Here is a 230,686-nt window from a genome sequence, read left to right as displayed (position 1 = left end):
GTAAACAAGTATGGGGAGACATTTCACTTTGAAAGAGTGCTGCAGTAAGCATAGCTGCCCAATTGCCATGAAAAGACCTTTACCATCATAATCAGTAGTAGGAAATAACCAGCTCCAATGGCCTCAAAATATCCACCATGAAAATAATTCCGGTAGCATTCTTTCTGGGTCTTTTCTGGCTCACTAGTAGCGGGCAAACCGAGAGCATTCATCTGCATCTGGATAAAACCATTGCCTATCCAGGTGATACCTGCTGGTTCAGAGCATATTTTTTTATAAAGAACCTGCCGGCAGCAGTCAGCACCAACTTATACGTAGAGGTATATAACCAGCAGGACAATCTTGTCACCAGGACCAGCTTTCCGGTAATAGAAGCTATGAGTATGGGGCAATTGCCAGTTCCCTGCCAACAGGGACAATACTGGCTTAGAGCCTATACACGAAATTCAAATTTCTTTATACAGTCACTGACGGTCAGAAATGCCGAAAACCAGATATCTACCAGAAGTCTGTTTAAGACAAATCAGTCAATGGCATTTTCAGATCTGCCGGGACTACTTATTACCAGCTCATACTCAAAAGGACATATTTCCTGTACACTTTTTCCCGATAGCAAATGTAAATACCAAAGTAAAAAGATAGAAATCCTCGTGAAGTGCTATGATCAACTTGTGGCCCGCTACAACTTTGAGCTAAATAGTAGACAAAAAAATATTATCGTGGTGCCAGATAGCTCATTAATACGTTTTCATGGATTTGTAAGTTTGATTTTCCTCTGTAATGACACCATTATCGACAAACAGGAAATACTCGTTCCCTGCCGCAGCATTCCAATTGATCTGATAAAAGATACTGGCGCCTACGTTTTGAAAATAAGAGATACCACTGACTGGAATTATTCTCTTTCTGTCACCTGCCAGCCTGAAAACCTGGAAATGGCCAGTATCACAAATTCCCTCAGACCACCAGGGCTGCCTAAACCTACCGATACGGCTTTTTTATCTTACCAGGGCATAGTGAATAGTACCACAGGCAAAAAAGGGCCTATTAGAGACCACGAGCTTGTAATTGTATTAGGCAAGGATTCGCTAAATAAAGTCAACCTGGTTTCTATTGACACAACGGGAAAACTAACCTTTTCGGGCTTAATTTTTTTCGATAGCAGTTACCTCAACTATATGCTCAACGGTTACACTGGTGACAAACTAAGCAACATACTACTTACGCTAAATCAACCCTGCTATCCAGCTTTCCAGCCGCCCGGCCAGGAAGACTATCAGGAAAACACCCTATACGATCCCCCCAACTTATTGCTTCCTACTCTGGATACCTTAAAATATTTAAAACCTGTAATGGTGATCGCGGCCTATAAAAAGGCCATAGACAACCGGTATGCAACTGGCCGGTTCTCCTGGCCGGCACATTTCAGTTTTGATCTTATACATGCCAATAAATATAATTATTCTATACTGGATTACCTTAATCTCGAATTGCCTTGGTTCGGCTCAAATATTTTTGGTATCAAGCCTCCCACCTTTAAAGGCCATCCTGTTGTTTTTTACCTAGACGAGCAATTGATAAACTGGAGAGAGCTTAATAAGCTATATATCAATGATCTAGCCTATGTCAAAGTAATAGAGGATTTTGTGGATGATGACAGATATATTCGAATGGTATCTGACATTGAGGACGATATTCATCCTAATTTAAAAGACCCATATGGCTCTGATAACGCTCCATCGGCCATGATTTGTGTCTATAGAAGGAAAGGCAAGGACTTCAGACCTATTGCGGGAAATCTTCTAAGCTTAAAAGTAAAAGGATATGACCGGCCCCAGGAATGGAAAACGCCAGACAGGACCACCCTCCTATGGTTGCCTTACTTTCATGAAAAGGAATTAAGATTTATCCTGCCATGGGCAAAACCAACGCGCATACAAATAGTGGTTGAAGGAGTAAATAGCCAGGGGGAAATCTTTCACTTTGAAAAAATTGAGAACTAAGCCCACTCAAAGCCAGAGATCTCAACAGAAAATTGAGGCTGAGTAAATTAATCAGCGCCCCTAATATTATCCAATGATTGCCTTTAAAATAGTAGCAACCAGGGAAGGTCAAAATAGGAGAGCTTATGCTGAAAATAATCGAAGAAAAAAAGGATGATGTATTCCTATTGAACTCGTTGTAACAGATCAGGGTAATGAGGAAAACGAAAATTGTATTACGAATGCGGAATAAGCGGTGGCGACTGATCCCCGGGTATAACAATAAAACTTCCATCTATCATTCCATTGTATGCTGACAATTCCAGTCAAAGCAATTCTGTTTCAACCAGGTGACAATACCCTTCAGGTTATATCAGAAGAAAGAAAAGTTTTGCTACTTCTGATAGCAGAAAATAAGATTATCATTACAGAAAAGGACTGCCGCAACCCGGTTTGTCATGCTGACATTCTAACCCTTGAAGCTATCGTTTTTAGGGATCAGCAAATGGAAGTTGCGACCTTTCCAAATCGTGAAAGCCTGATATCTATTCCAGCAGAAGCAATGGAACTTTCACCGGGAGGCAATACCATTTGGGTACATTCAGCGAAGGGGGCCACTATTCTTCGGATAAAATCAATGTCGAGAATTAAGGGCACAATACCCATACTTATCTTAGGAACTTTCGACCATTCTAAAGACGGAAATTTCTTTGCCGAAGTCTTTGTAGCTGGGGACATTAAGATTTGCCTGACTGCAGAGGTGGCGGTGCAGCTTGAAGCACCATAAATCCATGCAATATTCATACAAAGCAATATTGGAAAATTGCCGGATACCAGCCTTGAGGAATTAAACGTCCTAATTACGCCAACAGAACGATGACAGATATCCATAATTGAATTGGCGCAAAATCCATAAAATAGTCAAAACCGATAGCTTATCATGTCCGGATGGAGCAAAAGAGGTATTATCGTAGCCCAAATTCCATCGCGATGTCCTGCGCTCCTTCATTGATGGAAATTTAACGGTAACCGACCACCTAATATCAAGGATAATGTATTACCTACACCATCTGTTTTATCAAAATAAAACAGAAAGCGTTTACAGCCCCCATTTTTGTTAGGTGAAGTCAATCCGATTTATCGAAGCAATTAATTGAACATAGCCTAGAACAGAAATGCGAACTATAAAGTATTCCTCTGATCACTACCTAGCTACTCAACAGTTATTAACTAAAAAAGACCATTCTATTACCACCATAACCCTAACCTGCCAATAGTAAATGATTAAACTCAATATCCAAATATGGAAAAAATATTAAAGAATTGCTTTGACACCTTCTTAACAAATTTAATCCCCTTTGAATCAGAGAAGGAACTGGTTTCCTTCCAGATGGGCGCAATTTTCTCTTGCCTGCAACGATCATTCTCTTTTTTGGAACTGTGCGAAGCAGGTTCTTTCGCGCGGGAACTGACAACAATTAGAGGGTACAGCAGCAGGGACTTATTAGCGGTCTGTCCGGAAAAAATTTTTCCCTGGTCTCCTGCTGACGCGATAGCTGAACTTAAAAATGTTCTAAAAGGCAAATTCCCTGGAATAAAAGGTATTTATAACAACAAATGCTGTGTAAAAATTCCATTGGGAAACACTCCTTTCGAAACCGTCCAGATCTTTCCAGCCATATTCAAGGGGTACATGCAGACCACCCTGGGAATGAAACCTTACTATTCCATTTTAAATCCAGAAGGAGTATGGACATATATATCACCTAAAGCCCAACAAGACTATCTGGATGCCATCGATATTCCAAGGGACGGAATGGTTCGAAAAATGATACGACTACTAAAAGCCTGGAAATATTATTACCTGGTACCCATCAATTCCTATTATCTTGAATTGTGTATAGCTAAATATGCCAAATCTCAGGATTACATGATCTATGACATCGATTTCAAAGCGATACTTCAACTGCTCTACGATACTAATTTGGAAAATGTAAAAGATCCCGTAGGTATCAGTGGATATATTAAACCATGTAATTCGGAAATACAAAAGCAAAACATCCTGGTCAAAATTGAAGCCGATCTTTTAAGAGCAACTATAGCGGTAGAGCTCAGGGCGATGGATTTAGCGGAATGCTTAAATCTTTGGAACACCATTTTTTGTAAAAGATTTCCGATAAACTGGTAAAATCCACTGGAAAATATATTAATAAGCTACTCCTCCGGCTTTGTTGTTTTTAATGATGCCGTTAGAAATTAAATTTAGCTCGCCAGAAAGAAGAAAAATATGACCTGCAAAAGCCACCATCGCCCAAAATCGGTCGGGCAGAAAATTATATCTACACTCATAATACCCAATCAACAAACCACATTTACTTAACTGTTCTAAAAAAGGTCTAACCAGGAGTATTTAACGGAGTTTCTGGCATTAAAAAACTAACGAATCGTCCCTTACCGATACGTTTTTATTAACACATTGCATATTATGGTATATTGCAATATGAACTATACATTACTAACAATTAGCAGAAATGAAGCCTCCATTTTAAATTCCTCAGGTAAACGTGTGGGAACAGCATCCTATGTTTACAGAGTTGGTTGGAATATCTTCAAAAAAAACAATGCTTTCGTGGATCGAGTTCCAAAGAAGGCAAATGTCCTTTCAGCTTACATAGATTTTGTAGCCTGCAAAAAGGCAGATAAATCTAAAACTCACCCTTCGCTTTGTCCACCTCTGAAATTGCAGATCGCCCCTGAAACAGAGGAGCAAAAAAAGCGGGAAAAACTCCTCACTGCCTTTTGAAGGCATTTCCATGATGGATTTTCTACCGATGGTAACTTGCGGACAATTATTAAAATTGACCTCATCCAATTTTAAAAAGCTAACACATTGGCATGCCCAATTCCTGTAAAACAGGACCCAGAGATTCCAATTCTACATCATCCAGTGAACCCCTTGCGTCACAATAGGGACAAAGAGAATAATCGCCTTCATACTCCATCTCGCTTATATCAACAGGGAAGTGGCATGAGCGGCATATTAATGGAATCCATTTAAAATTGTAAGCGTAACTGAGCTTGTCACCGAACTGATAAGGCCTTATGCTACTTCTATCAATACAAATTGTAATTTTCTCTGCCCCCCCTTTAGAAGGGAAATAAGTTTTCACCGCCGGATGAAGTTTAAGCCAGGATCGCACCATTTTCTTATAGAATAATAAACCTGCCATATAGATATTCAATTGGAAAAAGCAAAACGTCGTTCAGCAAACTAAAGAACGATCTCCTTATTTAGGATTTGAAACAAAAAAAACATTCTACTTTCGGGTTACAGGAATATTTTCAATCATATAGGTTTTATCGCCTACCTGGCCATAGTCAATGGATAAAATACATCTAAGGTAAAGCGCTTTAATTGACTGCACTTTTTTATCAACCTTATCCAACTGAATAGTGAAAGTCTTTTCCTCCTTTGACACCAGATCCTGCTCCACATAGGTAAAATATTTAAAGGCGCTGGCGCCAAACTTAACGGCTGCAACAGGTTTGAAACCGTCATTTATACCATTGGTGCCAACTGCATCACTATTTGTAAATATCTTATACTTAACACCCTTATCATCTTTTAGTCCCAGCCCTTCGTACCCTCCGATGTTGAAGTGAAGTTTAATTTTCTTTGTATACTGGTTCAAAAATTTCAAATGAATAACGACCCCGCCATTAAAGGGATTCTGAGACGCCTCCACCTGGCTTACCAGTATGGAATCATAAGTGGGGCTGATAATGACAGAAGGTATTTGTTGGCCCAGTAAAGAGTGGTGATCAAAAAATAAAATCACACACATAGCTAACATAGCTCGCCGGTACATAAAATAATGCATGGATAGATAAAGTTTAAAAGTTAAAACAACCGTTGTTTTCCGGTCGTATTAATGAAAGACCGAGGTAGGATTAAAAGGGGGAACTTTTACAAAGGTAATTAATTACCGCCTAACGCTTTAACAATCAATTTAGCTCAACTTATCTATATGAAAACATTTATCATCCGGGCAATAAACACTGAAGGAGGATTAGCCAGTACCTGCTGGGATAGGCCTCATATCTATATTGGTGATTAAGTTGGAGTTAGGTAGGATTAGGGGCAAAACTGGCAATTTAAGCACATTTTTAAAGCGGAAACTTTAACAGCGCCATTACCATTTCAAAAGGCGAGAAAAAGGTGGAAATTTTAGAGCAAATTTACTTTATACTTTTCGTGACACCCTGGTAGAGAAAAAAATCATAATTTTAAATGACGCTTCCATTTTGCCAACCAACCCAAAGATCTAAGATGCGTACAAAGCCCGGCCTATCTATTCGAGATCAGCAATTGCTGACAGAATATGGATGGTATTGCCATTTAGAAAGGGACGAAAAGCCCCATCACTATCCTTATGGTATCAACATTCACACACATGGAATACAGGAGAATTTTAATCACCCCGATTTGCAGATTTGTTTCGATATAAACCTAGAATTGGCACTAAACATCTTTGATAGAATGGTAGAAAATATAAAATCCGGCGCCAAATATGAGCCCGATAAGTCCTACAATGACGTATTGGCTAACGGCTACAATATACTTATCATTACGGCAGCGGAAGGAGTAAGAAGGGTCCTTCGGATAATACTTCCTGACGCCTCTGGCGGCCTGAATAATCCAGATTACGTCCGTCAAATAAGTTTGCAACGACCTCGCCGTAATAAATAACCCAATTTGCCATTACTAACTATTGTCAGCAGGCCTATAACGCTGCAAAGAGAGGAAAAAAGGCTGCCGGCATACTCAGATGCTTTCTTTTCCACCTCATTTCACTACCCGGCACGTTAAGACCTGCCTGTAAATCCATAAAATCCTGAGGTCTATTATGGTCTATTAAATCAATCACTTTCCCAGATTTAGGCTGAAAGTCTGAGCCTGGGGGAAAGCTGTACAACATCATTGAATCACTTTGAAAAAAATAAACATTAACCGTTTGGTGTCTGCGCTCAATAACATAGTAGTGAATCACCTCTGCCAGTAAAGCACAATAGCCATCTCTATTTATTATCGGTGGTGTTCTTTCATTTGGCATGATGCCGATACTGATAGTATCATTTCTGTGAGAAGTGCCTTTTTCAAATGGCAAAATATGCAACAGGGCCTTGAACCTATCGTTTTCTGTTTTTAAGGTATCGCCCTCCAAAAGGCTTTTATCAAATTTTCCGTTTACCAGCAAACCGCTAGAGAATTTGCAACAAAAAATAAGTTCGATAGATTTCATAACCCTATTAGTATCCGCATTTATGAAAGAGTTGGTGAACCGAAAATAATTGTAGGTTAGCAAGGAAACTGCTTTCTGGTTTTCCTTCATATCAAATGGAGGATAGCATAAACCGACAATGACCGTACAACAATGTGTAGCGTCTGTCCAATTGCTGCTATCCCCAAGGATCAGGTGCTGAAATTTATCAATCTTTTGTTGGACACTCCATTGAGCATTCAAGGTAGTAGAACCTGATAGTAAAAGAAAGGCCAGAAAATATTTTTTCATTGCGGGAAGTATTTTGGGTTATATATGCTTGCTTTAGGTTTGGGCCTGCAAATTAAAACAGCCAACACCTAAATAAGTACTAGTAACAATCTAAAAACGGCGCTATAGTTGTTCGTTTACCATAAAAAAGTCTTCATTTCAAACCATGCGAAAAGTTCTTAATGTGACCAGTTTACCCTGTTCATTCAGAATCGCAGAATCATTAAGATCAATAGACCTGAGCTATCCCGTAGGGATAATTTATGAGGACGCTCCGTTATAAAAATTATATTTTTGCATTAAAATTTGCCAACAGATAAATACCGTTCAATATGCAGATCCATCGCAGAAAAACGAAAAAATATCTATCGCAGCAACAATTGCTGTTTAAAAAAAATGGCTGGATACAACATTTGATCTTAAATGAAGACCCTTCTCATTATCCAGCCGGAATAAATATTCATACCCATGGCCTTTCAACCAACTTTAACCACCGCGATATTCAGATATGTTTACCCATAAGACCAGAATTGGCCAGTAGTATTTTGGCTCAAATGGTTGAAAACATAAAAGCGGGGACAAAGTATGAGCCAGGTAATAGTTACGAGGGTGTACTCTCAGGTGGTTATAAAATCGGGATCATTAATTCAGTTGAAAGCGGAAGAGCAGTATTGCGGGTAATCATCCCAGATGAGAACGGGACGCTGGAAGATCCAAGGTATGCCAATCAATTGACATTAATTAGGCCCCCTTTGCCATAACAAGGTGCCGTCCAAACAGTACCCTGCCGCCGGTTCTTATAGAAATATTGGAATTATCCCGCCCCAGTTTGTAAATTTGGTAAAATCAACACTGAAATGGAAAAGGTAATGGATTTTGCGGGTCACCAGATATCTGTGACCTCAGATGAGGAGGAGAATGAACTAGAGGAAGATTCTATTCTTTATGTATGGTGCCCCGACATTGGGCTGGCCGTCCTTGTAGTGGAATTATTTTTAGCTGATGCGGGGCGTAAGGACCTGTGGTATGAGGAAAGTGGAATCACCGGAGGAGATCTGTATTGGGAAATTACCCTGACTGAAAACCGGGAAGGAAACTGGGAAAACTGGTCGCGCAAAAGGGTGCTGGATATTGTGAAAAAGGAGGATAAAAAGCGAAAGGCGGCGGCTGCAGGAAGGCCTATAATCGTGCCACAGTGGAGGAAATCATCCTAAATGGTTCGGGTTTGACCAAAAGAACGATTGCGTTGAGTTTTTTGAAACTTCGATTCGTGAAACCAGTTATTGAAACAGATTAATTTATCTCTTACAATAGGTATAAAATTAAATTCTTACCAGATTAAAATAACCTGTCCGATTAATCTGTGATTTTTACAGGTCAACGATGGGGTTTTTCTCTGAGCTTTGCCTGCATAGTCTTCCAGATTAACTTCTTTTCTGCTGCCCTCAGATCAGAAATATGCTCCTGGACCAGCTCCTTATCATCAAGTCGCTGTAAGATGAGCCGAAGTTCGGGTACAATCTGACAATAGGATTCGATCTCCTCTCCCTCTGCAGCCGTCTGAGATCCACAGTAATATTTTAACAACAGTTCTTGTAATCTATCTTCATCAATAAGCGGCATTTTGCCCATGTTGGTTTTCTTTTATAATATACAACTCTAAAAAGTCTCTTTTAACAACAAAGAGGCAAAATTTATTTTCGCCTGCCCCTTCTTCTGATCAATTTTATTTCGGAAAACCTGATTAGCCTATCCCCATACTTACCAGAACCTGATCGTGGTTTAGACTGTTTTCAGTTCATCTTGTCCCAGACAGGCTTTGTTGGTTATCCCATTTTTCTAAGTACGGGTATCCTTCCCCTGGGCGCATAGATCCCACATAAGGTTTCCAATTCCAGGGTCTTCCAGGTATTCTTTCAACGCTGATTTACTGAGATTAAATGGTTTTGCGACTACTCTGGCTGGTCTGGTTTTGGTTAACGGGGGAAACATTAACATGGGCTTGACTTTTATCTATATAATCATCAAAAAGCCGTTTTAATACATACACCTGAAAATTTATTTTTTGCTTCCGAATTTCTCCCCGGTATCACCTCAAAATCCAGGCTACAAAATGGTTTAAAATAAAGGTTCGAATCCTTTACTGTGGCCAAAAAGCGTTAAATTGCATCAATTCACAGCTCTTTCCATATTCATGAGTAATTCCGTGAGTTTCAATAAAACTTGGAATTATATAAAATTGATAATCAATTACTAGTGGGGCAAATATTCGAATCTTGTCGTCCCGACATAGTAATGTCAAAAGAGATGAAAATAAAAGGATGAAAATCTGCGTATGAGCAATTACGTGAGTACGCAATGGTTGAGCCTGGCATAACAGGCCATCAGCTTGATTCTCAAATGTTTATTCGAATCTTGTCATCCCGACTAAAAACGCCAAACTCGTTCTAAGAGCGATTTTGGCGTTTTTTTATTCACTTGCTAATTTTTGCAATTGGCTCATTGCCAATTACTTTGGGTTCGAATCTGGTTGAGCATTTTAAGCCTCAGTTTTTGTCTTAATCCTATTAGGGATATTCGAATGGAAATTTTCAGCCAATGTTTGTGTATATCAAAAACACAAGATCAATGAGATAGTTATAGTAGCCTCCCTCACAGTATTTTGAGTACTGAATTTCAGAAACATTAAATACAATGCATCTACAGCCAGATCATTTAAATAAAATTCAACTGTAACTGAGTTCGAGTTAAATCACAAGGCTTTGCATGCTATTATGGACTTTTTAGGACAGTAACTTTGGACCTTTCAGGAAAGCCACTTTGCGATTTCATACTGACCTTTGTACAATAAAATTTGCAGCAATGGAAACAACAAAAGCGTATGTAATCACAGGACCAACATCAGGAATAGGCTATGCCACTGCATTGGAACTAGCTAAATATGGTACGGTAATTCTTGTAGGCAGGAACCGCGATAAGCTCGATCAAGTACAAAAAACCATTGAGGAACGTGGACAAAAGGCGTTAAGTGTAGTGTGCGACATATCAGACATTAAAAAAGTAAGAAGCGCAGCAGAACAAATAGTTGCTCTAAAGCTTCCTATAACTGGAATGCTCAACAACGCAGGCATCATGTCATCAAAAGCTGCCAAAAATGTACAAGGCTGGGACATGACCTTTGCCACCAATCATCTCGGTGCTTTCGCATTTACCGAAGCATTATCGCCTCACCTGCCTGATGGGGCAAATGTGGTGTTTATAGCTTCTGCTATTGAAGACCCTGAACGTAAGCCGGCAAAAATCATGGGCATGCGCGGAGGCCGTTACATTTCCATTGAGGCAAGTACTCGTGGTGAATGGAAAGAGGGTGGATCAAAAATGGCAGGCATAGATGCTTATGCCACATCAAAGCAATGCATACTCGCCGCTACAATGGCTCTTGCACGTGAAAGTAAGAGATTGCATTTTAATGCCGTAGAGCCAGGAATAACCCGTGGCACCAGTCTGGGGGGTGAAAGCACAAATTCAGTTGTGCGCTTTATATTTGGCCACCTTATGGCCATTATACCACCTTTCTCCCATTACAGTAGCACACCTGAGAAGTCAGCAAGAGTTATTGCAAGGGTACTGATGGATGAAACGGGCCAGACAGGTATTTATTTTGACGAAAAAGGTAACCCAATGCAAGGTTCAGAGTTGTCGCGTGATCCCAAATTTCAGGATCGTGTTGTTGCAGAAACGAGAGGACTATTGCAGAAAGTATAGTAATTTGAATCATTATGATGAAAGTAACAAATGTGAATCCAGCATATGTCATTGATGAAATTTCATCTCAGCATTTTATTGATGAGCATTATTTCATCTACGTGGTAAAAGGAATAGTGGTGCTTTATGATGGGAGTAAATACCTGGAACTGAGGTCCGGGCAAAGTTGTATTGCCCGCAAAAACAGGTTGGGGCGCTACTATAAGATGAGAGAAGACGGCGAACTGGAGAAGGTAATTCTTACCCTCGATGAGTCCTTCCTTAGAAGGTTTTATAACAAGTATAAAACAACGATAGCAAAATTCGATTCTACTGAAACATGCATTCCTGTGAACAATAGCGAATTACTGGATAGTTATATTGGATCGCTGCATCAAATATATAGCCGTGGGAAGATAAGCGAACCCTTTTCGGAGATAAAACGTGAAGAATTAATATTGATTCTACTACAGAATCAACCGGAACTTGCAGGTTTGCTTTTTGATTTTGGCATCCCAGCCAAAATCAACCTGGAAGAATTTATGGTTCGTAATTATACGTTTAATGTCAACATAGAACGTTTTGCATTTCTTACCGGCAGAAGTATATCTGCGTTCAAACGGGATTTCAGGCACATATTCAATGAAACACCAGGCCGATGGCTGGTACTGAAGCGTCTACAAGAAGCGTACTTCCTCATTGAACAAAAAGGTATGAAACCATCAGATATTTATATAGATCTTGGCTTTGAAACCTTGTCGCATTTTTCATTTTCGTTCAAAAAGCAATTCGGAATGACTCCAACAAATCTATCTGATAAAAGACAAAGATCAGCATGAAATAAAAGTTTGCAGTTCGAAACTTGTCCAGACTGCCTCATTCTGAGTTATGCAGAGTCATGTCAGCTTATGTAGGGTTATGCAGGTTGATGTTTAGTGATGTAATTATATGTTGAATTGTGCTGAGGTCTTGAATAAAAGAGCTCGAAATGTGTCCAGCCGCCCCGACCAACTATATCAAAGCGTGAAGTTCAAAACATTGAATTTCATGCTTTTTTATTTAAAAAAGGGTGCATTTTTCCGCAGGAACTCACTTGTATTTTCACAACCTTTTCGGCGAAAATCAGCTACAGCAGGCCACTTTCATCGGGATTTGATTTACAAGTAAAGCTCCTTTCCAGATTGTTTAGCCACCAGACGATGTAATAAAAAAGCTGCCTTATACAGACAGCTTCATTCATTTTTTTGTCGCCCGGTTCTTAAGAGTTAAGATTAAGCATCTTGAATGTTTCCTTCATAATCGTCTTCATATTCTCCGATACTTCACACAGGGTACAGCCCAGGGTTTGTATTACGGTGGCAATGCCTTCCTCCTGAGCTACAAGATCCATCCGCAGCATAGCAGTACCGGTAAGAGCTGGCATTCCCTGCAACCGGGCGAACATTTCGCAGGCGGTTTCTTTATCAGTACCAATAAAGAACCTGCCTGTTTCAATATAACCTTCCGGCACACGCATATTCATGATGATTTCATAGCTGGCTGAGGTCATATGAATATTTTTACGCTACCTGGATAGTACGTGGTCCTTTTTGTTTTGCTTCTTCTTTTTTCGGAATAGTAAGATGCAGCAAGCCATTCTCGTAGCGGGCGTTTATCTTGTCTTCGTCCACCACGTCTTTTGCCAGCTCAAAACTGCGCTGGAAAGACTGGTAGCTGAACTCCCGCCTGGTATAATTCTGTTCTTTCTTTTCCTCCTGCTGCTGTTTTGCAGAAGAAATGGTGAGCAGGTTACCATCCAGTGTAATGCTGAAGTCTCCCTTTTCCATGCCGGGAGCGGCTACTTCCACTTCAAAAGCGTCCGTGGTTTCCTTAATATTCACGGCCGGTACAGTGGTACTGGTAGATGAGAAGTTATTGTTTCCCCAGTTGAAAAGTTCGCGGCCAAAAAAGTCGTCGAACAGCGAAGGGAATGCAGGAAATGTGTTCCCGTTTCTTTTGATCAGTGACATAATTAACCTCCTTTTAAATAAGTGAACAATAAATTGTTTTTAAATATCGGTTGGCCAACCTTTCGCCTTTGTTTCCGCAACCAGAATGCCAAGGCGGTCCGGGACTGATCTTTTTTCAGTAATCCTGTCATTTTTTCCCGGGAGCGAAATTTTTGTCAGTAGGGAAGTGTATAGCAATGTTGTGAGCCTGTCTTCGTAAAACCCTTCAAGAGGAATTTTTCAGATGATAGCCACTACATCTAATAGTCTTACCAACGTCATCGAATTTAACGAGGCCAGCACACCATAGCACTTTGACCTGAAGCCATTGTTATCGGACATCACACGATTATATGCCATGATGGGCTATAAAAAGAAAATAATCATCAGCCTGTTAAACGATCATGTCATCATCATTTTTTTTCGAGAATACAGTTGGTTGAACAGTCGCCCTGACAGAAAGCATTTCAAGTAATGAAATTCCAAAATTCATATTGATTTTACCAGCTTATTTTAACACAAAACGTGCAGGAACTACCTGGTGAACCAGATGCTTTTCGGCGCAAATCCGCACCTGATTGGATGCCCAGTCGATCTGTCATCCCATTTCTGCTTTTCATACTGGCTTCTGACCCTGGAATCTCTTAGGCGATGCCTGCCCGTGCATAATGAGAAATGCACCTGCTCCCATTATACTGAAATTAAAAAGGCAAATTATACTTTCCGAACAAGGCTTTATTCTCAATGCTCTTTGCAAAGTTGGGTGTTTCTTCACGATTATGCGCGTCTGAGGCTTCCTGTCTGGCTTTAGCTGCCTGGGCAAGACTAATTCCATGCTCGCTGATGAACTTTTGGAATTCCGGGGTAGCAGTTGCATGAATACTGTTTGTATATCGGGTAGTCTTTTCATCTATACGCTCAGCCTTTAGCTCCCACAGGACCTGTACTTTGGATCGGCCACTGGCTGTGAGTGTGTCCGAAATGGACAACATACGACAATAGTCCGGACGATGGACTGTTGCTACGTAATGTTGAATAACCAGGGCATCGCCAATGGTTTCAACATTGATAGACATGGGCTCTCCATCATAGGTAGTTGTATTGCCCGCTGCGATATGGTGTGCGGAGCAGCGCTGGTATTCGGCGTCCGGCAGGTTAAGGAGCCAGTCAGCAATATTTACCTTTTCAAAGGGCGCATTGATAATTGCGCTTACAGTTGATGCAGACAAAGCATTTTCATTCGTTTGTTTGATTTCCATGATTTTTTGTTTTTGTTGAAACAAAGCTTGCAAATATTTCTAAATCGTAAAAACTCATTTTTTCGATTTAATACATCGATATTTTCGATTTATAAAATATAGATTTGCAGTAAAAATGATAATGAAATGGAATTACGACAATTGAAATATTTTATCCACGCTGCTGAACAACTCAACTTTACCAACGCTGCCGCTGAACTATACATCACCCAAAGCACGCTTTCGCAACAGATCAAGCAATTGGAAGATGACCTTTGCGTTCCCCTGTTCGACAGACTGGGTAAACGTGTCAGGCTTACGGACGCTGGTAATCAGTTCCTCTCACACGCCCGCAAGACGCTCAGGGAGGCTGATGAAGGGAGGCAGGTTTTACAAGATCTTATTGGCTTGAAGACCGGCAATCTCACTGTTGGGGCGACATATGGTCTCACAGCGGTATTGGTGGAGGCCATCGCGGCATTCAATGATCGTTACCCAGGCATTAGTATTCAAATAATTTTCGGCTCAACTGAATATTTGCTTGAATGTGTTTATAAGGCCAAAATTGACTGCATGCTCTCCTTCATGCCTGTGCAACCCAGCGACAGCTTAGACATAAAACCATTGTTTACTGCTACACTTTCCCTGGTTGTTCACCGATCGAACGAAATGACTAAACGTAGAAAAGTGGCTTTGCAACAATTAACCAGGCTACAATTGGCGCTACCGGCGAAGAGTTATAGCGTACGAAATTATCTTGACGAGGCTCTTGCAAATGAGGGTATAAAGTTGCCAGGTGCGATTGAGGTTAATGATATTAATGCGTTGCTGCAACTGGCGGATACCGGGAGGTGGTGCACTGTGCTAATGAGTAGTTCCCTATTTAATTTTCCATCATTAAAGGCAATACCACTTGAAGGAACAGGCATGCAAAGGCAGGCGACCATAACTCTGCCGTTGGGCGTTTACCAGAAAAAATCGTTAGTCGCTTTTCGCGAAATTATTTCAAAAAAACAGGGAAATAAAAGGGGGCCAGGTGATTGATTGAAGAGTGTCTTAACCGGGGGCGAGGGGTTATCTGTCTTTATGCCATTGTCCTTTAATATTTATATGCGCTTTTCGTTAGCCGGATTTAATTTTACACATTTCTTATAAAAACAGATCATGAGTAGTATGGTCTATAATGATACAAATTGGCAACAATATGATACAAATTGATGAAGGGATTAAATAAAGTCTCATTAACTTTTGAGAAGTTTAATCACATTAACCTTCTAAAAGTTATCTTATGACCCAAAAGACGCTACTTGTGACTGCAGCCATCATTCTTAGCTGCAGTTTTACTATGAAAGCAACTTCCGCGTTCAAACAGACTGATTCCATACCTGGCCTGCACACGCCGGCTTTCGCCTGGAATTTCATCTATGCCTTCGGCAATGGTCCTGTGCCTGGCTTAAGCTGGTCAGGAAATTATTTATATGTCTCTTCCGGAAGTTACGTGGTGTATTCCGCAAACGGATACGGATTCCTTACACCATCTACCCCGGTTTATTGTAATGCTGCAGACAATGCAAACACCTATGTAGAGGTTTCTGTAACAGGCAGTGGCAGCCCTTCATACTATGATTTCCAGGAGTACTGATTAAAAAAGAACAGCGCTTTGAAAAAGGTGCTGTTCTTTTTATTCCGGTAATTTTATCAGCGAAAGTGCCTTCTTTCCGTATCCATATATGCCAGTGCGGCAGATCTTTTATTTTCAGAATCCATTAATTGAATTTGTAGACGCTCAGAAAAATAATGATCAGAATAATGCAAAGCTGCACAATATGGAATGTTCGTAATTTGTCCTTTAAATTCAGCACCCGGACGATCAAATCATGGGCATTTGAGTCAATCGCTTTTCTGAGTTTTATACCGAGGCGTGCGCCGTAGAAAATATTGTTGCCGATCAAAAGAAGAACAAAGACAATTTTGATCCTGAACCACAATTGTTGGGCCATCAATCCATGAGTAAAGAGGATCATGCCTACACCCGTGACTACGAGCAGCCCCGCGCCAATTCTAATCAATATTGGAAATTTGGCAGTAGCCGTCAATATCCCTATTGCCCGTTCATTTTGACGGCCAAATAGTCGCCAAAATGTCTGGTAGTTAATAAAATCGATCAGCGTAGTACCCACCATCAGGATGAGCGCTATTAAATGCACCATAAGTAAAAAGTGAAATATTGACATCTCCCGGATTTTTACGATGAATGATAATTATTTAAGGTTGGAGGTCCAGTATTGCTTTACCACTGAAAAGGTCGGCAGGCACCGAAACGTGCTCGTGCGAAATCAGCCATACGCCGTCAATTTTACGGAAGCCAAAAGTCAGGCGTTCCCAACGATCGACCTTCTGTCCATTCGGCATCGTTGTCTGTAGACGTAGGAGCTGGTGGCTGAATGCGACGTCAGTTCCCGTAACAATGCTCAGGTCGCGTGTCTCAAAATCAATAGGGTGCTGAAAAAAAGCGAATACTTGTTCCCAAACATTTCTATACGTAGCCGTTCCCACCTGCTGCAGCGGGGGCACAATGTCGAACGCTACGAAATCCGGAGCGTAAAGAGACATCATCAGATTCAAGTCTCTAGTACGAAATGCCTTAACAAAATTGTCGATTTGTTGCCGAACCTGGGCTTCATCATTTGTTTTGTTTTTCCCGGTTGTCATTATTGCCTCCTTTTTTGATTTGTTTACAATTTGCGGTGTCTGAGCATAGATTATCCCCGGAAGTATAACACCGCAGAGGATCATCAATCGAAAAATTGCTTTCCTTTTGTGCATGGTGAAAAATTTGTTTCACTATAATAATGACCGGGAAAGCGAAAATTGGACAGCGGCGGGGATTTTTTTTTGCCATGGAATCAAATAATTCAAATTATCCCCAATTCTGGGATTCTTAGAGAGGCTAACGTCTAAAAAAAAATAATTGGCTGTCAAATTTCTATACTTGTAAGCCGTCTTAAATTCCTTAAAGTAAGTTCGAAATTTGTTATTGTTGTTGAAGGAGTATTTACTTTTCTATATTATCAATTAACCAGTTGCTGAAAGCCTGAATGTTTAAGAATAACGCATCAGGAATCATTGATTCTAAAATTTCAGCATTAGCAGTGCTTGCCCAGGCAGCAGCAACAACGGAAATACCAGCGGTTCTGCTGGCAGTTATGTCGCTGGGAGCATCCCCTACATAGATAACTTCTCTTTTATCAATTTCCGGCCATGCTTTCAATACGGCCTGAATGCCCTGAACTTTCCGTGGCCCCAGTGGAGAGCCTGTTTCTATCATAGAAAAGTAGTCAGCCAGAGAAAAGTATTTTAAGGATATAGCTGTGCTGTGTTCTCCTTTTCCGGTTACCATAGCAACAGGTACATTTTTCTGTTTCAACATTTGCAGAATTTCCGGCATCCCCTCAAACGGCGCCGGGCACATACTATGCAATTCAGCATAAAGGTGCAGATAGGAGGAAACCCCTTCATTGTAATGACCAGGTACAAGTGCCATAATTGTACCTTCCTCCGAAGGGCCAAAAGTAGCTACAATTTCTTCATCAGAAAGTGTACGCTGCAGTAATGGTTGTACAGATTCTTTGAAAGCCCGAATACAGAGAGGTAACGTGTTGGCTAATGTGCCATCCAGGTCAAAAATAACGGCTTTTATCTTCATTTATTATCGATTGAACGCACTACCCTGCATGGATTCCCAAAAGCAACGCTATTTTCAGGTATTGATTTCGTTACAATGCTACCAGCGCCTATTACCGAGTTTCTTCCTATAGTAACGCCGGGGAGTATAATCACTCCGCCACCAATCCATACATTGTCCTCTATTTTAACTGGCAATGCATAAGTCCGGAAATAAGGTGTTTCTTCGTTCGCTATCCATCCTTCCACCAACCTCTCCTGCATTTCTACCGGATGCGCGGCGGTGTATATCTGCACATTGGAAGCGATCAGCACATTATTGCCGATCTCAATTCTGTTACAGTCTACAAAAGTGCAATTGATATTGATAATGACATTACTGCCCAGCGAAATGTGTTTACCATAATCACAGTAGAACGGCGTGTCAATATTTACATTATTTCCAACACGATTAAACAACTCCGATAAGATTATTTTCCTGTTTGAAACATCATCACTGGCGGTAGTATTATATTCCCTGGTAAGACGCCTGGCGCGATGTATAAGTGCCTGAATTTCTTGATCAGCAGTGTTAAACTGTTGCCCGTCAAGGCACTTTTCTATTTCGGACTTCATGCTATGCTATTTGTAAATCAAAGATAATGTCCTGTTAACAGAAAAATTTTCATCTATCTTAAAATCGGTTCTCTGCCCTCAGTGCGCTTAAGTATTGTTGCGTAATACCAAGGTAAGAAGCAATATGGCCTAAGTTTACGCGATTCAGAAGCTGAGGATTCTCTTTACAGAACTTATCATAACGTTCACCTGCTGTAAGCATTAGTCTATCCAGTCGCAGGGTCTGCATTTTTAACAATACTTCCTGATGTGCTACGCGGGACCAGTTTGCCAGATCTATATCAATTGTATATAGTTTATCCAGGTTCTCAATACTAATTATATATATCAGGGCATCTTCCAAAACTTCTATAAATTCATATGCGGGCTCTTTATGGTATAATGAGGTAGAGGAAAAAGTCATATCACCTTCACAGCTAAACCAGTTGGTTATCTCCTTTTCATTTGCTGAAAAATAGGTGCGTGTACATCCTTGTTCTATAAAATACACGTAATGGTCTTTTATACCCGGCCTGACAAGCAAGTGACCTTTGGGATACCTGCCTGCCACCAAACATTCCGCTAAAAGAGCTATTGAGGCATCAGAAACCGGGTAATAACGCCTGATGCCGGATACTATATTACTTATTTTGTCTATTTTCAATTTTACGGGTTTATTTACAAATTTAAGTCACTGAACTTAATGTCTTTTTATTACCCTGAAAATACCTGCCGGAATATCCCTTCCTGCAGCGCTTTCGGTCAGATTGAGGTAATTACGGGGAATTGTATCCTTATTTATCTCCGTGAGGAGAACTTTTCCCGCTCTGCGAACATTTTTTGCTATCCCCAATTACCAACCTGGCTACAGCATTTACCAATGCGGCTATTCACGACTGAGCAAAATACAGCAGTTTTGTGGTTCAATAAATATCAGCATCATGAGTAATCTGATCGAAGGTAAAGTAGTCGCTATTTCCGGAGCAGGCAGTGGCATTGGAAAAGCAATCGCCATTAATTTGTCAAAGCTGGGCGCCAGGGTTGTTCTCGGAGGTCGCCGGAAGGAATTACTGGAAGCCGTAGCCAAAGAAATTAATCAAACAGGAGGTGAAGCGATAGCGGTAATGATGGATGTAAGACATCAGGCTGATGCCGGACAATTGGTAGCAGCCGCTATGACAAAGTATGGCCGGCTGGATGTGCTTGTGAATAATGCAGGCGTGGCTCAGCTAAGCCGTATAGATGAACTGGATATAGCAGGTTGGGAAGATATGATTGACATCAACCTGAAAGGAGTACTATATTGCATGGCCGCGGCGATACCTGTTTTCAGGCAGCAGCAATCCGGGCATATTGTTAACATCATTTCCACTTCAGGAATAAAGATTGTACCCATGCAGGGTGTATATGCCGCAACAAAGAATGCTGTACGAACCCTTACAGAAGCCTTCCGCCAGGAATCTGACGGCACTATCCGGATCACAGGCATTTCGCCGGGCGTTGTAAAAACTGATTTCTCCCACAACATGAAAAATCCACAGATGCGGGAAGCCATTGCTTCTTCAATGGAACAGCTGGCCATTAGTCCGGATGCGGTTGCCGGGGCTGTGGCGTATGCTATTAGCCAGCCTGCAGATGTTGAAGTGGGCGATATTGTTATTCGTCCTGCCCGCCAGAATTAGTATCTTCGTTTATACAACATTCATAGTATGAATCTATCAACGCCAGACATCTGTATAATCAGCAGCATCTCGGAACTGATGCGTGATCTGGGGCAACCGGAGCCCTTACACCCGCTGATTGGCCTGATCGATTATAACCAGGTACAGCCGGGCAATATGGAAAAGGGAAAGAAGATCTGCCTTGATCTGTATAAAATCTCCTTTAAAACGGCTTTCAGCGGACAAGTGAAATATGGCCAGGGATATTATGATTTTGAAGAAGGAGGTCTGGCGTTTATAAAACCCCGGCAAATTGTTTTTTCGCCGGATGATATATCAAGCTATGAGGGATATGCCCTGTTTTTTCATCCTGACTTTATCAGGGGCTATCCGCTCAATAATTTCATCGACAATTATGGTTTCTTTTCCTATTCCACCTCGGAAGCGCTATTCCTGTCGCACAAGGAAAAAAGCATAATCAGTAATTTATTTGCAACCATCGCTGCGGAATTGGAAAATAACATCGATGCTTTCAGCCAGGCTATCCTCGTTTCGCAAATAGAGCAACTGCTGAATTACAGCAACCGGTTTTACAACCGTCAGTTTATTACCCGCAAAAGCATTAACAACGAAATAGTAACCTCCCTGGATAATTTACTGAGCCAGTATTTCAGTGAAAATAAAGGACTGAAAAACGGGCTTCCTTCCGTGCAGTATGTTTGCGGGCGGTTGCAGTTATCCATGCGCTACCTCAGCGACCTGTTAGGCTCGATTGCCGGGATGACCACACAACAGTACATTCAGCACAAGGTGATCGAACACTCAAAAGACCTGTTAACCACTACCTCACTATCTGTAGCAGAGATAGCTTACCAGTTAGGATTTGAACATCCACAATCCTTCAACAAGCTTTTTAAATCCAAAACAAGCCATTCACCTCTTGAATACAGGCAATCATTCAATTGAGTGCCCGTTTTGCATTCTTCCATCCCGCCGGTAGTGAATATCTAAAATTAGTGTCAAAATAACGCTTATAACAAAAGCTACTCCCCTTCTTATTCATATTATTGTCGATATGACATTTAACATGCGTGTATATTAATACACGTAACGGTTTTTGGGATAAAATACGTTTACAATCGGTTAATTATTCTGAATCCATATTTACGGCTTACACCTACTTTTATTCTGCTAACTATTCTATGGGGGCCTTCAACCTGTCAACCAAACGTTCAATCAAATGGCACTATCAGCAAAATCAGCAGTATCAGGATGCTTCGTACCACTATGTGTGGTATGTTTTCTCGCTCTCTTCTCCTTTTCTGCGTCTGCGCAGAAGAAAGCGATTACAGGCACTGTCGCCGATTCATCCGGCACGCCTGTTATTGGCGCCACCGTCAGGGAAAAAGGTGGCAAGGCCGTAACCACCTGCGGCGCCGACGGCACTTTTAAATTAACCGTGGACGAAAAAAATTCGCTGGTCATTTCCAGTATCGGGTTCCTCAATACGGAAGTACCGGTAGGCAGCAAAACAACGTTCGCCATTACTTTAACCAGCAACACCTCCGCGCTGAATGCAGTGGTAGTAACGGCATTGGGCGTAAAACGGGAAAAGCGCAACCTTACCTTCAGCTCCCAGCAACTGAACGGCGAGGAACTGTTAAAAACGAAGGAACCCAACCTGGTGAATACACTGGCCGGCAAGGTACCAGGCATACAGATCACCAGTTCCTCCGGCAACGCAGGGGCCTCCTCCCGCATCGTTATCAGGGGCAACTCTTCTCCAACCGGGGAAAACCAGGCGTTGTTTGTAATTGACGGCGTGCCGGTGGATAACAGTGAAACCGGCAATATCGGCGGCGGGGCGGCGGGCTCCGGCGTAAACCGTATTGCAGATATTGATCCTGCTATTATTGAAAATGTGAACATCCTGAAAGGCGCCGCCGCTACTGCGTTGTACGGTTCTTCCGGCGCCCGCGGCGTGGTACTCATTACCACCAAAAACGGCGGTGTGGATAAAAAGCCGGTGTTCAATTTTTCGTCAGACGCTTCGTTTGAGCATCCGCTGTTGCCGGAACGCCAAAATATTTACGGACAGGGTACCACCGGTATCTTTTATAACGGTGAGGATGCCGACAGGAAAACAAGCCTTTCCTGGGGCCCACGCATGGATACCCTCAAAGTAAACGGTCAACCGGCTCCTACCTACGACCCGTACGATTTTTTCCGTACCGGTATTACTACCAACAATACTATTTCTGCCTCCGGCAGTAACAATAATTCCAACTACTTTCTCAGCTACTCCTATTTCAACCAGAAAGGCGTAATGCCGGGAAATGACTTTAAGCGGCATTCCTTTTTTGCCAAGTACAATTCCAAGATAGGCAAGTATGTAAACACTACTTTCCAGATGGGATACAACAACTCAAAACAGGACAGGCTCCCGGAAGGCGCCAGCAACGGGCCTTTGTTTGTACTGCTGCTGCAGCCGGTATCGTGGAATCCTTACCCGGTACTCATGCCGGACGGCACCCAGCGCGGCTACCGCTATTCCAGGAATATGCCCCTGTGGACGCTCGACAATATCAGCAACGATTCAAAAGTTAACAGGTTTCTCCCGGTATTTACGGCCAACATCACTCCTACCAGCTGGCTTACAATTACAGAAAGACTGGGTGCGGATATTTACACGGAGTCCGATAAGTACATAGAACATCCAAGTCCGCAGATCGGGCTCACAGGACAGATCAGGAACCAGAACATCAACTTCCGGCAATTCAATAATGACCTGATCATCAACGCCACAAAAACATTTGGCAAATTCAATGTGAACCTGCTGCTCGGCAATAATATCTATACTACTTACATCCAGTATATGAATATTAATGGCACCGGGTTAAACATCAACGATTTTAACAACTTATCATCCGGCAGCACCATCACCGGTACTGAAAGTTATACCCAGACCAGGAAAGTAGGCTTCTACTCACAGGCTAATATTGAGTACAACCGCTTCCTTAACCTGTCTTTAACCGGCAGGTACGACGGCAGTTCCGTGCTCAATCCCGATAAAAACTTCTACCCTTACGGATCTGCTGCCGCCAGCTTTATCTTCTCCGAATTCCTGGGGCCGAAGGCTTCCAATATCATAAACTTCGGAAAGGTGCGGCTGAGTTATGCTACAGTAGGTAACGACGGCGTAGGGGCGTACGCGTTATCTACTCCTTATGTACAGGCAGGCAGGAACACGAATGCCGGTTTTTTCCAGTTCCCGTTCCAGGGGCAGCAGGGATTTTTACTGACAACCGCGTTGGGTAACCCCACACTCATCAATGAACGGCTCAATGAATATGAAGCAGGACTTGAAATGCGTTTCCTGAACGACAGGATTAACTTTGAAGGATCTTATTTTAGCCGCCGCTCCAAGAATGGACTCATACCAGGTTCACAAATCACCAATGCCACCGGCTACAGCAATACCACTTTTAACTCAGCAGAAATATCCAACAAAGGGATAGAGCTGCTGCTGGGCGCTACTCCGGTGAAGACAAAAGATTTCAGCTGGAATATTACCCTGAACTTTTCGAAGATCAAAAACGAAGTGCTTACCCTGGGACCTGACATTGACCAGCTGGGACGCCTGATCAAAGGACAACCTTATAACGTGTTCTTTGGCAACCGTTATAAGCGCGCCGGCAACGGAGAGCTGCTCATCGACGCCGGTGGCTTACCGGTAGTAGATCCGCAACAGGGCATTGTAGGCGATATTAACCCTGATTGGCTGGCCGGTATGGATAACAGCTTCCGCTATAAACAGTTCAGCCTTTCCTTTTTCTTCGACATGAAAAAAGGCGGCGATGTGCAAAATGATGTAGAGTCAGCCGGTTTCTACTACGGCACTGCGAAGGTAACTGCTACCCGTGGTAGCATGGTGGTGAAAGGCATCAGCGAAGTGGATGGAAAGCCTAACACTGTGGCAGTAGACGCGCAAACTTACTACCAGACCAGGCAATACGAATCTACCATCCAGGATGGTACTTATATCAAGCTGCGGAATGTAAGTCTCTCGTACCTCCTGCCGGCTTCCTTCCTGGCTAAAACACCATTCAAATCTGCTTCGCTGGCGGTATCCGGCAGAAATCTCTGGATCTACAGTCCGCATTTTACCGGTGCTGATCCGGAAGTAAGTTCCTATGGCACGGGCAACAGCTCACAGGGCATCTATGCGTTTTCCACGCCTACAGCACGCTCTATCAACTTTTCACTGAAATTCAGTTTTTAGTATGCCAGCACCACTAAAATTTATCAACATGAAAAAGTCTCTTTATATACTGCTGCTCACGGGTCTTTGTTTACAGGGATGCAAAAAATTCCTGGACGTAAACACCGATCCCAACAATCCGGTAGATGTACAGGAATCACTGATCCTGGCGCCGGCGGAACTGAACATTTCCGACAATATCCAGGGTGGCAACGCCGGTATCATTATACAAAACTATGTGCAGAACATAGCTGCCAACCAGCTGAATCCTTATGTAGGCAGTTACCAGTTGTTTAATATTGATATGGATGGCGACTGGTCCAACTTCTACGTAACCTCGCTCAACAACCTGATCACCCTGAATAAAAAAGCGGAAGCGAATAACAACTGGAACTACGCGGCCATTGCCAAAATACTCACCGCTTACACCCTGGGCACAGCTACGGATTTCTGGGGAGATATTCCTTATTCCAAAGCGTTTACCAGCGGCGTTTTCACAGTGCCTTACGACAAACAGGAAGATATCTACAAAAATATCCAGTCGTTGCTCACCGATGCCATTGCCAATATCGATAAAAACAGCAGTCTAAAAAGCCCCACCGGCGACGACTACTTCTACAACGGCAATATGAACGCCTGGCGCAAGCTCGCATGGTCGCTGAAAGCCAGGTATTACCTGCATCTCACCAAAGCACCAGGATATACCGCCAAAGCGCAGGCCGAAAGTGCGATAGCTGCTTTAAAGCAAGGCATGACATCCAACACAGACGATCTTAAATTCAATTACGCAGGCGCAGCAGGATCGGAAAATATCTGGTACCTCACCTTTACGCCGGTAACCACCTACGTGATGAATGCCACACTGATAGATTCATTGCGTAGCCGGAATGATCCCCGGCTGTCAAAGATGATTGCTCCCGCCACGGCAACAGGACTATATACCGGCAGAAAGATCGGTACGCCCACAGGAGACCTGGCGAAGTACTCTTACCCCGCTGCATTCTATGGCGCCAAAGCATCTTCCAATTATATATTCAATTATTCTGAAACACTATTCATACAGGCAGAAGCCCTGCTAATCACCAATGGTTACGCCGCAGCGCAGCCGGTGTATGTAAATGCGATCAACTCCCATCTGTCAAAACTCGGTATTGATACTACCTCCGCTGCAGCTACTGCCTATGTAAACAGCCGTAAACTAACCAGCAGCAATGCACTACAGCTGATAATGGAAGAAAAAGCAGTAGCTAATATCTTCAATTTTGAAACGTACAACGACTGGAGAAGAACCGGTTTCCCGAAATTGCAGAAAGTAGACGGCGCATTGATAGATATCCCCCGCCGGTTATTATATCCGCAAAGCGAGATATTAACAAATGCACAACCGCAACAAACAGCTATCCAGAGTACAAAGATTTGGTGGGATAATTAAAACAGGCATTCCCGGCATACATTTAAAATCCGCTCCAGTAGCGGATTTTATTTTTTTAGCCACTACCAGGGAAAGCCCCGGCAAATCATCCGTTAAATAATTTTAAGTTTGTGGGTGATAAAACACGCTTTCCGGTATATAGTATTGACTAAGTTCATAATTGTATGCAAACAATATCAGACAATGCCCTGCTTAATATGCTTAGAAGTGAGGATAACGCTTCTTTTGAGATATTGTATCAATACTATTTTCCTACTATTGCCACCTATATTATTAATAACTACGGGCAAAATGAGGATGCGGAAGATATTTTCCAGGAAGCAATTATTGTATTGCTTCAAAAAGTGAGACAACCCGGTTTCCTACTTACCGCTTCTCTGAAAACGTATCTTTTTTCCATTGCCAGGAACCTCTGGCTGAAATATCTGCGGGATAATAAGTTGCTGCCCGTAGAAGATGTATCCGTGTATTCATGCACAACAGAAGATTTTCCAATAGAACTGCACCAGGAAAAAAGTAAGGATGAAAAAGTACAATCCTGGATATCCAGGATCACAGGGCACTGCCAGCGTATTTTAAAAGCCATCTTCTTTTACCGGGAGCCCGTGGAGGTATTAATGAAAAGAATGGGCTGGAAAAACAGGCATACAGCCGCCAACCAGCAATATAAATGCATTCAACAGGTGAAGAAAATAAAGGCAAAAGAAGAAGGCAGATAGTTTTTTGGGTGATAAATTCCGGGAACCGGTATTAATAGGAAATCACCTTTAAACGGTTTAATTATGTCTGCAAAAACAAAAATCACGCTTTGTATTGTCTCTTTGGTATTAACAGGTATTTGCCTTTATCATTTCTTTGGTTGATAAAAAACGGTTAAAATGAAAGCAGCTGTCAATATTTGGGGAATAAGGGAATATGAGGGAGATGGTAAGACCTGCCCTCTTATTCCCGCTCATCTGCCCTGGTATAAGAAAGTGACCTTAACATTTTTCCGTTTCGGGGTATGCCCCCTCTGCATTACTATGAGCGTATCGTATAGTATTGGCAAGTTTTTCAGGAGAATGAAAAAGTGAAAAATGTTTACCGGGCAACGTCCTCAACAGGATCCGGATCTGCCGGGTGCTTTGGATCATAAATGGCAACTCCTACCCTGGAGTCGGCACAGCCGTAGTAGAGGTGCCATTTATGTTTAAACCATACCATCCCCTCAATAAAAACGGTTCCGCTTAAATACTGGCCCCGTTTTTCGAAAGCCTCGCGGGGCCTGAAAAATGGCACGTCAAGCCGCGCAATCAAACGGGTTGGTTCGGCTTTGTCAAATAGCATCTGACCGGCACTGTATGATCCCTCCCCAAAGCGTTTATCGCCTTTGGCGGCATCGTTCCGGCCATTGTATAACAGGACGATGCCTTTATCTGTAAGCAAGGCAGGAGGGCCGCATTCGGTCATGTCGCTATCGAAATAACCTTTCCGGGGAGATGCCAGGATCAGCAACTCGCCTTTGTCGTCAACCAAAGGTTGCCAATCGGTAAGGTTAGTAGATGTGGCAGCATACACATGCCGCTCGCCCCAATACATGAAATACTGACCGTTTAGCCTGGCAATAACCTGTTTATTACCCTTAACCTGGGTTAAGATAGATGCCGATTTGGTAGCGATGTTGAAGAACCTTCCATTATAGGCGTCCTGAAAAAGAGGCCCGTGCTTGGTCCAATGTACCAGGTCTTTTGAGGTAGCCGCTGCCAAACGCGGCACCTTACGGTTCCATTGGGTATACAGCATTACATAGGTGCCATCTTCGGTCATTGCTATACGCGGATCTTCACAACCACCGGGCCATTCAAATGTTTTCTGATCATCATCTGCCGGGAAAAGAACGGGTTCACTTTTCCGTTTGAAATGAAGGCCATCCTTGCTTTCGGCATAGCCAAGGCGTGATGTACGGGTACCAATCTTTACGCCACTGTTATCTTCAGCCCGGTAAATGACCACTACTTTACCATCTTTAACCGCCGCCCCCGGGTTAAAGGTATCGTTGATCTCCCACTTTATTTCTGACATGCTCATTGGGTCGGTGAACATGGCTGTAGAATCCGGTGCGATGATGGGATTCTTTCCCGGTGGTCTCGAAAAACCACCCAAAGCCCAATCAGGCAAAGTATTGGCAGTTTGAGCGAACGTTATCTGGGTGATAAAAAACGACAGCATAAGAACGCTGCTGAAATATCTTTTAATCATAAGGTAGTCTTTATACTTTTTGAATTAAATGCACCAGTGACCAGCACCAGGTTTTTATAATTGATTTCCGCCGGAATTTCAATATCAACATATTTAATTTCGCCGGGTAACAGGGAAAAGAAATTATCTGAATAAAAAGCGGGTGTAACACTGCTCCCGTTGGTATCCTCTAATTTTAACCGGGTGAAGAAAGACAGCGCGGCTGAAGGATTAGCAACGGTTACTTTGAGCAACATCTTTTTCTCCCTGATCTCCTTTTTAACCGATACATTCAGATTTGCCTTTTTCAGTTTATTGATGTCTGCAAACCCTGATACAGCGGGCCCCGTCATTGTCCATGCACCTTTATAACTATCTTTTGAACGCCAGTAGAATGCATCATTAATCAACCGGCCATGTTCATCTTTTAGTGTTAATTTGATAAAATGTACCTGGGTGATATTCTCAGGAAAATCAATCTTAATAACATCATTCACTACGCCATCTGCAGGAATATTTATGGTTGTCAATTTTTTTCTTACCGGCTGCGCATCGAGGTTATAAACTGTGGCTTCTACCGTGTAACCGGTAAACGGTCTGCGATAATCATTGTAAACCGAAACGGAATTCTTCAGGTAATCAAACTGAGGATGAAGCGGAGCCAGGGCATTCTGCGAATAATACAGGGCAGCAGTGGGTTCCAGGTACCAGTCGTACATGCGGGAAGCGGTTTGCGGAAGCGGACTGTTATGATACCAGAACAGAAAGCCCGAAGTCCAGCGATCTCCATAACTGAATTTATTGTAGTTCCAGACTTCCCATATAGCCCTGAAATTCAACGCGCCTACCAGCTGTGCTTTTTCTGCATATTCCTGTATGGAAGAAGATTCACCAAACTCATTTACTGCCTGCCGGTATTGGGTGTTCACCTGGTGAAACCCGTTACCATCAAGATAGGTCCACACGGAATCATTAATCGGCCACAGGTCTTTTTCCGGCATCATGCGCTTTAACGATTCATACACCGGTGTACAGGGCGCTCCGTATTCCGGGTTAAAGCCATCAACCCGGCTGCCCCGCCGCGATGCAGTGTTTTCAAAATATTGCATCGGATTTTCATATTTGTAGGGGCTGCCATCATGCACACCGCAACATTCAGATTGTTCCTGGTAACCGTGCGTATCATCCAAAGAAAGAATCAGCTTACCTTCTCCCGGCATCTCTTTAGATTCATTGGCGCCAACGTAATAAGCCACCGATGCATGGTTGCGTATTCTTTTGACGGTGCTTTCCACGTTTTCCAGGTACAATGCAGTGTCTGCAGGCATCCGGGTATCTCCCGTTATCCAGAACTCGTTCCAGACCAGCAAGCCAAAACGGTCGCATAGCTCATAAAAATAATCAGATTCGGCAACGCCGCCGGCCCAGAGCCGCAACAGGTTTATGCCCGCCTGACGTGTATAGCGCAGTTCGGAATAAGTTCGTAGCCTGCTGTTACGCAGCATGGCTTCGGGCACCCAGTTTGTGCCGCGGATAAATACCGGCTGACCATTCACCAGGAAGCGGCGCGATTTATCGGGTGTTTGCCGATCCGTAGTGACAGTACGCACACCAAATTGTGTATGCACATGGTGGCTTTCCTTATTCTGCACAATTGCACGCAGATCAAGATCATAGAGATAGGGTTCGCCCTTATTAACCGGCCACCATAACCTGGGATGCTGCAGTGTCAGCGCTTTAAACTCCTCCGGTGTAAATACCAGTGTCCTGGTTTCATGAGGCGCTAATGAAAAAGGCGCTGAGAACTTAATACCTGGTTGGGTGATGCTGCCGGTAATGATACCTTGCCTCGGCTGATCTGATGCATTACTAACTTCTACCGAAATGGTTTCCCTGGCCGATGTTGTATCGGGCAGCGGCAGTGAAGTTTTTACAAATGGATGCGCGAGGATTACATCACCGGTAGCAAAAAGCTCAACATCCCGCCAGATTCCGGTATTGCGGTCACGAATACCATCGGGCGCGGTAAAGTCCCAGCCCACGCTCATCAGCATGCTCACGTTTTTGCCCATCTCACCGTCGCCACCGTTATGATTTTCGCCAACAGCGCCGGTTCGTTTTGCGCCGGCTTTATCATATGCACCGGGAAAATCTACCGGCTGCACATCTACCGCCAACACATTTTTACCCTTTAAATCAGCCAGGGTTGTAATGTCAAAAGACCGGTCATTGAACATGCCTGCCATATCACCCAGCCTGGCGCCATTTAACCAGATGGTGCAACGGTAATTAATGCCGTTGAACTTAAGCCAGATACGTTTCCCTTTATAGGAAGCAGGAACACGAAAGTCGGTTCTGAACCAATAATGGTAAAACTCCCGGCCGGCATCGGCTATATCCGGAATGAGATTTCGCTTTTTGCGGTTGTTATCGCCATAGTAAGGATCGGGATAAATTTTATTCGCTACCAGGTTGGTTAATACGGTACCGGGCACCTGTGCCGGCAACCATGCTTTGCTATCGTAATTAACAGATGATATATCATCGCCTTTCCCTGCTTTGGCCGCTTGCTGCATCTGCCAGCGAATGGTTTCCCCGGAGTTTAGAAAGAGAGAAAGATTTGCCGTGGGCCGGCAAAGGTACGCTGGCTGTTGAGCGCCTGCCGGCAACCAGGCGAGCGCTATAAAAACCAGCCAGATAAAAACGTTCCGTTTCATTGTAAAAGCATCCGATATAAAGGAAGAAAGGTCCGCGGAAATGATCCGCGGACTTTTGTTATAAGATCAATACCCGGCATTTTGCGGATACTTGTCGCCGGTGATAGTTCTGTCTATCTGACTTTGAGGAATTGGTCTAAGCATATGCTTGTCTTTAATATTCACCCCGGCATCCGGGTTATGTAATTTCACCCGTTCTATCAGTTTCTTTGTTCTTACCAGATCCAGCCAGCGGGTTTGTTCACCGGCTAACTCACGTGCACGCTCATCCAGGATATAGTCCAGTGTAACGTCAGCCGGCGTAATAGACATGGCTGCAGCGTTTCCGGTGGGATATGCTGCGCGTCCGCGTACAACATTAATATATTTAGCAGCGCTGGCATTATCACCAATATTGAAAGCCGCTTCAGCTGCCAGCAAATAGGTTTCGGCCAGGCGGTAAGCAATCACCGGCCTTACCGACGGATCATTAATACTAGCCCTTTTGGTATCCTGGTATTTGAGCATGGTTGGAAACAATTGCAGGGTATAATTCCGTGGCGGCACAAGCAGGTAGCGTGAAGCAGTAATGTCGGCATTGCTGACATCCACTCCGGGCATATAAATAGCCGTATCGCCAAGTGCATATTTGGGAACACCATTTACCTTAGGAATTTTATCTGCAGCATTAGATAGCCATACCGACTGAAATGTTTTGTAATACCGGGTGTCGTTTGTTTTATCGGCAAAGCAGGTATCGCTCATCCAGCGGGTCAGTTCTACGCGCGCAAACGGACGGCCATAGGCCATAGAGCGAACCAGGCCCGGGAAATTTTCATACCCCATTACATAGTGAAAATTCAACTCACTGCTATTGTTATTATAAGTAAGATTGGTAGTATGTTGTACACTCCAAAGCACCTCCTTGCTTCCTTCATTACCTTCTGCATATACAGATCCAAAATCCGGCAGCAGCGCAAGACCTAAGCCCGCACTATTATCAATCAGCCCCTTCGCGGTGGAATAAGCATTCTGAAAATCGTCAGATTGTTTGGCTTCAGAGTATGCCCTGGTCAGGTATACCTTTGCCAGCAAGTGTGATGCAGCAGCTGCGGTAGCCTTACCAGGCAATACGCCGTTTTGCACAGGACTTGGCGGCAACCCGGCAATCGCATCTTTTAAATCCTGGATAATGAAGTTGTAAACATCACTGACAGGCGCCCTGGTAGCGCTTGTACTGGGTTCTGCAATAAAATGGGTATTAAGCGTAACAGGCCCCCAGAAACGGACAAGTACGAAATAATAGTTTGCGCGCAGAAATTTAGCTTCGGCAATTTTTTGTTTAACCGTGGCCGCATCAAGACCGGTAACTGCCGGTCCGTTGTCAATAATACCATTGCAGTTATTGATGTAGGTGTAACAGGCATTCCAGATGCCGGAAACCCAGCCACTGCTGGCGTCGAAGCTGCTTGAATAAATATTGAAATCATTATTGCCGCCACCGCCGGATTTGAACTCATCAGTGCCCGGTACAGTCATCGTCATAAAGTTTTCGGTTCCCCATATATTCCGGTTACCCGCGTACGCGGCATCCAAGCCGGACTGAAAGCCCTGCGCTGTATTGAAATACTGTGGAGTCAGCCCCGAATGTGGTTCTTCTATTAATTGTTTGTTACAGCTCAAACTAAAAAAAGTAATTGCTGCCAGTGGAATAGATTTATATATGCTGGATCTCATCGTGATAAAAATTAAAATGTGACATTTAAACCAAAGAGTATCGATTTATTCGGCGGTGTATCTACGCCTAACGTACCTGCCGATTCAGGATCTACACCATGAAACCGGTCGTGCAATGGAGAGAATAAGATGATGGCATCATTCAGGCTGCTATAAACCCGGAGTGATTGTACACTGATTCTCTTTGCAATATGAGACGGCAGTGTGTAGCCCAGGTTGATTGTCCTTATTTTAAGATAAGAGGCATCATAATAACCCAGCAGGTCGCCATAAACGGGCGAGCCTACGTTAAAATTAGGTTTAGGGTAAGTGTTTTCCTGATTAAAAGGGGTCCAGTAATTAACATTCAGGTTATTCATTTTCCCATTCAGCGCATTTACGTTGCTGCCGGGTTGAAGCCAATAGGCGATCTGTGTTCCTCCCACGCGGTAGGTAGACACCACTGTGAGGTCAATACCACGATAACTGAAACGGTTGGTAAAGCCACCGAAAAACTTAGGCTGACGTGAGCCTACAATTGTACGGTCGTTCGAGTTGATCACACCGTCGCCATTCAGGTCTTCCACCTTGATGGTACCAATCACCGAACCCGATCCCACTAACGTCAGGTTAAGCTTCCTGGCCAGGGCTGAATCGGCTGGTGTATTTTGCCAGATGCCTAGTCTTACATAGTTATAAAGCGCATTAATAGGAGCCCCTACAAATCTGTTATTACCGATATCCTGAGTTACGCCATTTTGCAGCGCCGTAATTTTATTGCGGTTAAAGGTGATGTTGAAATTGGTGGTCCAGCCAAAATCATTTCGGTCAACAGCCCTGATATTGGTTGAAGCAAGATTGATCTCCAGACCTTTATTTTCCGTTTTACCCACGTTGGCAAGGAACTGTGAGGTGTAGCCCGTTGTAATAGGCAGATTTTGCGGAAGTATCAGATTGCTGGTGCGTTGCCGATAAGCATCGACGGACCCGCTGATGCGGTCATTAAACAAGCTGAAGTCCAGGGCAAGGTTCAATGTTGCCGTATACTCCCAGCCGAGTTTTGGATTAGGTACGTTGTTGGGATAAGTGCCCGTAACGTTTGTGGAACCGTAATTGTAATTGATCGATGCCATGCCGCCAAGTGTCTGGTAGGGTGTTACTGCAGCATTTCCTACTGTTCCATAACCGGCGCGCAATTTCAGGCTTGATATTGCAGGAATATTTTTCATGAAATCTTCGCGGGTGATATTCCAGCCAACAGCTGCGGATGGGAAGATATGATACTTATTTCCCGGCGCCAGCGTGGAAGAGCCGTCAGATCTCATGGTGAGGGTTAACAGGTATTTGCTCATATAATCATAGTTAATACGTCCCATGAAGGAGACAATATTAAACTTCGAATAACTTCCGGAACCACTGAGATTGGCGCCCAGTGCCGGGTTAAAATATTGAATATAATCTGCCAGGATATTGTTGTAGCTGAATGTAGTGGAGGCTTTATAATCATCCTGGTAACTAAACAGGCCGGTAGCTGTTAAGTGATGATTTTTAGCAAACGTATTTTCATACACCAGCAGGTTTTCCAGCGTATAGTCGTGATAGTCGTAATTGGTATTTTTAGCGGTGGAAGGGCCGCTCAGATTCTGATAGGTGGCACTGCCATAAAATTCGCCGTAGGTTTCCGGGGTAATTTCTACGCCCCCGTTAAAACGGTACTTAAGCTGTGGCGTAATCTGTGCTTCGGCATACACAGTTGTAAAAGTGTTATACCTGGAACGGTTTTGAACAACTGCACCTTCCTTCAGGTTGGCCAGTGGATTATATGTTAAAGAGCCGCCGCCGGGGAATGGAATGAGATTACCCTTCTCGTCGTAAGGAACGGTAAGCGGGCTGGATGTAAGCGCCTGGGCCACCGGGTTGATACTTTCTCCATTAATTTTACTCACGGTATTCATTGAGCTTACGCCAATCTTAAATATCTTACCCAATTGCTGGTCAACACTTACTTTGAAGCTATAACGCCTGAATGACTGGCCGGGAAACAGACCAGTTTCATTATAAAAACCGGCGGAAACCGCATATTTTGTTGATGCCGTACCACCGGACACGCCAAGCTGATGATTGGTTTTAAAGCCGTTCTTAAAAATCAGCTTTTGCCAGTCGGTAGCAGTTCCGTTTTTCATACCGGCTAATTCGGCGGGCAGGAAAGTGATACCATCTGTATAGAACTTAGGATCATCTATTCCATTATAAGGATTAGGTGCGCCGATGGTGTTCGGGTTGTTTGCATTATAGTTGCCCCATTTTTTATAGGTCTCGTAGCTTTTGGTATCCATCACGTCATAGTAACCCAGTGGGCTTACCACGCCGGCATAACCGCTGTAAGTAATTACAGGCGCACCTGTTTTGCCCCGTTTGGTACTGATGAGTATTACGCCGTTTGCGCCTCTTGATCCATAAATAGCGGTTGCAGATGCATCTTTTAATATTTGTACCGCCACCACATCATCCTGGTTGAGATCATTAATATAGTTGCCGTTGAACGGTATACCGTCTACAACATACAGCACATCGTTGGTGGCGCCCAAAGAACGTTGCCCCCTGATAGAGATGGATGGTGTAGCGCCGGGATGACTGTTGCCGCCTGCTTTTTGTATATCAATACCTGGCGCCTGGCTTTGCAGCGCGCTTACCAGGTTACTTGCCGGTACGCTTTTTAAAGCTTCTTCATCTATCGACGCAATGGAGCCGGTAACATCCGCTTTCTTTTGTGAACCATAACCCACAACAATTACCTCATTCAACGCCGACGGCTTTTCCGCTAAAGTTACATTGATCACCGTTTGATCATTTACCGCTATTTCCTGGGTTATAAAACCCACAGAGCGGAATACCAGGACAGCAGATTTATCAGGTACCGAAATGCTGTACTTGCCATAAGCATCTGCAATAGCGCCGGTGGTGGCGCCTTTAATGGTTACCGATACGCCGGGAACGGGCGAGCCTTTACTGTCATTAACCTGACCCGTTATTTTGATGGCCGCGTTAGGGGCGACAAGTATTTCCCGTTCTGAAGTTTTGCGGCTGATTACCACATTGTTTTGAGTGATCACGTATGTTACGGGCTGGTCTTTGAAGCATTGATCAAGCACTGCTTTTAACGACGCATTAGTAACGGTTAATGAAACCTTTTTTGTTTCCTCCAATGCGCTGGGGTTATATAAAAAATTAAACCCGGTTTGCAGCCTTATCTGGGTAAATATTTCTTCGAGGGATGCATTTTTAACTTTCAAATTAATCGATTGAGCGTATGTAGCCGCTCTGACCTGCAATACTGTTGCAAGCAATAGAACTATTGTAAGTTTCATAACTGAGGAACGTTTAAAGAGCGCATAGAACATCCCCTGCATACGTATGCATTAGAGATATCTTACAAATAAATGTTTGGTTTGATAAACTAGCTGGCAGTTAGCTATTCCATGACAAGGGCCGCTGAGGCTTGGCCGGATACGTCGCGCGCCGCATCCTGCCTTATTTTAAGCAATAGCAATGTAGAGTAAAGATTTTACGGCATAATTGTTACCCTCCTTCCCTCGATTTTAAATTTTAAGCTTTTTGTTAATTCAATTGTCTTTAATAAATCTTCCAGATTTTCGTAACGGGAAACGGTTCCGCCGAGGCGCTGCTTCTTCACATCGCCCTCATAGCTGACATCCACATCATACCATCGTGCAATGGTTCTCATAACGCTTTCGATGCCCTCATTTTTAAAGAGGAAATAGCCGTTTTTCCAGGCAATGGCATCGTTGGGATCTACTTCGTTGATGTGGAACTCCTTATTAGTTGCCAGAACTGCCTGCTGTCCCGGTTTAAGTAATACGTGGTTGTTATTGGCGGAGAACTTAATGGAGCCTTCCAGCAGCGTAGTTTGTATGATTGGTTCATCTGCATAGGCATTCACATTAAAACTCGTTCCCAGCACTTGTACTTCAGCATCTTTAATCTTCACCTTGAATGGGTGGGATGCATTACCTGCTACTTCAAAATAAGCCTCCCCATTGACCTCCACAAGTCTTTCCGGTCCTGTAAAAGCGGTCGGATAACGTAGCGTGGAAGCCGCGTTCAGCCACACCTTTGTACCATCCGGGAGTGTGATCCGGAACTGGCCGCCCCTTGGGGTGGCTAGTGTATTATATTGAATAGAAGTAGCGGTGCTTTGCGCATCATATTTTAGCTGGCCGCCCTGTTGATGGATGGCGGTTGCGCCCTGCCGGATCACCTGGTTGCCGGTACTGTCCAATGTTACTTTGGATCCATCCGATAAGGTCAGGATGGCTTTGTGGGTGCCGGGCATCGCATTGGCGATGAGTTGCTGCGTCGCCGGATGTTTGGCCGGCCGCTGCAGCCATGCGTATGTTCCAGCCACCAAAGCGAGTATCGCCGCAGCCACCGCCCATCGATATCGCCGGGGCCTGATGGTATGCACCGGGGTCACTTCCTGGTCAAGACGTTGCTGAATCAATTGCCTGATTCCTTCATCCGGCTCTCCTTCATAGGCCCGCGCCACCAGTTCACCGTAAATCGTTTCGTCCAATAGCTGCATGTAATCCGGGTCTTCCAGCGCGATTGTCAGCCGTTGACGTTCGTGTGGCGTGATCCTGTCATCCAGGTATTTTTCCAATAGATCCTTGAATTCGTCGATGTGCATATACTATAAAGACGCACAAGTGTAAAAAGAGGGTTGCTCTCTTTAAAAAAAAATTTGGAACAGCAGCCGGAGCGCATGCCGCATAAAGGTTCGCATCTGCGCCAGGGCCTTTATCATATGGCCTTTCACCGTTTCCCGGGAAATCCCCAGCCGCGCCGCAATCTCTTCATATTTTAGTCCCTCCTGCCGGCTCAGTTCAAAAACCGTCCGGCGCTGCGGCGGCATCTGTTCTATCACCACCTGGATCAGCTCCCGGAGCTGCTTGGTCGCCAACTGCTCATCGGCCGGGGAATCGGATGCCGGCGGTAGCTGCCCGATATCGTCCGGGATCGGGACCACCAGCTTCTTTCTGAATTCACTTAGTATCCTGTTTTTGGCCATCGTATATAAATAGTGCTGCGGCCGTTCTACATCTGAGAGGGATCTGCGGTTTTTCCAGATGGTGAGAAACACTTCCTGGACTACATCCTGGGCTTTATGAGAGTCTTTCAGGTAAGCCATCGCCTGCCCATACAGGTTATTCCAGTATTGATCCGCCAACCGGGTAAAGGCATCATGATCGCCGTTCGCAATCTGTTGGAAAATATCTTTCTCTGTATGTAGGAAATTGTCTGGCAATATAAGTGCAAGCTTTGGCAGAGCTAAAAATAGATAAAAAATTTCTACCCCCTAAAAAATCAGGCGCGTTTTAATGACATATCATACAGTGAAGATCAGCATGGCCTGTTTTTAGTTCCGTGAAATGCCGGTGAGCGCCGTTGATGCGGTCAGGCTCCGTTGTGTGCAAACTCCTATAACAGGTAAATATTATTTGGCAGTGTAAACAATTTGTATTTTTTTTGTCGCACTTTCCAGCCAATGGTAGATATCTATAAAAATATAATCAACCGGCCTTCCTAGCAGGAGCTCCTTCTGCTGGCAGCATTTTGCTGCGATCATCCAACTTACCAGTATATCGTTTTTGACGCCATCGACAGCAATGTCTATGCACGCGATTTCCAACCATTAACATAATTATCAATATGATTTTTGAAAACAATCTGGCTTTCGCGCAAAGCCTGGACCGGCAAGATCCATTACACCACCTGCGAGCCGATTTCCTTTTCCCAAAGCAGCATGGTACTCCTTTCATTTATATGTGCGGCAACTCCCTCGGGTTACAGCCCAGGGCAGCACGCAGTTATGTGGATCAGCAACTGAACAACTGGGAGAACCTGGGAGTGGAAGGATGGTTTGAAGGTGAAACACCCTGGATGTACTATCACAAAGAACTGAAGGGGTTGATGGCTCATATCGTTGGCGCCGGCCCCCGGGAAGTATGCCCGATGAACACACTTACTGTCAACCTGCATCTATTGATGGTGAGCTTTTACCGTCCCACTGCAACCAGATTTAAAATCATTATGGAGGCCGGCGCTTTTCCTTCCGACCAATATGCAGTAGAGAGCCAGGTCAGGTTTCACGGCTATGATCCGAAAGACGCCATTATTGAAGTAGCGCCCCGGGTTGGTGAAGCTACTTTGCAAACAGCAGATATCCTGGCTGCTATTGCCGATAATAGCGAACAGCTTGCGCTCGTATTGTTTGGCGGTATAAATTATTTTACCGGCCAGTGGTTTGATATGCCGGCTATTACAAAAGCAGGGCACCATGCCGGCGCTGTTGTTGGGTTCGACCTCGCGCATGCAGCAGGCAACGTACCGCTGAAACTGCACGACTGGGATATTGATTTCGCATGCTGGTGTTCTTATAAATATCAGAATGCCGGCCCGGGAGGAATCAGCGGAATTTTTGTACATGAAAAACATTTTTCCGATAAATCATCCGACCGTTTTGCGGGATGGTGGGGCTACCAGGAACAACAACGGTTTAAAATGGAGAAAGGGTTTATTGCGGAGGCTGGCGCCGACGGCTGGCAGGTAAGTTGCACGCAGGTCATTCCAATGGCGCTGTATCACGCCTCTCTTAAAACTTTCGAAAAAGCCGGCTTCATCGGCCCGCTCAGGGAAAAGAGCCTCCGGTTAACGGCCTATCTGTACTACCTCATCAGCGAAGTGAATAAAACACTCGGCTTTGAACAATACAAAATCATCACACCTTCTGCCGAAAATGAAAGAGGCGCCCAGTTGTCTATCATAGCCAAATACAAAGGCAAAGAGGTATTCCAGGCACTCGTAGCCAACAATATCCTGGGCGACTGGCGCGAGCCTGATGTTATCAGACTCAGCCCGGTACCATTGTATAATAGCTTCGAGGATGTTTTCCTGACAGCAGAAAGAATGCTGACAATAAGTAAAGAACTGATCACACCAAAACAATAACAGCAGCAATGGAAATAACCGCTGAAATCAAAGACAGACTATCCCTGCTGCAGGAGAAGTACGCTGCAATGGGACAGGACATCACCGCCTATCTTGATGGCCTTCTTTATGCAGACTACCTGACGTATTGGGATTATATTCACCTGGATACATTGTTGAGCCTCCAGCATCCGAAAACTTCTTATCCGGATGAGGAGATCTTCATCATGTATCATCAGATCACTGAACTTTATTTTAAGCTTGCCCTGCACGAGTGCCGGCAGATAAGCGCCAATACCTCACTTACGCCTGACTTTTTTGCTTCCAGGCTTAAAAGAATTAATGCTTATTTCACCGCCCTGGTATCATCCTTCGATATCATGGTGGATGGAATGGACAAAGAACAATTCCTGAAATTCAGGATGTCGCTGCTGCCCGCAAGTGGCTTCCAATCGGCACAGTACCGTATGATAGAGATCTATTCAACCGACCTCATTCAGCTGGTAACACTAAGCAAAAGGGAGCAATTAAAACATGCCACACCAGCAGAACAGTTTGAAAATATTTACTGGAAATACGGCGCTTCAGAATTATCTACGGGTAAACAGACGCTTACCCTGCAACAGTTCATTGTGAAATATGCCGGACAACTCCTGCAGCTGGCGCAGAACAATATTGACCACAATTTTTCCTCGCTGTACAAAACGCTGCTCCGGCGCGGGGAAGATATGAGTGCTGTGGAAGCCGAACTCAGAAAGCTGGATCTGTTTGTAAACGTGGAATGGCCGTTATCGCACTATAAGTCTGCCGTACGTTACCTCGAACGCGACCCGGTAGACATCGCCGCCACAGGTGGCACCAACTGGCAGAAATACCTGCCGCCGAGATTCCAGAAAAGGATTTTCTATCCCTATCTGTGGACTGAAGAACAGATTGAACAATGGGGCAAATCCTGGGTAATGAATGTGTTAAAAGCTTACCGGACTTAGTATCATAACGCCTGGTCTTCACGGCGCCGGCGTGAAGACCAGGCGTTAAATTTCTCAGCCCTCCCCTTCTTTCCAGGCAGTTAATCCCCCATATACCACCGTAGGTTATTAATAACAACTCCAGGTAGCGTAAATACAACTATGAGTGTTTGCATTTTTTTGATTCAGGAAATACATCCCTATACCTTTACAGGGTCGATAACCTAAAACAAAAACATGGACACTAAAATGATCGGCAGCAAAATTGCCAAAGCGCGCAAGGATAAAAATATGTCCCAGGCGCAACTTGCCCAGCTTCTGTTTATCAGCCCGCAGGCTGTGGGGAAATGGGAGCGCGGGGAATCAATTCCGGACATCATCACTATTAACCGGCTTGCGGAAATCCTGGGTGTCGACCTTAATTATTTTTCAGAGAACTTCCAATCTGCGGACGATAGCACATTTTTAAAGACCATTGAGAATAGTAACGACACGGGCCAAACGGAGGTTCCCATCCTTCCCTCCCCGCCGGAGGAGCGGCAGCTACTGACAAACTTCAGCGGCGGCAACCTTTCAGAAAGCGACTTCACCGGCGTTACCGCGCATAAAAGAAAATTTAACGGGAGTGCATTAAAAGGCTCCGACTTTGCCGGGGCTGACCTGACCGGCAGTTCGTTTACCGGTAGCGATATACATGCAGCCAATTTTGATGGGACAAACCTGACAGACTGCACCCTGTCATCCAACGACCTTACAGGCGCAAGCTTCAACAAAACTATTCTCGTACGCACCGTATTCAGTACCTCGGGACTGGCGGGGGCGAAATTCATTGATGCAGAACTGACCGATGTAAAGCTGACCAAGACCGACCTTAGAAAAACCGTCTTTGAAAATTGCGTCTTCAAAGGCGTGGACTTTAAGTATTCCGATATGCGGGGACTACGCCTCGACGGGCAGACCTTTATCGGCGTCAGGTTCGACAAAACGGCGTTAAACGAAGCTACGTTCAATGGTGCGACACTCAGGAATGTATCTTTTCGTCCAACGTATGCCTTAACCAATAAATACTACCGTGCCATTAAAACCATCTGCTTTGATGGTGCAATGATGGATAAGCTGACCTATGCCGAACTCAAAGGCATGGGGGCCGATCTGTCGAAGGTTACATTTATATAAAGAGAGAAGTATATGCAAAACTCAATTCAAGTGAAAGGACTCCAAAAGTCCTATAAGCAGCTTCATGTCCTGAAGGACGTAGATTTCGAGGTCGAAAAGGGCAGTATTTTTGCCCTGCTCGGCTCCAACGGTACGGGCAAAACAACCATCGTCAGAATCCTCAGCACGCTACTCAAACAGGACAGTGGAAATGTGACTGTGAATGGATTCGATGTCCTTTTAAAACCAGAAAGCGTGCGGCAGTCGATCAGCCTGACCGGGCAATTTGCGGCCATAGACGAGGTTTTAACCGGGCGGGAAAATATTACAATGATTGCCAGGTTGCGGCACCTCAGCAATCCGCGCCAGGTAGCCGCTGATCTCCTGGAACGCATCGGCTTAACCGATGCTGCCGACCGCCGCGCCTCCACTTATTCAGGAGGGATGCGTCGCAGGCTCGACATCGCCATGAGCCTCGTGGGAAACCCGCCGCTTATTTTCCTCGACGAGCCAACCACCGGGCTTGACCCTGAAGCCCGGATTGAGTTCTGGAAGATTGTTAAGGAACTTTCCGGTAACGGCACAACCGTATTCCTGACCACCCAGTATTTAGAAGAAGCAGAACAGCTCGCCGATAAAATTGCCATTCTTCATGAGGGCAGGATCATCGTGAGCGGCACTTTCGCGGAACTCAAACAGCTGTTCCCGCCCACACAGGTAGAATATATTGAAAAACAACCAACCCTGGAAGAGATCTTTCTTGCAATTGTTGGAAAAAAAGAAAAATAACATGGAGACAATAAAAAACTATTTTTTTGCAGATATGAGCGTTATGCTTGGACGTTCCATGCGCCATGTTCTCCGCAGCATGGATACCATCATCACCGTCACTATCATGCCAATTGCCATGATGCTGTTATTTGTCTACGTACTCGGCGGCGCCATTCAGTCCGGTACAGATAACTATGTGGATTACCTGTTGCCCGGTATACTGTTAATTGCTATTGCAAACAGTGTCGGCTATGTATCTTACCGGCTCTTTAATGATGTACAACGGGGAATATTTGAGCGCTTCAACTCCATGCCAATTGCCCGTTCTGCTGCAATATGGGGGCATATTATGACCTCATTGGTATCTAACCTGATTTCACTCACCGTTATTATTATCGTAGCGTTAATAATGGGCTTCCGCTCGCCGGCCGGTATATTGTCGTGGCTGGCCGTGGCTGGCATACTCGCATTGTTTACACTTGCACTGGCCTGGATTGCAGCGATTGCCGGATTGTCTGCCAAATCGGTGGATGGCGCCACTGCAATTGCCTACCCGATTCACTTCCTGCCGTTAATCAGCTCAGCGTTTGTACCAACAGCTACGATGCCGGGGCCGGTTCGCGCCTTTGCCGAAAATCAACCGGTAACCTCCATAGTGGAAACCATTCGCGCGTTACTTTCAAACCAGCCGGTGGGCAATGAAATATGGGTGGCGCTTGCCTGGTGTATCGGGATTATACTTGTAGCTTATATCATTGCGATGCGCGTGTATAAAAAACAGGCGTAAATGTTTGCTTGTCCGGGCGTCGCCCATTGATAATGCCTGGCAATGCCAGGCATTATTTTACAGCCACAGGGATCAGGTTAGTGTCATTCCACCATCCATCAGGATTTCGGACAGCGCAACGACTAGATACCTTTCATTTTCTTATAGTTCTCTAATGTTTTTTCGTACTCCACCACCGTGTAATCCATTATAGTACCAACCATTTCGCCATTCTTCAACGCTTTACGTGCGCCTTCCACTGCCTTTTCTTCATTCGCTATGGCACTGGCATAGTCCCCGGCTTTAGCATAACAGCTGGCCACCGCGTCTAATGCTACCGGATTAGTGAGGTTTGGATTTGCCTCTTCGAAAGTTTTAGCTGCCCATAAGTAAGTGCTCTTATCGAAGCCATTTTTGTTATAAACCGCACTAAGTGCTATTCCTGGTACTGATTTATTCGTTTTCTGTAATTCTTTGGCAAATTCAATAGCCTGTTGCTGATTCACATAGTTTAATAATACCCCGAATCTCATTTGATCAACCATAAACTTATACTGTGGACTATCTGCTACCAGTTTGTCCATTAAACTCAGTGACGACTTGTAATCTTTGTTTGTAATAGCATCCTGTATGGGTTTAAGCGCCGCCTGCATGGTAGCCATTTCGCCTCTTCTGGCCTCAGCTTTGCGGTCAAATGAAGCCTTAAATGCTGCCATATCATAAGTTCCGTTTAAGATACCTGGCAACGTGCTATCTAATGAACCCGGGTGACCAATCCAGATAATCTGGTTATTTTTTATGATAAAGGTAGATGGAATGCCATTCTCACCGGCCGCTTTTAACCAGTTGTTCCCCATGAATTGCTCATTATTATCAGCCACCACCGAATAGCCCATATTGGCGTCATTTCCCTTTACAAACTTCTCTAACATTGGCAATGAAGATTCATAAGGTTTACCCTCCTCAACTTTTTCCCAAACCCCTACTCCGATGAAGGTGGCCTTCCCCTTATACTCTTTCTGAAGTTCGGTAAGATGTGGCATAGCAGCTTTACATGGGCCACACCAGGTTGCCCAGAATTCTAACACATAAAGATGATCGCCTTCAAAGGATTTAACCGGCTTTCCTTTAATCCACTTCGAATATTTTAGCGGTGGCGCCTGATCACCGATGGAAAGCTTGTTTTTGCTTTGCCCGGTTGCCGTTCCTGCATAGGAAAATACAAACGCTGATACCAGCAGCATCCATGCTGCTAAATTCATCTTCTTCATATTAATTTAATTAATTTTCAATGATCCTTAATAATTCTGTGTCAACGTGCTGTTAAACTGTGTAGCACTCCGGGGGAAAGGAAATATCCATAAAGGAGAGTCAGGCCGTAATATGTATTTAACCCCGTTGATAGTCCTTTCAATCGTTGCAGCATATTTACCTTCCCTGTTCCATCTTTTTAAGTTGATGAAGTTTCGCCAGGTGAATAGAAATTCTATCCGGGATGTCCTTTGCAAACAGGCCATAGCCTGCGCTTCATTTGCTGCTATAAGCTGCGTATACGGTACCATCCGGCGGATTCTGATTTTGTTCACTTCTTCCATTCCTTCCGCAATTTTATTTGTACGGATCAGGCATTCCGCTTTCATCAAAACAAGGTCTGAGGTTGTCATACCAGCCTGGTTCGACTCATAAGATGGTGCAATCCAGACAGGGATACCCGGCAAGCCAATGTACAGGTACCCATAATCATAGTTGTAAACGGCGGAAGAATCCCTGATGATGTTACCTGGCTCGTACCAATCATGCAGGATTTCATAAGTAGGTGTAAAGGTGGTTGGTAAAAAGCCGGAATTAACGGCATAGAACAAATTATCGGCTGCGCCCAATCCATTGCGAACCGGTACCCTGGAAGCCTTTGGCAATGACAGCAGCGATCTGTGATCTTCCAGTACGCTGTTATATTTCAATGCTTCTTCCGTGGCGGCAAGAGCAGCTGTATAATTGCGCATAGACATCAATACTTTTGCTTTCACCGCCAATGCAAATGCTTTGCCTATCCTCATAGCATTTTTAGGTTGATCAGGCAGTGCATCGGAAGCAAGTGCTGCATTGATGTCGGTAAGTATATTGTCGTAAACTTCTTTAACTGTATTTTTTGTGTTAACAGCTTCAAAGTCGATATCTTTTACATAGGATATCCCGCCGTCCTTATCCGCTGTTGCCGGATCATATGCTTTGGCATAAATATTAACCAGCAGGTAATGTAAATAGGCACGCTGGATATACGCTTCAGCTTTCAACTGCTTTAACAATACGGGATCTCCGCTGGCTTTATCAGCATTGGTTAATACAATATTTGCTACTGTTGAAATGATCCGGTAAAGGCCTTCATAGGGTCCATCCGTAAGCGTCAACGCTGCCCTGTCTGCAGATTCATCATAGGTAATGAGGATTTTGTTCATGGTTTGCACATTGGACGAAATAGTATTTGGTACATTATACGCATGCAAATACATGTCATTATCCAATATTGCCTGCTTTACACAGGTGAAGGCCGTACCGGAATAGTCAACATTCATCAGTAAGTCCAGATCACTTGCTCTTTTCAGCAAGTTCTGTCCTTTAGGAGTTATGTCAGTATATTTCTTACATCCGGAAGCGATAACCATTGAAATGGTGATTACCCAAAAGTAAATATGTCTTCTCATGTTCATTGAATTAAAAATTAGCATTGATACCAAAAACAAAAGAGGCAGGGATTGGTGCAGCACCGGTTTCAGGGTCTACATGTACATCTTTTTGCTTTATCCAGATGGATTTGGGATTATTTACCTGTACTCTTACTTTAAGATTGGTTGCCCTGATCTTTGACGAAACGGTTTGTGGTATTGAATATCCCAATACGATATTCCTGATCTTTATAAAGTCGGCCGGCCTCACCAGGTTGTTTGAGTAGTAATACTGGTTGTTAATTGGAATCTGATAATATTGCCCGCTTCCCGGAATATCGGTATCTGTATTTGTTGGCGTCCAGCTGTTTAACAAATAAGAAGGCAATGGTCCGTAATTAGCATACGGATAAGGCACAGGTACAGGGCGGGCCCTGTAATAATGACCTCCGTAATAAACCGCAAATACGCTCAGGCTGATTCCCTTAAATGAAAAATCATTGTTCAATCCAAAATTGATGACAGGATCCGCATTTCCGGAAAACTCCACTGCATCCGCATCATTTGCTCCCAATGTTGCTTTAGTAGCAACTCCTTTGGTGTCGTACCACTTTGGCACTCCGGTATCGTCAAGTCCGGCAAAGCGGAATGAAAACAATGAATGCACAGGATATCCAACCCTGTAGGATTCTCCGGCGGCCAATGTCAACGGATCTCTTGTTAATTCATCTACATCCGTTATTTTATTCTTATTCCATGCGCCTGTTAAAACAGATGACCACCTGAATCCATTTGCGGAGGAGGATCTTATCCAATCGTAACCAAGATTGATTTCAAGTCCGTGGTTGATCATACTGGCATTGTTTATCACCATAGAAGTAAATCCTTCTGATGGATCTAAACGCTTCTGCGCAAACAGATCAGTTCCTTTCCGTTTATACCAGTCGAATGAACCTCTCAGGCGGTTTTGGAACCAGCTGAAATCAGCGCCAATATTTATAGTAGCTGTTTTCTCCCATCTCAATCGTGGGTTAGGTGGATTTGTAACCGTTGCGTTAGGCAGTTGAGTTACCTGATTTAGCCCTGTGGTTGCCGCAAGAACCGCGGTAACATTCCTGATGTTGCCGGTAAGGCCATAAGTTGCCCTCAATTTAAGATAATCGAGTGCTGCAACGTCTTTTAAGAAAGATTCGTTAGACGCTACCCACGAAGCGCCAACTGACCACAAGGGGCGGCCACGGTATTTTTCATCTCCCCCAAAAAGGTCCGCATAATCTTTCCTCAATGATCCAAAGATATTATACCTTCTATCGTAGGTATAAGTGACGTTGGCATATCCTGAGGCAAACCGGTGCATTTCGTCACGAACCAAACTCATATCCGCGATGTCATTAAAATGATACTGTCTGACAGGATAATTGGGGTTCCAGAAAGTACCGCTGTTAATGTTGTACAGGTTGCCGAAGTTAACACTTTGTGTAGACTGGGTCTGTAATTGGTCATCATAGCCTAACAACATTCCATTTACACCATAATTGCGTGTTTGCCTGAATTCTGCACCAGCAATAGCAATGATACCGTGACTTCCAAATTCATGATCATAGTTGGCCTGCAGGCGTGCCGTATAATTGGGACTTTTCAGTTCGGAAGTGGCCAGCTTTCCTCCTTGGGGCAACAAATTCGTATACTTGTAATTACCCGCTGTGCCGGTGCGGGTGGTATATACATCCTGTAACCATCTCATTGTATAGCTTTCTGCCTCTGAATATGCAGAAACAGTTCTGCGCAAATCTTCATACTGAACCATCGGATGAATAGAAAGTCCATTAGCCAGCTTAAAGCTCATATTAAGGTAATACCTGGTGTTCAGTGTGGAGGTATTTGCAAAATCCCGTTCCAGTTCATCAAGGTGGTTAAATTTGGAAGAATATAGTCCCGGCGTTGTTTCTGTTACTGTATTATAGATATTGAACCGGTTGGTGGAATACTGTGCTCTTGTTCCGTCGGCGTTGAATAAGCTGTAGTAAGATGGTACTGAATACGGCGTTGTAGCAAATTCATTGTTGTGAGTCCTGATTTTTCCGATAATACTATTCACGCCATAGTCAATATCCAGCCACTTTGCAAAACTGTACCCACCTTTATAAAAGAGGTTTATTTGCCTGTTGTACCCGTTAATGATCCCTGTATTGTCTGTGGTATAATTTACCACCAGGCTGTTCTGGGATTTGCCATTGTTCGTGCGTATAGCAACGTTATACTGCTGAAGAACCTGGTTCAATAAGGCATTATCTTTATATTGGGTAACAAAATCATTCTTCCGGTATTCACCAAGCAGGTTATCCAACTGATTTTGATCGATTTTACCAGTCTTAAACTGATAATAAGCATATTGGACGGGAGATGCAGCATTTCCTAAAACAAGATTATTCTCGAAAGTCCCTATGGGGTTGGAAACGGTTCCGTCTCCGCCATTAAACCACCAGCTATAGTAATCTCTTTCCCAATCCACCTGCTGGGCAGGGGTCATGTAATTCTGGTAGCTATAATCCGGTTTGTTGGTAATCGTGATATTACCTGAAAACTCCACCGCAATTTTATTCTTTTCCTTTGCCTTCTTCGTAGTAACAACGATTACGCCATTAGAAGCTCTCGCACCATAAATGGCAGATGCCGCCGCGTCTTTTAATACACTAACGTTATCTATATCATATGGATTTACATCCGCAATGGATCCTTCAATTGGCAGCCCATCCACAACCACCAGGATGTTTGTATTGGCCTGTAAGGTACTGACTCCGCGAATGGTGGCATTGCCCCTGTACTGAACAAGGCCGGGAACAATACCTTCTAAGTTCTGTAATACATTTTGCGCGTTCCGCTTTTCTAATTCCTGGCTTCCAACCGTTACCACGGAACCGGTGAGATTGGTGCGGTTTATTTTCTGGTAGCCGGTATTTACTACCGCAATTTCCCTCAGTTCATTCATGGCTGGATCAAGGCGGATAGCAAAACCATCCGGGCTCGCAATATGCAGGTTTGTTATCGTCAACTCTTTTGTTTCGTATCCCAGAAACCTTATCACCAATATATCTCCCGGTGAAACATCCAAAGTAAACCCACCGTTTTCCCCGGTCATTGTCTTACCTGGCTTATTTCTCAAACTGATGGAAGCACCGGCTAAAGGTTTACCGGTTGAATCTATAATGTAGCCCTTCACAGGTTCATCCCTGATATACTCTTTTGCCGGGGTATCAGAAGGAGTGTCCGGGATTTTTTTGGAGATGAAAACCGTTTTCCCTTTGATAACATACTGGAGTGATTGATCTTTAACTACGCGGTCTAACACTTCAGTTAACGGCATATTGACAACGTTTAATGAAATTTTTGAGCTTTCATTGTAAATATTCCTGTTAACGAGAACCGCGTACCCGGTTTGTTTCTGGATAGATTTAACGATGGATTGCAATGTTAAATTCCTCCCCGAAATTGAAACGGTCTGCCCGAAACTTCTGGCGAAACATGCAAGTGAAATCGCTATTAGCAAAAAGGTAAATTTCATTCCTGGAAAAATCCTGACGCCGGCCCGAAAACGGCCGTTTTTGAAACATCCGGACACAGGACGCCCGGACCTGAAAATAATTCTTGGCATACTTCTAGGTAGTTTGGTTGATAATTGATTAGCACTTCGTTTTTTGCGATAGAGGGAATCCTGCTGAAATGACCCTAATAACCTCCGGCAACAATACTCTCTTTATATATTAGCATGCTATGGTTGTTTACTGATAATTAATTTTCTTCCCTCCAGTCTTGAATGAACACCAAGTTTTTCCAGTCCTTCCATAAGATCATTCAGCGTCACGTCCCTTGTCATATTTCCTGTTAATTCTACTTTTGGAATTCCATTTTCATAAATCACCTGGATATCGTACCAACGCTCTAACTGACGCATGATCTCCACAAATGATGAATTATCAAAATCAAAGTATCCGTTCTTCCATGCCACCACATTTTCTATTTCCTCCTGATCAAGACTTCTGATTTCGATGTTGTTTTGAGCTCGTGCAATATTGTCATGGTTCATCTGAGCTTGCTGGCCAGGTCTGATCTTTAAAAACCTGCCTCCCTGCCATCCGACTTTTACGCTTCCTTCCAGTAAAGTTGTTTTGGTGTATTGCTCGTCAGCATAAGCGTTGACATTAAAATAAGTTCCTAAAACTTCCACTTCGGTCATATCATTTACGCTCACGATAAATGGGGCATTTTGCTCTTTGGCAACCTCGAAGTAAGCTTCGCCGGTCATGGCTACTTTACGCGCCGATGAAGGAAATGCAGTAGGGAAATGAATTGAGCTGGCTGCATTCAACCAAACCATTGATCCATCCGGCAATCTTACTTTCATTTGGCGCCCTTTAGGAGTGGTAATGGTATTGTATACTACCTGATCAGTAGCGCCTTCATATACCAGGGCGCCATTTACCAATTTAGCTGTAACCCCGCCCTGAAGTGCAATGACGCCGCTTTTTATTGTGTCCAACGATATCTTCGACCCATCGGCCAAGGTAAGTATAGCCCCTTCCGTGCCCGCCTTTATCTCACTGTGGGTTATTGTTTTAGGTGTAACCGCATTTCTGTTACTGAACAATACATAACCGCCAACTGCCGCCAGTAATAGTAACGAAGCAGCTGCCATCCATTTAATTATATTGGTTCTAAGACGCACTACCGGCATCGTCTGCTTTTCCCGGAGCTCATTCCATGCCTTATTACTATCGAATTGCATTAAAATCTGCAATTCTTTTTTGAGTAAGTCTTCGTTATTCAATTCCTGGAACAATCTTTCATGCGCTTCGGAGGAAACACGCCATTGCTGCAGGTAAGCTGCCTCCTGCTCTGTTACATGACCACCATTTATGTACTTAATAATTATATCATCAATTTGCATAATACAAGATCGGTTTTCTTCCCCCACAATATATATAGGAGGAAGTCACCCAAATTCCCATGAATTTTCTAAAAAAAATTATAATTCCCCAAAAAAGACCACGAATAGAGCGAGAAGGCCTTTCTTTAAGAGTGCCGCTTTAAGCAGTTTTGCGGCAGTTTGCTTTTGGTTTAATACAGTTTTGGTGCTGATCTCTAATTGTTCTGCTACTTCGGTGATACTTTTTCCTTCAAAATATATTAGTCTGAAAACCTCGGCACAGCCTTTCGGAAGTGCGTTCAGTTGTTCATATACGGCTGAAACCACGCTGGCGCGGACTCGTTCTACATCCGATTCCCAGTCCGCTTCGTCTGCAAGATTATGCAGTTCATCAAAGGTGAACTGTTCTCTCTTTTGTTGCCCCAGAAAATGCAGACAAGCGTGGCGCGTAGCTAAAAAAAGGTAATTTTTAAGGTGGCTCAGACTCTTGAATTGTTTGGGCCGTGCAATTATCTGCACAAGTATATCAGAGGCGATATCCTTTGATTCTTCAGGATTGTCAATAATTTTGAAGGCATAGTAGCTAAGTTGCCCAAAATAGTCCTTGTACACCAGCTCAAAAGCTCTCCTGTTACCCTTTTCAATAAGAGATAACAGCTCCGTCTCCTCAATTGACTTAATTCCTGACAATTATATGTTTTTTTCCAAAGCTGCAAACTATAATAAAAATCCCAAAATAAATAATACCGGGGCCGGATTAATGCTGAGCGCCTGGTTGATGGATAAAGGCCGCCGGTGGTACAGGTCTCACTTTGCCAATCTCATTCCTCTATGTATCGCCATGCAAATGCTACCCAGTCCTCTACAGAACTGTCAAGATAGATATCCGGCTGGATGCCGATATTGTCCACCGGGTAGTCCGGCAGGCGCATTGCGCGATAGGTAGGCATGAATACCTGGTAACCCGGGCATCCGAAATCTACCAGGTAGGCATTGCCGTAATCCAATGCACCATAACTGGGTACGCCCAATACCTTGACCTTCCTGCTCTGCTTTGCGATGAACAAAAAGTACTCGGCCGAACTTCCTGTTCCCTTATCTGCAAGAATAACAACCTGCCGGGGACTTTTAGCGGCCGGCTCAACGTTTTCGATATACACAGGTTTACCTGCATCGCTAAAGTTCACGAAATGACCCAGGTTCTTTTTTAACTGATCTATTTGTTTGTCGATTTCATCTGTTGGGGTATTCTTATCCAGGCTCTTTTTGTATGCCTCGAGATTTCCGATATAAGTTTGCGTAGCCAGGAACTCCGCCCCGGTGTTGCGTATTGATTTTCCGGAGATGTACGGAAGAAGTTTCTGATAAGCATCTGTAGTTCCCCCGGGATTGCCACGAAGGTCGATGATCAGGTTCTCGCTACCTTCAATTTGTGTTCTGTTCTGCGAGATCAGCTCATCAATTTTTTCCAGGTACCGGTATTCAAAACTTGGCAATTTAAGGATCGATGTCCTGGTAGATAGTTTCCTGAAATAAAAACCCGCAAGCTCCTTTAGTTTTTCTTCCAGTTGGGCTGCGCTTGCCGTTGGTGCCGGAAGTTCCCTGACCAGCGCCATACCAACAGCGTCCAAAAACAGGATACCCTCCTTATGCATGGTATAACGTCCCTTTTTCTTCGACCGGTCAAGCATTGAATACTCAAAAGAACCGTCCGGAAACAACCTGAACTTTATATCTCCTGCTTTCCAGGATGCAGATTCTGCCCCGACAATAAACCCGGTATATTCATTTCCACTCAATTTTTTGATCCCAATCCTGTAGCCTTCTGTAGACCATACCCCTTCCAGCGGATCCTTTGTGAGCTTAATTTTATCCTGAAAACCCCTGATATCGAAGGATATGGATTCTGCAGGGCCACTGTTACCTGAAGAAAAAGGAGATCCGTTTGAACCCACCCATAAATGGGGATCTTTGAAGAAATCGGTATACCTCTTTAGTATTTTTTCACAGCCAGGCTTATCTGCTGTTTTAGCCTCCCTGGTCAGATGCTGTTTTAGTTCTTCATAGGGCAATCCTTCCTTCGTTTTGTCCGCAAAACCCGGATATTCGGTCTCCACTTTCCTTACCAGTTTTTCCAATGTCGCCGCGCAGTTGCAGCCTGGTTGCTGCGCATATATCGAAAATGAAAACATATTAAAAGCGAGACAAAGCAGCCATTTCTTCATATTAATATCTATTGATCGAGCCGCAAATATAGCTCCGTCACTATGGCTAAAATTGTAAAAATGTAAACTGCTAGATAAACAGCCAGATGGAGGCGCTGTCTGTATCCACCTTCTTAAAGAAAGTATAGGGGTTAACGTTGGTAAGTTGTTTAAAGTCCTTTATCAGGTGTGATTGATCATAAAAAAGGCTCTCATAAGACAGTTCAGTAAGGTTCCTGACATCTCTCTGTTTTGCTATCGCCTTTCTAAACCGGTGGATCCTGTAGAATTCTGAAGGCGATTTACCGACGTTCCTGGTAAAAAGCCTGTTGAGATATTGTCTCGAAAAGTTATTGTTACGGGCAATCTCCTCTATCTTCAAACCAGATTCGATATCGGATATAATTCTCTCCATCAATCCGGGTTCCCGTGGATTGAGTTTTGAAATCCAGTAGTCTTCCAGGCTTTTCCGCTGAAGGTTCCTGTCATCTTCAAGCAGGATCTGCTTCATTGCCGGTATAAAATCGGCAAAGGGATTAAAATCCACCGCATTTTCCTGTTCAAAAAGCTCGTGGGCATTATCCAGGAAATAATTGATGGCCAACGGCTTGAAATAAATCGTAATCTCGTTTACCCCGCCCTCAAATATAACTTCGATCGGAGCGATATACCGCGATACAAAGTTGGCTACAATGTTCTCCTGCCGGGAAGGTCTGACGGTGATTTTGTTACTCCCTGCTTCAATTTCAATATCCCGGCTCACTGATACGATAAAGTAGTTGTTCGGAAATGTCCAGTAATGTAGCTGTTCGGAATTTTTACCGGGAGAGATAAAATAATAACCCTCTATATATCTTTGTAAGATCTCATCTACCGGCCTGTAAAATTCCATTTTCATCTTCCAGTTAAATTTTTATTCTTGTCCCGCATCATGAGCGCAGGACCCGCGTGTATGTTTTTTTAAGGAGATGCAAATATAACATTTAGCAGGAAGAAACGGTCTGCCAGACGAAGCAGCACAGTTTGCTACTTTGTATTTTGTTTAAACGATAAATGCTTTGAAAAGAATTGCAGCATATTTTCTTCAATTCTATTTGCAATGCGGTTGATATGGTCACCTTCATAAATTTCGAAGAAATGTTCGATCCTGTATTTGCTTAGTTCTTCATCCAGCGTTTTAATACTCTCTGCGATGGCCCTATCCTTATCGCCCGCATCAAAACCGATAGACTTTAATTTTCTGATGTTATAGATATACTGATCCAAATTGTTTAATGGACGGTTCGCGTCCCACTTTTGTAATATTTGCGGCTGTAAATTCCCATTCTTTACCGGAAGATCAAGATAAAATGGTGGATTTCCCGGATTGGGCGACCAGGCCGCTGCAGACGCAAAGAGCGCTTTAGTGAAAAAATCTGATTTCTGAAATTCTTCTATCGTCTTAATGCTGTCTGCCCGGAGAAGTTGTGGCAGCAAGGTTTCCGATGACATCGGCGGAGAGTTCAGGCAACAGGGGCTCAGCAGGTATACCGTTGAAAATACGCCAGGATTCTTCTCCCCGATCCGTAATGCGCCGTAGCCGCCCATTGAGTGGCCGCATAAGCCCCTGCTCTCTTTCTGTGCAAGGGTGCGGTAGTGACTATCAATATAACCTACCAGTTCGCTGGCTACAAAGTCTTCCCAATTTCCGGTTGTTACTGAATTGGAATACATACTTCCCTGGAAAAGTGTATAGGCATCGGGAGTAACCACAATCATTTCATGACCCGGGCTTTGGGAAAACGCGGTATCCAATATGGGGGGCAGCGTCATCCAATGCTTTTGAAATCCATAAAATTTTGCATCATTGTCCGTATAGCCATGCAGGAAATAAACCACCGGATAGCGTTTCTTAGTACCGGAACTATAGCCGGCAGGCAGGTAAACAGATACATAGCGGTCGGCACTGTCGCCACTGAGATTACCTTCCAGCAACTTGCTGTGAATTTTTATCCGCTGTACCGTACCCCTTGCAATTTCCGGCTGCTGCGCCAGGCTTTTCACGGAACAAGACAATAATATAAAGACGAAAGCAATAGAAAGAGAGGCCAGGTATTTTATCATAAGACTACAATTGGGTTATAATTAGCGGAGGTAATATACAAATTTGGACACCAAAATGTAGCATGGGGTTGCCCACAAAAAAACAAAAAAAGCTAAGCGCCGGTAAATACTCCTATTTACGGGTGATTCCCCTTTGAGACACAGGGGCGTTTTAAAGGATATAGTTATATTTTACTCTGCAGTTGCAGGATCAATAATGGCAGCCACCTCACTGATAGTGTTGGCTGGAAATCCGCCCTGTTTGGCGTGTTCGCGGATCATTTCTTCATTAGGGGCAATATAAACACAATAGATCTTATCGGTTGTCACATAACTATGCACCCATTGGATTTGTGGGCCCATATTACTTAGTACACCGCAGGAAGCTTGTGAAATTGCTTTTAATTGTTCTCCTGATAATTTACCTGCACCAGGGATTTCGCGTTCAATAACATACTTAGGCATAATTTTAGTTTTAATGCTGATCCTATGACAGTTAAATCTTGCTCGTTGTAGGGGCTTTTACAGGTTTGGCATTTTAGGAATAGCCAATGGAGTAACATATCCTAAATGTAAGCAATTATTTTAAGATCCGCCGGATTTCCCTGATGGTCATGCCTGTATATATGCTAACTCTGCCGATGGGCCAACATATGATTGTTTTAATGAGTACTTTTTTTTAATAATATCGTAACCTACATTACAAGAAGCGGGGAAATTTATGACGCAAAATGTGAAAGTGATTTTTTTTGTTTTATTAATGTTCTGCAGCTTCCTGGCTGGTGCCCAAACCACGAAGGATACAGCTAAAAAGGAACAAAAGACGGTATATTTTTTTAGTGGTATCGGGGCAGACTCAAGTATCTTCATGAACCTGAAACTTCCGGGCTACCATAAAGTTTACGTCTCCTGGATCCCTGCGTTGCCGGATGAATCAATAACGGAGTATGCCGGCAGGATAAAGAGCCAGATCACCGTTGAAAATCCGTATATAATCGGTCTTTCTTTTGGAGGCATCGTGGCGGTGGAAGTATCCAAACAGATAAGGGTAAAGAAAATGGTATTGATCTCTTCGGTCAGAACAAAAAAAGAGTTGAACAAAGTGCAGTTTTTTTTCATAAAACTGGGACTATACCGGATCATTCCCGCGTCATTAATAAACCGTACCAATTTTCTTACCTATCGCTACTTTGGCGCCCGGTCACAGAATGACAAAAAAGCGCTGACGAAATTATTGAAAGATACAGATGTCACCTTTTTTCGCTGGGCACTGAAAAGCATTGGTCATTGGAATAATAAAGAAGCGCCTGAAAAAACTATTCAAATTCATGGAACCGCCGACAGGGTAATAGCCAGCAGACTTGTGCATCCCGATTATCGCATTAAGGGCGGAGGACATCTCATGGTTTTTAATAAAGCGGATACCATTAGTAAAATCATCATAAATTACTTTCGTGAATAATGTTTTACCTGCCGGAAGGTAAATGCGTGTTTGGAACAATTCTTTCCTGAAAAGCAACAGCCAGGCAAGTGCCCGGCTGTTACTGTTGCCTATCACGATAGCAGTATTTTTTATTTGAGCATTTTTTCAAGCGTTTTTTCCAGTTGCTCACCCCGGAGGTTTGTAGCAATGATGATCCCATTGGGGTCTACCAAAACATTGTCAGGGATACCCGTAACCGCGTACGCCATTGCCGTTGAATTGTTCCCTTTTAAATCCAATACCTGCGTCCAGGGAAGCTTATCTTCTTTCACTGCTTTTATCCACTCCTCTTTTTTAGCATCTACCGAAATACTCAATACTTCAAAGTTCCTGCTTTTGAATTGATTGTAGGCACGTAATACGTTGGGATTTTCGGCTCTGCATGGTCCACACCAGCTGGCCCAGAAATCAACCAATACATATTTGCCCTTGTAGGATGCCAAAGATACGGGTGTTCCCTCTGCGGTATTTAGTGTAAAATTTTTTGCAGCATTACCGATTTTCTTCATGGAGAACCCTGCAGACATTGACTTCAAACCAGCATATACGGAAGTTTTACGCATACGCTCACTTAATAGGTCCAGCATCCGGTTAAAGGTGGGTACATCTCCATTACTTTGCTCCCCGGTTAAATTAAGACTGAAGTAGCTATCCGGATGCTGCTCTACAAAACGCAATTTCAAATCACTTATCTGTTTCAACAACTGTTTTTCAGCTGCTGAGGGCTCTCTCTCCACAGTCTTTTCTGCGTTCTCATCGTCCTCATCGTTACTTTCATTTCCTCTTTCCATTCCTCTTATCGAATCCAAAGAACGTTTGAGCGCATCCTCCCTGGCTCTGAATCCCTCATAAACAGCTTGTTTCTCCCCCTCCACCATTACATCATTTATTGTTTCGCCCTTAATGGTTACGTCACCCTCCAGGAAAAAACTCCTGGCGCCCATTAAATGCATATTAGGCTTTACCCACGACCAAAATGCAGTATCCAACATGGTCAGGGTAGGATGGCGAGGGATGACTTTAAGCAAGGCATCCGCCGGACGACCAGAACCTTTGAATTCAAAAGTGCCATTATTTGAAACCTGTTTCAGTACTTTCCCGTCATATTCGAGACTGATATCAGCAGGTATATTAAGTCCGGATAATTTTCCCTTAACCGTAAAATTCTGGCTATTGGCAGTAAGCATTGCTGTCAACGCGTAAACTAATATTAGCAACTTTTTCATAATATTTTTTTTGCCTGATTGCTACTGAAGATCGCAATCTGATGATAGTAAATGGTATATTAAACGTGTATTGATCCTTATTTAAGCAACTGTGAGAGTTTGGCGTCCAAAGCCTCTCCTTTCAGATTTCTGCTTACAATTTTTCCGTTGGGGTCAATCAAAAAACTCTGCGGAATTTGTGTAATCCCATACATTTTTGCCACTTGATTAGAAGCAGTCTTCAAATCGATGACCTGCGTCCAGGGCAGTTGATCCTCTTTGATTGCTTTCAGCCAGAGATTTTTTTGTGTATCGAGCGAAACAGCCAGGACCTGAAAATTTTTATCCTTGTACTTATCGTAAGTATTTTTCAGCTCAGGATGAGTTGCTCTGCATGGACCGCACCAGCTTGCCCAAAAATCAAGCAATACATACCGTCCTTTGAAAGAAGCCAGTGATACCGGTTTACCTTCCGTATCGGGAAGTGTAAAATCTATCGAAGGTTGGCCTACATCAAACTTAAGGGCTATTTCCAGTTCCTTTTTAAAAGCGATACCATCTTTTGTCTGCTGCATTCTTTTGCTTAAGCCGCCAAACAATTGTTGAGCCCTCGTGGGTTGCATCTTTACAGAATTATATGTCAGCTTATCCAAGCCAACATAACTGTCGGGATACTGCTTAATCAATTTGGCGATATCCTGTTCAGTATCCATACCGAAATTTTTGGGATCCTGTTCCCGGGCGCTATACTCCCGGAAAATCTTCTGCTCTTTACCTGTGCTTATGATCTTTGCGGTACCACTTTTATCAAAATCGACCGTGATAGCATTTGGGTCCATATAAAAGAATGCAGCGTATTCTTCTTCTCCGGGTGAACCAGGAGTCATCAAATCTATCACTACCAGCTCAGGTCTCCGGGTATTTCCTTTAAATCCAAAGACTCCATTCTTAATGTTAACGGTATCACTTTTAGCATCGCCTCCATATGTCAATACTGCACGGGTAGCAGATATATTGGGAGCAACTTTCCCCTTAATATTAAAACTCATCTGTGCAAACACGGATGTAGTCATAAAAGAGGCTACTGTCAGAAAAAATAATCTATTCATATGCATGTTTTATCTCTCATTGATTTTTGATTATCCTTATTTGAGCGCAGCGCGGATCGCATCCATATCATGTCCGGGACTGGCAGCCGGGATTTTCCATGGTTTTCGTTTTTAGCGCTTTCAATTAAAACTTATCAGTCAGCATTTTTCCGGGAAAGGATTTGCGCGCTGATGGACTAAGCTTCTCCATTGCTGCTTTATACCTCTTATCCTCGTCCTGCCTGGCCAGATAAGTGTAAATCACGTAAGCATTGATGTCCGAAGCGGGATTTTCTTCCAGCCACCGCCAGGCTACTTCCAGGGTTTTATCACGGGCTTCCTGATCCACTTTGGTTTCCCTTTCCAGGAAAGCTTTATCTTTAAAAAGACCTTCATAAGAACCTGTGCTGGCCATCAGCGCCATAGCGGTATCGTAAATCGCTTTCTTTCTGCCGAACACCTCCTGACTTTCCATTATCTCCGTGAACCGGGTATAATCTTTCATATACCCATCATTACCTGAAACGACAGCCTTTTTAAGTTCGCCACGTTTCCCGGTTAGCCGCACTATTCCTGCATCCAGGTACAATGTCCGGTGTTCAGGATTTTGTCCGATTAACCCTACCCGAAGCACATAGATACCTGCGCCGGGAAGTTTGGTTTTAAACCTGAAAGCATCATTGCTTACAACCGCAGTATCATGAAATCTCTTTCCTTTCAGATCAGAACGGGGCCGGAGGTCGGTTAAGATTACTTTTGTACCAGGTTGCAGGTCCTTCAACTCCCCGGTAAATTCCAATTCCTGTGCATTCGTAGTGATGGCTGTTAAAACCAATATCAACAATGGGATAATTTTCATTTTGCAATGCTTTAAAAGATAAATTCTTTGAGCCATGTTTTTTACCTGCCATATTTTTCAAACAGATCCTGCAACATTTCATCTGTAACATCATGACCGTTTCCGGAAAAGCGAACAATGCCCTTAGGGTCGACTATGATCATATGGGGTATTCCAACGATCTTATAATCGTCGTTCCACGCTTTGGCCTTTTGCATCATACTGTAAAATTCAATGGGAGCTTTTTCAAAAACATATACGTCCTCCGGCGCTTCATTTGTAGTTGAGGCAATGAATGCTATCTTATCTTTGTATCTGCGATGCAGTTCATTAACATGAGCAAACCCGGAAATGCAGGGTCCGCAATGGGTTCCCCAGAAATCCAGCGCCACAAATTTCCCTTTCATATCCGGTATCTCAGAAAGCCACTCTTCCACTTTCAATGCCGGCGCTTTCGTACCAACAGGCAGTCCTCCTATCATTTTTGACACCTTTTTTTTCCCGGCTTCACTTTTCGATTGAGCATGAGAACAGGTAACTGCTCCAAGAAGGAGCAATGCCAATACTATTGTTGTTTTCATTTGTATATTTTTTTAGTATTCTGCTATTGCCGGATCATTTTTCCAAACAGTCTTTTAATTAAGGGTTCTCAATAAGTAACGGATGCTGAGAGGTAAGTTTTCTTCCAAACTTCAACACTAGCCGCTCCGGAGTGAGGGTATAAGATTCCACTACATCGCCGGTAACTGAATACAGTTTATGGGTATAATTAATTGTATTGCTATAAACCGGATCTGTAGATAAACGACGTACATCGTACCATCTCATACCTTTTAAGGCAAATTCCCTGATCCGTTCTTCCAGGATAAAGCGGACCAACTGCTGCTGATTAGCCGCAATGCCGGCCGGAACAGCAGCCGCCGCAGCAGGCATCCGGTTGGCCCTTAGTAATTCCACATCGGCTTTTGCACCTGCCAAATCATTTGCACGTGCTTTCAGTTCAGCACGCATTAAATACATATCCGGCAAACAAATTCCTACTTCTGCACTAAATCTTGGATAGCGTCTCATTCCATTGGGAAAAATAACCGTTCCAAAAAGTTCAGTATTCGAATAGATCTGTAACCTGAAATCAGAGGGATCATAAAGGGCTGCAACTTCCGGTCTGCATACAAATGCATTGGCCGAGCCAATATAAAAAGCGCTTAAACTCATATTCAATATACTTTCCTGATCTTCTCCCAAAAAAGAATTTGGCATTAATGCAGGTCCAAAATATGCAGGATCAGCTGGTTGCCAGGTTCCATCCGGACTAAGCGTAACATTATAATCGTATAAACCGACGGGTTTTGTTGCTCCTGTTAAGGCACTGAAAGCCTTATCCAGGTGCTCACGGGATGCGGTATAATTATGCATGTAGAGATAAACTCTTGCAAGAATTCCTTCGGCAGCAGGCTTTGATATTTTAAGTGAATGGGAGAAAGGTTTCGATAAATTTGGTAATGCCTCCGTGATATCATTGATGATGAACTCATAAACTTCCTTTACAGTAGCCCTTTTATAATCAGTTTTGGTTACATCAGCAGCAGTAATAATCGGTACGCCCCAATCAGTAGCTGCTGTTGCCTCATTGTAAGGCTTGCCAAAATCATTTAAAAAGAGCAAATGGCAAACCGCCCTGCCTACCTTAGCTTCCGCCATGATCTGGGCCTTTTGTTGTTCAGTGCCGCCAGTGGAAGCATCTATCTCTTCAATGATCTTATTAAAAGCATAGTTCGATTTAAGATACCCCATTTCCGGCAGGTCGTCCGGCAGCAAGGCATCGCCAATATATTTGAACAGGCGCTGCCTGTATACAGATGCCCCGCCAAAATAGCTCTGCTGTGCAGCCACCTCGTCTCCCAGAAACCCCGCGGCTGTTGAAGGGTCTACTTTAGTGGTGTTCAGCAATGCTTCATAATCCTGGGTGGCCTTTGCAATAAGCGCCCCTTTAGGTTCTACTTCCAGGTATCCTTTTTTACAGGAGGCCGTAACTACAATCACTGCTGTGAGAAAGAGTAAAATATATCGTCTGTTTGGAATACGCATAATTTGAATGTTTATCAGGCCTAAAATGAAACATGTGCACCCAGGGTAAGGCTACCCTGACCAGTACGTAAGGTTCTACCGGATCCATAGAGTCCGGAATTCTGGAATTCCGGGTCAATTCCCAGTTTATTTGCTTTCCACAGCATCAGGTTTGACACCTGTGCCCTAAAGGTTATTGCCCGGACCTTCAGCTGGTTGATTAATTTTTCGGGAAGATTGTAAGCCAGTGTTATATCTCTCACTTTAACAAATGAGGCATTGAACACATTAATGTTGGCAGCAGTATAGTAAGTGGTATTTCTATCGCTGTTCTCAGCCTTGTTGCCTATGTAGCGGGGAATATTTGTTTTGTTCTCATCTCCGCGGACTTTCCACCTGTCGGCAAATTCTGCATGAACGTTGTCATACATTGGTTCGCTCCAAAACGTATTAACATCACGGAACATCACATGACCCAGGTTGTACACCAGGTTAATGTTTAAAGAGAAATCCCTGTAACTAAAGCCATTTGATAATCCACCAGCCCAAAGCGGTTGCGTGGTTCCCATAAATTTTACATCTGTTGCCTTTGAAGCAACAGGATCAGTGGTGATGGTTCCATCTGCGAGCCTGATTTGCGGATCCCCGTTGTTGTTCAGTCCTGCATAATCAAATGCGAACAATGAAAAAGCAGGATAGCCTGCCACATAACGCTGACTGATCATTTCCGTTCCGGTGGCAATTGTACCCAGGGATTCTATCCGGATAACATTGTTTTTATTATAGCCCAGGGTGAAATTAGTACTCCAGAAAAAATTCTTACCAACCACATTAATCGAGTTCAAACCAATTTCAAACCCCTTATTTTGTATGGATCCCAGGTTCCCTACCACATTCTGATAGCCTGAAAAAGGACTCACCGGCAGGTTACCCAACAGATCTGTTGTATTTTTGATATAAGCATCTATGGATCCGCCTAATCTTCCTCCAAGCAAACCAAAATCTACCCCGGCGTTTTTAATGACGGTACTCTCCCAGGTTAGTTTATCGTTACCCGGCGTGCCGATAATCAGCCCCATACCTGTTACATAATACGGGCCTGCATCCGCTTTTAAAATATCGTAAGATGCAGCTGTACCCGGTTGCGGCGCATTTCCTGCAACGCCGTAAGTAGCCCTCAGATCAAGTCTGTTTAACCAGTCATTACCCGGCATAAATGACTCTTCACCAAGTCTCCATTTTCCGCCTATACTCCACACCGGTCTGTTTTGTGCAGATTTATCCCTGCCAAACAAATTGCTCTGATCATTTCTCCAGCTACCATTCAGTGTATATTTACCCATGTAGCTGTAACTCAGGTTTGAATAATAAGAGCTGGTTCTGACTACAGGTGATTCTCCCCCGGTAAAATTCTGATCTAAAAATGTAGAGGCATTGGTTATTGTACCATCCACTCCGGCGTTTAATGTTTTGTAATCTATCGGCTGTCCAATCTGCAGTTTATCGTCCCAGCCTCTTATAATGATCTGTGTTGCTCTTCCATACTGTGAAGTAGCCTCTTGTCCGGCGAGCACGGTTAACTGATGTTTTTGCCAGTTCTGATCAAAAACAAGCTGGTTCCTGATGGAGTAATTTTTCAGGTAGGAGTTATTCTCTGTTAGTCTGCCGCCACTGTTTGGCAGATAATAAACAGGGGCTTCTCCGGGCACCGCCACGGTAAAGTCCAGCAATTCCCTACGCACGGTATAACTGTTGGCGTCCAAAAACCCTGTTGCGTTGGCCGACAAAGTATTGTACCCATAGTTTCCTTCAAAACGCAGGTTTTTCAGAATCTTAACGGTACCTCCTCCTACTATCCTGCTGTATAGCTGGTCACTTTTATTATAGCCGAGGTTACGCTCATTGAGCGGGTTATATTCAAGGTTAATCCCGCTCCGGTTCTGATAATCCAGTCTTCTTGCGTCGCTGAAATCCCCCATATGATTAATGGTTAAGGGATTACCGGCAGCATCTTTGAATAACTGATAAGGAACAAAGTTTGGACTTAACGATATATCAATGGGAGATGAAGTTTGGCTATTACTAATATCGGTAATCAGGAAAAGCGAGATGCTTTTGTTGAGAACAAGATCCTGGCGAAAGTTGATTTTATAAAGATCATCCTTTTGACCGGGTTGATTTGATCTGGTTCCGGTATAACTGACGGATCCATAAAATGCATACGCCTTTCCCCCGCCGGATACAGAAATGGTTTGGTTGGTCAGTGTGGCATTCCGGTAAAAAAGGTCTGCAATTTCACCTGTGTTGTTTATGGCAGCCAGGCTATCCAGGCTTTTGGCTTCCTGCGCAGCGGAAATCAGCCCGGCCTCCCTGTTGTACTGGATAACCTGATGAGGGCGTAACGCTGCTAACTGTGATGCCAAACCAAAGGGATAACTGACTTTACTCTGCTGAAATACCTCTCCGGAGGCGGTAATGAAATCCCTGCTGTTCAGTCTTTGGATATAGTTCAGGTCCGGCTTTCCCTGAAAATTTACAAATCCATCATATTCAATACTCAGCTTATTACCGGCTTTCCCTTTTTTTGTGGTAACCACGATAACGCCATTAGCGGCCCTTGTACCCCATATAGAAGCGGCCGTTGCATCTTTTAGCACCGTAATATCTTCCACATCCTGTGTATTGATAGCGGATATATTATCCTGGGGAACACCGTCGACCACAATCAACGGGCTTCTGCTGGCGCCGCCTGGCACGGCGTTGCCAAACTCATCATATAGGCCAATTGTTGCCAGTCCCCGTACTAAAAAAGGGTTCTGACTGGCACTGGGCGCGTTATTCACAACCAATCCGGGTACAAGTCCATCTAATCTCGAAAGGATATTTGCACTACCGGAACGGTTCTTCATAATATCCAAACTAGGTTTGGAAAAAGAACCTGCACTTCGTTCCCTTGAAATTTTCTGGTACCCGGTAGAAACTATTTCCGCAGCTTCCAATACTGTTTCAACTGCATTGAGTGTAATCTTTATGGCTTCCTCGCCGGTGATTTTTACTTCTTTCTCTTCGAAGCCAATGTAGCTTACTACAATAACTGCCCCCGGTTCAACAGCTATCTGAAAGTTCCCCTGCTCATCGCTGACGGCGCTTACCTTTTGCCCTTTTACCCGGATTGTTGCGCCTATCAATGGTTGTTTGTCGTCGCCCAAAACAGTACCGGAAACCTTTATGGGAACGACCAGATCCGATGCCTTCACCGGCTTCTCCCGGTATTTGATTAAAATATTTCCTTTAGAAATTTCGTAACTCAGCTGCTCCTGTTTCAGAACAGTTTTTAAAAAATCTTCTACAGGCATATTACGTGCCTCTAAGGTAACGGGACCGGCGTTTTTGATTTGTTCACTATTGTAAAAAACGCTTAAACCGGTTTGCTTCTCAATAATTTTAAAAACGTTTGATAAAGGCATTTTCTTTGCGCTCAAAGTGACTGATTGAGCTATGGCTGATGCCTGCACCTGAAAAAAAGCGACAGTTAGAAAAACGATTGTTAGTTTCATAGCTAACAGTATTTTGGTTGATAGCCCCGGCCCCGTGCGTTCATTCGGAGATACACCGGCTCCTGACGGCTGGTTTAAAGCAGAAAATTGCATAACTTTGTCCTGGTTTGGTTGATAAATAAGCAGTTCTTCTTCGAGTGAAAATTGTTTTTATTGGTTGACCAAATAATCCTACCGGAGATGTTACCAGCATCTTCGGTTTTTTATTTGATCCCCCTGGTTTACTTACTATGAAATTGTAATGGTTGTTATGGCACAGGAATTAATATCTCTGAAATCAGTTATTCAATATAACCAGCCTGTTGTTAGCTTCCAGCCTGTAACGCAGGCCCACTCCTTCAAGGAAATGCAGCACCTCAGACAAAGGTAAATTCCTTTTAAAAGTACCTCCAAACTGAATTTCACGAACAGGCCGTTCATACACAACCTGTATATCATACCATCTTGCCAGTTGCCGCATGGCTTCTTCAAACGGCTTATTATCAAAATTAAATACTCCATTTTTCCAGGCCAGGTCCTGTTCAAGATCGGCAGCCATCACTTTACCGGAGCGGTAAGCTTGTCCCGGTTTCAATACCGTGGATCCAATTTTCACGCTTCCTTCCAGCAACGATATTTTATCTGCAACCTCATCAGCATAGGCATTTACGTTGAAACTGGTGCCAAGCACCTGGATGGTGGTTCCCCTGGTTTTTACGAAGAAGGGTCTGTTGTGATCAGGCGCTACTTCCAGGTAAGATTCGCCGGAAATCTCTATTGTTCTGTGCCCGGTGAATGCAGTAGGGAATCGCACACTCGATGCGGCGTTTAGCCATACTTTGGTGCCATCGGGTAAGATCAGTTGATATTGCCCCCCTTTTGGCGTACTGACTTTATTATACAATTGCTCTCCACCGGTGTTCCGGCCTTCATATGCAAGCATGCCTGCATCCCGCTTAATGATCTTTAAACCTCCCTGGCTGGCGAGGGATCCGTTGGCTGCGCTGTCGAGAACAATAGTGCTGCCATCAGACAACGTCAGCGTAGCCTTATTGCCCCCCGGAAGAATATCCGGCTGCACCTTTGAAGGAACGTGGGTCATTTCTTTTTTGGGCGACTGGTGCCTCAAATATAATACGGTTGCGGCTCCGGCCAATAGTAGAATCATGGCTGCATAACGGAGCCAGGTGCTTCGGAGCGGGAAAGGAGAACGATGATTAACCGCAGACTCAGTGTCTGCGGTTAGAGGCAACAAACCAGTGGTTGGTTCTGATTTCAATATTGCTGATAGTATTTCTGCAGTTCTTTCTTCCGGGATTTTTTTCAGACCCACAGGGTCCATTTCTAATTTATCTAATATCTCTACAGATAACCACTCATGATAGCTGTGATTCTGCAACATGAGCGCAAACTCACGCTCCTCTTCCGGAAGAAGGGTGCCTTCTACATATTTATCCAGTAGTTCAAGAAAATAATGCCGTGTATCCATCCGGAAGTTCCCCTTTTAATACTAAAGACCGGCAGGTGTCATAAATGGAGTACAGGGAGCGCAAAAAATTTTTAATAATTCATTAAAATAAATAAAATTATAAAAAGGTCGCCCCGCTGTTTAAGATAAGACCGGATACCCTGCCGGGCCCTTTGCATATGAGTCTTTACAGTTAAAACCGAAATGCCGAGACGGTCTGCAATAGCCTCGTAGCTTAACTTTTCCTGTTTGGCCAGGGAGAATACCATCCTTTGCTGCTGCGGAAGAGAAAGGAGCGCTTCATTCAGCACCAGGAGCAGCTGCTCCTGGTGCTGCGCTATTTCAGTTATAGGCTGGGTTGGACCGGCCTGGCTGCCCCAGGCATGTTCCAGCGCTTTGTTATTTGCCCATTTTTCCAGGTATTTGATCACCTGGTTCCGGCTGAGAATAAATAACCAGGACCTGAAATCGTCCAGTTCCTCCAGTGACTCCCTCTTTTTCCAGACAGTCAGAAATACTTCCTGAACAATTTCCTCTGCAATCGTATCGTCCTTTGAATAAAGTCCGGCAACGTGATAAACCCTGTCCTTATATTCCAAAAATAATTGTTCAAATGCCTGGTGAGAACCAGCGGCCACCTGCCGGAGCAGTTCTTTTTCGCTATCTTTCTGTAAGTACACCAAATGCAGTGTTTATTGGTTGGAGGGTAAAGTTATAGGAAAATAGACACATGTCAGGTGGTTTTACATAGGAAGGTATAAAAACAAACCGGTAAACGATACTCCGCCTGTAAGCTCCCAACTGCTCAGCACTACATAAACTCCGCCTGCATACTTAACAATACTAATACCACCACTAACTTATCTGCCACAAATTTCTCACGCAGTACCTGGTTTGCCAGGCTCAGGTGTTTCTCGATTGCTTTTACACTCACCTTTAGCTGGTCGGCAATTTCCTGGTGCGTGTAACCATGTTGCTGTTTGAGGAGGAATATCTTACGGCGCTTCTCCGGTAAGGTGTTAATCACTTCATGAAAACTACGCCATCCATCTTTAAACAGGAAGTCTTCTTCAAAAGATACAGAAAGCGGTTGCTTTTCATTAAAGGCGGCATCGCGTAACAAACGTCTTGCTTCTTTCTGATTATGATTCACTACAATACGGTAAACATAGGTGCGTAACAAGGGATAGATCATGGCATCGTCCTTCAGCGAAGGCAGGTTATCCCATACCTTAATGAAACACTCCTGTACAAGGTCTTCCACTATAAGGGGATCTTTAGTATATCGCTTTACAAAATGATAAAGGCGGTCCTTATTCTCCAGGTAGATCCGCTTAAACCTTTCCTCCAGGTGAAGTGATTGCGTGTCCATATTGCTGATGCTTCCCGTTATCCGGGAGCCACAAAGTTGGAAAAGATTTATCTTTTGTTGCTGCTCCGGTAAAAGATAATGATTAATTCATACACCATCTTCCCCCAATGTTATCCTAATGTTAACTCCACTTTTCGTGGTAGGGTTTTGCTGTGTCCGTGCTGTGTTATTATAAGCGGAGGTTTTAAATGCACTTCATGAAGATAGATAAAGCATTGCTTAGTAAATATTTTGACGGGACATGCACACCACAGGAGGAACAGCGGGTGCTCAGTTACCTGGCAGGACAGGATCACCAGGAATTTATTGCTCTCATGGAGCAATCATGGGAAGAAGTGCCTGCCGATAACATCGGCGAAGACATTACCCGGCGGATGCTGTTGCAGCTGGAAATGAAAACGTATGGCAGAAAGGGAATTATTCCTATTGAACACGCTTCCCGGGGATGGAAGAAAAACTGGCTGCGTGTGGCAGCTGCATTGGTATTCATTGTAACAGGCGCCACATACTGGTTGATTACGCACAGAAAGCACACCGCACCCATTACCTGGACCACCATTTACAACCACCATAACAACCCGGAACTGGCCGTATTACCTGACAATAGTAAGGTGTGGCTGGCTCCGGGCAGTAAATTATCCTATATGCCGTTTACCGGTAAAGCCGAACGTAGTATAAAACTGGATGGAGAAGCATTCTTTAATGTGGCGCAAAATGCTGCCCGGCCATTTGTAGTGTATACCGGCGAGCTGGCTACCCGTGTGTTGGGTACTACCTTTAATATTGAAGCCTACCCGCATGAAGCAGCAGTAAGGGTATCGCTGGTAAGCGGGATGGTGGCAGTAGCGCCGGCAGACAGCATAGATCAGGTGGTGGCACAGCTTCACCCCGGCGATGTAATGGATTACGAAAAAAGCAGCCGCATTTTTAAACGTCAACAGATCAGGATCAGCGATCCGGAAGAATGGATGAAAGGCTCACTCGTATTCAACGACCTGCTGCTTACCGATGCGTTGCAAAGAGTAGCCGCACGCTATCACCTGGTTATACACTACGCAAAAGGAACGCAATCAGCATTGTCAGATAAAAAGATAACCGCCATCTTCCGGAAAGAAAGCAGTAGTGAGATCCTAAATAATATACTCTTCATTTCCAACTGCTATATGCAGCAACGCGGCCAGGACATTACCGTTTACAATATGCCTTAAACCAATACCAGTAGCAGGACAACATGCCTGTTATCATCTATTCTTAAAATAAATTAATGTATGCTTTTTATGCACTATAAGGCAAAAGGAATTCCTTTGCCGTTTAAATTCCTTCCTATACAAATAAAGCGATGGTGTTTGAGCCTGCTGATGTGTTGTACCATTTTCAGTTTACAGGCACAGGAAAAATTCACGGGGCTTACCACTAAAGTTGACTACTCGGCTGCCGCTGTCAGCGCACCGGCGTTACTCGAATCCTTACAAAAACAAACGGACTATACATTTTCTATTGACAGGGCCGTATTAAACAGCATCACCGTCCGCGATGTACACTTCACCAAAATAAGCCTGGGAAAAGTATTACAATACCTGGAAGAACATTATGGTCTTGCATTTGCCGTAGCCGGAAAAAATATTGCCGTACGAAAAGTGGCTGCTTCTCCCAAAAAACCTGCGTCAACAGAAGGAATGCTAAAAGGGAGAGTCGTTGATTTTGAAAATGCACAGCCCCTGCCCGGTGCAACGGTACGACTGGAAGGGACCAGCAAAGTTACCATCAGCGACGACAAAGGTTATTATAACCTCAATAGTATACAGGCCGGCAAATACACCCTCACGGTTACCTATACCGGCTATGCTACTACCCATCAGATGATCCGGGTGGAAACAGGAAATAACACGGTAGATGTGAAGTTACAGGTAAAATCCACCACCGCCAATACGGTAGTAGTAACTGCCATTAAACGGAAACGGGTGGCCAACACCACAGATGCACAACTGATCCGGGAATTATACAACGCCAAATCAGTAGTATCAGGTATTTCCAGCGAACAAATAGCCAGAACGCTGGACCGTGATGCGGCTGAAGTGGTAAAAAGAGTACCGGGTGTAAATATTTCGGAAGATAATTTTGTCATTGTCCGGGGGTTAAGCAAGCGATACAACCTTACCTATCTCAACGATGCAATTGCTCCTGCCAATGATGCCGACAGCCGCTCATTTTCCTATGATGTGATCAGCAGTAATGCCATTGATCGTATGATGGTGTATAAATCGCCCTCTCCTGACCTGCCCGGCGAGTTCTCAGGCGGACTTGTAAAAATATATACCAAGAAAAGCCAGATGACCCGGCAGGTGGATCTTCAGCTTTCTACTCAATACCGTTCCGGTTCTACATTCGATAACGTATGGTCTTATGCAGGCGGTAAATATGATTTCCTGGGTTTTGATGATGGTACGCGCAAACTCCCCTCAGGTATACCAAGAGCTGCGAATTTCAATCACCTTATCCCTGCAGAAAATGCCGGGTATTCAAAACAGTTCAAAAACATTTATGTACTGGATAAAACCTATAAGGCGCTACCGGACCTGCGGTTGAATCTCAATTATTATGATGCCTGGAAAACAGGACGGAAATACCTGAAAAACCTTAGCTCCGTTTCTTACTCCAATACACATGAACAAAGGCTTTCAGAACAACGTTCGTTATATAAGTTTTATGATGGCCAGCTTACGCAGGGTATTCATGCCGCCAGGATTTCTGTAATACAGGATAATGAGATGCAGGTGAGCGACCGGCTGACACTGGCGCTCCATAATTTTTTCAACGTCAATAATCAACGTATTGCTGTAGAAGATTACCGGAAACTGGATGATTACCCGGGCCAGGAATTTCGCCATACCAATCTTTATTATGTACAAAATACGCTGTACTCCGGTCAGCTTGCAGGAACCTACAATTTTGGAAAAAACAAAAGAAATGAACTGAAAGCAAATGCAGGCTATTCCACCATCCACAAGCAGGAGCCGGATAACCGCGACTATACCTTAAACAGGCAGCTTTCCAATGCGGGAGAAAACCCCTGGGCGCTCAGCACGGAACTCATCTCCTTTTATACCTTATCCCGCTCTTTCAACGACATTACCGAAAAAAGCTACCAAGGCAACATCGACCTGAACTACCGGATCACGGATGTATGGGGATTTAAGGCCGGTGGCTATTACCAGTCGAGAATGAGGGACTTCAATAACCGTATCTTTATTATCGTAAACGGTGTAAACCTCTATGATCCCAACCTGGCTATCCGCGGCTCCAAATATGACGGAGACAACGGAGAAGTAATGAGCAACGGCCACCTCATTGAGGAAAAATACCTGCAGCATTATTTTGATCCCTCCATGTTCCGCGCAGACGGAACCGGGTACCGGTGGCTGGAAAAAACAACCCCCAATAATCAATACTACGCGGATAATACACTGAAAGCAGGTTACATCAGTTCCGACATCAACCTGTTACAGGACCGCCTTAATATTTTTGGTGGCGTTAGGATTGAAGACAATCATTTCCGTATCCTGGGATCCTACGAAAATGGCCTGGCTGCCTATCCGCTTATAGTGGACCAGCCACTCACCAGCGTGCTGCCCTCCATTAATGCTTCCTTCAAGGCCGACAGTTCGCTGATCATCCGTATCGGTTATGGTAAAACACTGAACCGGCCTGAGTTCAGAGAAGCAGCCCCCATGCAATACATTAACTACCTGGACCAGGAAACCTACAACGGTAACCCGGATCTGAAAACAGTAAATATCCACAATACCGAATTACGCCTGGAATGGTATCCCCACGGCGCCCGGAGTAATGAACTGGTAAATGTGGGTTTCTTTTATAAACAGCTTGACCGGCCCATTGAACGTTTCAGGATGATCTTTAATGAAGGCTTCGACCAGTTTGTGTATGTGAATACCGGTAAAGCACGGGTGTATGGCATAGAGGCAGAACTGAGAAAAAACCTGGATTTTATCTCCGGTAATTTCTTCCGGAATTTATCGGTGGTGCTGAATGGCTCCTGGTTCAAAAGCAATGTGGACGTACCTTCCATGCCGCAGTATGTAGGTTATGAAGGCACCAGGTCCAGACCCATGCAAGGGCAATCCCCTTACCTGATCAATGCCGCCCTTAACTACGAAAACCCCGGCCTCGGCACAAAAATTTCCGCTACCTACAACCGCGCCGCCGACTACATCTATGCAGTAGGCGCTAACCGGGGGAAAAGAGCGGATACCGACATTATGATGAAAGCCAGGAATCAACTGGATCTTACCTGGCGGCAACGCATCAATAAAACCTGGAGCATCAGCGCCGGTGTACAGAATATTCTGAATACTCCCGTAATGCTTTACCAGGACTGGAAACGCAACTATCACTATGATCAGCTAAAAGGCGCTGCACCGGAACCGGGACAGGTACTGCCTTTTGAAGAGGCAGATATTATATACCGCAGGTATTACCAGCATCCTTACTATTCACTCGCGTTAAACATCATTCTCTGATTGTCATGATATTTACTCATATGCAAACAAAATATCTCCTTCTCCTTCCGCTCCTTTTATGCTGCTGTAATAAATTCAGGGAAAAGCTGGATGTTCAGAATAATGAATCCGGCATTATTAAAGTAGTAAAAGCCGGGACGAACATTACAGAAGCACAGATCGATGAAACAATTACGGTATACGCCAAGATCGGTGATCCTTCAGCGGCTGTCAAAATATTTGTTTCAGATGCAGAAGCCCCGGTAGTTACCCATGGGAAAGGCACTGGTACACTTCTAACATCTACCGGAGAACACGTACAGGTACCTATGGATACCTTTAATATCACGGTTCCTAAAGCGGCCCGTATTGGTCCGGGTAATATTTACTTCTCCGTGAACGGGATCACCAAACCCGCGCTCCCATTTGTGGTAAAACGGCCGAATATCCTTATTCCAAACCAGGTGACCGTAATCCCTTTCCTCTTCTCCTATTCCGATAGCATAAAAAACAGCGACGGTGTATTTGAATACATTTTCCCTGTTGAACTGAAAGACGGTCCCTCCAAACAGGCAGTAGTGAACGTAGTGAAGCAGCTGACCTATGACCGCAACACCCAAACCTTTTACTTCGTCGATTTTCAACAGAGTGATAACTCCCTGCGCATCCGGATGATCAAAAACGGCATGGTGACCACCATTGCAGGCGGCGGCAATGACTATTTTGCCACCACCAGCAGTAAATTGAAACTGGGCGCAGATGACTATAGTTCTGCCGGGGTTAATACCGTAGACATGAAACCAGGACCCGATGGCAAATTATATTTCAGGAACCAGTTCAGGATAGTGCCTGCAACACCTAATGAAAAACCCGCCGACTACTCACTGATCCAAAGCCTGGATCCCGCTACCGGTAAAGTGTCCATTCTTGCCGGTAACAACAAACGTAGCGTAGATGCTTACTATTCCAATGAAATCATGAACTACCGCGGATTGGAAGATGGCCCTGCAGATTCAGCAATGATCACTTCACCCAACGGACTCACTTTTGATAAAAACGGGGATCTCTACTTCCTGGACCAGGGAACATTACTCCGGGTGCTTAAACCCGATGGATCTATAAAAACGGTAATGGGCAAAGTAAACCGGGAGGTGTTTGATTTTGAAGATGCAGATGGGGTTACCTATCATCCTGTATTATACTCCAATATCATGGAACATAGTGACGGGTTTGGTGATGAGATACGTTTTTATAATGCCACCAGCATGGTGATGGCCGGCAATGGCAAACTCTATATACTTAGTAACGGCGCGGGGTGGGGCACCAATATCGCAGAAGTAAACCTGGATACCCGGGAAGCCTCTACCATTGTGGGATTACCAGAGGGGCAACGTAGTGATTACGAAACCGGCACCTTCAAAGAGGTGAGTTTGCCTTACACGATCACCACTTATGATACGGATTTTGACGGGAATATTGTTTTTGGGTTCACCACTATTTATAAAATGGATCTTCGGTCAGAAACGATTGCGGTGATTGCAGGCGGTTCTATGCAAAATCCTATTCCCCCGGAATATAAATCCCAGAGAGCTTTTATGCAGGATGCACATCCGGGCAATAATTGTATTCTCGGCAGGCCCAACAGGATTGTGTTTGATCAATTTGGCGATCTGTATGTAGGTTATGACTATTTGTGCTGCGGGGCAGATGTGAGGATCGTAAAAATTGCCATCGGAAAATAATCTAAAGTCAAAAATAACTATGAAAAAATATCTTCTCCTGGTTTTTACAGCAGGATGGTTACTGATATCATGCAAGAAGGATAGTGAATTACCAACTGCTCCTCCCCTTGCCTACCTGATGGTATACAATGGGGTGCCGGATTTTTATGGCGCCAACAGTATGGTGCTGGTGAATAACGCGGCTTATGGGCCCCGTAGCTATAATGATAATGGTAATGGGCTGGTAGGCGCCTTTAACTTCTCCAAATATACTTACACTGATACCGGCATCTTTAAAATCGGGTTTACTGATACAACAAATCTGCCCGTCAATGCCCATAAAATTTCGGAGACCCTGCTAAAATTTGAAGACCAGCAACATTATACGCTCTATCTGCTGGATAGCCTGGGATTCTATGAAATACTTTATACCCGGGATGATGTAAAGCCCGATCCGGATCATGCAAAAATAAGACTGGTACATCTAAGCCCGGATATGAGCGCGGTATATGTGAAGGTAGATACTACTGCGATTAACACTATCAGCCACCTTACCTTCCGCGGTGTAAGCGATTATGCCACCGTTTCCCCGGGTCCAAAGCCAGCTATCCGGATCATGTACCGGGATGATATTACCGGTGAAGAAAAAACGCTGGTCCGCAAATCGGTTCCGCTGGAAGCAGGCAAATGCTACACCGTGATCCTCCGGGGCTACCGGCAGCCTATAGATGGCAATGTGAATAAAACCATCAACCTGTCTACCATCACCAATTTCTGACCTTACAACCGCAATCATGAAAACAATTTTCTTCTTTAAATATATACCCGGCATTTTACTATTGTGTTTGCTTTTTGCCTGTAAGAAAGATTCGCCTTCGGCAGATGATCCTGCTATACAAACACCGCTGATCAGCAAAGTAAGCAGAACGTTTGTACAGGCGGGCGACCGCCTCACCATTTATGGGCATGCGCTTATACAGGACGGCCTGCTTACGGAAGTATTTATCGGCGGGCGTCCCGGCGAAATAGTGGGGCAGTCCGCAGACAGTCTTGCCATTATCATTCCGCCTAAAGTACTGAATGGCCGGATCCTGGTAACGATTAGCCGCAACCAGCAATTTAAAAGCGCCAATGGTCCTGAAATAGCGGTAAAGCCTACTCCGCTGATAAAAAGCTACTGGCCAAGCTATGCGTATGCAGGCGATACCATTGCTTTATATACGGAGAATTTCAGTGAACAGAATAACGATAATTTTTTCTATATCGGAAACGATGCACTACAGCTTGTTTCAAAAAAAGACAGGGATACCTTCTTTGTTAAACTGCCAGCAAATACGAATACCGGGCTTTTATCCTGGCATACATATGATGGCCCTTCAGATACTTTTCCTGTCCCTTTTCCTATCAGGCGTGCCAGCTATGCAGTCAATACCGTAAAGGATTGGCTGCACCTGGACCCTGCGTTTTCTTATATGGATACGCTGGTGCGCGGGTATCCCATACTGGCTGGCGGGAACTATCCGGATGTTCACAAAAGGATCTACGATTCTGTGTTGCTGTATATAGCAAATACCAACCGGTCCTACACGATCTTTCTCCCGGCAAGCGACAGTTACCGGCGGAATAATATCAGCCAGGAAACCTTTCTGAATAAAATAATGGCTACGCCTTATAATTATAACACTTTACTGATTACCGCAATTGTTCCCGGGCGACAACTTCAGCTGCAAACCCTGCAGGCGGGGGATGTGTTCCCTACCGCCTATACCATGAGAATGGCCTATGGAAATGATTACGATGACGCATCCGGGAATGCTGTTTCAATTATAGAACAGCAGGGCGAAAAATATGCGCAGCTGACAGGTATTTACGGGGAAACAAATCCACCTGTTAAAATATTGAGAAGTCACCAGGTGGGTAATGCCACCATCCTTGAAACAGATGGAGAACTGGGGATTATTTACTTCTAAAAGAAGATTATAAAAAGAAAGCCGGCGCCTCACTGACAGATGAGACGCCGGCTTCACCCAGCCATAATTACCAGGTAAATTATATCGAATTACTTATTTAATGTAACGCTATCATCAATAAAAGATCTTCTGGTAGGAAACGGATATGATTCAGGTGTATACTGCAACTCGTATCCAATAAAACGTAGACCCTCAAACATCTGTAGCTGATATATAGAAATTCAGGGACCAGAGTTTCACGATATTCAAACCCTCACGGCTTTCGCTGCCTGTTTAATTTCTTCTTCAGCAAATGCCCTTTCCACATCCAGATACCGCTTAACGCCACTACGGGCAAAAACACCCAGCGTACTGCATTGGCCGCGGGTGGATTAGCCGCTACCGGCCCATAAATATACCCCAGGATGGGGATGCTGAGTATAATGTGTAACCAGCGGATTATTTTACGTTCTGTGGCTGCTTTCATAAAAATGTTTGTACCACAAAACTAGTCCGCTATGTTTAGCTATTTTCAGGGAGTAGACATGCCGGGAAAATGTGCCGATAAAACGGGGCATTGATGGCGATGGCTTAACAACCGGACTATACTGGAACACATGATCGTAACGGCGGTCACAAAAAAGCGCGTCACCGGGTTTCCGGATCTCTCCGGGGGAAGGAATCCTAAAAATCGTTAGTCATCAGCGCTAAAAGCGCGCTTCTTAACTGCGCCGGCAATTGTGCTATAATATCAGACATCTCTCCTGCCGAAACATGCGCCATTAATACCCTTAGCACCGCTGCAACCGCTATGGCGGCACTTTCCCTGTCTTCAAAATCACTGCCTGCCAGTGCTCCGTCTGCATCAAATAAATCCAGCAAAAATTCATCCCAGGTTTTTATGCGCTCCTTGTGACTTACCTTCCAGCCATCAACATACACGCCTTTAATAATTAAAGGCAACTGTGATATAAAGTGAAGCGACTCTTCTATACTTAAACAACGCCGCAATGTATGCAGTGTGCATCGTAACACCCTTGCAGCGCGTGATATATTATCACGCTCCCCGAGTTCTGCCGCCAGCTCACTTAACAGGTGATTTCCTTTAGCTGAATAATGATCAAAATAACCTGACATAACCTCTGATTTAAGGTCCCAAATTATTGCCTGCAGCGGTTGAAATAAATGATCCATCTCATATGGGCAGGTGATTATAATCAGATAAGTACCTAATACCGGTCATTTAACGGCCCCGAATCAAATCCTAATTTTAGTATTATCAAACATAGATCCATATGGGAACAAAACAGCCATCAATACTGGTCACCAAAGCCTCCGGAGTTACAGTACCTTTTTCCGCAGAAAAGATCAGGCAATCCCTGAAAAGGTCCGGCGCCCGGCCTGAAGTGATTGATGCGGTTCTGGATGAGTTATATCAGCAGGTATATCCCAATATGCCGACCCGTATGATATACAAGATTGCATATGGGTTACTGAAGAAACTGTCGAAACCTTCCGCCGGAAGATACCAGTTGAAACAGGCCATATTTGAACTTGGGCCATCAGGATTTCCCTTTGAACAATACGTAGCCGAGCTATTCCGGCAGGAAGGTTTCACGGCAACAACCAACCAGATACTGGAAGGACATTGTGTTAAACATGAGGTAGATATACTGGCGGTTAAAAACAATATCACCAATATCATGGAATGCAAATATCATCAGCAGCGGGGAACTTTCTGTGATGTAAAGATCCCGCTTTATGTTGAATCGAGATTCAGGGATATAGAACGGCAATGGAAAAGCACGCATGAAAAAAAACAACAACACTGCGAGGCATGGCTGATTACCAATACCCGCTTCTCAACGGACGCCGTGCAATACGCACAATGTATGGGATTACATCTCATGTCATGGGACTTTCCCGCAGGGAAAAGCCTGAAGGATATCATTGACAAGGCAGGTTTATATCCGGTTACCTGTCTTACTACACTCAGCCGGAGCGAAAAATGCAGGTTACTGGAGAGAGGAATTATACTGTGCAAAACTTTAGCGGAACATGCATCATACCTGGAAGAAGCAGGGATAGCCGCGCCCAGGAGAGATCTGGTGATAGCGGAAGCCCAGCATCTCTGCAAAGAACTTACAAAACCGGAAATGGCTTAAACAGTCACCGGAACATATAACTATTAAAACTACCAATATGAAAAACATGGTAAAAAAAATCCCCGAAGCGCTGTCTGAACTACTGGAGATTAAAGGGATCAGTACCACCAATGTTATGGCTATACATGAGCAACTGGGCATAAATAGCATCAATGAATGCAACACCGCTGTCGCATCAGGACAGCTGGCCAACATAAAAGGATTAACTGCAGGAAAGGTAGAAAATATAAGGCGGGCCCTGAAACTCGCCAAAGATACCCGCGTTCAGTTATGGGACGCGCTGCTGGCTGCTGAAGAAATACTGAGAGCCGTAAAGCAATTCCCTGAAGTAGAAAAGGCTGCACTCACCGGCAGCCTGAGAAGAAAAAAAGACACCATCGGCGATATCGATATGGTGGTACAGGTAAAAGCGCCGCTCAGGAAACATTTAATATACAAAATCAGCAGGCTTCCTTCTGTAACAAGGATCATTGCAGCAGGCAGGGAAAGAGTGAGCATCCTTTTACAGAATCATATGCAGGTGGATATCCGGCTGGCTGACCAGAAAAATTATGCTGCCGCTCTTTTATACTATACCGGGCCGGTATGGCATAATAAATGGCTTGAAAACCAGGCCAGGGACAAAGGCTTCCTGTTTAGTTCCAATGGGTTGTCGGACCTGCAAACAGGAAAGCTTATAGCCGCGGACACCGAAGAAGATATTTACGGACTACTGCAAATGACATGTCCGGATCCTGAATTAAGAGAAGACGAAACAAATATTACTACAGCGGCAAAACATTCCCTGTTTTCCCTGGTCACATTCGGCCAGATAAAAGGGGATATGCAGATCCACAGCAACTGGAGCGATGGAGAAGAGAGCATTGAACGCATTGCCCACTATGTATTGCATGCTTTTCCACACTACCAGTACATCGTAATTACAGACCACGCATCCAATGAAAAAACAACAGGGTCACTACAGCCGGAAAGTTTCGCCGGGCAATTTGCTGAAATAGACCGGGTTAATCAATACCTGGGCTTTAACTTTATAAAGAAAGGTATAGAAACAGATATCCTGGAAGATGGCCGTTTAAGTCTCACAGATGAGCAGCTTAAGCAGTTCGACTGGGTGATTGCCTCTATCCATAGCGGCTTCTCTCACGACAATACAGACAGGATCATAAAAGCCTGCGAAAATCCGTATGTGCATTGTATAGGGCATCCCAGCGGCCGGTTGATTGGCGCCCGGAAACCCTCACCGGTTAACTGGAACCTCATTTTTGAACGGGCCGCTGCCACCGGCACGGCTATGGAAATCAATGCACGCCCAAACCGGCTGGACCTGAATGATGAACTGGTTAAAACGGCGATAAAAAATAATGTAAAGCTGGTGATTGATACAGATGCACATACCCTGCCTCACTTCGACTTTATGCAACTGGGAGTATGGGTGACAAGAAGAGCTGCCTGTGGTAAGCATGATATCCTGAACACCGGAAGCTGGGAAGAAATTGAAAAATTCAAAAAGAATAAAATACAACTCCTGAAAAAAGGATGATCAGTGCCTGGGGCCACCGGCAGCACAACCGAAATGATGTACTTCATCACGCAGCCACCTCACTCGGCTTCCTGACAGCATTAAAAATGGCTTCCAGATGCTCTTTTTTAACATCATTATAATCTTCCATGGAGATGTCATCCGTTTTATCGCTGGCCAGTTTGGAGCCATGGTCAATAGCAGCTTGTCTATCCATGAAAGCTTATTGAATTCCAGTTTTCCAGGCAGGAAGAAAGGCACACACCTGCTCCTCAGGGATTCCGATATATTTGCAGCCAGGTAGCCTTCCAGCTTTCCCTTATCTGAAGAAGGCGTGCCTGATACCAGGAAAAGAAACAACCGTTTACTGATAATTGCATCGCCATGTTGTTCCAGCCATTTACGCAGCTGTAGTTTACCGATATAAATACTGGAACCGAGGATAATGCAATCTGCGTCTGCCAGCTGCTGCGCGGTTTCCGAACCAGCCGGAATAACCGGCCATCCCAACATACTTCCCAGCCACAGCGCATACTGACGGGTAGCACCATATTTGCCTTTGTAAATAATAAGACCTTTCATGATCAGCTCATTTTAAGGATGGGTAACGAATACAGGTATGTTTACCGTACGCAGAATATTATCAGCATCGCTGCGATGGAAGAAACGGGAAACGCCACTCCGGCCGTACGCGCCGTAAGTAACAATACAGTCTTTCCGGTGAATCAGTAATGCCAGGAACTCTGTTGCCGGCTCGCCATTCAGGATGATATACTCCACTGTGTCATAATGCATATCCAGGTATTCCCGGAGTTTGGGTTCCCAGGGCATTACCTTGTTATTATTCTCCGCTACATACACCACTTTCACCGGCATATCAGCATATCCCGGGAAAAGCTGGGTGAACTGCCTGATAGCATACATAGAAGAAAAGGTGCCATTATAGGAAAATATGATCTCTTTGACCGGCGACATCACTTCCGGCAAAACCATCACCGGGCATTCCGCTTCTGCCAGCAAATCTTTTACAAACCGGGGAGGATCCGTCTCGTACAGTGTGGCAAACGACGTGCTGTTACCAATCAGCAAAAGATCAGCAAACCTGCTTTCTTCCACTACTTTCTCCACCGGTACTCCAGCAGTTTCCCGGACCTTAATATCCACATTACTGCCATCACAGATCTCATGCAGTTGTTTCAGGTTTTTATCCCGCTGGAATTCCAGCGCTGCCCTACTCTCAGCAGTAATCTGTTCATAATTATAGGCATAACCTCCCGGATACATGGTGCCCATTGGCGTCAGCTCACTTACAATGTCATCCAGGCATACTACTGTTAAAGAGCTTTCTGCCTCTCTGGCTATATACTTAAATGCTTCTACCTGTTCGTCTGAAAAGTGAAGCGCATCTATTGCAGCAATAATCTTTTTCATAGTGATTATAGTTTTAAACAATTAATAATGAGTGATAAAAACGGGCTGCGTCACCAGCTTTACTACCAGCGTAGCCGGGTTAGGAACAAATGCGGTGGACAAAACACTCCGTCCGTATGCTCCCATTACAATAAATACTTTTTCCTTGCTGAACATAAATTCCAATAAACGGGTACTAACGCTTTCATCTTCCACCGCCTGGATCTCCGCGTTATTGTAGTGCGTATCCAGCCATTCCCGCAGCCTTGCTTCGTCGCCTTTAATGGGTTTACCGGTTTCTGTTATACTCAGCACGGTTGCCTTACATGCTCCAAGCTGAGGAAACAGGTTCGTGAACTGTTTCATCGCAAATACTGATGAACAGCTTCCGTTGTAGGTGAAGATAATCTCGTCCACTCCGTCAAAATCTTCCGGCGCTATCACCACCGGGCATTCCGATTTCTCCAGTACCTCCTTTACAAATGCTGTAGGAATGCTTTCCGGTTTCCATGAAAATGACGTAGCAGCATCCAATACTATCAGGTCGGCGTAACGGCTTTCTTTTACCACTTCCGTAACCGGCATACCTGCATCCAGGTGTACCAGGCAATTCACGCCATTAGACTCACAGATGTTTTTGAACCGGTCTATATTTTTATCTCTGAAGAGATTTTTCTGATCTTCCAATGCAATTCCCGGAACTGGTTTTCCGATCGCAATTTCCCGGATATCCTCTGCCGATCTCAATTCCAGCACCTGGTTTTCAAGAAACACACCTGTAAGTTTTGAATGCGTGAGGTTACAGAGATAACAGGCAAATTCAAGGCTAGGTCCGTTAAAGCTTACCGCATCTGTGATAAATAATATTTTTTTCATAACACTATTTTTCAGGATTTTAAATTAGTTCCGCTAAAAACCGGCCGCCATCAGAATCATTTGCCCATTTCCTCCGTATTTACTTACTGACTGAGATAACATACATACCTCCTTGTTTTTGGTTAATAACTTTATGCTAAACTATTGCGCGCCGGCACATGAAAAAATGATCAATCTCAATAGAGATCCTGATTGTAATCATATCGCCCGGTATCAATACCAAGGCGCTTATCAGTAACCGGAAGATTGATAACAATCATATGCCCGGCTAATCATAATCATGAATAAGCATACGTTACCTTAATACATTTGGAAGTTCTTCCAGGCATCCACTGCTGCCCAACCGGCAGGGTTTTCAGTTGATGACCTGGATTTAATCATCATAACACAAACTTTTATGTTAGGCAAATTAAACCTGGATCAGATTGACCTTGTACTGGCCCGGAATGTAACAGGCCGCATCGGATGTACCGATGGGCAAAAAGTATATATAGTACCTGTTAGTTATGCTTTCAACAACACCTACCTGGTGATACACTCCAACGAAGGGATGAAAATTGATATGATGCGGCAACACCCGCATATCTGTTTCCAGGTGGATGAAATTACCGATATGGCAAACTGGCGCAGTGTTGTTTTATGGGGGGACTATGAAGAAATAACAGATCCCAAGGAAAGATTTTATGCCATGAAATTCCTTATAAGCCGGCTGGCACACCTGCAGGTAAGCGAAACAGCAGGAGTATCCGGCATGCATGAGGAAATAGTGAAGGAAAGAATACCTGAAAATATGATAAGACCTATTGTTTACCGGATAAGGATCACTGAAAAAACCGGCAGGTTTGAAAGCACCTGATCAGCCTGCCGGCAGGCCATTTCCCCGGGGCGGAACGTTCTTAGTTATTCTTCTTCCATTTCATCCGGCAGCCGGAACCGCTGCCGTTCTACCGGCCGGCCGGCGATATTCAATTCCTCCAGTGTCCAGTTATCAGTGGTGGTGGTTTCCAGCCACAAGTCGCCACACCTGCGCAGGATCTGCGCACTCAAACCAAACCCGTGGCTGAAGTCGTGTTCCACAGCCGCCGCCAGCCGGTAATAGCTAACGTCCAGCCATCCGGAATTATGTATCATCCTGATCTTATTGATAGGTGTTTCAGGCAGCACAGCTTCTTCCTTAGGAGAGCATTCCCCTCTTTTGTGCGGGTTACAGTAAAATGCCAGCCTGAGATAGGGGTAAAATTCCCTGAACCTCTTTTGTATATCCCCTACCACAGCTTCTTCACTTATATAGATATCCATGATAAAAAGTTTATGTTACTACAATATTAGCCCACGGCAGGTTCTCCCAAAATGAGATCAGTCAGCCGGCTGTATGATAGCGGTCATATCCCCTTGTTTCGCCGCCCTGATCTTGATTCAAACAGATAAAATCCTTATCTTTCCGCCGGTAACAACTACTATGTAAGCCTATGAGCTTTTCTATCAGTGATCTGGACATCAATTTTCAACTGGGAATGTTTGCCGCTATCATGGAACGTATGCCGGGCCTTGTAGCTATAAGGGAACTGGAAAGCGGTAAGCTGATTTATATCAGTGATGCCGGCATGAAAATGCTGGGAACAGATGATTATGCTGAACTTGAATTACTGATTGACCAGAATCAGCTGGGTAGAGGCAGTTTCAGTGCACAGGCAACACAAGATAATCTTCTGACCAAAGAGCGCCAATGGCAAAATATCCGGGGAGAAACCTTTCAGGGACTTTATGAAGAAATATTACTACGTAATAACAATAAAGAATATTGCTTTTTCCGCATCACAGATTCTCTTACAGACCGCAAATTCAAGCAGCAGCTAAACAGGGAGCTGGAGCGCTTTGGCGCCCTGTTCGATTATGCCAGCATAGGTATCCTGGTAACTAATCAACAGGGGGAAATTATACTGATCAACGACTTCGCCCTTGACCAGTTTGGATACAGACGGGAAGAACTGTTAGGGCATAAAGTGGAAGTGCTTATTCCCAGGCGCGTTCATGACAGGCATGAAAAACACAGGAACCGCTACAATGCCCACCCCCAAAGCAGACCTATGGGTATTGGCATGGATTTGTTTGCCGTTCGAAAAGATGGGTCAGAATTCCCGGTGGAAATCAGTCTTAGTCATTATGCCAACGAAGAAGGACACTTTGTAATCGCCTATGTCAATAATATTACTGAAAGAAAGAAGGCGGAAGAAAAGATAGAAAGACTGAACGATGAGCTGGAAGGCATGGTGGAAGAACGCACCCAGCAGCTCACAAAAGCGCTGGAGCAACTCAAAATATCAAAAGAAGAACTGACGGTAGCATTGAGTAAAGAAAAAGAACTGGGAGACCTGAAGTCACGTTTTGTATCTATGGCCTCCCACGAGTTCAGAACTCCCCTTAGCACCATCCTTTCTTCTGCATTCCTGGTAAAACATTATGCAGAAGAAAAAGACCAGCCAACCCGGAACAAACATATACAACGGATTGTTAACTCGGTGACTTTGCTGACCGATACCCTGAACGATTTCCTCTCTGTAGGTAAAATTGAGGAAGGAAAAGTACAGGTTCGTCTTGCTGATTTCGACATAGAAGACTATTTCAATAACATCATACAGGAGATGCAGGAATTGGCTAAAGAAAAGCAGGTAATTGAATACCGCCACAGCGGGGAGCCAACAGTATTGCTGGATCCTTCGTTGCTTAAGCATATTACCATGAACCTCGTTGGAAATGCTATCAAATTTTCAAAGTCCGATGGCGTGATAGAGATCTTTACGGTGAAAAGTGACCACGCATTTTCGCTCACCGTTAAGGACAGCGGCATCGGCATGTCGCACGAAGATCAGCAACACCTCTTCGAAAGATTTTACCGGGGCACCAATGTAAGTAATATACAGGGAACAGGTCTTGGGTTACATATTGTAAACAAATACACCGAATTGATGAACGGCAGCATTGCCTGCAAAAGTGAACTCAATGCCGGTACAACCTTTACAATTAATTTTGAGTTAGATGCTAAAAACATCCCCTATCAGTCATGAAAACTATTTTATTAATTGAAGATAATGAGGAATTACGTGAAAATACAGTGGATATTCTTGCCATAGCGGGATACAATGTAATCACGGCAGAAAATGGTAAGATCGGAGTGGAAATGATCCTCAGCCACAAACCCGACCTGGTGATATGTGATATTATGATGCCCGTGCTGGATGGTTTTGGCGTATTGCACCTGATGCAGCAGCACGAAGAAATGAAAGATATCCCGTTTATTTTCCTGACTGCCAAAACTGAAAGAGCCGACTTTCGCAAAGGAATGGGAATGGGAGCAGATGACTATATCACCAAACCATTCAGCGGAACCGAGTTATGGGATGCCATAGAAAGGCGGTTGAAAAAGGCAGCTATCAGAAAACAACATTTTGCACCCGATCTGCAGGGATTGAACAAGCTGATGTATGAAGCCACCGGTAAAGAATCGCTGAAAGCGTTGGCAGAAGGAAGGAACATTGATAAATTTAAAAAGAAGCAGGCCATTTACACGGAAGGTAATCACCCTACCCGCTTATTCTATCTGCAACACGGTAAAATAAAAACGATAAAAACCAATGATCTTGGTAAAGAACTGGTCATAGATCTTTTCACCGCCGGCGACTTTATTGGCTACACCGCTTTACTGGAAGGCGGCGTTTATAAGGAAACAGCCATTGCAATGGAGGAAAGCGAAGTAGCCATGATTCCGCTCAACGACTTTGAAGAACTCATTCATAATAATCATGAAATAGCTGTTCAGCTTATCCGCATGCTGGCTAAAAATGTAGCCGCAAAAGAGCAACAGCTGCTGGGGCTTGCCTACAATTCGCTTCGCAAAAAAGTGGCCGATGCACTGATCAGTTTACATAATAAATACAATCCTCAAAAAGAGCAGCCTTTCATCATCAACGTGAGCCGCGAAAACCTGGCAACTATTGCAGGTACAGCCACTGAGTCGCTGATCCGCACACTGAGCGATTTCCGCGACGAAAAACTGATTGATATCAGGGATGGTGCCGTAGTGCTCCTGGATGAAAAAAAATTATCCAATATGCTTTGCTGAAACACCCGGAAACGCATCCGACAAATAGTCCTGAAAGTCGGCCCTTAAAAGGTGAAAGCTTTCCCGGATGGAAAAGATGTTTTCCTCCAGGTTTCTATACCGGTTCAGGAATTCCTGCTCCGGCCTGTCTGTTTGCAAAAGCTGTTTCAGCAAAATAGTATACTCCCGGATCTCATGCCGGAGTAAACCTATCTGGCTATCCATTTTCAGAAACCTGCTTTGGAAAAACTCCAGGTGTGCCAATTGGACTTTAGGAAAATCCATTGTCAGAATATCTGTCAATTTTGTTTTAAAGAAGATATTCTCATTTTCCAGTTGCTTTAATATTTCCTTCCAGGCTTCGTTTTGATGCAGCATTCCACTCAGTTCATTTTTCATCGTCTGCTTTTTATATATTCAATGGCATAGCGTATTACTGATATTTTCATTTCTTAATACCCGTAGTTAACGGCTGCTTCCTGCGTATCTCTTCAAAAAGTGTCAGCGCATCTTCCTTCTTACATAATGCAGTGCCGGGATGCAATGTAGCGGCGGTACCACAGGCTACTCCAAACTGTGTGGCTTCGAGGATATCCTTGCCGGTAAACAGGCTATAAACAATGCCGGCCAGCATGCTGTCTCCTGCGCCAACGGTGCTTACCCTGCGAACCACGGGCGCCGGTATCTTTATTGAAAGATCCGCAGTTACCAGCATCGCCCCGTCTTCTCCCATAGATACTATTATTATTTCGCAGCGGTTCCTGCTGATGATCCCTCTGGCCACATCCACAATTTCCATTGCATTAAGGGCACTTACGCCTGCAAAGCCCGCCAGCTCCCTGATATTAGGTTTGATCAGATAAGCCCCTTCCCGTAAAGCTTCCCGTAGTGCCTCGCCCGAAGTATCCACAATAAAACGGGCGCCCTTGATGGCTGCTATAGCACTGAAAGAGGCAAATATATCCGGCGGCACACCGGGCGACAAACTGCCACTGGCAACGAGATATTTAATCCCTTCCATCTGCCGGATCACTTCCAGTAAGTGCTGCCACTCATAATCATCCACCACCGGCCCTGGCATGCCTAAACGATACTGGGCATGGCTACTGCTGTCTGTCAGGATCAGGTTCTCCCGGGTATGGCCTGCAATGGGAACAGATATTCCGGGAACACCCTCTGCATGTAACAGTGATTCAAAAAATTTACCACTGTGCCCTCCTCCGAGATACACCGCATTCGCGTTGCCCCCCAGCCGTATAATAGCCCTGGCCACATTAACCCCGCCACCTCCGGGTTCAAAAAGAGGTACACTGCATTTCAGCTTTCTTTCCGGCACAAGCACAGGAACGCTTGTACTCTTATCTATTGCGGGATTTAATGTAATGGTGACAATTCCGGACATACCTGAGGTATTTATTATTTAAGAATGTGCAATAAAAACAGGTATCTTATGTTCGCTCATAATTTCCGTGGCAAAGCTTTTCCTGAATAATTCCGAAAGCGCTGAACGGCCAAAAGATCCACACACCAGCATCGGCTTATCGGCATCTGCAAGCCAGGTATCAAAATATTTTCCGGGGTCGCCTCCCAGTGTATGAATAGTGAGATCCGTAAAATGCCGTGCTGCGAATTCTTCCATCAGTTGTATTTCAGGGACAGCCGCCTTCTCTTTATCGGTAGCGTATACAAGAACAGCCTTTTTGCCTGACAGTTCCGGCAGGAGATAACAAAAAGACTTAATAGCAATGATGGCATCCCTGCTGCCATCATAGGCCATGACAATCGTTTCGGGGAAACAGGAATTCTCCGGTATCAGCAACACGGGGCATTCTGCGTCATGTAGCGCCATTTTTAAATACCCATTGGGAACGTCGGTGCCCAGGTTTTCGTAGTATTTCTCACTTCCCAGTATCAGCAGATCTGCAAAGCGTGTTTCCTTCTTCAGGTCTCCTAAAGTGAAGTCGTATGGCGCCTTATGTACCCTGTATTCAATATGGTGCCGGATGCAGGCTTCTTCAAAGGTTTTTATATTTTCGTCTACCAGTTCATCACTATATCTTTCCAAAGTAGATTCAAATACAGAACCGGAAACAAGAGCAGAATTCCAGGAAGGTGAGAAATCCATTTTAGGCAAAAATGTACCGGTCAGCAACAGCGGTTGCATATCATTCAGTTGACAGGCAAACTCAAAAGCGCCTTTGGAAAAGTGGGAGCCATCTAAGGCCAGCAGTAGTTTTTTCATGCTTCTTAGTTAAACAATGATGGTAATAACAGACTTCCGTAGTGATTTTTTGTCTGTCTGAATAAAGTTAGCGGCAATTTTAAAACCCAGGAATGATCACCGTCATTTTACATCCTGATTTTCGTTCTGTGATCTAAGTATAAACCGGTGGGATTGGGCGAATTAAATCAATCGTCATCCGGACGTTCCGGCAACCGGAAAGTGTGGTTCTTTGACGGTTTTCCTGCATTATTCAATTCTTCCAACGTCCAGCTATCGGTGCTGGTAGTTTCCAGCCATAGTGTCCCTGCTTTGCGAAGTATCTGCGCGCTTAATCCAAAAATGTAGCTAAAATCATGTTCCACTGCAGCGGCTGTTCTGTAATAGCTGATATCCATCCATCCGGGCTCATTCCGGATCCTTATTTTTTCAATTGGAGTATCCGGAGATATTTTCTCTTCTTCAGGAGAATACTCTCCTTTCCGATGTGGCTTCCTGTAAAACTCCAGTTTCAGGTATGGATATGCCGTCTGAAATTTCTCCTGTATATCCTTTACTATTGCTTCTCCACGAATATATATCTGCATAAAAAAGCATTTTAGTTAATACAAGTTTACCATTGTTGTTGTCACAGGCAAATGAGGATAATCACCCTGTTATATGACAGCAGTCAGGTAACAGGAAAGAAGATATCCGGAAACCGGATGGTTCCGGTTTGTCCTCTTAGGAGAATAACAGGAGAAACCAGCCAACTTAAAGTATCAGCTGGAAGGAAAATGTTCTTTTAAATACAGCTGAAAGTCTGAGGCTAATATATCAAAGCTGCTTTGTATCCGGTCCATTTTTTCGGTTAACATTTTCTGTAATATGGTAACACTTACCGGACGGGTGGTTTGTTCATTACTACATAGCATTGCTTCCTGCAGATCTCTTACTTCATGTCTGAGTAAACTTATCTGTTCATCCATTTTCAGGAACCTGTGCTGAAAAACTTCGAGATGTTTCAGATGACTTCTTTCAAAATTATCAGAGAGTATATGTGCTAGTTTTGTTTTAAAAAGAATGGTTTCATCTTCCATCACTCTCAATATATATCTCCAGGACTCATGCGCTGGCACATGTCCGTTCAAACTATCTGGCATCATCTTATTTTTTAATATCTAATACGCTAAATTATTACCGGCCGGGCCTGCAAAACATGACCTCGATCAGTAATCTGGCTGTTTATGATCATAGTCATTATTTATTATGAGCTATAAACAGGGGAGAAAATAATGTTTGCATCAGTACATCTGCCATGCTTTCCCTGAACCACCGGGAAACTGTGCTTCTCCTGTAAGCTCCCAGTACTACAATGGTCCCCTCCGGCTGTTCAAGCATATAGCTCACAATTTCCTCCTCGGGTATGCCATCCATTACTTTATACCCAGCTTTGGGGAAATGCCTCTTTATAAAATCCTTTATCAGGTGCTTATTTTCGAGGTGGTTTCCTTCGGGATTAACGGATACAATAGTTGTTGGCAATGCTTGCAGGGAGGGTAACAGGTAATTATACATTTTTATCGCATATACAGAAGATGGTTCACCGTCGTATAACAGCACTACATTCCTGATATCGCTAAAAACAGCCGGCGCCAGCACCCGGGCGGGCACAATCAGCACAGGACATTGCACATCCGTCAGCAAGTCGCGGATAAAACGGGTGGGCGGCTTCATAACATCGTGCACAAATGTTTCCTGCCCGTCTACAATCAGTAAATCTGCATAAATGCTTTCTTCCAGGGCACTCTGAAGGGAAATGTTCCTATTGCGGTGAACGCTGTAGGCTATGTCCGCCTGCTGGCAGGCAGCTTCAAATATGCCCGCAGCAGCCTCCCGCCGTTCTTCATCAGCGGCTTCAAGTTTCCTGAGAGTAGCCTGGTCCGTTCCTGCTTTCAACAACTGGTATAAACTAAAACTATTATAGGTCAGGTCGTTGGAGAAAACCCCGGTCAGATGTGCGTGCTGTTGCTTCGCTATCCAGATGGAATAATGAAGGGTACTTTCTGAAAATCTGAGGCCATCAAATATAGCTGCGATCTTCTGCATGGCATTGTTTTGCCCAAAAGTAGCGCCGGAAGGGAAAATGACCTATGACCCGGATTAGTCAGGATCCTGATTTTCGTCATCATTGGGGCTATGACCTGAATCAAGAACAGGTATGACCGCTATCATTCACCCGCAGTAAATATTCTTATAATTTTATTACCGAAAGAAGAAAATTATTCCGGGTCATTCATACTTCAAAACCTGATATCATGCACGCCAATATCTTTTCTCCCACCTACCTGGTAGCCAACCTAATTAGCCTGGTAGTTTTGATAACAGCGATTTTCTGGCCGCTTATTGCCAGGTTCCTCCTGGCATTGATATTCATCGGGGCGGCCTTTTTTAATGCTGTTATGGCCATCCGGGAACCAGAACTGTTTATGGTCTACGGTGCCATGACCGTTTCACCGGTTTATGAACAATTCATTTATGGGGCTTTCCGGGATAACATTACCGCAATTGTCGTGTCTATTTCAATATGCCAGCTGGCAGCAGGGATTTTTATCGCTGCCAGGGGCGCACTGAGGAAGCTGGGGTTAATCGCCGTCACTACGTTCCTGATAGCGATAGCCCCACTGGGTGCCGGTTCCGCCTTTCCATCCACGCTTTTGCTGGCTGCAGCAGCTATCGTGCTGCTCTTTAAGGAAAAATATCTTTCCGCTCACCCCTTACGGTTCGGGTTCCATCATTTTCTTTCAGGCAAAAAGAATGGAATATGAAAAAATGATGACCGTTTTATTATGCATCATCACCCTAAAACCCATTCTCCGCCAGCCAGCTTTTGAATAAATTAAACCAGTTATTCCCGCTGTTAAGATCTGTTAAGCCAAAACCATGACCACCGGATTGCAGGATATGCATTTCCGCTTTTACATTTGCATGTAGTAAAGCATTAAAAAACAGGAGTGAGTTTTTAACAGGTATTACATCGTCATCAACAGCATGTACCAGGAACGTTGGTGGCGTATTTGCAGTAACCTGTTTATCGGTACTGTAAAGATCCAGCAATGTGGCAGATGGATTTTTACCAATCAGGTTTTCGCGGGTTCTTGGAATAGCGGGATCATAGATGATAACAGGATACAACAGTGCCATAAAATCCGCCCGGAGATTGATCCCTGCTTTATTTTCAACCACCACCCTGTTTAACTGCGTGCCTGCTGTTGATACCAGGTGACCACCTGCTGAAAGTCCCATTGTGCCCACCTTGTGAGGATCAATGCCCCACTCTGCGGCCCTTTTACGTACCAGTTGGATGGCTGCCTGGGCGTCCTGTAACGGGCCAATCGTTTTATCAATCATGATCGTATCATGCGGTAAACGGTATTTCACTACAAACGCAGTGACGCCCGTTTCAGTGAGCGCTTTGGCAATTTCATAACAGGTAGCCGGCGCCAGCACAAAATATCCGCCTCCGGGAAAAATAAGGATAGCCGTGCCAGTGGCGGTTCCCTTCTTTGGGAAAAAAGGTATCAGGCCAGGTTGCGTTACTTTTCTTACTAAACCCGAGGTATCCGTTTCTTCTATATAATCCGGCGGTATCTTTCTGGAGTTCGGAATATGTTGCTCATACAGCGGTATCATTATTTCCTGCGCGCGGGCTAACTGTAAAAATGACAAAAAAGCCAATACTGATATTATTCTTTTCATCTTTATAAACATCATATAACACCCAAATTATACATACGCCAGCCGATGAGATGTGCAAAAATGCTCAATTTTATTTTTTTCTGATAATCATAGGCTGAATGCCATAAGCTGATTTGAATGCCCGGCAGAAAGCGCTCGTATTTTCAAACCCGCATATCCAGGTGATTTCCTGCACAGGTTTGTTGGTGTGTTGCAGCAACCGGGCAGCATGCTCCAGCCTGATGCGGATAAGGTATTGATAAGGCGTACAATGAAACACCGCTTTGAACTGCCTGATTAATTGAGGAACAGATAAACAGGCCAGATGACTGATCTTATATAAATCAAGATTTTCAGTATAAGAAGAATGCAGGACATCCCTGGCTATGCATAACCGTTTGTAGATCTCCTTTCTCGTGGTTGCCTTCACCGCATTTACCTTATCCCCGCGAACCATTTCGGACTTATGTACCCCGATCAGGTGCTGCAATAAAAAAACCAGGCGTTCATCTGCCATCGCTGCATCATACCCCCTGTTTTCAATGGTGGTGGTAAGCCCGGTTAGCTGCGCCTGCAAATCAGGTGTGATAGTATTAAGTGTTTGAAAAAACTCAGGTGCGGTTTTATTATCTGAAGATGGGTACTGCAACAGTGTTTCCTCACTGTTAAGCATATCATCAAACACTGATGAAGCAAATTCCTTTTGAAAGAATACGGATAAGCATTTCACTTTTTCGTCGCCGTCAGTACGACAGGAATAACGCTGGTCGTCATTCAACACCAGGAATTGCCCGGGCCTTATAACCAGCCTGCGACGATCAATTCCATAGCACTCCTCTCCGCTGAGCACCGTTTTAACAGAAAGACATCCTACATGATCGTCGCAATGACTATGACTGCTTTCCGCATTAATAATAATATTATGCTTTTTGAATTTGCTGAAATACAATACTTCATCAAATCCTGGTTCTGTATGATCAGGCACACTGGTAAAATACATATACTGCGCGGTTCAATGATCTAATATTACGATTAAATCTGCAATTTGTTTTGATATCAGGACTCAAAAGCAGCCATCCCTTTTAGCTGCCGGCTGCCAGCACAACTCGCCGCCGGCTCATTCACTTCCCCCATCTGCTAAACGGCACTTCCTCCATTCCCGTTTGTATGGCAATTTTGATCCGGCATGGTGAAGTACCCCTGCAACGGCATCGGGAATGAGGTAATACAGCCCTACACCGGGCTCCGCTCAACCTAATCATAAAATTAACCGTCATGAAAACAAATATGGCCTACGGCGCAATAACGTTACTGATGATATCCTGCAAAACGGCTACAGTACCCGAAAGAAGGGGAACAGAAACAGGCGTGTCTGTACTGGGCAGCGGCAGTTATTATATCATTCATGCGAACAGCGGAAGAGCGCTGACACCCAATTCCCCTTCGGAGGGACAAAACGTATTTCTCCGGCCCTTCAGCCATAGCGGTACACAGAAATGGGTACTTGAGGTAAAGGGGAAGAACACGTCTATCCACTTATGCGGCTATGACGCCCTCATCTTCCAGCCCCATCCTTCCGTAAGCGACCGCCCCCCTGTAGTGAGCCCCGATTTTATGGGAGGTGGAAGCGCGCAATTCCATATAGAACCCGCCGGACGACCCGGCCTCTGGAGAATAAGAAGTGCAAAGCTCAATAATGATGCCCTGCAGGGCACGCAAACCAGCGAAGAACCAGGCTTTGGCAGCATCACCGCAAACAGTAGTCAACAGCTCTGGAAACTGATCCCTGCAGATTGCAGATAACCCAATAACCCCAAAAATCAGGTAATCATGAAAACACGTTTCTTTTTCAAACTCGCCTGCTGCACAGGACTACTCGCCTTCTTTATTTTGTACTGCAGTAAAGACGCTGACAATAAGCCCGATGACGGAATAAAAGTCACCGTGGAAACCACCAATGGCGTTACCTACAAGCTATTTGTAAAAGAAGGCGCCACAAGTCCCTACGGCATACTGGTGATGGGCAGCGGCAACGACGCCGAAAACCCCGGACCGGGTAGCCTGGATGGCGACCCCGAGATAGCGCTTTGCCGCAAAGCAGCGGAAAATAACTATATAGCCGCCATCGTGCAATACCGGAAAACACCCGGTTTGGCCGACTGGGATGCCAGCTCCAACATCGTAGCAGAGGATTACGATAAATGTATAACCGCTCTGGCAGGTAAATTCGGACTGGATAAAAACCAGTCCGTGGTGGGAGGCTATTCTTACGCGGCCTATATGCTCCTGAACAATACCGCATGGACGGCCAAGCTGGCCTATTGCAAAGGCGTACTTGCTGCCTGCGGAGCTATAGAGGGCGCCACTTATTTTCATCTGCCCATATATACCATTACCTGCTCCGGCTCGCCCGATCCCGGCGGGCTCGCAGGTAAAGCCCTGTATGATGCCATCAACAATAGCTCTCCCTTCAAGCTCAACAGCGAAGGAGTGACCGATACAGGCTGTAACAGCCATTGCGGGGGCAACTGGACAAACCGGCTGTTTACAAAAATGCAAAACTGGCTGGCAGCATAACCTGATCATCAACAACCCCAATAATCACAAATTCAAAATTTAATGTCATGAAAATCAAATCGCTTCTCCAATGTATCCTCTTACTGCCGGCCTTCATCCTGGCAAGCTGCAGTAAGGACAATGACGGTCCAACGCTGCCGCCGGATAAAAGCTGCCGTATAGCAGCCATCACATCAAAATCCGGCAGTACCGCTGTTTCCTACACGCTCAGCTATGACAACGACGGCAGGGTAAGTAAAATTGGTATGGACGACTTTTACAAAACCCGTTACAATTTTAACTATGCACCTGGCCTACTCACCCGCAATGGCTACTTCGATCACTGGGATGGACAACTAACAAGTGAACTGCGGGCAGAACTTAACAGTATGGGGCTACCTACCCTTATCACCCGGAAAAGTTACGACTATACGCCAGCCGGTCAACCACCCAAACATACCGCTACTACCACCTATATTTACGAATACAATAGCCAGGGAGAACTACAACTGACCACTCAAAAAGACGAATATATCGGCAGACCGGCCAGTAATACCACCAGTACCACCACTTATACCTGGGCCAATGGCAATATGATAAAAGAAGAAGTGACAGGCGGCGTGGTAACAAATTATGAGTATTATACCGATAAACCTGTTCAAAAAGGAGATCCCATCGCCATTAACAGCTTAATGATCACCGGTATCAGTCCCTTTAAAAATAAAAACCTGGTCAAATCATCCTCAAACGGCTCAACGGTCATAAACGTAAATTATGAGTATGATGAAACGGGAAAGATCAAAACGGCAACCCTTACTGGTAGCACCGCTGCAAGCAGCAGCGAAATGAGGTTCCAATATTCGTGTAATTGAATCAGCATATCCAGAATATCTTAATGAAAACTAAAAACCCAAAAAAATGAAAACGACAAAGAAAACCTTCACCGTTCTTATAATGGCGCTGGCCATCATAACAGGTTGCCGCGATAAAGATCCTGTCGATGTCGGGCACTCCTCACCCACCATCACCGTATCAGGAAAAAACCTGGTACTGCCCGGCGGCCAGTCATTCCTCCTGCGCGGCATTAATTACCCCATTATCGATGAGGGCCTGCCCACCCTGGGCAACCCTACCCAATACAAATTTAAAATTGATGAAGCTGCGAAAACCGGCGCCAACGCCATCCGCATTCAATGGTACACTAACGGCACCCATTGGCTGGATAAAACAGGCTCCGGAACACCTGGAACAGTAGATGGCCTGCTCAATGACGGAACGCTGAGTAATATCATCGGGTATTGCCACCAGAAACGCATGATCCCTATCCTCGTAGTCCAGAACACCGTGTGCAAAAGCGACTGGAATTATTTTAACAGTGTAGCCGTAGCCTGGTGGCAGCAACCGATGGTACTCGATCTTATCAATAAACATAAAAAATACCTGATCGCCAACATCGCCTGCGAATTCGGCAACGTGTTGTGGGCAGCAGATCCAGCGGCTGCACAGGAAACATTCAAAAGCAATTACACCCAGGCAGTGCAACGGCTCCGTAGTGCAGGTATCACCATCCCGTTTATGATTGATGCACCGGATTGCGGCACGTCCTCTTCGGAACTTGCCAAAGTGGCGAAAGATATTCTCAATGCCGATCCCGCAAAGAATATTATTTTCTCGGCGCATACCTATTGGGCAGATTATGCCAACAACGAAGCCGCCGTTAAAGCGAAACTGGACGAAATTGATAAAACAGGCGTATGCTTTGTTTTTGGAGAAGTAGGTAACTGGCAGGATGGTAATACCTGTTGTGCCTATGATATAACTAACCTCTATCGCATTGTGCTGAACGAAGCATGTAAACGTAATATCGGCTGGCTCGCCTGGACCTTTAGCCAGGACTGTTGTAAACCACGCGAAATGACAACCAATGGAGAGTTTAATACGTTAACTCCCTATGGCAGTGATATCATTCACAACAACGCATACGGACTGCTATCCGGAGGCGCCTGCGCAGCTCAGCCCTTGCCCAATGAGGATTAGAAAGGAATACAACAGGATAACTATAAATGTTTGTAAATTTAAATAAAAACCCTTGGCTTTACCACGTATTATATCACATACCCTGTTTGGGTTGATATGCTGTATCTGTTATACAGGGAGCCTTCACAGCCAGGATCATTACAGAAAACAAATTTTGAACTACATGGACGGACTTCCGTCCGACTATGTATACACTGCCCTCCCTGATTCATCCGGGTATTTATATATCGCTTCCCAAAAAGGCGTTTCAGTTTATGATGGTTACCGGTTCGTCAATCATCCATCCCTGCAAGGGGGAGTAAGTGATTTATACCAGGATCACAATACCTTTTATTTTTATGACGACAGAGGACTGAATCGCTTACAAAATTTTCAGGCCGCCCCCGAACTGCTGGCAGCGAATATCTTTACGGATACCGATCCCAATAACGATGCCTACAGGAATATTTTCATTGATAAAAAGAAGAGAATATGGTCCACAGACTTTAACTATGTGAAATACTACCTGCCGGGAAATGGCAGGATCTCTTCATTCCTCATTGCGCCCGACAATAAAGATGCGGAGATAAATATAGATATACTTGAAGTTACAGGAGGAGAGATCTGGGTGCCCGCAAGATCAGGGCTCTGGGTTTGGAAGGAAGCCGGCAACAAGCTAAAGCTGCACCCTGCAGCCATTAACCAATTAAGTTATGAAAGCGCCGTTCAGGTGAGTGACAGGGAAGTACTCCTTGCCACCACAGATGGAAAGTTGATCCGTGTAAACCCGGCTACCGGGCAATTTGAATATCTTCCGTCATTGCCCACCCACGATGTGGTGAAAGGATTCCTGCATACAAAAAAGGGATTGTTTCTTTACACTTCCCGGAAGATATACCGGAAAGAACAAAATGATTACCGGGAAATTTGCAGCATCGATGATGCGGTGATCAATTCCGCCAGTTTTGATACGCGTACCAACCTGTTCTGGATTGCCACCACAAAAGGATTGGTAAAATTAACACCCGGCCCCGAAGCTATTGAAACCATCCCGATTCCCGGAACAAATGATAAAAATGATGCGGTAATATCTATTGTAGAACAAAAAGCAGGCGGACTGTGGATGCTGACCCGCGCAGGAGAAGTTTGGTTTTATGAAAACGGCTCCCTGGACAGGCGCTTTTCAAAACAAACGGATAACACTTGTTATACATTGGATGAAGTGGATCATCAAATCATATTATCTACCCAAAAGGGAATATTCCGGTGGCAGGACAACCGGTTTCAACTGCTGCATTTGCCGGGCCTGCAAATAAAAAGCGCCATACGAAAAGTGTTGGTAACACCGCAAAACGAATGCTGGGTTGTTTTCTCCGGTCAGCAGATCGCACGGTACAGTTATCCCGGTCTTGAAAAATTCTCCAGGGCATTTAATAACGACAGCGCTTTCTGGACCGGCAATACATGGAATGATATGCTGACAGATAACAACGGCACCATCTGGCTGGCTGGCTGGATGCCCAAAGCGTGGGGTATTGCCCGTTATGATGCCGCTAAAAATGCGTTTGTGGAGATATCCGATTCCACCATTAATAAAAAGACATTAGGCGTGTTTGTAGGAGATTATTACAACAGCATAGGGCTGGCTGCAGATGATAACCTTTTGTTTTCCGCCTACGGCGGATGGAACCGTACAGATGAGAAAGGGAAAATAATCCAGAAAGTAGATACGCACGAATACGATATTGCAGATACCTATGTGGTAGGGATTTCTGAAGACCGGCACGGAAATGTTTTTTTTGGTACCCGCGAAGGGCTGCATGTTTGGCTGAAGGGAAAAGATAAGGTAGTCCGGCTTTCACAGATAGATGGTTTGCCTACGGACTACCTGGTGAATGCCCATAAAAAATTACTCAACGGCAAACTTGCCCTGGGTATTCCCAACGGAATAGTATTAATAGATCCTGAAAAGATTTTGCAAACCCGGTTAACCAATCGCCTGCGCCTCACGCAAACCAGTGTAAACGGCGTTTTCAGAAATGAAAATACCAACCGCATTGAATTATCCAGGAAAGAAACCTCTCTTTACCTGTACTTCTCCGACTTGTCCTACCTGGATCCGCATAAGGTTTACTTCAGGTATAAATATAGTGATGAAAATAACTGGCATGACCTGGGACACCGGCCGGAACTATCTCTTCATCACATTACCCCGGGAGAGTATAACATTACCGTAGAGGTGTCAGATAACCTCGCTAACAGGCAGGAACAAACGTTGCTGCTGTTTGTAAAAGCCCATCCGGCATGGTGGCAAACCTGGTGGTTCCGTATCGCGGCGTTGATCCTGTTCATCGGACTGGTGGCATTCCTGATAAAGAGGAGAATCCGGAACATCTGGCGGGAAGCGGAATTAAAACACCGCATAGCCGAAACCGAAATGATGGCGCTGCGGGCACAAATGAATCCCCATTTTATTTTCAACTGTATCAACGGCATCGATGCGCTGATCCAAAGCAATGATAAGTACTCTGCAACCGTTTACCTGAACAAATTTGCCAAGCTGCTTCGCAATGTGCTGGATAGCTCAAAACAAAATACCGTCAGCCTCGCAAAAGACCTGGAAACGCTGCAATTGTATATCGACCTGGAACAACTCAGGGACGAAAATAAATTTACCGCTTCCATCAAAGCGGATGAATCCCTGCTGCAGGACGACTACCAGGTGCCACCGCTGGTGGTACAACCTTATATCGAAAATGCCATCCTGCATGGGCTGAGGCATCGCCCGGATAACGATGGCAGGCTGACGATTACAGTCACCAAAAACGAAGAACACATTGAATATATTATTGAAGATAACGGAGTAGGCAGAGATACACCCAGGAACGGCAACCGGAAACATGACTATTCCTATGGCATGCAAATGAGCGGCGACCGGGTAAAGTTTTTTAACAACGAAGAGTATGCCTCTGTAGTGGTAACAGATTTAAAGAACAATGGAAAGCCCACCGGCACCAGGGTTCAGGTACTATTAAAAATTCAGTAATGCTATCAGCTATAATCATTGACGACGAACAAAAAGGACGTCTTGCCTTGCGTGAAAAACTGCGCGACTATTGCCCGGAAGTACGCCTGCTGGGCGAAGCGGCAGATGGCGCCGAAGGATTGAAACTTATCCAGGAACAAAAACCTGAAATTGTTTTCCTGGACATTGAAATGCCGCGTATGGGTGGTTTTGAAATGCTGCACATGCTCCCACAAAAAGATTTCCATCTTATTTTTACCACCGCTTACGACCAGTACGCGATCAAGGCTATCCGCTATGCAGCCTTTGATTACTTACTCAAGCCTGTTGATATTGAAGAACTGAAATCGGCCATTGCAAGGGTTAGCGGGCAGTCGCAGGAACATACAGAAGAAAAGCTCCAGGTACTGCAACAAAACCTCGACACAGGCTCCCTGCAGGGCAAGATCGCCATTCCCACTGTAGAAGGACTGCTTTTCTTCAATATATCCGACATTGTATCCCTGGAAGCGAAGAGCAACTACACCGCCATCAACTTCTCCAATCATCCTGGCCTGCTTGCCAGCCGCACCCTGAAAGATTTTGAGGAACTGTTGCCAACGAACCTGTTCTTTCGTACACATCATTCGCATATTATCAACCTGCACTACATCAAGCGCTACATCCGCGGAGAAGGCGGGCAGATAGAACTGGAAAACGGGGTGTATGTAACCGTGTCGCGGCGTAAAAAGGAAGAGTTACTGAAAAAGTTCAGGTATAAGAAGTAGATAAGTCAATGCTACGTGCTTGATAAAATTAGCCCCGGCATGGCTCAAAACTATTTACATCCGGCCCGGGGAAAATTAACCAGGAGGGAAACAATTGATTATCATAAATATACAGGCTGATTTCAATCCGGACTATTCCTATTATTAGGACTACAAATCATCTGCTTAAAAATAAATTCCTGATAATTAGAAATATTCTTTTACTTTAGATATCGTTATACGTGCTACTGACCCTCAGGTATCACGAAACTAATTTGCTTAACCTATTTCTCATTTTTTGCTATAGTCTCACAATAACCCAAGTATTCTTTCAACCAATAAAAATTACCCATGAAACGTACCCACTATTTGAAAACAATCCCATTGTTAGCAGTATTGTTTTTCTTATCCTGCAGTAAGGATAAGCAATCTAATGAATCAGATAACCAGAAAGACGGCCCCATCACTTTAAAATCCGGTGTGATAGTCGAAAAAAAGGGAGCTGATTATTTTTGGGAAGGTGACATCCGCCTTACTAAAGAACAATACAAAAACCTGGAAATTTATGGTCAATTACAGTCGAAGAAGCCCGACTATGTAGGCGCTGAAAAAAACGCACACCCGGTTTACAACGTGCCCTTTCAAAACACCGCTCAGGGTCGCACCATTCCACGCGCATTCAGTATATACCCCACCGCCTATAATTTATGGGCAATGGTGAGGATTATATACGGATCAAATTTAACGTTGGCGGAGAAACAGAAAGTACGTTCCGCACTGCTTGAAATGCAGTCCAATACCAACGTAAGATTCTACAACGCTACCTGCGAACCACTCGTTGACCCCACTTATGGATTTACCTATCCCAACATCGAGTTCTGGTCTACAGATGGCGCTGATGTCAGTGAATCAAACCTCGGAAGAACAGGCGGTGTACAACGTATCAACCTCGCTGATTTTGCCTTTAATTCATGGGATAACAGTGTAATTATTCATGAAATCTGCCATGCACTGGGATTAAGACATGAACATACGCGCCTCGACAGGAATTCGTTTGTTACTGTGAATACATCCAATCTTACTTCGTCCGGACTGGCGCAATTTAATATCCCGTCCACCAATTACTACCAGACAGGTACTTACGACTACACTTCTGTAATGGGATACAGCTCTTATACAAGCAGTACCTCCATTGTACATAACACCAGCCTGCCGATGTACACTAAAACAGACGGCACTGATATTTACCAGGGTAGTTTTCTTTCCAACAGCGACAGATCCTGGATAAACTACTTCTATATTCCGTATATGGCACGAACAGATGTGTATGCTGAGTTAGCGCCTACGGTGTACAAGTCGGATAACACGATCATGACGCCGAGTGAAAGACTCGATTTTCAGGCATACCTGAACAACGGCAATCCAACGCCTCCTAATTGTTGTACGCTGACCAATGATTTAGGAAAATTTACTTGTCCTTAAGTTAATAATACCGGGAAGAAGCCTGTCAAAAACGACGGGCTTCTTTCTCATTTAAAAGATAAAAACGTAATTTACTTTTCAACATAGCTAAAATATCGACGGATGAAAAGCTTTTTCATTTTTTTATGTCCAATTGTGACGTTGTTGTTGTTACAATCCTGCGATAAGAACGATAAGGATGATGACTTACAGGTAGACCCTTTTACATATGGTACTAAATTCGATTGGCGGGAAGATTCTATAAAGACACAACAGGAAGGGACCTGGACAAAGATCAGTAATGGCAACGTATTTTCCTGGCTGGCAAAAGACAACACGCTGCAAAGCACCAGTTTCGCGGCTTATGGTCTTCGCACAAATATCAAAACGGAATTTGTATATACTATCCGGAAAGATTCTGTATTTGCAATTAAGCTGACTGCCGACAGTATCTATTTCCTGGATGGAAACGGTAAGCCAAGAACAGATCTGAAAGGGAAAATAACCTATTCCCCGGATACGTCATTAGTGGTACTCAACACAGCAGTATCGCCGGCGATTACGATAAAATACAAACTGGAAAAGTAAGCACTATTACTTAAAAAATTTATAAACTGCCGGTTATTAAAACTGGCTTTACGTGTTTATAGCCGGTTCATTTAAACCAATCAGAACTGAACAATGGCTCCCAGGCGGGCGCCATAAAAGTAATTATCGGCACCATTGAACTGTGTGGAAATCTGTGTGCCGTTTGTTAAATAAGATATATCGGTTCCTTTGGAAACCCTTGCATTCCCCAGCACTCCGTCAAGTGAGAACGAAAGAAAACCGTTAACAGCATACCTGAAATTCAAACCATAATCCATACCGTGTCCCTTTGAGGTTTGTTCAAAACTCAATGGATGCATGAAGATATCTATCAGGTTCCAGTCCGCCTCTCCCCTGTAACTGATCAGCGTATAGGCTATATTGGCGCCAACTGACAGCGACCGGCTAACCAGGTAATTACCTTCCAGTGAGAACGCTGGTCCACGCCATCTTGCCGCGTAAGTGCTTTGCAGGTCTGTTAACTCCGGGCTGAGGATAACAAAGTTTTGCCGGGTATTTTTATAGGATACGCCGGCCCCTAAACTGAATTTGGTACGTTGGAGAAATATAACGCTGACGCCTATCCTGAACACCTCCAAATAGCCCCTGTCGCTGGAAAAGGATTGCTGAAACGTAGGTTCTGTACGATCATCGCCTTTATAATCCGTGTCCATCCCGTTGCCACTGACTACACCGTTTCTTTGATAGTATGTATCAAACCGCAGGTATTTCACCGGCCTGTAGGCGCCATTCAGATAAAAACCAAAAGAGGTAATGCTGTTAAAGTGCAGCTCTGATAAAACGTTGGGGGATTGCCCCTCTGAATTGCCTGCAATGGACCAGTCGAAATTATTTACGTTCAGGGCGCCACCGCCAGATACCGAGAATTGGCGGGACTGTGCATTTACCGGTAATTGACTAAACAGCGTAATAATAGTAAGGGTAACACCCGACCATGAGGGTTTGAAGCTGGCCATGTTATTGGGATTATATAACAGATGCAAATAGTGTTTTCATGCTTACTAAAGATACATGCTTCTCCGGGAAAAGAGAATGAAAACATAAGTTTCAGGGAAAAAATATTTCTTCCCTCCAGGTTAAAAATCTACAGCATCAGATCCACAAAGTTCTGTGATTCAGGTCGGGTATTTGTTTTGGCTGCTACAAACTGTTCTTCTTAATCATCTAATCCTCTTCCATCAAGAATTTGCTCGATATATTTTTCCACTCTCGACTCCCGTGTTTTAGATTGTTTAGGGGCAGAAAAATAAAGCAGGTATCCTCTTTGCCGGCCTGGCGTCAGTTCATAAAAAGCAGTTTTCAAGGCAGGCGTTTTATCCAGTTGCTTTTGAAATTCTTCCGGAACCGGGTATTCTTTAGTCTTTTTAAACTCCACTTTCACGCCGGCTTCTTCCAGTTCAACGGCTTCGTAAATGTAGGCTTTCAGGGTAGACTCCAGCTTGGTAATCTCCTGGAGGCTGGTAAACCGCACCTGGCGCGCAGCCTGTACATTCTCTGTTTGCTGGATCAGGATACCTTTAGGATCCTTTAACAGCGCGCCTTTGAAAAATAACACTGCGCAGTATTCTTTAAAAACATGAATTAAAACAATGTTACTTTTCTCAAAGGTGTAACAAGGACACCCCCACTTCAATTCTTCACTCAGGTGACAGTCGAGCACAATCGCTCTCAACTTCTCTATTTCTTTCTTCCACGTTTTAGCTTTATCAAAATAAAAATCAACCTTGGGATTCATTTTATTTCATTTTTATTGATTAACTGAAATAGTTTTTCTATCCGCCGGCCTGAAGTACCAGGATATTACAGTCAGTGCAAGTAATAACAACGAGGGAAATATATGGTTCGTGGTGCCTGTTGCCAGATGTGAAAAGGCCGCTCCCGACATGGCAAAGAAAAAGCCTGCATACGCCCATTCCTTCAGTAAAGGAAATTTAGGAATAAGTATTGCCACAGCTCCCAACAATTTCCAGACACCCAGTATTGTCAGTAAATAGGTGGGATAGCCTAAATTCTCCGTAAAATCTACTTCCGCCTTCACTTTGAATAATTGTACTATTCCGGTAGATACCATTCCCAATGCAAGCCAGAGCGTAGCAATCCAGTAGATAATTTTATTTCTCTTTGACATGATGTGTTATTTTAATTTGCTTACAATAGTTTGTAACCGGTTATGTGCCATATTCAGACCTGGGGCAAAACCCATTTGCATCATCTGATCCCTGAGTGCAACAGATTTATAGACGATATGCATACTGAGTTTACTGGTGTCGTCTGTAAGGGGTTCAAATACCAGGAACTCGAGCTGGGCGGGAAAAGGCGCGTTCTCCATTTCAAATGTCCGGGTAATTTTCTGGTCCGGAACAAACTCGTGGATGGTGCCACTGGCTTCAAACACTACCTTTCCGCTGGCATCGCTTGTTTCAAAATGCCAGCCGCCGTGCTTCTTATTTTCCAGCTTCAGCACTTTGGTTCCCATCCATTGCTCCACAATTTCGGGCTCTACATAGGCTTTAAAAAGCAGATCCACCGGCAAATCAAACTCCCTCGTTATTACTAATTCCTGTTTGCCGTCTTCGGCATTAACTTTTGTTTTACGTTCCATATGGGTGTTATTTTTTTGATTTGTACTTTTTCATGATGGCTTCTAATTTGTTAAACCGGTCATCCCACATTTGGCGGAATGGCTCAATAAAGTCTGCTACTGCTTTCATTTTTTTTGCGTTGATGTGATAATAAATCTCCCTGCCGTTTTGCTTTTGTTCAAGTAGCTCGCACTCCGTGAGTATCTGCAGGTGCTTTGAAACGGTTGGCCTTGCCGTGTCAAAGTTCGAGGCTATTGCACCTGCAGTCATGGCCTGCGAAGCTACCAATAGAAGTATAGCCCGTCTTGTCGGGTCCGCTATGGCTTGAAATACATCTCGTCGTAAATTCATTGTGTAGCTATTTGACTACAAATATAAATGTAGTTATTTAACTACACAAATTTATTTTTGCCCGCCTCTGCCTGGCAGCACAACATCCCGTTTTACCAGTGATCCTTTAAATATTGGTAATTCCGGAAATACTATATATTTGCATCATTGTTGCAAATGATATGTTTACAATCTGGCTTTACTGTATGCGATTATCTGTTCCTTTCTACATTTTTACTTTGTTGTTAAGTTTCCGGGCGCCGGAAATATTTGCCCGGCAGGCTCCATTTACAATAGAAGGTCACCAGGTGGCGGCAGGAGAAAAAGCTTCGTTTGATATACCGGTTATCACGGCTTCAAAAGACAGCACCTTTATCCCCGTTACCGTAATACATGGTAAAAACACAGGTCCTGTAATCGGGCTGATAGCCGGCATTCATGGATTTGAATATCCACCCATTATGGCCATGCAGCAAATGGCACGGGAGCTTAATCCCGCTGTATTAAGCGGCACGGTCATCATTGTTCATATAGCCAATGTAAATGCGTTTCTCGGCAGGTCTGTATACTATAACCCGGTCGACGGAAAAAATCTTAACCGGGAATTTCCGGGAGATAATAAAGGCAGTCAAACGCCCTGCATTGCCTGGGTACTATCACAGAAAATATTACCAAGATGTAATTACCTCGTAGATATACATGCAGGCGATGCCCCGGAAGACCTGCACGATTATGTGGGATACTATGTATATGGCGGGCAAACCGACAAAGCCAGGCAGATGGCGGAAGCACTGGGATTCGACTGGATCATGAAATCCGAAGCCAGTTTTGTAAACGGAGTGCCAACGCTGTATTGCTCAAAGGAAGCAGTGCGGCAGGGAATACCAACTGTTGCAATTGAGTGTGGCGGGCTCGGAAATGTTTCAACAGCGGAAGTAACAAAAATAAACAGTGGCCTGCTGAATTTAATGCGAAGCCTGCAATTCTTACCCGGCAAAGTTGAAATGCCCAATCATCCGCTGGAAATCACCAAACGCAGTTCTCTCAACAGTGAATACACCGGTATTTTTTACAGCGATTGCAGAAGCGGACAGCTGATCAGCAAGGGGATGAAGTTAGGTTACATCACCGATTTTAAAGGGAACCTGCTAACCGATATCTACTCGCCCATTGATGGCTTTATCGTTTACCAGATCGCCACGCCACCGGTAAATAAAGGAGAAATACTGTTCAGCTTTGGGGCATTGTAAGCCGGATATCTGCTAAAAAACAACCATTAATTTTATACCCTGTTGCATCAAAATTGATACTGCCACAGAAATATCGGTCATGGATCGCCAGCATATTGCTGGCGCTATATGCGTTTATTGCCATGCCTGTTCACTACTGGCATTCGCATCCGGAAACGATAAAAACAGCAGCAACATCTTTTGATCCGGGCATTGCTAAAGCCTGCAAATATATTCCTGCCGGATGTAAAGTATGCGATCATCAGTATACAGTTTATTATAATCAGCAGGATATGTATGCAGGCCCTGTGCTTACGCCGGCCACGCATCGTTATGCCTTCCCCGCTGTGGCTACCTGCGAAATCCCCTCTTTTGCCTGCTCCAATAAAGGCCCTCCTGCTGCTCCCTGATACTGAGTCCACTACTTCAATGTATGCCGCCGGCGCCCGCGCGTTTGGCTGCACACCTATGCCACATTAATATCTCCATTTATCCTTTATTAATTACAAACAATGATTCAGCGCTTCTGTTTTATACTGCTACTCTGCGTAGCTTCAAATATAATTTATGCCCAGCATGGCAAAATCCAGGGAAATATCTCCGGTCCCGACCAGAAAGTACTGGCAGGCATTACCATCAGTATGGAAGGGTGGCCGAAAGCTACGCAAACGGATGATGACGGGAACTTTTTCTTCACGGGTATGCAACCCGGCAATTATGTGCTGATTGCAAGCGGCGTTGGATATAAAGCCAAAAGCAGCCGCATAACAGTAGAAAATAATAAAACAATATTTCTTCGCCTGGAACTTGATATCGCCACCTCCACGTTAAGAGAGGTACATATTGCAGGTAAACGGCCATCCGCTCAATCCGGCGCACTCACCAGAACCAACACGCCGCTGAGAGATATTCCGCAAAATATCCAGTCGGTAGACCGCACTACTATCAACGATCAGCAGCTTTTCCAGCTGGATGAAGCGCTCCGGAATGTGGCAGGCTTCACTTCCACCGACTATTACGGCAGCTTCAGTTCCAGGGGTTACACTTCCGGCATTGGCGGGGTTACCACCAATGGCATAACCGGCTCGCCCTACCCGGAAGGTCAGCTTCCCTTACTCGGCAATATTGAAAGCGTGGAAGTGATACACGGCCCGTCCGCTATCCTATACGGACAAGGCGGAATGGGCGGCAATATCAATATGGTCACTAAACAACCGAAGAAATACCAGGTGGTAAACGCCACTGTTGCCGCGGGCTCTTTTGACCTTATCAGGGCGCAGGCCGATATCACCGGCAGCATTAATAAAAAGAAAAACCTCTACTTTCTCGCCGGCGCCGGATGGCAAAACGGAGGCAGCTTTACCCGGCATTTTGACCGCCGCAGCATCCAGGTATATGGCTCGCTGAAATGGGAAGTAAATCCCAAAACCAGCTGGCAGATAAATGGTAACTATGTAAATGAAGACGCCAGCAATAATTATCAGCCCCGCGTTCCCATCTACAAAAGCAAGGATAAAGACAGCATCTTCCTGGTGCCTTATGATTTTAACCCGGGCTACGACAGCCGTTATAAAGGCAATAATTACCAGCTGCAATCCGTGATGGAACATCGTATTTCCGGCAACTGGAAAATCGGACTGCTGGCAGCTTACAGCGAATCCAGGGCCGACCGTAATCAATACACCGCTTCCGGATTTGTGCGGCCCACCGACAATACCGTAAGCCGTTCCTATAGCTGGCAACAGATCAATTCTCCACAAACTACCGTTAATATTTACACGAACGTAAAAGTTAATACCTGGAAGATCATCCACCAGGTTACCATCGGTGGCGATGCCATGCTGTCGCGCAACAATTATCCCAACGGCATCCTGCAGTATGCCGCCACACGGTTACCGGTATTCGACACAGAACAGGAAAGCCGCTACGATACTACAGGAATGACCTTCTATGGTAAATCAAGAACAGAAAAATTCACCTATAATACATTCGGCGCCTATGTGCAGGACCAGATTGAAATTACTTCCAAATGGAAAATACTGGCCGGCCTGAGATATAACAACTACTTCCGGCGCTATTTTGCTGATAAGCCGGATGGTACTGTTCAGAATGATGAACGCCCCCTACGCACCGAAAACTTTTCACCCCGGCTGGGAGTTGTTTACCAGCCTGTAAGCACCGTTTCCATTTACCTGGATTATAACGAAGGCTTTTCACCCCACTATAGCAATAACGTTGAAAACGGTGGCCCCTTTGCCCCTGAAACCTCTAAGCAATATGAATTCGGCGCCAAGGGAGAATTCTTCCAAAACACGTTTCAACCTTTTATATCAATTTACCAGAGCGACCGGAAGAATGTATTACAGTCGGTTCCCAAACCTGATCTGCCCTATTGGAGAGAGGCTATCGGGCAGGTACAGAGCCGGGGAATTGAGATAGGCGCAAAAGGTACGTTACTGGGCAATCTCTTCCTCAATGTCAATTACAACTACAACAAAACAAAAATTACGAAAAGTATAAAGCCGGAAGATATTGGTCAGCTCTTTGCCAACTCCCCTGAAAATTCAGCCAATGGCTGGGCTAAATACACTTTTACTACCAACGCGCTGAAAGGGCTTTTCATAGGTGCAGGTTTCCAGTATGTGGATGCCCGTTATTTCAGTAATAAAAAAGAAACCAGTACCGACGTGCTGGAAATGCCTGCCTATACTGTTTTTAATGCCCTCATCGGGTACAGGTATAAACAATACAGCCTCCAGGTTAATGGTAATAATCTGGCTAACAAACGGTATGCTGCCAGCGGAGTTGTCAACTCCTATACACCCGGCGCACCCAGAAATCTGCTGGTATCATTGAATTGCTCATTCAGGTAAAACATCTCCTTATGAAAAAACGCTCACCGCTATTTACCATTGCAGCTCATGAGTATGTGATGATTTACAGAGACAGGATCGTGATGCTGCTGGCGATGATCGCCTGGATTTTACTGGCGGCTGCCGCGTATACAGGGTGGGAGCGCGGGCAGCAGACAGCGCTGCAAAAAAACAGGGCCGCTGCCATGTTCCGTCATGAATGGGAAGAGCAACAAGCCAATCCCCATTCAGCGGCTCATTTCGGCACGTACCTGTTTAAGCCCAACACCTTTCTCAGCATATACGATTATGGCCTTAACCGCTACCTCGGTGTTACCTACAGAGTGGAAGCGCATGTTCAGCATGAGGTAAACCAGGCGGAAGCACAGACTACCGACAGTCAGCTGCGCTTCGGGGAATTATCTGTGTCGATGGTTTTACAGCTGCTGATGCCTTTACTCATCCTGCTCATCACCTACAGTACCATTACCCGTGAGCGGGAAGGCAACACCCTGCCCTTACTGTTAATGCAGGGCATACAGCCTGAGCAACTCATCTGGGGGAAAATTGCCGGCAATTATGCGATCGTTCTTACGATTGTTATCCCGGCCTTTATACTATTGGGCTTACCCGTATCTCAACAAGGCAGTCAGCCGGATATCCCCGTTCGTTACGGCCTGTTTGCCGCGGCCTACCTGGTTTACTTTTTCGTATTCACCAGCATAGGAACACTGGTATCGGCGTGGAGCCGCAGCTCCGGCGCCGCCATGGTCGCTTGCATCGGCATATGGTTCCTGCTGTCGGTACTGGCGCCCAGGCTAACGGTACGCCTGATCGATGAACGACATCCACTACCCTCCCGCTATGAATTAAACAAACGGATAGCGCAGGGATACAGCAAAGGAATGAATGGCGATGGCACCAGCATACAACGCCACCAGCGCTACCTCGACAGCACGCTGAAAAAATACGGGGTGGATTCTGTGAAGCAGTTGCCGGTCAACTTTGATGGCCTCTCCATGCAATATGGCGAAGACTACAACACCAAAGTATACGAACGGTACAATGGTGAAGTAGAAGAGATCATCGAACTGCAGCAGGAGCAGTTGGAAAAAGCCGGGCTGGGATCTCCGTTCATCGCTATCCAGCAGGTGTCGATGGGACTTTCCGGATCTGATTATTATCATCACCGCTCCTTTCATCACCAGGCGAAAAAGTACCGGGATGAGTTCATCCGCATACTGAATATGAACCTGGCCAACAGCGGGGCGCAATATCTTACCTATGATTATAAAGCAGGACCGGATTTTTTTAAGAGAATGAAAGACTTCACCTATGATCCTCCTCCGGCGAAAAGCGCCGTTACCTGGCATCACCTGGCATGGCTGGCCCTGGGCGCCTGGTGCTTGTTGGTGATGATACTTACAAACCTGACTGCAAAACAACTTATTAAAATAAAGCTATGATGCTGTTAAAAACTATTTTCCTGTTTGAATGGCAACAATTACTGCGGCAACGATGGATGCTGGTAAGCCTGTTGCTGTTTATGTTGATCAGCCTACTGTCCATCCGCTCCTCCAATCGCACTATTGAAAGCCGGTTTATCCAGGCTGATAGTATCCGGGAAGAATACCACCGCGACTACGTGACTGCACTGCAGCGGTTTTCAGACACCCTCACTGATAAGGGCAAAGCAACTGCAAAAAATGCGGGGCTGGCAGTTATGGTCAATTACTGGCTGCCGCAAAATGCCGTTAAATTGCCGGCCCCGCTGGCGGCCCTTTCACTGGGCCTCACCGATATCCAGCCCTGGTACCAGCAAATCAGGTACACCAAAAGCTTTGAGGAGGCAAACGATATACCTGTCAGCAACCCGGTGATGCTGTTCGCCGGTAACTTCGATCTTGCATTCGTGATCATCTATTTACTGCCGCTGCTCGTCCTGGTATATTGTTATAACCTGTATGCTTCCGAGAAAGAAACCGGCACATTAACCATGCTCATGATCCATGCGGGCAGCATTCACCGCATCATTACACTAAAGCTGCTTTTCCGCTTGCTGGTGCTGGCTACGCTCCTGCTCACCGTTAACGCACTGGGATTTATCCTGGCTTATAAACAATCATTTCCTTCCTTCATCACAATGCTGCTATGGTGTTCTGCCACCCTGTTATATCTCCTGTTCTGGATCACGGTCGCCTATGTTGTGCTCGCCTTCCGGTTCAGCGGTACCCGCACGGGTTTGTACCTGGTAAGTTGCTGGATGTTGGTGCTCATTATCCTGCCGTCGCTCATCAATACCTATGTACAAAAAAAACATCCCCTGCCGATGAAAGATGAAATTGCAGCATATCGGCGCCACCAGGGAGAAGAAATTTGGAATACGCCGGCCCGGGTGTTATCCGACAGCTTCAACCGGTATAATCCGCAGTATGCCGCCAGCATCAACCCTGCCAGGGACACGCTGCCGCTCAGTACACGGTACATAGCCGGCTATTACGATCTGCTGGAAAAACGGATGGACAGGGTGCTTACTCCCTTCCAGGAAAAGATAAAGCAACGCAATCTTCATTTTGAAACGCTTTCCAACCGGAATCCATCTTCCCTGGTACAACAATGGCTCAACAGTTTAGCCGGCACCCAGTTAACCGCATACCAGGATTTCTCCCGGCAGTCTGATATCTATCAGCAAAAATGGAAAACATTCCTCTACGGTTTTCATATCCCCGAGAAACACCTTACGCCGGCAGATTATAAAAACTTCCCGGTTTTTCAATACCACGCACCAGCGTTGCCTGTCCACCGTTTAATAGTCCAGGCAGGGTACCTGTTATGCCTGGTACTACTACTAACAGGCGCCGGGGTTTATATCTTCATTCATAAAAACCGTACATCGTAAAACCTGTGATATTCAACCGGGATAAGGCTATGGGCTATCTCCAATAAGTTTAAAAATGCATTATCTTTAATACTAAAGCTAATTTCATCCGGTGAAGGTAAGAGACGAAAAACTACAGCAAATTATTGATTGGGCTAAAGATAATAAAGATGTCAGCGTAATGCTCCTCACCAGCTCCCTGGTAAACCCACTGGCCCCGGTCGACGACTTCAGCGACCTTGATATTGAACTGGTTTTTGAAAACATGGAGCCCTATCAGCTGAACAATGAATGGACGCATGCCTTTGGAACACCTGTTTCAATGGTTGAAGAAGATGAAACCGTATTTGACAATAAACACGCTATGAAAATGGTGCTGTATGATGATTATGTAAAAGTAGATTTCAAACTATATAAAAAGTCTGAATTTATAAAAGAGGTCCATAGTGACACCTTACCGGAGGATTGGGACGTGGGTTACAAAGTTCTTGTTGACAAGCACCATCTTACCCAACAATTAAAGGCGCCCACTTACCAATCTGTCATCATTAAAAAACCTGCAGCGCAAAAGTTCAACCAGGTAATGAATGATTGTTGGTGGGACATGACCTACGTGGCTAAATGCCTCGCCCGTGATGAAATTTTCTATGCCAAATTCATGACCGAAAATATGATGAGAACGGATTATTTAGTTCCCATGATAGAGTGGTATATCGCCAGTCGCCACAACTGGGATATCACTACCAACAAACACGGCAGGTTGTTCAAAAAATACCTGCCCTCCGGTTTGTGGGAAAAAATCGAATCCACATTTTCGGGAAGTGACATCGGGGAAAATTGGAATGCCCTGTTTGCTTACGCTGACCTGGTGCATCTCCTGGGCGTTGAACTGTCTGAAAAGCTGGGATATAGTTACCCGGCAGAGTTGGAAAAAAATATCAGGAAATATCTGGAAGAGATAAGAGCGAAGTGCAATTATAGCAGATAACTATTTATAATTTCTGATCCGGTAAAGCGCCACATCCTTTGTCAGTAACAACCGCTCGAAATTAGCGGGTAACTTATTGGTATGCTCATCCAGTAAAAAGGAAAATTGAGGGAGATATTTACTACTGACCCGGTCAAAGATAAGATAATTGACAGGAGACTTTTTAATATTCAGATCACCCGGAAAGCGGGGAACATAGTTAATGATCTTTTGATCAAAATAACGATACGCGATCCAATCATTGATATTATTACTTTCATAATAAAGTGGCGTCACCACAAACTGGCATCCCAGATAATAGGCAATAGCAGGATGTATGGCCATAACCGTTTTTTGGGCAAGATCCGGGTCTTCTGCTTTTAAAAGCTGTGCTATTCTTTTGGTGTCTGCCAACTGCCCGCTATCGTTGTTGTCATTCAGGTAAATATCCATCTTCCTGGCAGCTACTGTTACATTTACCAGCAAAAAACAGAGCAGGCCAACTGTAATAACCGGCTTTAGTTTTATCCATTCCGGGCTGGAAATGCTTATTATATACAACGAAACAGCTACAGCTATACCGGTTATTACATACCAGCTCAAAAGCAAACGATCCACAATAAATGCCTGGGAAATTAAACCTGTATATAGTATTAAACAGGTTGCCATCACAATAAAAAATTTATTACTTGCCGCAGAGGATTTATTCTTCCTGGTATAAAAAAACTGTACAAAAAATAAAATAATGCAACCAATAAAAGACAGTAAAGTTTTTATCGTGAGTATGGAGAAAACCTGCATTACATTATATAAAAAATGCTTCCCGTAATTTAATGGAGATTCCCGGATAATCTGCCAGGCGGAATGATATGCGGTCTGATCATGCCACCACCATTTCGGGTTAATGGGAGCTGACCGGAACGATAAACCATAGCCAACGTTCAGGTAATGCCAGGTATTCAAAGGACTTCCGTTATTAAGTGTATTGATGATCCACCAGGGCAGGGAAACAATTGCAAATCCCAGTAACAAGGTGAGCACATTTAAACAGCCGGTCCGTGGCCGGTTGTAGAAAAACAACAGTATTGCAAAGGCAGGCAGCAATGCGTAACTGGTATACCGTGTTAACCCTGCCAGGCCGGCTATTATTCCCGTTATGAAAAGATATTTATAGGAAGAAGATTGCAGGGCTTCAAAAAAAAAGCAAATGGCACTTACATAAAACAACGTATCCAGCATGGCGTTTTGTGCCTGGATACTATAAACGAAGTAAGTGGGATTAACGGCGATCAGTAGCTGCGCTAAAAAAGCGGGGACTTCCCCGCCGGTGAAATTCCTCACAAAGCGATAAACAACCAGGAGTAGCACGGAGGAGGAAAGCACGGATATAAATTTGGCAGCCACAAAACCATCCTGAAAAACCCAGGTGAATATACCCGTCAAAAGCGTAAAAAGAGGAGGCCAGAAATGTGAACTCATTCCACGATATCCTTTTCCTTCAAAGATTTCCACACCAGCAAGGTATTGCATGGCGCCATCCCATTCCTCAAACAAGGTATGATGCTGTGCGATAAAGAAAGTCAATATAAAATATACCAGTGGAATTAAAGCTCCTTTCCATAGAGCGGCTTTATTTGATCTGATAATCATCTGACAGCTTTAGATACCTGAACGTTCTATAATTTAAGCGTATTTTCTACAACAGATGAATATGATGTTTAAATATATGTATCATCAATCTATTGTTGTATATATATCATACTCAACCATTTAGATGTAAACATTTATTTACTACATTTTGTTGTAATTAACTTTGAAATTTCCGCCAGGCAGAACAGATAACTTCCGCCCTTCAGTACGGAGAAGAGTTTTTGGTAGCAACTAGCTAAAATAAAGCAGCCTGGCACATGCTCGTGCCAGGCTGCTTTATTTTGATATTGATATATCAGGGCTTTAAGCCGTAGTAAAGAATTTATTTCTTTGCTGCTTTCAGGCTGAAACCAATTTCAACATCTTTACTGATCATCCAGTTTTCAGGGCTACCTTCTGTTTTGTAGTTGATACCCCATGAAGATCTGTCGATCACGAATTTTGCATTAGCAGTAACGTCGTTTTCGCCAACAGTGATTTGTGCAGGGAAAGTGATGTTCAGGGTGCTGTCTTTCAGGGTCAGGTTGCCGCTGATAAGATTGGTAGCGCCAGGAAGCAGGCTTTTCTGCTTGGTACTGTCGAAAGGAGCTACAGATGTGATAACAAATTTAGCTGATGGATATTTGGCTACATCAAAAAAGTCGGGGCTTTTCAGGTGCCCTTCCAGATCGGAAGCCTTTTTATCCGGTTCAGTAACAGAAGCCGGGTCTGCCAACAGGGTAGTCAGGTTTACATCAAAGCTACCACCGGTAACCGCTCCGTTTTCAACGTTGAGACTACCATCTGCAACTTTGATAGTACCAAAGCGGGGGGCAAATCCACCTTTGTGAGTAGCACGCCATTGTACAGTTGTAGTGGCAGTGTCAATTGTATAAGCTGCGCCGGCGGTCACAGCTGCTTCTTTCTTTTCTTCGGTCTTCGCCTGATCAGTCGAAGCACCGCCACATGCTGCAAGTGTAAGCAGCAGGGCAAAGGCAGGTACTGTTTGCTTCATAAATTTCAAATTAAAATTATATATAAGTTCCCGAATATAGGCAATTGGGTTTAATCACGATGCAACATATCGAAAAATGTCAATATTATAACAATTCATGCATACTTTTTTGCATAGCAACCGTTCCTACAGCATAATCACCGAATCAATTTTTGACACCTCTTTATAGTACGAGATCACCTCCTCCTCATCCTGAACAGGTACCTGCACCGTAAAGGACTTATATTTCCCCCCGGAAGAATTAGTTTCTGTAATTCTTGCGCTTACATCCGCAAACATCGACTTCAGCTCTGCTATCTTATCCTCGTCCGCCTTAATAATAAACTTAAAAGTATATTCAGTAGGGAATACTATTGATTGCTGCAACAATGAACGAAAATTTTCATACGGATCTCCGCCTAAGCTGGCATTTACATTTTCACCTGTAGACATATTAATACTATTTATCAATTTTACTTCGCAAAATCAACCTGCAAAATAACTTCTTTTTTAAAAATCCACCTGTCAGCCATTAAAACAGCCTGCCTTCCTCCCATATCTCCCAACTGCCCTCTGCTATTTCCTCTTCGAGTTCATGCGTGTTCCAGCCACAATACCCGATGAATAACCGGATGTCCTGTTCCAATATTGTTCCATTATTCATATGCATCACCGCGGCCTTAAAGTCACCTCCCATATAGATGTTATCCGCTACCGGGACACCTCCTGCTATCAGATCAGGGCGCCGGTGTACAAAATAAAGATGTTCCCGGTCCACAGGGCCGCCATCATACAGCGGAAACGGCGGACTATATCTGAACTCTTCCAATTCATTAAACTTACGGGGAAACTCCTTATTCACCACAAACCCCATCGCTCCCTTTTCATTATATTCAGTAATGAAAAGGGTCGCATCTTCAAAAAAGGTATCATCCAGCAGCGATGTGCTGGTTATAAATATTCCTGCATCCATAACTTTGTAAACCGGGAGCTTTATTAAACTTCGAAAGTACGCATCAAAAAGGAATTTCGTGCCCGCGGCAACCTGTTTAAAAGAAAGCGACCACTATGTGCGGTTATCTATCTCCCCCCGGATAATTAATTAAAGGTACCTATCAACTGAAGTACCTGGCTGGTGGCCAGGGTTAAACCAAGTATCAGAAAAAGCCAGAACCGGAACGTACGGTAGGTTGGTTCCGCTATTATATAAATTACCATACACACAATCCAGAAAGCAACGGCGATACTTTTAAAAGTAACGGAGTTTTTCATATAGGTGCTCCCGATAATTAAAAGTATAAGTCCCGCTACTTCTATAGGAGGACCATAACGCTGCCAGAACAAAATTAATTTTCTTCTCATAACAATATAACTTTCATTATGTAATCTGTGAAACTTAGCTGCTCTCTATCGTTATAAACACCTTGCGGAAATCCTTTTTCGCAAGGTCGCTTTTATGTATAACAAAAAACAAATCGCCGGCATCTCCCCACGAAAAATCCCCACGGGATTTTACAGTAAGCAGGATGGTCCAGTCTTCAGGGTTTCCTTTGCAGGCCAGCGCCGCCTGCAACTCCGGGGATTGATGCTGGGTGAAACCATAGTTATTGATTTCATAATCACTTTCCTGCAGGAAATTAACCGGTTCTTCAAAAACTTCGTACAGGCTATCGAGTAGTGCTTCCTCCTGCAGCAAAGGTTTTGAAACCTCCCGGAAAATGTACTGGTTGGAATGCCAGGAGTAAAACCCCGGCACCGAATTTTTAACAACGGCATTTGCTTTATAGGGCGTGTATTGTCCGTTCTCCAGTTCATAAAAGTCCTCCTCCGGGAAGGAAAACCTTTTGCCCGATTGCAGCATGGAGTTATCGGCCACATACAACACTTTACAAGGCAAATGCCCGTCGCGGGCGCCGATGTTATGGATAGTTTCCAGGAAAAAGAAAAGCGTTCCCGTTGCCGGTAAATATTCCTGCAACGGCGCCAGTGCTTCGCAATTAACCTGGGCTATAAATTCATACTTATAATGCTGCTTGTTATAATCGTCGTAATAATCAGGATACTCAATATTCCCAGGCAGGTCGGGCATGCCGCCAAACCGGTGATTACCGGTAGCGGCGTAGTCTTCCTCACCGGAATGATTAAACCCGATCGTCCGTTTTACGAGCGCGCGTAAGGCTTCACGGTGCAGCAGTAACCCGTCTTCCATGAGGATTTCGTCGACGGGCCTGATTAACGCTTCATCCTGTTGTGCAAAAAACAGTTCATCGTTCCACTTAACCGGTCCGTTGCCATCTGCATCTTTGTAGGTATTATCAAGCACCTGCTGTTTATTATTCATATCCAGATCCAGCCCGGCAAAAGCTGAATAAGCAGCGGGCAGGAATGAAAACGGGTTATTGGCGGCGTTGATCTTCACAATTTTTGGCAGAGTCAGCAGGTTTTCGGGCAAAGTTTTTAATTGGTTCTTCGCCAGGTGCAGATATTTAAGCTCCGGCAATTCAAACACTGAAATTTCGCTGAGCTGGTTGCCGTTCAGGTTAAGATATTCCAGGTGCGGCATATCCATGAGGTGGGCGGGCACACGCGACAGGTCGCCGCCGGCAAACGAACAATGTTTGAGCTTTGTGAGCTTGCTCATATATTCGGGAATACGGCACAGGCTTGAATCAACAATCACGAGGTGCTCCAGTTCCTGGAGATGAAGCAGCTTATCATCCAGCCGTTCCAGGGGTAGCTTCTTCACCGGCCATTTAGCGGTGATCTCTACATGCCGCAATGCTTTCAGGCGATAAAATTCATTCGGCAGCCGGTCGAATGTGGGATTGATAAGCACCAGCTTTTTCACCCATTCTACCGGGGCGGCTGCTGCTTCTTCCACAGCAGTAAAGCAATATCGATCCCAGTTTAACTGTGCGGTATCTATCTTCCTGTAAATAGTAACCGGAAAAACCGGCTGATCACTCCAGGAAGGTTTCAGCTGCCCCAACAGCGCTACCCAGCCATCTTTAAAAACAACATCCCCAAAAAACTTTAGCGTATAATGAAACCGTTCACGGTTCATAGAAAGATAGGGCTCCTCGTGTTTATCTTCCTTAAAATGAATCACTCCTTCCGGTGCATCGCTTTTATAAATCCCCAGGGCGGGAATCACTATTTTCACTTCCCCGGTGGGCTCGTAGTCGTCCAGCAACTCCGCCTTTACAGCCCTTTCCACATCGCTGGTGCGGGCAACAATAGTAATAAGTAAAACGCCGGAATAATCGAAATCCTGTCCGGACTGCGCATCATCCATCTCAAAAATAAAATCGTTTATCTGAAAGTGATCTTTACCATCCGCTGGTGGCGCAAAAGCATGAAGTTCCATAAGCCCGTTCTTTTGATATGGTTTCCTGAAATTGGGTTAACCGGGTTACCGGCGCGTTGCATAATTATACGAAAAGCCTGTTAAAAAAAGAATTTTCCGTCAAAACTTTTGCCAGATGACAACTCTCCCCTAGCCAGGGAATTTCTCAGTAATTACTTATTTCAACCCGGACATTCCTGTTAAAATTTGCTTCAGAAAAATTACATTACATCATTATGAAGCCCTTTCAATTACCTGCCGCTATGCTTAAATATTGCCTGACATTATTAACAGCTGTGCTTATCAGCACCGTTGCTTATTCCCAGACAACTTTTTCAAATAACCCCGACAGCGCTGTTTTTCTTACAAAAGACATAGATAATTTCTGGAAAGCTTTTGATCTTTTTAAAAAAGATACCACCGTTAACCCGTTTGGCAGTGCCTACATCGACATTGGCAGTGCGGGGGTGAAAGGATTTATTCCGGACAGGATTAAAAACGCCGAAAATTTGTATAAGGTGGTCAGGAGGCGCAGCAGCGACTATGAAAAAGTGAGGACCACAACTTTGCAGATGAAAGAAAAGGAAAAACAATGCAGAAGCGCGTTCTACGCTTTAAAATACTGGTACCCGCCGGCACAGTATCCGCCTGTTTATTTTGTGATCGGCGCTTACAATTCAGGTGGAACATTCAATGAGGAGGGTTTGTTTATTGGCGCCGAAAAACAAACTGATACCGGCAACATCCCGTTTATTGTGGCGCATGAGCTGATTCATTTTCAGCAAAAGAACTGGATGGAAAATCCAACTTTATTGCAGCAGAGCATTGTTGAAGGCAGTGCGGATTTTTTGGGAGAACTGATATCCGGGGCAACCACCAATAAAACCGCAATAGACTATGGGAATAAAAACGAGGACAAACTATGCCGGGAATTTGTAACAAGAATTGACAGTACAAACTATATCGACTGGCTATACGATGTTTCCCGGAAAGACGACCGGCCTAATGACCTGGGTTACTGGATGGGTTATAAGATCACACAACAATATTTCATGAAGGCGGCAGATAAAAAGCAGGCTGTCAGGGAAATTCTTGACATTAAGGATTATAAGGCTTTTTTGGCCCAAAGTGGATATCTGAAGAATTATATTAAATAAAATGAAAATATACTATTAGAACCGCATCTCCCCTATCTTAGCGAACCCATGCGGGACTCCAGGGGGGAGATAGTGCATGGGGAGTGCATTAACAGTGCATGGGGAGTGCATGAGGAGTGCATGGGAACAGTATTGATAGTGCATGGGCTATCCATGACATACGCAAGTCCGGGGCATCGCAGAAGCATCCGCGGGGTTCATCAGCCTCCCTGTTTTAGCCGGGCATACCTGGGCCATTATTTAAATTACACTTTCACATATATCTTCCGCCTGTCCATCACATACCCAAGCAGCCACATCATCAGCATATAAACAATAGCAAACAACAGGGAAGCATTTTTGTCAGATAACCAACTGCTAAAAGCATCCCTGTAAATAATCCCCTTCACCGATCCTTCGTTTATCTGTATCATCCCCATCAGCACAATCACTACCCACGCAACAATGTAGATGAACAAGGGATTTTTACCGAATACTTCAAAGAAGTAAGTCCATTTCCGGAATAACCATACATCTATAATGGTAATCAGTGCAGCGAGGATCAGCAAATCAAAACCGGTGGTATAAATAACATAGGAGCTGGTCCAGAGCGGTTTATTGATAGGCAGGCACCTGTTCCACAACGCGCCGGCTGCCACCAGCAATATGCCGGCAGCAAACAGTTTCAGAACACCTCCATTCTTCTGCACAAAACTCCCTGTAAGAAAACCTGCCACCACATTAACAACAGCAGGAAATGTACTCAATAGTCCCAGCGGATCAAACGGAAAGCCATAATGCTTATACATATGCCCCGGAGATAAATAAAGCGCATCCAATCTGCCAACCGCATTGCCTTCCAGGCTGTAAGGGCCGGGCGGCACACCAAAACAATACAACACATACCAATACAACAATAATATCAATACGCACATACTAACAAGCGTCCGGCTACTGCAATAACGGATCATAAAAGCTGCGATGCAGTAACAAACCGCAATACGCTGTAAAACGCCCCAGATCCGTATGTCAGCCAGAGGCTTCCACATATAATGACCCTGTTCGTACTGAACAAAAGGGAACATACCGAGCAATAAGCCAATTATAAAAATGATGGCTGTACGTTTGAATACCTTCTCCATAAATTCAGTATGAGCAAGACTTTTCATCTTCCCCATACTGAAACTAAGCGCGTTTCCTACCACAAACAGGAAGGAAGGAAACACCAGGTCGGTCACCGTAAAACCGTGCCAGTCGGAGTGTTTAAAAGGCGCATAAATCGCATTCCAGTTGCCCGGGGTATTCACCACTATCATGAAAGCAACGGTCATCCCTCTCAGCACATCCAACGCAGGGTATCTTTCCGGTACAGATTTCATACTTAATTAAGATAAGGGGGTAAATTTGAATTCGTGTATGATGATTTCTACGGCGTTGCCATTAGAAGGCGGTGCATCAAAAAGCCAGAGGTTCATGTGTATGGGCATTTGTAAGGTACTGATAGAGGTGGGCGTAGTCCAGGTTTTCGTTTCAAACTGGTTCAGGTTTCCATTCTGGAAGCCGTGCAAACTCTGAAAGTGAATGGACGTGGCATCGCGCCGGAACCGGTGTGTGGTATAGGTTCCGTTCAGCACAAAATCCTTCGCATAGGTGACGTTATTGACGCCGGTAGCACCGGTAGCCGGCCAAACGGTATAGTTCAGTATTGGCGCGTTGGGATACCCCCATCGTGAAAACTCAATATCCATTTCATCAAAACGGCTGTTCCCGGAATAATTAAAAAGCCCGAATACAATATTTTTATCCAGCGCATTTACGGCTCCTTCGATCTTCCACTGGTAGGTGCCATATCCAAACAACTGGGTACTTCTTACTTCTGCACATTCCCACCGGCCGGTATCATTATGCTTTTTAAGCACCAGGTGTAACCGCCCGTTGCTGTCTACCCAAACGTTATCACCGCTCCAGTAATTATTGTGAGGCCCTTGCTGACCGGCCGGTTCCTTTACGATCCAGGTGTAGCCGGAAAACTGGATGGTGGTTTGATTCACCCCGTTCACCGCAACCGTATTGGTTTTGCCGTGCTCCACACTTGTTTTTGTTTGAACCGGTCCATCCAGTTTGGAGGAGGTACAATTTGCAAAACAAACAGGGATGGCTGCCAACAGCCATACAAAAATGCTTTTCATAATTTTGTACTTTTTATAGGTTATTGAATAATCAGAGAAAACAGATGTCAGCAAAATCTTCCCGCCGGTGGAAATCCGGCATAGCGGCCTTTACATCATTCCAGGTTAAAAAATGTGGCGCCGGCATTTCATCTCCGCATTTATAAAAATTGCCTTTTACCTTCATGGCGGTGAGCGTGGTAATGTTATGATAGCTAAATACCACCGCTGGTATAATCACCGTTAATTCCCAAACAAATGACCTCCTGCCCTGCTCCACTGCCGATATAATATGAGTAGCGGTGGTGATCAGGTCAGTAGCCGTAACGGGCAGCGGGGCCCTGTTTTCACGGCTGGATCCAAACCCGGCTTTACACCAGCCGATGCAGTTAAACTCCAGGTTATAATAGTTGCCGCCATCGTCGCAGGCTACAAAAAATTCCACGCAGCTGTCTTTATGAATATCCCCATTGGTAGAAGCTGCCGCCAGCAAATGACTTTCCTTTACGTAGTATTTGAGCAGGATGGCATCTTCACTATGGGCAATGGAAAACGCTGCCTCCACCGCATGCGCATACTGAGGCCAGGGGTTACAACTGATCGGGATCACCTGTAGCCTGTCCAGCATCCTGCTCACTTCAGCAGGCGCGGGTTTACCATACAACGGAATAAAGGGCACCTCCAGTTTCCGCATCATGATACCTTTTGATGGCTTAACCGGGCACTGCTTTCCTCATCCAGGAAAAGTATGGCGCCGGGGTGGTTTCGCAGGATAGTAGCCGGATATTGTTCCTGTATATCCCGGTGAATAGTATCATATATTGCCGCTGCTTTCCGTGGGCCTGGTACTACGCAAAAAATATACGGCGCTGCCAGCAATGTGGGGATGGTTAATGTAACGGCATGTGTGGGCACTTCTTCCAACGTGGTGAAGCAACCGTCGTTTACCTGTTGCTGCCGGCACACTTCATCCAGCGTTACTATTTTCACGCTTTGCGGATCTTTAAAATCCGCCACCGGCGGGTCATTGAAAGCAAGGTGACCATTCTCTCCTATTCCCATACATATTATATCTGCAGGATGTGTTTGCAGCAGCGCAGCATATTTTTCACAGGCTGTTTCCGTTCCACTGCCATCGATATAGTGGATGGAATGAAAAGGTAACGCGTCAAAGATCCGGTGCTTCAAAAAGTTGCCAAATCCCTGTGGTGCATCTGCCGGCAGGCCAATGTATTCATCCATGTGAAAAGCATTTACGCGGTTCCACTCAATGCCGTTCTCGTGTAGCAGTGCTTCCAGGAACTCGTTCTGGGAAGGGGCGGCTGCAAAAATGATATTCACTTCTTTTTTATTTCCCAATAAATACCGGAGGGTGGTTGCCGCCATTGCTGCAGCTGCCCTGCCCATTTCCTGCCGGTCCGGATAAATCTTCGCGGTTAATTTCCCTGCTTTAAATTCCTTTATCATGTTTGTTTTATTTAGATAAGATAACCGGAGAAAGATTCTTTCGACATGTACACAATGTTTCCGTTCACGATGGTGGTGTCAATGTTTATCCCGTCGTCGAAGATGACGAGATCCGCATCTTTGCCTTTTACCAAAGTTCCTTTCCTGTCCTGTATATGAAGAATAGATGCGGGCGTTTCACTCATCATCCTTACCGCATCACGCAGGGGTATCTCTGCCAGTTCTATCATGTTCCGCACTAACCGGTCGGCGGTAGCTACGCTTCCTGCAAAAGCGCTGCGGTCGGGCAATTTGGCTACGCTATCTTCCACCAGCACGTTCAAACCATCTTTAAGGCTGCCTAACACAGATGGTCCTTCCGGCATGGCCGCAGCCCGCATGGCATCGGTGATCAGGGCCGTACGTTCGGGGCCTTTAATTTTATACACCAGCTTCAGCAACGGGGCAGGCAAATGAATTCCATCAGCAATGATCTCTACGGTCATGCCGTCGATCAGGTAAGCGCTTTCAATGACCCCGGCATAGCGGTACGCATTACGCCGAGAAACACCGGACATACAGGAATAGAAATGTGTAGCATGTGTAAAACCTGCTTCATAGCCTTTTATCACTTCTTCATAAATGGCATCGGTATGCGCCAATGCTGCGAGGATATTCCTGTTGGTTAAATATCTTCCGAATTCCAGCGCACCGGGCAGTTCGGGCGCAGCGCTCCATCTTTTGATGGCCGGCGAGCGGGAAAGTATATCCATGTACTCAGCCGGGTCCGGATGGCGGATATACCGCGGGTCCTGCGCGCCTTTCTGCTGCATGGAAAAATATGGCCCTTCAATATGCAGCCCGGCAAACGCGGCGCCTTTATCATTCAGTTTGTGTGCCTGTTCATAAATAGCCAGGGTATCCAGCAAATCCTGCTTATCGCAGCTCAGGGTGGTGGGCATCATGGCCGTGGTGCCATAACGCGCATGCGTAATCGCAATCTGCAGGAAAGCTTCAATCGTATTGTCCATAAAGTCGTGACCACCACCACCATGCACATGCATATCTATAAAGCCGGGCGCAATGTATTTTCCGCGGGCATCGATCTCTGTTGCGCCGGGTATTGCTATGTTTTTATCGCTCACCTCTGCGATGACGCCATCTGCAATGATCACGCAACCACCGCTAATAGTGCGTTGCGGCGTAAGCACCGTTCCGTTATATATCTTCAGATATTTCATTATTCATTTATAGTTTTCCGGTTCCAGCTTCTCAGGCCAAATGCATAAAATGCGTAAAAGATCAGGTAGCCATAACAGGGCAATAGTACCAGGTAGGCAATGCGCAATCCATACTTATCGGCCCAATAGCCATACAGGAGCGGCAAAATAGCATTGCCGCATAATCCCATCACCAGTAAAGAAGCGCCTGTTTTTATAAAGCGTCCGAGGTGGTCGAGCGCCAGTGGCCATATTCCCGCCCATATCATGGAGTTGGCGAATCCCAGGAGTACAATACACCATACAGAAACATCCGTGTGATGCCCCAACAGCGGCACCTTTCCCTGTACAAAGGGAATCATACAGCTGAACAAAAGACCCAGTACCGTACAGATACGCAGTGCCGTCAGTTGCGAAAGAAACCGCGGTATCAACAAAATACCCAGTATATAACCCGTGATAGTGGCCGCTAAAGTATACGACGGAAATACCTTTGCTTCAAGGAATGGCATCCCCATACTGGAAGCGTAGTTGATGATACTGTCCACCGCAATCACCTGTGAGCCTACGTGAAAGAAAATGGCGACTGCGCCCAACACGAGGTGCGGAAATTCCAGGATGCTTTTCGGGCGCTCCTGCGGAACCGCCGTAGCTGTGGGTTCCGTATCGGTATCAATTTCCGGCAAAGGAGAAAATCTTATCAATAATCCCAACAAAAATAAAACAACAGATACTACTGCATAAGGTACCACCACCCGTTGGATCAACTGGTCCAGTATCACTTCCTTTTCCGGTCCCTGCATGGCGGGAAGCTCCCTGAAAAGCGTTTGATCGCCCGGCCGGATGATAGCCACCGCAAATAAAAGCGGCGCCAGTATGCCGGCTGCTTTGTTGCAGATACCCATAATGCTGAACCGCTGCGCGGCCCGTTCCTTATCGCCGAGTATAGTGATATATGGGTTGGCCGCGGTTTGAAGGATAGCAAGGCCCAAACCGATCGTGAAAAGCCCCGCCAGGAAAAGCGGATAAGCCCTCGTAATACCCGCGGGCACAAAGAGCAATGTACCGGATGCCATGATCCAGAAACCGATCATCATTCCCTTGCGGAAACCTGTTTTCTTTAACAGGTAGCCGGCCGGCAACGACATCACCAGGTAAGCAATATAAAAAGCAAATGCCACCAGGTAGGATTGAAAATTATTCAGTTCACAGCCTATCTTAAAATAAGGGATCAGGATCGCATTGATCCAGGTGACCATCCCAAAAATAAAAAACATCAACCCGATGATCATAATGGGGATGGTATCTTCCCTTCGTTTGTACAATACTCCCTGCATGTTCATATGTGTCATTTGTTAGCCTCCAGCTTAGTTCTTAACTGATTCCATCTTTCATTACGCAAGGTATTCTCCGTTTCAATCTCAGCAGGAAACAATACGTCCCTGTTCATAAGAGAGAAACGTTTGTTCAGCTCTTCCGGCTTCAGATCATTGAGCTGTTGCAGCAGGCCCGCAGCCTGATCGCGGGTGTAGGCAACATCATTCATCCTGGCTTCTATCATTAAACAAGACAGGTAATAAATCCGGATATCACTCAATAACAGGAAGTGACCGAAGCTGGCTTTGTTAGCGGAAGGTTGCAGGGAATATAGCACCCTGGCTGTTTCCCGGGCGCTGTCCAGCAACGCGGCAAGCGAAATGCCCGGCTTCGCCACCGCTCCCTGCGATACTTCATAAGGCGTTTTTTTCAGCGCATTCCAAAATGACAGGGCCTGCGTTTCATTAAAGCCATACTGATCTTTACAGTAGCGTACAATGAATTTTTCTATCTCCAGCGGGGCCGTGGTACGCAAACTTTCAAAATACGCCGCTATCAGCATATCAAACCCTGTTATGGGATATACCCGGCGAATCGCATACAGGTCCGTAATATCGGTGGCCGACTCAAACACCGGTGAATATATTCCGGAGGTAGACCACGAGGTCATGATCATACCACGGTAACCCAGCTTCCTCGCCCGCGGAATGAAGTCACGGATATTATTAAAATGTTTCTCCCAGTCGGTCAGGAAATAATTATCAGGACCACTCCGGATAGCCGGGGAACCCCATATTTCAAACCCGCTCTGCATAAGCTTTTCATGATCTCCAAAACGGTTAAGGTCCCATCCATAGTTCCAGTCTATAAAAACAGTTTGCTTTGGTAAGCCCTGTAACGCGTCGGGATATTTCAATGCAATATCTGCCCACACTACCGGTATCTTGCCCAACCTTACTACTTCTTCACACAACATTTTTATGTAATCTCCATACAAACGTCCTTTGCCCACTTTTGCTACTTTTTGTCTGGAGGCTTCCGAATGACCAAGCAGATAAGTTTCATCGCCTCCAATATGAATATACCGGGAGGTATGTGTGGAGATGAGATCCTTATACAGCTCACTAAATAGTACCTTGCAGGCTGCCTCTTTGGTTGGGTTCACCTGGGAATAATCTTTCTGGTCTTCCCGGAGTTCCCGGTAGCGCCAGTGGCGGAGAATATATTCAACATGGCCAAAGCTTTGCTGGAGAGGGATCACATCAATACCCAACCCGTTGCAGTACTTTACAAAATCAATAACCTCCGTCCGCGTGTAGGCGTACCGGTTGGAAATAACGGCGTGTTGCTGATAAGGATAGGTGGCCTCCCATTCCATCACCAGTGTGTTGATGCCATGTTCACTTAACTGCCGCGCAAAGGCTTTCAACGCCGGCATCTTCATCACCTGTATGCGCAGGTCGAGATGAAAACCTTTCACGCGGAAAGTATCCGCCTGGCCATTTACGGAAAGATACATGGCCAATATAAACACCACTGTTAATACACGCTTTGCCATCATAGTACTGCTTGTTTTATTTCAATACGTTGAATATAGTGCCGGTTAAAGAATTGGCGCCTTTTACATCATAATCACCCGTCCAGATATAAGCACCGAGGAAGCCATTCTGTTTCAGGTAAGTGGCTTTCTGCGTTACCAGTGGTAAGCCATTAAAGTATACTCCTTTGGAAATCGCCGCGTATTCTTTATCAGCTGCTGTGGGCACTGCTGCCAGGATATCCTTGTAGGGAATATAGTTATAAGACGACCAGCTCAGGTTGTTCCCGTCTGCATCCAGCTGGTTATATCGCAGTCCGAAAGCCGGTATACCAAGCACCAGTTTTGAAGCGGGGTACTTTGCTTTCCACAGCTGCGCGCCGCTCACAAAATAATCATATCCCGAAGGCTGGCCCGGAATCTTACCCGGCCCTACATGCACACCGTCTTCGAAGGCATGCACGTTTAGCCAGGTGGCGGCGGAGAGATCAGGATAACGATCATGATATTGATTGGTGGGCACTGTTACTGAAATAATAGCGCCTGCGCCAAGTGCCGCCCGCAGCTCGTTCAATAACAAACCCGTTGCTGCAATGTTAGCATTAATAATAGCAGAAGATGCGTTGATATCCGTCATCATGATATCCACACCATCCATTTTCTTCGCGGCAATATAACCTGCAATGGCCTTTACCAGCGCCGCTCTTTTTGCCGCATCAGTGATCACGGCGCCAAAATTATTACTCTGGCTTACGCTCCATCCATCACCCGACAACGCGCCGCTTACACTCAGCAGCACCGGCACGCCGTTGATGTGCGCCCTGCCTGTCAGCTCCTCGGCCTTGCGGTAAGGTTCTCCTTTCGATATATCCATCACACCGGCTGCAGTGATAGTGCCTACTTTGTACGCCAGGTGCGTGATCGTGTTCCAGTCGATATACTTATAGCCGGCTGTATCATTCAGGTATGCCAGCACAACGCCGGCGGCCGTCTTTCTCTGATAAGTATCCGGCACTACAAAAACATCGCGGTAGCGACTGGTGGTTTTACCTTCATAAGACACCTCCAACCGGATACGGAAAGCGCCGCCGGTTGTGGCGGTAAATGCAAAGGTATCGGCAGTAGACACTTCTTTGTCGTTTACTTTCCACGAAATAGCCACTTTGCCTCCGGGGGAATATTGCATACCGGTAAAGGGCAGCTTCTCCCCCATCATCAACACCCTTACACTGTCCGGGCTTTCCGGGAACAGGGCCGCTTCATTGAATACGCGCGGTGTGAACGGCCTTCCATCGGCCTGTTCATCTGCTTCATCTTTTTTACATCCTGCTATCATCAGGCAGCATCCCATAAAAACCGCCAGCAATAAATAAATGGATCGTTTCATCAGTTAATATTTTTATTCCTGTGTTTGGATGTTTATTCTTTGTCCCACCATACTCTTTTCAGCCAGTCATCTTCCCCTATCCGGTCAATAGCAGCCTGCACATTCACTTTGTTCTGCTCTTTTTCGGACAATGGATACTGAAACCGGCGTGGTATAGTCAGGGAGGTGGATTCATTGTTGGGCGTAGCTACCAGTTCAGGATACCCGCTCCTGCGCCAGTTGGCAAACAGTTCCGGCCCGTTCAGCATTAAAGCGATCCACAACTGGTTATTGATCTGCTTTAATTCCGTTCCCGGCTGCAGCGGATTGTTGGTTAAGAAATCAGCTATTTCCGCATCGGGGATCACCGGCCCGCCGGGGTAAAGGCTCAGCTGTTTCATGGCTGCCTCTACCCCCTTCTGATAATGCGTAGCCGCGTCTGCACCCAGTGTGAGCCCCAGGCGTACAGACGCATCTGCCAATAACAACTCCACTTCTGCATAGGTCAAATGCAGGAAGGGAGCGTTATTGCGCATAAAACAAGTATTCATCTCACATTTCAAATCACCGTTCACTGCGTTATAATTGGCGCCATTGGCGAGTTTAACTGTAACCGGACCAACCCAGTCTTCATACACATACTTACCAGGTTTGGATCCCACCAGCCCCAGCACGCTGGCTCTTACCTGCGCGGTAATATCTTCCCTTTCAAAAGGCTTCAGCGGCACATTCTGTTTGTAACAGCGTGGTATGTAGTTGATACGTGGGTCATTGGTATTTTTCAGCTGATCCAGGAAAGTGGTAACCAGCTTCGGCATCGCGCTTTGCTGATTGATGGCGGCCGACACGGAGTTGCCACGCAGGTCGGAATAATTATTCTGGATATCCATGTGCTTCGTCATGCAGTTATCCGCATTGCTGATCATAACGCCGCCATCTGCATTAAAGGCTTCCTGTATTTCCTTCTTTGCCTTTTCTGCATCACGTTTCACCAGGCGCAGGGCCAGCCTGATCCGGAGGGAATTGGCAAATTTTTTCCAGGCGGCAATATCTCCCTTGTAAAAAATTTCATTGGATACTTTATCCTTCGCAGGGTCCAGTTGCGCGGATGCGGCTTTCAGTTCTTCAAGAAAATTGTTGTAGATGTCCTGCTGCTGATCATACACAGGACGCTTCACCTGGGTGTAAAAAGCGCTGCCGGCCTGGGAATAGGGTATATCTCCATACAGATCCGTTAACCTGGCAAAAGTATATACTTTCATGATCCGGCAGATAGCATTCAGGTTGGTTTTTGATGCTACTCCGTTGGTGCGTTCTACAGCATCTACTATATTCACCACATCATTCTGATAACTGTTTTCCCACATTACCCACATACGCGTAATGTCTTTGATATACATGCCTCCTACCCGCGCATAATAAGCGGCGCCCAGCTGTTGCATCATCGGCATCAGCACAATGCTGTTGGTCCGTTCCTGCGTAGAGAGATCTCCGGAGAACCATAGTTGTGCAAAGATCAACTGGTTCTCGGGGTTTATTTTGCTGGACTTGGTGGGATCTGTATTCAGATCGCCGAATTTGCTGCAGGCGGATATCAGCAGCAACAGCGCCAGTAGTATATATCTCATTGAATGGTTGCTTTTAGTGTTCATGTCTGTCATGTTGTGATCATTTAGAACTTGACATTCAGGTTAATTCCCCAGCCCCGTCTTGATGGAAGTGATCCATACTCCAGTCCCTGGCCGTTACCGTTATTATAATTGGAATCCGGATCCACGTTGGGGATATCTTTATAGATGATAAACGGATTCCTCGCTACCAAACCAACCGCCGCATCTTTGATCGCTAACTTCCTGTTGAAGGCGCCCGGCAACCTGTACGTCAGCGTGATTTCCCGCACTTTTACATAGGTAGCTTTGTAAATAAACGGCACCGCGATACCATTACCATCGGAATAAAAACCACCCCAGTAAACAGAGGGATCTACTGCCCGTGTATTTTTTGTGTATACCGGTTTGCCGCCTGCATCGGTGCCGGTTTGTACTACGCCTTCAGGCACATATCCTTTTACATTTCCGGCTGCCTGCCATTCGCCGGGAGTTTTTTTGGCAGCGAGCCTTTCCTGTTCTGAAAGGATCCATTCCTCGCGGCCCGGTAATGTTTTCACGCTGCTGCCTCTTACTACGGAGAACAGGTCTGTCATAGAGAAAATATCAGCGCCGTATTTGATGTCGAATGCGGCATTGAGACTGAAATTCTTATAGGTAAAACGGCTCATCACACCACCGGTCCAGTCGAACACGCCTTTGCCCAATACTTTTCTGTCGGGTGTAGGTATCGGATTTAGTGAAGATGGGTTAAGGATAATGTTTCCGTCCGGATCTCTCTGGTAGTCATATCCGAGGATAGCGCCGTATTTCTGACCGGGCATAGCGGCCACCAGCAGGCCAAGCCATCTTGCTTCTGATAAAGCAATAAACGGTACATCATCTGCCAGTGATTCTACGTTATTGATGTTGCGTGCAAAATTCAATGTGAGATCCCAGGAGAAATCCTTTTTAGATACAGGTGTACCGGACAATAACAATTCTATTCCTTTATTGGTGATCATACCGGCGTTGATGATCTGTTTCGGATACCCGGAAGAGATAGGCGCCGGTACAATATTGATCTGGTCCCTGGAGCGGGAGGTGTAATATGTTGCATCAAAATTGAGACGGCCGTTAAAGAATTTCAGATTGGTACCGGCTTCAAATGAGCGGGTCCTGGTGGGTTTCAGGTTAATGTTCGGTAATATTTTGGTGGCCAGGTTAGCCGGTTGCACACCGTTAAATGCCAGTGGGTAAAGACTGTAATACACATCCAGCATGTAAGGATCAGTGTCGTTACCTACTTCTGCCCAGGAAGCCCTCAGCTTTCCGAACGACAATACATCGCTCTTCATTTTAAACGCGTCGGTAAAAATGAAACTGGCAGATACGGATGGATAGGTATATACGTTGTTGTTTTCGGGTAAGGTAGACGAAGCATCGGTTCTCACCGTAGCATCGAGGTAGAGATAATTCTTATAGCCAAAGGTGAACAATCCATAGGCGGATCTTATTTCCCTGCGGCTGTTATTTTCTTCGATACTTTTATCCTGGTAGCTGTTGATGCTGATAACATCTGTTACCGTCATATTGGAATAAGTGGCGGTAGTGCCTTTCCTGATACGCTGGTTAAGGCTGGCGCCGAGGCGTGCAGAGAAGTTAAGATCGGGTGTAATTTTTTTGGTAAGGGTAGCCATGAAATCGGCCTGGGTGGTGGAGTACTTCTGGTCCAGTACATTCATCATGCCCGAAAGCGCCAGCGGTGTTGTACGCGGACTGTATTTCCGGTAGTCCAGGAAAGTGATATCGGTGGAAGCCCTTGCCAGGAAACTGAGCCAGCTGTTAACCGTATAGGTAGCATTGAAAGCACCGGTGAGCCTGTCTTTCAGCGTAACGTTCGACATTTCATAAAGGATCCAGTAAGGATTCAGGCGGTAAGCGCCGCCACCCCATTCCACGTATTCACCTTTGTCGGATTTATAGGTATCGGAAAAAACAGATTGATCGATGTTATTGGCCAGGCCGTTAAAATTCTGGCCAATGTTGGTGGGCGCATCTCCCAGTCCGGCCCTGTTGTTAACCCTTTCGTTCAAATAAGTGGCCCTTACATCTACATCGAGTTTGCTGCCGAATTTAGACCGGCCACTGAATGTAAAATTATTGCGGCGGATATCACTGTTCGGCAGGATGTCTTTATACCGCAGGTCTGAAACGGAGAAGCGGAAGTTGGACCGGTCCGTTGCGTTGGTGAGCGACAGTGTATTATTCAGGGAAGATCCTGTTCTGAAGAAGCTTCCGAAATTATCTTTTGCGAGGGCATAGGGCCTGGTTACGCCGTCGAATCCGATGGCATTCAGACTGGGATCCAACCGGGGTCCGAAATTGGTGAACATAGTGCTTTGCGCCTGCGACTGATCCTGCGGCAATTGCCCGGAACGGCCCTGTCCATACAGGTATTGGTTGCCATCTACTTTTGTAAGCTGGTTTTCAATGGTAGCGGTGCTGTTCAGTTCCACGCCCAATTCCTTCGACTTCGCGCCCTTTTTGGTAGTGATAAGGATTACGCCGTTGGCTGCGCTGCTACCATATAATGCAGCGGCAGAGGGGCCTTTCAGTACGCTGATTTTATCGATATCATCCGGGTTAATAGCGGAGATGGCATCGCCCATATCCACGCCTTCCGCGAACTTGGTATCGCCAACCTGGCCGTAGTTGGAATTATCCATCGGGATACCGTCGATAACATATAGTGGCTGGTTGTTGCCGGTAATACTGGTATTTCCGCGGATGATAACCCTTGAAGAACCAGAGGGGCCTCCGGCCGTACTGTTGATGATCAGGCCCGGCACTTTTCCTGCGAGGGAATTGATCACGTTGGTTTCTTTTGCTTTGTTGATATCATCTCCTTTTACTTCGGAAAATGCGTAGCCCAGCTCCCGTTCTTCTCTCCGGATACCGAGGGCGGTTACCACTACATCTCTGAGTGTTTCTGAACGCGACTGCAGCCTTACGTTCATGAGGCGTTGCGTTCTGGTGAGGAAGCCGGTACGTTCGTATCCAATCATCTGGATGATGATACTGTCGCCGCCCGTGGCTTTGATGGAATAACCACCGTCGCCCGCCGAAATGGCCGTTTCCTTACTGTTTTTATTGAAGATACTTGCGCCGGGAATGATAGCGCCTTTTTCATCGGTGATGATGCCCTTTATAACAGCGGGGGCCTGCGCAGCGGCATAATGCCGGGAAGCCGCCAACATCGTTATACATAAGTACAGATGTTTAAACTTGACAATTGCATTCATGGTGGTAGTGATTTTGGTTCTGGCCTAATTCGATAAGTACAAGCAGTGATCAATAAATACCCGCCCGGCTTCACTTTATCCGGAATAAAGCGCAGCGCATTCTGGTTGACTAAATACTCCCTGGCAACAACGATGAAATAATACAGGCTGTTAAAAACGATGGCTGAAATTACGACCGTTAACGTACACGAAAAAAAGGTAAAAAAGAGGAATCGCCCCAAAGCACAATTCCTGCACGTTTAACGAAAGAGGTAAAGGAATTACAATATCCCTCATTTCGTTAACGTACACGAATATAGAAATAAAAATCAGAAAATGCTATCTATCGTAAAATATTTTTTTTCCGGAGAGATAAAAACAGGGTTAATTCCTGTAGTTGAGATAGTTTTCCCTTGTGATGATATCAATAGGCATGTACTGCTGCTGTTCAATCACAGCGCCGTGAACCAGGTGGTCGTATAAAGCCATGATGCCTTTGTGTCCCTGCTCCTGCGGCTTCTGGCAAATGAGGAAATCGATCACCGACTTTTTGAGATAGTCGATATTCTCTGCAAGGAAATCATAGCCTATCAGTTTGATGTGGCCAAGACCGGCTTCTTCCAGGTAACGCCCTACCGTGGCTACACGCGAATTGGTAACAAAAATTATATCCACCGGCGTTTTCGCCAGTGCTTTGTGTAATTTACTTTTTACAGATTTATAATCGGTTTGCCGGATATCGGTTTTTCTTATCTGGATGTCTGCAGGATGTGCCTTATAATATGCCCGGAACCCTTCTTCTTTCCTGAGCAGGTGATGATGCAGGTCCATTTCCCTTGATATATTAACAATCAGTACCTGCTGCCCTTCCCTTACAAGATAGCTGATGAGATGCGCCGCGAGGTAACCGCTCTGGTACAGGTCCGGCCCAATATACGTGAGGCTTCCGGCTGTTTCGATATCTGAGTTAATAAATACGAAAGGGATCTTCTTTGCCCGGCATTTCTTAGTAAAATTCAATGACTCCTCTTCAAACATAGGCGCCAGCAGGATACCCTGGTATTCCTTCTTTAAAATTTCGTTGGCCCTGGCAGTGAACGTAGTTTTATCGTTCTGATCAAAAAAGTAAATTTCCACGGTTACCCCAAAGTCACGTATACCGGCAGCCGCCTGCCTGATACCATTCAGTGGCGCATTCCAGTATCCTGTTTCGCCGGAAGCCGCCGGGATCAGCACCGCCAGGTGAAGAAGCCTTTTGGATGCCAATCGCCTTGCCATAATATTTGGCTGATAATCCAGGTCCTTAATAATCTCCAGTACCTTTTCCCTCGTTTTATCCGCCACACCCGTACGGTTATTCAGTACCCTGTCTACAGTGCCGATGGAAACATTTGCCCTGCGGGCAATTTCCTTCACTCCTACCAATGCTGCTTCTTTTGTATCTTTCATTAACTGGTTTATTGAGCATTCAATTATTCGGCTTACAGCAGCGAAGGTATGCCTGTTCCGGCAAAACCTGCTATACCAGCCGGTAATACATCAAAAATACTAATTTAATCCTGTTTTCATCTATTCCTGCCTCCCACACTAATGCCTGATATTTTTATTGTAAAACTTGGAAATGAAGAAATAAAGGCTATTTTTGTGTACGTACACGAAAATAGGTAAAAAAACGTTCGCCCAAAAACACATCTCCCATTATTGAGAAAGCAGGTCTTAAAAGACAGGCTTCCATGCTGCATTATTGTACCACTTCTTTAGTGGTATAACGATGACGGCTACCCGATTGTATAACATCAACCAGATCAGGGGTTCCCGGTAATTTCCGCACCGGGCAAAACCAGCTATTTAAAACATTTCCGCTTATCATTTACTGTTCATTTAAACCAAAGAAAATGAAACAAAAACTAGTCGTATCCGCTATCCTGGTGTTACTTATTTCCGGCTGTACAAAAATCCGGTATATGCTTAACGCAAACAAAACAGGGCATATGTCCACACTGCAGCTGGAAGAAACCGGGTTTAAGATAGTAGCCTATCTGCCTAAATATACTTCCACACTCGCAGATCATATCAATGCCTTTGATTTCTCCAAAGTCACCCACCTGAACATTGCTTTCTTTAACCCGGATGTAAACGGTAACTTCCCTGCATCACAAGGCACCGGGCTGGATACCATTGTGTCAAAAGCGCATCTTAACAACGTTAAAGTGCTGTTGTCGCTCGGTGGCGGCTCCAATCAGAGCCAGTATGCCAACCTGCTCACCGCAGCCAACAGGGCGGCTTTCATTACCAAAGTGGTCAACCTCGTATCACAATACAATGTGGATGGTATCGATGTAGACCTGGAAGGAGATAACATCGATGAAAACTACGAAGCATTTATCACCGGACTGTCGGCTCAACTCAAACCCAACGGAAAACTGCTCACCGCAGCCGTTGCCTGGTGGACGCGTGACCGTGTTACAGATTCCTGTCTCACTGCCTTTGACTTTATAAACGTAATGGCCTACGACAAAGCCGGCGACGAACATTCGCCATACAGCTATGCGAAACAACATGTAGAATACTGGAAAGGACAACGAGGACTGGCAGCAAATAAAATAGTGGTAGGCGTGCCGTTCTACGGACTATACACGGCATCCGGCAATTTACAATCCATGAAATTCAGTGAGATCACCGCACAATATCCCGGCGCCGAAAACAAAGACACCGTACGGCGCACAGATGGAAACGTAGTTAACTACAACGGCATCCCCACCATTCAGAATAAAACAGCCTATGCCCAGCAGGAAGCCGGCGGCATTATGTTCTGGCAGGTACTCCAGGATGCAAGCGGATCGCTTTCCCTGCTCAATGCTATTCACGACAAAATAAACAGCAGCACCGGATGGGCGCATCCCTACATCACCTGGAAATTTGACCTCAGCTCACCGGCGTCTGCCACCTTCACCGACTCCACCGCTGCCAAAGCCTCTGTTTCCGTAAAAGGAACTCCCGGCTTTCTCCCCGCTCCGCCATATGGCTACGGACGGGTATTTCTGCCGGCCACCTGCGGCGGATACTTTCAGCTACAACCCGGCACTAATCCTCCCGGCCTGAAAATCGCCGCCAGCTCCACCAACACCCCGGCAAAACTTTCGTGGTATAATATCGACGAGGCAAAGCCACTGGCCGCACTCACTTTTAATCTCAACCTCAATGCTGCCTTAACAAACGGCCAGCTGATCATTCCGTTTGGCTACAGCACCACCAGCAGCAGTACCTTTAATAACACCAACCAGCTCACTTCCGTTAACACGCCCGGCGTTTTCGCAGCTATCCGCCTGGATTTTTACGGCGGCAATTTTGCCACCCTCTCCTACCGCAATGCTACCTTCGGATACACCACCATCAACAATACGGTATTCAATAAAACCGGGAACTATAAAATTGAATTATACTGCAACAACAGCAGCGCAGGAGAGAATTATACAAAAGGCGCCAACAGCTATACACTGCCGGCACAAACCTATAATCTATGGGTAAATGATGTGCTGATACAAGGCGCTTCTTCCTTAACAAACTTCCCGGCTACCGGGGAACTGGCGGCCCTCAGCACCATCAATAGTTTTTCTTTCAACGCATCAGGCAATACAGGAACACCTGGTACCACGCCGCCAACAAGTGCTAATTCACTGCTGGCTACGTTGAGTAATATTTTTATCAGTTTTGATCTGAAGAACTAAGCGGGGAATTTTATTAAAATGCCCGGTGATTTTTTGAATCATCGGGCATTTTAATTTACTCCTGTTCCATCTCCCCAAAATAAAACTTCCTCCGTTTTAATGAAAATTGTAACTTCGTTGCATATTTTGAATAAAAAACAAAAATACCGCCTTCAGCTACTCTCCAGGACCGGAGCAATATTTCTATTGCTCATCTTCCTGAGTGCCCCGCTGATAGAGGCTTTCCACCATCATCACTGCAACCCCGGCACTGAACTGCTGCTAAAAAAACATACGGATACCGGCGATCATCAATTCAATACGGTCCATGCAAAGTGTAAGCTGTGCGATCTGATAAAACATCAGTCGCATCACTTCCTGCCAACACAATTGCCTCACCTGGTATTCATCTCCCCGGTTAAAAAAACAACCGCTTCACTTTTCCGCGTACAGGCTTATTCCGGCTACCTGCTTTCCTGTACAAATAAAGGGCCTCCCGCTTTCTGCTAAATCATTTACTGCTATTGGATGTAACATCCGGTTCCTGATTTTTCACACCTGCTATACGGGAGGTGTATTGCTGCTTATATTCTATTTTCTATGCTTCAGGCAATATCGTTATCAAAACATTACCAGTCGCACGTTGCGCTGGACAATCTCAACCTGGAAGTTAAGCCAGGTGAAATTTTCTGTTTGCTGGGCCAGAACGGCGCAGGCAAAACCACTACCATCAACCTGTTCCTGGGCTTTACAGCGCCTACATCGGGGAAAGTAATGATCCACCAGAAAGAAGTGCTGCCCGGCGACGCCGAAACGCGCAAACACCTGGCGTATATCCCCGAAGTGGTCATGCTGTATGGCAGTTTAACCGCCACCGAAAACCTGGACTACTTCAGCCGGCTGGCCGGTTTTAAGTATGATAAAGCCAGGCTCACTGCTTTTCTTTCTGATTGCGGCTTACAGCAGGAGGCGCACGACAAGCACCTCTCCGGCTTCAGCAAAGGCATGCGGCAAAAAGTAGGCATCGCCATAGCGCTGGCAAAAAATGCGGATGTGATCCTCATGGATGAACCCACCAGCGGACTGGATCCCAAAGCCACCGATGAATTCACGGGATTGGTCCGGGAACTGGGCAGGCAGGGTAAATCCGTGTTAATGGCTACGCACGATATCTTCAACGCCGTTAATGTAGGCGCCCGGATTGGCATCATGCGCAAAGGTCAGCTTGTGCATACCTTAAACGCCGGCGATATCAATGCCCGCGATCTCCAGGAACTATACTTACAAACCATTTAGTTACATACTTCATGAAATTTCTTTCTTCTTACCCGGTGGCCAGGAACTTATTCCTGGTAACAGGCTTTGTGTATTTGTCACCGGTGGCAACGGCGCAAACAAAGGTTATTGATTCTTCCCGAAAAAAAGTGGAATTACAAACGGTAGAAATCACCGGTACCAACGCACAAAAGTATTATGGCGACTATTCCTTCTCGGCCACAAAGATCGCATCTCCCAACAAAGATATTCCGCAGGCTATTTCTTCGGTATCAAAAGAACTGATCGCCGACCGGCAGGCATTTACGCTGGCTGATGCCGTAAAGAATGTAACCGGCGTTTCCCAGAGCAGCTACTATAACCAGTTTGCCATACGCGGTATCAGTCAGAATGAAGAAGGCGCTATCATCAATGGCATGCGCACGCGCCAGTACTTTTTTAATCAGCCGTTGACCAATAACCTGGAACGCATTGAAGTGATTAAAGGTCCCGCCAGCGCTACTTTTTCCAGTGTTGATCCCGGTGGCAGTATCAATATGGTGACAAAAAAACCACTCACGGAAAACAGGAAACAGGTAAGCATCTCCACCGGCAGCTTCAGCACTATAAGAGCCGCACTCGATTTCACCGGTCCGTTGAACAAGGAAAAAACACTGCTGTACCGCCTGAATGTAGGATACGAAAACAGCAAAAGTTTCCGCGACCTGCAATACAAAAAAGCATACCTGATTTCACCTTCGTTTTCCTATGTGCCCAATCAAAGCACCAGCATGAACGTAGAACTGGTGATGAATAACAGCAACTCCAGGCTGGACCGCGGACAAGCCATATTCGGCGCCATCGCCGGGCAAACCAACCTGAACAGCACGCCTGTCAATTTTAATATGGGTGGCAGCAACGACTATTTCAATACACAGGACCTGATGCTGATGATTAACGGCTCCCACGCCTTTACATCAAAGGTAGTTTTCAATGTTGCCTACATGAAGCAAACCTGGAATGAAGACCTCTTCGAACACCGCACCACCAATGCGTTTGGCGTAGATGAAAACAATGCTCCTATCCCCACCTTAGCCGGCATGCGCGCCGTACAACGGCAACAGAAATGGAATACAGATAACCTCAGCGCTTATTTCAGCATCAACGCCAACACCGGCGCTGTAAATCATAAGATCGTAGTGGGATACGACCGCATGAACACACAGAAATACCGGGGCGGCGGCGAAAACTCTGCCCAGGGCTACCGGCTGAAAGATGGCACCATCGCCACACGGTACGATCCGGCAAAGAAAGAGCTCTATCTTTTTAAAACAATTAACGGCGTAAATGCACCAGTACCTAATGTGGACTTCTTTAACCTGGCCAATCCCAGTTATACCATCCGTAACCTGGGCGATTATATTTTCGGCAGAACAGAAATTCCTCCCGCTTACTACCTCGTTAACGGTGTATATATCCAGGACCAGGTGAACTATCAGAAGCTCACCCTCACGCTTGGCCTGCGGCAGGAATGGTATGAAGATTTCAGCAACTATAAACTTCCTAATGAAAAGAAAATTTCCCAGCAGAAACTGCTGCCCCGCATAGGTGTTACCTATGCCATCACTCCCAATATAAACCTGTACAGTACCTACCTCCGCGGCTACCAGCCGCAGGGCAATACCTCTACACTGGTGGTGGTGCCGCCGCCGGCAGGCACCAACTATAAACCGCTGGAAAGCGATCTTAAAGAGATCGGGGCAAAATCAACCTGGCTGAATGACCTGCTGATGGTGAACATCTCCCTTTTTGAAATCAATCAGAAAAATTTGCTGATGAATGCCAACGACCCTGAAGATGTGAACCGGCTGGTGGAAAGGGGCGCGCAACGCAGCCGCGGAGTAGAACTCGAAGCCTCGGGGTTTATCAGACCCAACTGGCAGTTTAATGCAGGGTATAGTTTTGTGGATGCCATCATCCTCGAAGACTTAAATCCAAAACTAAAAGGTGAGCGCGTACAGAACACGCCCCAACACAGCGGCAGCCTGTGGACCCGCTATGATCTGAACGACAATAGCCTGTTAAAAGGAATTGGCTTTGGCGCCGGCGTCCAATACAGCGGCAACAAATTGCCGTGGTACATCCGCGATTTTACGCTACCCGCATACACTTTACTGGATGCCGCTTTATATTATAGCCCGGCAAAAACAAGGATACAACTGGCATTGAATATCGGTAACATCCTGAACAAAACCTATTGGATAGGTGCGCAGAATTATCTCCGCCTTTTCCCCGGTTCTCCCAGAAATGTGATGTTCAACGCTACCTATAAATTCTGACCGCATGAAAACAATCTTTCTAATTGCAGGCAGCACCTGGAAAGCATCCTTCAGGAATAAAGCCACGCTGGCTCTCACCCTGATACTCGGACTTGCATTGTGCCTGGCAACATATATCGGGTGGCAGAACTTTAATATCCAGAATGGTCAGCGATTGAAATACAAACAAATCGTCCGCCAGCAATGGCTGGCCAAGCCTGATAAGCACCCGCACCGGATGGCCCATTATGGCTACCTCGCTTTCCGTGATAAACATGAACTGAGCTTTTTTGATTTTGGTATTGAAAGCTTCGCAGGCGTATCCATTTTCCTGGAAGCGCACAAACAAAATACCGTTAACTTCAGCGAAGCCGGCTTCTCCAATGGTATGCTTCGTTTCGGGGAAATGAGCGTGGCAATGGTGTTGCAGCTACTTGTTCCGTTGCTGATCTTTTTTCTTGGGTACAACAGTATTTCCGCAGAACGCGAAAATGGTACGTTAAAAATACTGCTTTGCCAGGGCGTTAGCTGGCGGGCGTTGTTAACAGGAAAAATTGCAGGGATCATTGCCGTTAGCTTTACACTTTTTATCCCGGTCATTTTGCTCACCATTTTCATGTGGGCCATGCTCAGTCACTGGCAGGTAACGGCCGATGCGGCCATCCGTCTTTTATTACTGGTACTGGCTTATGCTGTTTACTTTATCATTTGTGCCGGTATTGCCGTGGTAGTGTCGGCCGTTCACAAAACATCGAGGGCAGCCCTTACTACGTTGCTGGCCTGCTGGGTGTTCTTTACCATTGTGATGCCCAGGATTACGCAGGCCATTGGCGTTAAAGTGTATCCTTCTCCATCGAAAATTGAATTTGCAGCTGCCGTTGAATCAGACCTTCACCAGCAGGGGGATAGCCATAATCCGGATGATCCGCATTATGCAAAGTTCCGGGCAGACGTATTAAAACAGTACGGGGTAAATGATGTCAAAGATCTTCCCTTTAATTACGGTGGCTATGTAATGGCTGAAGGGGAAAGGATTTCGGCGGATATTTATACCCGTCATCAGAAAGCGCTTACAAAAACATTTGAGCAGCAAAACAGTTTCCAGGTGGCAGCGGGCTACCTGAACCCGTTCCTCGCTATTAAGAATCTCTCCATGGCGCTCACGGCCTCCGACTTTAACACCTTTGCCGATTTCCAGGATCAGGCAGAAGTCTACCGTTACGGGCTCGCCCAGCGGATGAATAAATTGCAGAAAGAAAAGATCAGCAACACGCCCCCCGGGGAAAAGGATAAGCCTTTAACCATCAGCCGTGCCCACTGGGCGGAGCAGGCCGATTTTAAGTATGTGTTTAAACCAGTTAACCAGGTGATATCGCATCACATCAGCACCATCGTTTCCCTGCTCTGCTGGTTAATGGCCTTGCTGGGATGCCTGCTGCTATCATCAAAATGGGTTAAAACTTTATAACAGCGAATATGGATCGACGTATATATTTATTGGAATGCAAGATCTTCTTCAGGAATAAAACACTGCTGACAGGGATACTCATCCTGCTGATCAGCGGGTTTGCCGGGTTGTATTTTGGAAAGAATTTTATAGAGAGGCAGAAAGAAGTGATCCGCAAAGCGGAAAAACTACAGACCGAAAATACCGCCAGGAATATTAAATACTTTGGTAAAGAACTGGGACTGGTGTTATATCATACCAAATTTTCGATGGCCAGCGAGCCGCGCAACTGGGCGGCTTTTTCCAATGGTCAGCGCGACATCAATCCTTATCTCATCGGGGTTACCACGCTGGGCCTGGAAGGGCAACTCTATGATACCGACCTTAACAACCCTACCACCCTGCTCCTGGGCAATATGGACCTGGCTTTTGTATTTATCTTCATATTTCCCCTTATCATCATTGCATTTACCTATAATTTACTTTCGGGAGAACAGGAATCCGGTATATGGGGGCTGCTTCGTTCTCAATCGGCCACTCCATTGAAAATACTATGGCGGAAGTTTGCTATAAGAATGGCCGCCATTTACCTGACGGTGCTGGTATTGATGGCTGCAGCGGGTGTTTACCTCCGGCTTGCAGCAGACCTTCGTTTGTTGACCGTAATCGTGGTATTGAGCCTGTACCTGCTGTTCTGGTTCGCGCTCTCCTTCTGGGTTATTTCGCGGGGGAAATCTTCCAGCGTGAATGCAGTTACGCTTATTTCATGTTGGGTGGTACTGAACATCCTCGCGCCTGCTTTGGTGAATGTTTGGCTTACCCGGAAATATCCTGTTCCGGAAGCGCTGGAAACCGTGGTGATGCAGCGGGAGGGATATCATGAAAAATGGGACATGGACAAGCGTGTTGCACTCAATTCATTTTACCGGCATTATCCACAGTTTAAGAAATATCCCTTCCCTGAGGAACTGGCGTTCAGCTGGTATTGGTACTTCGCCATGCAGCAAAACGGCGACGACCAGGCCGCACCCGGCGCCAGGTCCATGCAACACAAACTGGCGCAGAGAAACGATTTTACAAATGCCGTGGCGTTTATCCTTCCCGGTATTCAAACCCAGCTCACGCTGAATGGAATTGCCGGATCTGATCTTCAGCAGCACCTGGATTTTCAGCAGGCGCTCAGAAATTATCACGAACAGCTACGCCTGTATTTTTATCCGGCCATTTTCCAGGACCAGCCGGCTAAAAGTATCGACTGGAGCCAGTTCAAACTAAAGCGTTATTATGAAAATGGGAGCGGCGCCATCTGGCAAAGTATTCTTTCGCTGGTGGTTTTCACTTCGCTGCTGTCGGGTATGGCAATATATAATTTCAGAAAGAAGATGTACTGATAAAAGGGTTGTTCAGCTGCTGCCGTCACAAAGCGGATATCTTTTCCTGGTGTGCGGGTAAGGTAGTACCTTTATAGCTATGGCAAAAGAAAAAAACAAGCCGGTACCGGTAAGATTCGATTTAAAGCTGCTGGAATTACTGAAGGAAGAAGAGAAGATAGATACGCCCCAGCAAGCCTTAAACTTCCTGTCGAAGTTCTGGGAAAACAACCGGCCGGCAACCACCGATTTTGCAAATGATTTTAAAACGCTCACGCCGGTTACACCGGTTGTAAAGAAAGAAAAAACAGATAAGGAGGACGCTTCCTCCCACCCTTCCGGGTTGTCAGGAATCGACCTCCTTATCTGGAAGGCGGAGCAAAGAGAAAAGAACAACGACCAGGAAATTTAACTATCCGCTAGTAACGCTTCTTTGGTTTAGGTATTACTGTACTGCTGCTGTTCAATGGCGGGGCCAGGAAAATACCATTGACTTTTTTATCAGTGGTTTCCGTCAGCTCAGCATCATAGGTGATCTTGCCACGTTTTATTTCATAGAACTTCGATGGGACGTAATACATCGAATCAGCAGCGGGGTGTACCTCAGTGAGATCACTGCCTCCAAATTCAAGGTTACCGTCACGATCCCAGTCTTTCACATCTGAACTCACTGCACTCAACAGCGAGTCTGCCAGGGAGTGATCAATATTGAACACATACAACCGGTTCTTGTTGGGGCTCCCGTTTACTTCCAGGAAAAGAAAAACGGATTTACCGTTCTCCACCAGGCGGTTGCGTTTACTTTTGTAGTTAATAATGTCTTCATGCAGCACAAAGGCTTTATTACCATTCACGAAAATAGTTCCCTTGTACACGGTGATCAGCTGTTGCTGGCTGCTGGTAAAATGTAGTTCATTAGCGGGTTTCTGAGCCATCGCTGGCAGATAAACAGAAAGTAACAGGCATAGTTTGAATAGATGGCGCATCGTAATTTTTTATACCGGAAATTAATAATAATTCTTTAGTAGTGCTAAAATAGTCTGCAGGAAACTTACTAATATTCCATTCGCCATTTTGAAAGCCCGCTCCAGGCGGGCTTTCAAGTGTTACTGCTTACAATTCATTCCAGGTAGTACCTCCATTTGCATTTCTCCAGCAGAGATGTCCGGTTGTTATACTCCAGTCGTTGTATATGATCGTTCCTTTAGGCTTCACTTCCGTTGGCACAACGGCCGCATAAGATAAATTGTGATCAATACCTGCTGCTTCAAGACCAGTGTAGGCTGTTATCTGTTTAAAGTCGAGCGTAGCCACCGAGAATGATCTTATCCTCAGATTCGCTGTACCGGATGTTAATATCACCCTTATAAACGCTACATTGTCCCCCACGGTAAAACTGGTTGCAAAATCAACATCTGAACTGTTCAGATAACATCCTCCAAACTGTCCTGCATTAACTATTGTCAAATGCGGTGAAAAGAGGTTGGCTCCGATTACGGGCGCCAGTATATTACCTGTACTATCGTAACAAACAACGGATACCCTACCGCCAAATCCGGCATCTACGTTCTTTCTTACAATAAATTTCTTCGCGGAAGAAGTATTGATAAAAACACCAATGCCGGTGTTACCGGAAATTTCAACATAACTGGCTGTCACTGCCGCAACAAGTCTTGACGGCAGTACAGCGCTGCTGGCCTTATCGGCACAATGTAGTCCCCTGAAAAAGTAATTGGTACTGTTATACTTATTGATGTGCAATGGCAGGAAAAGCGATTGCCAGCAATTGCTGTTATTAACGGCGTCGTTATAATAGTTTGGATAATTAGCCACCCGGTTGTTGCGGGATTTACTTCCATCCTCTATCTGAACAGCAGCATTATTTACCTCGTTGGCAGATAAATCGGTATATCCGATATAAACACTATTCTGCACGCTGTCTGCACCGGTGATTTTCATTGAACACTTCCCGCTGTTTTCATTCCGTGCATCCCATACCCGGTTATTAATTCCCCGGTTTATTAATACGGCGCGGCACTCCGTAACGGTTGGATCAGTGATGTATGACTCACTCAGCTCAAAACTGGGTTTATAAAATACATTGTTATTGGGTATGTGCGCGGTTGTTCCCGACATGCCTATCCTCACGCCATACCTTGCTTTATCCGCCAGGGTACTTACTGAGTTCACGCTGAATCGCCCGCCGGTAAAAACGTTCTCATTACAAAACCCATCTGTTCCTGACGCCTGCAGGTCCAGCTGTATTTTTCCATCTTTTAATGTACCTATCCCCACCCTGTTGTAGGCGCATTGTCCACTACCAAGTAGTTGCACATTAATGGTAAAGGAACTTACAAATTCCAGGTTTAGTCTTGACGATAAAAGGTTAATGAGCTTTACCCCAATACAGCTTTCATTTGTCCAGGCTGATATTGTTTCCTTAACGATCCGGAGGCTGAGTTTTACGGATGCATTGGCCACGCTGTCACTTCCTATCACCATACCCGGCAGTGAATCAGTAGGATCAACAAAACTTACCGGCGCTTCCATTTCCACATTCACACCGGCGGCAATATTGAGGGTAGCTTTGCAGGTGTACCGGTCGCCCCTGGGGAAATATAACGTAGGCTTATTCCCATAATAAGTGGAACCCGGATCCGGCGAAGTGGCCGAATAAGCATTTGCTACCCGGACGGCATCCTGCAATGCGGCGGTTGAATCAATGGCAGGATTTCCTGAAGCGCCAAACCACAGGACATTTACAATGTCTCCATCAATATTCCTGATCCACCTGCCGGGTAGATTACCCACTTTGAATATAGTACCCAGGTTGGGATTTAAAGAAGAAGTACTATCCCAGTAAAATACGCCACCTCCTCCATCAGCCGGATTATTATATCCCAACAGATGGCAAAGTTCTCCATTAGTTGTGCCGGCAGTTCCTGTCAATTCAGTTACATTTTTAAATGTCATTTTTAATTTGGTTTTGGGGTTTCAATAAAGAAATTGTCTTTATAAAAATCCGCTTCCGATACGCACTGTAAATGCGTATCGGAAATATTAAACATGCAGATTCAGGATACCGTTTAAAATACTACCTTCGGTAACACAACCACCATCTACAGGATGATTGAAATAAAAGACCTGGACCATAGCCCGTTTTCCGACAAACCGCGGCGCATCATGAAGTATGTATTGGTTTACTGTACAGCAGGAAAACTAAATGTACAGGCAGATCATACTGTATTTAACCTGAAACCGGGCGACGTTATCACTATTACCTCCGGCCAGGTACACAGTATCCAGCCGGCCCAAAAAGCCAAAGGATTTGTGCTGGAATTTACACTGGATTTTTTCTGTAAAGATGATAAGGATATTGAACTCATTTTTCACAACGGGCTTTTCTGCCACTTCGCCATGAATGAGGTAATCCCTGTGGATAAAGATATCATGGAAACACAACTGGCCCTCATCCGGGAAGAACTACAGGAGCAACCTTACCAATACCTCATTTCCGTGCATAGCCGCGTGGCCCTGATACTGGTGTCCATCAACCGGGCAAAGGTGAAACGTGGCGATGAGATCTGGAAACCGGAAGCGCTATTCCTGAGGTTCCTGGAAGCCGTAAGGGATAACTTCGAGCATAACTATACCCTCGCACAATTTGCAAAGCTGCTCGGCACTACGGAGGCTAAACTCAATGAACTGGCGAAGCTCCATGCCGGTAAAACAGCCCAGAACGTGATTTACGGCCTTGTTACATCTGAAGCAAAACGAATGCTTACCTATGGCGATCTGTCTGTAAAAGAAGTCGCATATAAACTCGGCTTCAACGACCCTTTCTATTTTTCCAACTTCTTCAAAAAACAAACACAGATCTCCCCCAAACTTTATAAAGAACAGTTCGCCGGGTAAATATTACATGCTTTTTGCAGGATTCTCTATTCCCAGGGCTACCTATAAATCCCACCTTTGTATCAGTTAAACAACTGGTACATGAAAACTTATCAACACATCGCTTCCCTGCTACTCCGGCTTGCACTGGCAACAGGCTTCTTATCTGCAGTAGCAAGCAGGTTGGGTTTATGGGGACAACAGTCATCGGGATGGGAAAAGTTCCTGCAGTATACCGCCCAGGTAAATTCATTTGCACCCAAAAAAATGATCCCTGCACTGGCGGTAACCAGCACTATTCTTGAAACATTGCTGGGCATTTTACTGCTGCTGGGGTTCAAAACGTCGCTGGCGGCTACCGGCGCCATGATACTCACCTGCCTGTTTGCGGTTAGCATGACCTACTCTTTCGGGCTGAAAGAACCCCTGGACTACTCCGTTTTTACTTTCAGCGCAGCCGCTTTCCTTTTAGCTACCATGCCCGCAGGCAAATGGAGCATTGATCAATACTTAACCAAATAAAAAATAAAATCATGAACACTGATATCAATCACTACATCACTAAAAGTAACCAGGTTGAATGGCAACCACTCGTAGAGAAAAATATTCACTATAAAGGAATATTCGTAAAGTCGCTCCGGTACGACGAAGCCGCCGGGCGCTCTACAACCATCCTGCTCAAATTTGAGCCAGGCGCCCATTATCCGTATCATAACCATCCGGGAGGTGAAGAAATCTTTGTGCTGAGTGGCGACGCCGTACTGGAACATACTACACTGCTGGCGGGCGACTACCTGTATACACCACCGGGCTTCCGGCATTCTGTTACCAGCAACACCGGCTGTGTGCTGTTCTTTGTGATCCCGGAGGAAGTGGAGATCCTTCCTTAGTTAGTAAAGCTAACCGGGAACAACATCTCTTCAAATCTCTTTGAAAGATCATATAAGTCTACTGATCCTAAATTTGTTAAAATGATGATCGTGTATTGCTGTTTGGGGTAATAGTCGTTCATGGCATGCCATCCTGAACTATCTCCGGCATGCCCGATACTGTAATAGCCCTGCTTATCAGTGGTTATCCAGATATAACCAAAGTGAGTATGCTCCCATTGAGAAGTATACCTGGCCGTCATTTGCGCCAGGTATTCTTTATTCAGTATTTCACCTGAAAATACGGCTTTATCAAAACGATACAGATCTGTTACGCTGCTCCAGGCCCCGCCCGCCGACAGCGGGATAGCACCATTGTCGTAATTATAAGGGATACGTTTATATCCGGCCGTATCTGTTTTACGATAACCAATAGCATAACCCCGTTGGCCTTCATCCAATTCCCCATAAGCAGTAAAATTGGTATTCACTAACCTCAACGGCTCAACGAATCGCTTCCTGATATAATCCTGGAAAGACATACCCGTAATCTTTTCTATGATCGCCCCAAGTACAATACAATCGCCTGTTGAATAAAGGCAACTATCACCTGGAGTGTATACCAATGGTAACCCTCTCATAAAAGGTAACATATCCGTGCAGTTCTTCACGCCTTCATAGCTGAAGTTCTTTGCTTTAAAGAAATCATCCAACCCCGCCGAATGAGTAAGCATCTGGTGGATAGTGATCTTATCTCCTCCGGCAAATCCCTTCAGGTATTGCCCGAGAGTATCCGTTACTTTTAATTTACCTTCCTGCGCAAGACAGGCAATAGCCGTTCCTGTAATGATCTTCGACCCTGATGACAAGCTAAACTTCGTATCGGGCGTATTTTTTATTCTATGTTCCCGGTCGGAATAGCCATAACCTTTGGAAAGCAATACACCCGACCGGTCTGCGATGAGCACTGCCCCTGAAAACTGGTCCTGCCGGGCCATTTCAGTCAGGATGCAGTCTATAGACGCCACCCTTTCCGGCTGCCCATTTACATGAACCGCCATCAGAACCGCTATAAGTGTAATGACTATTTTCTGCTTCATTTTTTATCTGAAGAGTTGTTCATCAATCCTCTCTTTCTGCCTCAAATGATGTCTCATGTGCATCTCTGCAAACTGAAGCCATTCCAGCGAATTAAAAAAGAGCAAACCCGGATGTTCGGTTTTTCCGCCTGCCGTTGAAAAATCGATGGCATTCACCTCCTGCTTTAAACGCAACAGGCCCTGCAATAACTCGTCTTTACTTTGGGGTTGTCTTGAATAAGGATCATTGGAGGGGTTTCCTAACAACATATCCGGGAAGGCATTATTGGCAAACATCACTTTGGCATGTTTGTGCATGGCTTTATCATGGTTGGCATTGTCCAGCAAAGCAGCTTGCATTTGCTCCACAAAATAGCCGGTATCTGCTATAATGTGCAGGTATACCTGTCCCAGCGACCACGCGTCCTCGCGGGGTTTCCGGCAAAGCATTTCTAACGTGTAGTCGTTGAGGTGAGCCATCCATCTTTCAATGGTTTCATTGAAATGCTGGCGTAAAGTAGTGACCTGGTTTGTTTCCATTACTGATTTCTATAGTGGGAAGCTACCATTTTTTCAGATGTCTGCCTGCCTGTTGTCTCTTTTTTTCAACCACATCTCCTTTCTTTCCTGTAATACCCTTCGTCCGTAGTCGGTAAAGTATTGGTGCCGGATGAGGAAGGCATCATTCATGCGGTTCCATTCCTCATCCGTAAAACACCGGAACAGGCAGCCCGCCCATTCTTCCCGGAGCAGCGCCTCTTCTTCCTGGTAATTATCCTGCGACAGGTGGTAAAGGTCCGCATCACAAAGCACTTCTTCCATAAGCGTTAAAGGATGCTGCGGCATTTTAGTGGCTTCAATGCAGGCCAGTACCTGCTGTATGGCTGCGTCGGGCATCCCGTGTTGTGTCAGGTACTGCCGCGCTATCTTTTTGCTTTCCTCTTCATGGCCTATGTACGTATAGCAATAACCCGCATCATGAAACCAGGCGGCTATCTGCACCAGTTCCAGCTGGGCGGGTGTAAGCCCGCTGGCGGCGCCTATTTCCGTAACTGCCGTTACCACGGTGCGGGTATGGGCTATGGTGTGAAACGAAACCGGCGCCGCCAGCCCCCTGTTCAGCAATGAACTGATATATCCTTCTATCTCCCCTAACAGGTCAGTCTTATTGGAATACATAACATATCAATTTTTTACAAAGACGTATAACCGCACCGGTACCCCTACTCTTCCATCCTGTTTTTCAATTTGCCTAACAGGGCATATGCACCCTGAACAACAATCCTTGTTTTCAGCCAGTCGGTACTGTCCGGCAGCAATGCTACTTTGCCATTTTCCCGGTCGCCGGCGGTTACCCGTACCAGGTGGAAACTGTTTTCATCTGCTGTCGTAAACACGTACTCCTTACCATTATAACGCACCAGCGCGTCTTCTGGTACAATTGCGGCCGGTTTATTATCCAGTTCAAATACGGCGTTCAGGAACATGCCCGGCAACAGGTGCAGCATCTGCTTTTCAAAATGGCAATGCAACACGCCGCTCCTGTTTTCATCCACGTTGCGGGTCACCAAAATGGTTTCCACATCGTACCACTCGTCCGGTTTATCCACCAGGCTTACTTTTCCATGCATGCCCTTTTTAAAGGAGTTGATATTCTTTTCAAACACGGTAATAGCGGCATGGATATCGTCAGGGTTTACCAGTTCAAACAATACATCCGCGGGATTTACATATTTGCCGATGTTCACATTCACTTTGCTCACATAACCATTGATAGGCGCATAAATGGGCACTACGCCGGATATGGTGCCGGGGCTTAGTTTATCCGGGTTAATGTGAATGATCCGCAGCTTGGCGGCGAGCGATTGTATCATCACTTCCTGTGTATTGTATTCGCTGAGGGCAAGCTGGTAGCTTTTCTTACTGGTAGCATCGGCCTCGCTCAGTTCCCTTTGGCGTTGCATATCTGTGGCCAGGTATTGCATCTTCGCCTTTGCTGTGAGGTAATCCTGCTGTAACTGCACATAGGCCGGGTCTTCCATCACAGCAATTACCTGTCCTTTGGAAATCGGGGACCCTGGCAGCAGGGTGGTGCTTTTTAAATATCCGCCCAACGGAAAGCTCACCGAAATGAGGCTTTGGGGAGGCACATCTACAGAGCCGGTGGCCCGGATAGTAGCGTGTGTGGTGCCTTCCTGCGCGGTAGCGGTTACAATGCCTGCGTTCTTCTTCTGTAAACTGTCGAGCATCACCACGTTCTGTTCTGATGCTGCCGGTGCGGATGATGTGGAAGCTGCCGTTTCGCTCTTTTGCTTACAGGCAACTGCCGCAACCATCAGCACACTATATATCAATAACTTTTTCATGCCGCTAATTTTGATTGGATGACAATAAATATTCGAGCTCAATTTTCCGCAGGTTCAGTTCCTTTACGGCGTCCAGGTACTCGCTTTGCAGGGTAACGGCGCTGTTAATCAGTGTTCCCCATTCTATATAGCTGATCTCTCCGTTCTTATAGGTAAGATTAGCCGTTCTGATCATAATCTCTGCCTGCCGCAACGCGCTGCCGGTATAGTAATCCACTGCCTGCTGGTATTTCAGGTATTCACTGTGGCTCTGCTGCAATTGCGCCCACAACTTTGTGGCAGCCACTTCCGACGACAATGCCGCGATATCTTCCATACGTGTAGCCGCTTTTATTTTTGCCCGCTGCGTTCTGGCAAAGATGGGAATCCCCACGCCTATCTGCACGGTGGAAAAACGGGTGCCGCTGCCGTAATAATGATCCACCTGGTTTCTATCCATCTGCCAGCCTATGATCGACTGGTTAGAATACCCCAGGTTCCAGTCCGGCAGCAACTTGGCTTTTTCCAGTTGTGTATTCCCTGCCGCAATCCGCTGCTGCTGCTGGTAAAGCTGTAGCACCGGGTGCTGCGCCAGCAAAGTGGTATCATACAGCACCACATTTGCATTCAGTGTATCCGTAGCCGTTATAGCGCCGCGTTCATTCAGCAAAGTGGCTAATTGTACCCCGGCAACTTTCTCATCGGCGTAGGTCATCCGCAGCATCATTTTTATCTGGCTGGCCTGGTTCTCCAGAGATGTTTTTTCCAACAGGTTGGTTTCTCCTTTCTCAAAACGCAGGGCGGCTACTTTGGTATACCGGGAATAGGTGCTGTCCATTTTCTCCAGCAATAACCGCCTGCTGTTGATGTATTGCAGTTGCAGGTACGCCTGTTTCACCAGCCGGATAATTTCAGCTTTCTGTAAAGTGGTTTGCCATTGTGCCCCCAGCCATTCCTGTTCAAAAACATTCTTTTGTTTTTTGTATAGGGCCGGGAGAGAAAACCCCTGGGCAATGGTAAACTTATTATCAAAAGAAGTGCTGTTAATATTCCCCAGTTCCCCGGTAACAGTGGTTCTGGCCGGATCTACAGAGGAATGCCGCAATGCCTCGTAATAAGATTCCTGCAAACGCCCCAATGCTATCTGCCGGTTTTGTTCCACCGCGATATGAAGCGCCTCCTGCAGTGATAGCGGTTTGGCATCCTGTGCTTTCAGTAAACCAGGACAAGCCAGCAATAGTACTACCAGCGGAACGGCAACGGCCTTCGCATTGGGTGGCCGCCATCCTTTTTCCGCCAGGTAATACAGGCAGGGCAACACCAGTAAGGTGAGCATGGTAGCGGTAATGAGCCCGCCTATTACCACGGTGGCCAACGGCCGTTGTACTTCCGCGCCGGCGCCCTGGCTCAGCGCCATTGGCAGGAAGCCCAGCGATGCCACCGTGGCCGTCATCAGCACGGGTCTTAACCGGTCGTGCGTGGCCTGTAAAATGATTTGCATGATATCTGTCATACCTTCTTTTTTCAACTGGTTCATTTCTCCTATCAACACAATCCCGTTTAATACCGCTACGCCAAAAAGCGCTATAAAACCAACGCCGGCGGAAATGCTGAAAGGCATCCCCCTTAGCCAGATCGCCAGCACTCCTCCAATAGCAGATAAAGGAATGGCCGAAAAAATAAGCACACAATATTTCAGGTTGCGGAATGCAAAAAACAACAGGAGGAAGATCAGCAGCAAAGCCACGGGCAGTGCTATAGCAAGGCGCCGGGTAGCATGTTGCAGGTTCTCATATTGTCCGCCGTAAGTAACGTAGTAACCCGCAGGGAATTTTACATGGCTGCCCACCTTGCGTTGCAACTCCTGCACAATGCTCTGCACATCCCTTCCCCGCACGTTAAAGCCTACGGTGATCCTCCGGCGGGCATCTTCGCGCTGGATCTGGTAAGGGCCATCCTGGAGCTCAATAGCGGCCAGCATATGCAGCGGCACTTGTTGTCCGCCGGGCAGGCCCACCAGCAGGTTGCCTATTTCGTTGATATCCCGGCGCTGCCGGTCGTCCATGCGGATTACCAGGTCGTAGCGCTTGTCCGCTTCAAACACCAGCCCCGCTACGGCGCCGGCATATGCCGCCTGCAATGTATTATTGATATCATTTACCGATGCGCCGAACCGCGCAATCGCTTCCCGGTTGTAGGTAACCACCAGCTGTGGAATACCCGTCACCGTTTCTGTATAAAGATCCGTAGCCCCGTTTATGGATTGTATCACTTTACCCAGTTTATCAGCATAAGCTGATAGCGTGTCCAGGTCGTCGCCAAAGATCTTGCATACCACATCCTGCCGCGCGCCGGTCATCAGTTCATTAAACCGCATCTGCACCGGGAACTGGAAGCCGGTGGCAATACCGGGCACTTCTTCCAGTGCTGCACTCATTTTTCCTGCCAGCTCCGGGAAGGAAGTGGCGCTGGTCCATTCCTTTTTGGGTTTTAATATTACCATCATATCGGCGGCTTCCATCGGCATAGGATCGGTCGGTATTTCACCGGAACCTATTTTGGTCACCACTTTCTGCACCTCGGGGAATTTATCCAGCAGCACCCGCGCGCTCTTCTGCGTGGTGTTGATGGTATTGGTTAAAGAAGAACCCGTGAGCAGCCTTGTATCTACCGCAAAATCCCCTTCCTCCAGCTGCGGGATAAACTCTCCGCCCAGCGACATCAGCACCGGGATGGCCGCGGCAAATAATACAAATGCCAGTCCTACTACCAGCCGGGGCGTACGCAATACTTTCTTCAGCAAAGGATCATAAAACCGCTGCACGGCACGCATCATTTTATCGGCGAAGCTCTCTTTATGACTTAACTTTTTATTTAACACCAGTGCGCCCATCATCGGCACATAGGTAAGCGATAAAATAAATGCACCGATAATAGCAAAAGACACTGTTTGCGCCATTGGCCGGAACATCTTTCCTTCGATGCCCTGGAGGGAAAGTATAGGGAGATAAACGATCAGGATGATGATTTGCCCGAAAGCCGCGCTGTTCATCATGGTTTTGGCAGAAGTTTCTACTTCATTGTCCATCTGCTCCTGCGTCATCAGGGTGGTTCCGCGCAGGGAGGCGCCTTTGGTGAGCTTATGCATCACCGCTTCGATAATGATTACAGCGCCATCCACCAACAAACCAAAATCGAGCGCACCGAGGCTCATCAGGTTGCCGCTCACCCCAAAGAGGTTCATCATGATGATGGCAAACAGCATTGCCAGCGGGATTACGGAGGCTACAATCAGCCCGGCCCGGATGTTGCCCATGAATATCACCAGCACAAAAACCACGATGAGCGCTCCTTCCAGCAGGTTCCGTTCCACGGTGGAAATAGCATTGTCCACCATTTTGGTACGATCCAGGAAGGGTTCAATGATCACGCCTTCCGGCAGTGTTTTTTCAATTTCTTTTACCCTGTCTTTGATACCTCTTATTACGGCGGCGCTGTTTTCTCCTTTCAGCATCATCACTATGGCGCCGGCTACTTCTCCTTCGTCGTTATACACGGTAGCGCCATACCGCACGGCATGGCCCTGCTGCACTTTAGCCACGTCCCTTACCAGCAGCGGCACGCCGCCGTTTACCTGCTTCACCACAATATTGTTGATGTCCCCGATATTTTTGGCGAGGCCCTCGCTCCGGATAAAAACCACGTTCGGGCCTTTTTCAATGTAGGCGCCGCCGGTGTTCTGGTTATTATCCCGCAGACTTTTAAATACATCCGCTACCGTTAGACCGAAGCTTTTAAGTTTATCAGGGTCAATGGCTACTTCATATTGCTTTACCATGCCGCCAAAGCTGCTTACATCGGCTACGCCTTCCACACTCAGAAGCTGACGCCGTACAATCCAGTCCTGGATATCCCGCAGGGCCATCAGGTCGTATTTGCCTTCATAGCCGGGTTTGGGCTTCACCACATACTGGAATATTTCCCCCAGGCCGGTAGTTACGGGCCCCAGCTGCGGATCTCCCATGCCCGGAGGGATCTGCGGACGTACCTGTGCCAGTCGCTCGCTGATCTGCTGCCGCGCCCAGTACACATCCGTATTGTCGTTGAATACAATGGTCACCAGGCTAAGCCCGAAACGGGAAAAGCTGCGCTGCTCAATAATGCCGGGCACATTCCGCGTGGCCTGTTCTATAGGAACGGTGATAAAACGTTCCACATCCGGCGCACCAAGACTCGGCGCCGACGTGATCACCAGCACCTGGTTATTGGTGATATCAGGCACCGCATCAATAGGCAGGCGTGTTACTGAGTAACTACCCCAGCCAATCAATGCCAGTACAAACAACAGGATGATCAGTTTATTCCTGACAGAAAAATGAATGATCTTATTTAACATGATTATCTATTGGGCTACATGAATACAACAGCATAATGGCCCGCAAATACAGCATGCGCTGCACCTGCAAGGCACGCGCCGGTAAATTACTGGGATAATGCACCCAAAAACTTCCCGCATGCGGCCATAGGCGGCATTATACCGGTTTCAGAAAAAACAAAAACCTGAATTGTATGATATAGTTATGCCCGGGGAGGCTGGAAAATGCTGTGAGAAAGGAGACAAGGAGGTATCTCGTCATTTATTATTTTCCGTTTTACCGGTACCTGGGTAGGCACCTTAAACGATAATTGTGGTAAGATAGGTAAAATGCTTGGTGGCGTAAGCGTGAAAAAATATAAACAGGTTTTGAACGGTAACTCCATATCCTGCCTGTAATCCGCGTCATATGGCTGAGGATCCACGTAATGCATCCTGAAAAATGAGGCGATGGTAATGCCAGGGCTTTCACCCTTGTGCTTTATATAATGCTCCACCAGCAGCGGCAGTTTTAACACCTGCCCTGCCTCGGTAGTACCCAGCAGGTAGAGAGCCATTAAAAATATAGCGACGGCCTTTTTCACGCCCTAAAGTTATAAAAAAAAGTAAGACGGGAGTATTCATCTTCCGGGACTAACATATTAATACAAGAAAATATAGCCGATATACAAGTATAAGACAGTATTTAAAATACGAAAGCGTCTTACAACATAACATTGTAAGACGCTTTTTTTATACGGCAAACTTATGGGGCCTTCATTCGTTTTAAAACAAGCGCTTTTCTTCGCTTCCATCCGGTAATAACCGGGTCTTCATTTGTCAGTTTTCCTTTGGCATCTATTTGTCCCAGGCTTTTTGCCAATGCCTGGCTTAACTTTGCGGCTTTCCGGTGCGCTTTCATCCAGGTGGTCCTGGTTTGATGAACATTATCTTCCAGCGATTTTATCCCCTTGTTAATGGTATCCAGTTCTTTTTTATACGCCTTCTGCCGGCGGTAAATGATCATTAACCGGTTGTAGGCAGCAATCGTGAGCGGGTCATTGGAAAGCGCCTTGTTATACAGGGCAATGGCGCCGGGCAGGTCATCTTCCGCCTCCAGCTGGCGTGCCTGTTCCAATAAGCTTTTATGGGAAATTTTCTCCGCCATGAAACGATGATTGTTAATCAGCTGCCACAAATTATATGCCCTTCTCTATGCGTTCCAAACGCCTTCAGCAGCTGTTTTCCGGGCGTATTCGGAGAAGTCGCGTGGGGCACGGCCCAGTGCGCGTTGCACGCCATCGCTGAGATGGGCGTTCCGGCCATCCAGTACTTCGGTAAATAAATAGGTGACCAGCCAGATGAAGTCATCCGGGATATTGTATTCAACGAGCATGGCTTTGTATTCTTCCACCGGTATAGCCTGGTATTGAATGGGTCTGCCTGCAGCGGTGGCAATTTCCTGGACGGCCTCTGCAAAGGTTATCATACGCGGACCGGTGAGTTCATACGCCTGGCCGTTATGGTCCTCTGTGGTAAGCGCCGCAACGGCTACATCGGCAATGTCTTCCACATCAATAAACGGCTCTGCTACGTTTCCGGCCGGGAGCGCTACATGGCCGGCCAACAGTGGATCTACAAGGTATCCTTCACTGAAATTCTGGTTAAACCAGGCACACCTGACGATGGTCCAGCTGATGCCGCTGTTCATAACAATCTGCTCGCATGCCTGGGCTTCCTTTTCTCCCCGGCCGGAAAGCAACACTATTTTCTTCACACCGCTTTTTACAGCTGTTTGGGTAAGTGTACGTATTTTATCCACTGCGCCGGGAATGGCCAGATCCGGATGATAGCTGAGATATACGGCGTCAATACCCTGTAAGGCAGGCTCCCAGGTGGTTTTATCTTCCCAGTCAAAAGAAGGATCGGCAGAACGTGACCCGATACGTACAGGCCAGCCTTTTTCTTTGAGTTGTGCGGCTACCCTGCTGCCGGTTTTACCGGTGCCACCTAATACGAGTACGGTTTGTTTTGTGGTATTTGCTGTTTTCATGATCTATTTTTTCTCAAAGCTACTATGGGGGTAAGCCGGAAAATAGAACAAAACCGACACCGCGATATTTTTTTGTAACATTGCGTGCAGCATACCTGTTGCTGCACGCATAGGTGTTTTGGTTAAAGGGGAACCTGGAGAAGTTTACATACTTCTTCATAGCTCATCTTCTTATAATCATAGCTGGCCATACGGGCGCCTGGCACACCGCCGGGAATAACAATATAACGGATCTTATTATTATTGGCAGGAGAGCCACCAGGTATAATATCACAGATCACCCTTATTTTATTTACAAACAAACCGTATTGAAAACGGTATTGGGTATCGGCGCCGCCGATATTGTAATAAATACTGGGCAGCATTTTAGCAATACCTGCACCATCCGGATCGGAAACAAATTTCATATACACGAGCACCGTGCCTCCGTCGATAATGGCCTGGGTTACCTGTTGTGCGGTAAGATCAAAATAATAGGTTTTCTTGCCGGCGCCAACGGAAGTGCTGGAGTGCATCCACGGGTTGGTATCTACCCAGTTGGAGTACATTACATTGGCAGTACCTGCCGGGCCGGCCGGACCGGTATCACCCGTTTTACTGCAACTTACCAGTAATAATATGCATACGCCTGCCAGCATTGTGATGATATTTTTCATACAAATTTGTTTTAACAGGAATGTTGATTAACCATTAGAAAGATTGATACCTGTTTCGATTAGTTTTCCGGCAGAAGTGAGTAAGGCGGTTTTCAATGAATCCTGCCGGATGAATTCAGCCGCCTGTTTAAATTCCAGGCCAATCACAAAAAGATCCAGTTCATCAAATTTTGGCCGGGGTGGTACTTTTTTTGGTGGCGGGCAAAGTTCATCTGTTATGTCGTATATAAACTTGCTTCCACCGGAGTGATCTGAGGAACCATTGGCACTTTCACCGCTATATTGTATCAGTTGTGCCTTGTCTATCACTTCCTGCGCAAAGAAGCGGGCAAAAGTTACTTTCCAGGGTACAGGACCGGGTCGCAGCCAGGGGTCGGGTACCGGACCATATTGCCAGGGTTCCGGATGAGGGCCAGCCCACGGTTGCGGTCCGGGGCCATTAATAATTTCCCATAGCCTGGCATCACGTTGAGCCATGTAAGTTAAGAGGCTGCTTTTCCAGGCATTCCGTACCAGGGGGCCAAAAGGCCAGGGGTGAGGATCAGGGTCTTCCGGATTAGGATAGGAACCATATCCTTTTACATACCGGCTGGCAAATGAAGACAGTTGTTCAGACCGGGAGGTTGCTGTGTTTTCCATTGCAGTATTTTTTGGAGTCAGAGGATTGTTGCCGGCACGCCGGCTCATGATATTAGTCGGGATAACAAGCAGAAAGGGGAACAACCATTACCGGTTTTTTTTCAGGAGCACAGGTATCAGTGCCAGCCCCACAGCGATGGCCACTACTATCCACCATATCGACACCCCGCTGCGGGAACGGGTTTCCGGCACCGGGGCGGCATCTCCCACCAGGATACTTGCTGCCCAGAAATAAGGCAGCCGGCTGCCTTTATCGTTGTTTGCGAGAAACTGCAGCTTGGCCTGTTGCAGGGCCACATCTTTACGCAGACCGCTTTGCAGCAGGCGATGGAAGTTTTCAGTCAGTTCGTAGGTCGCTTCATTATCGATCTGCCATAAGGAAGTAACAATAGCGGGGATGCCGGTAAGCGTAAATCCACGCGCAAGACTTAACACTCCTTCTCCCCTTGCCTGCACGCCGGCGCCGGATTCACAGGTAGATAATATAATGAGAGCAGTGACCGTATCCTGCAATAATTGTATTTCCGGGAGATATAATGCAGAATCTGCAAAGTACAGCACCGGGTCTTTATCGGGGCTGCCGGCGCTGGCATGTGAATACAGCTGCACAATACTGCTGTTGGGCAACTGCTCCAGGAAATGTTGCCTCGTAGCGGCTTTCCCGGAAAGATTATATACGGCGGCGTAATTTTTTTTGATCTGCAGCAGCGATTCATCTGCCCCATATAGCGGTTGTTGTTGCAGGTATGCGGCATAGTTTACGGGGGCAATGCCCAGTAAACTATGCGCCGCGGCGGCTCTCTCCGGCCGCAGCTTCATAAGGGAGCCGGCTGCATAGGTATAGCTGAATGCAAATTGCTTCAGGAGGAAACTGTTAGGGTCTGTACTGTCCGACAACAATACTTCAAACGGCAACAGGTATTCATCCGGGGAGATGATGACGCTTCCGCCGCGGAGTTGCAGCGGCGCAAACAGTTGCCGGTACAGGCGGTTGGCCAATACACAATACCGCTGGTGTTGGGTGTTTAACAGGGAAGGACTGGTGCATAGCTGCATCAGTTCCTTCACTTCCCGGCTGTTCCAGGCAGCTTTCAGCAGGCAGCTGTTACCGGCAGAAATACCAAGCACAAAAGTGATGCTGTCTGTTGTAAAGTATGTCACCAGTGTTTCTCCATGTGCCAACAGCTTTTTTCGTATATCCGCTACCGTATACACGGCCGTATCATATTTATACTGGTAATAAGCGGGATGTGCTTTTTCCAGGTTTTTAATAAAGCGTTCCAGCGCATCCCGTGCGTTGAGCAGCCGACGGTAGGTGTCCACGTAAAGCGGCGCATCCGGGGAAGTGGCCTCCAGCTGCTGTTGCAGGGTTACTGCCTGGATGCGCAGTTGTTGTTCCTGTGCAATATCTGCTGCCGACAGGTACTTCCTGGCGCCCAGCTCATTGAGTTTATCGTTGAGTAATACCGCGCGGCTTTTTTCAAAGAAGTGGAATGCCGAGGGGATGTCCTGTAGCAGGTAACAGGTTTCGATGGCCTTCTGATACATCGTTCTGGTGCGGGTACGCCAGAAAAGCCGGGAAGGATCGCCATATTGTTTCCACCGCATCTGGTCAACGGATATATCCGCTGCGCGGAATGCACTCAGCGCATACCGCAGCCACACCGTATCACCGTCAGACCGGAATAATGCCAGCAGGGATTCCCCTTTATTACCGAGCAGGGTAGATACAAAATAGTCGTTGGCCACATTGCGCAGCATATGATAGCCGGGGTTGCTTTGCAGGGCAGTATCTTTAAAATGGAGCGGCAGGGCGTTGAGCCCCTGTTGGTAGTAGGATAATGCTTTGCGGTACTGGCGCAGCTTCCAGCATGCGTAGCCAATGTTATTATATACGCCCGCCAATACGTATGGGTCACCTGATTTTTGTGCAAACTGTATCCCTTCCCGGTAATAGCGGAGCGCTGTACCAGCATTCTTTATATCTTCTGCATAAAGGTTACCAAGATCCAGTGTATTACGGGCGCATTGATCCCAGCGTTGTTGTTCACGGTTTGCCTGTAATGCGTGCTGATACCAGGCAACGGCTTTACCAAATTGTTTTTCTTTTCCGAGGATACTGGCATAAATAGTATAACAGGCCACCTCGTGTGCCGGTGGGGCGTTTGCAGGCAACAGGCGCAGGGCGTTCCTGATAACCGTTCCTGCGCTGGTATCGTCTACCGCCAGCAGGGATTGGGCTTTCTGGGCCAGCAGGGCTACTTCAGACATGGTATCCTGTACACTCCGCGCCACCAATATACCAAGATCGGCGGTTTCTATGGCCCGGCGGTAATCGCCGGTGCCATACAGCGAAAACGTTTTGGCTTCAAAGGCCATCAGTGCAATAGCCGTTTTTCCGGGGTACTTCAATCCTATGATAATGCAGCTGTCGTAATAGTAATGTGATTCCGGATACAGGTGCAGTTTGTTGTAGAACAGGCCCAGGTTGAAATAGCTGTTGGTGAGGAATGCTTCCTGCCTGGCCTTTGCGGTGCGGTTCACCGCTATGGCTTCTTTTGTATAACGCAGTGCGTCCGGCCAGTTTCCTTCGAGATGACAGAGATTCCCGATGCGGTGTACAATGCGCGCGTATATACTGTCTTTCTGCGAAAAGCATTGCTGGTAAAGGGCCAGCAACGAATCGAGTTGTTTTATTTTCTCCTTGTCCGGCAGGTTGTTTTCTTCTATGGCCGTAATCCTGTTCACAAATATTGCTGCCGGCGGGCATTGAGCGATGGCATAAAAATAACTTAGCAGGCAACCTGTTATCAACAGCTGCCTGCGCAAGATCTTTTTTATGAAGTTTACCTGCGTACAGGAATGCATATCTTATTAATGGTGCCTGATGTATCTTCCTTTATTCACCTGCCCTGCCAGCTTATCTGAAACAATTACATCCGTACCGAGGTCTGTTATAAAGTGCTGTTCCTTCAGGCCCGGTGCAAATAATGCTGTCTTGCAAAGGGCGGCAATTTTCCCGGTAGCGATAGCCGTGGCAAAGGACGAACCTGAAACATACTGTGGCTGGCTCAGCACAAAGGGCACTTTGAATTTCAGGAAACCATCTTCCGTTTCATCTGCCCGCACACCTAGATCCACAAACCTGGCGGAGTAGTTTTGGGTAGCACTTACTGCGGTATCGTTGGTGGTAGTAACCACCAGGATGTTGTTATCGCCAGCGCCCAAACAGGCCGGGTAAAAATGATGTACATCGAGGTTGCGCAGGTCCGCGGGTTTGACACCCACGTGCATGGCGCTGTCGTCTGCATCTGCCATGCGGTTGCCTGCCGCGGTTACAAAGAGGATACCTTTGTCTGCGAGCACTTTCGTAATCACGGAATCAAGCGGTTCATAGGGCGATGGCAGGTTATACTGACTGTAATAACCCCAGCTGGCATTGATGATATTGGCGTGTTTATCCACCGCATAACAAATAGCACAGATAATATTAAACAGGTCTCCTTCTGCGTTGGCATTATGGGTTTTCAGGATCATCAGCTGCAGGGCGTTGGTGTTATCGCGCTGAAATTCATTGATGATAAACAATGCTATCCGTGTACCATGGCCATCGCGGCTGTCGTCCGCGGTTTGATTGGTGCTGTCCACAAAGTTCCAGCCATTGATATCATCTGCCAGGCAGTTTTTATCCTCGTCTGTATTGTTGGACTGTTCGTCCGGATTTTTCCAGAAATATTGCTGGTTACTCAGCAAATTCGGATCTATACCGGTATCCAGGATGGCTACACGCACTGTATCATTTTTGTGCCGGAAGGGAGGAGGAAACGCCAGTTTTGTTTCCAGCCTGTTGTAGGGTGTTGCCGGGTTTACTTCAGGTGGCGCACTGATGATATAATTCTGCGTATAATAAGCCAGGCTGTCTTCTCCCACGCCTTTTGAGCCGGGGTTGGAAGTGGCGCCGCCTTTTACAGGTTCGGCGTGTACATAGGTTTCTATCTTTGGCGCATTCCATAACTCTACCTGGTGATCGCCACAGTTATCACAACGATTGATAGTGATTTTACCGGTATCTATCCCGTAATCTTTCATATTTTTTTTGATGCTGATGCGCTGCTCCGCGGTAGGCGGTCGCCTGAAAAACAACACCAGCTGGTTGTCGTGGTAACGGGGCGCCCTATACGGACTATCAACGCCGGGGATCCGGGATACAGGCCCTTTTGCGCGGGGGCCACAGTATCTTACCAAAAAAATAATAATGATGATGATACAGAGTATCAGCAACCATAAAAGGGGGTTAAACTTACGAGGTTTCATGGTGATATATTTTTAAGCCATTCATTTGCCTGTTTGCTACCCGGCAACTGGTTGCTGCGTACCTCTTCCAGCAGTGCCAGGGCCTGTTGCCGGTCGCCGGGGCCATTGCGTTGCAGCAGTGCCAATGCCTTATAAAAAGGACCAGGGTTGGCATACAGGGGGTACTGTATCAACCGGTTAAACTGTACAATAGCGGCATCGTATTTCCCGGTAACGAGATAAACCAGCCCGAGATATTTTACCGCATCCGGTGTACCGGGTTCCTGTTTGCTGAGAGCGGTAAATATGGCTTCCGCCTGTTGATAGTCTTTATTGTTGTAGGCGGCAATACCACTTTGCAGGCTATCGCTGCCACTGTGCATGGTGGCGCCCAGCTGTTGCAGGTGTTCCTTAATATACTGCGACGACAACTGCTGAACAGAAGGCGTGCTGAAAAAGATCCACCAACCTGCCAGCGCCAATATACCGGTGAGTACAGCCGCCGCGAGATATAATGTTATGCGGCGCACCTTTGCTTTGGGAACAGTTGTGGCGGCAAGCTCCTGTTGCTTCTGGTCCTGCAGCTGTGCTTTCAGGGCGGCGCGTGCACCCAGGTAAAAGGCTACTTCCTGTGCAAAGGCATTGTCCGATACGCAGCGGTCTGCGAATACCTGTTTTTCTTCTGCAGATAAAGCGCCGGTAAAATAATCATCTATATAGTCTGATATCTCACTCATAATTCCGGTTAAAGGCTCCTATTTTTTCTTTCAGTTTATCCATACATCTGCGCCTGCTTACCTTTACCACGTCTGCAGAATTGTATTCCAGCATGGTTGCAATTTCGCGGTCGCTGTAACCATCTTCAAACAACAACAATACCTGTTTACATTTTTCGCCTATTTCCCGGAGACCTTTCTCCAGCAGGGAGCGGTTGCTGTTGTCGATGAGCTGTTGCACAACACTGCGGGCATTGTCGGGCAGCATCATGATCAATGTATCAAGATGATGGGTTTGATGTACCTTCTCTTTATTAGTCGTGCTTTTTCGTTTCAGGTCAACACATTTATTGGAAAAAATCTGGTAAGTATAGGATTTTAACGAAGATCTGCCTTCAAAGCGGTTATACACGATATTATCTATCACACTGATTATGGTATCAGAGTAGGCGCTGGCGCTGTCTTCTTCTGTTAATCCGTATTTGCGTGCTCCTTCCCGGGTGAAGTAATGGAATGTATTATACAGCTGTTCTTCGTAAGAGCGCCTTTGGTGGCCTCCCTGCCGCAATCCGGCGAGAATTTCCTGTTCCTGACCATTGTATGCCGATAAGGGTATCATAAAATGAGTAAAAGCGCAGAATGGGTTTTACCCAATTTACAGAAAAAAAAGCCAAATCCCTGTTTCCTTCCGGGTATTATTGCCGACTAATTATACAGCACACAAACAGTTCCCCACATCCGGCTTCCGCCGGAACGTTGTTAACTCCAAAAATAAAGGGCCGGCATCTACTCCCGGCCCTTTCTCTTTAAAGCAATACCTCTAATTCGTTTACATCAGATCTTTATGTTTCTGTCCCCACTTTTCGAGGTGTTTGATGATGGGTTTCAATTCGTATCCGATAGGGGTTAGTTCATATTCTACCCGTGGTGGCACTTCTGTGTAAACGGTTCGTTTCACAATTTTGTTCTCCTCCAGTTTCCTCAGTTGCAGAGTCAGCATTCGTTCCGTTATGTTGGGCAACTTCTTCTTCAATTCACCGAATCGGAGTTTTCCGCCTATCAACCAGGAACAAATTACCAGCGCCCATTGTCCGCCAATAATGTTTGCGGCATAAGCTTCTGAACATTCATCGGCTAATGCCTGTTTGTTGGCAAAGTTTGTGGATGTTTCTTTTATCTTAGACATTACTTACATTTTTTATAGTACGTTACATTGGGTTGCTACCCCACAAAATTAAGGCTATGCATTTTATCTTTGCGTCAAATAATTTTAAGCTTTGATAAAATGAAGACATTGGTAATCATCATCCATCCTGATATGGAAAATTCGGTTGTTAACAGGAGATGGATGGAAGAATTAAATAAATTTCCCGAGAGATATACAGTTCACCGGTTGTACGAAGTTTATCCTGATGAAAAAATTGATGTAGCGGCTGAACAGAAACTGGTAGAGCAATATGATAAAATTGTATTTCAGTTTCCATATTACTGGTTCAATTGTCCGCCGCTTTTCAAGAAATGGTTAGATGAAGTTTTGACTCACGGATGGGCCTACGGAAGTAAAAGCGGTTACAAGGTTTCGGGAAAGAAAATTGCCCTGGCTATCTCATTGGGGGTGGATGAACATGAATATGGCCCAACAGAAGTATACAAATATACCCTGGAAGAATTAACCCGTCCATTTGAGCTGACTTTTGAATATGTAAAAGCCGATTACAAACCGCTGTTTGCATACTATGGGATTGAGTACAATTCTTCTGCCGAATGGATTGAAAAAAGCGTTCCCCTGTACCTGGATTTCTTAAATGCTTTATAAAGATCTTACTTATTGCTCCGGGTTTAATACTCATTTTCCGCAGGGTATTAACCCGGAGCTCCTTGTTATTTCAATGCTTTTTTGGGGAAGCCGGTATATTATTTCTGTCAACTTATTATATTTACCCTCAATTACCCAACCGCTGCTATCCCGAACTGCTCATGAAAAAAACTATTACCCGCGGAAACATGTTCCGTCAGCTGAAGGCTGACCTCGGAGGTAAGGACTCTTACCGCGGGGTTACGCTTACCTATACGTGGCTGGCAAATCAGTTTGGTCACTTCTCTCTGGGGTTTATTCCCGCTTTCATTTTATACCTGGTGCTGAAAAACCGCATGGAGGAAACGCGTGCCGCACTTACCGCCGCCTGGAGCATCAGCGCCGTATGGCTGGTATTTGAGGCCATCAACTTCCTGTGGCCACTGACCTTTGGGAAAAAAGGCGGTGTAAAGTCTTATGTATTTCAGCCCGCCTGGGGAAATGTGGCTTTTGATACCATCACCGACCTGTTGTTTTTCTGGCTGGGGGCGTTTTTCTGTTCCCTGTTATGCAGAGATACCACGGTGGCCAGAGTGGTAGTTATAGTAACTGCCGCTTTACTTGTGTATCCTACCTATTACTGGTACCTCACCAAAATGTACCTGCAAACACCCGGCTATCCGTTTCAGTTCAGGCTGAGCCAGTGGAGTACAGAGCAGATTGCCCCGGAAGATATTGATCTGATCAGGCGTTTCCTGGACAGCAATACACAGGGCATGCACCTGTTCCTGTTTGGACCCAAGAACAGCGGCAAAACAAGTTTGAGCGTGGCCATAGCTACCGAGTTATCCATCCGTCACTATTCTGCGGTGTATACGTCCGCCATGAAGCTTTACTGCATGTTTTATGAACAGGACGATGACTCCACCGCCGATGTGCTGTGGACCTGGCGCAAGGCTTCCATACTGGTGATAGATGATATTAACCCCGGCAACCCGGTGAAGGAAGACCTGATCACATCCGACCGCTTCCTCAGCTTTGTGGATGGCTCCTCTACCAACGACATTAACAGGACCGCACTGAAGGATACCAATGTTATCTGGGTATTGGGCAATGACGATCAGGACCGTAAACTATCTGCCACCTGGCAAAACATGCTGCACAGCATAGGGGTGGAACGGGAAAAGATGCTTTCACTCAACCTGGAGCGGTACGTCCGGAAAAACAAGGCAGCTAAGGCAGAATATGATTTGCAAATGCAAAGCTGATGAGGTGGGTCAGGCTTTTTACGCCGAAACGTTTATACATCGGTAAAATCCTTTTTTCGATAGCCGACTGCGATACGCCAAACCGGGCGGCAATTTCCTTGAAGGAATAACCCTCAGCCACCAACGAAAGGGCGTCTTTCTCTTTTTCAGAGATGGCGTAATACCGGAACAGCTGCTTGTTGAGCTCCTCTTCAAACTCGGATTTTTCCGGTCCGTATGCGGCATAGCGCATCACGTTTCCAAATTTAATGCTCTCATTTTTCTGGGAGTGGCCAATGATGCTGGTCACCTTCCCCTGTTCTGTGGTAAATACGCCCACTTTGCTGATCAGGGGTACCGGCGTACCGTTTTTATGGATCTTTTTTAGTTCGATGGTAAAGCTGTATGGTTCATCGCCAATAAATTTATTGTGCAGGAACATCAGGGCTTTATCGTTCAGTTCATTGGAAAAAGGGGCATATTCGGGTGCAGTGATATTTACAATGGTGAGCATGCTGATTTCATTATCTGCATAGCCGAGCAGTTCCTCCCAGCCATCAGCATACAGCATCTTATTTTCTTTAAACGAATAAATATAGATGGCTTCATCCGCAAACCGGCGGATCGTATTTTTAAAATGCAATGCCTCCGGGCTGGTCAGATCAGCCGGAACATCAGTTATAAATCCTTTCGAGTAACTACCAAACGCCAACTTATCAGGATGCATCTTTTTGATCGTAAAAATAATAAAGAATCGCATAACCTGCGAATTTTCGCAGTTGATTGCCTGGTTTCCGCGCTATACTTTTGCCCCTGTAATACAATCCTTTACGGATTAACAAGAAGAATAGCTGATGGCCTTTTATCCGGAGATCCCATCAAACACATACCTGGCAACGGTTTGTAATAATGATGGCATCTCGGTAACACCCCAATTTTAGTTTTTAATAGTGTGTCTTAACGTCGTTGTTCGTAACCCGGCCCCATCAATAAATACAATGTTCCCCAGACCGGTGCAGTAATACAGAGCTGCACCGGTTTTTTCTTACATGGAAAATGCATTATTCCTTCTCCGCCCGGAAGGTACCGTTAGGCTGAATGGAAGTTAACGCTACCACTTTGTCTTTATCATCCCTGATAAACTTTACTTTAAACTCTTTCAGCCCCTTAATACGGAAAGTACTGTTATCGATCGCTTCCAGCGTATACACCGGTTGCCCGGGCACCACCATTGTGAGCACCTGGGTATCCGATAGTTTGATCTGGATAGGCATGGACGCTAATTTGTAGGCGCCCACAAACGGCGCCAGCGAGGCGGCCGATAATACCACCTGTTGCGGCACGCGGTCAAATATCACCGGATCGCCCGACGGGTCGTAGGCAAAACTCAACCGGTCAATTTCCCCGCTGTTATTCATGAGGAACTGTACTCTTACATTCGACTTATACTTTACATCAATCACACTGTCTGCAGCATCATAAGGAGAGAAAATGTTATAGTCTTCCTGGTTCAGGTACCACGTTACATCAGGGAATGTGGCAAACAGGGAATCTTTCTTCACAGAAATTTCAAAGTTACCATAAGCATCATTTTTAAACACCCCGGCAAACGCTGTCACCGGGTGCGTAGCAGGATGCGGCTTAAACGCTGAATCCCTGGACGGCGCTGGATCATCCTCTTTTTTACCGGGTTTATTTTTAGGTTTGGTGTCGGCTGCAATGCCCAGCAGCCGGTCCGTGATCAGGTTAGTCACCTTGGTGGGAATGGCGGAATTATTCTGATTGCTCAGCACCACAATACCAATACTATCTGTTGGATAGAAGGTAGTCAATGCGGTGAAGCCATCTATATTCCCGCCGTGCTCCACGCGGTAATGACCACGATAAGAAAGCAGCATCCAGCCAAGTCCGTAATTGGCAAACTGGATATACGGTGTTTGCTTATCCGGTTCACCGCCCGGAATCACCATCTGGGAAGAAATGGCCTCTTTCACATAATCTGCCGGGATGATTTCTTTCCCATGGTACTTCCCGCCATAGATCCAGGTGATGAGCCATTTCGACATATCCATTACCGTGCTGTTGATAGCGCCGGCCGGCCCCATTGCCACTATAGGGTGATATTTCATTTCCTTAATGCCGTTTTCCTTACTGAACTGGTATCCGCGCGACGGCTCGTCCGCAGCCGCCAGGGCAATAGTACCGATGGAAGATTCGCTCATGCCCAGTGGCTGAAAAATGCGGCTGGTAATATTCTGCTCCCACGACTGCCCCGTTAACCGCTCTGCTACCATTCCCTGCACCATAAACATAAAGTTGTTGTATTGCCAGCGGGCGCGTAAAGGCGCATTGGGTTTCATGAAATGCATGCGCTTCAGCAGCGAGTCTCTCGAATCGGTTTCAAAAAGATACCATGCCAGGTCGTAACGGGAAAAACCCGTGCGATGGCACATCATATCACGCAAAGTAACCTGGGTATTGAGATAGCTGTCGGCAAAATCCAGTGCGGGCAGATAGGTAGTTGCCGGTTTATCAAAATCAACCTTCCCTTCCTGGCGCAGGTCGCCGAGTAAGGCGCTGGTAAATGCTTTGGTACAGGAGCCGATGGCAAAACGGGTATGCGCTGTTACCGGTAATTTACGGGTCATGTCCCGGTAGCCAAAGCCTTTTGAAAATATCACCTGGTCTTTTTCCACTACCGCTACCGCAAAGCCGGCGCCCTGCGCTTCCTGCAGAATATCTGTCAGGGCAGCGTCTATCTTTTCAAGCTTGTTATTTTTTGCGGGAGATTGGGCAGTGGCTACTGCCGCCATAGTTAAACAACACAGGCAGGAGATCCACCTGTTAATAATAGGTACTGTCATCGGGTTACTTTATTACCCTATAAGATTACAGTAAATAACCGGATTTAACAAGATAGGTTTTTAACAGATGTCCCTTCTTTTATAAAATATTTTTTCTCTTTTGTCCAATTTCCGGCTTCCCGATCCTTATAAGGGTGTAACAATCATCTATCACACCTAAAATATAATGGTATGGATACTTTTCTGTCTCCCATAGAGCAGCCCAAAGGGCTGGTAATGAAACTTGTTTATTTCTTTACGCGCCGCCAGTTTGGTAAAGTGTTGGCCCCGCTGAAAGTACATTCGGCACGACTTCCACTGGCATTCGGTATGTTTTATGGCAAAGTTTCCCAACTGGATAAAAAGCTGGAACTGGATCCGGAAACAGTGATGCTGGTGCGTCAACAGGTGGCACGTATTAATATCTGTCTTTTTTGTATTGACACCAGCCGGTTTGTAGCCATCCAGGCATCCATGAATGCAAGCCGTTTTGATGCGTTGGACGACTATACCACAAGCCCGCTTTTTTCACCCGCGGAAAAGGCGTTGCTCAACTATGTAACAGAACTTACCAGGGATAAAACGGTAAACCCCACCACTTTCAGCCGTTTGCCGGAGTATTACTCCGATCGCCAGATCTGTGAAATTGTTTGGCTGGTGGCCAGTGAACATCTTTATAATATTACCAACATCGGGTTGAACATCCATTCCGATATGCTGTGTGATATCAGTAAAAGAAGGTCCTGATGCTGCTCCCCGCTGCATTGCCGGAAACGTAATTTCCGGCAATGCAACTAATATCCGGACAATGACTATTTTTATGATCTATGAATCTTCATGCTATCAAAACGGTCCTTGTCCTCGGCGCCAATTCCGATGTGGCCAAAGAAGCAATACTACTGTACCTGGAAAAAGGCTATCATGTTATAGCTGCTTCACGCAGCACGGGCGACATCGCATCATTTATGAAAGCCAGGAACGTAGCTGATCAGCAACTGACCATCTGCTATTTTGATGCCACCGCTTTTTCCGGTCATGCAGAATTCTATGCCGGCCTGCCCGCCAAACCTCACATCGTGGTATACGCTGCCGGATTCCAGGTAACCAACGAACAGGCACTGGTAGATTGGGAAGGCAGTTACCGGATGATCAATGTGCATTATGCCGGCGCCCTGTCTATTCTTAATCTCATTATCACAGACAAAGAAAACGATCACCTGGAAAGAATCATCGGGCTATCGTCGCTTTCCGGCGTACGCGGACGCAAGAGTAACTTTGTATATGGGAGCACCAAAGCTGCATTCACACAGTATCTTGCAGGACTGCGGCAATACCTCTTCTCCAGGAAAATTATTGTTAATGTAATTATAGCAGGCTATATCCGCAGTAAAATGACAGCCGGACTTGACCTTCCTGAATACCTGCTGATGGAGCCTTCCTTTATTGCACAGAAAATAGTGAATGCCGGGAATCGCTTTGCCATTGTGCCGGGAGCCAAATGGAAGATCATTTACCAGGTACTGAAATATATGCCGGAGAAGCTGGCGGCCCGGCTACCCTAGATGCACCTCGTCTATTTTACCATCTGTGAGATGAATGGTGCGGTCCGATCTTTTGGCTATGTCTTCATCATGGGTTACCATCAATATCGTTTGCCCGTTTTCTGCTGATAATTTTTTAAAGAGATCGAATACTACTGCAGCATTATGGCTGTCAAGATTACCGGTCGGTTCATCTCCCATAATGATCAACGGTTCGTTGATCAATGCCCGCGCAATAGCCACCCGCTGCTGTTGGCCACCGGAAAGCAATGATGCCCGCTTATGCGCCTGGTCGGCTACTCCGAGCAATTTAAGGAGTTCATTCGCACGATGCTCTATTTCTGAAGATGAATATCTGCGCAGTTTAAGCGCAGGCAACATCACGTTCTTCAACACCGAAAATTCCGGTAACAGGTAATGAAACTGGAATACAAAACCAATGTGATGATTTCTGAAATCAGCGAGCCAGGGATTACTTTTTCCCTGCATTTCTTCCTGGTTAATACGGATGCTGCCTTCAAAAGCAGTATCCATGGTAGACAGCAGGTATAGCAGCGTGGATTTGCCACTGCCGGATTTACCCGTAATGGCAACGAATTTTCCTTTTTCTATATCAAAACTCACATCATTCAGCACCTGCATCTTTGCGGGTTGCAGGAAATATTTATTTACATGTTTAACCGAGATCAGGTTCATGGTTTACCCTCTTAAAATAGTGATAGGATCTACATGGGCTGCTTTGCGCGACGGCAGGTAGCCGGCGAGCGCAGTGGTGAGAATGCCAAAAGAAAAACCGGTGATATAATACACCGCGTTGAAACTTACCGGCAAATGGTCCAGCGTGATCATGACATCGCTTTTGTATGGCATTTTTGAAATGCCATAAGCACAAAGAAAGCCAAACAACAATCCCAGCAATGCGCCGATAATACCAATGATCAACGCCTGTATCAAAAAGATCCACCGGATATCCGCATCGGAAAACCCCATCGCTTTAAGGATGGCAATGTCTTTCATTTTTTCATAGATCATCATGGTGAGGATGTTGAAAATGCCAAACCCTGCTACCAGCAATATGGTGATAGCTACGCTGTATACAATCATCTTCCGGAGTGCGTCGCCTTCCAGGATAGCAGAGTTATCCTGTTTCCAGTCGGACACCTGGAAGCCATATTTCGTTTGCAGCTCCTTTGACAATGCGGGTGCCAGCTCCATGTCATGCAGCTTGATCTTTATATCGGTGATGTATGCAGCGGGCACGCCGAGGAAACGTTGCACGGTATTAAGACTGGCATAGCTTTGTTGTTTGTCGATATCGGTCATGCCGGTTTTAAAAATCCCTACCACCGTAACATAAAAGGAGTTTCCTTTTTCTGTTGTGAGTGCGAACCGGTCGCCCGTTTTTACATTCAGCCGTTTGGCAAGCCCGATGCCCATTACCAGGCTGTTGGGCATGGTAGATAATTCATGAAAACTACCATCCACCAATTTGGCCTGCAGGTTAAACAACGAATTCTCTGCTTCAAATTCAATCCCGTTGATGATACCATTGATAGCGCTGGAACCCATCCTGTAAAATACCTGTGCGTTGACAGAGCCGGAGACTGCACGGATACGATGGTCCTGTTGCAGCGTTTGTACAATCTGCTTTCCATCTTTCAAACTCAGTAAAACATCTTTTGGTTTTACGTGATCTACTATATTTACTGCGTGTGTTTGCACCTTATCGAGGATGGTACCGGGCGTGGTTTGTACTTCGTTGTACAGCCGCAGGTGTGGCGATTGCTCAAAGGCTACGGCCTTAACAAAATCATTGGAGCCCTGGATAAAGCTCACCATAAATACAAACATCGTGATCCCGAAAATAACGCCTATGGTGGCAATAACGGTTTGTTTCAGCCTGGTGCGCATATGCGTAAGCGCAATAGATGCTGTGAGCTGTATGTCGGTTAGCAATTTCATGGCTTACTCTTTTTTTGCGATGATATCCCCGGCTTGTAGTCCGCCTGTTATTTCCACCCACTCGCCGCTTTTTGTATGAGTGGTGATGTGCGTCTTCCGCCATTCCTTTCCCTGTTGCAGGTATACGCTGTCGCCTTTCAGCAGGTAATCGGCGGGGATCATTAGAGCGCGTGTATTTTCCCGGATAATGATATTGGCTTCTACCGACGACTGTGGATAAAATGCATTGCTATCCAATACCGCGGCTTCCACCTGGAAGCTCCTGCTTTCTTTTTGCAATACCGGAATAATTTTATTGATGGTGGCGGCAAATTGTTTACCGGCATACACATCTGTTTCAAAATATACTTTCTGCCCGGTTTTAATTTTGCTGATATCCCTTTCGTCTACCAGCAGTTCCAGTTTAAATTTGCCGGGCAGGCCAATCATCATTACCGGGTCGTTGAGCGGTGCAAGCTCTCCTTCTTTCAGGTATACTTTAAATACGCTCCCATCTACCGGGCTTTTCAGTACTTTTCCTTCTCTCACCTGGTTGTTTGCTGCCAGCTGTTCGCGTGTTTGCAGCAGTTTATCCGCCAGGGCATTTTTTTGTGCGAGATACTGTTGTTGTAATGAACGGTAGGTATGTAAACTGTTAGCTGCTTCCAGCCGTGTTTGTTCCGCATCCTTTTCTGCAACGGCTTTATCTTTTGCGAGATCGGTATATCGTGCGGCGTTCAGGTTATCGGCTTCATACTTTTGCCAGGCCTGTTCAATCCGTTCTTTTAATTCGTTGAGGGTAGCGGAGCCGTCTTCCGCGTTGCGGCCGGCCAGTGCTACCTGGCGGTGGAGTATATCCGATTGGGTAAGCTGACTGGGCGTACCCAGCACCGCCAGTACCTGGTCACGGCTTACGGCATCGCCTTCTTTTACTTTTACCTGCAGGAGAAGGTCGGCGCTGTTGGATTTCAGGAAATAATAAGCCTGGGGCATGATTTCCCCGGATGCGTATACGGCTTCATTGAGGGTACGTTGCTGTACGGTATAAACGGGTAATTTTTCTTTGCAGGCGGTTACCAGGATGGCTATTCCTGCTGTTAATAAAAGCTTTCTCATGCAGGCTTATTTATTTTGTAAGTAATTTATTTCTGTATAGTGTCTGAAAAAATCCATCCTCGCATCGTTCAGTTGTTCCTGTGCTTTGTAGAGATCTGTTTGTACTTCTTTCAGCTGGATCATATCGATGATGCCTTTATTAATCTTTAGCGTGGTGAGTTGTTCATTTTCTGTGGCGAGCCGGATATTTTCCTGTTGCAGTTGGATATTTTTGGCAGCTTGTTCCAGTAGTACCTTTTCCTGCCGGTATTTTTTTTCCTGTTGAGATGTATAACTTTTGAACTGCTGATCCGCGGCTTCCCAGCGGGCTTTCTGGCTGCGGGGTTGATAGGCGATCCTGCTGAGCGACAGCGGCATGCTGAGTTGCAGGCCCACAAAGCCTACAGTAAACCATGGGGAGCGGGTAATGAAACTGGTTTTATCGCCAAAGCCCAGTTGCTCCCAGGTGCCTTTGATATGCAAACTTGGGTAGATGGCCGATAAGGAAGAACGGTAATTTTGCTGCGCTACTTTTACTTTAGATAACTCCGCTTCATAATCCGGCAGCTGTTCACCGTTGAACCCGGTGATGGCCAGTTCCGGTAATTCGCCGGATGCGGCCACCGGCAGCGTGTCTTCCAATGGAAAGCCCATCCAGAATTTCAGGTCCAGGTAGTTTTGCTGCAAGGTGGCAACGGCTTCCAGATGCTCCACCTCCCGGTTTTTCAGCAGGGTGGCCGATTGGTTCAGCACAATTTTATCGATCAGTCCTTTATCAAACTGGCGGCTGATCAGCTGGTGGATGTGTTGATAATTTTCCTGGAGATGAGTGGTAACGGCAACATATTCCTGTTGTTGCTGTACGCTGTACCAGGCAATGCGTACATTCCTGAGCAACGTTTTCAGCAGGGAGTTGTACTCCGCCTGTGCGCCCTGTTCCTGCAGGCGGGCGAGTTTGATGCGTTGCCAGGTTTGTATGTCTACCAGCGGCAGGTCGGCATCCACACCGTAGCTGCCCATCCAGGGGGTTCCCATTCTCACTGGAATAAAAGTGCCCGCAGGTTGGTTCACCAGCTCCCCGGGAAATACCTGTACGGGAATTTTCCAGTAGTTGTCTATTTCTCCTTTCAATGTTATCTGCGGCGTAAGTTGGGCGGCAGCTGCTTTGCGGTCTTGTGTGCCGGCTTGTACCAGCTGCTTTTGTGAGAGGACGTCCTGGTTATGGCTGGTAGCATACTCCAGGCATTTTTCAAGGGTCCATTGCGGAGAAGTGCTGTTTACGGGCATGCTTTGCCCGGCTGCTATCCTTACATGGAGAGCCAGTAACAGCAGCAGGCTGACTGTTTTCATCTGATATGCTTGTGTTTCTTTTAGTTCTGAATGAAAAGAACTAAAGTTGGCAAAAAAAGAGGTTTATTTTTGCTGTTGTTTTAATTCAATGGTTCTTTTCCATCGTTCCAGGATCAATGGAATTTCAAACAACATCATCTTGTACAGGTCTGATACTTCTTTCAGCTCTTCGTTGAATACATCATTTACCTTTCTCGTGGCCCTGATATCATCCATTATGGTATAAAACTGTTTTAACCTCTCTGAAATGTAATCTTCACTGAACATGCTTTTCACATTCACCGAGAAATACCGCTTACGCTGTCCACCAACGGTTTTGGCGTCTACCATCTTCACTGACTCCAGCATTTTGAGCGCATTGGAAACGGCGCTTTTACTCACGCCAAAGTAATTCACCATTTGCTCAAAGGTTGCCTGGTGCTCTTCACTCAGCATCAGGTATATAAATACCCTCGCCGCCACCGGGGTAAGCCCCATTGATTCCATAGTTGTACTATGCTGCTCAATCTTTTCCCTGTATTTTTCCAATATAATTTCTGATATCCGGATGTAAAGGTATACAAGTATTCTGGTTTTCTTAAAAAAGAACCAATAATTTTTTCAGATAGCACTAAACCCGGCGGCCCATCTCTCCGGTACAATAAATTTGAATTTCTGTAAAAATGACCGATATTAGAGATCAGGAAAAGAAGCCCCAAAAGACGAGTAACTCCAAACCAGTACCCCAATCATCCCAAATAAAGATGGGCCTTTCCGTGTATTCAAATCATCCCCAAAAAAAGATCATGGAAGCACTTGAAAAAATCTTCTTTGTGAATGCAGGCGCCGATGGCACCTTTGCTGATTCCGGTCACCTGTCCACCACCCCTGCCGATGTAGAACAGATCTTTAGCTTCCTCGAAGAAAAAGATATCGAAAAACTGCTCATCTATTTTCACGGCGGATTAGTCAGCGAAAAAAGCGGGCTGAAAGCCGCCACCGTCATGAAAGAACACTTTGCTGATACAACAGCAAAAAGACATACCGTTGCCTTTGTATGGGAAACCGGTCCCGCTGAAGTAGTGATGCAAAACCTGAAAAATCTGAAAGAGCTTACCGGCAAAGGCGTGTTCGATGAAATCGTGAAATTCGTTACCAAACTGGTGGCTAAAAAACTGGGACTGGATGATGCCAAAGGCGGCGGCACCTACCTCAGCGATGAAACCATTGCAGCGGAAAAACAAAAGATCGAACCTTTTGAAGACCTCGACCGGTCGCTGGATGCCCGCGGCGGAACACCCCTTGAAATAGATGAGGAAGACGAAAATTACAGCACCTACTACGCCAAACTGGAAACAGAAGCCAAAGGCCTGGTGAGCGCCGAAGGATCTGACGAACTTAAATATGAACAGGCCGAAGGCGATGAAGTGGCCAGGGGCGGAATGCTGTTTGTAGCCAAAGTAGTAGCGCAGATAGCCTTTGCAGTATTAAAGCGTTATTTCAAAAAAACGCACCACGACTTCTACCCCACCATCATGGAAGAAGCCTTCAGAAAACTGTACCTGGATAAAGTTGGCGGATGGGGCTGGAAACAGATCAAAGATAAATCCGGCAACATGTTCAGCAGCAACAGCGGACGAACCGGTAACGACCTGCATGCCGGCACACACTTCCTCTCCCTGCTGGATGCACACCTGCAAAAACGAAAAGCCGCAGGGAAAAAACTGGATATAGAACTGGTAGGACACAGCGCCGGCGCCATTGCCGTATGCAACCTGCTCGAAGCCACTGCCAACCATTTCAATGCCATTACCTATAACAATGTTTTCTTCCTGGCGCCCGCCTGCAGAACAGACTTCTTCCTCCAGAAGGGAAGCCCCGCGCAGGAAAAAGGCGTGTTCAAACATTTTAAGATGTTTACAATGGACGAAAGCAACGAGAAAAAAGATCATTGTATTCCCTTTGCTTACACACACTCCTTATTGTACCTGGTGTCCGGTCTTTTTGAAGAAGAGGTGGACGCCAAAATTATGGGGCTGCATGAACAACTGAAAGCAACCGGCCGGTACGAAAGCTTTGATGAACTGAAAAAACTGAATCAATATATCAGCAATAATAAACTGATCCTCTCCACAGATCTTGAAAATGCAGACGAAAGCCTGCGTTGCAGCTCTCTTAAACACGGCGATTTTGACAACGACACACTCACTTTAACCGCTATTCTAAAAAGTATTTAACTCATGGAATATGCAATTATAATAGGTATTGACCATTATGATAAAAGGGCACTCTCCGGGGCAGTAGCCGATGCAGAGGCATTTGCAAAATTCCTGACCGATATGCAGCTCGTTTCCAACCCCGATAATATCAAACTACTGAAATCCGATGCCAACAACCAGATTGTGATTGGCTATGAAATTGATAATGCCATTGAAGCCATCACAGAAAATGCGAAAACACACCGGAACGAAAGCAATCGGATCTACTTTTATTTTTCAGGTCACGGTATCGGCAATACCTTTAACAATACCGCCCTATGCATGCGGTTCTGGCCCAAAATGATTAATCACTGTATCTCCAGCCTGGATTACTTAACCGGGCTGATTAACAAAGGAATCTTTGATGAAGTGCTGTTGTTTCTCGACTGCTGCCGGGAAAACGACACCATGATAAAAGGGCTTCCTCCCATCGGCGACTGGCAGAATAAAGTAGGAGAACGCGTACCCAAAGTATTGGTTTGCAATTCCACCATCTACGGGAAATTAAGCTACGAAGTATCGATCGACTCCAACCAGAAAAGAGGCGCCTTTACTTCTTTCCTCATCGAAAGCCTGAAAGGCGATGCCGATACCAACAACAGTGGCAGGATCACCGCACTGGACCTAAAACAGCACATAGAAAACAATTTCCCTACCTATGCCCTGAAATACAATAAGATCCAGAACGGCAGCGCCTCTACGGACAATGGCGGCGATAACATCGTGATCTGCGAAGTAAAAAAACTGGAAGAAGCCTACAACTTCGAAATCACCTTTAACCGTAATTCCAATGTGACCCTCTATAATAAAAACGCTGACAAACTGCGTACAGATAACGTAGTTACAGGAGATAAATGGCACTACAAACTGGAAAAAGGGAATTATGTTTTAGTGGACAACGTAAGTGGTGAACAAAAAACTATCATCAACTTCTCTGAAAATACTATGGGTTATGAACAATTCTGATGTTAAATTCCATATTCTCGTAGCTTTCAACCAACCAGTGGAGGGATTGCACCTGGTACTCGTAGATGGCGACTTGCAGATCATTTACGCCGGGTACACTTCCCAGCTGGATATGTTTGTGGAAAAAGGCATCTACCGCCTGAAAGTAAACCTGATCGATTATTACCAGGAATATCTGCTCATTGTGGATGCCGATAAAACATTTCACTTCGACTTCGACTACCCCTCTGTTGCACCCATCTTATCTTTCAAAGCCACCCATGATTACTTGTGCAAAAATCTTGAAGCATTCAGCATACAATCCACCAACCCCAATACGCCAGACCGGCCCAACTTCCTCTTCTTTGGCGCCAAATACGACAAAAACACTTTCCCGGAACTGGTTCCTGTTACCTTACTTACCAGCTACTCCATTCTCAGCAGTACCAATGAAATACTGATGGAGTTCAACACTGATAATACCCGCTTTAATAATGAAGAAGGTTGGTTTATTTTTTCCGGCAAACTGGATAACGGGTTATACTTCCTGAAAGCCAATGGCACAGAAGATCCCAGGATCTTCCCCTTCTATATATACGATCATTATCAAACCCAATTCATGATCCGCTATCATAATAAAGCGGATATGGAAAATTGTTTCTTCTTTTATTCCAACAAACAATCATTCCGCCGGGAGGCGGAAGAATACCTGGTGCTGGACAAAATCATGTATGCGTTCAAAGACTATAAAAATTTCCAGCAGCTCACCGACAGCGATCACGGGATCATCCGGGAGCATCCTTTTTTGGTAACGCTTGTCCGCGCGCTGCAAATACTGGCCACCGGGGAAAATACAGACTTTACAGATTGCGAATTCCTTCCCCTCCCCGATCTTGAGCTGCTGGCGGGCAATAAACAGCTTATTGAATTAAACAATCTTTTGCCGGTGCTGTCTGCCGTGATGACCCGCTTTGCCGTTAATGAAAATAACAGCGGGATTAATTTTGAACAGGAACTGCTGATAGATATGGTGATCGATTACGTTAAATATGATCTTTACTGGAATAATTTTTCGCAGATAGATGCACCTTACAGCAACCTCACCGGCTTCATGAACCGTTTGGACGAGCTTACGAGAAGCTTTATTACACATCCTTACATCATCAATGTAAAAGGCAATACCTACCAGGAACGTTTGATCCAGGCCGTTACCCGGCTAATCGCCACCAACCAGACAAAGGAAGCCATTAAACTCCTCACAAGGGCAGACAGCATTTCCACGATCGCACAACAATTAAATTTACCCACCAGCCAGGTGTTCCGGAACTTTGATACCTACAACGATATTTATAATAAGATAAATCCCACGCAATGAGAGGTTGCTATCTTAAGACAAAATAATTTCCAGGATCCCTTCATTTTCTATGATCATCATGCCGTGCCGGTCGGTAGTGATACCGGTTTCCAGCTGGTAAGTATATCGTGGCACAGTGCCTTCCATCACGGTTGGCAGGTAAGCAAACTGCAGATTATCACATCGCTGTTTTAGTGTTTCCCCTACCTCAATGATATGGGTGGAGATAATAAAGAAGGAATTCCTGTATTGGGAAAAGGCTTCCGTTACCGCCAGGGTGGCGTCGTACGCATCTTTTACATTGGTGCCTTTAAATAATTCATCAAAAATTACGACGAGGTTCTTTTTCCGACTCACTTCTGCGGCCACATTTTTTACGCGCATCACTTCCGCATAAAAATGGCTGTATCCCAGGCTCAGGCTGTCCGGTACATTAATAGAGGTATATAAGCCATCTCTCACCGCAAACTTCATCGAGGCGGCAGCTACCGGGAATCCCATATGCGCCAGGTACACCGCAATGCCAAAAGACTTCATCAGGGTGGATTTACCGGCCATATTGGCGCCGGTGAGGAACATCACGTTCCGGTTCAGGTGTAGGGATAAAGGATTAGGTACGCCATTGTCCAGCCCCGGATGCCGGAGTCCATCTATCTGGATTAAATGATCCGTTACCGGCAGCGCGGTTGCATAAGAGAAATTTTTCTCCCGCGCCACCTGGCTCACTGCTGTGTAAACATCCAGCAGGTAGATATTTTCCAGGATGATGTCCATTTCCTTTCGCAGGGTATTACGCAACAGGAAATCATAGCGGACCACTTTCATCAGCGGCAACTGCGTTGCGTCTTTTTCTTCGGTAAGCCATTTTAACCGGTGATTGGAAAAAATATCCAGCAACATTTTTACCTGTTCCCGGAAAGGATGCGGCTGGTTATCATCCATATGATTTAACAGCTCCTTCAACGCGTTTAATGCGGCGATACAGGCCAGCAGCCCGTTGTGCAGGATCGTAAACTGGTCATCTCTCAACAGCGAATGCCCAATCTTTTTTTTCACCGTAGTAATCATTTCCGATACCCTGTTGCCGGCAGGTCCCATGCCCAGATAATTTTCCGCTGCCCGGAAGGAGCCGTTCTGAAAGGGAAACTCCAGCTGCTTTTCCTGGAAGTACCGGAACGTGCTGCTGCGCCGGTTGATTTCTTCCGGCGTTGTAAGCGGATGCTGGAACATAGATTCCAGTAACCGCTCACCGCCTGCTGTGCGCACCTTATTAAAAAGACTGTAAATAGAATGCGATTTATATTTACCCAGCAGGTTCAGGTCATCCAATGTTTGTTTATCGGCAATGAAGCTCATGTTATTATCTTTTAATTCATTTTTGAGATGCCTGCCCGCAGCATATCAAGGATACCCTCATTATTGATGATGATCATACCATGACGGTCGTCCGTTATACCATTTTCCAGTTTGTACGTGTACACAGGTTTGTTACCATTCATACGTGTAGGGAGGTAGATAAAATGAACATTATCACAGGCTTGTTTTAATACTTCCCCGGCCTCAATGATATGGGTGGAAATCACAAACAGGCTGTTACGTTTGGTGGCAAAGGCTTTGGTAATGGCAATAGTAGCTTCGTAGGCATCTTTTACGTTGGTACCGCGGAACATTTCGTCAAATACGATCAGCAGGTTTTTACCCTGACTGAGTTCATGCGCCATCTTTTTCACACGCAGCACTTCCGCATAAAAATGGCTGGCGCCCATCCCTAGATTATCCGGAAGATTTATTGTAGTGTAAATACCATCCAGCACTGAAAACTCCATGCGGGTGGCCGGTACCGGGAAACCCATATGCGCGAGGAACAGCGCAATGCTCAATGATTTCATGAAAGTAGACTTCCCGGCCATGTTAGCGCCTGTCAGGAAAATAACGTTGCCATCCGGGGTTATCCCGATCGTGTTGGCAACTGCATTGGGCACCTGCGGATGATACACGCCTTCCAGGGTTACCGTCAGGCGGCTTTTTTGCAGGGCAACCGGGAACACAAATCCCCGTTCCTTTGCCACCTTTGCTACGGCGATGTATACATCGAGGTAATAGATATGCCGCAACAGTTTCAAAATAATGTCCCGGTGGCGGAAACGGAAAATACCGTCAAAAGCAGCCATTGTAGCGGCCGGCAGCTTGTCTTTTCCCGTTTGTGTGATCACGGGGCTCAGCGCGGGGTCCGTCAGCAGTGCAGCAATAGCGGCTTTCTCTGTTTTATAATAAGGCATTCCCGCTACTTCCGGTGAGTGAATAAAATCATGCAGTCCTTTTATCAGCCTGGCAAGCGCCATCACTCCCTTGCGGAGCTGAACAGCGTCTGCATCCGGTGCAATAAGGCTGCTGAGTTTTTTAGTGACCGCATGTTCTTCTATGGTGAGCCTGGTCCGTTCATCCGTATTTGCGAGATAGGGTTCTGCTGCATCAAAGAGTGTATTCTCAAACGGGAACACGGTTTCCTTTGCAGCAAAATGCTGAATGATGCCACTGCGGCGGTTAATCATCTGCTCGTCCGACAGCGGGTACTGGAACATTTCATCCAGCACCGCTGCACCACCTCTCGTGATGCAGCGGTTAAAGATATTGAAGATGGAATCTCCGCCATGTTTGCCAAAGATGTTAAGATCTTCCAGTGTTTGTTTATCTGTTGTAAATAGCATAAAGTTTTATTTCCGCTTACGCCTGATCAGCAATATAGCGCCAAAAGCAATCATGATTCCCGGCATCACCCAGAGGTATACGATCTTCAGCAGATCTACATCGTCAAGCGATACTTTTACCCGGTTGTCTTCCGATTCCGGGCGGTGTGTATCTATCGGGAACTGTTTGTAATCCAGCCAGCTGAATAATGCGGTGATGAAAGGGAAGTTAGCGGTTTCCACATCAAACCTGTTCAGGTTGCTGTTACTCATAAAATCGGCATCGCCGGCTACAATGATGCGTTGTTCTTTACCGTTCACTTTGCGGGTCATGCTGATCATCACCGGCAATGCTTTTCTCTCATCACCAGCGGCGGCATCATATACAACCTGTGCAGAATCCAGTACCAGCGAGGTTTTCCTTAGCCAGCTCTTTTGGGTATCGGTAATCAGCAATGGCTCAATGGTGAAGGAACTACCGCTGTAGGTAAGACCGGTAACACCCGGCATTGCCACTTTCAGGCTGTCTTTCACTGTTTTCGCTACATCGGCGGATAAAGACACTGCCAGCGGAGTTAACTGCGGCAATACGATATCCGGCGTAAGATCCTTGCTAGGTTGGGCCACCACGCCTTCCATCATTTGCACGCCCAGTTTTTGCAGGATAGGATTGAGCACCGTTTGCTTGCCTGGTTCCCCGGCAATGAGCAGGTTTCCTCCTTTATCGATATACTGTTCCAGTTTGGCCTGCGCAGCAGCGCTGAGGGCCGTTTTCGGATCTGTCAGTACCAGGGCGGTAATCCCTTCCGGGATATCGCGCGAACCGAGGGAGATGGTATCTGAATCGAAGCCCTGGTTAATGAGGGAATACCGGAATGGTTTAGTATTGGTGATGGTCATATATTCCCTGGCGCCCACTTTATGAATATCCCTTTCCAGGTCGCCGGTTACAAACAGGATCTTTGGCAGCTTAGCCTGCAGTAAACGTTTGAAGGCAGCGGAAACCTCTGTTTCGCCTGGCCATACCATCTGGTCATCAAATACCCGCAGAAAAGTAGAGCGGCCTTTGTATTTTAACTGCATTACAAACCGGTTCAATTCAGGTTCCAGGTCAATTATTTTTTTGATCTCTTCGGGTGTTTTAAACGCCGACACCTTCATCCCCATCCCACGTATGGTTTGCTCCGCCGCCTCTTTAACAGTTTTGCCGGGATACATTTTAGAAAACGGAAACTGCGGATTATCCAACGGCTCGGCATAGTACTGTACAAACCGGAAACTGATACCCGGCTTGAAACGGGTATACAGATCCCAGTTGTCCAGCAGCCTGTTACGTTGCTCGGGTACGCCCAGCCACGAATATCTGCTCAAAGCATTGTTATAAGTGATCACTTCCAGTGGTTCATCTCCCAACTCTTTAATAATCCGTTGGGCATTGGGTGTGAGGGTTTGTTCCTGGTGAACCGTAGTATCCGTATAGGTTGTAAAGGCAGGCCGGGAACTGACATAACCCACAGCCAGGCCAATAACCACCACGATCACATATCTCATTGCTTTCACCATAAATGGCCTGGATTCCATGCCGGATTTCAGCTTGAAATAGGTGAAGCCGATAAACATAAAGATGATAACGAGGAAATATAATACATCTTTACTGCTGATTAAACCAAACAACATTTTCTGCGTACGTCCCTGGATAGACAGGAAATAGGTAAGATCCCGCACAAAATCGATGCTTTGCCACATGGTGCCTACAAAGCTGAGGATGCCGATCATCACAAAAGTACATACCGCCGCTACTACCTGGTAGGTAGTTAAACTGGACATAAACAACCCGATGGCAGCATAGGTACACAGCAACAGGAAAAGTCCCAGTACAGCAGATAGCATGATACCGCTGTCCATTGATTTGATCTGCCACATACCGGCCACAATAAAAACACTCATGGCTGCTACCATCAGCAAACTGTAAATAAGCATGGCCAGGTACTTACCCAGCACAATGTCCCGCACTTTGATCGGGGAAGAATACAGCAGTTTAATGGTACCACTGCTGGTTTCCCGGCTGATCAATCCCATTGTAAGCAAGGGTATGTAGAGATACAGTTTCTGCATCACGTTATCGAATACGCTCATTTGACTGGAAAAGATCTTGATGGTCAGATGATCCATATAACGTAACTGTTCGCCGCCCATTTCCTGCATGCCGGCGTATCCTTTCAGCTGAAGGAAATAGGCGATACCACATTGAATAAAAAAGGCAACCAGTAAAAACCAGGCAATGGGAGAATAGAACAGTACCCGCAGTTCTGTTTTTGCAATTCTGAATATTGTCTTCATTAAATATTTTTATTGAGATGATTGACTGGATAATTGTTTGAAGATCTCATCGAGTGCTGTTTTATCAAGATTGATTTCGCGCAGCCGCCATCCGTTCTGCACACTGGCGATGATCAGCTTTTCGGTGATATCCTGGTTGCCGTTGAAATACAGGCGTACCTGCCGCTCTGTAAGAAAATCGGCTTTGGTAACCCCATCTATTTTCAACAGCTCGGCAGCAGCCGGCGGATTTTCCAGGTGCATCATTACACTGTGTGGTTCCACATAGTTGTTGAATGCGTCCATGCTGTCGGAGAATACGATCCTTCCGTTTTCAATCATCTTGATTTCTTTACAGAGTAATTGTATTTCAGAGAGAATATGAGAAGAAAAGATAACGGCCCGGTCCTGTGCAATTTCTTTGATCAGGGAGCGGACTTCCGTGATCTGGTTGGGATCGAGGCCATTGGTAGGCTCGTCCAGCACCACCAGGCGGGGACGATGAACAATGGCTTGTGCAATGCCTACGCGCTGCCGGTAGCCACCGGAAAGATTGCGGATCAACCGGCTGCTGAAGTGGTCGATGCCGCAACGTTCCTTGGCTTCTTTTATGGCTGGTTTCATTCTGTCTTTTGGCAACTGTCTTAATCCTGCGCAATAACCCAGGTATTCATCTACCGTCAGATCCATGTACAGCGGCGGGTTCTGTGGCAAAAAACCGATCTCTCTTTTTGCGAGCTGCGGATCTTCGCGCATGTTGATTCCATTGATATATACATTCCCTTCTGTTTGGTTCAGGGCGCCGCAAAGGATGTTCATGGTGGTGGACTTACCTGCACCATTAGATCCCAGCAATCCTACAATACCGGTTTTGCTGATCTCTATATTGATATCACGGATCGCCCATGAGCTGCTATACTTATGAGACAGGCGCTCAAGCTTTACAATGCTGGTCATATCGTGTTGGTCTGTTTTTTTATTGAATTATGGATTATCGGGCATACCCGGGTTGTTCTGTATAAAGTAGGGCGGTATTTTCATCACCAGGCGGTTGGGCTGCTTCAGTGTAATGACCGTAGTTGTTCCATTGGTGTTGTACAAAGTATGCGTGATCGGCTTACCGCTGAAAATGGGATCTACCGATAATCTGCGCATATCAAACCAGCGGTATCCCTCCTGTGCAAATTCACGGATACGCTCATCGATGATGTATTTTATCAGCGCAACCTGGTTACCTGCAATGATTGCCGGCACCGGCGCATCAGCCGATGGCATGCGGTTCCTTCTTAATGTTTCCAGGTCTGCAACTGCGCCACCCAGGTCGTTTGTCCTGGCCCTGCATTCAGCCCGTAGCAGGTACAGTTCGGGCAATTGCAAGCCGAAGCGCGACCAGGTAATACCATATTTACGCAACCTGCCGCCGGGGTTGAGGTTACCATCCATATCTTTGTTGGTATACAGCAGCAGGCGCTGATCATGAGGCCCATACAAGGCTGCGGTGGCCGGCATCAGTACCAGTCCGTCGGTGCCAAACATATTCCCCCGGAACGGACCATTGTAATAAACTTTAGAAAGCACTGCTTCCCTGGTGTCATTGCGGTTAACACCCGGCCCCTGCGGGCCGAAAGTTGGATCGATGGGCAGGAATGTGCCGCCCGGTGCAAACTCCACGTTGTAGTTATACAGCACCGGTGCGCCGTTTGCGGCAATATCGGTGAAGGCATTATTCAGTAATGGCAAGGCATCCGCATAGCGGCCCATAAATATATACACTTTGCCCAACAGCCCGGCCACCGCGGGTTTGGACATTCGCGTAACAATGCTGGGGCGCACGGGTACATCCGCCAGTGCTTCTGTAAGGTCTTTAATAATAAAATCATAGCTACCCTGTACGCTGCCGCGGCTGAACTCCCGCACGGTAATATCCGCTTTGTCGATAACCGGAAAACCCATATCTGTAGCGGCAGTAGCGGCGTCGTAGGGTTTTGCGTAAAAATTGATAAACTGGAAATTTATCCAGGCGCGGGTAGCTTTTGCTTCAGCGAGGAGTTGTTTCTTTTGTGCATCTGATCCGCCGGAAGATTCCATCACTTCTGCGATGATCTTGTTGAGCAGGTACATCTTTTCCAGTCCTTCCCGTAATAAGAAAGGGTACGACAGTTCATCACCAGGCTTATAGATGCTGTCGGCCCATTGAAAAAGCCGCGGCATCCATACTGAGCCCCTGTTCAGAAAAGCTGCTTCTGCGCCTGTTTCATCGCCCATTGATACGGCTTCCTGCCACCCTGAAATGTCACTCATATAAAACCAGGGGTTGTTCATCAGCTTATCATAGTCGTCGGTGGTGGTAGCTACCTGGCTCCCCTGCGGCACTACTTCCAGGAAATCCTTTTTGCAGGCAGCAAAAGAAAAGAGCAGCGTTATATATAAGAAAGGACAAATTATTTTCTTTATCATGATCTGTTCAATTTATGTTCACTTATAAAGTAAGGTTTACGCCCAGGCTGTAGCTATGCAGAAAAGGAGGCGTGGTCCTGCCCCCCTGCCGCATGTCGTGGTATTCCGGATCAATACCAAGATCGTTGGCTTTCCACACCATAAAATTGGTGGCTTGCCCGTATACGCTCAGTTCCTGTACCTTCAAAGGTTTCAGCCAGGAAGCAGGCAGTTCATAATTAAGCGTAAGGTCCCTGATCTTGATATAGGAGGCGCTCACTACATTGATATCGGCCCTGTTATAGTAGTTCATGTTGCGGCGGGTATAACCTTCGGATGGATTGGCTACGTAGGAAGGCATATTGGTGATAGCTTCATCTCCCGGCTTTTTCCAGCGGTCCAGGAAAAAGCTGGGCAGATTTCCGGACATAAATCCTGACGCATATTGTCCTATCCGGTCAGAGGTGATAATGGCAGCATCAGTGCGCATCACATTGCCCATGTTATAAATCATGTTCACCGAAAGTGAAATGCCCTTGTAACGAAAGGTATTGGAGAACCCGCCATTGAAAATGGGAATGGTGGTACCCATATATTTGATATCCTCATTCTTTGTTTGGTAGTAAGGATCTTTGATAATGGATTTATCGCTGAGTTTTATCTGCGGATCGCCCATATTATCCAGTCCGCCCCAGGTGTAGGCGAAAACAGGTCCGGCGGGATAACCGATATAATAGAACGATTGTATTTTATAATCCCCGGTATTGGCATAGGCGGATAGCGTTTCAAAATCCAGCAGCTTATTTTTGTTATAGCTGAATATAAATGTAGTGGACCAGTTCAAACCATTTCCCTGGATATTCTGTGAAGTGATATTCAATTCGAAGCCTTTATTGGAATATTTGCCGATATTGCCCAGGCTACTTCTATACCCGGTAAATGGATTCAGGAAAACGTTGCCCAACATGTCGGAGGTGGTTTTGCGGTACATATCAATACTTCCGCTGATCCTTCCTTTCAGCAGGGAATAATCTATACCGATATTAATGGTTTCAGTATGTTCCCAGGCAAGTTTGTTATTGGCAGTAGTTTGAATACCTAATGCATCACCGGCTATTCCGCCGCTAATAGCCTGGGGGCTCGCATTCAGGATATCATTCCTTGATGCAGACCCCACGTAGGGCGAATTACCTGTGATACCATAGGTGGTTCTGATGCTAAGGTTATCGACCCATGTGATGGGTTTGAAAAAATGCTCTTTTGCCAGTTGCCACTTAGCGCCAAAACTCCATATCGGCTTATTCTGCGAAGAAACATCGCTGCCAAAAAGATTACTGTGATCCTGCCGCCAGCTTCCATCTACACTATATTTTCCGTTAAAAGTATAACTGGCCAGTGCAAATTTTGAAGTAAAACGGGAGAGCGTTTGGTTAACGAAGTATGGGCGCTGCAGGTAGCCGTAACCACTAACCGTACCTGTTACACCCTGGCTCAGGGTGGCATAGTCAACCATCCCATAGGTACCCAGTTTTTCATCATATCCCAAAAAAGTACTGGTGGAGGAAAAGTTGAATTGTTCCTGTGCCTCCTGCCCTACCTGTATCATCAGGTGATCCCGGCCCTGTCCGGGTTCTGCAGTGTATACCAGCTGGTTCCGTACGGTCCAGTTGCGCTGATCGTTGTGCCCCTCCATGAAAGTGCCGCCGGTAGTGGGTACCAGGTATTTAGGTGTGGAATTGACAGTAGGCGCTATGGTAAAACCCAGGAGCTGCTGCCGCTGAGAAAACGCCCTGTTATCACTAAAATAGTTGTTAGTACCCGGAGATTTCACATAACCATAGGTACCATCAAAACTCAATCCTTTCCAGATTTTGATGTTTGCGTTGGCGGTAAGGTTAATGAAAATAGTATTCCTTTCACTATGCGCGTAATCCGTTTCATCGAGCGGTACATAATCCATATTGATCCTGCTGCGCGCCTGGTAATCGAGTCGCAGGGAATCTGACCAGCCGGACATAAAAGGCATTGCTACGTTTTTCCCGGATGCATCCCTGGGCAGCAGATAGGGCAACACATTAGGAGCAGCTGCCACCTGGTTCTTTGAGCTTTGTACGCTGTTGATGAGAGAGGCGTTTACAGAGATCCTGATATTTTTATTCGGCTGAAGATTTTGCGTCAGGTTTATTTTGTAACTATTGTCTTTATTTCCCGGCATATTATCCTGCGACATAGTATAGCCCAATGATCCATAAAATGAATACACGTTATTTCCACCGCTCACAGAAACGGTATGATTGGTGGTAAACGCCGGGCGAACCATCAGATCAAGGATCTGCTGCCGGTTGTTGATAGACGCCAGGCTGTCCATTCCTTTGTTGTACTGCGCGTCGGAGATCAGTCCGCGGTAATGATCATACATCAGCTGGTCGTGCGGCGGAATGGTTTGATCATACAAGGTATTCCACGGAAACTGTATGGGGTCGAATAATTCCTTTGCGGTGGCAATGAACTGCTGGCTGTTCATCACCGGGATATAACTATAATTGGGTTTACCCTGGAAGTTAATAAAGCCGTTGTAGCCAACCGTGAGCCGTTGATTATTTTTCCCCGATTTAGTGGTGAGTACTATTACGCCGTTGGCTGCCCTGGCGCCATAAATGGCGGCAGCAGCGGCGTCTTTCAATACTGTGATATTCTCGATATCATCGGGGTTCAGCGTACTGAAATCGTTTACGATCATGCCGTTGACCACATACAGCGGATCTGTGTTCAGCTGAACGGTACCTTTTCCCCTGATCACACTTCTCCGGGTGGTAACGCCATTTCCATTCATGTTGCGTGAATCTACATCATAATCGGCGCCCACTGCCAGGGTTAATCCGGGGATCAGTCCATCGAGTCTTTGCATGATATCCATGCTGCCGGTACGTTTGGCAACAATCTCCATATCCGGCTTACCAAAGGAGCCGGTGGCCCTTTCTTTATCGAGTTTCTGATAGCCGGTATTAACAATCACCTTTACATCGGAGAGCTGGTACACTTTACTTTTTACGACAATGGTATGTTGCTGTTCATCCATGTTCAGCTCGCCGGTCCAGGGTTCTATATTTACGCCGGTAATCCGGGCCTTCACCACCGGAAGTTCTACTTCAGATAAAATGAAGACGCCCTTTTCATCTGTAAAAGACATCTGCAAACGGTCGGCGGATACATCAGCGTGAACGGTGGCGCCGGCAATAGGTCTTTTGCGTTCATCTACTACCCGCCCGCTGAAAATCCTGCCCGGGTTGGAAGGCACTGGCTCCACCATTACCGGTTGCGCCATTGCAGCAGGTTGTTCGGGGGTAATCACAATCACCTTATTTTTTATTTCCCAGGTAAGATGTTGTTCTGAAAGACATTGATCCAATACATCCTCCAGGGAGGCATCTTTTACGTTCAGATTTACAGATTTGGATTTCTTCAGTGTTTCTTTACTGACGAGAACAGAATATCCTGTTTGTTTTTCTACTTCCCTGAAAATTTTCTCCAGGGATAAATTCCGTCCTGTGATCGTAATCTTTTGTGCGTAAGCATTGGCGCTGAGAAGTAATGCTGCTGTAAAAACAAAGAAACATACCTTCATAAATCTGGTCAGTTTAAGTGGCATACGATCAGGCATGGGACTGCCATGTACAATTAAGTTCATATCTTTGTACCGGTTTGGATGTTAAAGTAATGCTGAAAAGCGATTTTGGTTTTACGTTTAAGTCCTGCTGTTATCCGGAAATGTTTTCCCCATTTCCGGATTTTTTTTGGTTGATGTACTACGGTTTATATATTTTCATTCACAATGACTGGTTGGTTTAATTTTTTCCAGGACCGGGAATAACGATGATCTTCTTCCCTTTTATTTCAAAATGTACTTTATGTGTTAATTCCAGGACGTCCAGGATTTGTGTGGCGTTTTCGCTTTTCGGAATGGCGCCGTAAAATTCTTCGCCCGGCAGCTGTCCCTGGTATACGATCTCTACATCATACCACCTGGCCACCTGCCGCATGATGGTGGCAATGTCTGTATTATAAAAACGGAATTTGCCTTCCTTCCAGGCCAGCACTTCTTCCAGGTCTGGTGTGGTTATGACAATACCGGGTGCGCCATTTGTTACTGCTGCCTGTTGCCCGGGTTTTAATATTTTCTGTTCTCTCTGCTGTATCACCCTGATGGCGCCGTTTATCAGCGTGGTTTTGATGGCTGCTTCGTCGGGGTATGCCATCAGGTTAAATTCCGTTCCCAGTACTTCGATGCGCTGCCCTTTGGAAACAACGATAAAAGGTTTCGTGGCATTCTTAGCCACACGGAGGTATGCTTCTCCCGAAATTTCCACACTCCTTTCTTTATCATCAAAACGGTTGGGATACCTGATGTAAGAAGCGCTGTTGAGCCATACCTCCGTACCATCAGACAGTTGCAGCTGATATTGTCCGCCACGCGGGATGGTAAGCACATGCATAGTTACAGCTCCCGAAGGATCGGCTGCATAGGCGAGTTTGCCGTTGTTTTGTTTAACCACGCCATTTTCACCGGCAATTTGGCCGTTGCTGATACTATCCAGTGTAATCACTTTGCCATTGCCCAGCGTGAGTATAGCTTTGTTGCCACCCGGCGCCAGTGGCGTTTGTACGGCCATTGGCCTGCGTTCCAGCGAACGGTAAAAGGTATAGCCACCTATGCCAATCAATACCGCTATGCAGGCCGCAGCAGCCATCCGGAACCAGGCCATGCGATACACGGGCATTGCAGCAGGGGTGGCACCGGTGGCGGTCATGATAGCCTGCCACACCACGTCTTCCCGCTCCGGTGGCAGGTCTGTGAGCGGTTTGTGTTCCCGCAAACCGCGGCGCAATACTTCGCGCAAAATATCCTCGTGGCCGGGCTGCTGCAGATACTGCAGGAATTCCGCGTGTTCCTGCGCGGTAGCGGCGCCCTGGATGCAACGGTGATATAAAGCAGCTATATTATCTGGTAGTTCCATCATTCAATTTCTTAGGTGTATGTTTTTAATGGGAAAGCTTTGCCAGGCAAAACCGCCGTATCGATCGCATCGCCTGATCCAGGTTCCATTTCACCGTTTCGGGCGACACCAGGAGCTGATCGGCCACTTCATTTCTTTTTAATCCTTCCTGTTTTATCAGCTTATAGGTTTGTTGCTGTTTATCCGGTAGCCGGGCTACAGCTTCATCCAGCAAGGTATCTAACTCTTTTTCGATGTAGAGGTCCAGCGGATCTTTTTTGTCCGTTTCCGCTTGTGACTGCGGATCGCTGACGGTTCTGCGCAACTCCCGGATCACTTTAAAACCGGCATGTTCCGTTACCCGGTAAATCCACCCTCCGAAATGTGCGATCACCGGCAACCGTTCCCGGTGCAACCATACCTTCATAAAAACTTCCTGCAACACATCTTCGGCCAGTTCGCGGCTTCCCGTGAGGTGATAGATGGTGGTATACAGTTGTTTCCTGTAATGCGCAAATACCATGGCAAAGGCAGCGGTGTCTCCGTTGGCAATTCTCCCGAGTAACCCTGCTTCATCAGGCAGATAAACAGTATGATTTTTACGGCCTTTCCTGTGAATCATATATATAAGAGCCACGGGAATAACAATTGGGGGGTAAGGACGAAAAAAAATTTATTGCAGGCCGTTCACCAGCATAAAAGCCAGGGTAAGTCCCAGGTGCGCCATGCAATATTTACGGACGGACTGGTTGGCTTGGTCCAGGTTCCATTTTACGGTTTCGGGTGACACTGACAATCGTGCTGCCACCTCTTTTCTTTTCAGTCCCTGTTGTTTAATGAGCCGGTAAGTGAGCTGCTGTTTCTCCGGCAATTGCGCAATGGCCGCCTCCAGCAACTGCTCGTATTCTTTCTCAATAAAAATATCAACGGGATCTTTTTCCGGCGGAGTTAACGGATCGTTGGATAAAACATGCAGCCCGCCTGCTATACGGCGGTTATTGCGGATCACTTTGAAGCCGGCATATTCAGCCACTTTATACAGCCATCCGGGGAAATTAATAATGCCGGGCAGTCGCTCCCGGTGCATCCATACCTTGATAAATACCTCCTGCAATACATCTTCGGCCATCTCATGACTGCCGGTTACATGTAAAACAGTGGTGTACAAATTTTTCTTATACGCTTTAAACAATATGGCAAAGGCCGTGCTGTCACCGTCAGCTACGCGATGCAGCAACTCCTGCTCTCCTGGCAGATCCTCGTGAATTCCGAAACCCCTCATATGTGAATCAATGAAATCAGGATAAATTTCCTTGATTAGTAAATTATGGTTGTGGAAGTAAATTTATTAATAAAATCTGCCGGAAGGTTATTTTTTTAAACCGAAACGCCATATACATAATATATTATATATTTGTCTGTCTTAAAAAAAGATATCCTGATCTTATGAAACGGCATATATTCCCCGCATTTGCAGCTACTATCATTTTATTTTTTATTACCGGCAATTGTTTCGCGCAACAGGCAGACAGCATTAAGCAGGCGCAATTCCTGGCATTGATAAAGAAAGCGGCTGTTACATTAAGAAATGAGAAGGCAGACGCTAAAAAACTGCAGAAAGCAGAAGCCGCCATGAAAGCGACACAGGATATTTATTATAAAAGGAGGGACAGCCTGCAACAAGCCGATGATAGTCCGCAGCCGGTATATGATGCGAACAGTGTTGACCTCGGCGCAGTAGTGATGACAGATCTCGCTGCAAAAGAAGATACATCAAAGGAACACAAGGATTACCTGGCTGCACTGCTAACACGTAATACCCTTACCATTATTCATATTTTCGGGAAAGAGGCCGGCCAGGATACCTGGCTCCTGCTGGCAAAGAAACTGAACTACGAGGGGAAGGATTATGCACAATACCTGCAGTCGTTCTCCTATAGCGACAAAACCAAAGACGCTTATATAAAGGTGATCAAAAATTCGTTGCTGGACTTGGCGAAGGAAGAAGCGAAAAAACGGTCGGATTATTAATATTTTCCAGTTTACAAATGCAGGGCCGGTTCCATTTAGCCTCAAAAGCTTTGTGGACCGGCCTTACCGGTAAGCTACCGTCATCCGGCACTTCTATACTCTCTCACTTGCCTCAGCAAGTCCATCGATTTTATAATCGGGTCCCATTCTTTTCCTTTAAAAATTAAGCGGAACCATTTCTTTTCCCGGTTCTCATACCGGATATTAAGAAACAGCCATACAGCAGGATAGGTGAAGGCGGCCGTTACCAATACCTGGATCAATACAAGTACCGTATTGCCATGCAACAACATATCCTTCGTAAGGTAAAAGGTAGTCCACACCGGCAATTGCAGGAAAAGCAACCGTGCCACCCAAAGCGTGGATGCCTTCAGCCGGGATAATTTTTCCTGTGCAGCCAGTACCGGCTCATCAATATCCAACTGGTGCAATAAGATCAACTGGTACAGATAGATAACAATGGCCACTTGTGTCAGCAACACCTGGATCCCTGCTGAAACCAGGAAAAAAAGGCTGGCAACGTGAAAAAAATTAATGATCAGCGTGTCCACAAAGGCGACCCATAAAATCCCCACAATGATGGTAAACATCTTTATGGGCTTCATTGAAGCAATAAAGTGCTGCACCTTTATCCGGGTAATATCTGCAGCCACTTCCTTGTTAAACAACAGGGTTTCTTCCAATTTTTTGTCATACGTTTTCCAGAGATGAATCATTTCTTTGTCTTCCATTTTTGTTACGTTTTGATGGACGAAAACTTTTGTTTTAAGATGCCCTTGATCCTTGCGATTTTAGTAGCTACATTGGTTTCCGACAGCCCCATGATCTCCCCTATCTCCCGGTAACTTTTTTCTTCGAGATAGAGCAGCATCAGTGCCTTATCCAGCTCTTTCAGCTCGGCAATAAAGCGCTGCAGAAAACCAATATTTTCTGCTGTTTCGTCTTTGACATTGGTATCCACGATATGCAGGATATCTTCAGACAAGGGACTGGAAGCCTGTTTGCGACGGGTTCCCTTACGATAAAATGAAATAGCCACATTCAACGCAATACGATAGATCCAGGTAGAATACTTAACCTGGCCGGTATAGCTGCCAAATGACCGCCATAACTGGGTAATGATTTCCTGGACAAGATCTTTCCTCTCTTCTGCATCCTGGCAGTAAGATTGGGCAATCTTATAAATAATACCCTTATTTGTTTGTAGAACAGCAAGAAACAGATCAGTTGAATTCATTCGTTGAATGCTATTTCTTAATTATTCGCACCAATGACAGAAAAATCACATTTTCGGGAAAGTTTTTCTGGAATTTATGGCCTGTCGGCACAAAAAAGCCACATTCGTAAATGTAGCTTTTTTCACCAGTATCAGGTGAATATCCTACTTTTGACAAGACCATCATGATAAATATGACAAAACCTTTCAGACAGGGCGCCATCGGTGCATTGCTTGATGAATATGAAAAAGCCATTTCAGACTTGAAAGAAGTGATCAGCACCATACCCGATCACGCACTCACCATCATCACCGATCCACATACGGCTGACGAAAACTGCCGGTCGGTTCAAACCATATTGTCGCATGTAGTCAACTCCGGCTATGGCTATGCCACCAGCATTCACAACCTCCGGGGCCCCCAGCTGACGCGGCCCGCCAAAACATTTCATCTTACCACAAACGCCTACCTGGAAGACCTGACCAATGTTTTCATCTTCACAGAAAAAGTATTTGAAGCATTTAAAGATGATGAATTGGAACAAATGGATAACGCGTTGAAAATAAAGGCCGGCTGGGGACAGGTATACGATATAGAACAAATGGCCGAACACGCCATTGTTCACATACTCCGGCACAGGCGGCAAATTGAGAAGATCAAGCAACAACAGCTTTCCGATATTTTAAGCCGGTAATTTTTAACTGGGGCAGCCAGCACCTGCTTCAAAATACAATGCCTACGACAAACACATTTGCATTTACAGATTTTTCGCCGAACACAACGCTGTGATCTTCTTCCGCTATCCTGTCGGGGTACCGGTATTTGTATCCGCGATAAATATAAGAAGCGAACACGCCTATCTTATTAAAGTGCCAGGCAACACCGGCGCCCGCTCCATAGAAGTATTTACCCGACTCGTTGAAAGTAACCGACTCCTGCCCTGCGCCTGACGGAACCTCCGCAGTACGGGTTACATTATAGCCATTCCGCCCGAACTGCCCGGTGATGTAGGGATCGATGCTCCCGAAACGGTGTTTGATCTTCACATCCGCAAATACCGGGATCAGCGTATGGTCATTGTAAGAAGTAAGCTCCACGCCAGGCCCAACACTAATGATATGATTCAGCAACTCCACATTAGCAGTCACCCCGCCACCGCCGCTGCCGTCGTGGATCATGCCATAAGCGTAACCATACAACAGTTTCTCCCGCTGGGCGAAAGTAAAAAGCGGTAAGCACAATAGAAAAAGCAGGATATTTTTCATGATCGTATGATGTTTCTCTTTTGTTTTAACAACCAGTCCGGTAATATTGTTGCCGGCGTCTTTCTTTGCCTGAAAATATATGAATACAACAGGTATTCCTGCAGAAAGCATATAAAAAGCAATACTGCACAATGAAAAGTAAGGTGCCGCGTTTGTTATATTTACCGGATAAACAGGTAAACATCTCCCTGTAAAAACATACTGTCTATGGCCCATATTCAACGCAGAAATTTCCTTAAAGCAGCCTCCCTCAGCGCATTAGCAGGCGCTTTCCCGTTGGTATCCAGAGCTACGCCCCATCATGACAACATGGATCCCGACAAAGACAGTGAAAGGATCTATTTTATCAACGACGGTATTTTTTACAGGCCGGCAGATTATATACAACAACTTCAACTTATCCAGCAACAACATCCTATCACCAGGGATTTTTACGGCACCGATGGTACGCTGAAAGAGCTGCTGGACAAATGCTGCGAGATAACCGGCAAGGAAGCAGCGATATATATGCCATCCGGTACACTGGCCAACCAGCTGGCATTGCAGGTGCTTTCCGGCGATAATCCGAAGGTGATAGTACAGGAAAGCAGCCACGTGTACCGTGATGAGGCCGACGCTGCACAAACGGTGTTTAACAAAAGACTGATCCCGCTGGGAAAAGAACAGGCCACTTTTACGTTAGATGAACTGAAGCAGGCCATCAGCTGGCATAAAGCAGAGGAAGCGTTTGAAGCCCCGGTAGGCGCGCTATCCATAGAAACGCCGGTGAGAAGATTTACCAATACTTTTTTTCCTTTGGAAGATATTACCGCTATCACTGCCTATTGCCGGGAACAAGGCATAAAAACACACCTGGATGGCGCACGGCTGCATATATCCGCCGCATTCACCGGGAATAAAGTGATCGACTATACGAAAAACTTTGATACGGTATATCTCTGTCTTTATAAGTACCTCGGCGCACAGGGCGGTGCTATCCTGTGCGGTGAAAAGAAAGTGATCGATAAAATGCCTCACCTGTTGAAAGTACACGGCGGCGGCATTTTCACCAACTGGGGGAATGCCGCTATGGCGCTGCATCACCTGCAAAACATCGACAGTGTATTACAGGAATCCATCAGGAAGGCGCAATCACTCTTTAAAGAACTGAATAACATTGGCGGCATCAAAATAGCTGCACGGGAAAGAGGTACCAATATCTTCGACCTGCATTTTGATAAACAGATAGATACCGTAAAAACGGCTAAATGGCTCCGTGATGAGAAAGGGATAATTGTAGGTCAGCCGCAACCTTACGGCGCTTCGCGTATGATGGTGAATGCAACGATCCTGAGAAGGGATAACGCCGCCATTACAAGCGCATTTTCAAAAGCGCTGCGTATCGGCAGCTGATTGCGCCACATTACATTACTTTTTTGACCGGATCTTATTTTTATGCTGTTGCCCCCAATTAATCATAGCCTGGATAACCGGTCCTAATGTTTTGCAATAATCATTGGAGGTGTACTCCACCAACGCCGGCGATTCGTCATATACGGTACGCACTACCAGGTTATTTAGTTCCAGCTCCTTCAATGCGCGGGAAAGCATGCGCGTAGTGATACCAGGTATGCTGCGTTCTATTTCCCTGAAACGCCTATTGCCATTGCAAATGGAGTTAATAATAGGTAAGGTCCATTTACCGCCTACTACATAAATTGTATCCTGTAATGCTTTTAACTCTGCCTGTTGATTTCTTGGCTGGATGACTTTTTCCATACTATCCTTTTTTGGTATACTCTGTGATACTGGTAACAAAGTTATACCAATTTACCGATAGTTTTGTGTCATAAATAATTGCATCATGAACAAAACTATTTTTATTACCGGCACCAGTTCAGGACTAGGTAAGGCCAGCGCCCGTTATTTTGCAGAACAGGGCTGGAACGTAGCGGCCACTATGCGCAGCCCGGAAAAGGAAACAGATCTGACAAAATATTCCAACATCAAAATATTCCGACTGGATGTTACCAATCTTGCTGAAGTGCAGCAGGCCACACAGGATGCCATCAATGCATTCGGAAAAATTGATGTGGTGATTAACAACGCCGGCATGGGCGCCTATGGCGCGCTGGAGCTGGCAAAGGAAGCGGATATCGACTGGCAGTTTGCCGTAAATACGCGCGGGCCCATTAATATTATCCGTGCATTTCTGCCGCACTTCCGTAACAACGGCGGTGGTATGTTTATCAATGTGAGCTCCTTTATGGGCCTTACTACAGCCGTACCGCTGGGATCGTTGTATAACATGTCGAAGTTCGCGCTGGAGGGGCTTACAGAAGGACTGTACTATGAGCTGAAACCACTTAATATAGAGTTGCGGTTAATTGAGCAGGGCGGTTCTACGGACAACAATTTTATCAACAATATTGTCTGGAATGTAAACCCCGACATCACAGTGTACGACGATCTTACCCGCAAACTGAAACACCTGTTTGAAACAGCGGACAGGAGCCTGAAAGATGATACACTGGATATTGTAAAAGTACTCTTCGACCTTGCCACCAGGAAAAGCAATAAATTCCGGACGGTTATCGGTAACTCCGGCAACGGCCTGATGGCGCTGAGAAATTCCGTGCCTATTGAAACATACCTGGAACAAATATCGCAGAACTTTTCCTGAGCCGGCTTACCTCGCCTCCAGCCGGGCCATTTTCCTTTGAATAGTTCGTTTATCCGCTTCCGTTTTAGCGAGTAATAAAGCTTTTTGAAGATGGGTAACGGCGCGGGTATTATCAATATCTGTATACAATTCTCCCAGCAACACAAAGTAATAATGATTATCCGTGAGCTGCAGCTTTTCTGCTTCTGCGATGGCAACCTCCTTTCCATTGGCTTTTGCTAATGCATACGTTCTGTTCAATGCCGCCACCGGCGAATAGCAGATCTGCAGCAAACGGTTATACAGTTGCAGGATACTCTCCCATTTTTCCGGTGTATCCTGCTTCTGTGTATTCCAGTAAGCGATGGTAGCTTCAAGATGATACCGGGAAAGCTTTTCCCCGCCGGAAGCTTCATGCAGGAACCATGCGCCTTTGGCGATCAGCGTTTCATTCCAGCGCGATTCATCCTGGTCCTGGTACAGGATAATTTCACCATTCTCATTCCGCCGCGCCTCAAACCGCGATGCATGAAAACACATCAGGGCAAACAACGCATTTACCTCCGGTGTATTGGTGGAAGGATTTTCCAGCAACAGGTAAGTGAGCCGCATGGCTTCCAGGCAAAAGTCCTCCCGCAATACCACATCCTGGCTTTCAGAATAATATCCTTCGTTGAAAAGCAGGTACAGGGTGGTGAGTACGGTATCCAGGCGCTTTTTGATTTCTGTTTCCCCCGGAAATTCCATCTGTACTTTTTCTTCCCGCAGTTTTTCTTTCGCCCGGAATAAACGTTTATTAATAATTTCCTTATTGGTTAAAAAAGCGTTGGCAATTTCTGTAATCCCAAACCCGCACAGGATACGGAGTGCAAGCCCTATCTGCGCCTCTTTTGAAATGCCGGGGTGGCAGATGGCGAAGATCATCTGCAACTGGCTGTCGGTGATATTTTTATCAGACAGGTCGATGTCTGGTTCTTCACTACCGGAAGCAGTATATTTTACCTGGCTGGCAATTTTTGCCGCAAACAGGTGATTCCGCTGAAAATAATTCTTTGCTTTATTTTTTGCCACCAGGTATAGCCAGGCCGTTGGATTCTCCGGAATTCCTTTATAGGTCCAGGTTTCCATCGCCGACAAAAAAGTTTCACTGGCAATGTCTTCAGCAACTTCCAGGTGTTCGATGCCAAAAACCTTGCAGAGCACCGCCGTTATTTTCCGGAACTCTGTACGGAACAGATGTGGTATTAATTCAGCTTGTGCCATACATGAAAACAGCCCCTGTTGCACAGGGGCCTGTATAGTTTTTAGTGACGGTCCACCTTCCTTACTTCCACGGTATTACCATCTCCCTGTAACACCGGGCTTCCTTTTGCAAACTCCACCGCTTCCTCTACCGATTCCGCTTTTACAATAATGTACCCGCCAATGGTTTCTTTTATTTCGCCGAAAGGCCCGTTGGTGACCACGTTGTTATGATGTACCACCCTGCTGTCGGCAAAAGGCAACCCATTACCTTCCACGAATTTGTTTTGTGCGGCAATGCCCCCGATCCAGTCCATCGTTTGTTTCATCCAAACCTGGATTTGCTCCGGGGAGGCTACTTTGGTGCCATCTTCGTGTCTGAAAATCAGCATAAATTCTTCCATCTTTTTAAGTTTTAAGTGTGATAATATACCTTATAACAAATGGAATGGCAGCAATTGGACATACTACATCAAATATAACGGAATAAAGAAACAAACGGCGGAAGTACTGATCACGCCGCTTTAACAGGCACTATTTTGGCGGTAGCTTTTAGGTATTTATATGATTTTTTTTATATCTTGTTCTAAATAAATGAATTTATGGAGAAATATTTTTCCGGGGAGGTGTTGCATGGGGATGATTTTACCCTGGATGAAATCAGGCAATGGTACGATGATGAAAAAGAGGGCTACGCGGGGCTTGTATCCGGGTATAAGGATTATCATTACGGCTATCACCGGGTTAACCAGCTTTTTGGATTCAAATATCTTCCGGAAAAAAAATTTAAAAGAGTACTGGGCATCGGCTCTGCTTTTGGTCATGAATTTAAACCTATCAGTTCGCAAATAGAAAGTCTCTATATTTTAGAACCCTCCGATAACCTGGTGTCCGATACCATCGGGCAGGTGAAAGTAACTTACAAAAAACCGAATGTAGATGGTAAAATAGATTTTCCTGATAACTATTTCGACCTGATCGTTTGCTTCGATACGCTTCATCATATTCCAAACGTAAAAAATGTGCTCAGGGAAATGTACCGCTGCCTGGAGCCGGGCGGGCATTTACTGCTGAAGGAACCGGTGAATAGTATGGGCGACTGGCGCGAAACGAGGCAGGGACTTACCAAATGGGAAAGAGGTATTCCTTATGAATATTTCCGGAAAAATATTCCGGAGATAGGATTCAAAGTCGTAAAGAAAAATCACTTTTTCACCATGACTTCCTTCCTTGTCAGGAAAACAGAGAAACTGCTGGCAAAACCTATTTATGAATATCCCTTTTATCTTTTTATAGATAAATACCTGTCTAAAATATTCTCCTGGAATATTAAGTATCACCCGGTGAATAAGTGGCAGCGGATTTCTCCAACGGAAATATTTTATATTCTTTCCAAATAACTACCGATCCGGATTTTCCAACTTATATACACGGAAACCATCGTCGAAACTGGCGCCGGTTTCCTCTTTTATTGCTTTGCCGGCTCTCCGGATCCGCTCCTTCCCTATCTCACAAATATTTTTGTAGCCGGCGTGAAAAGCGTCGCTGTCTTCAGCGGTAGGCTGAGGCTCCTGCACCAGGATAAACTTCCGCTGTACACCGGTGTGCGCCGCCAGTGAATATACCGCATGCGCTGTGGTGGCAGATCCCGAAAAGAAATCAAGTACAATATCATCTGCGGAGGTAGCCAGGGCAATCAGTTCACTGATCAGTGATACTGGTTTTGAATATTCAAATATTTTCTCCCCGAACAATCTGCCCATGTCTTTCTTGGCATTATCATTCGAGAACCGGTTATCGATAAAATCAAGGCTGGTGAAGGCTTTGGTTCTTTCTTTCATTTCCACCGCATATCCGCTGCCTGCTTTGGAAATAGTAGCTCTCTCGTATGTTTTAGTATAAATGCGATAGCCGTGCCTCGATTGCTTCAACACTACAAACCCATTCTTTAATCCAAATTCAAACAACGCTTTGCTCCATCTCCAGCAAAAATCGCTTTGGGGATTACGCTGCTGCCGCTTCAACATCTCTTCCCGGGTGGCGTTTCCGGGTCTTAACACCTGTCCTTCTATCTCAATTTCATAATCCAGGGAGGCCGAATACTGGATGGAGCTGTAGTCCAGCGTTTGATTCAATTTATACTTACCTCTTTCCGGTTCATATTCATCGGAGTGGACATATCCCTGTGCCTCAAATGTACAGGCGTTAAAGCGGGCGTAGGGCGACTTACGGTAGCACAATACATAATCGTTATTTTTGGCGATCATGTTAGTTGACTTACCGGCTTTTTTAGTGATACGTGGCAGGCAACTCACAAAATTTATCTCTCCAAAAATTTCATCACAGATCCTGCGGAGATTTGGCAGCTCCCTGTCGTCGATAGAAATAAAGATGATCCCGTCTTCGCGCAGCAAAGCAGCGGCCAGCTTCAGCCGCGGATACATCATAGAAAGCCAGTTGGCGTGTGCTTCCGGCTGTTCATCCTGCGCGCCGTTCAGCGTGTTTCCATTGTTTTGTGTAAAATTATCGCGGTATACAAAGTTTCGCCCGGTGTTGTAGGGCGGATCAATGTAGATCATTTTTATTTTATGAAGATGGCTTTGCTGCAGCAATTTCAATACTTCGAGATTATCTCCTTCGATATAGCTGTTCGCTGTTTCCTCAAAGTGCAGGGAATCCGTTTCTACCGGGCGCAGCACCTGTGTGGCGGGCAGGTTAGCGGCGGCAATGGAAGCACGCTTCCCGGGCCATTCCAGGCGGTATCTTTCCCTGGGCCCTTCCACTGCGGCATGGCCGATTTCCTGCTTCAGCAAATCAAAATCGATGACTTTACCGTTAGCACTTTCTACAACACAATCCGGGAAGAGGGCGGCAAGTTTTTCGAGATTTTCATTCACCAAACCGGGTGAAGTAAATGCTGATTTTTCCATGCTGATCGGCTTCTGTTTACGGGTGGCGGCACATGCCGGCCCAACTGCTAAAGTAGGAAATATTACAGCATCTGCCAGTCGGCTTTCTGTAACACCATATTATGCGTATGCCATATTTTTCCGCCCACCACTGTAGTACTGGCCATATCCGGGTTAATCCGGAATCCCAGCTGTGTATAACACGCAATGGCGTTGTGATTCCAGTCGAACACATTCAGGTCAACGGCCGTATGTTCCGTAGTGCTGAATAATTCATTAACCATCTCTTTCACCACCAGTTTCCCCAATCCTTTATTACGCATGCTCTTTTCGCCTATCAGGATACGCGACAACCGGGGCATTTCTTTCTCGAAATTCAGTTCACAATGACCAATCACCTGGTCCGTTTCCAGTAACCGGATTTTAAAAGGTTTCTTTTTTGTTTGTTCCAGGTAGGCGGTTAATTGCCCGTGGGTTAACGGGTAAGTAAACAACGGGCCTGCAAACTGTATCAATGCTTCTTCATTGTCAACCCACGATATAAAACGATCAAAATCCGCGGCAGTAAATGTTTCCAGCTGTATCATGCCCTTAAAAATAGACCATTGCAGGTAAATATACAAATGACTGGCTGTATTCCGCCACTATCCTTCTTCTGCACAAAAAAACTTCTTCTCTCAAAAAAAAATCTTCCCAAAAGCTTGCAAACTTAAACGTTTAAGCATATTTTTAAAAGATGAAGAAAGTCTCGCTGAAAGATATCGCTACCGAAGCAGGTGTATCCACTGCACTGGTATCTTATGTGCTGACCAACAAAGACAAGAAGGCCAGGATCGGGGAAGAGATGGCGAAGAAGATCCGTGAAATTGCGCGGAAGCTGAATTACCAGCCCAATCATATTGCACGCAGTCTTAAAAGTGGCCGGTCTTTTACCATTGGCCTGATCGTAGCGGATATCTCCAATCCTTTCTTTGCCAATATTGCCCGTACAATTGAAGACGAGGCCAAAAAGCATAATTATAACGTGATTTTTGGCAGCTCCGACGAAAACGTGGATAAGTCGCAGGACCTGATCAATGTACTCGTAAACCGGCAGGTAGACGGCCTTATTATCACGCCTACCGAAGGATCGGAGCAACAGATCCGGCAATTGCAGGAGCAGAAGATTCCTTTTGTGCTGATCGACCGGTTCTTCCCGGAGATTGCTGCCAGTTACATTGCCGTTAATAACCGGGAGTCCGCAGCTGGCGCGGTATCGCATCTTATTAAGGCGGGCAGGAAGCGCATCGGTATGGTGGCGTATAAAACCACGCTGCATCATATCAGTGAAAGGATAGGCGGCTACCAGGATGCTTTACAACAACATGGTATAAAGGCAACAAACAGTTTACTGAAGAAGGCGAGATACTCACATTTAAAAGAAGATATCCGGCTGGCTATTGATGAGCTGCTGAAAGGAAAACACCCGGCAGATGCTATCTTTTTTGCCACTAACAGCCTGGCCATAGAGGGACTGAAATATATTAATACACTGGGGATACGCATACCCGATGATCTGGCGGTGATTACATTTGATGAAGGAGAAGCGCTGGATTTGTTTTATGCGCCGGTAACGTTTGTAAGACAGCCGATCCTTGAAATAGGAAAGGCCGCGGTGCGTGTGCTGCTGGAACAAATCCTGGACGATACTACTGCCACCACGGCTATTTGTATTGACACTACGCTGGTGGTGAGGAAATCCTGTGGCAGCCGGTAATGTACGACCACGTATGAAAGTGATCTTTTAAAATTTATCAGCTTGCTTAAACGATAAAGCTATATTCAGCAGAAACCCGTAGAAACCTAATCTTTTAATATTCACGTATGATGAAAAAATTATTGCTCCTGTCTTTTATTGCAGTCTTCACGTGGACGGCCACCAGCGCCCAGCAACCTTTTAATGGCCTGGAGATGAACATGGGGAACCTCTATCGTTTGTCTGATGCAAAAACCCGTTCTATCAGCCCGGAAAACTTCACCGGCGAACCCGGCAAAGGCGGCATGGCCACACTCGACCAGGGCAACGCCCGCGGCGCTGCGAGAGAGCTGGGCCAGGGCTGGAAAGTAAATCCATATATTCATATCGAACCCGGCAAAACCGTTACCCTGGCAGAAATTACCGGCCCCGGCGCCATCCAGCACATCTGGATGACACCCACCGGCAACTGGCGCTACTCTATCATCCGTTTTTACTGGGACGATGAAACCACGCCTTCCGTAGAAGTGCCCGTAGGCGATTTCTTTGGGATGGGCTGGGGCGAATATGCACCGCTCAACTCACTGGCAGTATGCGTAAATCCAGGCAGCGCCTTCAACTGCTACTGGGCCATGCCCTTCCGTAAGAAGTGCCGCATCACAATGGAAAATATCAACACAGAAAGAATGACCTTATACTATCAGGTAGATTACACCCTCACCAATGTACCTGAAGATGCCGGTTATTTCCATGCACAGTTCCGCCGCAATAATCCCGTGAAAGACGCCAGCTTTACCATGATCGACGGCGTGAAAGGAAAAGGCCAGTACGTAGGCACCTACATCGCCTGGGGCGTTAACAACAACGGCTGGTGGGGCGAAGGAGAAATAAAATTCTTTATGGACGGCGATAAACAGTATCCAACTATTTGCGGCACCGGTACAGAAGATTACTTCTGCGGTTCCTACAACTTCGACACCAAAGGACGTTACCAGGAATTTTGCACACCATACTCCGGACTATCACAGGTGATACGCCCCGACGGATTGTATAAATCCCAGCAACGGTTTGGATTGTACCGCTGGCACATTATGGACCCCATACGTTTTGAAAAAGAACTGAAGATCACCATCCAGGACCTCGGCTGGCGCAGCGGCGGACGCTATCTTCCGCAACAATCGGATATCAGCAGCGTAGTATACTGGTACCAGCGTGAACCACATGCACCGTTCCCGAAACTGCCGGCCATGAATGAGCTGGAAGTAAACTAATCATAAAAATACCAGGAAGATGAACAGAACTTCGTTGACAGGATTGCAGATGATCGGCAATAACTTTTCCGGTGAAGGCGACCATACCTTCCGGGCATTCGCTCCCCTGCAGCAGCAATGGCTGCCGCAGGAATTCAGGGAAGCCACCACCGGCGAAATTGATTCGGCTTTAAATTTAGCCGCACAGGCTTTTACGGTTTATAAAAAAACAACCCCGCAGCAAAGAGCCGCTTTCCTGCAGGCAATTGCGGAGGAAATAATTTCCCTGGGAGATGAATTAATCAATGTAGCTTCTGCGGAGAGCGGACTTCCACTGCCGAGACTACAGGGAGAAAGAGACCGTACTACAGGACAGCTGCGGCTGTTTGCCGCTACCATCACGGAAGGCTCCTGGGTAAACGCGCGGATCACCACCCCCACTCCGGACTTGCGGCAAATGCAGATTCCCATAGGCGTTACCGGTATATTCGGCGCCAGCAACTTCCCACTGGCATTTTCCGTAGCCGGCGGCGATACCACCGCTGCACTGGCTGCCGGCTGTACCGTGGTGTTCAAAGCGCATCCCGCACATCCGCATACCTCGCATTTAACGGCTACGGCTATACGCAAAGCAGTGCTGCGCACCAATATGCCCGATGGCGTATTCTCCCTGGTACATGGCACCTCCCATGAAACGGGACAATACCTGGCGGCGCATCCGCTGGTATCTGCCATTGCTTTTACCGGCTCCTTTAAAGGAGGCAAGGCACTATATGACACGGCTACACGAAGAGCGGTGCCTATTCCTGTATTTGCGGAAATGGGCAGCGTAAATCCCGTGTTTTTTCTTCCGGGAATACTTCGGGAGAAAGGAACCGCGCTGGCCACACAATTCCTGCAATCTGTTACCCTGGGCACCGGGCAGTTTTGTACCAATCCCGGTTTGTTTATCACCGCAGCAGGTAATGACACGGATGCATTTATCAACGCGCTCCGGCAGGGCGTAGGCACATTGCCAAACGGCTATATGCTCACACCCGGCATATTAGCCGCGTATAATAACGGTATTGCCACCCTGCGTGAGCAGGGCGTAGAAGTACTGGGTGAAGCCACTCCTGCTGATCAACAGGCCACTCCCAGCCTGCTGCAGGTTACAGCCGCGCAGGTGCTTGAAAACCCGGCCCTCTGTCATGAAGTGTTTGGCCCCTCTTCCCTGCACATCCACGCCGGCAGCATAGAAGAAATATACACAGTGGCCCGGCGGCTGGAAGGACAACTCACCGCCACCATTCATGGTACTGAAGAAGAATTGCAGCAACACGCAGCTTTAATAGATATCTTACGGGAGAAAGCAGGCAGGATCATCATCAATGGTTTTCCTACAGGCGTAGCCGTTAGTCATGCGATGGTACATGGCGGCCCCTGGCCGGCTACCACTCCTGCCGCCGGCACGTCCGTAGGCACCGCAGCGATCTACCGCTTCTGCCGCCCCGTATGTTACCAGGACTTCCCCGCTTACCTGCTGCCACCGGAACTACAGGATGAAAATCCTATGAAGATATGGCGACAGGTGAATGGCGACATTTCAAAAAACTCCCTCTAAATATTACGTATGGACCTGGGTTTAAAAGATAAGATCATCATCGTAACCGGCGGCGCCAAAGGCATTGGCGCCGCTATCAGCGCAGTACTGGCACAGGAAGGCGCCATTCCGGTTATCATCGGCAGAAGTGAAGCTGATAACCTCCTGCAGCTGGAACGTATCCGTGAAGCAGGTGGCAATGGCGCACAGACAGTAGCAGAACTGACCGATCCGCTGGCCTGCGAAAAAGCCGTGGCCACAGTAGCCGCGGAATTCGGGCGGATAGACGGACTTGTTAATAACGCAGGTATCAACGATGGCGTAGGACTGGAAAAAGGCAGCTACGAAGCGTTTATGCAATCATTGCACCGCAACCTCGTACATTATTACCTGATGGCGCATCACGCGCTTCCGTTTCTGAAAACATCAAAGGGCGCTATCGTAAACATCACTTCCAAAACCGCAGAAACCGGTCAGGGTAACACTTCCGCCTATGCTGCTGCTAACGGCGGCCGCAATGCGCTTACCCGTGAATGGGCCGTGGAACTGCTGCCTTTCAGCATCCGCGTAAACGCCATCGTGGTAGCCGAATCGTGGACGCCTTTATATGAAAGCTGGATCAATACCTTCCCCGATAAAGCAGCCAAACTGGCCAGCATTGTGGAACGCATCCCCTTCGAAAAACGCATGACCACTCCCGAAGAAATTGCCCAAATGACGGCCTTCCTCCTGTCGGGGAAATCGAGCCATACCACCGGGCAACTCATTCATGTAGATGGTGGCTATGTACACCTCGACAGGGCACTGGTATAAATTTATCTTATTCAAGCAACGATGAAACAAAGCATATTACAAATCCATCCCGGGGACAACGTTTGGGTAGCATTGCAAAACATCCCCGCCGGCACAGCAGTGAGCAATGGAGCACAAACAGTAACGGCTATACGTGATATTGCCGCCAAGCATAAAATAGCAGCGGGCAGCATCCCGAAAGATGCACCCATTATCATGTACGGCGTACTGGTAGGACTGGCCAACGAAGATCTTGCTGCCGGTGAACTCATCACCACCCGGAATATACGCCATGCCTCCGGCCAGTTCAGTGTGAGCGGCGAGCGCCACGCTGAATGGACACCGCCGGATACATCTCCCTGGAAAAACCGCACCTTTATGGGCTATCCCCGCAAAGATGGCCGCGTAGGCACCGGTAATTACTGGGTAATTATTCCGCTGGTGTTCTGCGAAAACCGCAACGTACAGCTGCTGCATGAAATGCTGGTAAAAGAACTGGGCTACCGGGAACCCTCTCCCTATGAATCCATGCTGCAACAATTGCTGCGGGACTTCCGGCAGGATCATTCCGCCGCTACGGCCACGCTTACGCTGCCCACCCGTACCTTCCCCAACATTGATGGCATTAAACTGCTCACGCACACCATGGGCTGCGGCGGCACCAAAGACGATGCACGTACACTCTGCGGATTACTGGCGGGCTACATCACCCATCCAAATGTGGCCGGCGCTACGGTGCTGAGCCTCGGATGCCAGAACGCACAGATCAGCATTCTTAAAGAAGAAATTGAAAAACGCTCGCCGGGCTTCGACAGAACCGTTATCTATCTCGAACAGCAACAGGTAGGTTCCGAAAAAGAACTGATGACGCAGGCGCTGCAACAAACCTTTGAAGGACTAACACAGGCCAACAACTGGCAGCGGCAACCCGCACCACTCAGCAAATTATGTATCGGCATGGAATGCGGCGGCTCCGACGGGTTCTCCGGCATCTCTGCCAATCCGGCGGTAGGCAAAGTGGCCGATATCCTGGTAGCCTTGGGCGGTTCGGTGATCCTATCGGAATTCCCGGAACTATGCGGTGTGGAACAGGAACTGAGCGATCGCTGCGTTACTACGGACATGGCTGCACGCTATGTGCAGCTGATGCGTGATTACGCCAGCAGAGCGGAAGCTGTAGGCTCTGGCTTCGACTCCAACCCTTCTGCCGGTAATATCCGCGACGGGCTGATCACGGACGCTATCAAATCGGCAGGGGCTGCGAAAAAAGGCGGCTCCTCTCCTGTAACAGATGTAATAGATTATCCCGGATGGGTGCAACGTCCGGGTCTTGCCCTGCTATGCACACCCGGCAGCGATGTGGAATCTACTACAGCGGAGGTGGGAGCAGGCGCAAACATTGTACTGTTTACCACTGGCCTCGGCACGCCTACCGGCAACCCTGTTACACCGGTCGTTAAACTATCTACCAACACTATACTCGCCCGCAAAATGCATGATATCATTGACCTTGATACCGGCACCATCATCAACGGAGAAGAAACCATTGACGAAGTGGCTGCGCGTATCATGGAAATGGTGATAGACACTGCCAGCGGCAACTACCAGACAAAAGCACAGGTATTCGGACAGGATGATTTTATTCCCTGGAAAAGAGGTGTATCATTATAGTTCATTTTCTATCACGCTAAAATGCCATCGTTATGAAATCTATCCTTCTCTCCGGTTGTATTGCTGCAGCGCTTTTTGGCTGTAACGGTGCCGGACCAACGAAAGAACCCAACAATATGAAGCCTTCAAATTTTGGTGAAGATGTAACCTTTTTACAGCAACATCTGAAGAATGTAGTGGTATTGAAAAATGGCAGTGACAGTGGCCGGCTGGTGGTTACCGGCGACTACCAGGCGCGTGTAATGACCAGCACTACCGGCGGCGATAAAGGAAAGAGTTTTGGCTGGATCAATTACAACCTGGTGTCATCACAGCAATACGCACCGCACATCAATGCCTTTGGCGGCGAAGAACGTTTCTGGCTGGGACCGGAAGGCGGACAGTATGCACTCTTCTTTCCCCCGGGAAAACCTTTCGACTTTGCCAACTGGCAAACACCCGGCCTGATAGATACCGCACATTATGCAGTAACTGCACAATCAGAGAACAGTATCACCTATCAGCAGGACGGAACAATTCAAAACTATAAAGGCAGTGCTTTTCACTTGCAGATCAACAGAACCATCCGCCTGTTGAACAAGGCGGACATTGTTTCCAGTATTGGCTTTACACTACCCGCTGGTATCAGCAGCGTGGCCTATGAAACAGATAACACCATTACCAACAAAGGCGACAGCAGCTGGCAGGAGGAAAACGGGTTGTTAAGTATCTGGCTGTTAGGCATGTTTAAACCATCTGATCAAACGGCTATTGTAGCGCCTTTCAGACCAGGGCCTGATGCTAAACAACATATTACAGATGATTATTTTGGAAAGATACCAGCGCAGAATTTACAGTTAAAAGACAGCCTGCTGCTATTCCGTGCAGATGGAAAGTCGCGCGGCAAACTGGGCCTCTCCCCGCTCGTAGCTAAAAAAGGTGCGGGTAGTATTGACCTTGAAAACAACACGCTCACCGTACTACTCTATGACGTAGTACCACAGGGCCAATATGTAAATTCAAAATGGGAATTGCAGAAAGAACCTTTCAAAGGCGATGCGGTGAATTGCTACAATGATGGGCCACTTGCCGACGGCACACAAATGGGTCCCTTCTATGAAGTAGAATCCTCTTCCGATGCGCGCGCACTGAAAGCAGGCGAATCGCTCCGTTACCGGCAAACCACGCTGCACTTTGAAGGCGACCGTAAAGCATTACAGGCACTGGCCATGCAACTGTGGCAGCTCCCACTGGAAGACGTACAACATTTTCTTACCAACAAATAATTCCAAATGAATAGTATCCGCATTTATAAAACCACTACCACTTTACTCATCGCCTACCAGGAACAATACTACACCATTATTGCCGGCTGGAATGAATTCGTAAACAGGGAAGGCTTGTACCAGCGTGTGGTGGAGGATCTGAAAGGATTATCACCCATCGAAAAATCTGCTGCCGAAAAAATACTGGCAACATCGCTGCAGCCACCTATCGGTTCACAGGAAGTATGGGCAGCCGGCGTTACTTACTACCGGAGCCGTACCGCCCGCATGGAAGAGTCAGAAGTATCCGGCGGCGCCACTTTTTATGATAAGGTATATGTAGCCGAACGCCCGGAGTTATTCTTCAAAGCTACGCCACACCGCGTATCCGGTCATGGACAAACGGTGTACATCCGCGAAGATTCCTCCTGGGATGTGCCGGAACCGGAGCTTACTTTGTTTATCAGCAGCAAAGGCACTATTGAAGGTTATTCCATAGGCAACGACATGAGTTCGCGCAGCATTGAAGGGGAAAACCCTTTATATCTGCCGCAGGCAAAAGTATACGAGAAATGCGCCGGGCTTGGTCCCTGCCTGATGGTGCCCGATAAACCTATTCCTCCGGATACGCTCATCCGCATGTCCATTTACAGGAACAATGAAGTACAGTATTCCGATAGCGTGCCTATCAGCCAGATGAAACGCAGTCACCAGGAGCTGGTGGACTTTTTATACCGTGGCTGTGCTTTCCCGGATGGTTGTTTCCTTATGACCGGCACCTGCCTCGTACCGGACAATAGTTTCACGTTACAGGACAACGACCGGGTAGAAATTAGTATAGATCATATCGGACAGCTGGTGAATGAAGTACAGACTTACCGCTTATAATTAAAAAATATCCTTATGAATTCCACTGCAGCCGTCAAACAAACAGCGCCCGCGTCTTCTACATCGCGCCAGCTGAAACTTGCCACTGTACTTATTATCAGCCTCTTCTTTTTATGGGCGCTCACCGGTAATCTTATTCCTGTGCTGATACCGCATCTGCGGAAAGCCTGTCAGCTGAATGATTTCCAGTCGGCTTTTATTGACGCTGCCTACTGGATCAGCTATTTCTTTTTTGCGTTGCCGGCAGCCTGGGTGATGCGCAAGTGGAGTTATAAAACCGGTATCATCACGGGTTTGCTTATTGCAGCAGCAGGCGCTATCCTGTTTTTTCCTGCCGCAGAGCTGCGTTCCTTCGGATTATTTCTTTTTGCCCTGTTCCTTGTAGCAGCCGGTATGACGTTCCTGGAAACCGCTGCCAATCCATATATCACCATTATGGGTACGCCGGAAACGGCGGTACAGCGACTCAATTTTGCACAGGCATTTAATGGCCTGGGCGCCTTTGTAGCGGCTTTCTTCCTGAGTAAAGTGATCCTTTCAGGGAAAGAACTCAGCGCGGCGGAGAGCAGCAGCATGTCGCCAGAGGCTTTGAACCAATACCTGCTCACGGAAGCGCGTTCTGTGCAGGTTCCTTACCTCGCCATTGCAGGCGTATTGCTGCTCACGGCATTATTATTCCGGTTAGTGCGCTTTCCTAAAATACAGGAAGAGCACAGCGGCGGACTGAGTATTAATCTTCGTGTATTCAGACACGTTCATTTCCGCTGGGGTGTGATTGCACAGTTCGCATATGTAGGTGCACAGGTCTGCATCTCCAGTTTCTTTATCCGTTACGCCGGTTACAGCGGGCATATGAAAGAGAAAGAGGCCACCACGTATTTAGGGCTGTTGCTGCTTTGCTTTATGACAGGCAGGTATGCAGGTACTTTGTTCATGCGGAAAATAGCGCCGCAACGATTGCTGTTGCTGTACAGTATCGCTTGTGTATTATTGCTGTGTTATAGTGTAGCCGTTGGCGGTAGAACGGGCGTTTACTTTTTACTGGCCGTGGAATTTTTTATGTCTATCATGTTCCCTACTATTTTTTCACTGGCTATCCGCGATCTTGGCAATGAAACCAAATCTGCCTCTGCTTTCCTGGTAATGTCCATAGTAGGCGGTGCCTTGATACCACTGGCATTGGGCGCAGTGAGCTTCTACAGCAATGTGCAATTGGCATATACAGTACCGTTGATCTGTTTTGCGGTAGTAGGTTATTATGCGTTAAGACGTGCAGCGCCGGTTACTGTGCAAGCAGTTCCGCAGTAGTTTTACGGGTAAGACCAAAATATATTTTCTGACCGGCATTATATTTTTCCCGTAGTTCAAAGTTTTCGAAAGATGGGCCACCGGGTATATTTATGTATGCGTTTGGATCGGTGCTTCCACCGCTCCAGTATTTCGCCCGCCCGTTTACCCTGACCTGCAGCGAGCTATCGGCCTCACGGGCTTCTTTGCGCCAGTATTGCGTAAGTGTATAAAAGGGACGATACCGCCAGCCCCAGCGGGCGGCATGTTGCTCATCTTCCGGCCAGGCGGCCAGCTCCTTCAGTGATTCATCGGGCTGCGCCATCACCAGGTAATCGCCGCTTTTATTGCGCAGCATTTGCGGCAACGGGTAAGGCGCTTTTTCTATAAAGCCGGTGCCATCATACCCGTCATATAACGTTTTCGCATACACGATTTTATCTTTCAGGTATAATTTCCTCAGTCGCGCGTAGTTGCCCATTGTAGCAGTGATGCCGCAGCGCTCCATTGGCGTGCCGCCGGGCTGATCAAATGCTTCTATGCATAGCTCTTCCGGCTGCTGGCTGCTGATGCTCAGGCGGAGATAAGGACGGGCGCCGTTTTCAAATGTTTCCATGAAAACGTAAAAGCTGAGTGTGGTGTATTCCGGATGCTGCGCATCGGGATGTGAGAGCACGCCGCGGGTGCCGGCAGTGGCTGTAAAGCGGCCAGACTCAATGGTTTCGCCGGTCCACATCAACTTCCCCCACTTCCCGTCTGCCCGTGAAGGCGATATTTCACTAAACTCTATTTTGCCATTCACCACCGGCTCTATAGCAATATAGTTGAGATGATAAATGATGCCCTTCCATTCGTAACCGATGCGGAGCAGTCCTCTGGGACCGCCATCATTGCCGGGTCGCGGGCCTTCTATAGCTGCAGGCCACAACCCGATCACAATGCCGTTGCGGATTCCCCACAGCGGCGGTGCAGCGGTATTATCGGGTTGGATCCATTGCGGCTCCGCGGGTTGCTGCGCAGCGGCAGTGCTAACGGTAACGATTATGCTAAAAACCAGGCAGCGGTAAATGTTCATCTGTTTTCATTTAAGCCAATGGAATCGTTTTGCCTCCCACTATGGCGTGTACAGCCGGAATAGTACCATAGGCCACCGTTAAGGACGGTACTCCCTTCTTCCAGCTCACAGTACCAAAGCCCTTGTCCGTGGCCAGGAAGCTGCTGAAATCGCCGATCTTTGAATCGATGTGAATGGCTTTATCCACAGCATCATACCGTACACCGGTAAGTCCCTGCAATAATCCGTAGCTCGACATGGCGCGGGCGTACCAATGGCCGCATTCATATTCATTGAAAGGATTCCTGACTGTACCATCATACCGCTCACGGCAGGTACGTACAATATCAAGCCCTTTTTCCACTTCACCCTGGAACATCAGGTGGGAGGCCACCTGGTATTCGATACCGGTCCATACTTCATTGCTGTATACAAACGGGAGCGACAACATCCCTCCTTTGGGCCAGGAGCATAGCAGCAGTCCGCCTTCATGCCCCAGTGCATAGGTAGAGCGTTGCGGGTTTTCGTGTTGCTGCAAATCTTTTTTAAGATTGTATTTATGTACCGCCAGTAAGTGACTTTTTGTTTTGGCAGTATCAACGGGTTCCGGCAGGCCGCATACGCGGGCAATCCAGGAGCCCAGTACGCCATCGGAGAGACATCCCGTGCCGTATTGGTATTTTGGTCCTTCCTTTTTCAGCAGTGCCAGTGCTTCCGGTGAATATTGTGTACTGAACGATTGCGCTTTTACAGGGTCGGGCGCCTGCAGGTCGGTCCATTTTATTTGTTGTATAAAATATTCACCGTTGTACAACTCCGTTTCCAGGTATTGCTTTCCTTTTGCGTAAAGCGATTGATAGGCGCTCACATCTTCACCAAGCGCGCCGCCCATTGCGGTGAATGCCGTGAGTGCGCCGAGGTAGAAGCTGGTACACATACCGGTGGGCCCCCAGAATTCAATGTCGTAGGTATTATGGTGGGGTTCTTCCACAATGCCTTTTCTTTTCGGATCCCAGGTGCGGATACAATAGTCCATGCTCACTTTCACCAGGGGGAACATTTTCTTCAGCCAGTCGTGATCCCCGCTGATACGCCAGTCGCGGTACATTTTCATAATGCCGCCCAGCTGGCCATCGGCGGCTGAATGGAAGTTATGTACCAGTGGCGAAATGGGGATATTGGCCCGGAAACCCTGGTGTCCTTCCGTATTCTGATTTTCATGAAACTCTGTATGGCGTAAACTTCTTTCCAGCGCAGGAAACAGGTGTGGCACTGCCTGTGCATAGTTCCATACATGCGTACAGGTACCATGGCAACTTCCCCAGTTATCACCTGAACCTTCCCAGCACCAGAAGCGGCCATCGTATTGCCGCATCACCGTAGCGGATTTTAAGATGGTGAGGTTGGCGGCTACTGCTTCCAGTACTTCCGGTGGCAGGGTGCTTTTATAAAAAGTATTTGTAAAAAGAGATGTTTGCCGGTATAGTTCATCATAGTGGCCGGACCAGTAAGCGGCTGCTTCTGTAATATCTTTAAACCGGCTGCTGTACCAGGGCTTGTAATACTTACCTGTGGCGGGAGTACCACCATCCGGACTATCACCTATATGCAGTTTGGAATCCGGTACATACCAGGTCATCATAAGCCGGATCACCTTTTTTTCTCCGGGTTGCAAACGGAAGGGCACATACAAAGATCCGCCCGGCGCGTCTTTCTCCACTGGTGCTGCATCCCGTGTTTCGCCTGCTTTTACAGTATTCCATACCATCGTTAAGGGATCAAACCACGCGCCGCGGAACCAGCAATGATCCACAATAGTGGAAGACTCGGTGGTAAAGATGGCGAATGCTCCTTTCTTTTCCGGCGCATCGGGAATTGCTTCCTGTGATAAAACAAATCCCTGCGGCATGGCCGTTACACTATTCCCTTTATCTCCCTGCCGCATAAAGTTGCGGGCATGATAGGAAAAAATATATTCTTCCGGTTTAGTACCGGTATTCGTAAACTGGTATTCCAGTGCGCCAAAGGGCATACTGGCATGATCTTCATCGCCCGGTGTAAAAGGGCTCCAGCCTTTTATACTCACCTGCAGGGGCAATGCGTTATCACGGAGACGGATATCCGCAAATGGGAAACGCGCGTTAAAAGTGGCTTCGTTAAAACGCGGCAGCCCCCAGGTAGCGCCGCCGGTACCGCCTAACCCGGCATCACGTTGCCCGAACTTCTTCCAGTTGGGCACACTTCCTTCCAGTACCCTCGCCCCGTTGGGAACGCCTTTAATACTGATAGCGGCAAACATAGCCGGCTCGTAAAACATTTCGGGATTATGGTGCACCGACATATGCGAAATAGCGCCCGTACCTTCCAGGCAAAACATGCCGGCGCCTATTCCTCCAACGGGGAAGGCTATACGGTTATTATACTTTCCGTTGTAGGCTTCATTAAAACGACGGTCGCCCGGCGCCTTCTTTTCCCCCGGCGCAGGCGTTTCTTCCTTTGCCGCCAATGCGATAGCAGGGATGGTTGCAGCGCCCAGGTAGGCAACAGCAATATTTTTCAGAAAAAAACGCCGGTTGTTACTTTTTTTCATGTGGGTTTCAAATTTAAAACAGCCGGCAAGTGCCGCCGGTGCTGCGCTTTACAATAAAATCAACTATGGCTCTGCTGGTTTAATACTTCGTTTTTCATCGTTTCTCCGTGGATCCCCTGATTTTGCTTACACGTTTAAGCAAAATAACAAGATTGAAACTAAAATAATTTATGATAGTATCCTAGCGTTTGGGGAGATTTTATTTTGAGGAGGAATTTAATTATAAAGACAGGGCCCGCTCAATAAGCGGGCCCTGTCTTTATAAAATATTATTTCCGCTGCTTATTCTACTTCCAGCGTGCCGGTAATAATTTCAGTACCATCCTTATCCACAGCAAACAACCCGATTTTAGTACGGTCGGCACTCACGCTGCGTACCAGTAAATAATCGGTTTTCAGCGCCCGCATAAACTTACGGGGCGGATTTACAAAAAGTTCCACCGGACTAACGCCATTGTCTATATGATTATAAAGCGCATTGTTGCCGCAATAATACAATCCGCCATTATTATAGTCGCTGTTTACATACAACTCTACCGGGTACATGCCCAGGTCCCTGCAGAAAGGCAGGTATGTCCGGAAGAAATTCATGTTACCAGCTGAACTGCCTGAAAACTCCATGTTGATGGCGGGAGGTACATACCCGTTCTTATAGGTCAGCTTCAGTGTATTGGTGGCGCTGTTATAAAAAGGCGCATCGTTGGCAATAAACAAGGCAGGCAGGTTTACCGGGCTGTCAAACCAGGTAATGGGCGCTTTCAGCTTCACCAGCTTCATGGGAATACCGCCTTCAGATGCGTAGATATTTCCTTTGCGGTAAGGTTGTACTGCAATGGTATCCACACCGGCATTCAGCACCTTAAAATAGTAATCGTTGATATTGCCGGATTCATAAAAGCTGGAGAAAATGGACCCGCTGGCAAAACTTAACAGCGGAGATCCGGTAGCGCTGCTTAGTTCAAACAGGGATGGCACACTGGATGCCGAAGCCGGAAAAGGCGACTGCGTAGTGAACGTACCTTTGCCAATATCAAACTTAATGATCACCGGTGTTGCAGTGATGAGCGCCGTATCCATACTGGGTATATACATAATCCATCCCAGGGGGGCATCTCCCAGCTGTTTTAATATTTTATCATTCAGTTCATTCTGCCTGGCATCATTTGCCTCCAGGTCAAAATCCTTCTCGTATTTCGTACACCCTGCTGCCAGCACTACCCAAAGGATAGCTATCAGCAACTGATAAGTATTTTTCATTTTTCTGTTTTTAGGAGTAATTAATAGTCTCACGGAACAATCGCTTTCACCACAGAATCCAGTTTCACCTGCATCAGGTGCAAATCAATTCCTTTGCTCAGGTAAAACGCGTTCACCATCCGGTACTTTGTTTCCAGTTTGGAATTCTTTGCCACAATCCTTAACACCGAGTCTTTCGGAAAACGGATCATTGCTTCTACGGTAGTGGCAAAATCCTCCACTGCCTGGTAACCGCCATACGCCCGGAAGAAACCATCCCGCTGCGCCTGGGCATCCGTTTTTGTATAATACTGGAGATCATAGTAGGTACCTTGTGAAACCTGGTCGTAGCCCTTTGGCCGGCCAAATTTCTGGTCCAGCTGATGTGCGTGCTCGTGGTAAAGAATGCAGATGTGTTCCCTGATCCACGCCCTGTTCAAACGGTAATTATTCACATCTCCCATACCCAAACGGTAATACTGGGCGTTCAACCCGGCGCCAGCTGCCGTTCCTGCAGTAATAGAGTTAAAATGGATACCGGTACCTACTGTTAAAAACTCTACCGGGATCTGGTCTTTTAAAAATGCCGGTGCAAAAATGCTGATGGGTTCCAGCCACATTCTCTCCACCACATTTTTAGTATAGGGCAATGCCTTGTCGTACATGGCCGGTACAAAAAAAGTAGTGGGATCTATTACTCTCGGTTCAAATTTATAAATCACTCTTACGCCGTAAGTATGCCGGATACTGTCTATCAGGCTATCCAGGCCATTCCTCGGTGCATCCACAGAAAAATAATCGATCGTATCATTAACCATCGGGTCCTTATCCTTGAGGCACGAAAAGCAGGTTAACGTGATCAGGGCAGCTATAAAGGATAATTTCATTACTTGTTTCATGGTAAAAAATTAAGTCTACTGGTAAAGGATGATGTTATCTCGGGTTCAGCTGTTGGGTAATAGGAAGATTTCTTTCCTGTTCCATCCTCGGAATCTGTATGGCCTTTCTCAGGTCGTTGGCCTTGAGTACCGATGCAGATGCTTCTCCTCTTGATAAGCGGTGTTCTACGGTCAAGCCTAAACGTTTTACATCGTACCAGCGTAACCCTTCGTTAATGAATTCCCTTCTTCTTTCCACCAGTACAGTATCCAGCAATTGTGCCGGAGTGATAGCCGGATCCAGTGTTACATACCTGATATACCTTTCTTTCCGGATGGCTTCCACATCTACCAGTGCAGCGGGTACGGCGTTGGCGTTTCCACTTCTTAACAGGGCTTCTGCACGCGTCAGCAATACTTCTTCCATATTAAAATAAGGCGTTCTGATAGGCGTGTTATTCGGACTGTTAGGCTGTGTGGCATACTTAATAGCGATGTTCCGGTTATCTATTACCGTGCCTACAGAGGTAAATACCGCTAACCTCATGTCATTATTGGTATAAAGCGGGCGGATAGAATCGCTGGGAAAAAACCCGCAGATAGAGTACCCTGTTGGCGTAATGGGCGACAGATTAACAGAGTAGGATAACATCAGAATGTTTGAATGAAAGGCCGGATCCATATAGCGGTTAGCAAAAAAGGGAACACCATTTGTACTTTTATAAGGTAAGTCTTCCGACAACTTTCTCACCGGACGACCTTTTTCTGCAATCACAGCATCGCTGTATTTCACGGCTTCATCCCATTCCCCTTTGTACAGTTTGATACGCGCAAGAAAAGCATTGGCGCTGGCTACTGAGAAATGGTAGGGATTAGCGGGAATATAAGAACCGCCTTTTTGCAGTTGCGCCAATCCTTCTTTGGCATCAGCTTCTACCTGGTCATATACTTCTTTCACGGTGTTGCGTGAATAGTAATTGATATTTCCTTTGGAAATAGCTGCTACAATAGGTATTCCGAGATCAGTGCCGGAGGTGGTGGCATTGTAATGTTGCCCGAAAAGGTTGACCAGTATAAAATGGCAATAAGCCCTGATCAGTAATGCCTCTCCTTTTACCGCTGCCTTCTGTTGCTCATTGCCGCTGGCGGCATCTATTCCTTCGAGTGTTAAATTGGTAAAGAAGATCTTTGAATAATAGCCCGCATATGCAACCGCAGGTCCTGTGCGGATGTTATCCGGATAATCATCTACCCACAGGTACATCGGCAGGTAACTGGTAATATTGGATGCCTGTACCAGTGGCGCATGATAATCATAATCATCTGTAAGGATATCGGTAAACAGATCATGCCGGATCGGGTAAGCATTTACCAGCACCTGCGCATACTGTTCTGCGCTTTTAATGTCTGCCCGGTTATCATACGGCTCTTCTGTGAATTTCTTACAACTCACCAATACTAAACAAAAGAAGAGCAGGTATATCGTAGTGTTTCTTATTTTCAGCATAGTAAATATTTTAGAATTGGGCGTTTAATCTGAGTGTGTAAGATGTAGGATTGGGTAAGCTCACACCGGTAATAATGCTTTGAGGATCCACGCCTCTCAGGTCTTTATCAGCCCAGAAATACAAATTGTTAGCGGCAAGGGATAAACGGGCGGATTTTAATACGGCTGCTCTCTTTGGACTAAGCTTAGGCATAATATCATACGACAAAGTAACTTCACTCAAACGAAGCACGCTGGCATCTACCACCATCTGATCGCCCCTGTTGTAGGCAAACTCCCGTTGAATAAAAGCGGAGTTATAATATGCCTGCTGGATGTTGGAGATCAGGCCGGGAATGTTGGTTGTTTTTTCATCACCGGGAATGCGCCAGCGGGCTGCCACATCTTTTTGTGTAGCCAGGTTATCACCGTAAATTCTGCTGATCAATGGATTTCTGAATACTTTGTTGCCCATACTGTAAGTAAAGAAGATCCTTAGCTCAAATGCTTTGTAGTTAAAGCTATTGGTAAAGGAACCTGTTACCGTTGGGTCGCGTGAGCCCTGGTAAGAGATCAGTGAATCGTCTTGCGAAGACAACAGGATGTTATCTACTTTCGCTCCTTTGGCGCCATAAAACAGCGGCTGACCTACATTATCCAGTCCTGCGTAGCGGTAAGCATATAAACCATTCAGCGGTTTTCCGATGGTACCATAACCGCCGGGAGCCGTTTTCACGGTGAGCAGCTGGGAGAAATATCCGTTGGTTACCTCATTCTTCACCTGACCCATGAGCACATTAAAATTCCAGTTAAAGTTGCGGGTGTGCACAATGTTTTTAATACCCAGTGTTACATCCACGCCTTTGTTGGTCATGCTGGCCCAGTTGATAGTTTTTGTGGAAAACCCATCTTCATACGCCACGTTCCTGCCGGCTACGAGGTCTTTATTCTTCCTGTTGTAATATTCTGCTGTAAGGGTAAATTTATTAAACATGCCGATGTCTATACCTACGCTGGTAGTATAATCTTTCTCCCAGTTCAGGTTATATAATTCCGGTGAAATAATATTGATGCCCAGTTCATTGTAGTTGATGTCTCCGCGATAGGCATTGTTATATTTCGCATTCAGGGCCGGGGAACTCTGCCAGGCGTTGCCGCGCAGCGCATAGCTTCCTCTCAGCTTCAGGAAATCTACTCTGCCGGAGGCATTCAGGCGCTCCATAAATTTCTCCTTGTCTACGTTCCAGGCCAGTCCTATGCTATAGTTAGGCAGGAAGTTGGAGCGGGCAGCAGAGCCAAACATATTGCTGCCGTCTATTCTCGCGGCCAGGTCAATGATATATTTTTCATTAAAGACATAATTCGTACTCAGGAAAAACGCCGTTTTATTCTCGTGTGTAAATCCTTCGAGGTAGTATTGTTCATCTTTTTCAATGGCTTGCCGTAAGGCGAGGGGGCTTGGAGAAATAATCCCTCCTGCATAATATTGGTAACCATAACCACGGGTGTAGGTAGTATTCACTTTATCGCTGCCCATTTCAAAACCACCAAATACATTTACGGCATGCACCCTGCTGAAAGTATGATTCCAGTTCAATGCGTGGCGCATAGTAAGGAAACTTCCTCTCGCAGTTCGCTGATCCAGGATACCGCCACTGGGCAAAATCGTTTGCGGGATCGCGTTAGGATCGTTAGGATCCTTGTACAGTAAAGGGTTCATGTTGGCGATAGACAACGGATTATCTACGCGGTAAGCGGCGGCTACGTTGGATCTTTCTGTCATCACGTGACTGTAATCCGCTGTTGTTTTACGGGCAGATAACAATGCTTCATAGCGTAAGCCCGGAATAATTTTATAGGTCAGCTTTAATGCGGTCCTGATCTCCTGGCTTTTCAGCGTATTGAAGTTTTCATTCAGCTCATTTAAAATATTGAACGGCGCATAATCACGCAGGTAATATTTATAGTTGCCGTTTTCATCATAAGGTACCATTGCGCGACTGGTATTAGCTGCATAGCTGAAGGGGTTCAGATCAAAGCTGCGGGTGATTTGCCCGTCGGTAACGGAACTGTTGAACGTTCCCGGCGCCAGCTGATCCCTGTAGGTGAAGTTGGTGATAAAATCGACATCCAGCTTCTTTGTAACGTTAATTACTGTACGAAAATTCGCCGTATACCTGTTTACGTTATAGCTAACGGCCTGACCATCATCGTGCAGGTAGCTGCCCGACAGGAAGTAAGTGGCTTTATCACTGCCGCCGTCCATTGACAGGTTGTATTCCTGTACCAGGTTATTTTTGAACAGCACATCAAACCAGTCGGTGTTGGCCGATCTTGATTTGTTCAGCAGTTCATTTGCTTTTTCCATTGTAATACGGCGCTGCGTATATTGATTATAGATATCCGTGAACGCGCCGGTAGAACTGGGATAATTTAATACAGAGAGATAACCGTAGCGGTATAATTCATTGGAGAGATCCATTTGTTCTTTGGAATCCATGAGATTGAAGGTGGCTACGTTGGGTTTAATTCCCATTGTTAAAGCCGTACCTACATTCACATTCATCTGCCCTTTTCTTCCTTTTTTAGTAGTGATGGATACTACGCCGTTGGCGGCGCGGGTACCATACAGGGAAGTGGCAGATCCATCTTTCAGGATGGCGATATCTTCGATATCTGCGGGATTGAGGCCCGCGATGGCAGAGCCCAGCAGCGCTGCCGGATCACCGGAGTACAACTGGCTTGGCTGGATATTGGCAGGCGAAGTAATAGGTACGCCGTCAACTACGTAGAGTGGTTCCTGGTTGGCGCTGATAGAGGCGCTTCCCCGGATCCTGATCTTTGGTGTGCTGCCAAAAGTAGAGGACACGTTTTCCACGCTTACGCCGGCTACTGCGCCCTGCAACATCCTGGAGACATCCCCTACACCGGAACGTTGTATCAGTGCTTTATCTACCTTACCAACAGAACCGGTAAACGTTTCTTTATTCAGCTGCTGGAAACCGGTTACAATTACTTCGTTCAGCGCTTTCTGTGATACACGCAGTGTAACGTTAAGCGTTTGTCCTTTTTTTACAGAGATTTCCCGTGTAGTAAATCCGGGGTTGTAAATAACGAGTACGTCGCCATCGGCTGCATTGATGGAGAAGCTGCCGGTTTGACTTGTCACAGTTGCGGAGCTGTATTTCCCTTTAATAAATACCGTTACACCGGGCAGTGGGGCGCCCGTGGAATCGGTGATTTTACCCGTAACAGGATCCTGCTGCTGACGGGAGCTTTCCTTTGCTGCCGCTGCTGCAGGATGGTTACCCACACTGGCAGAATCGGGATATACAAATACAGATCCTTTACCAATGGTATATTGCAATCCCTGGTCTTTTAGTGTAAGGTCCATCAGGTTACGCAAAGGCATATCTGTTACGTTCAGGTCTACCGGCCTGATATGCTGCATGAGGGAGGATTTACATACCACTGCATAAGCGGTTTGTTTTTTGATGGAAAGAAATACCTGTTCAATAGGTATTTTTTTTCCGGAGATAGAAACAATTTGTGTGCGGCCGCTTACGCTTATATGCAGGCACATGATCAGGAGAATAAAGGTGGTGAGTTTTCTCAATAGTTTACTCTGCCGCTCTTTTTCAGAACAGCCCTTGCAGGTTGTAAAATGCATAGATCAGGTTTACTTTGATTGATAAATGTTCCCTCCGGTTGTTTACGGACAAGCGGCAGTCATCCCGGTGTATACACCGGAACAGGGTTTATGCTACCTCGTATTTAATTATTGTTTTCTTACGACTATTTTCTTTCCTCCATCTTCGATGATGAATTTCACGCCGGATTCGGCCATAAAACTCAGAACAGTTGACAGGTTTTCGGATCTGCTGATTTCGCCCCAGAAAGTGATTTCCGGGATATTTCCTTCATAAACTACATCAATATTATACCAACGGGATATCTGTTTCATTACTTCTGCCAGCCCCATATTATGCAGGTTCAGCATCCCATTCTTCCAGGCCATTACCCTTCCGGTATCAGCAGTTTGCACCGTCATGCCGGCGTTTTGTGATTTGCCGTAAAAGATCGCTGCCTGCTGACCCGGTGTCAGTATTTCATTGCGGTTATCCGCCGGTGAAGGCGATACCCGTACTTTTCCTTCCAGCAGCGTAATTTTTGCGGCAGGATCATCGTGATAGGCACACACATTAAACGCGGTGCCCAGTGCCTGTACGATGCCCTGCCGGCCACCTTCTGCGGAGGAAAGGAAACGGACACTGAAAGGTTTCGACTTATCCTGTGCCACATCAAAATATGCTTCTCCCGTTACTTCCACTATTCTTTCATTACCGGTAAACGCCACCGGATACCTCACAGAAGTAGCAGCGTTTAGCCATACCCGTGTGCCATCCGGTAATACCATATGGAATTGCCGTCCCCGGGGGGTTGTCATGGTATTATATACAATAGCGCTTTCCGGCGCCAAACTATTGTATGATTGATAAGCAAGACGGCCATTTTTTATTACGGCGTCTGAACCTTTCTGTTTAGCGACAAGACCATCGCCCAGGCTATCCAGTACTACACGGCTGCCATCGCCCAGGGTGAGGATAGCGCCGTTTCCACCGGGCGCAATATCTGCGATCAGCGGTTTGACAGATACGGGAGATGCGGGTTTAAAAATAAAATAAGCCCCTGCAGCCAGCAGTACCACCACCGATGCCGCGGCTGCAAACTTCCAGCGGGCAATGACAGGAATAATGCCACTCCGCCGGGTTTCCTGCGGATATCTTGATAAGATAGCGCCTGCCAGCTGCCGCCGTTTCTCCACTGGAAATGCATCATCGTCTGTCATGTTTTCCCAGCTTTTCTTCATCATGGGCTCCAGCTCACGCTGCTCCAGCAGGGAAATATACTCCCCGCTTTCTGCGTCTGTAAGTTGCTGTGTACACCATAAATGATGCAGGTATTCCAATCTGCTTTGGGAATCTTCCAAGTGCTGTTGCTTTATTTAATTCAAGTATAAGGACAACGGAAATTAAAAAAAGGGGGTAAAGGCCAGGATATTTTTTTTAAAAAAGGAAAATTATATTTCCAGATGACCGGCAATGTATTTGGTAATAGACGTATTTGCGTGCTGGAGATAGGTTTTAACCGTTTCACGGGAAATATTCATGCTGGCAGCAATCTGCTGGTAGGTGAATCCTTCGCGTCTGTTGAGGGTCCATACTTTCAATTGTTGAGGCGGCAGCCGGTTAATGGCAGCATCTATAAGACTGTACTGCTGCTCAGTGGCAGACCTGTCTTCCTCCGGCGCCGCATACACGCTTTCCATCCATTCTTTGTGTTTCTTCCGTTCCCGTGCTGCTTTTTTTATTTCATTCACAATCCGGTTACGGGAGATCACATATAAGTAAGTACGAAAATTCCGGATCTCAGCCAGGCTTTCACGGGTTTGCCAGATCTGCGTAAAGATATCTTGTACAATTTCTTCCGCCAGCTCCCGGTTGCCGGTGTGCCGTACCACAAAACTGTACAGCAGGCCGGAATACTCTTCCAGCAGCTGCGTAAATGCTTTCCCATCTCCCTCCGCTATGCGGGAAAGGAGTTCCTCTTTAATATGTGTATTTGTTCCGGACATTAGCTTCCATAGGTATTCTCCCGATTCTGGTTGGCCGAAATATATGTTTTTTTACAGATTAACTTTCATAAAAATACACTTTTATGATTTTAAGGTGGCATATACCGACAAAAAAAACGGGGATGAATACTCATCCCCGCGATCAATCTACAACCAAAATAAGCCTCAATACCCCGGATTCTGCTTCAGATTATTATTCTTCTGAATCTCCGTTCTGGGTATCGGGAATAGCGTGCGGTTAATATTATTAGTGGCGGCATGCGACAACCACGACTTTTTCGTAAATGCGCCAAACCGGATCATATCAGTGCGGCGATGGCCTTCCTGGTCAAACTCCCAGCCCAGTTCATCCAGAAAACGTCCGAATACGAGATCCGCGCCACCTTCATTGCTAAACTGATTATTCACAGCATCCTTCATACCATACTGGTAGGCACTGCCGCCTATCAGCTGGGCGCCCGTTACCACTGCTTTGGAAGGATTGGCGGCAAAATCCCTTTGCCTTACCTGTGTAACAATGGCCGCTGCCTCATCGGCTTTGCCTGTACGAAGCAAACTTTCAGCCTGCATCATCAACACCTCCGCATAGCGGAACAGTGGGTAATCATTACTCAACCGGTTAGTGGAGCCCATCTTTATTTCAAATTTTCCTAAACGGAAACCGTGCACCGATTCTCCTTTTTCCAAACCGGGTAATTCATTTACAAAGCTCAGCGGCTTACCGGCGAAATCGCCCTGCGCCACATACAGCATCTGGCCGCCGGCGGTGTACTGTTGTCCTTTGATCCAGTTATTCTGATACCGGGCATCGGCAGGATCAAAGGTGCTGATGAATTGAGGAATGGCACAGATACCGCCCCAGGGCGTATTCTTCAGGTTATAGGTCGCCTGGTTTTCCTGCTGCAATGTTTGCATATGAAAATCAAAGGCGTTCCAGTTATTGGTATAATCCTCATCCATCGGAATAGCCAGTATTATTTCTTTTGAATTCTGGTTCTCTGTTATAAACACACTTTTCTGCGCCGGTTCCAGGATATATCCCGCGCCGGATTTGATGACGCTATCACAGGCACTGATACATTTTTCCCATTGAGGTGTGCCGGTATACACGCCTGCATTCAGGTACATTTTAGCCAGCAGCGTAAAGGCTGCCCATTTGTTGAATTTGCCGTAGGTGGCTACCGTATTGTCTTTGCTCAGAAAAGGAATATTATCGGTAAGATCCTTTACGATGAATTCATACACTTCCTTACGCGTACTCTGTTCGGGCAAAAATCCTGAGGGCAAATCAAACTGTGTTACAATAGGAACATTTCCGTAAAAGTCGCACAGGATGGCATAGTACGACGCGCGAAGCACTTTCAGTTCTGCAAGTGTGGCTTCCTTCCCTTCCGTAATAGGGATCAGGCCGGATTCAATCTGGTAAATGATCCTGTTA

General features: G+C 45.9%; 201 protein-coding genes (2 of these 201 only partly in view). 79 read left to right on the top strand and 122 right to left on the bottom strand.

Annotated elements, in window-relative coordinates; genetic code table 11:
* The 5 genes from PV783_RS13610 to PV783_RS13590 all read left to right on the top strand — a co-directional run.
* Positions 1-48 carry the 3' portion of a hypothetical protein gene (locus PV783_RS13610; protein WP_420988366.1) on the top strand. Its footprint begins 1,887 nt before the window's first position, so the window shows 48 of its 1,935 coding nt (coding positions 1,888-1,935); its start codon lies off the left edge, out of view; its stop codon occupies positions 46-48.
* Positions 49-137: 89 nt separating this feature from the next.
* Complete coding sequence (locus PV783_RS13605) at positions 138-2,003, top strand: hypothetical protein (RefSeq protein WP_420988365.1); 1,866 nt, start codon at positions 138-140, stop codon at positions 2,001-2,003.
* A 289-nt stretch (positions 2,004-2,292) separates the two neighbouring features.
* Complete coding sequence (locus PV783_RS13600) at positions 2,293-2,769, top strand: hypothetical protein (RefSeq protein ID WP_420988364.1); 477 nt, start codon at positions 2,293-2,295, stop codon at positions 2,767-2,769.
* A 516-nt stretch (positions 2,770-3,285) separates the two neighbouring features.
* Positions 3,286-4,170 (top strand): hypothetical protein, encoded by an 885-nt coding sequence (locus PV783_RS13595; protein ID WP_420988363.1) that lies wholly within the window; start codon positions 3,286-3,288, stop codon positions 4,168-4,170.
* Positions 4,171-4,482: 312 nt separating this feature from the next.
* Positions 4,483-4,785: a hypothetical protein gene (locus PV783_RS13590; RefSeq protein WP_420988362.1), complete on the top strand. Its 303-nt coding sequence runs from the start codon at positions 4,483-4,485 to the stop codon at positions 4,783-4,785.
* A 79-nt stretch (positions 4,786-4,864) separates the two neighbouring features.
* On the opposite strand, the gene PV783_RS13585 is transcribed toward PV783_RS13590, so the two are convergent.
* Both PV783_RS13585 and PV783_RS13580 read right to left on the bottom strand, forming a co-directional pair.
* Complete coding sequence (locus tag PV783_RS13585) at positions 4,865-5,212, bottom strand: hypothetical protein (protein WP_420988361.1); 348 nt, start codon at positions 5,210-5,212, stop codon at positions 4,865-4,867.
* 87 nt (positions 5,213-5,299) lie between these two features.
* Positions 5,300-5,863, bottom strand: coding sequence for a hypothetical protein (locus PV783_RS13580; protein ID WP_420988360.1), 564 nt, complete (start codon positions 5,861-5,863; stop codon positions 5,300-5,302).
* 449 nt (positions 5,864-6,312) lie between these two features.
* On the opposite strand from PV783_RS13580, the gene PV783_RS13575 reads away from it, so the two are divergent.
* The gene (locus PV783_RS13575) at positions 6,313-6,732 is read left to right on the top strand and encodes a DUF4262 domain-containing protein (protein ID WP_420988359.1); all 420 of its coding nucleotides are present in this window, start codon (positions 6,313-6,315) and stop codon (positions 6,730-6,732) included.
* A 34-nt stretch (positions 6,733-6,766) separates the two neighbouring features.
* On the opposite strand, the gene PV783_RS13570 is transcribed toward PV783_RS13575, so the two are convergent.
* The gene (locus tag PV783_RS13570; RefSeq protein WP_420988358.1) at positions 6,767-7,555 is read right to left on the bottom strand and encodes a hypothetical protein; all 789 of its coding nucleotides are present in this window, start codon (positions 7,553-7,555) and stop codon (positions 6,767-6,769) included.
* A gap of 311 nt (positions 7,556-7,866) precedes the next feature.
* On the opposite strand from PV783_RS13570, the gene PV783_RS13565 reads away from it, so the two are divergent.
* Positions 7,867-8,295, top strand: coding sequence for a DUF4262 domain-containing protein (locus tag PV783_RS13565; RefSeq protein ID WP_420988357.1), 429 nt, complete (start codon positions 7,867-7,869; stop codon positions 8,293-8,295).
* Between the two features lie 96 nt (positions 8,296-8,391).
* Entirely contained in the window at positions 8,392-8,748 is a 357-nt protein-coding gene (locus tag PV783_RS13560; protein WP_420988356.1) for a hypothetical protein, read from the top strand.
* 163 nt (positions 8,749-8,911) lie between these two features.
* On the opposite strand, the gene PV783_RS13555 is transcribed toward PV783_RS13560, so the two are convergent.
* On the bottom strand, positions 8,912-9,166 hold the full coding sequence (locus PV783_RS13555) for a hypothetical protein (protein WP_420988355.1): 255 nt from the start codon (positions 9,164-9,166) through the stop codon (positions 8,912-8,914).
* Between the two features lie 1,230 nt (positions 9,167-10,396).
* Here PV783_RS13555 and PV783_RS13550 point away from each other — a divergent pair.
* A complete protein-coding gene (locus PV783_RS13550; protein WP_079468262.1) occupies positions 10,397-11,299 on the top strand; it encodes an SDR family NAD(P)-dependent oxidoreductase in 903 nt (300 codons plus the stop codon).
* 14 nt (positions 11,300-11,313) lie between these two features.
* A complete protein-coding gene (locus PV783_RS13545) occupies positions 11,314-12,117 on the top strand; it encodes a helix-turn-helix domain-containing protein (protein ID WP_235015874.1) in 804 nt (267 codons plus the stop codon).
* Positions 12,118-12,536: 419 nt separating this feature from the next.
* Here the strand turns inward: PV783_RS13545 and PV783_RS13540 are convergent, their stop codons facing one another.
* From PV783_RS13540 to PV783_RS13530, 3 genes are all read right to left on the bottom strand, one after another.
* A complete protein-coding gene (locus PV783_RS13540) occupies positions 12,537-12,827 on the bottom strand; it encodes a hypothetical protein (RefSeq protein ID WP_363434792.1) in 291 nt (96 codons plus the stop codon).
* 10 nt (positions 12,828-12,837) lie between these two features.
* Positions 12,838-13,287 (bottom strand): Hsp20/alpha crystallin family protein, encoded by a 450-nt coding sequence (locus PV783_RS13535; protein ID WP_420988354.1) that lies wholly within the window; start codon positions 13,285-13,287, stop codon positions 12,838-12,840.
* A gap of 680 nt (positions 13,288-13,967) precedes the next feature.
* On the bottom strand, positions 13,968-14,525 hold the full coding sequence (locus PV783_RS13530; RefSeq protein WP_079468265.1) for a hypothetical protein: 558 nt from the start codon (positions 14,523-14,525) through the stop codon (positions 13,968-13,970).
* 126 nt (positions 14,526-14,651) lie between these two features.
* On the opposite strand from PV783_RS13530, the gene PV783_RS13525 reads away from it, so the two are divergent.
* Positions 14,652-15,548, top strand: coding sequence for a LysR substrate-binding domain-containing protein (locus PV783_RS13525; protein WP_079468266.1), 897 nt, complete (start codon positions 14,652-14,654; stop codon positions 15,546-15,548).
* Between the two features lie 301 nt (positions 15,549-15,849).
* On the top strand, positions 15,850-16,146 hold the full coding sequence (locus PV783_RS13520) for a hypothetical protein (RefSeq protein ID WP_336386212.1): 297 nt from the start codon (positions 15,850-15,852) through the stop codon (positions 16,144-16,146).
* 124 nt (positions 16,147-16,270) lie between these two features.
* On the opposite strand, the gene PV783_RS13515 is transcribed toward PV783_RS13520, so the two are convergent.
* The 5 genes from PV783_RS13515 to PV783_RS13495 all read right to left on the bottom strand — a co-directional run bounded on the left by PV783_RS13515 (position 16,271) and on the right by PV783_RS13495 (position 19,446).
* Positions 16,271-16,738: a hypothetical protein gene (locus tag PV783_RS13515; protein WP_111578875.1), complete on the bottom strand. Its 468-nt coding sequence runs from the start codon at positions 16,736-16,738 to the stop codon at positions 16,271-16,273.
* A 31-nt stretch (positions 16,739-16,769) separates the two neighbouring features.
* The gene (locus tag PV783_RS13510) at positions 16,770-17,330 is read right to left on the bottom strand and encodes a YybH family protein (protein ID WP_420988353.1); all 561 of its coding nucleotides are present in this window, start codon (positions 17,328-17,330) and stop codon (positions 16,770-16,772) included.
* 229 nt (positions 17,331-17,559) lie between these two features.
* Positions 17,560-18,210, bottom strand: a complete 651-nt coding sequence (locus tag PV783_RS13505) for an HAD family hydrolase (RefSeq protein WP_420988352.1) — start codon at positions 18,208-18,210, stop codon at positions 17,560-17,562.
* Positions 18,207-18,803 (bottom strand): sugar O-acetyltransferase, encoded by a 597-nt coding sequence (locus PV783_RS13500; protein WP_420988351.1) that lies wholly within the window; start codon positions 18,801-18,803, stop codon positions 18,207-18,209. Before PV783_RS13500 ends, PV783_RS13505 begins: the two co-directional genes overlap by 4 nt.
* Positions 18,804-18,861: 58 nt before the next feature.
* Positions 18,862-19,446 (bottom strand): Crp/Fnr family transcriptional regulator, encoded by a 585-nt coding sequence (locus PV783_RS13495; protein WP_420988350.1) that lies wholly within the window; start codon positions 19,444-19,446, stop codon positions 18,862-18,864.
* A 277-nt stretch (positions 19,447-19,723) separates the two neighbouring features.
* Between PV783_RS13495 and PV783_RS13490 the strand changes: the two genes are divergently transcribed.
* The 5 genes from PV783_RS13490 (at position 19,724) to PV783_RS13470 (ending at position 26,855) form a co-directional block, all read left to right on the top strand.
* The gene (locus PV783_RS13490) at positions 19,724-20,464 is read left to right on the top strand and encodes an SDR family oxidoreductase (protein WP_420988349.1); all 741 of its coding nucleotides are present in this window, start codon (positions 19,724-19,726) and stop codon (positions 20,462-20,464) included.
* 27 nt (positions 20,465-20,491) lie between these two features.
* Positions 20,492-21,409: a helix-turn-helix domain-containing protein gene (locus tag PV783_RS13485; RefSeq protein ID WP_111578879.1), complete on the top strand. Its 918-nt coding sequence runs from the start codon at positions 20,492-20,494 to the stop codon at positions 21,407-21,409.
* Between the two features lie 274 nt (positions 21,410-21,683).
* Complete coding sequence (locus tag PV783_RS13480) at positions 21,684-24,725, top strand: SusC/RagA family TonB-linked outer membrane protein (RefSeq protein WP_420988348.1); 3,042 nt, start codon at positions 21,684-21,686, stop codon at positions 24,723-24,725.
* A gap of 28 nt (positions 24,726-24,753) precedes the next feature.
* Positions 24,754-26,136 carry a SusD/RagB family nutrient-binding outer membrane lipoprotein gene (locus PV783_RS13475; protein ID WP_420988347.1) on the top strand — a complete coding sequence of 461 codons (1,383 nt, stop codon included), beginning with the start codon at positions 24,754-24,756 and terminating at the stop codon, positions 26,134-26,136.
* Between the two features lie 164 nt (positions 26,137-26,300).
* On the top strand, positions 26,301-26,855 hold the full coding sequence (locus PV783_RS13470) for an RNA polymerase sigma factor (protein ID WP_111578882.1): 555 nt from the start codon (positions 26,301-26,303) through the stop codon (positions 26,853-26,855).
* Between the two features lie 361 nt (positions 26,856-27,216).
* Here PV783_RS13470 and PV783_RS13465 read toward each other — a convergent pair whose 3' ends face one another.
* From PV783_RS13465 to PV783_RS13440, 6 genes are all read right to left on the bottom strand, one after another.
* Positions 27,217-28,374, bottom strand: a complete 1,158-nt coding sequence (locus PV783_RS13465; RefSeq protein WP_420988346.1) for a glycoside hydrolase family 130 protein — start codon at positions 28,372-28,374, stop codon at positions 27,217-27,219.
* Entirely contained in the window at positions 28,371-31,070 is a 2,700-nt protein-coding gene (locus PV783_RS13460; RefSeq protein WP_420988345.1) for a glycosyl hydrolase 2 galactose-binding domain-containing protein, read from the bottom strand. The genes PV783_RS13465 and PV783_RS13460 overlap by 4 nt, the downstream gene beginning before the upstream one ends.
* A 66-nt stretch (positions 31,071-31,136) precedes the next feature.
* On the bottom strand, positions 31,137-32,786 hold the full coding sequence (locus PV783_RS13455; RefSeq protein WP_336386225.1) for a RagB/SusD family nutrient uptake outer membrane protein: 1,650 nt from the start codon (positions 32,784-32,786) through the stop codon (positions 31,137-31,139).
* 11 nt (positions 32,787-32,797) lie between these two features.
* Positions 32,798-36,133 carry a TonB-dependent receptor gene (locus PV783_RS13450; protein ID WP_420988344.1) on the bottom strand — a complete coding sequence of 1,112 codons (3,336 nt, stop codon included), beginning with the start codon at positions 36,131-36,133 and terminating at the stop codon, positions 32,798-32,800.
* A 197-nt stretch (positions 36,134-36,330) separates the two neighbouring features.
* Positions 36,331-37,473, bottom strand: a complete 1,143-nt coding sequence (locus PV783_RS13445) for a FecR domain-containing protein (protein ID WP_111578887.1) — start codon at positions 37,471-37,473, stop codon at positions 36,331-36,333.
* Positions 37,474-37,515: 42 nt separating this feature from the next.
* Positions 37,516-38,091, bottom strand: a complete 576-nt coding sequence (locus PV783_RS13440) for an RNA polymerase sigma factor (RefSeq protein ID WP_159454192.1) — start codon at positions 38,089-38,091, stop codon at positions 37,516-37,518.
* Positions 38,092-38,495: 404 nt separating this feature from the next.
* Between PV783_RS13440 and kynU the strand changes: the two genes are divergently transcribed.
* From kynU to PV783_RS13415, 5 genes are all read left to right on the top strand, one after another.
* Positions 38,496-39,794 (top strand): kynureninase, encoded by a 1,299-nt coding sequence (gene kynU, locus PV783_RS13435; RefSeq protein ID WP_420988343.1) that lies wholly within the window; start codon positions 38,496-38,498, stop codon positions 39,792-39,794.
* Positions 39,795-39,802: 8 nt separating this feature from the next.
* Complete coding sequence (locus tag PV783_RS13430; protein ID WP_079468288.1) at positions 39,803-40,762, top strand: tryptophan 2,3-dioxygenase family protein; 960 nt, start codon at positions 39,803-39,805, stop codon at positions 40,760-40,762.
* Between the two features lie 216 nt (positions 40,763-40,978).
* Entirely contained in the window at positions 40,979-41,917 is a 939-nt protein-coding gene (locus PV783_RS13425) for a pentapeptide repeat-containing protein (RefSeq protein WP_420988342.1), read from the top strand.
* A 12-nt stretch (positions 41,918-41,929) separates the two neighbouring features.
* Positions 41,930-42,685: an ABC transporter ATP-binding protein gene (locus tag PV783_RS13420; RefSeq protein WP_420988341.1), complete on the top strand. Its 756-nt coding sequence runs from the start codon at positions 41,930-41,932 to the stop codon at positions 42,683-42,685.
* A gap of 1 nt (position 42,686) precedes the next feature.
* Complete coding sequence (locus tag PV783_RS13415; protein WP_420988340.1) at positions 42,687-43,454, top strand: ABC transporter permease; 768 nt, start codon at positions 42,687-42,689, stop codon at positions 43,452-43,454.
* A gap of 122 nt (positions 43,455-43,576) precedes the next feature.
* Here PV783_RS13415 and PV783_RS13410 read toward each other — a convergent pair whose 3' ends face one another.
* The 9 genes from PV783_RS13410 to PV783_RS13370 form a co-directional block, all read right to left on the bottom strand.
* The gene (locus PV783_RS13410; RefSeq protein ID WP_363434723.1) at positions 43,577-44,704 is read right to left on the bottom strand and encodes a TlpA disulfide reductase family protein; all 1,128 of its coding nucleotides are present in this window, start codon (positions 44,702-44,704) and stop codon (positions 43,577-43,579) included.
* A gap of 27 nt (positions 44,705-44,731) precedes the next feature.
* Entirely contained in the window at positions 44,732-46,135 is a 1,404-nt protein-coding gene (locus PV783_RS13405) for a RagB/SusD family nutrient uptake outer membrane protein (RefSeq protein ID WP_420988339.1), read from the bottom strand.
* 10 nt (positions 46,136-46,145) lie between these two features.
* On the bottom strand, positions 46,146-49,460 hold the full coding sequence (locus tag PV783_RS13400; RefSeq protein WP_420988338.1) for a SusC/RagA family TonB-linked outer membrane protein: 3,315 nt from the start codon (positions 49,458-49,460) through the stop codon (positions 46,146-46,148).
* Between the two features lie 405 nt (positions 49,461-49,865).
* Positions 49,866-51,041 carry a FecR family protein gene (locus tag PV783_RS13395; RefSeq protein WP_420988337.1) on the bottom strand — a complete coding sequence of 392 codons (1,176 nt, stop codon included), beginning with the start codon at positions 51,039-51,041 and terminating at the stop codon, positions 49,866-49,868.
* Between the two features lie 78 nt (positions 51,042-51,119).
* Entirely contained in the window at positions 51,120-51,710 is a 591-nt protein-coding gene (locus PV783_RS13390) for an RNA polymerase sigma factor (RefSeq protein ID WP_079468295.1), read from the bottom strand.
* A gap of 131 nt (positions 51,711-51,841) precedes the next feature.
* Positions 51,842-53,245, bottom strand: coding sequence for a S41 family peptidase (locus PV783_RS13385; protein WP_420988336.1), 1,404 nt, complete (start codon positions 53,243-53,245; stop codon positions 51,842-51,844).
* A gap of 70 nt (positions 53,246-53,315) precedes the next feature.
* Positions 53,316-54,122, bottom strand: coding sequence for a helix-turn-helix domain-containing protein (locus PV783_RS13380; RefSeq protein WP_420988335.1), 807 nt, complete (start codon positions 54,120-54,122; stop codon positions 53,316-53,318).
* A 128-nt stretch (positions 54,123-54,250) separates the two neighbouring features.
* Positions 54,251-55,327 carry an alpha/beta hydrolase gene (locus PV783_RS13375; protein ID WP_420988334.1) on the bottom strand — a complete coding sequence of 359 codons (1,077 nt, stop codon included), beginning with the start codon at positions 55,325-55,327 and terminating at the stop codon, positions 54,251-54,253.
* 171 nt (positions 55,328-55,498) lie between these two features.
* On the bottom strand, positions 55,499-55,771 hold the full coding sequence (locus PV783_RS13370; protein WP_079468299.1) for a DUF4242 domain-containing protein: 273 nt from the start codon (positions 55,769-55,771) through the stop codon (positions 55,499-55,501).
* Between the two features lie 403 nt (positions 55,772-56,174).
* On the opposite strand from PV783_RS13370, the gene PV783_RS13365 reads away from it, so the two are divergent.
* Positions 56,175-56,768 carry a hypothetical protein gene (locus tag PV783_RS13365; protein WP_420988333.1) on the top strand — a complete coding sequence of 198 codons (594 nt, stop codon included), beginning with the start codon at positions 56,175-56,177 and terminating at the stop codon, positions 56,766-56,768.
* Positions 56,769-56,878: 110 nt separating this feature from the next.
* Here the strand turns inward: PV783_RS13365 and PV783_RS13360 are convergent, their stop codons facing one another.
* The 9 genes from PV783_RS13360 to PV783_RS13320 form a co-directional block, all read right to left on the bottom strand.
* Positions 56,879-58,015: a TlpA family protein disulfide reductase gene (locus PV783_RS13360; protein ID WP_420988332.1), complete on the bottom strand. Its 1,137-nt coding sequence runs from the start codon at positions 58,013-58,015 to the stop codon at positions 56,879-56,881.
* Positions 58,016-58,092: 77 nt separating this feature from the next.
* Entirely contained in the window at positions 58,093-59,103 is a 1,011-nt protein-coding gene (locus PV783_RS13355; protein WP_420988331.1) for a redoxin domain-containing protein, read from the bottom strand.
* Between the two features lie 124 nt (positions 59,104-59,227).
* On the bottom strand, positions 59,228-59,941 hold the full coding sequence (locus PV783_RS13350; protein ID WP_420988330.1) for a DUF4369 domain-containing protein: 714 nt from the start codon (positions 59,939-59,941) through the stop codon (positions 59,228-59,230).
* A 41-nt stretch (positions 59,942-59,982) separates the two neighbouring features.
* Positions 59,983-60,501 (bottom strand): TlpA family protein disulfide reductase, encoded by a 519-nt coding sequence (locus PV783_RS13345; protein WP_420988329.1) that lies wholly within the window; start codon positions 60,499-60,501, stop codon positions 59,983-59,985.
* Between the two features lie 58 nt (positions 60,502-60,559).
* Positions 60,560-62,008, bottom strand: a complete 1,449-nt coding sequence (locus tag PV783_RS13340; RefSeq protein ID WP_420988328.1) for a RagB/SusD family nutrient uptake outer membrane protein — start codon at positions 62,006-62,008, stop codon at positions 60,560-60,562.
* 20 nt (positions 62,009-62,028) lie between these two features.
* Positions 62,029-65,544, bottom strand: a complete 3,516-nt coding sequence (locus PV783_RS13335) for a SusC/RagA family TonB-linked outer membrane protein (RefSeq protein WP_420988327.1) — start codon at positions 65,542-65,544, stop codon at positions 62,029-62,031.
* A gap of 277 nt (positions 65,545-65,821) precedes the next feature.
* A complete protein-coding gene (locus PV783_RS13330; RefSeq protein ID WP_420988326.1) occupies positions 65,822-67,012 on the bottom strand; it encodes a FecR domain-containing protein in 1,191 nt (396 codons plus the stop codon).
* A 71-nt stretch (positions 67,013-67,083) separates the two neighbouring features.
* A complete protein-coding gene (locus PV783_RS13325) occupies positions 67,084-67,671 on the bottom strand; it encodes an RNA polymerase sigma factor (protein WP_235015926.1) in 588 nt (195 codons plus the stop codon).
* Between the two features lie 131 nt (positions 67,672-67,802).
* The gene (locus tag PV783_RS13320) at positions 67,803-68,363 is read right to left on the bottom strand and encodes an RNA polymerase sigma factor (protein ID WP_420988325.1); all 561 of its coding nucleotides are present in this window, start codon (positions 68,361-68,363) and stop codon (positions 67,803-67,805) included.
* Between the two features lie 197 nt (positions 68,364-68,560).
* Between PV783_RS13320 and PV783_RS13315 the strand changes: the two genes are divergently transcribed.
* From PV783_RS13315 to PV783_RS13295, 5 genes are all read left to right on the top strand, one after another.
* A complete protein-coding gene (locus tag PV783_RS13315; RefSeq protein ID WP_420988324.1) occupies positions 68,561-69,571 on the top strand; it encodes a FecR family protein in 1,011 nt (336 codons plus the stop codon).
* Positions 69,572-69,640: 69 nt separating this feature from the next.
* Positions 69,641-72,901 (top strand): TonB-dependent receptor domain-containing protein, encoded by a 3,261-nt coding sequence (locus PV783_RS13310; RefSeq protein ID WP_420988323.1) that lies wholly within the window; start codon positions 69,641-69,643, stop codon positions 72,899-72,901.
* A gap of 20 nt (positions 72,902-72,921) precedes the next feature.
* Positions 72,922-74,622, top strand: a complete 1,701-nt coding sequence (locus PV783_RS13305) for a hypothetical protein (protein ID WP_420988322.1) — start codon at positions 72,922-72,924, stop codon at positions 74,620-74,622.
* Between the two features lie 19 nt (positions 74,623-74,641).
* Entirely contained in the window at positions 74,642-75,379 is a 738-nt protein-coding gene (locus PV783_RS13300; protein WP_420988321.1) for a DUF4397 domain-containing protein, read from the top strand.
* Positions 75,380-75,395: 16 nt separating this feature from the next.
* Positions 75,396-76,571, top strand: a complete 1,176-nt coding sequence (locus PV783_RS13295) for an IPT/TIG domain-containing protein (RefSeq protein ID WP_420988320.1) — start codon at positions 75,396-75,398, stop codon at positions 76,569-76,571.
* 253 nt (positions 76,572-76,824) lie between these two features.
* Here PV783_RS13295 and PV783_RS13290 read toward each other — a convergent pair whose 3' ends face one another.
* On the bottom strand, positions 76,825-77,037 hold the full coding sequence (locus PV783_RS13290) for a hypothetical protein (protein WP_079468314.1): 213 nt from the start codon (positions 77,035-77,037) through the stop codon (positions 76,825-76,827).
* A gap of 197 nt (positions 77,038-77,234) precedes the next feature.
* On the bottom strand, positions 77,235-77,687 hold the full coding sequence (locus tag PV783_RS13285; RefSeq protein WP_420988319.1) for a DUF2267 domain-containing protein: 453 nt from the start codon (positions 77,685-77,687) through the stop codon (positions 77,235-77,237).
* Between the two features lie 158 nt (positions 77,688-77,845).
* Between PV783_RS13285 and PV783_RS13280 the strand changes: the two genes are divergently transcribed.
* Positions 77,846-78,715: a hypothetical protein gene (locus tag PV783_RS13280; RefSeq protein WP_420988318.1), complete on the top strand. Its 870-nt coding sequence runs from the start codon at positions 77,846-77,848 to the stop codon at positions 78,713-78,715.
* Between the two features lie 37 nt (positions 78,716-78,752).
* Positions 78,753-80,255, top strand: coding sequence for a DNA polymerase III (locus PV783_RS13275; protein ID WP_420988317.1), 1,503 nt, complete (start codon positions 78,753-78,755; stop codon positions 80,253-80,255).
* On the opposite strand, the gene PV783_RS13270 is transcribed toward PV783_RS13275, so the two are convergent.
* Genes PV783_RS13270 through PV783_RS13260 form a run of 3 tightly spaced genes read right to left on the bottom strand, consistent with a single transcriptional unit; the run spans position 80,256 to position 82,520 of the window.
* Positions 80,256-80,816 (bottom strand): flavodoxin domain-containing protein, encoded by a 561-nt coding sequence (locus PV783_RS13270; protein ID WP_420988316.1) that lies wholly within the window; start codon positions 80,814-80,816, stop codon positions 80,256-80,258.
* A gap of 12 nt (positions 80,817-80,828) precedes the next feature.
* Positions 80,829-81,665, bottom strand: coding sequence for a universal stress protein (locus PV783_RS13265; RefSeq protein ID WP_111578924.1), 837 nt, complete (start codon positions 81,663-81,665; stop codon positions 80,829-80,831).
* A 21-nt stretch (positions 81,666-81,686) separates the two neighbouring features.
* Complete coding sequence (locus PV783_RS13260; RefSeq protein WP_420988315.1) at positions 81,687-82,520, bottom strand: hypothetical protein; 834 nt, start codon at positions 82,518-82,520, stop codon at positions 81,687-81,689.
* Between the two features lie 397 nt (positions 82,521-82,917).
* Here PV783_RS13260 and PV783_RS13255 point away from each other — a divergent pair, with 397 nt between their 5' ends.
* Positions 82,918-83,376, top strand: coding sequence for a pyridoxamine 5'-phosphate oxidase family protein (locus PV783_RS13255; protein WP_111578926.1), 459 nt, complete (start codon positions 82,918-82,920; stop codon positions 83,374-83,376).
* A 44-nt stretch (positions 83,377-83,420) separates the two neighbouring features.
* Here the strand turns inward: PV783_RS13255 and PV783_RS13250 are convergent, their stop codons facing one another.
* Positions 83,421-83,819, bottom strand: coding sequence for a hypothetical protein (locus PV783_RS13250; RefSeq protein WP_420988314.1), 399 nt, complete (start codon positions 83,817-83,819; stop codon positions 83,421-83,423).
* A 170-nt stretch (positions 83,820-83,989) separates the two neighbouring features.
* On the opposite strand from PV783_RS13250, the gene PV783_RS13245 reads away from it, so the two are divergent.
* Complete coding sequence (locus PV783_RS13245) at positions 83,990-85,585, top strand: sensor histidine kinase (RefSeq protein ID WP_227024600.1); 1,596 nt, start codon at positions 83,990-83,992, stop codon at positions 85,583-85,585.
* Complete coding sequence (locus PV783_RS13240) at positions 85,582-86,640, top strand: response regulator (RefSeq protein ID WP_111578928.1); 1,059 nt, start codon at positions 85,582-85,584, stop codon at positions 86,638-86,640. Before PV783_RS13245 ends, PV783_RS13240 begins: the two co-directional genes overlap by 4 nt.
* Here the strand turns inward: PV783_RS13240 and PV783_RS13235 are convergent.
* From PV783_RS13235 to PV783_RS13210, 6 genes are all read right to left on the bottom strand, one after another.
* Positions 86,620-87,018, bottom strand: coding sequence for a hypothetical protein (locus PV783_RS13235; protein ID WP_420988313.1), 399 nt, complete (start codon positions 87,016-87,018; stop codon positions 86,620-86,622). The two genes, PV783_RS13240 and PV783_RS13235, sit on opposite strands and share 21 nt — an antisense overlap.
* 46 nt (positions 87,019-87,064) lie before the next feature.
* The gene (locus tag PV783_RS13230) at positions 87,065-88,021 is read right to left on the bottom strand and encodes a 1-phosphofructokinase family hexose kinase (protein ID WP_420988312.1); all 957 of its coding nucleotides are present in this window, start codon (positions 88,019-88,021) and stop codon (positions 87,065-87,067) included.
* Positions 88,022-88,039: 18 nt separating this feature from the next.
* Positions 88,040-88,861: a universal stress protein gene (locus PV783_RS13225; RefSeq protein WP_111578931.1), complete on the bottom strand. Its 822-nt coding sequence runs from the start codon at positions 88,859-88,861 to the stop codon at positions 88,040-88,042.
* A gap of 167 nt (positions 88,862-89,028) precedes the next feature.
* Positions 89,029-89,427: a hypothetical protein gene (locus PV783_RS13220; protein ID WP_111578932.1), complete on the bottom strand. Its 399-nt coding sequence runs from the start codon at positions 89,425-89,427 to the stop codon at positions 89,029-89,031.
* 174 nt (positions 89,428-89,601) lie between these two features.
* The gene (locus tag PV783_RS13215) at positions 89,602-89,982 is read right to left on the bottom strand and encodes a hypothetical protein (RefSeq protein ID WP_111578933.1); all 381 of its coding nucleotides are present in this window, start codon (positions 89,980-89,982) and stop codon (positions 89,602-89,604) included.
* A 97-nt stretch (positions 89,983-90,079) separates the two neighbouring features.
* Complete coding sequence (locus PV783_RS13210) at positions 90,080-90,928, bottom strand: universal stress protein (protein ID WP_420988311.1); 849 nt, start codon at positions 90,926-90,928, stop codon at positions 90,080-90,082.
* A gap of 209 nt (positions 90,929-91,137) precedes the next feature.
* Here PV783_RS13210 and PV783_RS13205 point away from each other — a divergent pair, with 209 nt between their 5' ends.
* On the top strand, positions 91,138-91,647 hold the full coding sequence (locus PV783_RS13205) for a hypothetical protein (RefSeq protein WP_420988310.1): 510 nt from the start codon (positions 91,138-91,140) through the stop codon (positions 91,645-91,647).
* A gap of 34 nt (positions 91,648-91,681) precedes the next feature.
* On the opposite strand, the gene PV783_RS13200 is transcribed toward PV783_RS13205, so the two are convergent.
* Both PV783_RS13200 and PV783_RS13195 read right to left on the bottom strand, forming a co-directional pair.
* Positions 91,682-92,578: an alpha/beta hydrolase gene (locus tag PV783_RS13200; protein WP_420988309.1), complete on the bottom strand. Its 897-nt coding sequence runs from the start codon at positions 92,576-92,578 to the stop codon at positions 91,682-91,684.
* A 70-nt stretch (positions 92,579-92,648) separates the two neighbouring features.
* Positions 92,649-93,557 (bottom strand): helix-turn-helix domain-containing protein, encoded by a 909-nt coding sequence (locus PV783_RS13195; RefSeq protein WP_420988308.1) that lies wholly within the window; start codon positions 93,555-93,557, stop codon positions 92,649-92,651.
* Positions 93,558-93,832: 275 nt separating this feature from the next.
* Here PV783_RS13195 and PV783_RS13190 point away from each other — a divergent pair, with 275 nt between their 5' ends.
* The 8 genes from PV783_RS13190 to PV783_RS13155 all read left to right on the top strand — a co-directional run bounded on the left by PV783_RS13190 (position 93,833) and on the right by PV783_RS13155 (position 102,949).
* On the top strand, positions 93,833-94,360 hold the full coding sequence (locus PV783_RS13190) for an RICIN domain-containing protein (RefSeq protein ID WP_420988307.1): 528 nt from the start codon (positions 93,833-93,835) through the stop codon (positions 94,358-94,360).
* Positions 94,361-94,387: 27 nt separating this feature from the next.
* Positions 94,388-95,134, top strand: coding sequence for a hypothetical protein (locus PV783_RS13185; RefSeq protein ID WP_420988306.1), 747 nt, complete (start codon positions 94,388-94,390; stop codon positions 95,132-95,134).
* A gap of 47 nt (positions 95,135-95,181) precedes the next feature.
* Positions 95,182-95,985: a hypothetical protein gene (locus PV783_RS13180; protein WP_420988305.1), complete on the top strand. Its 804-nt coding sequence runs from the start codon at positions 95,182-95,184 to the stop codon at positions 95,983-95,985.
* A gap of 46 nt (positions 95,986-96,031) precedes the next feature.
* Complete coding sequence (locus PV783_RS13175; RefSeq protein WP_420988304.1) at positions 96,032-97,150, top strand: cellulase family glycosylhydrolase; 1,119 nt, start codon at positions 96,032-96,034, stop codon at positions 97,148-97,150.
* Positions 97,151-97,313: 163 nt separating this feature from the next.
* Positions 97,314-100,175, top strand: a complete 2,862-nt coding sequence (locus tag PV783_RS13170) for a histidine kinase (RefSeq protein ID WP_420988303.1) — start codon at positions 97,314-97,316, stop codon at positions 100,173-100,175.
* A complete protein-coding gene (locus tag PV783_RS13165; protein ID WP_336386297.1) occupies positions 100,175-100,921 on the top strand; it encodes a LytTR family DNA-binding domain-containing protein in 747 nt (248 codons plus the stop codon). Before PV783_RS13170 ends, PV783_RS13165 begins: the two co-directional genes overlap by 1 nt.
* A gap of 330 nt (positions 100,922-101,251) precedes the next feature.
* On the top strand, positions 101,252-102,382 hold the full coding sequence (locus tag PV783_RS13160; RefSeq protein ID WP_420988302.1) for a M12 family metallopeptidase: 1,131 nt from the start codon (positions 101,252-101,254) through the stop codon (positions 102,380-102,382).
* Between the two features lie 102 nt (positions 102,383-102,484).
* On the top strand, positions 102,485-102,949 hold the full coding sequence (locus PV783_RS13155; RefSeq protein WP_420988301.1) for a hypothetical protein: 465 nt from the start codon (positions 102,485-102,487) through the stop codon (positions 102,947-102,949).
* 80 nt (positions 102,950-103,029) lie between these two features.
* Here PV783_RS13155 and PV783_RS13150 read toward each other — a convergent pair whose 3' ends face one another.
* The 5 genes from PV783_RS13150 to PV783_RS13130 form a co-directional block, all read right to left on the bottom strand.
* Complete coding sequence (locus PV783_RS13150; protein WP_420988300.1) at positions 103,030-103,926, bottom strand: hypothetical protein; 897 nt, start codon at positions 103,924-103,926, stop codon at positions 103,030-103,032.
* Positions 103,927-104,126: 200 nt separating this feature from the next.
* Entirely contained in the window at positions 104,127-104,705 is a 579-nt protein-coding gene (locus PV783_RS13145) for a YdeI/OmpD-associated family protein (RefSeq protein ID WP_111578940.1), read from the bottom strand.
* Positions 104,706-104,717: 12 nt separating this feature from the next.
* Entirely contained in the window at positions 104,718-105,098 is a 381-nt protein-coding gene (locus PV783_RS13140; protein ID WP_420988299.1) for a DoxX family protein, read from the bottom strand.
* A gap of 6 nt (positions 105,099-105,104) precedes the next feature.
* Positions 105,105-105,572 carry an SRPBCC family protein gene (locus PV783_RS13135; RefSeq protein ID WP_420988298.1) on the bottom strand — a complete coding sequence of 156 codons (468 nt, stop codon included), beginning with the start codon at positions 105,570-105,572 and terminating at the stop codon, positions 105,105-105,107.
* A 7-nt stretch (positions 105,573-105,579) separates the two neighbouring features.
* Positions 105,580-105,903, bottom strand: coding sequence for an ArsR/SmtB family transcription factor (locus PV783_RS13130; RefSeq protein WP_079468362.1), 324 nt, complete (start codon positions 105,901-105,903; stop codon positions 105,580-105,582).
* Positions 105,904-106,088: 185 nt separating this feature from the next.
* Here PV783_RS13130 and PV783_RS13125 point away from each other — a divergent pair, with 185 nt between their 5' ends.
* From PV783_RS13125 to PV783_RS13100, 6 genes are all read left to right on the top strand, one after another.
* On the top strand, positions 106,089-107,132 hold the full coding sequence (locus tag PV783_RS13125; protein WP_420988297.1) for a succinylglutamate desuccinylase/aspartoacylase family protein: 1,044 nt from the start codon (positions 106,089-106,091) through the stop codon (positions 107,130-107,132).
* A gap of 53 nt (positions 107,133-107,185) precedes the next feature.
* Positions 107,186-107,521, top strand: a complete 336-nt coding sequence (locus tag PV783_RS13120) for a hypothetical protein (protein WP_420988296.1) — start codon at positions 107,186-107,188, stop codon at positions 107,519-107,521.
* A gap of 102 nt (positions 107,522-107,623) precedes the next feature.
* On the top strand, positions 107,624-109,984 hold the full coding sequence (locus PV783_RS13115) for a TonB-dependent siderophore receptor (protein WP_420988295.1): 2,361 nt from the start codon (positions 107,624-107,626) through the stop codon (positions 109,982-109,984).
* Between the two features lie 11 nt (positions 109,985-109,995).
* Positions 109,996-111,429 carry an ABC transporter permease gene (locus tag PV783_RS13110; protein ID WP_420988294.1) on the top strand — a complete coding sequence of 478 codons (1,434 nt, stop codon included), beginning with the start codon at positions 109,996-109,998 and terminating at the stop codon, positions 111,427-111,429.
* Complete coding sequence (locus tag PV783_RS13105; protein WP_420988293.1) at positions 111,426-112,862, top strand: DUF3526 domain-containing protein; 1,437 nt, start codon at positions 111,426-111,428, stop codon at positions 112,860-112,862. The genes PV783_RS13110 and PV783_RS13105 overlap by 4 nt, the downstream gene beginning before the upstream one ends.
* 91 nt (positions 112,863-112,953) lie before the next feature.
* A complete protein-coding gene (locus tag PV783_RS13100) occupies positions 112,954-113,829 on the top strand; it encodes an AadS family aminoglycoside 6-adenylyltransferase (RefSeq protein ID WP_420988292.1) in 876 nt (291 codons plus the stop codon).
* Here the strand turns inward: PV783_RS13100 and PV783_RS13095 are convergent, their stop codons facing one another.
* From PV783_RS13095 to PV783_RS13070, 6 genes are all read right to left on the bottom strand, one after another.
* On the bottom strand, positions 113,830-115,458 hold the full coding sequence (locus PV783_RS13095; protein ID WP_420988291.1) for an ArnT family glycosyltransferase: 1,629 nt from the start codon (positions 115,456-115,458) through the stop codon (positions 113,830-113,832). It lies immediately after the preceding gene.
* 322 nt (positions 115,459-115,780) lie between these two features.
* Positions 115,781-116,452 (bottom strand): YceI family protein, encoded by a 672-nt coding sequence (locus PV783_RS13090; RefSeq protein WP_111578948.1) that lies wholly within the window; start codon positions 116,450-116,452, stop codon positions 115,781-115,783.
* A 126-nt stretch (positions 116,453-116,578) separates the two neighbouring features.
* Positions 116,579-116,884, bottom strand: coding sequence for a DUF493 domain-containing protein (locus tag PV783_RS13085; protein WP_111578949.1), 306 nt, complete (start codon positions 116,882-116,884; stop codon positions 116,579-116,581).
* Positions 116,885-116,963: 79 nt separating this feature from the next.
* On the bottom strand, positions 116,964-117,404 hold the full coding sequence (locus PV783_RS13080) for a YqgE/AlgH family protein (protein ID WP_079468366.1): 441 nt from the start codon (positions 117,402-117,404) through the stop codon (positions 116,964-116,966).
* Positions 117,405-117,529: 125 nt separating this feature from the next.
* Positions 117,530-117,793, bottom strand: coding sequence for a hypothetical protein (locus PV783_RS13075; RefSeq protein ID WP_079468367.1), 264 nt, complete (start codon positions 117,791-117,793; stop codon positions 117,530-117,532).
* A gap of 34 nt (positions 117,794-117,827) precedes the next feature.
* A complete protein-coding gene (locus PV783_RS13070; protein ID WP_420988290.1) occupies positions 117,828-119,798 on the bottom strand; it encodes a DUF1963 domain-containing protein in 1,971 nt (656 codons plus the stop codon).
* A gap of 215 nt (positions 119,799-120,013) precedes the next feature.
* Between PV783_RS13070 and PV783_RS13065 the strand changes: the two genes are divergently transcribed.
* On the top strand, positions 120,014-120,934 hold the full coding sequence (locus PV783_RS13065) for a DUF2268 domain-containing putative Zn-dependent protease (protein ID WP_420988289.1): 921 nt from the start codon (positions 120,014-120,016) through the stop codon (positions 120,932-120,934).
* Between the two features lie 245 nt (positions 120,935-121,179).
* Here the strand turns inward: PV783_RS13065 and PV783_RS13060 are convergent, their stop codons facing one another.
* The 11 genes from PV783_RS13060 to PV783_RS13010 form a co-directional block, all read right to left on the bottom strand.
* Positions 121,180-122,292 carry an acyltransferase family protein gene (locus PV783_RS13060; protein WP_420988288.1) on the bottom strand — a complete coding sequence of 371 codons (1,113 nt, stop codon included), beginning with the start codon at positions 122,290-122,292 and terminating at the stop codon, positions 121,180-121,182.
* Positions 122,293-122,298: 6 nt separating this feature from the next.
* On the bottom strand, positions 122,299-123,102 hold the full coding sequence (locus tag PV783_RS13055) for a glycoside hydrolase family 16 protein (protein WP_420988287.1): 804 nt from the start codon (positions 123,100-123,102) through the stop codon (positions 122,299-122,301).
* Positions 123,103-123,133: 31 nt separating this feature from the next.
* The gene (locus tag PV783_RS13050; RefSeq protein WP_420988286.1) at positions 123,134-123,778 is read right to left on the bottom strand and encodes a carbohydrate-binding family 9-like protein; all 645 of its coding nucleotides are present in this window, start codon (positions 123,776-123,778) and stop codon (positions 123,134-123,136) included.
* Positions 123,775-124,548, bottom strand: a complete 774-nt coding sequence (locus PV783_RS13045) for a glucosamine-6-phosphate deaminase (RefSeq protein ID WP_420988285.1) — start codon at positions 124,546-124,548, stop codon at positions 123,775-123,777. The genes PV783_RS13050 and PV783_RS13045 overlap by 4 nt, the downstream gene beginning before the upstream one ends.
* 11 nt (positions 124,549-124,559) lie before the next feature.
* The gene (nagA, locus tag PV783_RS13040) at positions 124,560-125,768 is read right to left on the bottom strand and encodes an N-acetylglucosamine-6-phosphate deacetylase (protein ID WP_420988284.1); all 1,209 of its coding nucleotides are present in this window, start codon (positions 125,766-125,768) and stop codon (positions 124,560-124,562) included.
* Positions 125,768-127,090, bottom strand: coding sequence for a sugar MFS transporter (locus PV783_RS13035; protein ID WP_420988283.1), 1,323 nt, complete (start codon positions 127,088-127,090; stop codon positions 125,768-125,770). The genes nagA and PV783_RS13035 overlap by 1 nt, the downstream gene beginning before the upstream one ends.
* A gap of 5 nt (positions 127,091-127,095) precedes the next feature.
* Complete coding sequence (locus PV783_RS13030; RefSeq protein WP_420988282.1) at positions 127,096-128,625, bottom strand: beta-N-acetylhexosaminidase; 1,530 nt, start codon at positions 128,623-128,625, stop codon at positions 127,096-127,098.
* Positions 128,626-128,638: 13 nt separating this feature from the next.
* Entirely contained in the window at positions 128,639-129,988 is a 1,350-nt protein-coding gene (locus PV783_RS13025; RefSeq protein ID WP_420988281.1) for a glycosyl hydrolase family 18 protein, read from the bottom strand.
* Positions 129,989-130,020: 32 nt separating this feature from the next.
* Positions 130,021-131,595, bottom strand: a complete 1,575-nt coding sequence (locus PV783_RS13020; RefSeq protein WP_159454204.1) for a SusD/RagB family nutrient-binding outer membrane lipoprotein — start codon at positions 131,593-131,595, stop codon at positions 130,021-130,023.
* A gap of 44 nt (positions 131,596-131,639) precedes the next feature.
* Positions 131,640-134,858 carry a SusC/RagA family TonB-linked outer membrane protein gene (locus tag PV783_RS13015; RefSeq protein WP_420988280.1) on the bottom strand — a complete coding sequence of 1,073 codons (3,219 nt, stop codon included), beginning with the start codon at positions 134,856-134,858 and terminating at the stop codon, positions 131,640-131,642.
* Between the two features lie 363 nt (positions 134,859-135,221).
* Complete coding sequence (locus tag PV783_RS13010) at positions 135,222-136,286, bottom strand: substrate-binding domain-containing protein (RefSeq protein WP_420988279.1); 1,065 nt, start codon at positions 136,284-136,286, stop codon at positions 135,222-135,224.
* A gap of 446 nt (positions 136,287-136,732) precedes the next feature.
* Between PV783_RS13010 and PV783_RS13005 the strand changes: the two genes are divergently transcribed.
* From PV783_RS13005 to PV783_RS12975, 7 genes are all read left to right on the top strand, one after another.
* Entirely contained in the window at positions 136,733-138,565 is a 1,833-nt protein-coding gene (locus tag PV783_RS13005) for a glycosyl hydrolase family 18 protein (protein WP_420988278.1), read from the top strand.
* 99 nt (positions 138,566-138,664) lie between these two features.
* Complete coding sequence (locus PV783_RS13000) at positions 138,665-139,054, top strand: hypothetical protein (protein ID WP_079468381.1); 390 nt, start codon at positions 138,665-138,667, stop codon at positions 139,052-139,054.
* Positions 139,055-139,144: 90 nt separating this feature from the next.
* Positions 139,145-139,840: an ABC transporter ATP-binding protein gene (locus tag PV783_RS12995; protein WP_420988277.1), complete on the top strand. Its 696-nt coding sequence runs from the start codon at positions 139,145-139,147 to the stop codon at positions 139,838-139,840.
* An 11-nt stretch (positions 139,841-139,851) separates the two neighbouring features.
* Complete coding sequence (locus tag PV783_RS12990) at positions 139,852-142,137, top strand: TonB-dependent siderophore receptor (protein WP_420988276.1); 2,286 nt, start codon at positions 139,852-139,854, stop codon at positions 142,135-142,137.
* 4 nt (positions 142,138-142,141) lie between these two features.
* Positions 142,142-143,584 carry an ABC transporter permease gene (locus PV783_RS12985; protein WP_420988275.1) on the top strand — a complete coding sequence of 481 codons (1,443 nt, stop codon included), beginning with the start codon at positions 142,142-142,144 and terminating at the stop codon, positions 143,582-143,584.
* An 8-nt stretch (positions 143,585-143,592) separates the two neighbouring features.
* Positions 143,593-144,954 (top strand): DUF3526 domain-containing protein, encoded by a 1,362-nt coding sequence (locus PV783_RS12980; protein WP_420988274.1) that lies wholly within the window; start codon positions 143,593-143,595, stop codon positions 144,952-144,954.
* A 79-nt stretch (positions 144,955-145,033) separates the two neighbouring features.
* On the top strand, positions 145,034-145,345 hold the full coding sequence (locus tag PV783_RS12975; RefSeq protein WP_079468386.1) for a hypothetical protein: 312 nt from the start codon (positions 145,034-145,036) through the stop codon (positions 145,343-145,345).
* Between the two features lie 7 nt (positions 145,346-145,352).
* Here PV783_RS12975 and PV783_RS12970 read toward each other — a convergent pair whose 3' ends face one another.
* Together PV783_RS12970 and PV783_RS12965 are read right to left on the bottom strand one after the other, a co-directional pair.
* Positions 145,353-145,919 (bottom strand): hypothetical protein, encoded by a 567-nt coding sequence (locus tag PV783_RS12970; RefSeq protein ID WP_143313498.1) that lies wholly within the window; start codon positions 145,917-145,919, stop codon positions 145,353-145,355.
* Between the two features lie 127 nt (positions 145,920-146,046).
* Entirely contained in the window at positions 146,047-147,906 is a 1,860-nt protein-coding gene (locus tag PV783_RS12965; protein WP_420988273.1) for a hypothetical protein, read from the bottom strand.
* Positions 147,907-148,059: 153 nt separating this feature from the next.
* Here PV783_RS12965 and PV783_RS12960 point away from each other — a divergent pair, with 153 nt between their 5' ends.
* The 3 genes from PV783_RS12960 to PV783_RS12950 all read left to right on the top strand — a co-directional run bounded on the left by PV783_RS12960 (position 148,060) and on the right by PV783_RS12950 (position 149,717).
* The gene (locus PV783_RS12960) at positions 148,060-148,848 is read left to right on the top strand and encodes a helix-turn-helix domain-containing protein (protein ID WP_420988272.1); all 789 of its coding nucleotides are present in this window, start codon (positions 148,060-148,062) and stop codon (positions 148,846-148,848) included.
* A gap of 81 nt (positions 148,849-148,929) precedes the next feature.
* Positions 148,930-149,349, top strand: a complete 420-nt coding sequence (locus PV783_RS12955) for a TQO small subunit DoxD (RefSeq protein WP_420988271.1) — start codon at positions 148,930-148,932, stop codon at positions 149,347-149,349.
* Between the two features lie 11 nt (positions 149,350-149,360).
* Complete coding sequence (locus tag PV783_RS12950; RefSeq protein WP_111580163.1) at positions 149,361-149,717, top strand: cupin domain-containing protein; 357 nt, start codon at positions 149,361-149,363, stop codon at positions 149,715-149,717.
* Here the strand turns inward: PV783_RS12950 and PV783_RS12945 are convergent.
* From PV783_RS12945 to PV783_RS12875, 15 genes are all read right to left on the bottom strand, one after another.
* Positions 149,714-150,796, bottom strand: coding sequence for a serine hydrolase domain-containing protein (locus tag PV783_RS12945; RefSeq protein WP_420988270.1), 1,083 nt, complete (start codon positions 150,794-150,796; stop codon positions 149,714-149,716). The two genes, PV783_RS12950 and PV783_RS12945, sit on opposite strands and share 4 nt — an antisense overlap.
* Positions 150,797-150,799: 3 nt before the next feature.
* Entirely contained in the window at positions 150,800-151,315 is a 516-nt protein-coding gene (locus PV783_RS12940) for a DinB family protein (RefSeq protein WP_420988269.1), read from the bottom strand.
* A 33-nt stretch (positions 151,316-151,348) separates the two neighbouring features.
* Positions 151,349-151,954, bottom strand: a complete 606-nt coding sequence (locus tag PV783_RS12935; RefSeq protein ID WP_079468393.1) for an HD domain-containing protein — start codon at positions 151,952-151,954, stop codon at positions 151,349-151,351.
* Between the two features lie 44 nt (positions 151,955-151,998).
* The gene (locus tag PV783_RS12930; RefSeq protein WP_420988268.1) at positions 151,999-153,141 is read right to left on the bottom strand and encodes an efflux RND transporter periplasmic adaptor subunit; all 1,143 of its coding nucleotides are present in this window, start codon (positions 153,139-153,141) and stop codon (positions 151,999-152,001) included.
* Positions 153,142-153,145: 4 nt separating this feature from the next.
* Entirely contained in the window at positions 153,146-157,516 is a 4,371-nt protein-coding gene (locus PV783_RS12925) for a CusA/CzcA family heavy metal efflux RND transporter (RefSeq protein ID WP_420988267.1), read from the bottom strand.
* 182 nt (positions 157,517-157,698) lie between these two features.
* Positions 157,699-158,079 carry a hypothetical protein gene (locus PV783_RS12920; RefSeq protein WP_133256281.1) on the bottom strand — a complete coding sequence of 127 codons (381 nt, stop codon included), beginning with the start codon at positions 158,077-158,079 and terminating at the stop codon, positions 157,699-157,701.
* Between the two features lie 161 nt (positions 158,080-158,240).
* Positions 158,241-158,642: a hypothetical protein gene (locus PV783_RS12915; RefSeq protein ID WP_420988266.1), complete on the bottom strand. Its 402-nt coding sequence runs from the start codon at positions 158,640-158,642 to the stop codon at positions 158,241-158,243.
* Positions 158,643-158,687: 45 nt separating this feature from the next.
* On the bottom strand, positions 158,688-159,527 hold the full coding sequence (locus PV783_RS12910; protein ID WP_420988265.1) for an NAD(P)H-binding protein: 840 nt from the start codon (positions 159,525-159,527) through the stop codon (positions 158,688-158,690).
* 122 nt (positions 159,528-159,649) lie between these two features.
* The gene (locus tag PV783_RS12905) at positions 159,650-160,183 is read right to left on the bottom strand and encodes a hypothetical protein (RefSeq protein ID WP_420988264.1); all 534 of its coding nucleotides are present in this window, start codon (positions 160,181-160,183) and stop codon (positions 159,650-159,652) included.
* 27 nt (positions 160,184-160,210) lie between these two features.
* Entirely contained in the window at positions 160,211-160,822 is a 612-nt protein-coding gene (locus PV783_RS12900) for a hypothetical protein (protein ID WP_420988263.1), read from the bottom strand.
* Between the two features lie 87 nt (positions 160,823-160,909).
* Complete coding sequence (locus PV783_RS12895; protein ID WP_420988262.1) at positions 160,910-163,651, bottom strand: CHAT domain-containing protein; 2,742 nt, start codon at positions 163,649-163,651, stop codon at positions 160,910-160,912.
* 45 nt (positions 163,652-163,696) lie between these two features.
* Entirely contained in the window at positions 163,697-165,136 is a 1,440-nt protein-coding gene (locus tag PV783_RS12890; RefSeq protein WP_420988261.1) for a S8 family serine peptidase, read from the bottom strand.
* Complete coding sequence (locus tag PV783_RS12885; RefSeq protein ID WP_420988260.1) at positions 165,133-165,852, bottom strand: tetratricopeptide repeat protein; 720 nt, start codon at positions 165,850-165,852, stop codon at positions 165,133-165,135. Before PV783_RS12885 ends, PV783_RS12890 begins: the two co-directional genes overlap by 4 nt.
* Positions 165,845-166,450: an RNA polymerase sigma factor gene (locus tag PV783_RS12880; protein WP_420988259.1), complete on the bottom strand. Its 606-nt coding sequence runs from the start codon at positions 166,448-166,450 to the stop codon at positions 165,845-165,847. Before PV783_RS12880 ends, PV783_RS12885 begins: the two co-directional genes overlap by 8 nt.
* A 210-nt stretch (positions 166,451-166,660) precedes the next feature.
* Positions 166,661-167,017 carry a winged helix-turn-helix transcriptional regulator gene (locus PV783_RS12875; protein WP_079468405.1) on the bottom strand — a complete coding sequence of 119 codons (357 nt, stop codon included), beginning with the start codon at positions 167,015-167,017 and terminating at the stop codon, positions 166,661-166,663.
* Between the two features lie 99 nt (positions 167,018-167,116).
* Between PV783_RS12875 and PV783_RS12870 the strand changes: the two genes are divergently transcribed.
* Positions 167,117-167,647, top strand: coding sequence for an NAD(P)H-dependent oxidoreductase (locus PV783_RS12870; RefSeq protein WP_420988258.1), 531 nt, complete (start codon positions 167,117-167,119; stop codon positions 167,645-167,647).
* Positions 167,648-167,808: 161 nt separating this feature from the next.
* Positions 167,809-168,894, top strand: coding sequence for an ATP-binding protein (locus PV783_RS12865; RefSeq protein ID WP_420988257.1), 1,086 nt, complete (start codon positions 167,809-167,811; stop codon positions 168,892-168,894).
* Here the strand turns inward: PV783_RS12865 and PV783_RS12860 are convergent.
* Together PV783_RS12860 and PV783_RS12855 are read right to left on the bottom strand one after the other, a co-directional pair.
* The gene (locus PV783_RS12860; RefSeq protein WP_420988256.1) at positions 168,860-169,633 is read right to left on the bottom strand and encodes a LuxR C-terminal-related transcriptional regulator; all 774 of its coding nucleotides are present in this window, start codon (positions 169,631-169,633) and stop codon (positions 168,860-168,862) included. The genes PV783_RS12865 and PV783_RS12860 overlap by 35 nt on opposite strands.
* Positions 169,634-169,934: 301 nt before the next feature.
* Positions 169,935-171,737, bottom strand: coding sequence for a serine hydrolase (locus tag PV783_RS12855; RefSeq protein ID WP_420988255.1), 1,803 nt, complete (start codon positions 171,735-171,737; stop codon positions 169,935-169,937).
* A gap of 171 nt (positions 171,738-171,908) precedes the next feature.
* On the opposite strand from PV783_RS12855, the gene PV783_RS12850 reads away from it, so the two are divergent.
* Positions 171,909-172,463 (top strand): carboxymuconolactone decarboxylase family protein, encoded by a 555-nt coding sequence (locus PV783_RS12850; RefSeq protein ID WP_420988254.1) that lies wholly within the window; start codon positions 171,909-171,911, stop codon positions 172,461-172,463.
* Positions 172,464-172,543: 80 nt separating this feature from the next.
* Positions 172,544-173,278, top strand: coding sequence for an SDR family NAD(P)-dependent oxidoreductase (locus PV783_RS12845; protein WP_200817205.1), 735 nt, complete (start codon positions 172,544-172,546; stop codon positions 173,276-173,278).
* Here PV783_RS12845 and PV783_RS12840 read toward each other — a convergent pair.
* The 5 genes from PV783_RS12840 to PV783_RS12820 form a co-directional block, all read right to left on the bottom strand.
* Positions 173,270-173,953 carry an ABC transporter ATP-binding protein gene (locus PV783_RS12840; protein WP_420988253.1) on the bottom strand — a complete coding sequence of 228 codons (684 nt, stop codon included), beginning with the start codon at positions 173,951-173,953 and terminating at the stop codon, positions 173,270-173,272. The two genes, PV783_RS12845 and PV783_RS12840, sit on opposite strands and share 9 nt — an antisense overlap.
* Before the next feature lie 3 nt (positions 173,954-173,956).
* Positions 173,957-175,219, bottom strand: a complete 1,263-nt coding sequence (locus PV783_RS12835) for an ABC transporter permease (RefSeq protein ID WP_420988252.1) — start codon at positions 175,217-175,219, stop codon at positions 173,957-173,959.
* A 3-nt stretch (positions 175,220-175,222) separates the two neighbouring features.
* Positions 175,223-176,314, bottom strand: coding sequence for an efflux RND transporter periplasmic adaptor subunit (locus PV783_RS12830; RefSeq protein WP_420988251.1), 1,092 nt, complete (start codon positions 176,312-176,314; stop codon positions 175,223-175,225).
* A gap of 6 nt (positions 176,315-176,320) precedes the next feature.
* Positions 176,321-177,643 carry a TolC family protein gene (locus PV783_RS12825; RefSeq protein WP_420988250.1) on the bottom strand — a complete coding sequence of 441 codons (1,323 nt, stop codon included), beginning with the start codon at positions 177,641-177,643 and terminating at the stop codon, positions 176,321-176,323.
* 63 nt (positions 177,644-177,706) lie between these two features.
* A complete protein-coding gene (locus PV783_RS12820; RefSeq protein WP_420988249.1) occupies positions 177,707-178,171 on the bottom strand; it encodes a GbsR/MarR family transcriptional regulator in 465 nt (154 codons plus the stop codon).
* A 257-nt stretch (positions 178,172-178,428) separates the two neighbouring features.
* On the opposite strand from PV783_RS12820, the gene PV783_RS12815 reads away from it, so the two are divergent.
* The 3 genes from PV783_RS12815 to PV783_RS12805 are packed head-to-tail and all read left to right on the top strand — an operon-like array spanning position 178,429 to position 182,200.
* Positions 178,429-179,859 carry a hypothetical protein gene (locus PV783_RS12815; RefSeq protein WP_420988248.1) on the top strand — a complete coding sequence of 477 codons (1,431 nt, stop codon included), beginning with the start codon at positions 178,429-178,431 and terminating at the stop codon, positions 179,857-179,859.
* A gap of 3 nt (positions 179,860-179,862) precedes the next feature.
* Positions 179,863-180,846: a caspase family protein gene (locus PV783_RS12810; protein ID WP_420988247.1), complete on the top strand. Its 984-nt coding sequence runs from the start codon at positions 179,863-179,865 to the stop codon at positions 180,844-180,846.
* Positions 180,833-182,200, top strand: coding sequence for a hypothetical protein (locus tag PV783_RS12805; RefSeq protein ID WP_420988246.1), 1,368 nt, complete (start codon positions 180,833-180,835; stop codon positions 182,198-182,200). The genes PV783_RS12810 and PV783_RS12805 overlap by 14 nt, the downstream gene beginning before the upstream one ends.
* A 12-nt stretch (positions 182,201-182,212) precedes the next feature.
* Here PV783_RS12805 and PV783_RS12800 read toward each other — a convergent pair whose 3' ends face one another.
* The 9 genes from PV783_RS12800 to PV783_RS12760 all read right to left on the bottom strand — a co-directional run bounded on the left by PV783_RS12800 (position 182,213) and on the right by PV783_RS12760 (position 195,897).
* Positions 182,213-183,535 (bottom strand): MutS-related protein, encoded by a 1,323-nt coding sequence (locus PV783_RS12800; protein ID WP_420988245.1) that lies wholly within the window; start codon positions 183,533-183,535, stop codon positions 182,213-182,215.
* 11 nt (positions 183,536-183,546) lie between these two features.
* Positions 183,547-184,887: a MutS-related protein gene (locus PV783_RS12795; protein WP_420988244.1), complete on the bottom strand. Its 1,341-nt coding sequence runs from the start codon at positions 184,885-184,887 to the stop codon at positions 183,547-183,549.
* Positions 184,888-184,893: 6 nt separating this feature from the next.
* Positions 184,894-187,206, bottom strand: a complete 2,313-nt coding sequence (locus PV783_RS12790) for a Gldg family protein (RefSeq protein ID WP_420988243.1) — start codon at positions 187,204-187,206, stop codon at positions 184,894-184,896.
* Positions 187,207-187,215: 9 nt separating this feature from the next.
* On the bottom strand, positions 187,216-188,142 hold the full coding sequence (locus PV783_RS12785) for an ABC transporter ATP-binding protein (protein ID WP_079468420.1): 927 nt from the start codon (positions 188,140-188,142) through the stop codon (positions 187,216-187,218).
* Between the two features lie 27 nt (positions 188,143-188,169).
* Complete coding sequence (locus PV783_RS12780; protein ID WP_420988242.1) at positions 188,170-189,642, bottom strand: RagB/SusD family nutrient uptake outer membrane protein; 1,473 nt, start codon at positions 189,640-189,642, stop codon at positions 188,170-188,172.
* Positions 189,643-189,664: 22 nt separating this feature from the next.
* On the bottom strand, positions 189,665-193,309 hold the full coding sequence (locus PV783_RS12775; protein ID WP_420988241.1) for a SusC/RagA family TonB-linked outer membrane protein: 3,645 nt from the start codon (positions 193,307-193,309) through the stop codon (positions 189,665-189,667).
* 157 nt (positions 193,310-193,466) lie between these two features.
* Positions 193,467-194,639 (bottom strand): FecR domain-containing protein, encoded by a 1,173-nt coding sequence (locus PV783_RS12770; protein WP_420988240.1) that lies wholly within the window; start codon positions 194,637-194,639, stop codon positions 193,467-193,469.
* A gap of 22 nt (positions 194,640-194,661) precedes the next feature.
* Positions 194,662-195,237, bottom strand: a complete 576-nt coding sequence (locus tag PV783_RS12765; RefSeq protein ID WP_420988239.1) for an RNA polymerase sigma factor — start codon at positions 195,235-195,237, stop codon at positions 194,662-194,664.
* Between the two features lie 51 nt (positions 195,238-195,288).
* Positions 195,289-195,897 (bottom strand): RNA polymerase sigma factor, encoded by a 609-nt coding sequence (locus tag PV783_RS12760; RefSeq protein WP_420988238.1) that lies wholly within the window; start codon positions 195,895-195,897, stop codon positions 195,289-195,291.
* A gap of 164 nt (positions 195,898-196,061) precedes the next feature.
* On the opposite strand from PV783_RS12760, the gene PV783_RS12755 reads away from it, so the two are divergent.
* Positions 196,062-196,646, top strand: coding sequence for a hypothetical protein (locus PV783_RS12755; RefSeq protein WP_420988237.1), 585 nt, complete (start codon positions 196,062-196,064; stop codon positions 196,644-196,646).
* A gap of 80 nt (positions 196,647-196,726) precedes the next feature.
* Here PV783_RS12755 and PV783_RS12750 read toward each other — a convergent pair whose 3' ends face one another.
* Complete coding sequence (locus tag PV783_RS12750; protein ID WP_363434386.1) at positions 196,727-197,377, bottom strand: hypothetical protein; 651 nt, start codon at positions 197,375-197,377, stop codon at positions 196,727-196,729.
* A 5-nt stretch (positions 197,378-197,382) separates the two neighbouring features.
* Complete coding sequence (locus PV783_RS12745) at positions 197,383-197,883, bottom strand: RNA polymerase sigma factor (protein ID WP_079468427.1); 501 nt, start codon at positions 197,881-197,883, stop codon at positions 197,383-197,385.
* A 173-nt stretch (positions 197,884-198,056) separates the two neighbouring features.
* Here PV783_RS12745 and PV783_RS12740 point away from each other — a divergent pair, with 173 nt between their 5' ends.
* On the top strand, positions 198,057-198,557 hold the full coding sequence (locus PV783_RS12740) for a DinB family protein (RefSeq protein WP_363434380.1): 501 nt from the start codon (positions 198,057-198,059) through the stop codon (positions 198,555-198,557).
* A gap of 28 nt (positions 198,558-198,585) precedes the next feature.
* Here the strand turns inward: PV783_RS12740 and PV783_RS12735 are convergent, their stop codons facing one another.
* Positions 198,586-199,239, bottom strand: coding sequence for a hypothetical protein (locus tag PV783_RS12735; RefSeq protein WP_420988236.1), 654 nt, complete (start codon positions 199,237-199,239; stop codon positions 198,586-198,588).
* Positions 199,240-199,335: 96 nt separating this feature from the next.
* On the opposite strand from PV783_RS12735, the gene PV783_RS12730 reads away from it, so the two are divergent.
* On the top strand, positions 199,336-200,520 hold the full coding sequence (locus PV783_RS12730; protein WP_420988235.1) for a threonine aldolase family protein: 1,185 nt from the start codon (positions 199,336-199,338) through the stop codon (positions 200,518-200,520).
* Between the two features lie 15 nt (positions 200,521-200,535).
* On the opposite strand, the gene PV783_RS12725 is transcribed toward PV783_RS12730, so the two are convergent.
* Positions 200,536-200,886, bottom strand: a complete 351-nt coding sequence (locus PV783_RS12725) for a winged helix-turn-helix transcriptional regulator (RefSeq protein ID WP_079468431.1) — start codon at positions 200,884-200,886, stop codon at positions 200,536-200,538.
* An 85-nt stretch (positions 200,887-200,971) separates the two neighbouring features.
* Here PV783_RS12725 and PV783_RS12720 point away from each other — a divergent pair, with 85 nt between their 5' ends.
* Entirely contained in the window at positions 200,972-201,790 is an 819-nt protein-coding gene (locus PV783_RS12720) for an SDR family oxidoreductase (RefSeq protein WP_420988234.1), read from the top strand.
* Positions 201,791-201,796: 6 nt separating this feature from the next.
* On the opposite strand, the gene PV783_RS12715 is transcribed toward PV783_RS12720, so the two are convergent.
* Positions 201,797-203,032, bottom strand: a complete 1,236-nt coding sequence (locus tag PV783_RS12715; RefSeq protein WP_420988233.1) for an RNA polymerase sigma factor — start codon at positions 203,030-203,032, stop codon at positions 201,797-201,799.
* Positions 203,033-203,073: 41 nt separating this feature from the next.
* Positions 203,074-203,415 carry a YciI family protein gene (locus tag PV783_RS12710; protein ID WP_079468434.1) on the bottom strand — a complete coding sequence of 114 codons (342 nt, stop codon included), beginning with the start codon at positions 203,413-203,415 and terminating at the stop codon, positions 203,074-203,076.
* 198 nt (positions 203,416-203,613) lie between these two features.
* Between PV783_RS12710 and PV783_RS12705 the strand changes: the two genes are divergently transcribed.
* Complete coding sequence (locus tag PV783_RS12705; RefSeq protein ID WP_079468435.1) at positions 203,614-204,411, top strand: class I SAM-dependent methyltransferase; 798 nt, start codon at positions 203,614-203,616, stop codon at positions 204,409-204,411.
* Here the strand turns inward: PV783_RS12705 and PV783_RS12700 are convergent, their stop codons facing one another.
* Together PV783_RS12700 and PV783_RS12695 are read right to left on the bottom strand one after the other, a co-directional pair.
* A complete protein-coding gene (locus tag PV783_RS12700; protein ID WP_420988232.1) occupies positions 204,412-205,941 on the bottom strand; it encodes a site-specific DNA-methyltransferase in 1,530 nt (509 codons plus the stop codon). It lies immediately after the preceding gene.
* A 62-nt stretch (positions 205,942-206,003) separates the two neighbouring features.
* Positions 206,004-206,507, bottom strand: a complete 504-nt coding sequence (locus PV783_RS12695; protein ID WP_420988231.1) for a GNAT family N-acetyltransferase — start codon at positions 206,505-206,507, stop codon at positions 206,004-206,006.
* A gap of 149 nt (positions 206,508-206,656) precedes the next feature.
* Between PV783_RS12695 and PV783_RS12690 the strand changes: the two genes are divergently transcribed.
* From PV783_RS12690 to fucP, 8 genes are all read left to right on the top strand, one after another.
* Positions 206,657-207,676 (top strand): LacI family DNA-binding transcriptional regulator, encoded by a 1,020-nt coding sequence (locus tag PV783_RS12690; RefSeq protein ID WP_420988230.1) that lies wholly within the window; start codon positions 206,657-206,659, stop codon positions 207,674-207,676.
* 107 nt (positions 207,677-207,783) lie between these two features.
* A complete protein-coding gene (locus PV783_RS12685) occupies positions 207,784-208,926 on the top strand; it encodes a glycoside hydrolase family 172 protein (protein ID WP_420988229.1) in 1,143 nt (380 codons plus the stop codon).
* Positions 208,927-208,945: 19 nt separating this feature from the next.
* Positions 208,946-210,508, top strand: coding sequence for an aldehyde dehydrogenase (NADP(+)) (locus PV783_RS12680; protein WP_420988228.1), 1,563 nt, complete (start codon positions 208,946-208,948; stop codon positions 210,506-210,508).
* A gap of 9 nt (positions 210,509-210,517) precedes the next feature.
* The gene (locus tag PV783_RS12675; RefSeq protein ID WP_420988227.1) at positions 210,518-211,300 is read left to right on the top strand and encodes an SDR family oxidoreductase; all 783 of its coding nucleotides are present in this window, start codon (positions 210,518-210,520) and stop codon (positions 211,298-211,300) included.
* A 21-nt stretch (positions 211,301-211,321) separates the two neighbouring features.
* Complete coding sequence (locus PV783_RS12670) at positions 211,322-212,950, top strand: UxaA family hydrolase (RefSeq protein WP_420988226.1); 1,629 nt, start codon at positions 211,322-211,324, stop codon at positions 212,948-212,950.
* Between the two features lie 32 nt (positions 212,951-212,982).
* Positions 212,983-214,215: a DUF6786 family protein gene (locus tag PV783_RS12665; RefSeq protein ID WP_420988225.1), complete on the top strand. Its 1,233-nt coding sequence runs from the start codon at positions 212,983-212,985 to the stop codon at positions 214,213-214,215.
* 6 nt (positions 214,216-214,221) lie between these two features.
* Positions 214,222-215,082 (top strand): fumarylacetoacetate hydrolase family protein, encoded by an 861-nt coding sequence (locus tag PV783_RS12660; protein ID WP_111580126.1) that lies wholly within the window; start codon positions 214,222-214,224, stop codon positions 215,080-215,082.
* Between the two features lie 15 nt (positions 215,083-215,097).
* Positions 215,098-216,390 carry an L-fucose:H+ symporter permease gene (gene fucP, locus PV783_RS12655; protein WP_420988224.1) on the top strand — a complete coding sequence of 431 codons (1,293 nt, stop codon included), beginning with the start codon at positions 215,098-215,100 and terminating at the stop codon, positions 216,388-216,390.
* On the opposite strand, the gene PV783_RS12650 is transcribed toward fucP, so the two are convergent.
* The 9 genes from PV783_RS12650 to PV783_RS12610 form a co-directional block, all read right to left on the bottom strand.
* Positions 216,365-217,444, bottom strand: a complete 1,080-nt coding sequence (locus tag PV783_RS12650) for a hypothetical protein (protein WP_420988223.1) — start codon at positions 217,442-217,444, stop codon at positions 216,365-216,367. The two genes, fucP and PV783_RS12650, sit on opposite strands and share 26 nt — an antisense overlap.
* Before the next feature lie 10 nt (positions 217,445-217,454).
* A complete protein-coding gene (locus PV783_RS12645) occupies positions 217,455-220,013 on the bottom strand; it encodes a GH116 family glycosyl hydrolase (RefSeq protein ID WP_420988222.1) in 2,559 nt (852 codons plus the stop codon).
* 282 nt (positions 220,014-220,295) lie between these two features.
* The gene (locus PV783_RS12640) at positions 220,296-221,270 is read right to left on the bottom strand and encodes a hypothetical protein (RefSeq protein WP_420988221.1); all 975 of its coding nucleotides are present in this window, start codon (positions 221,268-221,270) and stop codon (positions 220,296-220,298) included.
* A gap of 29 nt (positions 221,271-221,299) precedes the next feature.
* Entirely contained in the window at positions 221,300-222,148 is an 849-nt protein-coding gene (locus PV783_RS12635; protein ID WP_420988220.1) for a substrate import-associated zinc metallohydrolase lipoprotein, read from the bottom strand.
* A 34-nt stretch (positions 222,149-222,182) separates the two neighbouring features.
* Positions 222,183-223,634: a RagB/SusD family nutrient uptake outer membrane protein gene (locus PV783_RS12630; protein ID WP_420988219.1), complete on the bottom strand. Its 1,452-nt coding sequence runs from the start codon at positions 223,632-223,634 to the stop codon at positions 222,183-222,185.
* 10 nt (positions 223,635-223,644) lie between these two features.
* Positions 223,645-227,283: a SusC/RagA family TonB-linked outer membrane protein gene (locus tag PV783_RS12625; protein ID WP_420988218.1), complete on the bottom strand. Its 3,639-nt coding sequence runs from the start codon at positions 227,281-227,283 to the stop codon at positions 223,645-223,647.
* Between the two features lie 108 nt (positions 227,284-227,391).
* On the bottom strand, positions 227,392-228,603 hold the full coding sequence (locus PV783_RS12620; RefSeq protein WP_420988217.1) for a FecR family protein: 1,212 nt from the start codon (positions 228,601-228,603) through the stop codon (positions 227,392-227,394).
* A gap of 90 nt (positions 228,604-228,693) precedes the next feature.
* Positions 228,694-229,248: an RNA polymerase sigma factor gene (locus tag PV783_RS12615; RefSeq protein ID WP_420988216.1), complete on the bottom strand. Its 555-nt coding sequence runs from the start codon at positions 229,246-229,248 to the stop codon at positions 228,694-228,696.
* A 165-nt stretch (positions 229,249-229,413) separates the two neighbouring features.
* Positions 229,414-230,686: the 3' portion of a RagB/SusD family nutrient uptake outer membrane protein gene (locus tag PV783_RS12610; RefSeq protein ID WP_420988215.1), read on the bottom strand. The gene runs 353 nt beyond the window's last position; 1,273 of the gene's 1,626 nt are visible here — the last part of the coding sequence; the start codon falls outside the window, past its right edge; it ends in the stop codon at positions 229,414-229,416.

The organism is Chitinophaga sp. CC14 (assembly GCF_048957795.1).
Taxonomy (GTDB): Bacteria; Bacteroidota; Bacteroidia; order Chitinophagales; family Chitinophagaceae; genus Chitinophaga; species Chitinophaga ginsengisegetis.
Note: the sequence above shows the minus strand (reverse complement) of the source record. Positions and strands in the feature narration are given on the sequence as shown.

Bases quoted from the DNA above. Each gene is read 5' to 3' on its own strand.
- PV783_RS13185 (WP_420988306.1), top strand. From the start codon at position 94,388: ATGAAAACACGTTTCTTTTTCAAACTCGCCTGCTGCACAGGACTACTC.
- PV783_RS12865 (WP_420988257.1), top strand. From the start codon at position 167,809: ATGAAAAAAACTATTACCCGCGGAAACATGTTCCGTCAGCTGAAGGCT.
- PV783_RS13460 (WP_420988345.1), bottom strand. From the start codon at position 31,070: ATGAAACGGAACGTTTTTATCTGGCTGGTTTTTATAGCGCTCGCCTGG.
- PV783_RS13580 (WP_420988360.1), bottom strand. From the start codon at position 5,863: ATGCATTATTTTATGTACCGGCGAGCTATGTTAGCTATGTGTGTGATT.
- PV783_RS12800 (WP_420988245.1), bottom strand. From the start codon at position 183,535: ATGAGCTTCATTGCCGATAAACAAACATTGGATGACCTGAACCTGCTG.
- PV783_RS12975 (WP_079468386.1), top strand. From the start codon at position 145,034: ATGGCAAAAGAAAAAAACAAGCCGGTACCGGTAAGATTCGATTTAAAG.
- PV783_RS12725 (WP_079468431.1), bottom strand. From the start codon at position 200,886: ATGGAAAAAGTCATCCAGCCAAGAAATCAACAGGCAGAGTTAAAAGCA.
- PV783_RS12930 (WP_420988268.1), bottom strand. From the start codon at position 153,141: ATGAAAAAGTTATTGATATATAGTGTGCTGATGGTTGCGGCAGTTGCC.
- PV783_RS13475 (WP_420988347.1), top strand. From the start codon at position 24,754: ATGAAAAAGTCTCTTTATATACTGCTGCTCACGGGTCTTTGTTTACAG.
- PV783_RS13130 (WP_079468362.1), bottom strand. From the start codon at position 105,903: ATGAATTTACGACGAGATGTATTTCAAGCCATAGCGGACCCGACAAGA.
- PV783_RS13555 (WP_420988355.1), bottom strand. From the start codon at position 9,166: ATGGGCAAAATGCCGCTTATTGATGAAGATAGATTACAAGAACTGTTG.
- PV783_RS13570 (WP_420988358.1), bottom strand. From the start codon at position 7,555: ATGAAAAAATATTTTCTGGCCTTTCTTTTACTATCAGGTTCTACTACC.
- PV783_RS13505 (WP_420988352.1), bottom strand. From the start codon at position 18,210: ATGAAGATAAAAGCCGTTATTTTTGACCTGGATGGCACATTAGCCAAC.
- PV783_RS13035 (WP_420988283.1), bottom strand. From the start codon at position 127,090: ATGAACATGCAGGGAGTATTGTACAAACGAAGGGAAGATACCATCCCC.
- PV783_RS12700 (WP_420988232.1), bottom strand. From the start codon at position 205,941: ATGGAAAAATCAGCATTTACTTCACCCGGTTTGGTGAATGAAAATCTC.
- PV783_RS13400 (WP_420988338.1), bottom strand. From the start codon at position 49,460: ATGCCGTTAACTGAAGTGTTAGACCGCGTAGTTAAAGATCAATCACTC.
- PV783_RS12980 (WP_420988274.1), top strand. From the start codon at position 143,593: ATGGATCGACGTATATATTTATTGGAATGCAAGATCTTCTTCAGGAAT.
- PV783_RS12870 (WP_420988258.1), top strand. From the start codon at position 167,117: ATGAAGACATTGGTAATCATCATCCATCCTGATATGGAAAATTCGGTT.
- PV783_RS12635 (WP_420988220.1), bottom strand. From the start codon at position 222,148: ATGAAACAAGTAATGAAATTATCCTTTATAGCTGCCCTGATCACGTTA.
- PV783_RS12685 (WP_420988229.1), top strand. From the start codon at position 207,784: ATGATGAAAAAATTATTGCTCCTGTCTTTTATTGCAGTCTTCACGTGG.
- PV783_RS12860 (WP_420988256.1), bottom strand. From the start codon at position 169,633: ATGCGATTCTTTATTATTTTTACGATCAAAAAGATGCATCCTGATAAG.
- PV783_RS13075 (WP_079468367.1), bottom strand. From the start codon at position 117,793: ATGAGAAGAAAATTAATTTTGTTCTGGCAGCGTTATGGTCCTCCTATA.
- PV783_RS13300 (WP_420988321.1), top strand. From the start codon at position 74,642: ATGAAAAAATATCTTCTCCTGGTTTTTACAGCAGGATGGTTACTGATA.
- PV783_RS12795 (WP_420988244.1), bottom strand. From the start codon at position 184,887: ATGCTATTTACAACAGATAAACAAACACTGGAAGATCTTAACATCTTT.
- PV783_RS13510 (WP_420988353.1), bottom strand. From the start codon at position 17,330: ATGCACAAAAGGAAAGCAATTTTTCGATTGATGATCCTCTGCGGTGTT.
- PV783_RS12880 (WP_420988259.1), bottom strand. From the start codon at position 166,450: ATGATACCCTTATCGGCATACAATGGTCAGGAACAGGAAATTCTCGCC.
- PV783_RS13375 (WP_420988334.1), bottom strand. From the start codon at position 55,327: ATGATAAAATACCTGGCCTCTCTTTCTATTGCTTTCGTCTTTATATTA.
- PV783_RS13265 (WP_111578924.1), bottom strand. From the start codon at position 81,665: ATGAAAAAGATTATTGCTGCAATAGATGCGCTTCACTTTTCAGACGAA.
- PV783_RS13190 (WP_420988307.1), top strand. From the start codon at position 93,833: ATGAAAACAAATATGGCCTACGGCGCAATAACGTTACTGATGATATCC.
- PV783_RS12755 (WP_420988237.1), top strand. From the start codon at position 196,062: ATGAAACGGCATATATTCCCCGCATTTGCAGCTACTATCATTTTATTT.
- PV783_RS12965 (WP_420988273.1), bottom strand. From the start codon at position 147,906: ATGACATTTAAAAATGTAACTGAATTGACAGGAACTGCCGGCACAACT.
- PV783_RS13045 (WP_420988285.1), bottom strand. From the start codon at position 124,548: ATGATAAAGGAATTTAAAGCAGGGAAATTAACCGCGAAGATTTATCCG.
- PV783_RS13310 (WP_420988323.1), top strand. From the start codon at position 69,641: ATGCACTATAAGGCAAAAGGAATTCCTTTGCCGTTTAAATTCCTTCCT.
- PV783_RS12995 (WP_420988277.1), top strand. From the start codon at position 139,145: ATGCTTCAGGCAATATCGTTATCAAAACATTACCAGTCGCACGTTGCG.
- PV783_RS13270 (WP_420988316.1), bottom strand. From the start codon at position 80,816: ATGAAAGGTCTTATTATTTACAAAGGCAAATATGGTGCTACCCGTCAG.
- kynU (WP_420988343.1), top strand. From the start codon at position 38,496: ATGATTTTTGAAAACAATCTGGCTTTCGCGCAAAGCCTGGACCGGCAA.
- PV783_RS13195 (WP_420988308.1), bottom strand. From the start codon at position 93,557: ATGTATTTTACCAGTGTGCCTGATCATACAGAACCAGGATTTGATGAA.
- PV783_RS13110 (WP_420988294.1), top strand. From the start codon at position 109,996: ATGAAAAAACGCTCACCGCTATTTACCATTGCAGCTCATGAGTATGTG.
- nagA (WP_420988284.1), bottom strand. From the start codon at position 125,768: ATGAAATATCTGAAGATATATAACGGAACGGTGCTTACGCCGCAACGC.
- PV783_RS12990 (WP_420988276.1), top strand. From the start codon at position 139,852: ATGAAATTTCTTTCTTCTTACCCGGTGGCCAGGAACTTATTCCTGGTA.
- PV783_RS13535 (WP_420988354.1), bottom strand. From the start codon at position 13,287: ATGTCACTGATCAAAAGAAACGGGAACACATTTCCTGCATTCCCTTCG.
- PV783_RS13330 (WP_420988326.1), bottom strand. From the start codon at position 67,012: ATGGATACACGGCATTATTTTCTTGAACTACTGGATAAATATGTAGAA.
- PV783_RS13515 (WP_111578875.1), bottom strand. From the start codon at position 16,738: ATGTCAATATTTCACTTTTTACTTATGGTGCATTTAATAGCGCTCATC.
- PV783_RS12790 (WP_420988243.1), bottom strand. From the start codon at position 187,206: ATGAAGACAATATTCAGAATTGCAAAAACAGAACTGCGGGTACTGTTC.
- PV783_RS13575 (WP_420988359.1), top strand. From the start codon at position 6,313: ATGCGTACAAAGCCCGGCCTATCTATTCGAGATCAGCAATTGCTGACA.
- PV783_RS13005 (WP_420988278.1), top strand. From the start codon at position 136,733: ATGAAACAAAAACTAGTCGTATCCGCTATCCTGGTGTTACTTATTTCC.
- PV783_RS13600 (WP_420988364.1), top strand. From the start codon at position 2,293: ATGCTGACAATTCCAGTCAAAGCAATTCTGTTTCAACCAGGTGACAAT.
- PV783_RS12740 (WP_363434380.1), top strand. From the start codon at position 198,057: ATGACAAAACCTTTCAGACAGGGCGCCATCGGTGCATTGCTTGATGAA.
- PV783_RS12780 (WP_420988242.1), bottom strand. From the start codon at position 189,642: ATGATAAAGAAAATAATTTGTCCTTTCTTATATATAACGCTGCTCTTT.
- PV783_RS13205 (WP_420988310.1), top strand. From the start codon at position 91,138: ATGCACGCCAATATCTTTTCTCCCACCTACCTGGTAGCCAACCTAATT.
- PV783_RS13410 (WP_363434723.1), bottom strand. From the start codon at position 44,704: ATGAAGAAGATGAATTTAGCAGCATGGATGCTGCTGGTATCAGCGTTT.
- PV783_RS13105 (WP_420988293.1), top strand. From the start codon at position 111,426: ATGATGCTGTTAAAAACTATTTTCCTGTTTGAATGGCAACAATTACTG.
- PV783_RS13490 (WP_420988349.1), top strand. From the start codon at position 19,724: ATGAGTAATCTGATCGAAGGTAAAGTAGTCGCTATTTCCGGAGCAGGC.
- PV783_RS13055 (WP_420988287.1), bottom strand. From the start codon at position 123,102: ATGAAAAGCATTTTTGTATGGCTGTTGGCAGCCATCCCTGTTTGTTTT.
- PV783_RS12750 (WP_363434386.1), bottom strand. From the start codon at position 197,377: ATGGAAGACAAAGAAATGATTCATCTCTGGAAAACGTATGACAAAAAA.
- PV783_RS12940 (WP_420988269.1), bottom strand. From the start codon at position 151,315: ATGGAAACAAACCAGGTCACTACTTTACGCCAGCATTTCAATGAAACC.
- PV783_RS12910 (WP_420988265.1), bottom strand. From the start codon at position 159,527: ATGAAAACAGCAAATACCACAAAACAAACCGTACTCGTATTAGGTGGC.
- PV783_RS13155 (WP_420988301.1), top strand. From the start codon at position 102,485: ATGAAAAGCTTTTTCATTTTTTTATGTCCAATTGTGACGTTGTTGTTG.
- PV783_RS13320 (WP_420988325.1), bottom strand. From the start codon at position 68,363: ATGGACACGCAATCACTTCACCTGGAGGAAAGGTTTAAGCGGATCTAC.
- PV783_RS13425 (WP_420988342.1), top strand. From the start codon at position 40,979: ATGGACACTAAAATGATCGGCAGCAAAATTGCCAAAGCGCGCAAGGAT.
- PV783_RS13015 (WP_420988280.1), bottom strand. From the start codon at position 134,858: ATGAATGCAATTGTCAAGTTTAAACATCTGTACTTATGTATAACGATG.
- PV783_RS13000 (WP_079468381.1), top strand. From the start codon at position 138,665: ATGAAAATTGTAACTTCGTTGCATATTTTGAATAAAAAACAAAAATAC.
- PV783_RS13090 (WP_111578948.1), bottom strand. From the start codon at position 116,452: ATGAAGCAAACAGTACCTGCCTTTGCCCTGCTGCTTACACTTGCAGCA.
- PV783_RS12885 (WP_420988260.1), bottom strand. From the start codon at position 165,852: ATGAGTGAGATATCAGACTATATAGATGATTATTTTACCGGCGCTTTA.
- PV783_RS12970 (WP_143313498.1), bottom strand. From the start codon at position 145,919: ATGCGCCATCTATTCAAACTATGCCTGTTACTTTCTGTTTATCTGCCA.
- PV783_RS13305 (WP_420988322.1), top strand. From the start codon at position 72,922: ATGCAAACAAAATATCTCCTTCTCCTTCCGCTCCTTTTATGCTGCTGT.
- PV783_RS13050 (WP_420988286.1), bottom strand. From the start codon at position 123,778: ATGATGCGGAAACTGGAGGTGCCCTTTATTCCGTTGTATGGTAAACCC.
- PV783_RS13125 (WP_420988297.1), top strand. From the start codon at position 106,089: ATGCGATTATCTGTTCCTTTCTACATTTTTACTTTGTTGTTAAGTTTC.
- PV783_RS13350 (WP_420988330.1), bottom strand. From the start codon at position 59,941: ATGAAAATTATCCCATTGTTGATATTGGTTTTAACAGCCATCACTACG.
- PV783_RS13235 (WP_420988313.1), bottom strand. From the start codon at position 87,018: ATGAAAAATGAACTGAGTGGAATGCTGCATCAAAACGAAGCCTGGAAG.
- PV783_RS12730 (WP_420988235.1), top strand. From the start codon at position 199,336: ATGGCCCATATTCAACGCAGAAATTTCCTTAAAGCAGCCTCCCTCAGC.
- PV783_RS13285 (WP_420988319.1), bottom strand. From the start codon at position 77,687: ATGTCAGGTTATTTTGATCATTATTCAGCTAAAGGAAATCACCTGTTA.
- PV783_RS12840 (WP_420988253.1), bottom strand. From the start codon at position 173,953: ATGAACCTGATCTCGGTTAAACATGTAAATAAATATTTCCTGCAACCC.
- PV783_RS13450 (WP_420988344.1), bottom strand. From the start codon at position 36,133: ATGAAACTTACAATAGTTCTATTGCTTGCAACAGTATTGCAGGTCAGA.
- PV783_RS12675 (WP_420988227.1), top strand. From the start codon at position 210,518: ATGGACCTGGGTTTAAAAGATAAGATCATCATCGTAACCGGCGGCGCC.
- PV783_RS12905 (WP_420988264.1), bottom strand. From the start codon at position 160,183: ATGAAAAATATCATCACAATGCTGGCAGGCGTATGCATATTATTACTG.
- PV783_RS13455 (WP_336386225.1), bottom strand. From the start codon at position 32,786: ATGAGATCCAGCATATATAAATCTATTCCACTGGCAGCAATTACTTTT.
- PV783_RS13200 (WP_420988309.1), bottom strand. From the start codon at position 92,578: ATGAAAAGAATAATATCAGTATTGGCTTTTTTGTCATTTTTACAGTTA.
- PV783_RS13550 (WP_079468262.1), top strand. From the start codon at position 10,397: ATGGAAACAACAAAAGCGTATGTAATCACAGGACCAACATCAGGAATA.
- PV783_RS12945 (WP_420988270.1), bottom strand. From the start codon at position 150,796: ATGAAGCAGAAAATAGTCATTACACTTATAGCGGTTCTGATGGCGGTT.
- PV783_RS12765 (WP_420988239.1), bottom strand. From the start codon at position 195,237: ATGATTCACAGGAAAGGCCGTAAAAATCATACTGTTTATCTGCCTGAT.
- PV783_RS13135 (WP_420988298.1), bottom strand. From the start codon at position 105,572: ATGGAACGTAAAACAAAAGTTAATGCCGAAGACGGCAAACAGGAATTA.
- PV783_RS13290 (WP_079468314.1), bottom strand. From the start codon at position 77,037: ATGAAAGCAGCCACAGAACGTAAAATAATCCGCTGGTTACACATTATA.
- PV783_RS13385 (WP_420988336.1), bottom strand. From the start codon at position 53,245: ATGAAGAAATGGCTGCTTTGTCTCGCTTTTAATATGTTTTCATTTTCG.
- PV783_RS12650 (WP_420988223.1), bottom strand. From the start codon at position 217,444: ATGAACATTTACCGCTGCCTGGTTTTTAGCATAATCGTTACCGTTAGC.
- PV783_RS13565 (WP_420988357.1), top strand. From the start codon at position 7,867: ATGCAGATCCATCGCAGAAAAACGAAAAAATATCTATCGCAGCAACAA.
- PV783_RS13560 (WP_420988356.1), top strand. From the start codon at position 8,392: ATGGAAAAGGTAATGGATTTTGCGGGTCACCAGATATCTGTGACCTCA.
- PV783_RS12695 (WP_420988231.1), bottom strand. From the start codon at position 206,507: ATGATACAGCTGGAAACATTTACTGCCGCGGATTTTGATCGTTTTATA.
- PV783_RS13210 (WP_420988311.1), bottom strand. From the start codon at position 90,928: ATGCAGAAGATCGCAGCTATATTTGATGGCCTCAGATTTTCAGAAAGT.
- PV783_RS13165 (WP_336386297.1), top strand. From the start codon at position 100,175: ATGCTATCAGCTATAATCATTGACGACGAACAAAAAGGACGTCTTGCC.
- PV783_RS13540 (WP_363434792.1), bottom strand. From the start codon at position 12,827: ATGACCTCAGCCAGCTATGAAATCATCATGAATATGCGTGTGCCGGAA.
- PV783_RS13585 (WP_420988361.1), bottom strand. From the start codon at position 5,212: ATGGCAGGTTTATTATTCTATAAGAAAATGGTGCGATCCTGGCTTAAA.
- PV783_RS13030 (WP_420988282.1), bottom strand. From the start codon at position 128,625: ATGATGGCAAAGCGTGTATTAACAGTGGTGTTTATATTGGCCATGTAT.
- PV783_RS13010 (WP_420988279.1), bottom strand. From the start codon at position 136,286: ATGAAAGATACAAAAGAAGCAGCATTGGTAGGAGTGAAGGAAATTGCC.
- PV783_RS13215 (WP_111578933.1), bottom strand. From the start codon at position 89,982: ATGCCAGATAGTTTGAACGGACATGTGCCAGCGCATGAGTCCTGGAGA.
- PV783_RS13445 (WP_111578887.1), bottom strand. From the start codon at position 37,473: ATGCACATCGACGAATTCAAGGATCTATTGGAAAAATACCTGGATGAC.
- PV783_RS13220 (WP_111578932.1), bottom strand. From the start codon at position 89,427: ATGCAGATATATATTCGTGGAGAAGCAATAGTAAAGGATATACAGGAG.
- PV783_RS12805 (WP_420988246.1), top strand. From the start codon at position 180,833: ATGAACAATTCTGATGTTAAATTCCATATTCTCGTAGCTTTCAACCAA.
- fucP (WP_420988224.1), top strand. From the start codon at position 215,098: ATGAATTCCACTGCAGCCGTCAAACAAACAGCGCCCGCGTCTTCTACA.
- PV783_RS12845 (WP_200817205.1), top strand. From the start codon at position 172,544: ATGAATCTTCATGCTATCAAAACGGTCCTTGTCCTCGGCGCCAATTCC.
- PV783_RS12935 (WP_079468393.1), bottom strand. From the start codon at position 151,954: ATGTATTCCAATAAGACTGACCTGTTAGGGGAGATAGAAGGATATATC.
- PV783_RS13225 (WP_111578931.1), bottom strand. From the start codon at position 88,861: ATGAAAAAACTACTGCTGGCCTTAGATGGCTCCCACTTTTCCAAAGGC.
- PV783_RS12735 (WP_420988236.1), bottom strand. From the start codon at position 199,239: ATGCTTTCTGCAGGAATACCTGTTGTATTCATATATTTTCAGGCAAAG.
- PV783_RS12875 (WP_079468405.1), bottom strand. From the start codon at position 167,017: ATGTCTAAGATAAAAGAAACATCCACAAACTTTGCCAACAAACAGGCA.
- PV783_RS13145 (WP_111578940.1), bottom strand. From the start codon at position 104,705: ATGAATCCCAAGGTTGATTTTTATTTTGATAAAGCTAAAACGTGGAAG.
- PV783_RS12645 (WP_420988222.1), bottom strand. From the start codon at position 220,013: ATGAAAAAAAGTAACAACCGGCGTTTTTTTCTGAAAAATATTGCTGTT.
- PV783_RS13470 (WP_111578882.1), top strand. From the start codon at position 26,301: ATGCAAACAATATCAGACAATGCCCTGCTTAATATGCTTAGAAGTGAG.
- PV783_RS12815 (WP_420988248.1), top strand. From the start codon at position 178,429: ATGGAAGCACTTGAAAAAATCTTCTTTGTGAATGCAGGCGCCGATGGC.
- PV783_RS12830 (WP_420988251.1), bottom strand. From the start codon at position 176,314: ATGAGAAAGCTTTTATTAACAGCAGGAATAGCCATCCTGGTAACCGCC.
- PV783_RS13095 (WP_420988291.1), bottom strand. From the start codon at position 115,458: ATGATTATCAGATCAAATAAAGCCGCTCTATGGAAAGGAGCTTTAATT.
- PV783_RS12715 (WP_420988233.1), bottom strand. From the start codon at position 203,032: ATGGCACAAGCTGAATTAATACCACATCTGTTCCGTACAGAGTTCCGG.
- PV783_RS12660 (WP_111580126.1), top strand. From the start codon at position 214,222: ATGAATAGTATCCGCATTTATAAAACCACTACCACTTTACTCATCGCC.
- PV783_RS13430 (WP_079468288.1), top strand. From the start codon at position 39,803: ATGGAAATAACCGCTGAAATCAAAGACAGACTATCCCTGCTGCAGGAG.
- PV783_RS13230 (WP_420988312.1), bottom strand. From the start codon at position 88,021: ATGTCCGGAATTGTCACCATTACATTAAATCCCGCAATAGATAAGAGT.
- PV783_RS12955 (WP_420988271.1), top strand. From the start codon at position 148,930: ATGAAAACTTATCAACACATCGCTTCCCTGCTACTCCGGCTTGCACTG.
- PV783_RS13255 (WP_111578926.1), top strand. From the start codon at position 82,918: ATGTTAGGCAAATTAAACCTGGATCAGATTGACCTTGTACTGGCCCGG.
- PV783_RS12985 (WP_420988275.1), top strand. From the start codon at position 142,142: ATGAAAACAATCTTTCTAATTGCAGGCAGCACCTGGAAAGCATCCTTC.
- PV783_RS12915 (WP_420988266.1), bottom strand. From the start codon at position 158,642: ATGGCGGAGAAAATTTCCCATAAAAGCTTATTGGAACAGGCACGCCAG.
- PV783_RS12835 (WP_420988252.1), bottom strand. From the start codon at position 175,219: ATGAAATTGCTAACCGACATACAGCTCACAGCATCTATTGCGCTTACG.
- PV783_RS12810 (WP_420988247.1), top strand. From the start codon at position 179,863: ATGGAATATGCAATTATAATAGGTATTGACCATTATGATAAAAGGGCA.
- PV783_RS12690 (WP_420988230.1), top strand. From the start codon at position 206,657: ATGAAGAAAGTCTCGCTGAAAGATATCGCTACCGAAGCAGGTGTATCC.
- PV783_RS13160 (WP_420988302.1), top strand. From the start codon at position 101,252: ATGAAACGTACCCACTATTTGAAAACAATCCCATTGTTAGCAGTATTG.
- PV783_RS12960 (WP_420988272.1), top strand. From the start codon at position 148,060: ATGATTGAAATAAAAGACCTGGACCATAGCCCGTTTTCCGACAAACCG.
- PV783_RS12855 (WP_420988255.1), bottom strand. From the start codon at position 171,737: ATGACAGTACCTATTATTAACAGGTGGATCTCCTGCCTGTGTTGTTTA.
- PV783_RS13020 (WP_159454204.1), bottom strand. From the start codon at position 131,595: ATGAGATATATACTACTGGCGCTGTTGCTGCTGATATCCGCCTGCAGC.
- PV783_RS13070 (WP_420988290.1), bottom strand. From the start codon at position 119,798: ATGGAACTTCATGCTTTTGCGCCACCAGCGGATGGTAAAGATCACTTT.
- PV783_RS12640 (WP_420988221.1), bottom strand. From the start codon at position 221,270: ATGAAAAATACTTATCAGTTGCTGATAGCTATCCTTTGGGTAGTGCTG.
- PV783_RS13080 (WP_079468366.1), bottom strand. From the start codon at position 117,404: ATGGATGCAGGAATATTTATAACCAGCACATCGCTGCTGGATGATACC.
- PV783_RS13240 (WP_111578928.1), top strand. From the start codon at position 85,582: ATGAAAACTATTTTATTAATTGAAGATAATGAGGAATTACGTGAAAAT.
- PV783_RS13060 (WP_420988288.1), bottom strand. From the start codon at position 122,292: ATGAAATCTGTACCGGAAAGATACCCTGCGTTGGATGTGCTGAGAGGG.
- PV783_RS13530 (WP_079468265.1), bottom strand. From the start codon at position 14,525: ATGGAAATCAAACAAACGAATGAAAATGCTTTGTCTGCATCAACTGTA.
- PV783_RS13595 (WP_420988363.1), top strand. From the start codon at position 3,286: ATGGAAAAAATATTAAAGAATTGCTTTGACACCTTCTTAACAAATTTA.
- PV783_RS13590 (WP_420988362.1), top strand. From the start codon at position 4,483: ATGAACTATACATTACTAACAATTAGCAGAAATGAAGCCTCCATTTTA.
- PV783_RS13250 (WP_420988314.1), bottom strand. From the start codon at position 83,819: ATGGATATCTATATAAGTGAAGAAGCTGTGGTAGGGGATATACAAAAG.
- PV783_RS13500 (WP_420988351.1), bottom strand. From the start codon at position 18,803: ATGAAGTCCGAAATAGAAAAGTGCCTTGACGGGCAACAGTTTAACACT.
- PV783_RS12770 (WP_420988240.1), bottom strand. From the start codon at position 194,639: ATGATGGAACTACCAGATAATATAGCTGCTTTATATCACCGTTGCATC.
- PV783_RS12630 (WP_420988219.1), bottom strand. From the start codon at position 223,634: ATGCTGAAAATAAGAAACACTACGATATACCTGCTCTTCTTTTGTTTA.
- PV783_RS13545 (WP_235015874.1), top strand. From the start codon at position 11,314: ATGATGAAAGTAACAAATGTGAATCCAGCATATGTCATTGATGAAATT.
- PV783_RS13275 (WP_420988317.1), top strand. From the start codon at position 78,753: ATGAAAAACATGGTAAAAAAAATCCCCGAAGCGCTGTCTGAACTACTG.
- PV783_RS13480 (WP_420988348.1), top strand. From the start codon at position 21,684: ATGGCACTATCAGCAAAATCAGCAGTATCAGGATGCTTCGTACCACTA.
- PV783_RS13245 (WP_227024600.1), top strand. From the start codon at position 83,990: ATGAGCTTTTCTATCAGTGATCTGGACATCAATTTTCAACTGGGAATG.
- PV783_RS13280 (WP_420988318.1), top strand. From the start codon at position 77,846: ATGGGAACAAAACAGCCATCAATACTGGTCACCAAAGCCTCCGGAGTT.
- PV783_RS13395 (WP_420988337.1), bottom strand. From the start codon at position 51,041: ATGCAAATTGATGATATAATTATTAAGTACATAAATGGTGGTCATGTA.
- PV783_RS12925 (WP_420988267.1), bottom strand. From the start codon at position 157,516: ATGTTAAATAAGATCATTCATTTTTCTGTCAGGAATAAACTGATCATC.
- PV783_RS12625 (WP_420988218.1), bottom strand. From the start codon at position 227,283: ATGCATTTTACAACCTGCAAGGGCTGTTCTGAAAAAGAGCGGCAGAGT.
- PV783_RS13065 (WP_420988289.1), top strand. From the start codon at position 120,014: ATGAAGCCCTTTCAATTACCTGCCGCTATGCTTAAATATTGCCTGACA.
- PV783_RS13025 (WP_420988281.1), bottom strand. From the start codon at position 129,988: ATGAAACGATCCATTTATTTATTGCTGGCGGTTTTTATGGGATGCTGC.
- PV783_RS13520 (WP_336386212.1), top strand. From the start codon at position 15,850: ATGAAAGCAACTTCCGCGTTCAAACAGACTGATTCCATACCTGGCCTG.
- PV783_RS13465 (WP_420988346.1), bottom strand. From the start codon at position 28,374: ATGATTAAAAGATATTTCAGCAGCGTTCTTATGCTGTCGTTTTTTATC.
- PV783_RS12670 (WP_420988226.1), top strand. From the start codon at position 211,322: ATGAAACAAAGCATATTACAAATCCATCCCGGGGACAACGTTTGGGTA.
- PV783_RS13345 (WP_420988329.1), bottom strand. From the start codon at position 60,501: ATGAAAACAACAATAGTATTGGCATTGCTCCTTCTTGGAGCAGTTACC.
- PV783_RS13140 (WP_420988299.1), bottom strand. From the start codon at position 105,098: ATGTCAAAGAGAAATAAAATTATCTACTGGATTGCTACGCTCTGGCTT.
- PV783_RS13115 (WP_420988295.1), top strand. From the start codon at position 107,624: ATGATTCAGCGCTTCTGTTTTATACTGCTACTCTGCGTAGCTTCAAAT.
- PV783_RS12850 (WP_420988254.1), top strand. From the start codon at position 171,909: ATGGATACTTTTCTGTCTCCCATAGAGCAGCCCAAAGGGCTGGTAATG.
- PV783_RS12900 (WP_420988263.1), bottom strand. From the start codon at position 160,822: ATGGAAAACACAGCAACCTCCCGGTCTGAACAACTGTCTTCATTTGCC.
- PV783_RS13360 (WP_420988332.1), bottom strand. From the start codon at position 58,015: ATGAAAAAGTTGCTAATATTAGTTTACGCGTTGACAGCAATGCTTACT.
- PV783_RS12745 (WP_079468427.1), bottom strand. From the start codon at position 197,883: ATGAATTCAACTGATCTGTTTCTTGCTGTTCTACAAACAAATAAGGGT.
- PV783_RS13380 (WP_420988335.1), bottom strand. From the start codon at position 54,122: ATGAAAATGGAATTTTACAGGCCGGTAGATGAGATCTTACAAAGATAT.
- PV783_RS12825 (WP_420988250.1), bottom strand. From the start codon at position 177,643: ATGAAAACAGTCAGCCTGCTGCTGTTACTGGCTCTCCATGTAAGGATA.
- PV783_RS12785 (WP_079468420.1), bottom strand. From the start codon at position 188,142: ATGACCAGCATTGTAAAGCTTGAGCGCCTGTCTCATAAGTATAGCAGC.
- PV783_RS13485 (WP_111578879.1), top strand. From the start codon at position 20,492: ATGAATCTATCAACGCCAGACATCTGTATAATCAGCAGCATCTCGGAA.
- PV783_RS13295 (WP_420988320.1), top strand. From the start codon at position 75,396: ATGAAAACAATTTTCTTCTTTAAATATATACCCGGCATTTTACTATTG.
- PV783_RS13370 (WP_079468299.1), bottom strand. From the start codon at position 55,771: ATGCCTAAGTATGTTATTGAACGCGAAATCCCTGGTGCAGGTAAATTA.
- PV783_RS13175 (WP_420988304.1), top strand. From the start codon at position 96,032: ATGAAAACGACAAAGAAAACCTTCACCGTTCTTATAATGGCGCTGGCC.
- PV783_RS13405 (WP_420988339.1), bottom strand. From the start codon at position 46,135: ATGAGAAGACATATTTACTTTTGGGTAATCACCATTTCAATGGTTATC.
- PV783_RS12615 (WP_420988216.1), bottom strand. From the start codon at position 229,248: ATGTCCGGAACAAATACACATATTAAAGAGGAACTCCTTTCCCGCATA.
- PV783_RS13415 (WP_420988340.1), top strand. From the start codon at position 42,687: ATGGAGACAATAAAAAACTATTTTTTTGCAGATATGAGCGTTATGCTT.
- PV783_RS13260 (WP_420988315.1), bottom strand. From the start codon at position 82,520: ATGAAAAAAATATTATTTATCACAGATGCGGTAAGCTTTAACGGACCT.
- PV783_RS13150 (WP_420988300.1), bottom strand. From the start codon at position 103,926: ATGGCCAGCTTCAAACCCTCATGGTCGGGTGTTACCCTTACTATTATT.
- PV783_RS13335 (WP_420988327.1), bottom strand. From the start codon at position 65,544: ATGAAACTAACAATCGTTTTTCTAACTGTCGCTTTTTTTCAGGTGCAG.
- PV783_RS13315 (WP_420988324.1), top strand. From the start codon at position 68,561: ATGAAGATAGATAAAGCATTGCTTAGTAAATATTTTGACGGGACATGC.
- PV783_RS13355 (WP_420988331.1), bottom strand. From the start codon at position 59,103: ATGAATAGATTATTTTTTCTGACAGTAGCCTCTTTTATGACTACATCC.
- PV783_RS13525 (WP_079468266.1), top strand. From the start codon at position 14,652: ATGGAATTACGACAATTGAAATATTTTATCCACGCTGCTGAACAACTC.
- PV783_RS12720 (WP_420988234.1), top strand. From the start codon at position 200,972: ATGAACAAAACTATTTTTATTACCGGCACCAGTTCAGGACTAGGTAAG.
- PV783_RS12950 (WP_111580163.1), top strand. From the start codon at position 149,361: ATGAACACTGATATCAATCACTACATCACTAAAAGTAACCAGGTTGAA.
- PV783_RS12710 (WP_079468434.1), bottom strand. From the start codon at position 203,415: ATGGAAGAATTTATGCTGATTTTCAGACACGAAGATGGCACCAAAGTA.
- PV783_RS13605 (WP_420988365.1), top strand. From the start codon at position 138: ATGAAAATAATTCCGGTAGCATTCTTTCTGGGTCTTTTCTGGCTCACT.
- PV783_RS13420 (WP_420988341.1), top strand. From the start codon at position 41,930: ATGCAAAACTCAATTCAAGTGAAAGGACTCCAAAAGTCCTATAAGCAG.
- PV783_RS12775 (WP_420988241.1), bottom strand. From the start codon at position 193,309: ATGAACTTAATTGTACATGGCAGTCCCATGCCTGATCGTATGCCACTT.
- PV783_RS13365 (WP_420988333.1), top strand. From the start codon at position 56,175: ATGAACCTGAAACTTCCGGGCTACCATAAAGTTTACGTCTCCTGGATC.
- PV783_RS12680 (WP_420988228.1), top strand. From the start codon at position 208,946: ATGAACAGAACTTCGTTGACAGGATTGCAGATGATCGGCAATAACTTT.
- PV783_RS13085 (WP_111578949.1), bottom strand. From the start codon at position 116,884: ATGTCTACAGGTGAAAATGTAAATGCCAGCTTAGGCGGAGATCCGTAT.
- PV783_RS13340 (WP_420988328.1), bottom strand. From the start codon at position 62,008: ATGCGTATTCCAAACAGACGATATATTTTACTCTTTCTCACAGCAGTG.
- PV783_RS12665 (WP_420988225.1), top strand. From the start codon at position 212,983: ATGAAATCTATCCTTCTCTCCGGTTGTATTGCTGCAGCGCTTTTTGGC.
- PV783_RS13170 (WP_420988303.1), top strand. From the start codon at position 97,314: ATGGACGGACTTCCGTCCGACTATGTATACACTGCCCTCCCTGATTCA.
- PV783_RS12705 (WP_079468435.1), top strand. From the start codon at position 203,614: ATGGAGAAATATTTTTCCGGGGAGGTGTTGCATGGGGATGATTTTACC.
- PV783_RS12890 (WP_420988261.1), bottom strand. From the start codon at position 165,136: ATGAAACCTCGTAAGTTTAACCCCCTTTTATGGTTGCTGATACTCTGT.
- PV783_RS12760 (WP_420988238.1), bottom strand. From the start codon at position 195,897: ATGAGGGGTTTCGGAATTCACGAGGATCTGCCAGGAGAGCAGGAGTTG.
- PV783_RS13180 (WP_420988305.1), top strand. From the start codon at position 95,182: ATGAAAATCAAATCGCTTCTCCAATGTATCCTCTTACTGCCGGCCTTC.